Origin of the sequence: Shimia sediminis (assembly GCF_003990645.1) — a bacterium.
Taxonomy (GTDB): domain Bacteria; phylum Pseudomonadota; class Alphaproteobacteria; order Rhodobacterales; family Rhodobacteraceae; genus Shimia; species Shimia sediminis.
In genome coordinates, this window is the sequence record NZ_RYZK01000001.1 from 560288 (window position 1) to 787126 (window position 226839).

225 protein-coding genes, 5 tRNA genes and 1 pseudogene (2 of these 231 only partly in view) are annotated in these 226839 nt (G+C 58.6%); 119 read left to right on the forward strand and 112 right to left on the reverse strand.

Annotation, left to right across the window (positions count from 1 at the left end; genetic code table 11):
• Positions 1–327: the beginning of a PA0069 family radical SAM protein gene (locus EK369_RS02850; protein ID WP_127112159.1), read on the reverse strand. The gene continues 756 nt to the left of window position 1, outside the view; the window shows 327 of its 1083 coding nt (coding positions 1–327); it begins with the start codon at positions 325–327; its stop codon lies beyond the left edge, outside the window.
• Positions 328–536: 209 nt separating this feature from the next.
• On the opposite strand from EK369_RS02850, the gene EK369_RS02855 reads away from it, so the two are divergent.
• The 3 genes from EK369_RS02855 to EK369_RS02865 all read left to right on the forward strand — a co-directional run bounded on the left by EK369_RS02855 (position 537) and on the right by EK369_RS02865 (position 3057).
• Positions 537–1235 carry a corrinoid protein gene (locus EK369_RS02855; protein WP_127112160.1) on the forward strand — a complete coding sequence of 233 codons (699 nt, stop codon included), beginning with the start codon at positions 537–539 and terminating at the stop codon, positions 1233–1235.
• 69 nt (positions 1236–1304) lie between these two features.
• Positions 1305–1943 (forward strand): DUF1638 domain-containing protein, encoded by a 639-nt coding sequence (locus tag EK369_RS02860; RefSeq protein WP_127112161.1) that lies wholly within the window; start codon positions 1305–1307, stop codon positions 1941–1943.
• 136 nt (positions 1944–2079) lie between these two features.
• Positions 2080–3057, forward strand: a complete 978-nt coding sequence (locus EK369_RS02865) for an oxidoreductase (protein WP_127112162.1) — start codon at positions 2080–2082, stop codon at positions 3055–3057.
• Between the two features lie 16 nt (positions 3058–3073).
• On the opposite strand, the gene EK369_RS02870 is transcribed toward EK369_RS02865, so the two are convergent.
• Positions 3074–3697 carry a helix-turn-helix domain-containing protein gene (locus EK369_RS02870; protein WP_127112163.1) on the reverse strand — a complete coding sequence of 208 codons (624 nt, stop codon included), beginning with the start codon at positions 3695–3697 and terminating at the stop codon, positions 3074–3076.
• 66 nt (positions 3698–3763) lie between these two features.
• Between EK369_RS02870 and EK369_RS02875 the strand changes: the two genes are divergently transcribed.
• From EK369_RS02875 to EK369_RS02890, 4 genes are read left to right on the forward strand one after another with little or no spacing between them, the layout of a single operon-like run.
• Positions 3764–5287 carry a class I adenylate-forming enzyme family protein gene (locus EK369_RS02875; RefSeq protein ID WP_127112164.1) on the forward strand — a complete coding sequence of 508 codons (1524 nt, stop codon included), beginning with the start codon at positions 3764–3766 and terminating at the stop codon, positions 5285–5287.
• Positions 5284–5925 carry a DsbA family oxidoreductase gene (locus EK369_RS02880; protein WP_127112165.1) on the forward strand — a complete coding sequence of 214 codons (642 nt, stop codon included), beginning with the start codon at positions 5284–5286 and terminating at the stop codon, positions 5923–5925. The genes EK369_RS02875 and EK369_RS02880 overlap by 4 nt, the downstream gene beginning before the upstream one ends.
• Positions 5922–6284: a potassium channel family protein gene (locus EK369_RS02885; RefSeq protein ID WP_127112166.1), complete on the forward strand. Its 363-nt coding sequence runs from the start codon at positions 5922–5924 to the stop codon at positions 6282–6284. The genes EK369_RS02880 and EK369_RS02885 overlap by 4 nt, the downstream gene beginning before the upstream one ends.
• A 14-nt stretch (positions 6285–6298) precedes the next feature.
• Positions 6299–7489 carry a multidrug effflux MFS transporter gene (locus EK369_RS02890; RefSeq protein ID WP_127112167.1) on the forward strand — a complete coding sequence of 397 codons (1191 nt, stop codon included), beginning with the start codon at positions 6299–6301 and terminating at the stop codon, positions 7487–7489.
• 23 nt (positions 7490–7512) lie between these two features.
• Here the strand turns inward: EK369_RS02890 and EK369_RS02895 are convergent, their stop codons facing one another.
• The 4 genes from EK369_RS02895 to EK369_RS02910 form a co-directional block, all read right to left on the reverse strand.
• Positions 7513–8052, reverse strand: coding sequence for a peptidoglycan-binding domain-containing protein (locus EK369_RS02895; RefSeq protein ID WP_127112168.1), 540 nt, complete (start codon positions 8050–8052; stop codon positions 7513–7515).
• A gap of 673 nt (positions 8053–8725) precedes the next feature.
• On the reverse strand, positions 8726–9481 hold the full coding sequence (locus EK369_RS02900) for a DUF2092 domain-containing protein (protein WP_127112169.1): 756 nt from the start codon (positions 9479–9481) through the stop codon (positions 8726–8728).
• Positions 9482–9564: 83 nt separating this feature from the next.
• Positions 9565–13026, reverse strand: a complete 3462-nt coding sequence (gene mfd, locus EK369_RS02905; RefSeq protein WP_127112170.1) for a transcription-repair coupling factor — start codon at positions 13024–13026, stop codon at positions 9565–9567.
• 5 nt (positions 13027–13031) lie between these two features.
• A complete protein-coding gene (locus tag EK369_RS02910; protein ID WP_127112171.1) occupies positions 13032–13556 on the reverse strand; it encodes a component of SufBCD complex in 525 nt (174 codons plus the stop codon).
• A gap of 114 nt (positions 13557–13670) precedes the next feature.
• Here EK369_RS02910 and hemB point away from each other — a divergent pair, with 114 nt between their 5' ends.
• Together hemB and EK369_RS02920 are read left to right on the forward strand one after the other, a co-directional pair.
• Entirely contained in the window at positions 13671–14672 is a 1002-nt protein-coding gene (gene hemB, locus EK369_RS02915) for a porphobilinogen synthase (protein WP_127112172.1), read from the forward strand.
• Between the two features lie 127 nt (positions 14673–14799).
• The gene (locus tag EK369_RS02920) at positions 14800–15360 is read left to right on the forward strand and encodes a lipid-binding SYLF domain-containing protein (RefSeq protein WP_127112173.1); all 561 of its coding nucleotides are present in this window, start codon (positions 14800–14802) and stop codon (positions 15358–15360) included.
• Positions 15361–15430: 70 nt separating this feature from the next.
• On the opposite strand, the gene EK369_RS02925 is transcribed toward EK369_RS02920, so the two are convergent.
• Entirely contained in the window at positions 15431–16303 is an 873-nt protein-coding gene (locus tag EK369_RS02925) for an NAD(P)-dependent oxidoreductase (protein WP_127112174.1), read from the reverse strand.
• An 81-nt stretch (positions 16304–16384) separates the two neighbouring features.
• On the opposite strand from EK369_RS02925, the gene EK369_RS02930 reads away from it, so the two are divergent.
• Complete coding sequence (locus EK369_RS02930; protein ID WP_127112175.1) at positions 16385–18850, forward strand: penicillin acylase family protein; 2466 nt, start codon at positions 16385–16387, stop codon at positions 18848–18850.
• A 30-nt stretch (positions 18851–18880) separates the two neighbouring features.
• Here EK369_RS02930 and hflX read toward each other — a convergent pair whose 3' ends face one another.
• The gene (hflX, locus tag EK369_RS02935) at positions 18881–20152 is read right to left on the reverse strand and encodes a GTPase HflX (RefSeq protein ID WP_127112176.1); all 1272 of its coding nucleotides are present in this window, start codon (positions 20150–20152) and stop codon (positions 18881–18883) included.
• Positions 20152–20391: an RNA chaperone Hfq gene (gene hfq / locus EK369_RS02940; RefSeq protein ID WP_008204623.1), complete on the reverse strand. Its 240-nt coding sequence runs from the start codon at positions 20389–20391 to the stop codon at positions 20152–20154. Before hfq ends, hflX begins: the two co-directional genes overlap by 1 nt.
• Before the next feature lie 397 nt (positions 20392–20788).
• Here hfq and EK369_RS02945 point away from each other — a divergent pair, with 397 nt between their 5' ends.
• On the forward strand, positions 20789–21712 hold the full coding sequence (locus EK369_RS02945; RefSeq protein WP_127112177.1) for a GT-B fold glycosyltransferase domain-containing protein: 924 nt from the start codon (positions 20789–20791) through the stop codon (positions 21710–21712).
• Positions 21713–21722: 10 nt separating this feature from the next.
• Here the strand turns inward: EK369_RS02945 and EK369_RS02950 are convergent, their stop codons facing one another.
• A complete protein-coding gene (locus EK369_RS02950) occupies positions 21723–23237 on the reverse strand; it encodes a TrkH family potassium uptake protein (RefSeq protein ID WP_127112178.1) in 1515 nt (504 codons plus the stop codon).
• Between the two features lie 4 nt (positions 23238–23241).
• Positions 23242–24618: a Trk system potassium transporter TrkA gene (gene trkA, locus EK369_RS02955; RefSeq protein WP_127112179.1), complete on the reverse strand. Its 1377-nt coding sequence runs from the start codon at positions 24616–24618 to the stop codon at positions 23242–23244.
• A gap of 132 nt (positions 24619–24750) precedes the next feature.
• Here trkA and EK369_RS02960 point away from each other — a divergent pair, with 132 nt between their 5' ends.
• Positions 24751–25218, forward strand: coding sequence for a hypothetical protein (locus EK369_RS02960; RefSeq protein ID WP_127112180.1), 468 nt, complete (start codon positions 24751–24753; stop codon positions 25216–25218).
• 17 nt (positions 25219–25235) lie between these two features.
• Complete coding sequence (locus EK369_RS02965; protein WP_127112181.1) at positions 25236–25673, forward strand: hypothetical protein; 438 nt, start codon at positions 25236–25238, stop codon at positions 25671–25673.
• Between the two features lie 13 nt (positions 25674–25686).
• Here the strand turns inward: EK369_RS02965 and ntrX are convergent, their stop codons facing one another.
• The 5 genes from ntrX to dusB all read right to left on the reverse strand — a co-directional run bounded on the left by ntrX (position 25687) and on the right by dusB (position 32909).
• Positions 25687–27099 carry a nitrogen assimilation response regulator NtrX gene (ntrX, locus tag EK369_RS02970; protein ID WP_127112182.1) on the reverse strand — a complete coding sequence of 471 codons (1413 nt, stop codon included), beginning with the start codon at positions 27097–27099 and terminating at the stop codon, positions 25687–25689.
• Between the two features lie 16 nt (positions 27100–27115).
• Positions 27116–29359, reverse strand: a complete 2244-nt coding sequence (locus EK369_RS02975) for a sensor histidine kinase NtrY-like (protein ID WP_235871325.1) — start codon at positions 29357–29359, stop codon at positions 27116–27118.
• Positions 29360–29461: 102 nt separating this feature from the next.
• Positions 29462–30826, reverse strand: a complete 1365-nt coding sequence (locus EK369_RS02980) for a response regulator (protein WP_127112184.1) — start codon at positions 30824–30826, stop codon at positions 29462–29464.
• Positions 30826–31911, reverse strand: coding sequence for a two-component system sensor histidine kinase NtrB (locus EK369_RS02985; RefSeq protein ID WP_127112185.1), 1086 nt, complete (start codon positions 31909–31911; stop codon positions 30826–30828). Before EK369_RS02985 ends, EK369_RS02980 begins: the two co-directional genes overlap by 1 nt.
• Positions 31908–32909, reverse strand: coding sequence for a tRNA dihydrouridine synthase DusB (gene dusB / locus EK369_RS02990; RefSeq protein ID WP_127112186.1), 1002 nt, complete (start codon positions 32907–32909; stop codon positions 31908–31910). The genes EK369_RS02985 and dusB overlap by 4 nt, the downstream gene beginning before the upstream one ends.
• Before the next feature lie 159 nt (positions 32910–33068).
• Here dusB and EK369_RS02995 point away from each other — a divergent pair, with 159 nt between their 5' ends.
• The 4 genes from EK369_RS02995 to EK369_RS03010 all read left to right on the forward strand — a co-directional run bounded on the left by EK369_RS02995 (position 33069) and on the right by EK369_RS03010 (position 36514).
• Entirely contained in the window at positions 33069–34211 is a 1143-nt protein-coding gene (locus EK369_RS02995) for a bifunctional 2-C-methyl-D-erythritol 4-phosphate cytidylyltransferase/2-C-methyl-D-erythritol 2,4-cyclodiphosphate synthase (RefSeq protein ID WP_127112187.1), read from the forward strand.
• Complete coding sequence (locus tag EK369_RS03000) at positions 34208–34699, forward strand: phosphatidylglycerophosphatase A family protein (protein ID WP_127112188.1); 492 nt, start codon at positions 34208–34210, stop codon at positions 34697–34699. Before EK369_RS02995 ends, EK369_RS03000 begins: the two co-directional genes overlap by 4 nt.
• A complete protein-coding gene (locus EK369_RS03005) occupies positions 34696–35166 on the forward strand; it encodes a CinA family protein (RefSeq protein WP_127112189.1) in 471 nt (156 codons plus the stop codon). Before EK369_RS03000 ends, EK369_RS03005 begins: the two co-directional genes overlap by 4 nt.
• A 160-nt stretch (positions 35167–35326) precedes the next feature.
• Positions 35327–36514, forward strand: a complete 1188-nt coding sequence (locus EK369_RS03010; protein WP_127112190.1) for an ammonium transporter — start codon at positions 35327–35329, stop codon at positions 36512–36514.
• A gap of 67 nt (positions 36515–36581) precedes the next feature.
• Here the strand turns inward: EK369_RS03010 and EK369_RS03015 are convergent, their stop codons facing one another.
• Together EK369_RS03015 and EK369_RS03020 are read right to left on the reverse strand one after the other, a co-directional pair.
• The gene (locus EK369_RS03015) at positions 36582–37880 is read right to left on the reverse strand and encodes an MmgE/PrpD family protein (RefSeq protein WP_164726828.1); all 1299 of its coding nucleotides are present in this window, start codon (positions 37878–37880) and stop codon (positions 36582–36584) included.
• Positions 37881–37920: 40 nt separating this feature from the next.
• Positions 37921–38364, reverse strand: a complete 444-nt coding sequence (locus EK369_RS03020; RefSeq protein ID WP_127112192.1) for a type II toxin-antitoxin system RatA family toxin — start codon at positions 38362–38364, stop codon at positions 37921–37923.
• A gap of 67 nt (positions 38365–38431) precedes the next feature.
• On the opposite strand from EK369_RS03020, the gene hpt reads away from it, so the two are divergent.
• A complete protein-coding gene (hpt, locus tag EK369_RS03025) occupies positions 38432–38971 on the forward strand; it encodes a hypoxanthine phosphoribosyltransferase (protein ID WP_127112511.1) in 540 nt (179 codons plus the stop codon).
• Between the two features lie 156 nt (positions 38972–39127).
• Here hpt and EK369_RS03035 read toward each other — a convergent pair whose 3' ends face one another.
• Entirely contained in the window at positions 39128–40006 is an 879-nt protein-coding gene (locus EK369_RS03035; protein WP_164726830.1) for a LysR family transcriptional regulator, read from the reverse strand.
• A 94-nt stretch (positions 40007–40100) separates the two neighbouring features.
• Here EK369_RS03035 and EK369_RS03040 point away from each other — a divergent pair, with 94 nt between their 5' ends.
• Positions 40101–40565 (forward strand): c-type cytochrome, encoded by a 465-nt coding sequence (locus EK369_RS03040; protein ID WP_127112195.1) that lies wholly within the window; start codon positions 40101–40103, stop codon positions 40563–40565.
• A 71-nt stretch (positions 40566–40636) separates the two neighbouring features.
• Positions 40637–41515, forward strand: coding sequence for a cytochrome c (locus EK369_RS03045; RefSeq protein WP_127112196.1), 879 nt, complete (start codon positions 40637–40639; stop codon positions 41513–41515).
• 43 nt (positions 41516–41558) lie between these two features.
• Here EK369_RS03045 and lipA read toward each other — a convergent pair whose 3' ends face one another.
• Complete coding sequence (gene lipA / locus EK369_RS03050) at positions 41559–42503, reverse strand: lipoyl synthase (RefSeq protein WP_127112197.1); 945 nt, start codon at positions 42501–42503, stop codon at positions 41559–41561.
• 190 nt (positions 42504–42693) lie between these two features.
• Here lipA and EK369_RS03055 point away from each other — a divergent pair, with 190 nt between their 5' ends.
• Positions 42694–43239, forward strand: coding sequence for a peroxiredoxin (locus EK369_RS03055; RefSeq protein ID WP_127112198.1), 546 nt, complete (start codon positions 42694–42696; stop codon positions 43237–43239).
• 160 nt (positions 43240–43399) lie between these two features.
• Here the strand turns inward: EK369_RS03055 and EK369_RS03060 are convergent, their stop codons facing one another.
• The gene (locus EK369_RS03060) at positions 43400–44497 is read right to left on the reverse strand and encodes a DUF6456 domain-containing protein (protein ID WP_127112199.1); all 1098 of its coding nucleotides are present in this window, start codon (positions 44495–44497) and stop codon (positions 43400–43402) included.
• A gap of 230 nt (positions 44498–44727) precedes the next feature.
• Here EK369_RS03060 and EK369_RS03065 point away from each other — a divergent pair, with 230 nt between their 5' ends.
• Entirely contained in the window at positions 44728–45015 is a 288-nt protein-coding gene (locus EK369_RS03065) for a DUF6477 family protein (protein WP_127112200.1), read from the forward strand.
• 19 nt (positions 45016–45034) lie between these two features.
• On the opposite strand, the gene EK369_RS03070 is transcribed toward EK369_RS03065, so the two are convergent.
• Both EK369_RS03070 and EK369_RS03075 read right to left on the reverse strand, forming a co-directional pair.
• Complete coding sequence (locus EK369_RS03070) at positions 45035–46579, reverse strand: trimethylamine methyltransferase family protein (protein ID WP_127112201.1); 1545 nt, start codon at positions 46577–46579, stop codon at positions 45035–45037.
• Between the two features lie 127 nt (positions 46580–46706).
• A complete protein-coding gene (locus tag EK369_RS03075) occupies positions 46707–47411 on the reverse strand; it encodes an MgtC/SapB family protein (protein WP_235871326.1) in 705 nt (234 codons plus the stop codon).
• Between the two features lie 211 nt (positions 47412–47622).
• Here EK369_RS03075 and guaA point away from each other — a divergent pair, with 211 nt between their 5' ends.
• The 9 genes from guaA to EK369_RS03120 all read left to right on the forward strand — a co-directional run bounded on the left by guaA (position 47623) and on the right by EK369_RS03120 (position 56174).
• Positions 47623–49182, forward strand: a complete 1560-nt coding sequence (gene guaA, locus EK369_RS03080) for a glutamine-hydrolyzing GMP synthase (protein WP_127112202.1) — start codon at positions 47623–47625, stop codon at positions 49180–49182.
• A gap of 153 nt (positions 49183–49335) precedes the next feature.
• Positions 49336–49689 carry a hypothetical protein gene (locus tag EK369_RS03085; protein WP_127112203.1) on the forward strand — a complete coding sequence of 118 codons (354 nt, stop codon included), beginning with the start codon at positions 49336–49338 and terminating at the stop codon, positions 49687–49689.
• Entirely contained in the window at positions 49686–50558 is an 873-nt protein-coding gene (locus tag EK369_RS03090; RefSeq protein ID WP_127112204.1) for a DMT family transporter, read from the forward strand. Before EK369_RS03085 ends, EK369_RS03090 begins: the two co-directional genes overlap by 4 nt.
• A 60-nt stretch (positions 50559–50618) precedes the next feature.
• Positions 50619–51476, forward strand: coding sequence for an ATPase (locus EK369_RS03095; RefSeq protein ID WP_127112205.1), 858 nt, complete (start codon positions 50619–50621; stop codon positions 51474–51476).
• A 45-nt stretch (positions 51477–51521) separates the two neighbouring features.
• Positions 51522–52445 carry a homoserine O-succinyltransferase gene (locus EK369_RS03100; protein ID WP_127112206.1) on the forward strand — a complete coding sequence of 308 codons (924 nt, stop codon included), beginning with the start codon at positions 51522–51524 and terminating at the stop codon, positions 52443–52445.
• A gap of 22 nt (positions 52446–52467) precedes the next feature.
• The gene (locus EK369_RS03105; protein WP_235871327.1) at positions 52468–53388 is read left to right on the forward strand and encodes an alpha/beta fold hydrolase; all 921 of its coding nucleotides are present in this window, start codon (positions 52468–52470) and stop codon (positions 53386–53388) included.
• A gap of 41 nt (positions 53389–53429) precedes the next feature.
• The gene (gene ppk2, locus EK369_RS03110) at positions 53430–54299 is read left to right on the forward strand and encodes a polyphosphate kinase 2 (RefSeq protein WP_127112208.1); all 870 of its coding nucleotides are present in this window, start codon (positions 53430–53432) and stop codon (positions 54297–54299) included.
• Complete coding sequence (locus EK369_RS03115; RefSeq protein ID WP_127112209.1) at positions 54292–54909, forward strand: TetR/AcrR family transcriptional regulator; 618 nt, start codon at positions 54292–54294, stop codon at positions 54907–54909. Before ppk2 ends, EK369_RS03115 begins: the two co-directional genes overlap by 8 nt.
• A 2-nt stretch (positions 54910–54911) precedes the next feature.
• A complete protein-coding gene (locus EK369_RS03120) occupies positions 54912–56174 on the forward strand; it encodes an alpha/beta hydrolase (protein WP_164726832.1) in 1263 nt (420 codons plus the stop codon).
• A gap of 57 nt (positions 56175–56231) precedes the next feature.
• On the opposite strand, the gene rpsI is transcribed toward EK369_RS03120, so the two are convergent.
• The 4 genes from rpsI to EK369_RS03140 form a co-directional block, all read right to left on the reverse strand.
• A complete protein-coding gene (rpsI, locus tag EK369_RS03125; RefSeq protein WP_127112211.1) occupies positions 56232–56717 on the reverse strand; it encodes a 30S ribosomal protein S9 in 486 nt (161 codons plus the stop codon).
• 3 nt (positions 56718–56720) lie between these two features.
• Positions 56721–57179, reverse strand: coding sequence for a 50S ribosomal protein L13 (rplM, locus tag EK369_RS03130; protein ID WP_127112212.1), 459 nt, complete (start codon positions 57177–57179; stop codon positions 56721–56723).
• Positions 57180–57343: 164 nt separating this feature from the next.
• Positions 57344–58315: an SLAC1 anion channel family protein gene (locus tag EK369_RS03135; RefSeq protein WP_127112213.1), complete on the reverse strand. Its 972-nt coding sequence runs from the start codon at positions 58313–58315 to the stop codon at positions 57344–57346.
• A gap of 86 nt (positions 58316–58401) precedes the next feature.
• Positions 58402–58824 (reverse strand): PaaI family thioesterase, encoded by a 423-nt coding sequence (locus EK369_RS03140; RefSeq protein ID WP_127112214.1) that lies wholly within the window; start codon positions 58822–58824, stop codon positions 58402–58404.
• Between the two features lie 56 nt (positions 58825–58880).
• On the opposite strand from EK369_RS03140, the gene EK369_RS03145 reads away from it, so the two are divergent.
• The 4 genes from EK369_RS03145 (at position 58881) to gluQRS (ending at position 63037) form a co-directional block, all read left to right on the forward strand.
• Positions 58881–59666, forward strand: a complete 786-nt coding sequence (locus EK369_RS03145) for an enoyl-CoA hydratase (RefSeq protein WP_127112215.1) — start codon at positions 58881–58883, stop codon at positions 59664–59666.
• A 534-nt stretch (positions 59667–60200) separates the two neighbouring features.
• Complete coding sequence (gene trmFO, locus EK369_RS03150) at positions 60201–61544, forward strand: methylenetetrahydrofolate--tRNA-(uracil(54)-C(5))-methyltransferase (FADH(2)-oxidizing) TrmFO (protein ID WP_127112216.1); 1344 nt, start codon at positions 60201–60203, stop codon at positions 61542–61544.
• Positions 61545–61580: 36 nt separating this feature from the next.
• Complete coding sequence (locus EK369_RS03155) at positions 61581–62198, forward strand: class I SAM-dependent DNA methyltransferase (RefSeq protein ID WP_127112217.1); 618 nt, start codon at positions 61581–61583, stop codon at positions 62196–62198.
• Positions 62195–63037: a tRNA glutamyl-Q(34) synthetase GluQRS gene (gene gluQRS, locus EK369_RS03160; protein ID WP_127112218.1), complete on the forward strand. Its 843-nt coding sequence runs from the start codon at positions 62195–62197 to the stop codon at positions 63035–63037. The genes EK369_RS03155 and gluQRS overlap by 4 nt, the downstream gene beginning before the upstream one ends.
• 53 nt (positions 63038–63090) lie before the next feature.
• Here gluQRS and hisI read toward each other — a convergent pair whose 3' ends face one another.
• Positions 63091–63450 carry a phosphoribosyl-AMP cyclohydrolase gene (gene hisI / locus EK369_RS03165; protein ID WP_127112219.1) on the reverse strand — a complete coding sequence of 120 codons (360 nt, stop codon included), beginning with the start codon at positions 63448–63450 and terminating at the stop codon, positions 63091–63093.
• 66 nt (positions 63451–63516) lie between these two features.
• Here hisI and EK369_RS03170 point away from each other — a divergent pair, with 66 nt between their 5' ends.
• The gene (locus tag EK369_RS03170; protein ID WP_127112220.1) at positions 63517–63969 is read left to right on the forward strand and encodes an iron-sulfur cluster assembly scaffold protein; all 453 of its coding nucleotides are present in this window, start codon (positions 63517–63519) and stop codon (positions 63967–63969) included.
• A gap of 209 nt (positions 63970–64178) precedes the next feature.
• Here the strand turns inward: EK369_RS03170 and EK369_RS22260 are convergent, their stop codons facing one another.
• From EK369_RS22260 to sciP, 5 genes are all read right to left on the reverse strand, one after another.
• A complete protein-coding gene (locus EK369_RS22260; RefSeq protein ID WP_268920598.1) occupies positions 64179–64301 on the reverse strand; it encodes a hypothetical protein in 123 nt (40 codons plus the stop codon).
• 110 nt (positions 64302–64411) lie between these two features.
• A complete protein-coding gene (recG, locus tag EK369_RS03175) occupies positions 64412–66502 on the reverse strand; it encodes an ATP-dependent DNA helicase RecG (protein ID WP_127112221.1) in 2091 nt (696 codons plus the stop codon).
• Positions 66499–68778: an NAD-dependent DNA ligase LigA gene (gene ligA / locus EK369_RS03180; RefSeq protein WP_235871328.1), complete on the reverse strand. Its 2280-nt coding sequence runs from the start codon at positions 68776–68778 to the stop codon at positions 66499–66501. Before ligA ends, recG begins: the two co-directional genes overlap by 4 nt.
• 67 nt (positions 68779–68845) lie before the next feature.
• Positions 68846–69565, reverse strand: a complete 720-nt coding sequence (ctrA, locus tag EK369_RS03185) for a response regulator transcription factor CtrA (protein WP_127112222.1) — start codon at positions 69563–69565, stop codon at positions 68846–68848.
• A 93-nt stretch (positions 69566–69658) separates the two neighbouring features.
• Positions 69659–69937 (reverse strand): CtrA inhibitor SciP, encoded by a 279-nt coding sequence (gene sciP, locus EK369_RS03190; RefSeq protein WP_127112223.1) that lies wholly within the window; start codon positions 69935–69937, stop codon positions 69659–69661.
• Between the two features lie 120 nt (positions 69938–70057).
• On the opposite strand from sciP, the gene mnmA reads away from it, so the two are divergent.
• Complete coding sequence (gene mnmA / locus EK369_RS03195; protein WP_127112224.1) at positions 70058–71203, forward strand: tRNA 2-thiouridine(34) synthase MnmA; 1146 nt, start codon at positions 70058–70060, stop codon at positions 71201–71203.
• 23 nt (positions 71204–71226) lie between these two features.
• Here mnmA and EK369_RS03200 read toward each other — a convergent pair whose 3' ends face one another.
• The 16 genes from EK369_RS03200 to pyrH form a co-directional block, all read right to left on the reverse strand.
• On the reverse strand, positions 71227–72612 hold the full coding sequence (locus EK369_RS03200; protein WP_206198015.1) for an adenylate/guanylate cyclase domain-containing protein: 1386 nt from the start codon (positions 72610–72612) through the stop codon (positions 71227–71229).
• Complete coding sequence (gene nrtS, locus EK369_RS22365; protein ID WP_368731911.1) at positions 72513–72779, reverse strand: nitrate/nitrite transporter NrtS; 267 nt, start codon at positions 72777–72779, stop codon at positions 72513–72515. The genes EK369_RS03200 and nrtS overlap by 100 nt, the downstream gene beginning before the upstream one ends.
• 168 nt (positions 72780–72947) lie before the next feature.
• Entirely contained in the window at positions 72948–73526 is a 579-nt protein-coding gene (locus tag EK369_RS03205) for an ATP synthase subunit B family protein (RefSeq protein WP_127112225.1), read from the reverse strand.
• 3 nt (positions 73527–73529) lie between these two features.
• On the reverse strand, positions 73530–74690 hold the full coding sequence (gene lpxB, locus EK369_RS03210; protein WP_127112226.1) for a lipid-A-disaccharide synthase: 1161 nt from the start codon (positions 74688–74690) through the stop codon (positions 73530–73532).
• The gene (locus EK369_RS03215; RefSeq protein WP_127112227.1) at positions 74690–75493 is read right to left on the reverse strand and encodes an LpxI family protein; all 804 of its coding nucleotides are present in this window, start codon (positions 75491–75493) and stop codon (positions 74690–74692) included. The genes lpxB and EK369_RS03215 overlap by 1 nt, the downstream gene beginning before the upstream one ends.
• 2 nt (positions 75494–75495) lie before the next feature.
• The gene (gene lpxA / locus EK369_RS03220; protein WP_127112228.1) at positions 75496–76293 is read right to left on the reverse strand and encodes an acyl-ACP--UDP-N-acetylglucosamine O-acyltransferase; all 798 of its coding nucleotides are present in this window, start codon (positions 76291–76293) and stop codon (positions 75496–75498) included.
• 6 nt (positions 76294–76299) lie between these two features.
• Positions 76300–76764, reverse strand: a complete 465-nt coding sequence (gene fabZ, locus EK369_RS03225; RefSeq protein WP_127112229.1) for a 3-hydroxyacyl-ACP dehydratase FabZ — start codon at positions 76762–76764, stop codon at positions 76300–76302.
• Positions 76765–76844: 80 nt separating this feature from the next.
• Positions 76845–77396: an OmpH/Skp family outer membrane protein gene (locus EK369_RS03230; RefSeq protein ID WP_235871330.1), complete on the reverse strand. Its 552-nt coding sequence runs from the start codon at positions 77394–77396 to the stop codon at positions 76845–76847.
• Positions 77397–77413: 17 nt separating this feature from the next.
• A complete protein-coding gene (gene bamA, locus EK369_RS03235) occupies positions 77414–79771 on the reverse strand; it encodes an outer membrane protein assembly factor BamA (protein ID WP_127112231.1) in 2358 nt (785 codons plus the stop codon).
• A 195-nt stretch (positions 79772–79966) separates the two neighbouring features.
• On the reverse strand, positions 79967–80101 hold the full coding sequence (locus tag EK369_RS22265) for a hypothetical protein (protein ID WP_268920599.1): 135 nt from the start codon (positions 80099–80101) through the stop codon (positions 79967–79969).
• Between the two features lie 120 nt (positions 80102–80221).
• A complete protein-coding gene (rseP, locus tag EK369_RS03240) occupies positions 80222–81565 on the reverse strand; it encodes an RIP metalloprotease RseP (protein WP_127112232.1) in 1344 nt (447 codons plus the stop codon).
• A gap of 15 nt (positions 81566–81580) precedes the next feature.
• On the reverse strand, positions 81581–82750 hold the full coding sequence (gene dxr / locus EK369_RS03245) for a 1-deoxy-D-xylulose-5-phosphate reductoisomerase (protein WP_127112233.1): 1170 nt from the start codon (positions 82748–82750) through the stop codon (positions 81581–81583).
• The gene (locus EK369_RS03250; protein WP_127112234.1) at positions 82751–83527 is read right to left on the reverse strand and encodes a phosphatidate cytidylyltransferase; all 777 of its coding nucleotides are present in this window, start codon (positions 83525–83527) and stop codon (positions 82751–82753) included.
• Positions 83524–84249 carry an undecaprenyl pyrophosphate synthase gene (uppS, locus tag EK369_RS03255; RefSeq protein WP_268920600.1) on the reverse strand — a complete coding sequence of 242 codons (726 nt, stop codon included), beginning with the start codon at positions 84247–84249 and terminating at the stop codon, positions 83524–83526. Before uppS ends, EK369_RS03250 begins: the two co-directional genes overlap by 4 nt.
• 23 nt (positions 84250–84272) lie before the next feature.
• Complete coding sequence (frr, locus tag EK369_RS03260) at positions 84273–84839, reverse strand: ribosome recycling factor (protein ID WP_127112235.1); 567 nt, start codon at positions 84837–84839, stop codon at positions 84273–84275.
• A 168-nt stretch (positions 84840–85007) separates the two neighbouring features.
• A complete protein-coding gene (gene pyrH, locus EK369_RS03265; protein ID WP_127112236.1) occupies positions 85008–85739 on the reverse strand; it encodes a UMP kinase in 732 nt (243 codons plus the stop codon).
• Positions 85740–85849: 110 nt separating this feature from the next.
• Here pyrH and miaA point away from each other — a divergent pair, with 110 nt between their 5' ends.
• The 7 genes from miaA to EK369_RS03300 all read left to right on the forward strand — a co-directional run bounded on the left by miaA (position 85850) and on the right by EK369_RS03300 (position 94327).
• Positions 85850–86731 (forward strand): tRNA (adenosine(37)-N6)-dimethylallyltransferase MiaA, encoded by an 882-nt coding sequence (gene miaA, locus EK369_RS03270; protein ID WP_127112237.1) that lies wholly within the window; start codon positions 85850–85852, stop codon positions 86729–86731.
• A 62-nt stretch (positions 86732–86793) separates the two neighbouring features.
• The gene (locus EK369_RS03275) at positions 86794–87495 is read left to right on the forward strand and encodes a vWA domain-containing protein (RefSeq protein WP_235871331.1); all 702 of its coding nucleotides are present in this window, start codon (positions 86794–86796) and stop codon (positions 87493–87495) included.
• 271 nt (positions 87496–87766) lie between these two features.
• Positions 87767–88660, forward strand: coding sequence for an AraC family transcriptional regulator (locus tag EK369_RS03280; protein ID WP_164726834.1), 894 nt, complete (start codon positions 87767–87769; stop codon positions 88658–88660).
• Between the two features lie 408 nt (positions 88661–89068).
• A complete protein-coding gene (locus EK369_RS03285) occupies positions 89069–90154 on the forward strand; it encodes an ABC transporter permease (RefSeq protein ID WP_127112239.1) in 1086 nt (361 codons plus the stop codon).
• A 15-nt stretch (positions 90155–90169) separates the two neighbouring features.
• Complete coding sequence (locus EK369_RS03290) at positions 90170–91621, forward strand: ABC transporter permease (RefSeq protein ID WP_127112240.1); 1452 nt, start codon at positions 90170–90172, stop codon at positions 91619–91621.
• A gap of 176 nt (positions 91622–91797) precedes the next feature.
• Entirely contained in the window at positions 91798–93885 is a 2088-nt protein-coding gene (locus tag EK369_RS03295) for a dipeptide ABC transporter ATP-binding protein (RefSeq protein WP_127112241.1), read from the forward strand.
• Between the two features lie 106 nt (positions 93886–93991).
• Entirely contained in the window at positions 93992–94327 is a 336-nt protein-coding gene (locus EK369_RS03300; RefSeq protein WP_127112242.1) for an antibiotic biosynthesis monooxygenase family protein, read from the forward strand.
• 4 nt (positions 94328–94331) lie between these two features.
• On the opposite strand, the gene EK369_RS03305 is transcribed toward EK369_RS03300, so the two are convergent.
• The 5 genes from EK369_RS03305 to EK369_RS03325 all read right to left on the reverse strand — a co-directional run bounded on the left by EK369_RS03305 (position 94332) and on the right by EK369_RS03325 (position 98664).
• A complete protein-coding gene (locus EK369_RS03305; protein WP_127112243.1) occupies positions 94332–95063 on the reverse strand; it encodes an amino acid ABC transporter ATP-binding protein in 732 nt (243 codons plus the stop codon).
• Positions 95060–95899: an amino acid ABC transporter permease gene (locus EK369_RS03310; RefSeq protein WP_127112244.1), complete on the reverse strand. Its 840-nt coding sequence runs from the start codon at positions 95897–95899 to the stop codon at positions 95060–95062. Before EK369_RS03310 ends, EK369_RS03305 begins: the two co-directional genes overlap by 4 nt.
• A gap of 18 nt (positions 95900–95917) precedes the next feature.
• Positions 95918–96733, reverse strand: coding sequence for an ABC transporter substrate-binding protein (locus tag EK369_RS03315; protein ID WP_127112245.1), 816 nt, complete (start codon positions 96731–96733; stop codon positions 95918–95920).
• Positions 96734–96846: 113 nt separating this feature from the next.
• A complete protein-coding gene (locus EK369_RS03320) occupies positions 96847–97989 on the reverse strand; it encodes a cytochrome-c peroxidase (protein ID WP_127112246.1) in 1143 nt (380 codons plus the stop codon).
• 90 nt (positions 97990–98079) lie between these two features.
• A complete protein-coding gene (locus EK369_RS03325) occupies positions 98080–98664 on the reverse strand; it encodes a lytic transglycosylase domain-containing protein (RefSeq protein ID WP_127112517.1) in 585 nt (194 codons plus the stop codon).
• 219 nt (positions 98665–98883) lie between these two features.
• Here EK369_RS03325 and ssb point away from each other — a divergent pair, with 219 nt between their 5' ends.
• Both ssb and pepT read left to right on the forward strand, forming a co-directional pair.
• Positions 98884–99408, forward strand: coding sequence for a single-stranded DNA-binding protein (ssb, locus tag EK369_RS03330; RefSeq protein WP_127112247.1), 525 nt, complete (start codon positions 98884–98886; stop codon positions 99406–99408).
• 14 nt (positions 99409–99422) lie between these two features.
• Positions 99423–100667, forward strand: a complete 1245-nt coding sequence (gene pepT / locus EK369_RS03335; protein ID WP_127112248.1) for a peptidase T — start codon at positions 99423–99425, stop codon at positions 100665–100667.
• Positions 100668–100717: 50 nt separating this feature from the next.
• On the opposite strand, the gene aroB is transcribed toward pepT, so the two are convergent.
• Together aroB and EK369_RS03345 are read right to left on the reverse strand one after the other, a co-directional pair.
• Positions 100718–101830 carry a 3-dehydroquinate synthase gene (gene aroB / locus EK369_RS03340; protein WP_127112249.1) on the reverse strand — a complete coding sequence of 371 codons (1113 nt, stop codon included), beginning with the start codon at positions 101828–101830 and terminating at the stop codon, positions 100718–100720.
• Positions 101827–102375: a shikimate kinase gene (locus EK369_RS03345; protein WP_127112250.1), complete on the reverse strand. Its 549-nt coding sequence runs from the start codon at positions 102373–102375 to the stop codon at positions 101827–101829. The genes aroB and EK369_RS03345 overlap by 4 nt, the downstream gene beginning before the upstream one ends.
• A 144-nt stretch (positions 102376–102519) precedes the next feature.
• Here EK369_RS03345 and EK369_RS21720 point away from each other — a divergent pair, with 144 nt between their 5' ends.
• The 6 genes from EK369_RS21720 to eno all read left to right on the forward strand — a co-directional run bounded on the left by EK369_RS21720 (position 102520) and on the right by eno (position 108967).
• Entirely contained in the window at positions 102520–102678 is a 159-nt protein-coding gene (locus EK369_RS21720; protein ID WP_164726836.1) for a hypothetical protein, read from the forward strand.
• Positions 102668–104179, forward strand: coding sequence for a hypothetical protein (locus tag EK369_RS03350; RefSeq protein WP_127112251.1), 1512 nt, complete (start codon positions 102668–102670; stop codon positions 104177–104179). The genes EK369_RS21720 and EK369_RS03350 overlap by 11 nt, the downstream gene beginning before the upstream one ends.
• A 3-nt stretch (positions 104180–104182) precedes the next feature.
• Positions 104183–105115 (forward strand): site-specific tyrosine recombinase XerD, encoded by a 933-nt coding sequence (locus EK369_RS03355; protein ID WP_127112252.1) that lies wholly within the window; start codon positions 104183–104185, stop codon positions 105113–105115.
• A 48-nt stretch (positions 105116–105163) separates the two neighbouring features.
• Positions 105164–106507: an HlyC/CorC family transporter gene (locus EK369_RS03360; RefSeq protein WP_127112253.1), complete on the forward strand. Its 1344-nt coding sequence runs from the start codon at positions 105164–105166 to the stop codon at positions 106505–106507.
• 140 nt (positions 106508–106647) lie between these two features.
• A complete protein-coding gene (locus EK369_RS03365; RefSeq protein WP_127112254.1) occupies positions 106648–107547 on the forward strand; it encodes a DMT family transporter in 900 nt (299 codons plus the stop codon).
• A gap of 145 nt (positions 107548–107692) precedes the next feature.
• Positions 107693–108967: a phosphopyruvate hydratase gene (gene eno / locus EK369_RS03370; protein WP_127112255.1), complete on the forward strand. Its 1275-nt coding sequence runs from the start codon at positions 107693–107695 to the stop codon at positions 108965–108967.
• A 51-nt stretch (positions 108968–109018) separates the two neighbouring features.
• On the opposite strand, the gene EK369_RS03375 is transcribed toward eno, so the two are convergent.
• Positions 109019–110098 carry an NAD(P)/FAD-dependent oxidoreductase gene (locus tag EK369_RS03375; protein WP_164726838.1) on the reverse strand — a complete coding sequence of 360 codons (1080 nt, stop codon included), beginning with the start codon at positions 110096–110098 and terminating at the stop codon, positions 109019–109021.
• 93 nt (positions 110099–110191) lie between these two features.
• Between EK369_RS03375 and EK369_RS03380 the strand changes: the two genes are divergently transcribed.
• Positions 110192–111082: an alpha/beta fold hydrolase gene (locus EK369_RS03380; RefSeq protein WP_127112257.1), complete on the forward strand. Its 891-nt coding sequence runs from the start codon at positions 110192–110194 to the stop codon at positions 111080–111082.
• Complete coding sequence (locus tag EK369_RS03385) at positions 111079–111501, forward strand: cupin domain-containing protein (RefSeq protein ID WP_127112258.1); 423 nt, start codon at positions 111079–111081, stop codon at positions 111499–111501. Before EK369_RS03380 ends, EK369_RS03385 begins: the two co-directional genes overlap by 4 nt.
• Positions 111502–111543: 42 nt before the next feature.
• On the opposite strand, the gene EK369_RS03390 is transcribed toward EK369_RS03385, so the two are convergent.
• Positions 111544–112650, reverse strand: coding sequence for an anhydro-N-acetylmuramic acid kinase (locus tag EK369_RS03390; RefSeq protein WP_127112259.1), 1107 nt, complete (start codon positions 112648–112650; stop codon positions 111544–111546).
• 242 nt (positions 112651–112892) lie between these two features.
• Between EK369_RS03390 and EK369_RS03395 the strand changes: the two genes are divergently transcribed.
• From EK369_RS03395 to EK369_RS03425, 7 genes are all read left to right on the forward strand, one after another.
• The gene (locus tag EK369_RS03395; protein ID WP_127112260.1) at positions 112893–114812 is read left to right on the forward strand and encodes a DUF3604 domain-containing protein; all 1920 of its coding nucleotides are present in this window, start codon (positions 112893–112895) and stop codon (positions 114810–114812) included.
• Positions 114813–114897: 85 nt separating this feature from the next.
• Entirely contained in the window at positions 114898–115743 is an 846-nt protein-coding gene (locus EK369_RS03400) for a peptidyl-prolyl cis-trans isomerase (protein ID WP_164726840.1), read from the forward strand.
• The gene (locus EK369_RS03405; protein WP_164726843.1) at positions 115740–116750 is read left to right on the forward strand and encodes a HupE/UreJ family protein; all 1011 of its coding nucleotides are present in this window, start codon (positions 115740–115742) and stop codon (positions 116748–116750) included. Before EK369_RS03400 ends, EK369_RS03405 begins: the two co-directional genes overlap by 4 nt.
• A 93-nt stretch (positions 116751–116843) precedes the next feature.
• Positions 116844–118091: a tyrosine--tRNA ligase gene (tyrS, locus tag EK369_RS03410; protein WP_127112262.1), complete on the forward strand. Its 1248-nt coding sequence runs from the start codon at positions 116844–116846 to the stop codon at positions 118089–118091.
• A 225-nt stretch (positions 118092–118316) separates the two neighbouring features.
• Positions 118317–119072: an SDR family oxidoreductase gene (locus EK369_RS03415; protein WP_127112263.1), complete on the forward strand. Its 756-nt coding sequence runs from the start codon at positions 118317–118319 to the stop codon at positions 119070–119072.
• Positions 119073–119224: 152 nt separating this feature from the next.
• Positions 119225–119833 carry an NAD(P)H-dependent oxidoreductase gene (locus tag EK369_RS03420; protein ID WP_127112264.1) on the forward strand — a complete coding sequence of 203 codons (609 nt, stop codon included), beginning with the start codon at positions 119225–119227 and terminating at the stop codon, positions 119831–119833.
• 50 nt (positions 119834–119883) lie between these two features.
• Positions 119884–120474, forward strand: a complete 591-nt coding sequence (locus tag EK369_RS03425; protein ID WP_127112265.1) for a hypothetical protein — start codon at positions 119884–119886, stop codon at positions 120472–120474.
• 31 nt (positions 120475–120505) lie between these two features.
• Here the strand turns inward: EK369_RS03425 and EK369_RS03430 are convergent, their stop codons facing one another.
• The 3 genes from EK369_RS03430 to EK369_RS03440 all read right to left on the reverse strand — a co-directional run bounded on the left by EK369_RS03430 (position 120506) and on the right by EK369_RS03440 (position 123689).
• A complete protein-coding gene (locus tag EK369_RS03430; protein WP_127112266.1) occupies positions 120506–122311 on the reverse strand; it encodes an ABC-F family ATP-binding cassette domain-containing protein in 1806 nt (601 codons plus the stop codon).
• 82 nt (positions 122312–122393) lie between these two features.
• Entirely contained in the window at positions 122394–123131 is a 738-nt protein-coding gene (locus EK369_RS03435) for a GNAT family N-acetyltransferase (RefSeq protein ID WP_127112267.1), read from the reverse strand.
• 99 nt (positions 123132–123230) lie between these two features.
• Positions 123231–123689 (reverse strand): outer membrane protein assembly factor BamE, encoded by a 459-nt coding sequence (locus EK369_RS03440; RefSeq protein ID WP_127112268.1) that lies wholly within the window; start codon positions 123687–123689, stop codon positions 123231–123233.
• A gap of 87 nt (positions 123690–123776) precedes the next feature.
• Here EK369_RS03440 and EK369_RS03445 point away from each other — a divergent pair, with 87 nt between their 5' ends.
• From EK369_RS03445 to EK369_RS03480, 8 genes are all read left to right on the forward strand, one after another.
• On the forward strand, positions 123777–124343 hold the full coding sequence (locus EK369_RS03445; RefSeq protein ID WP_127112269.1) for a YceD family protein: 567 nt from the start codon (positions 123777–123779) through the stop codon (positions 124341–124343).
• A 151-nt stretch (positions 124344–124494) separates the two neighbouring features.
• Positions 124495–124701 (forward strand): 50S ribosomal protein L32, encoded by a 207-nt coding sequence (rpmF, locus tag EK369_RS03450; RefSeq protein WP_127112270.1) that lies wholly within the window; start codon positions 124495–124497, stop codon positions 124699–124701.
• A gap of 20 nt (positions 124702–124721) precedes the next feature.
• Positions 124722–125819, forward strand: coding sequence for a phosphate acyltransferase PlsX (plsX, locus tag EK369_RS03455; RefSeq protein ID WP_127112271.1), 1098 nt, complete (start codon positions 124722–124724; stop codon positions 125817–125819).
• Positions 125820–125831: 12 nt separating this feature from the next.
• Entirely contained in the window at positions 125832–126806 is a 975-nt protein-coding gene (locus EK369_RS03460) for a beta-ketoacyl-ACP synthase III (protein WP_127112272.1), read from the forward strand.
• Positions 126807–126948: 142 nt separating this feature from the next.
• Positions 126949–127251: an integration host factor subunit alpha gene (ihfA, locus tag EK369_RS03465; RefSeq protein WP_127112273.1), complete on the forward strand. Its 303-nt coding sequence runs from the start codon at positions 126949–126951 to the stop codon at positions 127249–127251.
• A 15-nt stretch (positions 127252–127266) separates the two neighbouring features.
• Positions 127267–128202 carry a MerR family transcriptional regulator gene (locus EK369_RS22110; RefSeq protein WP_235871332.1) on the forward strand — a complete coding sequence of 312 codons (936 nt, stop codon included), beginning with the start codon at positions 127267–127269 and terminating at the stop codon, positions 128200–128202.
• A gap of 60 nt (positions 128203–128262) precedes the next feature.
• Positions 128263–128339 (forward strand) — tRNA-Pro (locus EK369_RS03475).
• A 58-nt stretch (positions 128340–128397) separates the two neighbouring features.
• The gene (locus tag EK369_RS03480; protein WP_127112274.1) at positions 128398–129474 is read left to right on the forward strand and encodes a 2'-deoxycytidine 5'-triphosphate deaminase; all 1077 of its coding nucleotides are present in this window, start codon (positions 128398–128400) and stop codon (positions 129472–129474) included.
• 3 nt (positions 129475–129477) lie between these two features.
• Here EK369_RS03480 and EK369_RS03485 read toward each other — a convergent pair whose 3' ends face one another.
• A complete protein-coding gene (locus tag EK369_RS03485) occupies positions 129478–130014 on the reverse strand; it encodes an Lrp/AsnC family transcriptional regulator (RefSeq protein ID WP_127112275.1) in 537 nt (178 codons plus the stop codon).
• 74 nt (positions 130015–130088) lie between these two features.
• Between EK369_RS03485 and EK369_RS03490 the strand changes: the two genes are divergently transcribed.
• Positions 130089–131231: an MFS transporter gene (locus EK369_RS03490; RefSeq protein ID WP_127112276.1), complete on the forward strand. Its 1143-nt coding sequence runs from the start codon at positions 130089–130091 to the stop codon at positions 131229–131231.
• Between the two features lie 10 nt (positions 131232–131241).
• Here the strand turns inward: EK369_RS03490 and EK369_RS03495 are convergent, their stop codons facing one another.
• The 7 genes from EK369_RS03495 to EK369_RS03525 all read right to left on the reverse strand — a co-directional run bounded on the left by EK369_RS03495 (position 131242) and on the right by EK369_RS03525 (position 138001).
• Complete coding sequence (locus tag EK369_RS03495; RefSeq protein WP_127112277.1) at positions 131242–131460, reverse strand: hypothetical protein; 219 nt, start codon at positions 131458–131460, stop codon at positions 131242–131244.
• 106 nt (positions 131461–131566) lie between these two features.
• Positions 131567–132226, reverse strand: coding sequence for an SMC-Scp complex subunit ScpB (gene scpB, locus EK369_RS03500; protein WP_127112278.1), 660 nt, complete (start codon positions 132224–132226; stop codon positions 131567–131569).
• Positions 132219–133016, reverse strand: coding sequence for a segregation and condensation protein A (locus EK369_RS03505; RefSeq protein ID WP_127112279.1), 798 nt, complete (start codon positions 133014–133016; stop codon positions 132219–132221). The genes scpB and EK369_RS03505 overlap by 8 nt, the downstream gene beginning before the upstream one ends.
• Before the next feature lie 11 nt (positions 133017–133027).
• A complete protein-coding gene (locus EK369_RS03510) occupies positions 133028–134065 on the reverse strand; it encodes a glycoside hydrolase family 3 N-terminal domain-containing protein (RefSeq protein WP_438672153.1) in 1038 nt (345 codons plus the stop codon).
• Positions 134011–134988 carry an SPOR domain-containing protein gene (locus EK369_RS03515; RefSeq protein WP_235871333.1) on the reverse strand — a complete coding sequence of 326 codons (978 nt, stop codon included), beginning with the start codon at positions 134986–134988 and terminating at the stop codon, positions 134011–134013. The genes EK369_RS03510 and EK369_RS03515 overlap by 55 nt, the downstream gene beginning before the upstream one ends.
• A 78-nt stretch (positions 134989–135066) precedes the next feature.
• A complete protein-coding gene (argS, locus tag EK369_RS03520; protein ID WP_127112280.1) occupies positions 135067–136812 on the reverse strand; it encodes an arginine--tRNA ligase in 1746 nt (581 codons plus the stop codon).
• Between the two features lie 52 nt (positions 136813–136864).
• Entirely contained in the window at positions 136865–138001 is a 1137-nt protein-coding gene (locus EK369_RS03525; RefSeq protein WP_127112281.1) for a deoxyguanosinetriphosphate triphosphohydrolase, read from the reverse strand.
• 102 nt (positions 138002–138103) lie between these two features.
• Between EK369_RS03525 and EK369_RS03530 the strand changes: the two genes are divergently transcribed.
• Positions 138104–138427 carry a HesB/IscA family protein gene (locus tag EK369_RS03530; RefSeq protein WP_127112282.1) on the forward strand — a complete coding sequence of 108 codons (324 nt, stop codon included), beginning with the start codon at positions 138104–138106 and terminating at the stop codon, positions 138425–138427.
• 9 nt (positions 138428–138436) lie between these two features.
• On the opposite strand, the gene EK369_RS03535 is transcribed toward EK369_RS03530, so the two are convergent.
• The 3 genes from EK369_RS03535 to EK369_RS03545 form a co-directional block, all read right to left on the reverse strand.
• The gene (locus EK369_RS03535) at positions 138437–139360 is read right to left on the reverse strand and encodes a DMT family transporter (RefSeq protein WP_127112283.1); all 924 of its coding nucleotides are present in this window, start codon (positions 139358–139360) and stop codon (positions 138437–138439) included.
• A complete protein-coding gene (locus EK369_RS03540; RefSeq protein WP_127112284.1) occupies positions 139360–140433 on the reverse strand; it encodes a DUF6902 family protein in 1074 nt (357 codons plus the stop codon). Before EK369_RS03540 ends, EK369_RS03535 begins: the two co-directional genes overlap by 1 nt.
• Positions 140434–140500: 67 nt before the next feature.
• Positions 140501–141010, reverse strand: a complete 510-nt coding sequence (locus EK369_RS03545) for a DUF6749 family protein (protein ID WP_127112285.1) — start codon at positions 141008–141010, stop codon at positions 140501–140503.
• Positions 141011–141476: 466 nt separating this feature from the next.
• Between EK369_RS03545 and xth the strand changes: the two genes are divergently transcribed.
• The gene (gene xth / locus EK369_RS03550) at positions 141477–142256 is read left to right on the forward strand and encodes an exodeoxyribonuclease III (RefSeq protein ID WP_127112286.1); all 780 of its coding nucleotides are present in this window, start codon (positions 141477–141479) and stop codon (positions 142254–142256) included.
• Between the two features lie 3 nt (positions 142257–142259).
• On the opposite strand, the gene EK369_RS03555 is transcribed toward xth, so the two are convergent.
• From EK369_RS03555 to dksA, 3 genes are all read right to left on the reverse strand, one after another.
• On the reverse strand, positions 142260–142970 hold the full coding sequence (locus EK369_RS03555; protein WP_127112287.1) for a lipid-binding SYLF domain-containing protein: 711 nt from the start codon (positions 142968–142970) through the stop codon (positions 142260–142262).
• Positions 142971–143074: 104 nt separating this feature from the next.
• Entirely contained in the window at positions 143075–144250 is a 1176-nt protein-coding gene (locus EK369_RS03560; protein ID WP_127112288.1) for an FAD-dependent monooxygenase, read from the reverse strand.
• Positions 144251–144322: 72 nt separating this feature from the next.
• Positions 144323–144745 (reverse strand): RNA polymerase-binding protein DksA, encoded by a 423-nt coding sequence (gene dksA, locus EK369_RS03565; protein ID WP_127112521.1) that lies wholly within the window; start codon positions 144743–144745, stop codon positions 144323–144325.
• A 323-nt stretch (positions 144746–145068) separates the two neighbouring features.
• Between dksA and EK369_RS03570 the strand changes: the two genes are divergently transcribed.
• From EK369_RS03570 to EK369_RS03595, 7 genes are all read left to right on the forward strand, one after another.
• Positions 145069–145908 (forward strand): AAA family ATPase, encoded by an 840-nt coding sequence (locus EK369_RS03570; RefSeq protein ID WP_127112289.1) that lies wholly within the window; start codon positions 145069–145071, stop codon positions 145906–145908.
• A 165-nt stretch (positions 145909–146073) separates the two neighbouring features.
• Complete coding sequence (locus EK369_RS03575; protein WP_127112290.1) at positions 146074–146532, forward strand: GNAT family N-acetyltransferase; 459 nt, start codon at positions 146074–146076, stop codon at positions 146530–146532.
• 44 nt (positions 146533–146576) lie between these two features.
• Positions 146577–147893, forward strand: a complete 1317-nt coding sequence (locus EK369_RS03580) for a DUF2927 domain-containing protein (RefSeq protein WP_438672154.1) — start codon at positions 146577–146579, stop codon at positions 147891–147893.
• A 5-nt stretch (positions 147894–147898) separates the two neighbouring features.
• On the forward strand, positions 147899–148066 hold the full coding sequence (locus tag EK369_RS21725) for a hypothetical protein (protein ID WP_164726845.1): 168 nt from the start codon (positions 147899–147901) through the stop codon (positions 148064–148066).
• A gap of 4 nt (positions 148067–148070) precedes the next feature.
• On the forward strand, positions 148071–149255 hold the full coding sequence (locus EK369_RS03585; protein WP_127112292.1) for a vWA domain-containing protein: 1185 nt from the start codon (positions 148071–148073) through the stop codon (positions 149253–149255).
• Positions 149256–149323: 68 nt separating this feature from the next.
• A complete protein-coding gene (locus EK369_RS03590; protein WP_127112293.1) occupies positions 149324–149920 on the forward strand; it encodes a DedA family protein in 597 nt (198 codons plus the stop codon).
• 133 nt (positions 149921–150053) lie between these two features.
• Complete coding sequence (locus tag EK369_RS03595) at positions 150054–150740, forward strand: M48 family metallopeptidase (RefSeq protein ID WP_127112294.1); 687 nt, start codon at positions 150054–150056, stop codon at positions 150738–150740.
• Positions 150741–150760: 20 nt separating this feature from the next.
• Here EK369_RS03595 and EK369_RS03600 read toward each other — a convergent pair whose 3' ends face one another.
• The 5 genes from EK369_RS03600 to glnE form a co-directional block, all read right to left on the reverse strand.
• Positions 150761–151303 (reverse strand): RSP_2648 family PIN domain-containing protein, encoded by a 543-nt coding sequence (locus EK369_RS03600; protein ID WP_268920601.1) that lies wholly within the window; start codon positions 151301–151303, stop codon positions 150761–150763.
• A complete protein-coding gene (locus EK369_RS03605) occupies positions 151300–152496 on the reverse strand; it encodes an RSP_2647 family RNA methyltransferase (protein WP_127112295.1) in 1197 nt (398 codons plus the stop codon). Before EK369_RS03605 ends, EK369_RS03600 begins: the two co-directional genes overlap by 4 nt.
• 47 nt (positions 152497–152543) lie before the next feature.
• Positions 152544–153203: a DUF6778 family protein gene (locus tag EK369_RS03610; RefSeq protein WP_235871334.1), complete on the reverse strand. Its 660-nt coding sequence runs from the start codon at positions 153201–153203 to the stop codon at positions 152544–152546.
• 138 nt (positions 153204–153341) lie between these two features.
• Positions 153342–153611, reverse strand: coding sequence for a hypothetical protein (locus tag EK369_RS03615; protein ID WP_127112296.1), 270 nt, complete (start codon positions 153609–153611; stop codon positions 153342–153344).
• A gap of 4 nt (positions 153612–153615) precedes the next feature.
• A complete protein-coding gene (gene glnE, locus EK369_RS03620; protein WP_127112297.1) occupies positions 153616–156399 on the reverse strand; it encodes a bifunctional [glutamate--ammonia ligase]-adenylyl-L-tyrosine phosphorylase/[glutamate--ammonia-ligase] adenylyltransferase in 2784 nt (927 codons plus the stop codon).
• Positions 156400–156496: 97 nt separating this feature from the next.
• Between glnE and EK369_RS03625 the strand changes: the two genes are divergently transcribed.
• Entirely contained in the window at positions 156497–157072 is a 576-nt protein-coding gene (locus tag EK369_RS03625) for an NAD(P)H-dependent oxidoreductase (RefSeq protein WP_127112298.1), read from the forward strand.
• Here EK369_RS03625 and EK369_RS03630 read toward each other — a convergent pair.
• Positions 157069–157443: a nuclear transport factor 2 family protein gene (locus EK369_RS03630; protein WP_127112299.1), complete on the reverse strand. Its 375-nt coding sequence runs from the start codon at positions 157441–157443 to the stop codon at positions 157069–157071. The two genes, EK369_RS03625 and EK369_RS03630, sit on opposite strands and share 4 nt — an antisense overlap.
• 92 nt (positions 157444–157535) lie before the next feature.
• Here EK369_RS03630 and EK369_RS03635 point away from each other — a divergent pair, with 92 nt between their 5' ends.
• The 5 genes from EK369_RS03635 (at position 157536) to EK369_RS03655 (ending at position 160389) form a co-directional block, all read left to right on the forward strand.
• Complete coding sequence (locus EK369_RS03635) at positions 157536–158003, forward strand: YbaK/EbsC family protein (RefSeq protein ID WP_127112300.1); 468 nt, start codon at positions 157536–157538, stop codon at positions 158001–158003.
• Between the two features lie 150 nt (positions 158004–158153).
• Positions 158154–158588: a DUF2852 domain-containing protein gene (locus tag EK369_RS03640; RefSeq protein ID WP_127112301.1), complete on the forward strand. Its 435-nt coding sequence runs from the start codon at positions 158154–158156 to the stop codon at positions 158586–158588.
• Between the two features lie 72 nt (positions 158589–158660).
• Positions 158661–159116: an RDD family protein gene (locus EK369_RS03645; RefSeq protein ID WP_127112302.1), complete on the forward strand. Its 456-nt coding sequence runs from the start codon at positions 158661–158663 to the stop codon at positions 159114–159116.
• Between the two features lie 59 nt (positions 159117–159175).
• Positions 159176–159997 carry an arginyltransferase gene (locus tag EK369_RS03650; RefSeq protein ID WP_127112303.1) on the forward strand — a complete coding sequence of 274 codons (822 nt, stop codon included), beginning with the start codon at positions 159176–159178 and terminating at the stop codon, positions 159995–159997.
• Positions 159997–160389: a VOC family protein gene (locus tag EK369_RS03655; RefSeq protein ID WP_127112304.1), complete on the forward strand. Its 393-nt coding sequence runs from the start codon at positions 159997–159999 to the stop codon at positions 160387–160389. The genes EK369_RS03650 and EK369_RS03655 overlap by 1 nt, the downstream gene beginning before the upstream one ends.
• A gap of 105 nt (positions 160390–160494) precedes the next feature.
• On the opposite strand, the gene EK369_RS03660 is transcribed toward EK369_RS03655, so the two are convergent.
• The 3 genes from EK369_RS03660 to EK369_RS03670 all read right to left on the reverse strand — a co-directional run bounded on the left by EK369_RS03660 (position 160495) and on the right by EK369_RS03670 (position 164974).
• Entirely contained in the window at positions 160495–162849 is a 2355-nt protein-coding gene (locus EK369_RS03660) for a TRAP transporter large permease (protein WP_127112305.1), read from the reverse strand.
• Between the two features lie 17 nt (positions 162850–162866).
• Positions 162867–163781: a TRAP transporter small permease subunit gene (locus tag EK369_RS03665; protein ID WP_127112306.1), complete on the reverse strand. Its 915-nt coding sequence runs from the start codon at positions 163779–163781 to the stop codon at positions 162867–162869.
• Positions 163782–163894: 113 nt separating this feature from the next.
• Entirely contained in the window at positions 163895–164974 is a 1080-nt protein-coding gene (locus tag EK369_RS03670) for a TRAP transporter substrate-binding protein (RefSeq protein ID WP_127112307.1), read from the reverse strand.
• 245 nt (positions 164975–165219) lie between these two features.
• Here EK369_RS03670 and EK369_RS03675 point away from each other — a divergent pair, with 245 nt between their 5' ends.
• The 10 genes and pseudogenes from EK369_RS03675 to EK369_RS03715 all read left to right on the forward strand — a co-directional run bounded on the left by EK369_RS03675 (position 165220) and on the right by EK369_RS03715 (position 173396).
• Positions 165220–166644 (forward strand): cache domain-containing protein, encoded by a 1425-nt coding sequence (locus tag EK369_RS03675; protein WP_127112308.1) that lies wholly within the window; start codon positions 165220–165222, stop codon positions 166642–166644.
• Positions 166641–167285, forward strand: coding sequence for a response regulator transcription factor (locus EK369_RS03680; protein WP_127112309.1), 645 nt, complete (start codon positions 166641–166643; stop codon positions 167283–167285). The genes EK369_RS03675 and EK369_RS03680 overlap by 4 nt, the downstream gene beginning before the upstream one ends.
• A gap of 196 nt (positions 167286–167481) precedes the next feature.
• On the forward strand, positions 167482–167736 hold the full coding sequence (locus tag EK369_RS03685; RefSeq protein ID WP_127112310.1) for a hypothetical protein: 255 nt from the start codon (positions 167482–167484) through the stop codon (positions 167734–167736).
• A 413-nt stretch (positions 167737–168149) separates the two neighbouring features.
• Positions 168150–169904 (forward strand): acetolactate synthase 3 large subunit, encoded by a 1755-nt coding sequence (locus EK369_RS03690; RefSeq protein ID WP_127112311.1) that lies wholly within the window; start codon positions 168150–168152, stop codon positions 169902–169904.
• An 11-nt stretch (positions 169905–169915) separates the two neighbouring features.
• Positions 169916–170479 (forward strand): acetolactate synthase small subunit, encoded by a 564-nt coding sequence (gene ilvN, locus EK369_RS03695; protein WP_127112312.1) that lies wholly within the window; start codon positions 169916–169918, stop codon positions 170477–170479.
• Between the two features lie 140 nt (positions 170480–170619).
• Complete coding sequence (locus tag EK369_RS03700) at positions 170620–170931, forward strand: hypothetical protein (protein WP_127112313.1); 312 nt, start codon at positions 170620–170622, stop codon at positions 170929–170931.
• 246 nt (positions 170932–171177) lie between these two features.
• A pseudogene (locus tag EK369_RS22335) lies at positions 171178–171330 on the forward strand (helix-turn-helix domain-containing protein); the annotation flags it as partial.
• A 42-nt stretch (positions 171331–171372) separates the two neighbouring features.
• Entirely contained in the window at positions 171373–171936 is a 564-nt protein-coding gene (locus EK369_RS03705; protein WP_306461203.1) for an XRE family transcriptional regulator, read from the forward strand.
• Positions 171937–172054: 118 nt separating this feature from the next.
• A complete protein-coding gene (locus tag EK369_RS03710) occupies positions 172055–173191 on the forward strand; it encodes an aromatic ring-hydroxylating oxygenase subunit alpha (RefSeq protein WP_127112315.1) in 1137 nt (378 codons plus the stop codon).
• Positions 173181–173396: a hypothetical protein gene (locus EK369_RS03715; RefSeq protein ID WP_127112316.1), complete on the forward strand. Its 216-nt coding sequence runs from the start codon at positions 173181–173183 to the stop codon at positions 173394–173396. The genes EK369_RS03710 and EK369_RS03715 overlap by 11 nt, the downstream gene beginning before the upstream one ends.
• 3 nt (positions 173397–173399) lie before the next feature.
• Here EK369_RS03715 and EK369_RS03720 read toward each other — a convergent pair whose 3' ends face one another.
• The 3 genes from EK369_RS03720 to prfB form a co-directional block, all read right to left on the reverse strand.
• Positions 173400–174212 (reverse strand): DUF2189 domain-containing protein, encoded by an 813-nt coding sequence (locus EK369_RS03720; protein ID WP_127112317.1) that lies wholly within the window; start codon positions 174210–174212, stop codon positions 173400–173402.
• 61 nt (positions 174213–174273) lie between these two features.
• Positions 174274–175689 (reverse strand): amidase, encoded by a 1416-nt coding sequence (locus EK369_RS03725; protein WP_127112318.1) that lies wholly within the window; start codon positions 175687–175689, stop codon positions 174274–174276.
• A 130-nt stretch (positions 175690–175819) separates the two neighbouring features.
• Complete coding sequence (prfB, locus tag EK369_RS03730; RefSeq protein WP_127112524.1) at positions 175820–176947, reverse strand: peptide chain release factor 2; 1128 nt, start codon at positions 176945–176947, stop codon at positions 175820–175822.
• Between the two features lie 162 nt (positions 176948–177109).
• Here prfB and EK369_RS03735 point away from each other — a divergent pair, with 162 nt between their 5' ends.
• Positions 177110–178198, forward strand: coding sequence for a sugar-transfer associated ATP-grasp domain-containing protein (locus EK369_RS03735; protein ID WP_127112319.1), 1089 nt, complete (start codon positions 177110–177112; stop codon positions 178196–178198).
• A 29-nt stretch (positions 178199–178227) separates the two neighbouring features.
• On the opposite strand, the gene EK369_RS03740 is transcribed toward EK369_RS03735, so the two are convergent.
• From EK369_RS03740 to EK369_RS03750, 3 genes are all read right to left on the reverse strand, one after another.
• The gene (locus EK369_RS03740) at positions 178228–180783 is read right to left on the reverse strand and encodes a penicillin-binding protein 1A (RefSeq protein ID WP_127112320.1); all 2556 of its coding nucleotides are present in this window, start codon (positions 180781–180783) and stop codon (positions 178228–178230) included.
• 148 nt (positions 180784–180931) lie between these two features.
• Positions 180932–182152 carry an N-acetylmuramoyl-L-alanine amidase gene (locus EK369_RS03745; RefSeq protein WP_127112321.1) on the reverse strand — a complete coding sequence of 407 codons (1221 nt, stop codon included), beginning with the start codon at positions 182150–182152 and terminating at the stop codon, positions 180932–180934.
• Between the two features lie 125 nt (positions 182153–182277).
• On the reverse strand, positions 182278–183429 hold the full coding sequence (locus tag EK369_RS03750) for a pyridoxal phosphate-dependent aminotransferase (protein WP_127112322.1): 1152 nt from the start codon (positions 183427–183429) through the stop codon (positions 182278–182280).
• A gap of 22 nt (positions 183430–183451) precedes the next feature.
• Here EK369_RS03750 and EK369_RS03755 point away from each other — a divergent pair, with 22 nt between their 5' ends.
• Positions 183452–184813: a M48 family metalloprotease gene (locus tag EK369_RS03755; protein ID WP_235871335.1), complete on the forward strand. Its 1362-nt coding sequence runs from the start codon at positions 183452–183454 to the stop codon at positions 184811–184813.
• Between the two features lie 22 nt (positions 184814–184835).
• Positions 184836–185582 (forward strand): DsbA family protein, encoded by a 747-nt coding sequence (locus tag EK369_RS03760; protein WP_127112323.1) that lies wholly within the window; start codon positions 184836–184838, stop codon positions 185580–185582.
• 186 nt (positions 185583–185768) lie between these two features.
• Here the strand turns inward: EK369_RS03760 and ispG are convergent, their stop codons facing one another.
• From ispG to hemA, 3 genes are all read right to left on the reverse strand, one after another.
• On the reverse strand, positions 185769–186902 hold the full coding sequence (gene ispG / locus EK369_RS03765; RefSeq protein ID WP_127112324.1) for a flavodoxin-dependent (E)-4-hydroxy-3-methylbut-2-enyl-diphosphate synthase: 1134 nt from the start codon (positions 186900–186902) through the stop codon (positions 185769–185771).
• Positions 186903–187082: 180 nt separating this feature from the next.
• Positions 187083–188255 carry a helix-turn-helix domain-containing protein gene (locus tag EK369_RS03770; RefSeq protein WP_127112325.1) on the reverse strand — a complete coding sequence of 391 codons (1173 nt, stop codon included), beginning with the start codon at positions 188253–188255 and terminating at the stop codon, positions 187083–187085.
• Positions 188256–188364: 109 nt separating this feature from the next.
• Positions 188365–189588, reverse strand: coding sequence for a 5-aminolevulinate synthase (gene hemA / locus EK369_RS03775; RefSeq protein WP_127112326.1), 1224 nt, complete (start codon positions 189586–189588; stop codon positions 188365–188367).
• Positions 189589–189834: 246 nt separating this feature from the next.
• Here hemA and EK369_RS03780 point away from each other — a divergent pair, with 246 nt between their 5' ends.
• Entirely contained in the window at positions 189835–191208 is a 1374-nt protein-coding gene (locus EK369_RS03780) for a M20/M25/M40 family metallo-hydrolase (protein ID WP_127112327.1), read from the forward strand.
• A gap of 162 nt (positions 191209–191370) precedes the next feature.
• On the opposite strand, the gene EK369_RS03785 is transcribed toward EK369_RS03780, so the two are convergent.
• Positions 191371–192834 carry a sulfatase-like hydrolase/transferase gene (locus EK369_RS03785; protein WP_127112328.1) on the reverse strand — a complete coding sequence of 488 codons (1464 nt, stop codon included), beginning with the start codon at positions 192832–192834 and terminating at the stop codon, positions 191371–191373.
• Between the two features lie 97 nt (positions 192835–192931).
• Here EK369_RS03785 and EK369_RS03790 point away from each other — a divergent pair, with 97 nt between their 5' ends.
• Complete coding sequence (locus EK369_RS03790) at positions 192932–193915, forward strand: GlxA family transcriptional regulator (protein ID WP_127112329.1); 984 nt, start codon at positions 192932–192934, stop codon at positions 193913–193915.
• Positions 193916–193947: 32 nt separating this feature from the next.
• Here EK369_RS03790 and EK369_RS03795 read toward each other — a convergent pair whose 3' ends face one another.
• From EK369_RS03795 to EK369_RS03805, 3 genes are all read right to left on the reverse strand, one after another.
• Positions 193948–194172, reverse strand: coding sequence for an RND transporter (locus EK369_RS03795; protein WP_127112330.1), 225 nt, complete (start codon positions 194170–194172; stop codon positions 193948–193950).
• 23 nt (positions 194173–194195) lie between these two features.
• Positions 194196–194272 (reverse strand) — tRNA-Asp (locus tag EK369_RS03800).
• Between the two features lie 50 nt (positions 194273–194322).
• A tRNA-Asp gene (locus EK369_RS03805) sits at positions 194323–194399 on the reverse strand.
• 535 nt (positions 194400–194934) lie between these two features.
• On the opposite strand from EK369_RS03805, the gene galU reads away from it, so the two are divergent.
• Entirely contained in the window at positions 194935–195828 is an 894-nt protein-coding gene (gene galU, locus EK369_RS03810) for a UTP--glucose-1-phosphate uridylyltransferase GalU (protein WP_127112331.1), read from the forward strand.
• 35 nt (positions 195829–195863) lie between these two features.
• Positions 195864–196847 (forward strand): UDP-glucose 4-epimerase GalE, encoded by a 984-nt coding sequence (gene galE, locus EK369_RS03815; RefSeq protein WP_127112332.1) that lies wholly within the window; start codon positions 195864–195866, stop codon positions 196845–196847.
• Between the two features lie 190 nt (positions 196848–197037).
• On the opposite strand, the gene EK369_RS03820 is transcribed toward galE, so the two are convergent.
• Positions 197038–197113, reverse strand: a tRNA-Val gene (locus tag EK369_RS03820).
• A gap of 99 nt (positions 197114–197212) precedes the next feature.
• On the opposite strand from EK369_RS03820, the gene EK369_RS03825 reads away from it, so the two are divergent.
• Positions 197213–197680 (forward strand): MaoC family dehydratase, encoded by a 468-nt coding sequence (locus tag EK369_RS03825; RefSeq protein WP_127112333.1) that lies wholly within the window; start codon positions 197213–197215, stop codon positions 197678–197680.
• Between the two features lie 40 nt (positions 197681–197720).
• Here the strand turns inward: EK369_RS03825 and EK369_RS03830 are convergent.
• Positions 197721–197795 (reverse strand) — tRNA-Val (locus EK369_RS03830).
• Between the two features lie 19 nt (positions 197796–197814).
• Complete coding sequence (locus EK369_RS03835; protein ID WP_164726847.1) at positions 197815–198219, reverse strand: HU family DNA-binding protein; 405 nt, start codon at positions 198217–198219, stop codon at positions 197815–197817.
• A 138-nt stretch (positions 198220–198357) separates the two neighbouring features.
• Here EK369_RS03835 and EK369_RS03840 point away from each other — a divergent pair, with 138 nt between their 5' ends.
• On the forward strand, positions 198358–198546 hold the full coding sequence (locus tag EK369_RS03840; RefSeq protein ID WP_127112334.1) for a hypothetical protein: 189 nt from the start codon (positions 198358–198360) through the stop codon (positions 198544–198546).
• 204 nt (positions 198547–198750) lie between these two features.
• Here EK369_RS03840 and lon read toward each other — a convergent pair whose 3' ends face one another.
• From lon to tgt, 3 genes are all read right to left on the reverse strand, one after another.
• Positions 198751–201147, reverse strand: coding sequence for an endopeptidase La (gene lon / locus EK369_RS03845; RefSeq protein WP_127112335.1), 2397 nt, complete (start codon positions 201145–201147; stop codon positions 198751–198753).
• A 209-nt stretch (positions 201148–201356) separates the two neighbouring features.
• Entirely contained in the window at positions 201357–201722 is a 366-nt protein-coding gene (locus EK369_RS03850) for a hypothetical protein (protein ID WP_127112336.1), read from the reverse strand.
• 51 nt (positions 201723–201773) lie between these two features.
• On the reverse strand, positions 201774–202904 hold the full coding sequence (gene tgt / locus EK369_RS03855) for a tRNA guanosine(34) transglycosylase Tgt (protein ID WP_127112527.1): 1131 nt from the start codon (positions 202902–202904) through the stop codon (positions 201774–201776).
• Between the two features lie 156 nt (positions 202905–203060).
• Between tgt and EK369_RS03860 the strand changes: the two genes are divergently transcribed.
• The 7 genes from EK369_RS03860 (at position 203061) to tpiA (ending at position 208651) form a co-directional block, all read left to right on the forward strand.
• The gene (locus tag EK369_RS03860) at positions 203061–204248 is read left to right on the forward strand and encodes an MFS transporter (RefSeq protein ID WP_127112337.1); all 1188 of its coding nucleotides are present in this window, start codon (positions 203061–203063) and stop codon (positions 204246–204248) included.
• A gap of 131 nt (positions 204249–204379) precedes the next feature.
• The gene (locus tag EK369_RS03865; RefSeq protein ID WP_127112338.1) at positions 204380–205273 is read left to right on the forward strand and encodes an SPFH domain-containing protein; all 894 of its coding nucleotides are present in this window, start codon (positions 204380–204382) and stop codon (positions 205271–205273) included.
• Positions 205270–205545, forward strand: coding sequence for an NfeD family protein (locus EK369_RS03870; RefSeq protein ID WP_127112339.1), 276 nt, complete (start codon positions 205270–205272; stop codon positions 205543–205545). Before EK369_RS03865 ends, EK369_RS03870 begins: the two co-directional genes overlap by 4 nt.
• A gap of 95 nt (positions 205546–205640) precedes the next feature.
• Complete coding sequence (locus EK369_RS03875; protein ID WP_127112340.1) at positions 205641–206003, forward strand: DUF59 domain-containing protein; 363 nt, start codon at positions 205641–205643, stop codon at positions 206001–206003.
• Positions 206004–206102: 99 nt separating this feature from the next.
• Positions 206103–207311: a glycerophosphodiester phosphodiesterase family protein gene (locus EK369_RS03880; RefSeq protein WP_127112341.1), complete on the forward strand. Its 1209-nt coding sequence runs from the start codon at positions 206103–206105 to the stop codon at positions 207309–207311.
• 105 nt (positions 207312–207416) lie between these two features.
• On the forward strand, positions 207417–207812 hold the full coding sequence (locus EK369_RS03885) for a HesB/IscA family protein (RefSeq protein WP_127112342.1): 396 nt from the start codon (positions 207417–207419) through the stop codon (positions 207810–207812).
• A gap of 92 nt (positions 207813–207904) precedes the next feature.
• Positions 207905–208651, forward strand: coding sequence for a triose-phosphate isomerase (gene tpiA, locus EK369_RS03890; protein WP_127112343.1), 747 nt, complete (start codon positions 207905–207907; stop codon positions 208649–208651).
• A gap of 76 nt (positions 208652–208727) precedes the next feature.
• Here tpiA and EK369_RS03895 read toward each other — a convergent pair whose 3' ends face one another.
• From EK369_RS03895 to EK369_RS03910, 4 genes are all read right to left on the reverse strand, one after another.
• Positions 208728–209084, reverse strand: a complete 357-nt coding sequence (locus tag EK369_RS03895; protein WP_127112344.1) for a DUF6713 family protein — start codon at positions 209082–209084, stop codon at positions 208728–208730.
• Positions 209085–209269: 185 nt separating this feature from the next.
• Positions 209270–210643 (reverse strand): TRAP transporter large permease, encoded by a 1374-nt coding sequence (locus tag EK369_RS03900; protein WP_127112345.1) that lies wholly within the window; start codon positions 210641–210643, stop codon positions 209270–209272.
• Positions 210643–211308 (reverse strand): TRAP transporter small permease, encoded by a 666-nt coding sequence (locus tag EK369_RS03905; protein ID WP_127112346.1) that lies wholly within the window; start codon positions 211306–211308, stop codon positions 210643–210645. Before EK369_RS03905 ends, EK369_RS03900 begins: the two co-directional genes overlap by 1 nt.
• A 144-nt stretch (positions 211309–211452) precedes the next feature.
• Positions 211453–212457, reverse strand: coding sequence for a DctP family TRAP transporter solute-binding subunit (locus EK369_RS03910; protein ID WP_127112347.1), 1005 nt, complete (start codon positions 212455–212457; stop codon positions 211453–211455).
• A 383-nt stretch (positions 212458–212840) separates the two neighbouring features.
• On the opposite strand from EK369_RS03910, the gene EK369_RS03915 reads away from it, so the two are divergent.
• Together EK369_RS03915 and EK369_RS03920 are read left to right on the forward strand one after the other, a co-directional pair.
• Complete coding sequence (locus EK369_RS03915; RefSeq protein ID WP_127112348.1) at positions 212841–214049, forward strand: endonuclease/exonuclease/phosphatase family protein; 1209 nt, start codon at positions 212841–212843, stop codon at positions 214047–214049.
• A gap of 196 nt (positions 214050–214245) precedes the next feature.
• The gene (locus EK369_RS03920) at positions 214246–214572 is read left to right on the forward strand and encodes a hypothetical protein (RefSeq protein ID WP_127112349.1); all 327 of its coding nucleotides are present in this window, start codon (positions 214246–214248) and stop codon (positions 214570–214572) included.
• A gap of 123 nt (positions 214573–214695) precedes the next feature.
• Here EK369_RS03920 and EK369_RS03925 read toward each other — a convergent pair whose 3' ends face one another.
• Positions 214696–215925, reverse strand: coding sequence for a sigma-54-dependent transcriptional regulator (locus EK369_RS03925; protein WP_127112350.1), 1230 nt, complete (start codon positions 215923–215925; stop codon positions 214696–214698).
• Entirely contained in the window at positions 215922–217688 is a 1767-nt protein-coding gene (locus EK369_RS03930; protein WP_127112351.1) for a sensor histidine kinase, read from the reverse strand. Before EK369_RS03930 ends, EK369_RS03925 begins: the two co-directional genes overlap by 4 nt.
• A 60-nt stretch (positions 217689–217748) precedes the next feature.
• Here EK369_RS03930 and EK369_RS03935 point away from each other — a divergent pair, with 60 nt between their 5' ends.
• Both EK369_RS03935 and EK369_RS03940 read left to right on the forward strand, forming a co-directional pair.
• Positions 217749–218930 (forward strand): cytochrome P450, encoded by a 1182-nt coding sequence (locus EK369_RS03935; protein WP_127112352.1) that lies wholly within the window; start codon positions 217749–217751, stop codon positions 218928–218930.
• Positions 218931–219112: 182 nt separating this feature from the next.
• Positions 219113–220156: a zinc-binding dehydrogenase gene (locus EK369_RS03940; RefSeq protein ID WP_127112353.1), complete on the forward strand. Its 1044-nt coding sequence runs from the start codon at positions 219113–219115 to the stop codon at positions 220154–220156.
• Positions 220157–220173: 17 nt separating this feature from the next.
• Here the strand turns inward: EK369_RS03940 and EK369_RS03945 are convergent, their stop codons facing one another.
• From EK369_RS03945 to EK369_RS03955, 3 genes are all read right to left on the reverse strand, one after another.
• Positions 220174–221325 carry a M24 family metallopeptidase gene (locus tag EK369_RS03945; RefSeq protein ID WP_127112354.1) on the reverse strand — a complete coding sequence of 384 codons (1152 nt, stop codon included), beginning with the start codon at positions 221323–221325 and terminating at the stop codon, positions 220174–220176.
• Positions 221325–222470 (reverse strand): amidohydrolase, encoded by a 1146-nt coding sequence (locus EK369_RS03950; RefSeq protein ID WP_127112355.1) that lies wholly within the window; start codon positions 222468–222470, stop codon positions 221325–221327. Before EK369_RS03950 ends, EK369_RS03945 begins: the two co-directional genes overlap by 1 nt.
• A gap of 196 nt (positions 222471–222666) precedes the next feature.
• On the reverse strand, positions 222667–223143 hold the full coding sequence (locus EK369_RS03955; protein WP_127112356.1) for an Lrp/AsnC family transcriptional regulator: 477 nt from the start codon (positions 223141–223143) through the stop codon (positions 222667–222669).
• A gap of 143 nt (positions 223144–223286) precedes the next feature.
• Between EK369_RS03955 and cysG the strand changes: the two genes are divergently transcribed.
• The 4 genes in view from cysG to EK369_RS03975 are tightly spaced (at most 27 nt apart) and all read left to right on the forward strand, a layout consistent with a single transcriptional unit that may run on beyond the window.
• Positions 223287–224675, forward strand: a complete 1389-nt coding sequence (gene cysG / locus EK369_RS03960) for a siroheme synthase CysG (protein ID WP_127112357.1) — start codon at positions 223287–223289, stop codon at positions 224673–224675.
• A complete protein-coding gene (locus EK369_RS03965; RefSeq protein ID WP_127112358.1) occupies positions 224675–224986 on the forward strand; it encodes a DUF2849 domain-containing protein in 312 nt (103 codons plus the stop codon). Before cysG ends, EK369_RS03965 begins: the two co-directional genes overlap by 1 nt.
• Before the next feature lie 27 nt (positions 224987–225013).
• Positions 225014–226681 carry a nitrite/sulfite reductase gene (locus EK369_RS03970; RefSeq protein WP_127112359.1) on the forward strand — a complete coding sequence of 556 codons (1668 nt, stop codon included), beginning with the start codon at positions 225014–225016 and terminating at the stop codon, positions 226679–226681.
• Positions 226671–226839 carry the 5' end (the start) of a phosphoadenylyl-sulfate reductase gene (locus EK369_RS03975; protein WP_127112360.1) on the forward strand. The gene runs 593 nt beyond the window's last position, so the window shows 169 of its 762 coding nt (coding positions 1–169); it begins with the start codon at positions 226671–226673; the stop codon falls past the right edge of the window. Before EK369_RS03970 ends, EK369_RS03975 begins: the two co-directional genes overlap by 11 nt.

A 226839-nucleotide genomic window follows, 5' to 3' on the forward strand; every position in this document is an offset into this window, starting at 1 on the left:
CGCAATGATCTTGGTTTCAAAGTCCAATCCGGCAGAAAATCCCAAATAACAGTGCGTCGGGCGGGCAAAACAATAGACACAGCCGTGTTCGCATCCGCGATACGGGTTCAACGAGCGGTCAAAGGGCAAATCCGGAGAGGTGTTTCGGGTGATGATCGATTTGGCCTGCTCCAGAGTCAGCTCAGTTCGAAAGGGAGGAAGCTCTTCTTCCATGTCCCAACCATCACTTTCAACGTTGCGTTGTAGGTCGAAACGCCCTGTCTGATTGCTCAGCGCGCCGCGGGACCGACGCAGGTCCGCGGGAATTTCGGATTTTGATGTGTTCATCCCCAGAAAGTAGAACAAATAGAGAACAAATACAACAAACCTCAAGATTGTTTTGAACAGATTTCACTGGGAATGTGCATTTTCCGCGTGATAAGTCGGTCGCAGCGCGGGCCATGTCGCAATTTTGACAGTCGGCTCGGCACAAAATGACCAAATGTGGAAAAAACCACGACCCCGGCCAAACGCGTCGGCACTATTGAGGAATGCTCATGTCGGAAGAAGACGATATCATCCTGTCTGAACTGGACGACGAAGAACTGGTCCAACAGATGTTCGATGACCTTTATGACGGTCTCAAGGAAGAGATCGAAGAGGCTGTGAACATTCTTCTGGAACGCGGATGGCAACCCTACGACATCCTGACCAAGGCTTTGGTTGGCGGTATGACCATCGTTGGGGCCGACTTCCGCGACGGTATTCTGTTTGTCCCCGAAGTTCTGCTGGCGGCAAACGCCATGAAAGGCGGCATGTTCATTCTGAAGCCGCTTTTGGCGGAAACTGGCGCGCCTCGCGTTGGTAAAATGGTCATCGGCACCGTCAAAGGCGACATTCACGACATCGGCAAGAACCTTGTTTCGATGATGATGGAAGGTGCCGGGTTCGAAGTTGTTGATCTTGGCATCAACAACGCGGTCGAAGCCTATCTTGAAGCGCTGGAAAACGAGAAGCCGGATATCCTTGGGATGTCGGCGTTGCTGACGACCACAATGCCATACATGAAAGTCGTGATCGACACGCTGGTCGAACAAGGCCTGCGCGACGACTATATTGTTCTGGTTGGTGGCGCCCCGTTGAACGAAGAGTTTGGCAAGGCCATTGGCGCTGACGCTTACTGCCGCGATGCGGCTGTTGCCGTGGAAACCGCCAAGGACCTGGTAGGGCGCAAGCACAACCAAATGAACGGCTGATCCGGGCTGAAAATTACCTTAAAAGGGCCCGCCAAGACACTGGCGGGCCTTTGTTTTTTGGAGAGAGACATGTCTTTGCCGAGCGACTCGCAATTAACGGATACGGGCTTGGATCTCACTGGGGCGACCGGGCGCATTTTGTTGCTGGCCTGTGGTGCACTTGCGCGGGAAATTCTTGCCTTGAAGGAGGCCAATGCTTGGGACCATATGGATCTGACCTGCCTGCCGGCAAATCTCCACCTCTATCCGGATAAAATTCCTGATGCCGTTCGCGAAGCGGTTTCAAAGCACCGGCAAGAGTATGACGACATTTTTGTCGTTTATGCAGACTGCGGAACCGGGGGCATGTTGCAAAAGACCTGTCAGGAACTGGGCGTTGAAATGGTGGAAGGCCCCCATTGCTACAGCTTTTTCGAAGGCAATGAGGCGTTTGCCAAGGTCACTGAGGAAGAATTCGGGACGTTCTACCTGACAGACTTTCTGACGCGGCAGTTTGATGCCTTTGTTTGGAAGCCCATGGGGTTGGACCGTCATCCGGAACTGCGCGACATGTATTTCGGAAATTACACCAAACTTGTCTATCAGTCGCAGACGCATGACCCGGCTTTGCTGGCCAAGGCCCGGGACTGCGCAGAACGTCTCAAACTGCCGTTTGAGCACCGCCATACAGGGTATGGCGATCTCAAGACTGTTTTGGAAAAACTCTGAGCTTCACGTGGCAGGTCGATCCTTCGCAGCTTTGGAAACTGCTTGCAGATCGTGCCAATATTAGATCGTCCCATTCTAATTGTTCAGGCCACTGCCTAGCTCATCTGCATACCGCAAGATGTGCAGGAGAGTTCTGATGGCCATTTCCGATCAAGTCCCCACTGTTTCTGGTTTTCACGCCAAGTCCACTGGACGCGAAGTGATTAAAGACACTGACCTGGCAGGGAAAACTGCAATTGTCACCGGCGGCTACAGCGGCCTTGGGCTTGAGACCGTACGTGCATTGGCCGAGAAGGGAGTAAAAGTCATTGTTCCCGTACGCTCTCCTGAAAAGGCGCGCGAGGCATTGTCTGATGTCGCGGGGCATGTGGTCACGGCCCCGCTGGATCTTGGCGACATGGCGTCGGTACAGGGTTTTGCAGGGTCAATGGTCAGCGAGCTTTCACAGCTCGACCTGTTGATCAACAATGCCGGGATCATGGCCTGCCCCAAAGCACGGGTCGGCCCCGGATGGGAATCGCAGTTTGGCGTCAATCACATGGGCCATTTTGCTTTGACCAAAGCACTGATGCCGCTTTTGTCTGCGACCGAGGGTGCTCGGGTCATTTCACTGTCTTCGACAGGACATAAGATTTCAGACATTCTGTGGAACGACATCCAGTACGACAACACCGACTATGACAAATGGCAGGCGTATGGCCAGGCCAAGACCGCCAATGCACTGTTTGCCAATGCTTTGTCCCGCCGATTGAAAGACACAGGTGGTCTTGCTTTCTCTGTGCATCCCGGCGGAATTTTTACGCCCCTGCAACGCCATCTGCCCAAAGAGGAAATGATCGCACTGGGGTGGCTGGACGCGTCCGGCGAACCCTCGGAATTGGCGAAACAAGGTTTCAAGACGCCAGAACAAGGCTGTTCAACCACGCTTTGGGCGGCCACATCGAGCAAGCTCTCGGGCAAGGCGGGTGTCTATTGCGAAGATTGCGACATTGCAGCGCCCACGGACCCCGAAAGCCCAACGGCGCGTTTCTTTGGTGTGAACGCTCATGCCTGTGATGATGAGAGCGCCGAACGGTTGTGGAACATCAGCGAAGGGCTTTTGGAAAACACCTGATTGCCAACTCAGGGGCTCACATCAAGGACGTTACCCAAAGGATGTTTGCATCTTCCTGCGAAACCGAGATGGCATTGTGCCCCATCGAGCCGTCATAATAGGCGCTGTCGCCACGTCGCATTTCGATAGGTTCATAGAACTCGGTGTAGAGCCGGATCACCCCGGTCAGAACATAGAGGAACTCTTCACCGTCGTGGCGCACCCAGCCGTCGAATTCATCCATCGAGCGGGCCCGTACACGCGCACGATAAGGCAACATGGTTTTCTTGGTCAGGGTTTCTGCCAAAAGCTCGTGCTCGTAGGTGGTGGTTGCTTGGAGCATCCCTTGGCCAGAAGGCACCACGGCCAACCGGCCGTTAACCTGTTCTTTTTGTGGCGGTGTGAACAGTTGCGGAACCGAAATCTCGAGCCCAACAGCGAGCTTTTTCAACGCATCATAGGTCGGAGACATTTGACCGTTTTCAATCTTGGACAGGGTTGATCGTGCCAAACCCGCCTGCTTTGCGGCCTGTTCCAGCGTCCAATCGCGTGCTTTGCGCAGGTCCCGCACCCGTTGGCCCAGGTCAAGCGGCTCAATGTGGTCATGTTGACCGTTTTCACGGGCCACACGGATCAAGGATTGGGGATCTTTGTCGGTCATAGCGCGTCTTGTAGACCGCGCTCTGGTGCCCTTGCAACTCCCCTGCCCCCACAATACCAAGAATACATGATTTCTGTTTTTGATCAGGGCCAACATCCAGCGGCGCCAGCATCTTTCAACATGGCTGCGCATGTACTGGCGCATGCCGACCGCCTGGCTGACAAGATCGCCCTGTCGGTCATGTCGGTCAGCGGGGCGCAGGACTGGACCTTTGGCGCATTGAAAGACGCTGTTTTGGGAACCGGAACAGGTCTTTTGCACCAAGGCTTGCAGCCGGGTGACCGGGTTCTCATGCGGCTGGGCAATACGGTGGAGTTTCCGATTGCCTATCTCGGGGCCATCGCGGTGGGATTGGTGCCAGTTCCGACCTCATCGCAGCTGACAGAGGCGGAAGTGGCGAAAATGCTGGCGGAGTTAGAGCCTGGTGCGATTCTGCGTGATCCAAAAGTCGCCTGCCCTGAAACGCCGAACATCGCACAAATCTCACTGGCGCAGTTGGAAGACATGCGTGACCTGGAGGCGGCGGATTTCAACATGGGTGACCCGGATCGGATGGCGTACATCATCTACACGTCCGGCACATCCGGAGTGCCACGAGCGGTCTGCCACGCACACCGAGCGATCTGGGCACGGCAAATGATGCACGAAGGCTGGTACGGACTGGTGTCTGACGACCGGTTGATGCACGCAGGTGCCTTTAACTGGACCTATACGCTTGGCACCGGCCTGATGGATCCATGGTCGGTCGGTGCCACTGCCCTGATCCCGGACAAAGGCGTCGACATCGGTACGCTTCCCGTCCTTTTGAAGCGACACAAGGCCACCATCTTTGCCGCCGCCCCCGGGGTTTACCGCAAAATGCTCTCGGATCACCCGGACATCCACCTACCGGACTTGCGTCATGGCCTTTCCGCCGGAGAAAAACTCTCCGAGACCATTCGTGAAGAGTGGTTCGAGGCCACAGGGACCGCGCTTCTGGAAGCTTATGGCATGTCAGAATGCTCAACTTTCATTTCCGCAAGCCCAACTTTGCGCGAGCATCCAGGCACGCTGGGCAGACCCCAGGTCGGCAGACGCATCGCGTTGGTCGGTGACGACGGAGACCCTGTACCGCTAGGAGATGAGGGCACCATCGCCGTTTCCCGCCGCGACCCGGGCCTGATGTTGGGGTATTGGCGCGCTCCGGAGGAAACCGAAGCACGGTTTACGGGTGAGTGGTTTCTTACCGGCGACCGCGGCACCATGGATGAGGCGTATTACGTCCGCTACGCGGGTCGGGCCGACGATATGATGAATGCCGGAGGCTACCGCGTTTCACCGCTGGAGGTCGAGGCAACCCTGTCACGCTTTCCGGGCATCGTCTCAGTTGGTGTGACAGACGTTGAGATCAAAAAGGACGCCCGCGTTATTGCTGCGTTTTACACAAGTGCTGGCGAACTGGACGAACAGACGCTCAGGGCTTATGTGGAGGAAACACTGGCGCGATACAAACAGCCCCGCCTGTTTCAACGACTGGAAGCGCTGCCCACAAACCCTAACGGCAAACTCAGCCGCCGCGCTTTGCGCGACCAATTCAAGGCGACAAAATGATCAAGCTCGACATCCTGTCCGATCCAATTTGCCCATGGTGCTACATCGGCAAGGCACGCCTGGAAAAAGCGATGGAGGCTGAGTCGGATCATCCTTTTGCAATTGAATGGCATCCCTTTCAGCTGAACCCGGACATGCCCGAAGAGGGTATGGACCGCCGCGAGTATCTTGAAACCAAGTTTGGAGGCAAAGAGAACGCGATTCGCGTCTACGGCGAGATCGACCGCCATGCGCGTGAAGAGGGTCTCGAGATCGACTTTGGCGCGATACAACGAACACCCAACACGGTGAACGCGCACCGGCTGATCCATTGGGCAGGCATCGAAGGCAAGCAAACCGCAGTCGTTGACGCCTTGTTCAAGGCTTACTTTCGTGACGGCCGCGACATTGGTGACGTCGAAGTCCTGTGTGATGTTGCCGACGGTGCGGGGCTTGATGCCGCGGTCATTGGCAAGCTTCTGAAAACAGACGAAGATGCGGATATGATCCGTGAACGTGATGCACACAGCCGAAAAATGGGCGTAAACTCGGTGCCGACCTTCATCGTGGACAACCGGCACGCAGTTCCAGGCGCCCAGACCGCAGAGCTTTGGATCAAGGTAATTCGAGAATTGAACGAGAAACAGGCGGCCTCATGAGTCCGGGCCTGCGTCTTTTCTTTCTTGTCCTCCTGCTGGTGCCGGTGATTTTCTGTGGCACCGTGTTTTTTCACTTTGTGGAGGGGTGGAGCTGGATCGACAGCTACTTTTTCTCTGTCATCACTCTTTCGACGGTGGGCTATGGATCGCTTGTTCCGGCCACCACATTGGGCAAGATCGGCACAACCGTTTTTATTTTCCTGGGACTGGGTATTTTTGCCTTTGTCATCCAGCAATTTGGAGCCTTCACAGCGGACAGGCACAAAGCGCATTCTGAGTGGTTGATTGCACGGCTGGGACATCACAAAGCCGCGCACGAACCGCACGCGGACAACACAGACGATCAGCCTGCAGAATGAAAAAAGATCATCCCATGTCCCGCGTCGAATTTGTGGCACTTTGTGCCATGATGTTCGCCACCATCGCGTTCTCCATCGACGCGATGCTGCCTGCCTTGCCGGAAATCGGGCGCGAGCTCAGCCCTGATAACCTCAACCGGGCACAAATGATCCTGACAAGCTTCATGTTGGGCATGGGGATTGGCACGTTTTTCACAGGTCCTTTGTCAGATACTTTCGGGCGCAAACCCGTCGTTGTGGGCGGGGCTGTGGTCTACATGGTGTGCGCGGCCATCGGATGGGCGTCGCAGTCTCTGGAACTGGTTCTTGCCGCGCGCCTGATGCAGGGGGTCGGGGCAGCGGGTCCAAGGGTCGTAACCCTTGCGATCATTCGAGATTTATACTCTGGGCGCGACATGGCACGCCTGGTGTCGATCGTGATGCTGATCTTCACCCTCGTCCCAGCGATTGCCCCTCTGTTGGGGTCGTTTATTATCGCCTTTAGCGGATGGCGGGGCGTGTTTGTCGCCTTTATCTTGTTTTCACTGTTGACCGTGGTTTGGCTGAGCCTCCGCTTGCCCGAACCCTTGGCCCGCGAGGATCGTCGCCCGTTCCGCCTGCCGGTGCTGATTGCCGCCGTTGGAGAGATGTGGGCAATTCCAGTGGTGCGTATTTCGATCCTTGTTCAAACGCTGTGCTTTGCGATGCTTATGACAATCCTCACCAGTGTACAGCAGGTCTATGACATCACTTTTGCCCGCGGCGAGAACTTTCCCTATTGGTTCGCGATGGTATCGCTGATCGCGGGCACGGCCAGCATCCTGAATGCCTGGCTTGTGATGCGGTTGGGTATGAGGTTCCTCGTGGCAGTCACTTTGGCTGTTCAGGTTGGCTGCTCACTTGCCATGCTGATTGCCTGGCTGAGCTTGCCGGTCGGTCCCCTGCTCTTTGGTGTTTTCGTAGCTTGGCAGACGACACTCTTCTTCCAGGCTGGCATGACCCTGGGGAATCTCAACGCCATGGCTATGGAGCCGCTTGGTCACATGGCTGGCACTGCGGCCAGTGTGATGGGGGCGATTTCAACCGTTTTCGGGGCCGCTCTTGCCGTTCCTGTCGGGTTGGCCTTTGACGGCACCCCACTACCCCTTGCGTTGGGGATAGGGGTAGAGGCGGCCGTCGGCTTTGGCCTCATGTTTTGGATGAAACGTGCCGAGGCGCGCGGTTAAGCGCACCCCGGCTGAATGGACACTTACTGATCCGCAGTAGCTTCGGTGCCAGACTCTGTGTCGACCTCTTTTGCCTCGGACTCATCCGCTGACGCATCGCCATCTCCGGCGGGAGCGTCTTCCGTCGCAGCGTCGCCCTCGGCTGGAGCAGTGGCTTCCTGCTCAGAGTTCGCCGCCGGATTGGTCGGGACTTCGAACCCCAAGAGTTCAGCCGTCTGCACGTCAACAACGCCAGTCGACTCGAGCCCGTTGTCGTACTGATACCACATGACAGCGGTTTCCGTGCCGCTACCGTAGACGCCATCAGCGGTTCCAACGTCGTAGCCAGCACCAATCAAACCTGTTTGCAGCTCTTTGACCACGGCACCCTGTGTCATCGGATCCGTCAGAGCGAGCCCCACCACAGTTTCTGGTTCCGCCGCATCGGGCGGGTCGCTGACGATCTCATAGACACGCTCGTCCTCATAATATGTCGAGCGGTAGAGAACGCCGTCGCACAGATACATGGTTTCGCCGCCATCCACGATTTTCTCGCAATCTTTGTCAGACGGCAAATCTGTCACAAAGACAAGGGTGGAGGTCACAAGCAGCGCTGTAAAGAACCAGCCCCATGATGAATGGTAATAGTAGTCACCCCAATGGTAGTGCGGCGGCCGATAGTAAGGGGGGCGATGGTACGGCGGCCGCCAATAAGGCGGGCGGGAATGCGGCGGACGGTAACCGGGCGGACGGTACCCGGGGCGATGCGCAGGCTTGGCACCCGGCGGACGGGCCCCGGGTTTGCCCATGTTTGGCGGGCGCACACCATTTCCAGGAGGACGTCGATCACCGGGTTGAACAGCCGGACGAGCCTTGTTGCCCGGCTTGGCTGCAGGCCGTGTCGCGGCAGGGTTGTTTGGCCGTGTTCCGACCTCGGGGCGCGTCGACGGCGCAGGGCGTGTGCCAGTGGCCGGTCTTGTCCCTGTGGAAGGGCGTGTTCCGGTGGAGGGACGCGTGCCGGTCGACGGGCGGGTTCCCTGCGAAGGTCTCGTACCGGCAGAGGGTCTCGCACCTGTCGAAGGGCGCACCTTGGCGCCGCCAGCAGGACGGGCGCCTCCACCTTTGAAGCCCCCTCCTTTGTTTCGGGCAAAGGCTGAAGAGATATCAAAACTCAATGTTGCCACGCCTTGGGGGGACGTCCCGATGGCCAGAGCGACGACCAGCAGTCCTGTGAAAACCTGTTTCATCTCTCTCTCCTCAGTTTCTTTCCGGGACTTTTGGCCAGCTCATACGCTCGCTATCCGCGCCAGGGACGTAGGTGAACGTCCCCTCAGGGACTTCAGGCGCAAAGTTCCAGCCGGTGAAGTAGGCCCGGTACTGTGGCCACCCTTGGGTGTATGGATCTGTGCCAACCAACATCAAAAGCCGCGGGCTTTCCGGATCATCCGCGATCCAGATTTGCCAGTCTTCGTCATAATTGCTGAGTGCGATGTGGTGAGCCACTTCTCCGCCGACACGTGTCAATCCAAGGTAGGCAGATTGTTCGGCTGAACCCAAATAGTCTGCGCTATACTGCATGGAGAGCACTGACCAGATGGGCAGCTCCAGGTCATATTCATCCCTGGCACGATGCACGAGGTCTTCAAAATCTCCGACAAAGGCGATCTGAGCATAGGCGTCGTTGTCGACGTTATGGACGGTAAAATTCACACCATCATAGAAAAACTCACGCGATGCCATTCCGCGTTCAAGATACCCGTAAAACCCATCTTCGCGATCCAGCAAACTGTGCCCGCTGCGTACTTCGGTGATTTTCTCGCGCCCCTCCACCACTGTGTCAAAAGAGACAAACCAATTCACCGACAGCTGATCCTGATCCGAGAGGTATTGCGCGGCCTGTTCAATGATCTCAACCGCTTTGGGCTCCATGGCCGGAGGTGGTTCGGACTCGGCCCACGCCGTTCCGACGGCAAATACGGCGCAGACGCTCACGGCAGACTTGAGGACATGCATAAAACCAATTCCTGATTGTGACTATGCAATCAGACTAGAGTGGGTGCATGGTTTCTGGCAAGCTTGGCTTGATTGACCCTAGGTCAGCCACTGGCCTTTTTGCGCTTTTTCTCTTCCACGACTTTCGTCGCCAGATCACGCGCAATTGCAAAGGCACCTTTGATCTTGTCACTCTCTTTTTTCCAGTCCCGACGCACAACGATTTTATTGTCCCGCACCTTGGCGAGACCGCGCTGGTCTTGAATGAACTCAACCAATCCCTGCGGAGAGGCGAATTTGTCGTTGTGGAACTGAATGGTCGCCCCTTTCGGGCCTCCGTCCAGTTTGGAAATGCCCGCCCGCTTGCACATGTCCTTGATGCGAACCACCAAAAGCAGGGTGTTGACCTCTCTTGGCAATTTCCCAAACCGATCGATCAATTCAGCAGCGAACCCCTCAAGTTCAACCTTGGTGTGCAAGCTTGAAAGACGGCGATACAGCCCCAGCCGCACATCAAGATCGGGCACATAGTTTTCGGGAATGAGAACCGGAACACCCAAGTTGATCTGGGGTGCCCATTGTTCGTCCACTTCCGAGAGCCCTTGCATTTCTCCGGCCCGGATCTTGGCAATCGCCTCTTCCAGCATGGATTGATAAAGTTCATAGCCCACATCGCGCATCTGCCCCGACTGCTCTTCGCCAAGCAGGTTCCCTGCCCCGCGAATGTCGAGATCCTGGCTTGCCAGAGTGAAGCCTGCACCAAGTGTGTCAAGGCTCCCCAAAACTCGCAGTCGTTTCTCTGCCGCAGGCGTCAAACGTGCACGTGGCTTGGTTGTGAGGTAGGCATAGGCGCGCGTTTTCGACCGACCAACCCGTCCGCGAATCTGGTACAGTTGCGACAGACCAAACATGTCGGCGCGATGTACGATCATAGTGTTGGCTGTTGGGATATCGAGACCGGATTCCACGATCGTCGTGGCCAGAAGAACATCGTATTTGCCGTCGTAAAAGGCGTTCATACGATCATCAAGTTCGCCAGCTGCCATTTGTCCGTGCGCAATGACAAAGGACACCTCAGGCACGTGTTCAGACAAGAACTCTTCAATCTCGCGAAGATCGGTGATGCGGGGTACCACGTAGAATGATTGCCCACCTCGGTAGTGTTCCCGCAAGAGCGCTTCGCGAAGGGTGACCGCGTCGAATTCGCTGACATATGTTCGTATTGCCAAACGGTCGACTGGCGGGGTGCCGATAATCGACAAATCTCTCACGCCGGAAAGCGACAATTGCAGGGTACGCGGAATGGGCGTTGCGGTCAGCGTTAACACATGCACGTCGGAGCGCATCTGTTTCAATCGCTCTTTGTGCGCCACACCAAAGTGCTGTTCTTCGTCAATAACCAGCAGGCCCAGATTTTTGAATCGAATGCTCTTGGCCAAAAGTGCATGGGTGCCAATCACGATATCGACTGTACCACGCGCCATGCCCTCGCGCGTTTTGTCGGCCTCTTTTGCATTCACAAAACGTGACAAGCTTCTGACTTCAATCGGAAACCCACGAAAGCGGTCTGCAAAGCTCTTGTAGTGTTGTCGTGCCAAAAGCGTTGTCGGAGCAATCACTGCAACCTGCACGCCGGACATCGCCGCTACGAAAGCCGCGCGCATCGCCACTTCGGTTTTGCCGAACCCCACATCGCCACACACCAGACGATCCATTGGCGTGCCGTGGCCAAGATCACCAAGGACATCTGCGATGGCACGCAGCTGATCCTCGGTTTCCTGATACGGAAAACGCGCTGAAAACTCTTCCCAGGCGTGGTGTTGCGGTTCCATCACCGGCGCTTTGCGCAGCGCGCGTTCTGCAGCGACCCGGATCAATCGATCCGCCATCTCGCGGATGCGCTCTTTGAGTTTTGCTTTTTTTGCCTGCCATGCACCGCCACCCAGGCGATCCAGAAGACCCTCATCGTGACCGTACTTTGACAGAAGCTCAATGTTTTCGACTGGCAGGTAGAGCCTTGATTTTTCCGCATATTCAAGGCTCAGGCACTCATGCGCTGCCCCCGCTGCAGTGATCACTTCGAGGCCCTGATATCGCCCAATACCGTGATCGACATGCACGACCAGATCGCCGGGGCTAAGTGATTGTGTCTCGGTAAGAAAGTTCTCAGCCCTGCGCTTTTTGCGAGGCGCCCTGATCAGCCGGTCCCCCAGAACGTCCTGTTCGGAAATGACTGTCATGTCGGGCGTTACAAACCCGTGCTCCAAAGCCCAGACAACTAGATACAACCCAGATTTGCCTACCCGAGTAGCGTCCGTGATTGAAATGGCCTCGGCCAACCCCTCATCTTCGATCAACCCGGCGAGCCGCTCGCGGGCGCCTTCGGAGTAACTGGCGACAAGAACCGGTCCATCCTGCATCCGGGCGCGAATGTGATCGGCCAGGGCTGCGAACAAGCTGACCTGTTCCTGCTGGCGTTCTGGTGCGAAATTTCGACCTATGCGCCCGCCCGCGTCGATGACACCTGGTCCGTTGGCTTGTTGCAGTGGATGGAACCGCAGAATACGGCGCCCGGCCACGGATTCCTCCCAAGCCGCATCATCGAGATACAGCAACTCGGGCGGCACGGGCTTGTAGACCGTGTCGATACGCGACTTTTGCTGCAGCGCGTGTTTCCGGGTTTCATATTGGTCTTCGACCATCTCCCAACGTGAAACTCGCGCCGCATCCAATTGATCATCATAGGAAATCACGGATTCTGGAAGATAATCAAACAGGGTTTCGAGCCGCTTGTGGAAGAACGGCAGCCAATGTTCGACACCTTGATGCTTTCGCCCAGCACTGATCGCCTCATAGAGTGGATCATCCGTTCCCGCGGCACCAAACTCGACCCGATAGTTTTGGCGAAACCGCGTGATCGCGGCCTCATCCAGGATCACTTCGGACACTGGGGCCAATTCAATCTCATCCAGTGTTTCGGTCGTCCGTTGGGAAATGGGGTCAAATCGTCGTGCCCCATCAAGAACGTCACCAAAAAGATCGAGACGCACCGGGCCGCTGTCGCCCGGTGGGAAGATGTCAATGATACCGCCCCGGATTGCGTAATCGCCTGGCTCCATCACTGTTGGAGCCTGAGTGAACCCCATCCGAACAAGAAATGCACGCAAGGCTTTCTCGTCGATTTGATAGTTTACATGCGCTTTGAAGGCCGCTTCTTTTAGGATCTCTCTCGCTGGCACCCGCTGCGTTGCCGCATTAAGGGTCGTAAGCAGAACAAAGCGCTCTGGCATGCCATGCACAAGGCCCGCCAATGTGGCCATACGCGCCGCAGAGATATCCGCATTTGGGGAAACCCGGTCGTAGGGCAGACAGTCCCACCCGGGAAAGGTAATAACCGGCATGTCCGGCCGAAAGATCGCGAGAGCAGAACGCAGCGCTGCCACGCGTTTGTCGTCGCGTGCAATATGCAAAACCGGTCGAGATGAACGCTCAACTTCGTCCAGAATCAACTGGGCATCAAAGCCTTCGGGCGCACCTCCAACGGTGATTTGGGACGCTTGGGCCATGGGAGTTACCCGAGAGGCGAAGTGTTGAAATTCTGGTACATTCCCCAGATCGACGTCACAAAAATCGACACCACACCAATGACTTGCGTATAAACACGATGGCGCGCAAGACGTTTGTACAGCAGCGCTCCGCTGATATGTTCCTCTTGGATCCGGGCCGCCGTTGAGAGGCTCATCAATCCCACCAGGGACAAGGGAAACATCAATAGGAACACGGCCTGGGCAAATTCATTGTCATACCAAAACCCGAGCACAACGAGTCCCGTCAGGAAAAAACAGGTGAACCCCACCAGCCAAAGTCCCGAGACCCGACCGACGTATAGCAAACGATTGGTGTTGATGCGCACCATATCCTCAAGGTCAATCTCGCTTTGACCGCCGTTGCGTTTGGCCCGCAACACCATATCAAAAGGCACACCAAGCACCCAATGGCTGGCGGATGACCACATGACCGCAAGCGCAATCCAGAACCAAAGGTTCGAGAAGCTGCGCAAATCGATGAGTTCAAAGACGGTTTGATGCCAGTCCACGCTCGGGCCCTTTTTCGTGTTTCACCCCACATAACGCGGCTCTGCGGCAATTCCTAGCCTTGAGATGCGGTTAAATCCGTGGCACCTCAGTGGGGCTTGTTAATGAGGTTGAATATGAGCCATCTGCCCGCCGCCTATCCTGCCGCTCGTCTGCGCCGCACACGTCAATCTGCCGCTGTGCGCGGCTTGGTTCGCGAGAATTCTCTGACAGTGGATGATCTGATCTGGCCGATCTTTGTGCGAGACGGCGAAGGTGTGGAAGAGCCTGTGACTTCGATGCCAGGCGTGGTGCGACGCTCGGTCGACAAGATCGTAGAAGCAGCGCGCGAGGCCAACGACCTTGGCATTCCTGCCATTTGTCTTTTTCCTTACACAGATCCGTCCAAAAAGACCGAAGACTGTGCCGAAGCATGGAACCCCGACAACCTCTCCAACACTGCGACCCGCGCCATCAAGGACGCGGTGCCAGAGATTGCGGTGATGACCGACGTCGCGCTCGATCCCTACAATATCAACGGTCACGATGGGTTTGTGAAGGATGGTAAGATATTGAACGACGAAACCGTCGAGGCGCTGGTCAAGCAAGCTCTCAGCCAAGCCGAGGCCGGCGCAGATATCATTGGGCCAAGCGATATGATGGATGGCCGTATTGGCGCCATCCGGTCCGCATTAGAAGAAAACGGCCACTCCGAAGTGATGATCCTGAGCTATGCTGCCAAGTATGCCAGTGCCTTTTACGGTCCGTTCCGGGACGCGGTTGGCGCATCCGGAGCGCTTAAGGGCGACAAATCCACCTACCAAATGGACCCCGGCAACAGTGATGAAGCGCTCCGCCTTGTCGGACGTGATCTGGATGAAGGCGCTGACATGGTCATGGTCAAACCCGGGATGCCGTATCTAGACATCTGCCGCCGGGTCAAAGATCATTTTGGGGTGCCAACCTATGCCTATCAGGTGTCCGGCGAGTACGCGATGATCATGGGAGCGGCCCAAAATGGCTGGATCGATGGTGACAAGGCCATGGTCGAAAGCCTTCTGGGTTTTAAGCGCGCCGGGTGCGATGGCATCCTGACCTATTTCGCCCCTGCCGTTGCTCGGAAACTAAACGGGCTTTAGCTGCGCGTGAACTCGCCCAAAACCTCAAGCAAATAGTGACAGTTCACGTCACGTTCTCTATAATCGCGTCGAACGACCGGAAAACCGGCGGTATCGCAGCAGAAAACAAGACAAACAGGCGAATACAATGAACATGATGAACAGACGGGGTTTTACCCTCGCAGCACTTGCTGGCGTTGGACTGACCGCTGCCTGCGGCAATGGCGTGGGCTCGACAGGTGGTTCAGAGATTGACGCACGCGTGGATAACACGCTGGACTACCTTTACAGCAACTACCCCAACACCGTGGATCTTGCGAACAAGTCGACCGGGATTCTTGTTATGCCCCTGATCACTGAAGCCGGATTTGGCATTGGTGGCGGGTATGGCCGCGGTGCCCTGCGGGTCGACGACATTACTGTTGACTACTATTCAGCAGCGATGGGCAGCTTTGGGCTGCAAATCGGTGCTTCGCAACATGCGCATGTTCTGTTCTTCATGACCGAGGGGGCTTTGGCAGAGTTCCGCCGCTCGAACGGTTGGGCCGCAGGAGCTGACATCAAGTACGCTGTAGCAGATGAAGGTGAGACACTTGCGGTGGACACGACCACCACACTGGCCCCGGTCATTGCGGTGGTGTTTGGTCAAGCCGGCTTGCACATCGGTGCTACACTGGAAGGCACGAAGTACAGCCGCATCATCCCCTGACGGTTCCCATCGAATTCACAAAAAGGGCGGTTTCCGAAAAGGTGGAACCGCCCTTTTTTGTAATCAAACCTCAATCGAGCTTTCGAAGACGTTGTATCAGGCTCGACGTATCCCAACGACCGCCGCCCATTTTCTGGACGTCCTTGTAGAACTGGTCGACCAGCGCCGTTACGGGCAGGCTTGCGCCGGTTTCATTGGCTGTATCCAAACAGATTCCCAAATCCTTGCGCATCCAGTCTACCGCGAACCCATGGTCAAAGTGGTCGTCGATCATTGTCTCGTAACGATTGGACATCTGCCAGCTGCCTGCCGCGCCCTGGCTGATCACCTCGACAACAGCGCGCCCGTCCAATCCCGCTTTATCTGCAAAGTGGAGTGCTTCGGAGAGACCCTGAACAAGCCCCGCAATCGCAATTTGATTGCACATTTTGGTCATTTGCCCCGCCCCACTTTCACCAATGCGGCGGCAAATTCGAGCATAAGCATTTATGACGGGTTCCGCGGCTTCATAGGCAGAGGTGTCGCCACCACACATCACGGACAAAACTCCGTTTTCCGCACCAGCCTGGCCTCCGGAAATTGGAGCATCGACAAAGGAAATGCCCTGCGCTTTGCCAATATCAAAAAGCTCGCTTGTGACTTTTGCTGAAACCGTTGTGTGATCGACAAAAATCGACCCTGCGATCATCCCGGCAAAAGCACCCTCATCGCCCAGACAAACCTCACGTAGATCATCGTCGTTGCCAACACAGGCCATAACGAAATCACACCCCTGAGCCGCCTCACGGGGACTCAAGGCAAATGAACCGCCATGTTCCTTCGTCCAGGCTTCGGCCTTGGTGGCCGTGCGATTGTAGACGGTTACGTCGTGCCCGGCGTTTTTCAGATGCCCTGCCATGGGATATCCCATCACGCCCAGACCCAGAAAGGCTATTTTTGCCATGTGCTTTTCCCTCGCTTTCAAACATCGTAGTGTTTGTCGTGTTCCACGCGACGCTTGGCAAGAGTTAATCAGGGATTCGGCATGGGGTTCATCATTCAATGGTTGCTGCGCATTGCGGGCGGCATGCTTTTGCTCGTCGTTTTGGGCGTTATGCTGGTCTATTTCCTGGCATCGCGCAGCTTGCCGGAATACCACAAGCGGCTGGTGGTTTCAGGCGTCTCGGAAAAGGTCGAGATCGTCCGTGACAATGCCAATGTACCGCACATTTTTGGCCAGCAAGATACCGATGTGTTTTTTGCGTTGGGCTACGCGCATGCACAGGACAGGCTTTGGCAGATGCTCATGCTGCGTCGAACCGCTCAAGGCCGCTTGTCCGAGGTGTTCGGCACTGCCACGCTGGAAGTCGATTCATTGCTACGGCGGCTCGATTTTTACCCTCTGGCGGTTCAATCTGTTCAACATCAGGACGCGCGAACTGCTGGCGTTCTACGCGCCTACGCCAACGGCGTGAACACACGGATAGACGAGATCAACCGCGAGTCTTTGGGACGCGGGGCGCCGGAGATGTTCCTGTTTCCGAACGCGTTGGCACCGTGGCAACCTGCTGACTCCATTGCCATCCAGAAACTCATGGCTTTGCAGTTGTCTGGCCACCTGGACGAAGAAGTCCTGCGCGCACGCACAAGCCTTTTGCTGCCTGATGCCGACCGGTTGGCAGATATATTGCCCGATGCACCCGGAACCGGTGTTGCAGCCCTACCCGAATACGCCAATCTGGTTCCCGGTAACGCCCGGTTTGCCGCGTCCAGGCCGCTGCCTGCACATGGTTTGTCACCTTTCAATCGACGACCTCATGCGGGTGCGTCAAATGCCTGGGCGGCCGCGCCAAGTCGATCCGCTTCCGGCGGGACACTTATGGCCAACGACCCGCATCTGGGCCTGAGTGCCCCTGCAATCTGGTACTTGGCGCGTTTGGAATTGGGCACAGGTGGCGTAATCGGGGGCACGATCCCCGGAATGCCGGTTGTGTTAACCGGGCGCAGTGACTCGTTGGGATGGGGCTTAACGTCGGCCTACGTAGATGATCAGGATGTTTTTATTGAAGAACTCAATCCCGAGAATTCTGAAGAGTACCGAACCCCCGAAGGCTACACGCCTTTTCGAACCCGCAAGTCCATCATCAATATTGCAGATCAGGAACCTGTGACCCTGACCTTGCGCTGGACCGAGAACGGTCCTGTTCTGCCTGATAGCCACTACAATCTGGGCAGCATCACGCCCGAAGGGCATGTTGCAGCACTCGGGTGGACGGCACTCAGCGCGCAGGACACATCTATGACGGCCGCCGTTAATCTTCTTTATGCTGGCTCCATTACCGAAGCCATTGCTGCCGCAGAAGGTTACATCTCTCCGGCCCAGAACCTGACCTTGGCCGACAAGGACAACGTTGCACTCAAAACCATTGGTGCGATCCCACGACGCGCCACTGCACATCAATCTCAAGGGCGGATGCCAACGCTGGGCTGGATGCCCCAGAACCAGTGGCAAGGCCGCCTGCCCTATGCATCGAACCCCGTCTTTCTAAGCCCCATTGGGGGTATCGTCGGAAACACGAACAACAAAACCGTTGAACGCCCCTTTCCGCTACATGTGTCCTATGTCTGGGGGGACACTCAGCGCGTGCAACGCTGGCAACGCCTGATGCAGAGCCGACAGGTACACACGCGAGATAGCTTCGTGGAGGCACAGCTGGATACTGTAAGTTTCACGGCACGTGCCTTGCTCCCTCTTGTTGGCGCCGATCTTTGGTTTACGGGCGAAGCCGCCCCGGAGGGTACCAAAGAACGGCTGCGCCAACGCGCGCTTGCTTTACTTGCCGAGTGGAACGGCGAAATGAACGAACACCTGCCCGAACCGCTGATCTATGCGGCTTGGATGCGGGCGCTGCAAGAACGGCTGATCAAGGACGATCTTGGTCCATTGGCCGAAGAATACACCCACGTCGAACCCTTGTTCATTGAGCGCGTCTTTCGCGACGTCGATGGCGCATCCCATTGGTGCGACGTTATTCAAAGTGCGCCTGTTGAAACCTGCACTGACATGGCGCGGCTTGCTTTGGACGATGCGCTTATCTGGATTTCCGAAAAATACGGCACGCAGCTGGAATCCCTGCGGTGGGGAGACGCCCACCAAGCGACCCATGATCACCAGGTTTTGGGCGAAGTACCATTGCTCAGATACTTCGTGAACATCCGCCAATCCACATCCGGTGGAGACAACACACTCCAGCGCGGCAAGACCAGCGGGAGTGGACCGGACCCGTTTCAGAACGTGCATGCGGCCGGATATCGGGGCGTGTATGACTTTGCAGACCCCGACAGTTCGGTCTTTGTAATCTCTACGGGGCAATCTGGTCATTTTCTGTCGCGCTTTTACGACGACATGGCTCAGCTATGGCGCCGTGGAGAATATGTGCCGATGTCTTTGGATCCAGATCTGGCACGTGCGGCTTCTGTAGGTGTTACCCGCTTGGTGCCAAAGGAATAGTGCGACGCTCGCGAGACCATAGAACAGGCGCTACAGACCTTGGAACTTGCGCGCCTGTCGGGCTGTCCAGCTTACGCGGATATGAAACCCTGTCTCATCTTGGGTTTCTTCCTCGATCACGCCTTCCTTGAATAGCCATGCGCGCTGTTTTCCCTGCGAAAAATCCAGGTGGAGCTGCTCTTCGGATTTGTCCAAAGCCAGCGCATTGGAAATTGCCAAAAACAAGGCGTCAAGCCCTTCGCCTGTCACAGCGGACACAGCAAAAATCTCGTCGTCACGCTCTGCACGCGCGCGGATCGCTTCAGCTGTGTCGTCCTCAAGCAGATCGACCTTGTTCCAGACCTCCAGCTGTTTTGCACCACTATCTACGCCGAGAGAGTTCAGAATGTCGCGTACATCTTCGGCCTGAATGTCAGTCTCAGGATGGGCGATATCGCGTACGTGCAGGATCAGGTCAGCGGCAAGCACCTCTTCCAAGGTGGCGCGGAACGAAGCCACAAGTTCAGTGGGAAGATCACTGATAAAACCAACTGTGTCCGACAGGATCACTTCGGGGCCATCGGGCAATTCAACCGCGCGCATCGTAGGATCAAGCGTGGCAAAGAGCATGTCTTTGGCCATCACATCAGCGCCCGTTACATGGTTGAAAAGTGTGGATTTTCCTGCATTTGTATAGCCAACCAACGCCACGATTGGAAACGGAACCTTGGCTCTTGCCTTGCGGTGCAGCTCTCGAGTTTTCACCACCTTGGACAGTTGCCTGCGCAGGCGTACAAGCTGGTCATCAATCGCGCGTCGGTCGGCCTCGATCTGGGTTTCGCCAGGGCCGCCAACGAAACCTAGTCCGCCACGCTGACGTTCAAGGTGCGTCCAGGCACGGACCAACCGCGTACGCTGATAGCTGAGTGCAGCCATCTCAACCTGCAGAACCCCCTCTCGGGTTCTGGCACGATCCGAGAAGATTTCGAGAATTAGGCCCGTGCGGTCAAGCAGCTTGACCTTCCACGCTTTTTCCAAATTTCGCTGCTGAACCGGCGTTACAGGCCCGTCAATCAGAACCAGTTCAACTTCGTGCGACTTGAACAGATTGCCAAGTTCTTCAATCTTACCGGAACCAAACAGCATCCCTGGATGCGGTCGTGCCAAACGCACTGTGTTTGAGCCGACGACATCCAGCTCTGATAGTGCTGTGGCAAGCGAAACAGCCTCTTCCAAAGCGAAAGAGGCCTGGCGCCGTTTCTCGGTGCCGGTGATATCCGGATGCAGGACCCAAGCGCGGGTGACCTGCGCGTCATGCTCCATCAAGAGGCGTCTTCACCCTCATAAAGGCTGATCGGCTGCGCCGGCATAATGGTCGAAATTGCGTGTTTATACACCAGTTGGCTTTGACCATCTCGGCGCAGGAGTACGCAGAAATTGTCAAACCAGGTGATCACACCCTGGAGTTTCACACCGTTGATGAGAAAAATCGTTACAGGTACTTTGGTCTTACGAACGTGATTTAAGAATGCGTCCTGGAGGTTTTGTCGGTCCGAAGCCATCGCGATTGCCTTTGTTCTTGTTGGGTGCCACGGGTGCAATAGGGGCAAGTATGTCGCGCCCACTGATGAGTTTCTACCCCTAATATGAAGTAGGTGGTCCCAGTGCGTTCAGGACCGAAACATTTGAGCAACATCCAGCATGGCACGATTGGCCCCATGAGAGCGATGGAACTTGCGATTTCCAAATCTTCGCCCGGGAAACCTCTGCATGGGACCAGCCAGATGACAACAAGCGGAACTGTTGACCCAAGTCTTGCATAGATTCCAAAATGCTTCAGCGTGTTGCCTTGAATTCTCAACGCCACTTGCATTCGCTGATTGGCTTGTTAGCCTTTGAATGAGTGGTGTATTGTGGCCCTAGGTATTTGGTCTCCAAACAGGTTAAGTGATTTCGAAGATGAACGACGTCTCCATTTTTTTCGTTGCTGACGGTATCAAACTCGAAAGAAAATCCTGGGTTCTGGCCGTGTCCTTGCGTCGGGAAATGGGATTTGATTTTCCTATCATTGCTTATGTTCCAGAACAAAAACTTGGCAGCATGTCATCCGTTAGCCGGGTTGTCTTTCGGCGTTGCGGTGTCGAGGTTCGCACCTTTGATCCGAGCAAAGGAGATTGGGAAACCCCGTATGTTGTCGGCAACAAGATCCTGGCAGCGAAGGAACAGCGAGAAACAACACACTCTATTTTCCTTGATACTGACACTGTGTGCATTCAACCTTTGGAATTTCCCCGCGATGACACGCGCCCTTATCTGGCGGCTGTCCCAGAAGGTGTATTGACCTGGGGGAAAGAACGGCGCGGACACTCGTGGGAGGTTGCCTATGGCGAATTCGGATTGGATGTGCCGGAACAGCGCGTAACCTTGACCAGGGGTCGTAACAGAAGTGTACCCCCCTATTTTAACGCGGGATTTGTGGCATTCAGAGAAAAGCCGGACTACCGTGGGAACAGGCTATCAGATGTTTGGTATGACACGGCACTCAGGCTTGATCGGAATCCAGATATTGCTGACAAGCGTCCTTGGCTGGATCAGATTTCTTTGCCTGTGGCGGCTGCAAGAATGAATGCCGACCTTGTGGTACTGGATGAGTCTTTCAATTGCTCACTGCACGGACGTTCCGTCGATCCACAAATAGACAAGCGCCTTTTGCATTACCACCATGTTGCAACGTTCAACAAATGGCCACAATGCCGCTCAGTTTTGGGGACAGCTTCCGAGTGGCTTCCGGACAAAAAGCGCGGGCATCTGAAGAGACATTTGAGCCGCTGGAAGTTTCCCGGCGACTTGGAAGAAGCTGCCAGCTCCGAATCCTCGGACTAACTTCAGTTTCTTAGCGCCTCCAAAGCTCGGTCGACATAAGCGCGATTATCGCGAGAGTCTCCAGGCGTCCTAGCGCCATTGCAGCGCACATCACCAGTTTGACTGCGCTTGTCTGTCCGACCAGGTCGATGGGGGTTTCCACGGCGACGGCAACCAAGGGGCCTGTGTTGGTCAGGCTGGCAATCGCCATAACAAGTGCCTCTTCAAATCCTGCCCCGAGGCCTGCCAAAGAAATGGTTACAAACGCCAGAGAAATGGCGAAGAGCATAAAAAACACCCAAGCAATTTGCGCCCCTTTTTGGCGAATACGCCGCGACGCCTTGGTTTGTCCCACAACCATTGAAGGATGAACGAGGCGCTGCATCTCACCAAGCCCCTGAAGATAAAGGACATAAACTCTCAACAGCTTGACGCCCCCTGCCGTGGTGGCGACCCCACCACCTACAATGGCAAGCCCCATCAGGATCAAGCCTGGCGTGCCAAGCCCCGACCATGCCTGCGCCGTCTGCCATTCCGCGCTGGCGAAACCTGTTGTTGTCAAGAAACTCAAAACCGTAAAGATCGATCCCCAAGCCGCCTGAACCGCGGCCTGGGTGTTCTGTATGTCATCTACTTCAAAAGCGCCGATCCAGTGTCTCAGAAACAAGAATGTAGGTACCAAAAGTACGACTAAAATGCCCAATCTGAACTCATGGTCCTTCAACACAGAGTCGCGTCTTACTGCACCAGTGTCGGAAGAGAACGTCGTGCGGGAAAGAGCAAACAGCATAAACAGGAACAGTACCACTTCGCCTCCTGGTCCGGCCTTGGCGTCCGCAAGACCGTTGACCGGGCTAATCCCACTTGTTGCCATCACGGACATGGCGTGCATCAAACCAACCAGGCTGTTCTCGCCAAGGATGGTAAGCATGATCCACATGATAAGTGTTAGACCAGCGTAAATCGGGACCATGGCGATAACACCGCGCTGCCACCGCTTCATCGGATGCGCGGCGCCGACGTGATCTAGTCTGCCTTCATCCAAACCGGGCTCGGCGCGGGTGGTGACTTCAAACCCGCCCAGGCTTAGCGGAGCAAACACGGCTGCAGCCGCAATCCACATCAAAAGGCCGCCCAACCAAGCGACCAAGCCCCGCCACAGGTGTAAAGACGGAGAAAGTCGCGGAGAATCGAAAAGCGTTGCCCCGGTTGTTGTAAAGGACGACAACATCTCGACATAGGCATTCAGATAGGAAGTTGTCGCCAAACCCCACCAGAATGGCAAAGCGAGAACCAGAGGCAAAACCGTAAAGGCCAAAAACAGCGACACCAGAAAATCGACTGTTCGTGGGCTGCGGCCGGTGTCCGAAATGGCTAATGCAATAAGACCGAAGATAAAAAGGACCAGAATTGCGCTGTAAAGAAACGCGCGCCCTTCGTGTGAATCGTGCAAAACACCGGCGTAGATCGCGGGAACCAACATGGCGATCCCTGCAATTCCGAAGAACAGCAGGAAAATTGGCAATCGGAAAATCCAGGCGAACATCGAATCAGAAAAAGTCGATAGAGACCTGCAACAGGCGCTCGACTTCCGGGACGTCCTTGGCCATGGCAAACATTGCGATCACGTCGCCCTCTTCGATGCGGGTGCCTCCCTTGGGTTTTAGGACCTTGTCGCCCTTGAGGATGGCACCAATCAAAACACCCTCGGGAAAGTCGATATCACGCACTTGTCGGCCGGCGATTGGTGAGGTCGATAAAACCTCGGCTTCAATGATCTCTGCTTCCGCATCTCCAATGGAATAGACATCACGTACGCGCCCATGACGAATATGCCGTAGAATAGAACTGACCGTCGTCGCACGCGGGTTAATGTACGCATCAATACCAAGCGGTCCCATCAATGGTACCAAAGTCGGATCATTGATTAGCGCCACAGTCATGGGACACCCACGAGACTTTGCCCTGACAGCCGCCAAAAGGTTCACCTTATCGTCGTCAGTGACGGCCAAAACAGCATCCGTGCGGTCGATCCCGGCCTCGGTTAACATGGCAGCGTCAAGCCCATCACCATGTAGCACAATCGTGCGTTCCAGTGATTCAGCGGCCTTCTCAGCAACCTGACGACTTTGTTCGACAATTTTGGTTCGGATTCTGTGGGCACTGGTTTCCAACTTTTGCGCCACCATCAGACCAACATTCCCGCCCCCGATCAGCAGTACGCGATCTTGCTTCTTTTGTGTTTTACCAAAAACTTCAAGCGTTCTGCTAATGTCATCAAGCGCCGTAAAGACATAGATTTCATCATTGACGAACAGCTGATCTGCCGGTTCAGGCGCGAACAGCGTTCCTTTTCGCCGCACCCCCACAACGACTGCCTGCAACGTGGAAAACAGGTCAGTGAGCTGACGCAGAGGCGTGTTCACGACTGGGCAATCTTCTTCCAAAGTCAGCCCAAGCATCTGAACACGACCATCGAGGAACGTCTCTGTATCAAAGGCCGCCGGTGCAGACAGCCGCTTTAACGCTGCTTCGGCCACTTCCTGTTCGGGGCTTATCACAACATCAATCGGCATGTGATCGCGACGGTAGAGATCAGAGTAGATAGCCTCGAGATATGATTGGCTGCGAAGACGCGCGATCTTTCTCGGTATCGCAAAAACCGAGTGCGCCACCTGGCACGTGACCATGTTGACCTCATCCGAATAGGTCGCGGCGATAATCATATCAGCGTCGTTGGCTCCGGCTTTGTCCAATACGTCGGGATAACTCGCAAACCCAGCGAGTCCTTGGACATCCAGAGTATCAGTCGCCCTACGAACGAGATCGGGGTTACTGTCCACCACCGTCACATCGTTGCGTTCACCCGAAAGGTGGCGTGCGATCTGCCAACCTACCTGACCAGCCCCACAGATAATGACCTTCATATTGTGCCTCTTTAGGTTTGGCCTCTCCGGGTTTGCCAGAAGGCATGACAGAACCACCTAACAAGGTCAAATACTACCATTGACCATATACCCTGCAATGAGGTTTCATCACATCAGAAGTTGGAGCATGAAATGCAAGGTTTGTTTAAGGTTTCCAAAGGCTTCCTTTTGTCAGCGCTGATGTTGGCGGGATGTACCAGCAGCAGTTACCAGACCTATCTCAAGTCTGGGTACAGTGTTGAACGTGTCAACCGTGATCGGGCAGAATGTGATGTTGAGGCCAACAGGCTGTTTCCCGCCGCCAACTGGCCGCAAACTTATCCAACCGCAACAGTTGGCTATTGGGGCGGCGGCTGGGGCGGGGCTGTTGGTGTGATCCACACGACTGACGTCAATGCAGGAATGCGTGCGCAACATCGCACACAATGCATGCGCACCAAAGGCTACACACCGTATACGTTCCCGCGTTGCACCCAGGATCAAATGGCGGGTCAGAGTTACGCACCTATCACCCGATCCCCACAACCATCCGAGACGATCTGCGCGCTGGATGTCCAAGGTGGTGGATGGACCCTGATTGACTTGTCCAAACCGTTGTGAGGAAGAGGAAGTTCTGCATGAAACGCGCAATTCCAGCTTTGTTTGCAATCACAGCTTTAGGCGGATGCCTTGAGTACACACCAATGTATAAAGTTGGCGCAACAACTCACGAAACCAACGTTACCCGAGCACAGTGCAACACTTTTGCCGCGAATTCTGTTCCGGTAATGCTGGTAACTGATTGGATTCCAATCTACGGCGCAAATGGCAGGATTGTGGGGCACCGGACAGAAGTTTACGACGCGAATGAAGGCCGCCGCTATTCAGAGCAGCAACGCTGCATGGAGCGTGAAGGATACGCCCGCGTCTCAATTCCTTACTGCAAGGACGAGGACATTGCCGGACGCAGCTACAGGCCGCTCACGACCTCACCACCGTTGACCGGGTCCATCTGCGCCATTCGTCAACAAGGTGGCGGGCGTGTTATTGTCGATCTAAACAAGCCGGCTGGCTGACAACCGCCCGATGTCAATCGGCTTCAGCATCAGCGCTGTCCACATGCGCCACACGTGCGCCTGACTTGTTGGACGTGACAACGCCGAGCGACTTGAGCTTTCTGTGCAGGGCCGAACGTTCCATGCCCACGAAATTGGCCGTACGGCTGATGTTGCCACCAAATCGGTTGATCTGAGTCAGCAAGTACTCGCGCTCAAAGGCCTCGCGAGCTTCACGCAAAGGCAATGTTGCCAAAGCGCCGGACAAAACAACCCGGCCTTCCTCGGTTTCCCCCTCGCCTTCAGTAGGAAGTTCCCGGCTTTCGATTGGTCCGGCCCCCTCACCAAGGATCAAGACCCGCTCAATCAGGTTTTTTAATTGGCGCACATTCCCAGGCCACAACATGGTTTGCATCAGCGCCTCGGCTTCGTCTGACATTTCACGCAGGGGCAGCCCCTGGCTGCTGTTGAACCCTTCGATAAAATGCTGCGCCAGGAGCGGAATATCCTCTCGTCTCTCTTCCAATGAAGGCACCGGAATGGGAACGACATTCAAGCGATGATAAAGCTCTTGGCGGAAAGTTTGTGCGTCTATCTCGGCTTCCAGATTGCGTGTGGTCGAAGAAATTACCCGCAAGTCAACTCGGACTTTGTCGGTTCCCCCAACACGCTGGAATTGCTGATCAACCAGAACCCGCAAGATCTTGGACTGGGTTGCCATTGGCATGTCAGCCACTTCGTCAAAGTAGATCACGCCACCATTGGCCTGTTCCAGCAACCCTGACTCGATTCCGCGCTCGCCACTTTCCCGGCCAAACAACATCTCTTCGACCCGGTCCGGATCCATGCCAGCACAGCTGACCGTGACAAATGGCGCCGATGCCCGGTTAGAGTTCGCATGAATGTAGCGTGCGGCAACTTCCTTGCCGACACCAGCCGGTCCGGTCAGCATCACACGTCCATTTGACTTGGTAACTTTGTCCAACTGACTGATCATGGTGCGGAAAGCCGAGCTTTCGCCAATCATTTCGGCAGGACGCGTATCCAGACGCTTCAGTTCAAGGTTCTCACGACGAAGGCGCGATGTCTCCATAGCTCTGCGAATGACCACCAGCAACTGGTCAATATTAAAGGGCTTTTCGATAAAATCGTAGGCGCCCTGCTTGATCGCCGCGACCGCAATTTCAATATTTCCGTGGCCGGAAATGATCACAACAGGAACGTCAGGATAGTCCCGCTTGACAACTTTCAGGATGTCGATCCCATCCATATTGCTGTCTTTCAACCAGATATCGAGGATCATAAGCGATGGTTGATCTGATGTGACCTCTTGCATGGCCTGATCAGAATTGCCCGCCAGTCGCGTCGTGTACCCTTCGTCTTCGAGGATGTCCGAAATCAATTCCCGGATGTCCCTCTCGTCGTCGACAATTAGAATATCGCCCATTTTTTCCCCTCAACTCTCAATCTGTACTCTTACCGTTATTAGCTTTGGTCAACGGCAAGCGGACAACAGCCATGGCGCCCGGATTTGGATTGCCTCCAAAAACTGATGCGTCTTCAAGCGACAGGCTGCCACCATGTTCTTCGATGATTTTCTTAACAATCGGCAGGCCAAGTCCGGTCCCTTTGTCACGGGTTGTGACATAGGGCTCAAAAAGCCTCGCGCGATCCTGTGGCAGGCCGACCCCATTGTCCGAAACCCGGATCACCACACGATCGGCGCGGCGCTCGCAAACGATTCTAATCGTCGGAACAAGACCTTGTGGTGCACCTTTTTCATAAAGGCTTTCAATAGCTTCCCCGGCATTCTTAATAAGGTTTGTCAGTGCCTGCGAGATCATGGTTTCGTCGAGGTCTGCCATCAAGGGACCATCGCAGATCTCTTTTTCAAACGTTACTTGCGGCTGACCTGTTTCCTGCAGCAACACTATGCTCGACAGCGTCGGAATGAAGTCGATGGTACGCCGCTCGGGTTCTGGCATACGCGCGAACTTGGAAAACTCATCAACGATACGGCGCAGATCATTGGTTTGACGTACGATGACCTCCGTCATCTGCTCAAGTTTCTCGCTGTCATCACCCACCCGTGACGAGAACTTGCGCTTGATCCGTTCTGCCGAGAGTTGGATCGGTGTCAGCGGGTTTTTGATTTCGTGGGCAATGCGACGTGCAACATCTCCCCAGGCGGCCATGCGCTGAGCCGTGACCAAGTCGGTTACATCTTCAAAGGTAACCACATAGCCCTCCAGCGTGCCATCTTTGTTCCGCCGGGTCGCCATGCGCACCAACAGATTCTCCAACCTACCGGACCGCGTGACTTTGATCTCGTCCTGTGCGACTTCGTCATAGCCCCCTGACAAGGCTTCAAACAGCGCCCCAAATTCTGGAACTGCGACCGCGATAAACATGTCCTCATGAGAGTTGGTCCAGTCGAGCAGACGTTGGGCTGAGCGGTTCACGAAAGTCACTCGCCCTGTTGGATCCAAACCAACAACACCGGAGGTGACAGAACTTAAGACCGAGTCAAACAGCCGCCGACGGCGCTCGATCTGGCTGGTGTTTTCAAGCAGTGTTTCCCGCTGACCTTTGAGTTGCCGGGTCATCTGGTTGAAATAGCGACCAAGCATGGCAATTTCGTCATCGCCTTCTTCTTCAATTACCTGAACATCTAGGTCCCCTGCCCCTACCCGCTGCGCCGCCCCTGCGAGCCGCCCAACTGGGCGCGCCAGACGCTCTGCAAACCACAGTCCCATCCAAATGGCTGCAAGTATCAGGATTACTGCGAAACCCAGGTAAACCAGGCCAAATTCGAACAGCAACCGCCCCCGTTCGCTCTCGAGTTGATGGTATAGTTGCGCAGTTGCTTTGGTCTCATCAAGCAACGAAAAAATCTGCCCATCAACTGCACGACTGATGTAGAGAAACCGGTCGACAAAAGCATCAAGACGTACAAGCGCGCGTAGTTCATTCAGTTCAAGATCTCGAACAATTTGACTACCTGTTTGTTGCGCAACAGCAATTTGTTCGGCCGTCGGCTGAGTATAGTTGAAGAGGTAAGATCCCTCGCCCCGCGCGCGGATGTCACCGGTTCCATCAATGACATAAGCCTCTTTCAGGCCACGTTGGATTTGCGCCTGCCCAGCGGTGAGCAACACGCGAATATCGCCATCGTTCATAAAAAAGCTCTGCCGGCGGTTCGCGTCCAGAAAGCCTGCGAGAGCCTCGGCGTCCGTTTCGAGATCACGGATGTGTTCCTGCTCATAAGCTTCAGCCGCGGAAACCGAGTTTCCGACCGCAAGGCTCACCCGTTCTGAAAACCAACCTTCCAATCCGGTGTTGACCGTCAGGACCGCAAAAATCGCCACCGTGACCGTTGGCAGAAGAGCCAATACTGCAAATGCCCCGGTCAGACGCATGTGCAGGCGGGAACCAGCTGATTGAGAGCGACGCGATGCCACGATACGCGCCACCCGTTGCGCTACAAGAGCGGCAATAGCCAACACATAGACGAAATCTATCAAAAGGATAAGACGCAGCGCGGACGAAGACGGCCCCTGATTCATAGGGCCAAGAACCAAGAAGGTTGCCATAACCAGAACCGGACCCAAAGCGACCAGTGTCCAGGTTGCGATATTCTGCGCACGCCGCTGCCTTCGCAAGCGTCGCAAACGTGTCCAGTGACTGGTTTTTGCCAGGGTGCTCACCCGACGACCTCAATTGTTTCGCGCCAAAGAAACGGCGCACCGCCATAATTATTGGGCCCACCTCGCCTGACTGAGACATATTGGCCACGTTATGTGGCAGTTTTACATCAACTTGCGCCGCCGTGTCACGTTAATATCCAAGTCGGTGATCTTCTTACGCAACGTATTGCGGTTAATTCCTAAGAGATCCGCACATTTAGCCTGATTGCCACCGGTCGCATCCAATGCAATTTCAATGAGTGGCAATTCTATCTCGCGCAGTATGCGCTGATACAGACCAGCTGGTGGCAGCATGTTGCCGTGCAAATCGAAGTATCGACGCAAATGTCGGGCCACGGACGCAGAAAGCTTTTCCGTGTCTTCACCGCCTAGCAACGGGCCAACCTGAGGTTGAGACCCGAGGATCCCTTCGGCTTCGGGCAAGGTCACTTCTTCAGTACGTGCTGTCAGCACCAGCCGTTTGACAGAGTTCTCCAATTGTCGGACGTTGCCGGGCCAACTGTAAGCTCGAAACAGCTCCATCGATTCTTTGGAGAGCACGCGCATTGGCGCGCCCTCTCGTTCGGCGCGTGACAAGAAATGCTCAACAAGCAATGGGATGTCGTCGACCCGTTCGCGCAAAGAGGGCACATGAACTGTCGCCCCATTGAGCCGGTAGTACAAATCCTGTCGTACATCCCCCTTTTCCATAGCATCTGCCAGGTTGCCCTGACTTGTTGCCATGAAACGAGGGGCATACTCACCGGGGCCATCGATCATTCGAACAATGCGCGCTTGGACCTCGTCGTTGATATCCCCGATTTCATCGAACAATATCGTCCCCCCCTTGGCTTTGGCCAAGACCCGGGCTGGACCTTCGATATCGACCAGGTCTGCAATCGTGGCCACCACAAACGGCAATGTACGGCGATCAGAAAAGTCATGAATTTCACGGGCAATCAGTGACTTGCCCGTACCACTTTCTCCGGAAATCAGAACCGGAAGATCAGTGTTCATGACCCTTGCAACAAGACGGTAAAGCGCTTGCATTACCGGCGTACGACCAACCAGAGGCAACTCGTCTGGTCGAGCGCTGTCGGATTGTTGCTCCGATGGTACGCGCCGCTTCACTTCCAACGCTTTCGAAGTGCGTTTCATCAGGTCAGGCAAATCAAATGGCTTTGGCAAGTAATCATATGCCTCAGCTTCCGCCGCCTGAATGGCAGTCATGATCGTGTTTTGGGCGGAAATCACTATGACAGGTAGTCCGGGGCGATCTTCGGATATCTTGGGTAACATCTCAAGCCCATTGCCGTCCGGCATCATCACATCAGTGATGACCACGTCACCCTTACCCTCTTTGACCCAACGCATCAGTGTTGTGAGTGACGACGTGGCATGGACCTTGCAGCCAGCACGCGTCAGAGCTTGGGTCAGGACCGTGCGAATAGTGCGATCATCATCAGCGACAAGAATGGTGCCGTCCATCAGGAACTCTCCTTAAGGGCTTTTTCTGCCTCGCGAGACAGTCGCGGAAGCGAAATGCGGAAAACGGTGTGGCCAGGCACGGAATCTACCGTGATGAGGCCGTCATGATCTGAGATAATTTTGCTGACCAAGGCGAGGCCAAGACCGGTGCCGTTTTCGCGTCCTGAAACAAACGGGTCAAAGATGTCGCCCTTGATGTCCTGAGGAAGCCCTGGGCCATCATCTATGATTTCAACCTGCAAGGGCAAAGCCTGCCCTGATCCATCAGTTCGGCGCAGCCGAAACGAGTGATCGTAGTATGTATGTAGACGTATTTGGCCTTGACGATCTGCAGCTTCGGACGCGTTTTTCAGTAGATTCAAAACCACCTGAAGCAACTGATCTCCGTCTCCCTGTGCCAATGGCAATGAAGGGTCATAGTCTTCGACAATCGTCATATGCGCACCAAACCCAACGTGCGCCGAGCGTCGCGCCCGATCCAGCACATCATGCAGATTGACCGCATTCTTCTGCGGTGGCGAGAGGTTGCCAAACTGCTCGACCTGTTCAAGAAGCTTAACGATGCGACGACTCTCTTCTACAATCAGGTCGGTTAATTCCAGATCTTCCGGATTCAGATTCATCGACAATAGCTGCGCAGCTCCGGTGATGCCCGCCAGAGGGTTTTTGATTTCATGCGCCAGCATCTCCGCCATACCAATCGCAGATTTTGCTGACGACCTAACGCCTTGTGATCGTGTCATACGTCCCGCCAGCTCGCGGGATGTAATCAGGATCAACATATGTCCGTCAGAATTCGAAACGGGCGCGATCTTGAGATTCCCCTGAACCGGCGGTCCTTCGCCTGTACCAACATCCGCATCATTTACAAACAAGGGAGATCCATGGGCCCTTGAACGTTCAAGCGCGTCTTCCAACGGTGCATCCACCGAAATCTTATCCCAAACAGGAATACCCCTCATGGACCTGGCTGACGCGTTCAGAAATGCCTCAGCCGCAACGTTGATCTCGGTGATCATGTCGTTCGCGTCGACGACAATTGCCGGAACCGGCAATGAGTTCCAGATGTTAGGTGCATCGCTCATGCGGCGTCCTCCCGGCCACTACCGCCGCTCAAAGCATCAGGCAACAGTTCTAATACCTGTTTGGGATCTCGGGAGGTTTGAACAACCCGTCGCAGATCTTTTGGAGTGTCAACGTCATCCATGTACCACCCCAAGTGCTTTCGGGCGACACGCCCTCCAAGCTCGCCACCATAAAACTCCAGAATGGCCTCGTAATGAGACACAACCATTGCGGCCAAAGCCTCGCCTCGAGGTATCTCTGGTGCTTTCGCACCAAACAACACATGGGCAATCTGCGCCAAGAGCCAAGGTCGCCCCTGCGCACCGCGACCAACCATGACGCCATCCGCGCCTGATTGGTCTAGCGCTTGTCGTGCGGTCTCAACATCTAAAATGTCGCCGTTCGCAATGACGGGAATCGACACCGCCTCTTTGATCTCACGTATGGCCGACCAGTCCGCGCTCCCCTTGTAAAACTGACACCGGGTGCGGCCATGTATCGTGACCATCTGGATACCCGCATCCTCGGCACGTTTGGCAAGGTCTGGCGCGTTGCGCATGTGGTCATCCCAACCCAGACGTGTCTTGAGTGTAACTGGAATCTTGACCGCCCCAACAACAGCATCAATCAATCCCAGCGCATGATCCAGGTCTTTCATCAATGCCGACCCTGCCGCGCCTGCACCGGATGACGAGGTCACCTTCTTGGCTGGGCACCCCATGTTGATGTCGATCAAGCGCGCGCCGTTGGCTTCGATCTGACGTGCCGCCTCCGCCATCCAGTAGGCATCACGGCCTGCGATCTGTACAGAAGTATTGGCCTTTCCAAATCCCAGCTCTGCCTTTTCCCGAACCCCGGCTTTGGCCTGAACCATTTCCTGGCTCGCAACCATCTCAGATACAACGAGCCCCGCGCCAAAAGACGAGACCAGATCACGAAACGGCAGATCGGTGATTCCCGCCAAAGGGGCGAGGAACACTGGCGGTTCTAGGGTTAGATCGGCAAGACGCACAGTCACATGCTTATTCCTTGGGCAACAATCTCGAAATACTGCCTCGCAATATAAACCACAATGAATTCACGCCCCTTTTTAGGGCAAAATTCCCCTTCTGCCTAAAATTTAAGCAATCAATAAGGGTAGATTGCCACTCCTCCAAGCAGGTTTTAGACAGAGCCCATGAACACACCACCACGCAAAATTGCAGCAATCCTTGTCGCAGCCGGACGCGGCACCCGCGCTGGCGCTGGAACTCCCAAGCAATGGCGCAAGCTGGCCGGAAAACGAGTTGCGGACTGGACCGTCGAAGCCTTTGCAACACATCCGAACGTCGCCTTTGTTCTCGCGGTAACCCACGCAGAAGACGACGCAGAAGCGGACAGTCTGGGCGTCCCCTATGTGCACGGCGGCACGACCCGCGACGCTTCTGTACGCGCAGGTCTCAATGCACTTAAAGGGTTGGACATCACACACGTCCTGATCCATGACGTGGCGCGTGCCGGTGTTTCACAAACAATCATTTCCAATGTCATCTCGGCATTGAACACAGCCCAAGGGGCCGCACCCGCCCTGCCCGTCACCGACGCACTCTGGCGTGGTATGGATGGGGCTGTGGCAGGCACTCAGGATCGCTCTGATCTCTTTCGCGCGCAAACCCCGCAAGGGTTTCAATTCAAGGAAATACTAGAAGCGCACGCAAACCACGCGGGAGGCGCATTGGATGACGTCGAAGTTGCCCGAGCCGCCGGATTGCGCGTAGCAATTGTTGACGGCGACGAGGCCAACCTGAAAATCACAACTCCTGCCGACTTTGCTCGGATGGAACGCATATTGCGAGGAAACATGGATATACGGCTTGGCAACGGATTTGACGTTCACGCCTTTACTGACGGGGACCACGTCACGCTTTGCGGCGTTGCGATCCCTCATACACGTGCCCTCAAAGGTCACTCGGACGCTGATGTCGGCATGCACGCCGTGACAGACGCCATCTATGGCGCTCTGGCCGAGGGAGATATCGGACGCCATTTCCCCCCAAGCGACGTGCAATGGAAGGGTGCGGATAGCGCCATCTTTCTGGAACACGCGGTCAATCTGGCATCTCACAAGGGCTACGCCATCTCTAATGTTGATTGCACTCTGATCTGTGAGCGTCCCAAGATCGGCCCTCACGCCGCGGCTATGAAGGATCGCATGGCTCATATTATGGGACTACGTCCAGATCAGGTTTCAGTCAAAGCAACAACAAGTGAGCAGCTCGGCTTTACCGGCCGTGAAGAAGGGATTGCGGCCATTGCCACTGCAACTTTGGTGAAGCAATGAGCAAACTGATCGCAACAGTCTTTGGTGTAGGCCACATTCGCCCGGCCCCTGGAACCTGGGGGTCTGCCGCAGGCGTTCTGATGGCGCTGGCGCTGCACTATGCCGGGGGCTTTCCGCTTCTGGCAGTGGCGACGCTATTGGTGTTTCTGCTCGGCTGGTGGGCAACAGCGGAAGCAACCCGTGGCGCGGAAGATCACGATCCCAGCGAAATCGTCATAGACGAGGTCGCGGGGCAATGGATCGCCCTGCTGATTGTGAGCTTCGGTGCTTGGCATGCAGGCCTCGATCCGCTGAAACTCTATCCCGGCTGGATCGCTGGTTTTATCTTGTTTCGGTTTTTCGACATTACCAAGCCCTGGCTCGTCGGATGGGCTGATCGCCGAGGCGATGCGCTGGGTGTGATGTTGGACGATGTTGTTGCAGGGATATTTGCCGCCATTGGAACCGGTATCCTCGCATGGGCCAGCCACGGATTTTTGGGCCTATGACATTGGCCGAAGAAGTTCTGACCGCCTGCGGAGCCAAAGGTTTGCGCGTTGCAACAGCGGAAAGCTGCACGGGCGGTATGGTGATGGCTGCTCTCACCGATATCGCCGGTTCGTCATCCGTGGTCGATCGCGGCTTTGTCACCTATACGAATACGGCCAAAACCGAGTTGCTGGGCGTTCGCGAAGCCACTCTGGCAGCTGTCGGCGCGGTTTCCGAAGAAGTCGCGCGGGAAATGGCGCTGGGCGCTCTGGTCAATAGCGACGCCGACATTTCGGTTTCGGTCACGGGGATCGCGGGCCCGGGCGGATCCGAATACAAACCAGAAGGCCGGGTCTGCTTTGGCCTCGCCACACAATCGGGCTGTGAAACAGAGACCCTTGAGTTTGGCGCTCTGGGCCGCGCCGAAGTGCGCGCCGCAGCACGGAATCATGCATTGAGCCTGATCCTCAAAGCCGCCTTGGCATAACGATCACGAATTGAGCAGCCCTCATAAAAGTTCGCCTAATTTTTAGCCGGTTCGTGAAATGCCCGCGTTTAAAGCACTTTTGCTGACATTTGCATTTTAGTTCCGCCCCGATTTTCCGCTTTGTGACGCTCAAATCATCACAAATGGAAAGGAAGGGACAATGAACGGAGCGGATACCGCCTGGATCATCGTGGCAACGGCCTTGGTCCTGTTCATGACTCTGCCGGGTCTGGCGCTGTTTTACGGTGGCCTTGTACGGGCACGCAACGTGCTCAGCGTCTTCATGCAAACTTATGCCATCGCCTGCTTGATGAGCATCCTTTGGCTTGTCTTTGGCTACACCATCGCCTTTGGAAACGACGGCGGCGGCAGCAGCCTTTGGGGAGGTCTTGGCAAGATGTTCCTGAACGGTGTCACCACTGACAGCCTGTCCGGCACACTACCCGAAGTTTTATTCTTTGCCTTTCAGATGACTTTCGCAATCATCACACCCGCATTGATCGTTGGTGCCTACGTAGAGCGGATCGGCTTTGGATTCGTTCTTCTGTTTTCCGGGCTTTGGATGCTCTTGTGTTACGCACCCGTCGTGCACTGGATCTGGGGCGGCGGCATGCTGGCAGACGGAGGCCTTTTTGGCGAGACCGGCGTCCGCGACTTCGCAGGGGGTATCGTGGTTCACGAAACCGCTGGTATCGCGGCTCTCGTCATTGCCGTCTTTCTTGGTCCGCGCAAGAACCGCACCACGCCACCTCATGCCCCATGGATGGTCATGATTGGCGCAGCCATGCTCTGGGTTGGCTGGTTCGGCTTCAACGGCGGCTCGCAGCTTGCAGCTGACGGCGGAGCGGCAATGGCTATAACCGTAACGCACATCTCGGCAGCAACCGCGTCGCTGACCTGGGCGCTGTGGGAACGCATCAAATACGGCAAAGCATCACTGGTTGGTCTTGTGACGGGCACCATTGCGGGTCTCGCTTCGATCACCCCCGCCTCGGGCTTTGTCGGCCCCATCGAAGCTCTCGCGATTGGCGCTATCGCGGGCATTCTTTGCCAGGAAGCCGTGAACGTCGTGCGCAACACGCTCAAGATTGACGATACTTTGGACGTCTTTGCAGTACACGGCGTCGGCGGTATCTTTGGCACGATCATGATCGCCGCCTTCGGCCAAGGCACCTGGGTCGCTCAGCTTGGCGGGTTGGCCGTTGTTGGTGTCTTCACGCTGATTGTGACTGTGGTTCTTGTCAAAGTCGTCGGGCTTGTAACGCCACTGCGTGTGGACGCCGAGACCGAGGTCAACGGCCTCGATCTCAGTGCACATGGTGAACGCGCATACGATTGGAATTCCTGATACGCGTCAACAGCACAAGGACGGGCGGACCTGACTGGGTCCGCCCCTTTACTTTTGCGTTCTGCGATCAACTGCGCGGGCGCAAAACCTGCATAAACTGAGCGGCACTTGGCAAGTCGGGGTTCATGATCTCATCCCAAAGCGCTCTGGACAGATCTGCCCCGATGAGCGCCTGAGATTTGTCCAGGACACGGGCCTTGCGTGTGTCAAAATCCGCGACTTCCGCAAGATCATGGCGCGCCGTTACAACTCTGCCACCTGTTTCCACCTGCACTACGGCCTCAGTATCGCAAAGCGCCGGATCGCCAACCACCGTGATCCTGTCGCGCAAACTAACCACCGGAGCACTCAGGATCACACCTTCTTCAAAACTTTGATCAGTGGTCAATGGCAGTCCGAGCATGGCCATCGCACCGGTTAGAGTCAGGCTGAACTTTGCCTCTAGCCGCGTGGTTGGTGCAGGAATATTGCACACGTCCAGCCACCGCGGATGCACGGCAATTTCAACAGCCTCAACGCGTTGCCCCTGAAAGCCGCGCAAAGCTTCGATGGCTGCATGTGTGCCGTGACAACAGGCATGTAGCTTGTGGGAAACAGCAGGCCACAAATAGCCACCCTGATCAAAGGCAGAAACGTCACAGATGCCACCATGCATCGCTCCATACCCCAATGGCCCGTCAAGCGCCGCGGGATTGGCCTCAATGCCATAAGACACAGCCGAAACAGCTTCGATGGCGCCAGCCGCCGCCATGCCGGCATGATAGGGTTTTGCCATGGTGCCAAAATGTGCCTTGAGCCCTCCGGCGCGACTACCCGCCAGAGCCACGGCCTGCGCCACGTCGTCTGCGTTCATATCTTGTATGAGCGCAGCCGCACCGACAGTGGCTCCAAAAGTTCCGGCGGTAGCGGTCTGGTGGAATCCAGCCTCATAATGCGGGCGTCCCAGCCAGAGCCCTGTTCGGATTGCCGCTTCGGCCCCAACAACGGCGGCTCGTAGCGCCGCATCAAGGCTTTCCTCTTGATCTTCGGCCATGGCCAACACCGCTGGTAGAACAACCGCGCTAACATGTCCGATATGGGCAAAATGTGTGTCATCATAGTCCAGCGCGTGACCCAAAACGCCATTGACCAATGCGGCACCCCGCATCGGCAATTGCGTATCGCGATTTATAACAGAGGCAACGCCATACCCCCCATTCGCCTGCTCCATCGCCCAGGCCGCCATCGAGACGGGTTCGGCAACGGCGGCACGCGCCACACTCGCCCAGTCCAACAAAGACAAGCGCATGACATTCAGCACATCGTTCGTCAGCGCATCTTCATATGTCTGAAAGGCGAAACGGGCAATTTTCTGGGACGTATGCATGTCTGACCTCTGTCTTTCGGGCGACTGTGCACCTAAGGCCCTAGCCGTACAAGTCCTTGGCGCGGATTTCAAATGCGGCCACGATGCGATGCATGGCTTCATTGAAGACGAGGCCAATCGCTTTTTGAAGAAGAAGGTTTCGAAACTCGAAGTCCACGAAGAAAGATACCTCGCATCCCTCCTCTACATCCCTGAAGTCCCAAGTTGATTTCAAAAACTTGAACGGTCCGTCCAGATACTCGGTATCAATTGCCTGATCGCCATCACGCAGCAGAACCCTGCTGCCAAATCGCTCGCGAAAGACTTTGAACGAAATCACCAAGTCGGCCAGCATCTCGCGCGCCTCGCCCCTGGGCGTCACAGAACGGATTCGTGCCGCCACACACCACGGCAAAAACTGCGGATAAGACGCAACGTCAGCGACCAGATCATACATCTGTTGGGCGCTATACGGCAGGGTACGGGTTTCAGAATGGGTTGGCATGGCCTGATTTCACGTGGACAGTGGCACCGCATTTCGTATGCTGCGCAGGGAAAATCAAGGGGGTGTCATGCCAAAGCGTCCATATGTCATCGATCAGATGATCTCGGCCAAATCAATTGCTGCGCGAATCGAGGAATTGAGCCGTGAGATTTCCCACGAGTATGCCGACACGGACAAACTTGTGGTTGTCGGCCTTTTACGTGGCTCATTCGTGTTCATTGCAGACCTTGTCCGCGAGCTGGACCTGCCGGTCGAAGTTGATTTTCTTGAGGCTTCCTCATATGGAAATGCAATGGAAAGCAGCCGGGAAGTACGCATTTTCAAAGACTTACGGGGTGAAATTGAGGGGCGTGACGTGCTTGTTGTGGAAGACATTGTTGATACTGGCCACACGCTTACGCACGTGTTGCATGTTTTGGAATCCCGCAATCCAGCCAAGTTGAAAACGATTGCTTTGTTGGACAAACCCTCGCGGCGAGAGGCGGATATCACGGCTGATTGGATCGGGTTTTCGATTCCAGATGAGTTTGTTGTCGGATACGGCATTGATTTTGCTCAACGCAATCGCAACCTGCCCTATATAGGCAAGGTTCGGTTTACGGAATGAACCTGCGTCACCTTATGCGCATGACCCGGTGGGTTCAAAATCCACCCTCAACCAAACGCGTGATTCTTGTGTTCAGTGTGATAGCTATCTGTCTTTTGCTTGGATTGGTCGAGTACATAGGGCTTTGGCCTGAGGCGTTTTCAACGAACGGAAACGTCAGAGTGCGCCCGACTCCGTAGACAAACCCGATAGCACTTTGGCTCTGTCGGCCAAACCTTCAATCAGGAAACGTTGAACTGCAACAATCCTTGCGACTCCGCTCATTTCTTGGTGGCAGGCGACCCAGATTGGAACCGATCCGATATCTCCCGGCGTGTCCAGTCGCTGTAATTCTCTCTCGCGATCACCCAAACAACAAGGTAACACCGCCCTCCCCAATCCCTGACGCGCCAAACCGGTCAGAGCGACAAAACTGTCAGCTGTCCCTACAATCTCTTCTGCGCGAACGGTCTCGGCCAACCATCGTGCCGGTGCGGACCTGACCAGGCTTCCAGTCATACCCAACCAGCCCTGCACTTGCGATGAAGCCGCATAGAGGCCAAACCCCAGATGCGCTGCCACCTGTCCTGTCAATTCATCGCTCAACCGAAGCGAAGGACGAACCGCAATATCCGCTTGCGAGCGGGAGAAATCGGAGTGCGTGTTGGTGGAAATCAAAGCGATCTGCAAGCCGCTCACGTCATTGTGAAAGTCGCGCATCACCGACGGCAACACCCATTGACAAAAGGTGTCCGTTGACGAGACGCGTACAGTTCCAACCAAGGGCGCGTGTGTTCCTTGTAAAAGGTTCCCCATTGACCGCACCGCGTTCCCGACTTCCCTTGCGGCCTCAATCATGCGCAAACGCTCAGGTTTCACCTGGTAACCTTTTGAAGTTCTATCAAAAATATCCACACCGTGACGCGCTTCAAAGGCGGCCACGCGGCGTAGGACAGTGGCGTGATTTACCCCCAGATCACGTGCAGCGCCACTGACAGTCCCAGTCTCGGCTACGGCCAGAACGAAACGCATATCATCCCAGTTCTCATTGTGCATGAATCGCATACTATTCTGCAAAAATTCCAAATGGTATTCGTTTTTCTCACAGATAACCTAGCGCCATTATCACTTGAGATTTTCGGAGGACGCTATGAAACGCGCATTCACCCTAACCGCCGCCACTTTGAGTCTCGCGGTTCTAACTGGCACCGCTTTTGCAGATGGCCACATTGATCACGCGATCAAGGCTCGCCAATCGCAAATGAACCTCTATGCATTCAACCTCGGAGCGCTTGGCGCCATGGCAAAGGGCCAAGTTGAGTATGACGCAGAGGCTGCAACAAAAGCCGCGACAAACCTCGTCACGTTGATGTCTCTGGATCAGTCAATGTATTGGCCGCAGGGCTCTGACAGCGGCTCTGCCAAGTCGAACACCAAAGCGGACATGTGGGCAAACTTCCCAGACGTCATGGCAAAGGGCAAAGCCACTTACGAAGCGGCCGTTGCCATGCAGACAGCTGCTGGAACAGATCTCGAGGCCTTGCGCGGTGCAATGGGCGCTCTGGGTGGTGCCTGTACTGCTTGCCACAAAGCGTACCGCGAACCCATGAACTAAGCGAAATGTCTTTCTGATGCGCACCGGTGACCTTAATGTCGCCGGTGCCATTTCCTGTTTGGAGTTTACCCATGCGCCGCCTTAGCCGTTACGTCGTCTTTCTGGCCATTGTTGGGATCAGCGTTTTCTGGCTGGTGACGCGCCCCGAGACTTTGCCAGGCGACGCATTGGACGGTCTGGTTGCAGATGCTGGGCGTGGAGAACAGGTGTTCCACGCCGCAGGGTGCGCTTCTTGTCACAGTGCAGTTGGCGCAGAGGGGGAAGCCGTTCTGGTCCTTTCCGGCGGGCAAAGTTTCCCATCACCTTTCGGCTCTTTCACAGCCCCCAACATTTCATCCGACCCCGTTCACGGAATCGGCGCTTGGTCAGCCATGGACCTCGCAAACGCCATGAAACATGGCGTTTCGCCAGATGGTCAACATTATTACCCAGCCTTCCCTTACACCACCTATGCTCGGGCCAGCTTGCAGGATATCGTCGATTTGCGCGCCTATCTCGCGACATTGCCTGCCTCAGAAATTGCCAGCCAGCCGCATGACGTGGGCTTTCCCTTCAACATCCGCCGCAGCCTTGGTGGATGGAAGATGCTCTTCGCCGACTCCACTTGGGTGACCGAAGCTCCTTCGCCCGAATTGGAACGCGGGCGCTACCTCGTCGAAGCGCTTGGGCATTGCGGAGAATGCCATACTGCGCGCAATGTCTTGGGCGGGACAGATCGCTCTCAATGGCTCGCTGGAGCTCCAGATCCATCCGGAAAAGGCAACATCCCAAATATCCGCCCCCCTGCATTCGACTGGGTGCAAGCAGACATTATCTACTATTTTGAATCTGGCTTCACGCCAGACTTCGACAGTGTGGGTGGACATATGGCCCATGTTGTCGAAAACCTGTCCAAACTCAAACCCGAAGACCGTGCAGCCATCGCCAGCTATCTCCTCGCGCTTGAATAACGTAAGGTCCAAAACCAAGAGATAGAGCGGCGACTTTCAGAGCTTAGCCGACTTGCGCGTCACGATTGGCTTTGAGGCGGGCAAAGTCGTCGCCCGCGTGGTATGAAGAGCGCGTCAAAGGCGTTGCCGAGACCATCAGGAAGCCTTTTCCATAGGCTGCCGTTTCATAGGCCTTGAATTCCTCAGGTGTAACAAAACGATCCACGCCATGGTGTTTGGGTGTTGGCTGTAGGTATTGGCCAATGGTCAGGAAATCCACATCTGCCGCACGCATGTCATCCATGACCTGCTGCACTGACTGCTTATCCTCGCCCAGACCAACCATAATGCCGGACTTTGTGAAAATCGACGGATCCAGTTCTTTCACACGCTGCAACAGGCGCAAGCTGTGGAAATACCGCGCGCCCGGACGCACCTTGGGGTACAGCCCCGGCACAGTTTCCAGGTTGTGGTTGAACACGTCCGGTTTGGCCTCGACCACTACTTCCAACACCTCAGGCGCACATTTCAGGAAATCTGGCGTCAGAATTTCAATCGTGGTTGAGGGGCTGCGATGGCGAATGGCGCGGATGGTCTGGGCAAAATGCTCTGCGCCACCATCTTCAAGATCGTCCCGATCGACCGAGGTCACAACCACATGGTTCAACCCAAGCTTATGCACTGCATGGGCCACCCGGCCCGGCTCGAACGTATCAAGCTCATTCGGCTTGCCGGTCGCAATGTTGCAGAATGTACAACCACGGGTACAAATCTCGCCCATGATCATCATGGTCGCGTGCCCCTGGCTCCAGCATTCGCCAGCGTTTGGACAGGCCGCCTCTTCGCAGACTGTGGCCAGGTTGTTGTCCCGCATAATCTTGCGCGTGGCGTTATAGCCTTCGCCCGTCGGCGCCTTGACGCGAATCCACTTGGGCTTGCGCGGCTGCGCGTTGTCGGGGCGATGCGCCTTTTCTGGGTGGCGCTGCTCGGGGATTTTCAGATCACGCACAGGTCTTTCCCTCGGGTCAATTCAGATCTCACGTCTCATAGCATAGTTCGCCATGCTTGGAACCACCAGAGCCGCAATGCCGCTATGCATTCCCATAGGTTTTTGCAAGGGGCCAGATGCCACATTGAACCTTCTTTAGAATCATTTTAAATGCTGCCTGAACACAAAATTCGCTATCAGGAGTTCCCTCATGCAAGCAGGCGTAAAAGTCCCCGCAGTCACCTTCAAAACCCGCGTTCGCGACGAAGCCGTGGGCGGTCCGAACCCCTTCCGCTGGCAGGATATGACCTCGGATGATTACTTTGCTGGCAAGCGCGTGATTCTGTTCTCGCTGCCAGGCGCCTTCACCCCGACCTGCTCGACCTACCAGCTGCCCGGCTTTGAAAACAACGCCGCCGAGTTTGCCGAGCTGGGTATCGACGAAATCTACTGCATGTCCGTGAACGACAGCTTTGTGATGAACAAATGGGCCGAAGCCCAAGGTATTTCCAATGTCAAAGTGATCCCTGACGGTTCGGGCGAATTCACCCGCAAAATCGGCATGCTGGTCGCCAAGGACAATCTCGGCTTTGGCATGCGCTCCTGGCGCTACGCCGCCATCATCAATGATGGCGTGATCGAAGCATGGTTCGAAGAGCCCGGCCTCAGCGACAACCATGGTGAAGACCCCTATGGCGTGTCTTCCCCTGAAACGCTGATGGAACACTTGAAAGCAGCTAAAGCCGACGTGGCATAAAGCTGCCCTGATCGTACTGCGAATGACCCGTGCAAAACGCGCGGGTCATTTTCGTTTGAACGTCACCACCAAAGAAACGAGCGGCGCACCTGTTATCCAGACGCGCCGCCCTTTCGCTCGCTGTTGGCTCAAAACTTCAAGCGAAAACCCCTGGAGGGTGTTATCCGATCATACGGCCTGCACCCCCAGCTTGTGAACGATAATATTCACTCAACCGAATTAGCGCGATTCTGAGCACAATTTTGCCGGAACGCGCGGACCAGCCCAGGCGTTTTTCCGCGCTTTCCAGCCCTTCCAGGAAACAACAACACCGCAAAGCGACGTCAGCCAGCCCTTCGCCAAGCTCACGCACGGCCTGCGCAACACGTTCACGGGCCATGGCTGAGGGACCAGAGACGCCAAGATCTGTCACATACCCAAGACGATCTTCACCAGAGAGGAATTTTTTCCAGTTGCGCGAGTCGCGCGGGCCCATCTGTGCCAGCTCAAAATCCTCGCGCAGCCGTTCACCCGCGGCCACCAGAAACTCATTCAAAAAGGGACTGCCATCTCGATCACGGCGACGCGCCAAGGCCGTCAAGGGAGAGTCAGCCATGGAAAACCGCATCGCCCGGCCCGTTGACGTGACAACCGGCCCACTTTCACAGGCATCGAAACCTGCCTGAGCCTCGGCAAAACCTTGGGCCTGGTTTTCAGTCTCAGCCAACAATTTGTTCAGTTCGCTGCGTCCGGCGGCGGTAATGCGGTAACGGGAAATTCGACCGGGATTGTCGCACGAAATCCAATCCTTCAATACCATCGCCTGCGCTACGGCGCGATCGACCACGCCGGTTCGCGCAGTTGCGCCTTCTGCCTCGCGCACAACAACCGCCCGTTCCATATCCTGCGCAACGGCAAGCACCGCGCCAGTTTCACATAGACGCCGAAGAATACGCAGAGCTTCACGCTTCAAAGTTTCAGCATCCGGCAATTGATCCATCTCCGTTTTTTCCACCACCATCGAGGCGCTCTCCTTGTTTTGCTTCTGGTGAGTGGGTCGAAGAAACAGCGGTGAAAGGCGGCTTAGAGCCTCGTCCATCAGCGGGTCATCACGCAGGCCTTCAAACTTGCGCACCTGACGTAGAACGGTCGAAGGATGGCAGTGTTGTTGGCGTGCGATCTTGCGGATCGACAGCCCCTGCTCAGTGTGCAAAAGGTAGCGCTTGGCCGCCTCTGGCACCCAGTCCCGTACAGCTATATGTTGATCGATTGCAGCCATTTTGCTCCGTACAGGTCAGTTTGGTTCACCTGTTTGTGCACAGGTTTTCCCTCAAATTATCCACAAATTAGGTTCGATTTGTTACTCAGCTGTTAATATCTTCCCATATTCAGATCATTGTTTCCAAATCATAAACAGTCGAAAAACCTCCCGTTCGCCGAAATCGAAATCAACGCAACACCCGCTTAGGTTGTGCGAAAGCTGAGTTCGTTCAACAAGAGGACACTGCTATGAAAGATCTGCTGAGCTTGCTGAAAGACCTGCGTCGCCCACGCCTGCTAATTCAGGCCGCCCGGTTGGGTGTCGACGACTATCGCCGCGACATCCACCTGCGCACGCACCTTGGATACGGCAACCTGCCCAAACATGGGTCCGCATTAATCCAATTGGTCGAGAAGGAGAGTGTGATGAATAGCGAGCGTAAAGACGGCGATACCAGTTACTCTGTTGCGCGGCACGTTGATCTTCTGATTGCTATCATGGGCGAGGCCCGTCTGATGCGGGCCTCGCAGCCGTAGTTCTAAGTCGCGGGATTGCCTACATGAAGGAATCTGGCATGGCTTCCTTTTTCTTTGCGACATAGGCGTTCAGTGCCTCTTCGATACCCGAGTCGAGCTCCGGTTTCTGATAGTCGCCCAAAAGCTTTGCCACCCGATCAGAAGCCAGCGTGCGGGTGTCGCGCGCGCCCTCTTCTTCCCAAGTTTCATAAGGTTTGTAGTCCAGCACTTCCGACTTCCAGAATGCTGTTTTAAAGTTGGCTTGTGTATGCGCACAACCCAAATAGTGACCGCCGGGACCAACTTCACGGATTGCGTCCATTGCCTGGGCATCTTCTGAGACCGATACACCCTTTGCAAGCGCGTGCAGCGTTCCCAGCTGATCAGCATCCATGACAAACTTCTCAAAGTCCGCCACCAGACCACCTTCAAGCCAGCCACAGGCGTGCAACATGAAATTCACGCCGGACATCAATCCCATGTTGAGCGAGTTTGCAGTCTCGTAAGCCGCTTGGGCGTCAGGCAATTTGGAACCACAGAACGATCCGGCTGAACGGTAGGGCAAGCCCAACCGTCTTGCCAGTTGACCAGCGCCGTATGTAATCAACGAGGCCTCTGGTGTCCCAAAGGTCGGCGCGCCCGAGTTCATGTCAATTGACGACACGAAAGCACCAAAGATCGCGGGAGCGCCGGGGCGTACCAGTTGGTTGTAGGCCACACCGGCCAGAACTTCGGCCAATACCTGCGTCAATGTCCCTGCAACCGAAACGGGCGCCATGGCACCACCTACGATAAAGGGTGAAATGATGCAGGCTTGATTGTTTTGAGCGTAGATCTCAAGCGATCCCATCATGACATCGTCAAAGGTCATTGGTGAGTTGATGTTGGTCAGCGAAGTCATGACAGTGTTCTGTTGAACAAAGTCCTCACCAAACAGGATGCCACACATGTCCACCGAATCCTGCGCACGGCTGGGTTCAGTCACGGACCCCATGAACGGCTTGTCGGACAAGGTCATATGCGCCATCAGCATATCAAGGTGGCGCTTGTTCACGGGAACATCTGTGGGCTCACACACCGTTCCACCCGAGTGATGCAGCCATTTCGACATATAGGCCAGCTTCACAAACTTGTTGAAGTCATCCATCGTGGCATACCGACGTCCCCCCGCAACATCGCGGACGAAAGGCGGACCATAAACCGGCGCCAGAACCAGGTTCTTGCCGCCAACCACAACCGATCTTTCCGGATTGCGAGCGTGCTGGGTGAATTCGGAAGGAGCTGTCGCGCATAGCTTGCGCGCCAGGCCGCGTGGAATACGCACGCGTTCGCCGTCAATGTCAGCGCCCGCATTCCGCCAACGCTCTAGAGCTGCGGGATTGTCAACAAAGTTAACACCCACCTCTTCCAGAATGGTTTCAGCGTTGTACTCAATGATCTCGAGCGCCTCTTCATTCAGAATTTCGAAATTCGGGATGTTTCGCTCAATGAACTTGGCCGTCTCAAACGAAACAGCTCCGCGTTCTGCGCGACGCGCGGCACCACCGCCTCCGCGCCCTCTACGACGTTCTCTGGCTTCTGACATGTCTTATCCTCACCCCAAGGTGTTACGTTTCTGATCTATTTCTTAGACCGCGCAAGCACCGGCCCGCCGTAGAATTGCGGCTATTGAGGTTGAAAAGCGACATTGTCGGTTTTTGCCGGGCAAGCGTTCATGTCTCAGACACAGCGTCCCAGTTGAGCGCACCGATACGTTCGTCGATCATTAATGGCGCTACGATCTGGTCTATTGTCTCTTCCAAGAGATCATTGACAGCCAGCATGATTTCCAACGTCGTATCGTCGCCAGATTTGGTTATATCGAACCCCAACAGTCGAACACCGCGCTGAGACAGAGATTGAACGGCGAACGTGCGCACTTTGCCAGCGCTTTTTTCAGCACACTTCAGGCTCACCTTGTATTCCTGCTCTAAGGGCACACCCGCTTTGGTCTTACTTTTAAGTGTCTTCACCAGTGGGCGAAGTCCAAGGTTGACAAAAATAACAACCCCTGTGGCCAGTAGTGACAAAGCAACAGCCCCTGCCCCGGCCATCAGACCAACCGCCGCCGAACACCAGAGCGTCGCCGCGGTGTTGAGCCCATGCACAGTAAAGCCATTTCGAAATATGATCCCCGCGCCTAGAAATCCAATGCCGGACACCACCTGAGCCCCTACTCTCGTTGGACTCAGTTCATCTGGAAACAGGGATGAAAACACCACAAAACACGCCGCCCCCAGAGCAACGAGAGCGTTGGTTCGAAGCCCTGCCATGCGTTGCCGTACCTGCCGCTCGGATCCAATCAGAGCACCACATGCCACCGCAATCGCAAGGTTCATCGCAACTTCACCCAGCTGGATGACTGAAATGCCCATCATTCAAACCATTCCCGTCCTATTCCAAGCAATTCATGCCTGTTCTGCATATGCATTGCATATACATTTGCTACACTTCAATAGGTTTTATCGCTTGCCTGTCGATTCATCGTGCGACACTGAATTCGCACTATGAGTTTCTGTTTAGGCACGATGTGACGCCTACTCGCCCTTACCTCTTGCGGAAATCCTGATGGTCATTTAATGCGCAGGCATGAGTGACACATCCCACGCCCGCCTTCTCATCATCGACTTCGGCAGCCAGGTGACGCAGCTCATTGCGCGCCGCCTGCGTGAACTGAACGTCTACTGCGAAATCCACCCCTACCAGAACGTGACCATGGACACGGTCCGCGAGATGGCGCCCAAGGCGATTATCTTCTCCGGCGGCCCCGACAGCGTCACGCGCGAGGGCAGCCCACGCGCCCCACAAGAGATTTTCGACTACGGCGTGCCGATCCTCGGCATTTGCTACGGTCAGCAAGTCATGATGCACCAGCTCGGCGGCAAGGTCGAAAGCGGCCATGGCACTGCCGAATTTGGCCGCGCCTTTGTCACACCAAAAAACAGCCTCGACATCCTCGATGGCTGGTTTGCAGAAGGTGACGAGCAGGTCTGGATGTCCCACGGCGACCACGTATCGCAAATCGCACCGGGGTTTGAGGTCTACGGCACCTCCCCCAACGCGCCCTTCGCCATCACTGCCGACACTGACCGCCACTTCTATGCAGTGCAGTTCCACCCCGAGGTGCACCACACCCCGAACGGCGCGAAACTCTACGAAAACTTCGTGAAACTCGCCGGTTTTGCAGGCGACTGGACCATGGGCGCCTACCGTGACGAGATGATCGCCAAGATCCGCGAACAGGTCGGCGACAAGAAAGTCATCTGCGGCCTCTCCGGCGGCGTCGACTCCTCGGTTGCCGCGATCCTGATCCACGAGGCCATTGGTGACCAGCTGACCTGCGTCTTTGTTGACCACGGTCTGTTGCGCAAAAACGAAGCCGAAGAAGTCATCGGCATGTTCCGCGACAACTACAACATTCAACTGATTGCCGCGGATGAGGCCGATCTGTTTTTGGGCGAACTCAATGGTCAGTCCGACCCCGAGACCAAGCGCAAGATCATCGGTAAGCTCTTCATCGACGTGTTCCAGAAACACGCCGACACCATCGAAGGTGCCGAATTCCTTGCCCAGGGTACGCTTTACCCGGACGTGATCGAGTCGGTCAGCTTTTCCGGTGGTCCATCGGTCACCATCAAGAGCCACCACAACGTCGGTGGCCTGCCCGAGAAAATGGGCCTCAAACTGGTCGAACCGCTGCGCGAACTCTTCAAAGACGAGGTCCGCGCCCTTGGCCGCGAACTCGGGCTGCCGCAAAGCTTCATTGGCCGCCACCCCTTCCCGGGACCGGGCCTTGCCATACGGTGCCCCGGTGAAATCACCACTCAGAAACTCGACATCCTGCGCGAAGCCGACGCGGTCTATATCGACCAAATCCGCAAGCACGGGCTTTATGACGAGATCTGGCAGGCCTTTGTGGCGATCCTGCCCGTTCGCACCGTCGGCGTCATGGGCGATGGCCGGACCTATGACTATGCCTGCGCCCTGCGTGCCGTAACCTCGGTCGACGGGATGACCGCTGACTACTACCCTTTTACCCACGAGTTTCTTGGTGAAACCGCGACGCGGATCATCAACGAGGTCAAAGGTATCAACCGCGTCACCTATGACGTGACCTCCAAACCCCCAGGCACGATTGAGTGGGAGTGACCACAGTCGAACTCATCTATGAAAGCCACGGCCTTGCATGGCGGTTTCTTTGTTAAAAGACGGGAAATTCTTCTAGAAGAATTTCCTACACGCAGAATTTTCTAGAAAATTCTGCCCCCTTCCGCGACAAGTGTCTGGAAGCGAGGGAAAAACATGTTGAAACGGATATGCACTGCGGCGCTATTGGCCGGGACATCGGCCCAGGCTGACCCCCCTTTTGTTTGTCAAGGCCATGACCCCGATTGGTACCTCACTCTCGCTGGCCCGGTTGCCCAATTCGACTATCTTCGCAAGAACACCTTCGACATCCCGCAGACGAATACAGCCGAAGGCCGTGACTGGCCGCGCGCTTACACGCTGATTGCCGAGTTCGACACGGCCATTGTCCTCTTTGATGAAGCGGTCTGCGATCTCGAAGGCCGCCCATGGCCGATCACAGCCCACATCCTGACCCAACGCGGTCAAACGCCTATCCTGTTGACAGGGTGCTGCACGGTGGCGGAATGAGTGAAACCCTCAGGGCGGCGCTCTGGATGAGTGGCGCAATTCTCTCTTTTTCGTCCATGGCCATCGCAGGGCGCGCCGTTTCCTTTGAACTCGATACATTCGAAATCATGATGTTTCGCAGCTTTGTTGGTGTCATCATCGTCTTGTTCGTCTCGGCCATTGCAGGAACACAAAACCAGATCACCAGACGCTCGCTCGGCGTGCACCTCTTTCGCAACATGGCTCATTTCACCGGTCAGAACCTTTGGTTCTACGCCATCACAGTGATCCCGCTGGCTCAGGTTTTTGCCTTGGAATTCACATCACCGCTCTGGGTTCTCATCCTCTCACCTTTCATTCTCGGCGAACGCCTCACCCGCACGCGCACAATCGCAGCGATCATCGGCTTTGTTGGCATTCTTGTGGTGGCGCGCCCAGGAGCGACCCCAATCAACCTTGGTCTCGTCACTGCGGGTCTTTCCGCCATCGGTTTTGCGTTCTCGATCATCCTGACGAAACGCCTAACCCGCACAGAAACCATCACCTGCATCCTTTTCTATCTGACAACGATGCAGGCGGTGTTTGGCATCCTCTTCGCAGGCTGGGACATGGACATTGCGCTGCCTTCGGTGCAAAGCATGCCCTGGTTGGTGCTGATTGGCTGCGCCGGTCTTCTCGCCCACTTTTGCCTCACCACGGCCCTCAGCATCGCACCCGCGACAGTTGTTGTGCCAATTGACTTTATCCGCCTGCCCGCCATAGCCGTTATAGGAATGCTGTTTTACAATGAACCCTTGGATATCTTCGTTATCATCGGAGCAGTCCTGATCTTTGGCGGCAACTACTACAACATCCTTGCAGAAACACGGCGACCCAGAGAGAACGCATAACCGTTTGACCCAAGGCCCTGTGCCCGTTACCAAAACGCCCAACACTGTTAAGGTTCGGGCATGATCTATTCTTCCGCACAAAGCTGGCGCAATGCTGCCCGCAAAAAAGTTCTACTCTTTGGGATGTCAGGTCTGGGCAAGACCCATGTCTCGAATGTTCTGCGTGATAACGGCGACTGGTTTCACTACTCGATCGATTATCGAATTGGCACGCGTTACATGGGCGAATACATCGCGGATAACGCCAAGCGCGAAGCGATGAAAAACCCGTTCCTGCGCGAGCTGTTGCTGTCGGATTCGATTTTTATCGGCTCCAACATCACCTTCAACAACCTCGCGCCGCTGTCGACCTACCTTGGCAAGCCTGGCGACCCCAATCAAGGCGGCGTACCCTTTGCCGAATACCTGCGCCGGCAGGAACAACACCGCGAGGCCGAGATCGCCTCGCTTCTTGACACCGCGCATTTCATTGACCGCGCCCATGACCTATATGGATATGACCATTTTGTCTGCGATACCGGCGGATCCATCTGCGAGGTAGTTGACCCCGACAACCCGGACGATCCGGTTCTGAAGTCACTCTCGGAAAACACTCTCATGGTTTGGATCCAAGGGTCTGACGCCCACGCTGCGGAGCTGGCGCGCCGTTTCGACAAAGCGCCCAAGCCCATGTATTATCAGCCGGAATTCCTGATCGCGCGTTGGCAAGAGTACCTTGACCAAAACGATCTTACGGAAGAACAGGTTGATCCCGACACCTTTGTCCGCTGGACCTATGCTGCGGCGCTTGCTCATCGTCAGCCGCTTTATGCGGGCATGGCAAAATGGGGGGTCACCGTGACGGCCGAAGAGGTCGCCAAGGTCAAAACAACACAGGATTTCGACGACCTCATCGCGATGTCTCTTGAGCGCACCTAACCCAAACAATAGATCAATTATCACTTCATATCTGGAACACATCCCATGCCTATCAAACTGCCTTCGGACCTGCCTGCCTTTGACGTGCTCTCGCGCGAAGGCGTCATGGTCATGTCCGAAAGCCAGGCAATGCGGCAGGATATTCGTCCTCTTCGGATTGGTCTTCTCAACCTTATGCCCAAGAAGATCCAAACCGAGAACCAATTTGCCCGCTTGATTGGCGCCACCGCGCTGCAGATCGAGCTCTCTCTGATCCGCATGAGCGAACACAAGACACGCAACACCGCAGCAGAGCATATGGCCGAGTTCTATCGCCCCTTTTCCGAGGTCAAAGCCTCTGGCGAGAAATTCGACGGCATCATTATCACCGGTGCCCCTATCGAGCATATGCCGTTCGATGACGTGACATATTGGCAAGAACTTTGCGAAGTTTTCGAATGGACGCAAACCCATGTGCATTCCACATTTGGCGTGTGTTGGGGTGGGATGGCGATGATCAACTATTTCCACGGGGTCAAAAAACACATTCTGGACGCCAAGGCCTTTGGCTGCTTTCGCCATCGTAATATGGATGCGACATCCCACTACCTGCGCGGGTTCTCGGACGATTGCGTGATCCCTGTCAGCCGGTGGACCGAAATGAGGCAAGATGAAATTGAAGCAGCTGCAGGCCTAAAAACGTTGCTCTACAGTGATGAGGTGGGTCCCTGTCTGGTCGAAGATCCCGACCACGGTGCGCTCTACATCTTCAACCACTTCGAATACGACAGCGATACCCTGAAGCAGGAATATGACCGCGACGTGGCTGAGGGCACACCGATCAACGTGCCGATCAACTACTACCCGGGCGACGACCCCAGCAAACCGCCGCTCAATCGCTGGCGCAGCCATGCACATCTGCTCTATGGCAACTGGATCACCGACATCTACGAGACCACACCGTATGATATGAACGAGATTGGGCGCTAGCCTCCTCATATCCTTTGGGTTCGTGCTGGTGGCATGTGCTGGGTATGTCCTGTGGAAAGCGCGCCGCCACGAAGCCGCCGCCGAGGCAAGTCACCCGCCAGAAGGCCAAATCCTGGACGTCAATGGACACCACGTACACGTCGTTGTGCGAGGCTCCGGCCCGGATCTGGTTCTGATCCACGGCGCCAGTGGGTCCACGCGCGACATGACGTTTGAACTGGCCTGGCATCTCGAAGATCGCTACCGCCTTCTGATCTTTGATCGCCCGGGTCTGGGTTACACCGACCGCATCAATCGAACCGGGGCAACCCTTGTCGAACAGGCCGACCTCCTTAGCATCGCTGCTGCCCAATTGGGGGCTGTGAAGCCCATTGTCGCCGGGCAAAGCTATGGCGGTGCCGTGGCCCTTGCCTGGGCCGTGCACTTCCCCGACCGATTGTCGGCTTTGGTTCCCATCTCTGCTGTGTCCAGCATCTGGAAAACCCCGCTCGACCTTTACTACCGCACGGTCTCGCACCCCTGGCTTGGTCCTGTGGTGGTCCCCCTTCTCGCTGCCTTTGTCAGCGACGCCTATGTCGACAAGGTGATGAAATTTGTCTTTGAACCACAGTCAGAACCCGCTGGTTATGGCTCGTATTTTGGCCCCGGGCTCACTTTGCGGCGCAAAACCCTACGGGCAAATGGCCTGCAACGCGCCAACCTGCTACGGGAAATCCACGCCCTCTATCCACGCTATAGCGAAATCATGGTGCCCACCGAAATTGTTCACGGTGACTCAGACCTTACCGTCCCGGCTTGGAATCACTCCGAACGCCTCGTGACGCGCATTCCCGACGCCGCACTGACGCTTCTACCCGGCATTGGGCACATGCCCCAACACGTCGCCGCCCCTGACTGCGCCGCTGCAATTGATCGCGCAGCACGACGCGCCGGATTGCACTAGGCGCGCGGGGCGTCCATATTAAGAAAAAACGGAGAGGTTTCATGGAGCTGCCCTTTGACGGCGCAATTGGTGCGTATTACGAAAAAGATGCCCCGGACAGCATCCGACAGGCGATACGCTTTGCCGAAAAAGGCGATATTCTCGACGCCAGCTATCCCCATTCAGAACGCTTGAACCGCAAAGCTTATGACGCCGACATGGCGGCATTGCAGGTTGAGCTGGTAAAGCTGCAACGCTGGGCCAAGGACTCCGGTGCCCGTATCGCCATTGTGTTCGAAGGCCGAGATGCTGCCGGAAAAGGCGGTACAATCAAGCGCTTCCGGGAAAATCTTAATCCACGTGGCGCCCGCGTCGTTGCTCTGTCAAAACCCACCGAAACGGAACAGACACAGTGGTACTTTCAACGTTACATTGACCATCTGCCTTCGGGTGGCGAGATCGTTTGCTTTGACCGATCCTGGTACAATCGCGGTGTTGTTGAAAAAGTCTTTGGCTTCTGCACCGACGAACAACGCGAGCATTTTTTCTCGCAAGTCCCGGATTTTGAAAGGATGCTCGTAGACGAAGGCATCCTGCTCTTCAAGTTCTGGCTCAACGTGGGACGCGCCGAACAGCTCCGCCGCTTTCTGAAACGCGAATCCGATCTCTTGAAGCAATGGAAACTCAGTTGGATCGACGTCGAAGGCCTGAAACGTTGGGACGCCTATACAGATGCCATCGGCGACACGCTGACACGTAGCCACTCTGACCATGCCCCCTGGACAGTCATCCGCTCGGACGACAAGCGGCGCGCGCGGCTTGAGGCGATCCGCCATGTGCTGACAACGCTGAACTACGACCGAAAGTCTCCAAAATCCCTCGGAAAACCGGATACCAAGGTGTGCGGCAACCCGGATATCTGGAATGCCTAAACGCGGCTATCACCACGGCAATCTGCGACAGGCGCTGGTCGAAGCGGCCCTTATGCTGATTGAATCCAAGGGGCCAACTGGCTTTACCCTCTCCGAGGCCGCTAAAAAGGCGGGCGTCACCCCTGCTGCCGTCTACCGCCACTTTGAAGGCCGCGAAGACCTGATCGCCGAGGCTGCGCGTCAGGGCTATGAGATCTTTGCCGACCTCATGCAATATGCCTATGACAAAGGCCAACCCTCGGCACTGGCCTCTTTTGAGGCAACAGGTCGCGCCTATCTCGCCTTTGCGCGCAAATACCCCGGCCACTACATCGCAATGTTCGAAAGCGGCATTTCCGTCAATCGCACGCCCGAACTTGCCGACGTCGCCGCCCGCGCCCGTGGCGTCATGGAACGCGCGGCCAGCGACCTCAGCCAACACATTCCACCCGAGAAACGCCCCCCCGCCAGCATGTTCTCAGCCCATATTTGGGCGATGAGTCACGGCGTCGTCGAACTCTACGCCCGTAACAGCCCCGGCACCCAATCCCCCTTCCCTCCAGAGGACCTGTTGGAAAGCGGCATCGGCGTCTACCTGCGCGGCCTCGGCCTTATCAAACCGGACGAATGAACATGCGAGTTTTCTTTTTCATAGTGCTGGGCTTTTCCCTCACCGCTTGCGGCGAAAAGCAATACAACGAAATCGATCTCATGCCCTCTCCCGTGGCCTTCACCAGCGGCGCGCTTGATCCGTTCCACGGTCGCAGCGGACAAGAGCTTGTTGGCCAGAATACCCTGTTCTACGCCACCGACCGCGCCCCCGCGACAGAAGAAGACGCCAGTGACTTCTATGCCAACCGACGCGGCAACCTGCTGCGCGTAGGCGCGGCAACCGTTACCATGAGCCCGCGCGCCGAGGACTGGGCGGAAATCAAGAATATTACGCTGTCAGAGGATCGCGGCCCCAAACGCACCCTATCCGTGACCGCCGTTGAAGAGTTCGGCCCCCTGCCCGTCGCCTCGCCCAATCCTTTGGTCGCGCAACCCTCGACCCAAAGCCTGGCCGAGGCGCGCACCACCTTTCGCAACCGCATCAACCGTCAGCTGTCCAGCTCAGGTGGCAGAGATGCAGTCATCTATGTGCATGGCTACAACGTGGATTTCGAGTACCCCACACTGGTTTCGCGGGAACTCCAGCATTTCCTTGGCTACAAGGGGGCCTTCATCAGCTACAACTGGCCTGCAACACCCAGCCGCATGGCCTACTTCAAGGACCTTGAAACCGCAGATGCCACCCGCAAAAATCTGCGAGTCCTGATCGAGTTCCTCGCGCAAGAGACCGACGTGCGGCGAATCCACCTGATCGGCTACAGCGCCGGCTCACGACTGGCGTTCGAAACCACGTACCAACTGGCATTGAAGCACAAATCCAACCCATCGCGCGCCAAACTTGGTCAGGTTATCCTGATCGGAAGCGATCTTGACCGAACTTATTTTGCGGAAGCCCTGGGCGATGGCCTGCTGAACGTGATGGATCAGCTTTCAATCTACATGTCAGGCAACGACTCAGCACTGGCCATGTCCCGCCTCGTCTTTGGCCGTCACCGGCTCGGTCAGGTCTGGGACAGCACCGAAGAAACTCAGGACATCGAACAACGCCTCGCGTCGCTCTCCAAGCTTAGCCTGATTGATGTAACCGACGCAGAAGGTTCCGGATTGGGCAACGGCCACTGGTACTTCCGCTCATCCCCATGGACCAGCAGTGACATCTTTCTTTCGCTGCTCAAAGGTCAGCCACCCGAGAAACGCGGCCTCGTTCGTGACCCGGGATCCGCTGTCTGGCACTTCCCCGAAGATTATCCAGATCGCATTCTTAGACTCAGCCAAGGCAGCTGACAAAAGAAAAGGGCCACCCAACTGGGCGGCCCTTTCCAATTCGATATGTCTGGAAGCTTAACGCTTCGAGAACTGGAACGAACGACGTGCTTTGCGCTTACCGTATTTCTTACGTTCCACTACGCGGCTGTCGCGGGTCAGGAAGCCAGCGGCTTTCAGTGGGGCGCGCAAGGAGGGTTCATAAAGCTGCAGAGCCTTCGAAATCCCGTGCTTCACGGCACCAGCCTGACCGGTCAGGCCGCCACCTTTAACGGTGGCGTAGACGTCGAATTCACCTTCGACACCAGCAACCTGCATCGGCTGACGCAGGATCAGCTGCAGAACGGGACGTGCAAAATACTTGTCCTGATCTTTGCCGTTTACGATCACTTTGCCGGAACCTGGTTTGATCCAAACACGGGCAACCGCGTCTTTACGTTTGCCGGTGGCATAGGCACGACCCAGCTCGTCACGGACGGGCTCACGCGGTGCGGCGATTTCGACAACAGCTTCTTCACCTGCAACGGCGTTCAGCTCTTCAAGCGAGTTGATTTGATCAGCCATTGATTAGCTCCGAGTATTCTTAGAGTTCATGGATTTCACATCCAGCACTTCAGGCGACTGGGCCTCGTGCGGATGCTCGGCACCAGCATAAACACGCAGGTTGGTCATAACCTTGCGCGACAGGCGGTTGCCGGGCAGCATACGCTGAACAGCCTTGGTCACCACGCGCTCGGGGTGATCACCTTCCAGGATTTCCTGTTTGGTGCGGGACTTGATGCCGCCCGGATGGCCAGTGTGCCAGTAGAAGTTTTCTTCGCGCTTCTTGCCAGTCAGCTGGATTTTGTCCGCGTTGATTACGATGACATTGTCACCCATATCCATGTGCGGGGTGAAGGTGGCCTTGTGCTTGCCGCGCAGGCGCATGGCGACGATCGATGCGAGACGGCCCAGCACCACGCCTTCGGCGTCGATGATGATCCATTTCTTTTCGATGTCTGCCGGAGTAGCAGAAAAGGTTTTCATAGTGGGTCTACCTAAGATTTGGTTGACGGATGCACCGATGTCAGTGCACCGGAATTCGATTGCGCGGTTATATAGCCGTGACCTTCACAGTCAAGCAAGGAAAATCTGTTTTAATACTTTGATTACAATGGTTTACAAAATAGGTATTATAATACCTCACAAAATCACTGCTCAGGCACGCAAATCTGACCGTGCTTGGCCGCTACCGCAGTCCGATAGAACAATCCCAACATGATAACCACCATGAGGGCGAGTAAAACTGCACCGATAACGCTATGCGCCTGCGATCCCGTCGCCTTTGCAAAATTGAAAGATGCAGACGCAAGCGCTGCAACCGGAAAGCTCAGCGCCCACCAGGACAACGCAAAGGGTAGTTTTGCCATTTTGGGTGCTTGTACAGCTGTCAAAACGGCAAAGATGTACCCCGCATTCAGCAGCACCCGTGCGACCCCGTCCACCTGCCCAGTCAGGGATACATATCCCAGATACCCGACCGACGGCGGCGCAATCAGTATGACCAATGTGGGATACAACTTGTCCGGCAGAGGGTTGTGAAAAATCAGACGGTTGAACACCAGCGTCAGCAGAACCAGCCAGAACAGGATACCGGCGGAAAAGAACAACCAGCTCAATTCAACATAGCCCAGCTCTGCCCCCGCAATCGGTGCTACGACATTGCCCACGGCCGGAATGAACCACGCAGGTGTCAAATGACCCACCTCAAACGCCCGATGGCTGATCCACCCCGAGATCACCGCAATGGTCAGCACGGCCTGCATCACTGCGCCCAGCAACCAGACCCAATTTGCGGCCACCCCAAAGCCGGCCATCAGCAAAGCCGAGGCCATCAACAGCAATGAAATCGAGATTGCAGGGAAAAACGCCAGCCGCACAGGGTGATTCCACTCCGCTCTTACCGCGTCAGGGTAGCGCAGGCATTTGACCACATATGTTGCCCCCAGTGCCAGAAACAAGGCGATTGCAAACCACATGACCCAGACGCCAAGCACCACCAACCCTGGCATAAGACCTCGCGCAGAGATCAACGCGAGGCTCGCCCCCAAGCTGCCCATCACCATGGCAAAAAGCGGAACAGGAAAGTGTTTCAGACGTGGCTCGCGGTCAGTTTCAATCATGGGGGTCCTCGTGACTTTACGCCGTCCGACGTAACAAAACGCGATTCACATACCAAATACGGAATGTGAAAGCCAACCCCTCAGCCTCATTTCTTCGGAGGAATCGCATAGGTCATGGTAGATCGTGCCACCGGATCGGGCTCGCCTTCTGAATACAGCAGTATGTCAGTTACCGACAGCGTCTTGCCCAGTTTCAGCAAGGTCGCCCGCGCGATCATGTCCCGCCCGGCCTTGGGTTTGCGCATGAAATCGAACGACGCATTGGTGGTCACGGTCATCGCCTCGCGCCCGATCTGCCCCATTGTCGCAGCATAGGCCGACACATCAGCCAACCCGAACATGGCTGGTCCGGAAACTGTTCCTCCTGGGCGAAGTTGCCTTTCGGTGACGTTCAAACGCATGACACAGCCTTTTCCGGTCAATTCTTCGACCACGTAGACACCTTTGATTTGCGGAAAAACCTCTTCGAGGTACGCATTCATTTCTTCTGGCGTAAACTGCACACTCATGCTTTTCTCCCGTTCGGCGTCCGACTAAGGTTGCCGCAAAGCCAACGGAGGGCAAGATGGCAATTCTTGAACGCCGCGACGTTAATTCGGTCGCTTATCTCACCATGAATGCACCCGAGCGGATCAACGCCCTCTCCGACGAGATGCTGGCCGCATTGCAAGAAGCCCTGGATGGGCTCAAAGAAGACGCGTCCACCCGCGCTGTTGTTCTGTCCGGCGCAGGCAAGGCGTTCTGCGCAGGCCACGACCTCAAGCAAATGACCGCGGGACGTCAGGCCGAAGATGGCGGCAAAGCCTATTTCAAGGATCTTTTTGATCGGTGCGCCAGAATGATGATGACGGTCCAGTCCCTGCCCCAACCTGTTATTGCCCAGGTCCATGGCATCGCCACCGCCGCAGGCTGCCAGCTGGTTGCAACCTGTGACATGGCCGTCGCCGCCGAGGGTACACGCTTTGGCGTGAATGGCGTCAATATTGGCCTGTTCTGCTCAACGCCCATGGTCGCACTCAGCCGTAATATCGCCCGCAAGAAAGCGTTTGAAATGCTGACGACCGGCACGTTCATCCAGGCCGATGAGGCAGAGGCGCTTGGCCTCGTCAACCATGTCGTGCCCCAGGATCAGCTCGCCGCCAAAACCACCGAATTGGCCGAAACCGTGGCCGGAAAACTGGGCGCGGCCGTCAAGATCGGCAAACAGGCGTTCTACCAACAGGCTACCATGACCACGGCAGACGCCTATGCCTATGCTGGTGACGTCATGGTCGAGAACATGCTCTATCGCGACACCGAAGAAGGGATCAGCGCCTTTTTGGAGAAACGGCCACCCGACTGGAAACATTAAACGTTTCCGGTCGAGCAACGGTGTTTTTCCGCTCTATGCGGTTATGTTTTTGGGAAATTTGAGTCAAAGTAAGCACGTACTGAGCCCGCACCGGGGCACCTCCCGGTCTGCTCTGCTAGATCAGATGGCCTCAAACACTGATGCTATCTGTCCAGAACGCTAAGTAACCCTTTCGCCCAACGGGTTGAAAAGTGGGGGGTTGCGGATCGGCGCGGCGGCCCTGAAAGACGATTATTGCTTACCTCTCTTTCAAGAGTTCGCCGCGCCATTTCTCCTTTCTGTCGTGATCACAAAACCGATGGAACGCGGAAAAACACTGTTTCCGACAACGGTTGGTTTTCCCCCTGTGCGCAGGCACAAAAACCTGCCAGAACGAGCCCGTTGCCCTAGGGTAACCTTTAGCTCTCACCGGGTCGCCACTGCCGGAAGGTCCCTCCAAGGCCCTCTCTCTGGCCTCGACACACCCAGCATGGCGACCCGTGACCGAGTGACCTTCCTCTTTCCAAACCGTCCCATCTGCCCTATGTCGCGCACATGACCAAAACATTGCATATCGTCGGCGGCGGCATGGCCGGTTCCGAAGCAGCCTGGCAGGCCGCGCACATGGGTGTAGACGTGGTGATTCACGAAATGCGCCCACAGGTGGAAACATTTGCCCATCGCACTGGCCATCTGGCCGAGATGGTGTGCTCAAACTCGTTCCGCTCAGACGACGATGAACAGAACGCCGTTGGCCTGCTGCACTGGGAAATGCGCGCTGCAAATGGTCTCATCATGGCCACGGCCGACAAACACCGCCTGCCCGCTGGCGGCGCCCTCGCCGTTGACCGTGATCCCTTTGCCGAAAGCGTGACCGCCGCTCTGACGGCCCTGCCCAATGTGCGAATCGAACCCGGCGAAATCACCGAACTGCCGACCGATGGTACCTGGATCTTTGCCACCGGCCCGCTGACCTCCGCTGGCCTGGGCGCCGCCATCCAAGCCGAGACTGGCGCGGACCGTCTGGCGTTCTTCGACGCCATTGCGCCCATTGTCTACGCCGAGTCGATCAACATGGACGTCGCCTGGCTGCAATCACGCTATGACAAGGGCGAGACCGAAGAAGAGCAAAAAGCCTATCTCAACTGCCCGATGACCAAGGACCAGTACGAGGCCTTCATCGACGCGCTTCTGGCTGCCGACAAAACCGAGTTCCACGAAGGCGAAACCGCCACCTATTTCGACGGCTGCCTGCCGATCGAGGTCATGGCAGACCGTGGCCGCGAAACCCTGCGTTTCGGCCCGATGAAACCGGTTGGCCTGACCAACAGCCATGATCCCGAAAACAAGCCTTATGCTGTGGTGCAACTGCGTCGCGATAATGCCTTAGGAACGCTCTATAACATCGTGGGATTTCAGACAAAAATGAAATACGGAGCACAGTCCGAAGTGTTCCGCATGATCCCCGGTCTCGAGGATGCCTCCTTTGCCCGGCTGGGTGGCATCCACCGCAACACCTTTATCAATTCTCCCACCCTGCTGGACGACCAGATGCGCCTGAAATCCCGCCCCAACATCCGCTTTGCCGGGCAAGTCACAGGCGTCGAGGGCTACGTCGAAAGCGCCGCCATGGGTCTGCTTGCCGGTCGTCTCGCCGCTGCGGAAATCCTTGGATTGGACCTTTTCACCGCTCCGCAGAACACCGCCATGGGTGCCCTTGTGCACCACATCACTGGCGGTGCCGAGGCTAAGACTTTCCAGCCCATGAACGTGAACTTCGGCCTGTTCCAACCGGTCGAGGGTCTCAAAGGTGGACGCCGTGGCCGCAAGGACCGCTACAAAGCCTACACCGACCGTGCCAAAATCGAATGGCAAGGCTGGCTCGACGCACAAAGCTGACTGGACGCCGCCTGCCCTATCCGCTTTAGTCAGCGCATGAGTAAGAAAACCTTCCTCGAAGACATCTACGATCGCGACAACGTCCCCGACGTCGCCGCACTTTACGACGAATGGGCCGCCACCTATGACGCAGAGATAGCCGACAACGGCTATGCCACCCCCAAACGCTGTGCTGAAGCCTTGGCAAAAGTGGCCACCGACCACTCTCAGCCAGTGCTCGATTTTGGCTGTGGCACTGGCCTTTCTGGCATGGCCCTTCGGCTGGCTGGCTTCGAAACCCTTGATGGCCGTGACTTGTCGTCCGAGATGCTGACACAGGCGCAGGCCAAAGGCATCTATCGCGACTTGCAGCAGGTCACCCCCGACACCGGCATCGAGGGTATCGTCGGGCGCTATTCACTTATCGCCGCGATCGGTGTGATTGGCGTTGGCGCCGGTCCTGCCTCACTGGTGCACAGCTTGCTGAACGCCTTGCCCACTGGCGGCTTGCTGGTGTTTTCCTACAACGATCACGTCATTCAAGACACAGAGTACGCCGAAGCCCGCGACACCGCTCTGTCCAGCGGCCTCGCCATTGAGCGACTGCGCGAGTTTGGCCCCCACTTGCCCGGGCAGAACTTGAACTCTGACGTCTACGTATTTGAAAAACAATAATGTTTCGAACACGATTCGCGCCATCTCCTACCGGCCCTCTCCACCTTGGCCACGCCTATTCCGCGATTCTTGCCCATGACATGGCGCGCGATGCCGGGGGGGAATTCCTCTTGCGCATCGACGATCTCGACCAGTCCCGCGCACGGCCTCATTGGGAAGAGCAGATCTACGCCGACCTGAGCTGGCTCGGTCTCACCTGGGACGGTCCCGTGCGCCGCCAGTCCGACCATTTCGCCGACTACGAAACCGCTCTCCAGACTCTCAGAAACAGCGGTCTCACGTTTGAATGCCAATGCACCCGCCGTGATATCGAAGCGGCCGCCAATGCCCCCCAGGAAGGTGCTCCGATTTTTGGCCCCGACGGCCGCATCTACCCTGGCACCTGTCGCAACCTTGCGCTGCCCCCAACAGCCGCAACCTGCACCCGCCTCGACATTGCGCGCGCAGCTGAGGCCGCGGGCCCGTTCGCTTTCACCGAAACCGGCGCACGACACGCTGGCGCTCACAATGTCTCGGCTCAAGAGCTCGCCACCACCGTGGGCGACGTCGTGCTCTCCCGCCGCCAAATGGCGGCCTCATACCATCTCTCTGTGGTGATCGACGACAGTGCCACTCAAATCACCCACGTCATCCGCGGCGCCGACCTGTTCGAGGCCACCCGCATCCACGTCCTGCTACAGGCGCTCCTTGGCTTACCAACTCCCACCTACCACCACCACGACCTGATCCGCGACGACGCGGGCAAACGCCTCGCCAAACGCGACGACGCTCGCGCCATCGCAAAATACCGCAGCGACGGCGCGGCCCCACAGGACATCCGCCGCCTCGTCGGGCACTGACGGCTCGAGTTTCATCTTTGAAAATTGCGCCGCAGGCTCAGTCGCCAGACCGATCAGCCCATCGGTTTCATCAACTCGACTTCTTCACCATTCTCCACGGACGTATAAAAACACGTGCGCCGGTTGGTGTGGCACGCGGCCCCTGTCTGATTGATGCGAACCAATAGACAATCCCGATCACAATCAAAGCGGAACTCTACCAGCTCCTGCACGTGGCCCGAGGTTTCTCCCTTGATCCAGAACGACTGACGAGACCGGCTCCAATAGGTCACCCGACGGGTCTCAAGCGTCTTTTCCACGGCCTCAATATTCATCCAGGCCATCATCAGAACTTCACCGCTGGTCGCATCCTGCGCAATCGCCGGAATCAATCCTGCTTCGTTGTACTTCAGCGCGCTTGGATCAAATCTCATCTCTCAAACCCTTTGCATCTGCGGACGGCTCCTCTATCTACAAAACAGACGACAAAGGAAACAGCCATGTCCGGCGAAAACGACCTGATCAAGCTTTACTCTGGGCGCATTCTCGCGCTGGCAGCGGAAATTCCACACACCAGTCGGCTGACAAACCCACAGGCCACGGTCAAGAAACGCTCTCCGCTCTGCGGTTCGACCGTGACCGTCGACGTTGTGTTGGAAAATGGCCATATCACAGAGTTCGCTCAGGACGTCAAAGCCTGCGCGCTCGGCCAGGCCTCGGCCTCGGTTGTCGGTGCGAACGTGATCGGCCGCACCCGCGCCGAGGTCGAAGCCGCCCGCAACGCGCTCAAAACCATGCTAAAAGAGGACGGCCCGACACCCCCGGAGCCTTTTGATGACCTCGAAGTGCTGCGCCCCGCCCGCGACTACAAGAACCGCCATGCGTCCATCCTGCTTGCGCTCGAGGCGACGCTTGAGGCCATCGAACAAGCCGACCAAGCCAACTGCGCCTAACACACCGAATTGCATAAAAAAACCGCCGCACTTCCTGGTGGAAGGCGGCGGAAGTCTGGTGCGTTCTTGTGTGGGACCCGGGTGTGCTCAATCAGGGTATGAGGCAGAACCCTTTGATCGACTTGAGACAGGCAGTGTCAGTCGCAGCGCATCGAATTGGGGACAGGATGCAGTTGAGCGGACCGGCACAAGAACGCTGGCAGAAAACTCTAGGCAATACCCGGCACGTGCAGCGCCACCAACATCATGACGACCAGAACCAGCACGCCAAACGCGTCCTGAACCAAAGTGGCGCGGGAATTACGGATCACGGTCTTAATCTGGGTCAACATGGGGCGTCTCCTGCTCGGATATTGCTTTTGTTGCCTCTTTGTTCTCATATCCTTAACGGCCTGTAAAGAACTTTTTGAGAACATTCGCGAACAAAAAGGAACGCGACCTACTAACCCACTGAAATCAAACGGATCGCCTGATCCTGTTCCATCAACCACAAAAGAACACGCGCGGCCTGCCCACGCGGGCTGGTCAGGTCCGGGTCATCATTCAACAGCTTGCGCGCATCACTCTGTGCAACCGCCATCAGCGCCGCTTGGCTTTCCATGTCGGCAATGCGGAACCTTGGCACCCCTGACTGTGCTGTCCCGATCAGATCACCAGCGCCGCGCATCTCAAGGTCCACTTCGGCAATGCGAAATCCGTCCTCACTCTCGCGCAGAGTGGTAAGTCGTTTCTGTCCGCCTTCACTCAGCGGCGCCTGATACATCAACAGACAGGTCGAAGCTGCCGTCCCACGACCGACTCGCCCACGCAACTGATGCAACTGCGCCAACCCAAAGATTTCGGCCCGTTCGATCACCATGATGGTCGCATTGGGCACGTCAACACCAACCTCAATCACCGTGGTTGCGACCAGAATGCTGGTTTCTCCCGCCACAAAGGCCGCCATCGCTGCGTCTTTCTCAGACGGGGGCATCTGGCCATGGACAAGGCCAACAATGCCTTCCCCCAAAACAGCGCGCAGCTGTTTGAACCGTTCTTCCGCCGCAGCGAGGTCCAGGCTCTCGCTCTCATCCACCAGAGGGCAGACCCAATAGGCCTGCTTCCCTTCGGCCACTGCCTTGCGCAAATGCGCCACCACCTCGTCCATACGCCCGGTCGAAACCAGCGCCGTGGTGATTGGCTGTCGTCCTGGCGGTTTTTCATCCAGCACCGAGACATCCATATCCCCATACTGCGCTAGGGCCAGGCTGCGGGGGATCGGCGTTGCCGTCATCACCAGCACATCCGCGCCCTCGCCCTTTTTCCCCAACTCTAGGCGCTGTCGCACACCAAACCGGTGTTGTTCGTCAATAATCGCAAGACGCAGGTCCGCAAAATGCACATCCTGCTGAAAAACCGCATGGGTGCCAACAAGGATATGAATATCTCCTCGTGCCAGTGCCGCCAGCTTGGCATTGCGCTCTTTTCCCTTGTCGCGTCCGGTCAGGATCTCCAAAACCACCCCCGCACTCTCGGCCAGGGGTCGCAACCCCTGCAAATGCTGCCGCGCAAGGATTTCCGTCGGGGCCATCATTACACCCTGCCCGCCAGCCTCTACCGATACCAAAAGCGCCATGAACGCGACCAGCGTCTTGCCCGCACCCACATCCCCCTGCAACAGGCGGTTCATGCGCAAGGACGCCCCCATATCGCGGGTGATATCCTCGATCGCACGCCCTTGGGCATCGGTGGGGCGGTATGGCAGTTCCGACAGCACCTTGCTTTGCAACTTTCCCGTCGCCTCGCTGATAATCCCCTTGGCGCGCTGCAGTTTTGCCCGTGCCAAAGCCAAGGTCATCTGATGCGCAAAGAACTCATCATAGGCCAACCGTTCCCGCACCGGTGTCGTCGCCGCCAGGTCTTTCAAGCCTTCCGGCGCGTGCGCTGCCCGTAACGCGGCATCCCAATCCGGCCACTTGGCTTGAGATTTCTGGGTCGGATCGATCCACTCATCCAGCCCCGGCATCCGCTCCAACGCCGATTTCGCCGCCTTTGTCATTGTTTTAAGCGTCACGCCCGAGGTCAGAGCATAGACCGGCTCAAACGCCGGAATCTCATCGGCTTCATGCACCTCAAGCACATGATCCGGGTGCACCATCTGCGGCACCCCGTCAAAGAGTTCAACCTTGCCCGACACAATGCGGCGCTCGCCCGGTGGCAACAGCCGTTGCAGGTAATCCCCGCGCGCGTGAAAAAACACCAGCTGAAACGCCGTGCGGCTGTCTTCGACCGTCACCCGATAGGCGCCGCCGCGGTTGCGCGAGGGTACATGGGCGCCAATCAGCACCTCCACCGTCACCACATCCGGCAGCTCCACATCCAGAACCGAGGCCCGCTTTTGCCGATCCACCCCGGAGTACGGAAGCGAAAACAACAGGTCACGTGGCTTTTCGATATCAATCTGCGCCAGATGCTGCGCCGTCTTCGGCCCAACTCCGTCAAGCTTTGTCAACTCCGCGAACAGCGGAAACAGGGATTCCGGGCGTGAGCTCATAGCCCCTCGATCAGGTCCAGCCAAGCCTGCTCATCAATGGTTTCTACGCCCAGATCGGCCGCCTTCTTGGCCTTGGACCCTGCGCCGGGCCCAGCGACCAACAGGTCCGTTTTGCCTGAAACCGAACCCGACACCTTGGCACCCAAGGCCTCTGCTCGCGCCTTGGCCTCGGCGCGCGTCATCTGAACGAGGGTTCCTGTAAACACCACGGTCTTACCTGCTACCGGGCTTTCCTGCGCTGGTGCTTCGGGCGGGGTCACCTCCAACTCCGCCACCAACCGATCAATCGCGGCCCGTTCCACCGGGTTCGCCATGGCATCCGAAAGCGATTGCGCCACTGTCGCGCCAATGCCATCGACGCCAATCAAATCATCCCAAGCGGCCTGAGCCTCACGCGGCACATCATGCCCGGCAATCGTACGATCCCGGCTCTCCTTGACCCGTGCACGCCGTCCCTCATCCGCTGCAGCCCGGCGTTCAACATCCTCGGCCTCATCCGCAGCTCGGTTCGCCAGCGCCGCAGGCCGCGCAAGATCAAGCGCATCCATCATCGCCACCCATTCTCCGTAATGCAGCGCGATATCCTTGGCTGCGACTTCACCCACATGCCGAATACCCAGCGAAAACAACAGCCGCACAAACGGAATGCGCCGCTTGTCTTGTATCGCCGCAAACAGGTTCGCCGCGCTCTGGTCACCCCAGCCATGCCGGTTTTTCAACCGCGCGAGGTTCGCCGCGTCCCGTTTCTCAAGTGTGAAGATGTCCGAAGGCTCCCGGATCGGAAGCGCTTCATCCTCGTAAAACATCTCGATTTGCTTTGCACCCAGACCTTCAATGTCAAAGGTTTTGCGTCCAACAAAGTGTTTCAGTTTTTCAACTGCCTGCGCCGGACAGATCAATCCCCCCGTACAGCGTCGCACCGCGTCCCCCTCTTCGCGCACCGCGGGTGAACCACACTCGGGGCAAACCGTCGGAAAGACATAAGGCACGCCACCCTCAGGTCGCTTCGACAGGTCCACATCCGCCACCTTTGGGATCACATCACCCGCGCGATAGACCTGCACCCAATCTCCGACACGGATATCCTTGCCGCTACGAATTTCGGCGCCCTTGCTATCACGACCTTCGATGTAGTCTTCATTGTGCAGCGTCGCATTCGACACCACAACGCCGCCCACAGTCACTGGCGCCAGCCGAGCGACCGGCGAAAGTGCCCCTGTGCGACCGACCTGGATGTCGATTCCTTCCAGACGGGTCCAGGCCAATTCCGCCGGAAACTTGTGCGCCACGGCCCAACGGGGCGTTGACGCCCGAAACCCCAGCCGTGCCTGCAGGTCCAGCCGATCTATTTTGTAAACCACGCCATCAATGTCATAGCCCAAGGTCGCGCGGCGCTCTTCTATCATACGATAGTGCGAGATCAGAGCCTCTGGCCCATCGCAGAGCGCCGTCAGATCATTGGTCACAAAACCCAAATCCGCCAGCCTTGCGATCGCCCCCATCTGCGTTTCCGCCAAGGGGTCACTCACCTCTCCCCAGGCATAGGCGAAGAACCGCAAAGGCCGGGACCGAGTTATCGTGGCGTCCAGTTGGCGCAGCGATCCCGCGGCGGCATTGCGCGGATTGGCAAATCGCGTCTGCAGTCGTTTGCCGTTTTTCTCTCTTTCGATGTTCTCTGCGTCGATCCGTGCATTCAGCGCGTCGAAATCCGCGTGGCTCATGTAGACTTCGCCCCGGATCTCCATCACCGCAGGCGCACCGGCAATTTCCTGAGGAATATCTGCAATCGTGCGCGCATTTTCGGTGACATTCTCGCCGACCGCCCCGTCGCCCCGCGTCGCCGCCTGCACCAGCGTGCCATTCTCATAGCGCAACGACAGGCTCAATCCGTCAATCTTTGGCTCCGCCGTATACGCCAGTGGCTCAGCTCCCAGCCCCAGATACTTGCGAATCCGATCATCGAAATCAGCAACATCTCTGTCATCAAAGGCGTTTCCCAAAGACAGCATCGCCACAGCGTGGGTGACTTTGCCAAACCCCTCTGACGGCGCGGCCCCCACCTGCTCGCTCGGGCTGTCTGCCCGTTTCAATGCTGGAAATGCCGCCTCAATCGCCGCGTTACGTCGCTTCAGCGCGTCGAACTCCGCATCCGATATCTCGGGCGCATCCGCCCCGTGATAGGCCGTGTTGGCCCTTGCCAGAACATCAGCAAGGCGCGCCAATTCTGCACGCGCCTCATCTTTGGTCAAATTGGTTATGTCGGCTCCGGCACTCACCGCTGCGCTCCCCTGTCACGTTTCTTTCAGTGATAGGCGGGGGGCGCGGTCAGGTCCAGACCTCGTATCAGGCGCGCAGCGCCAAACGCTCTTCGTCCATTTGCTCGGATGGCTGCGGATCACGCAACACATAGCCACGGCCCCAAACAGTTTCGATATGGTTGTCGCCACCTGTCGCTTCGCTGAGCTTTTTGCGCAATTTGCAAATAAAGACGTCGATAATCTTCAGCTCAGGCTCATCCATGCCACCATAGAGATGGTTCAGGAACATTTCCTTGGTCAGAGTCGTGCCTTTGCGCAAGGAGAGAAGTTCCAGCATCTGGTATTCCTTCCCGGTGAGATGGACTGGCGTCCCTTCCACATCAACAGTCTTGGCATCCAGGTTCACCGCAATCCTGCCGGTGTGAATGATGGATTGAGAATGCCCTTTCGAGCGCCTAATAATTGCGTGTATGCGCGCCACCAACTCTTCGCGGTGGAAGGGTTTGGTCAGGTAATCATCTGCACCAAAACCGAAACCCTTGATCTTGCTTTCCGTATCATCTGCACCCGACAGGATCAGGATCGGTGTTTCAATCCGCGCCAAGCGCAGCTGCCGCAAAACCTCGTGGCCGGTCATGTCAGGCAGGCCAAGATCCAGAAGAATCAGATCATAGTCGTAGAGTTTGGCCAGATCGATTCCCTCTTCCCCGAGGTCCGTGGCGTAAACATTCAGATTTGCATGGGTCAGCATCATTTCAATGCTTTTCGAAGTGGCGGGATCGTCCTCGACCAACAAAACACGCATGACAGGGTCCTCATAACAAGATTGTTCGCCGTTAACCTTGACGAATAAAGGTTAACCGCCGGTTACTGTTATCAGGAAAATGCCATACGCAACCTATGGTTGTCTATACTTTTGAAGATTCGTCGCTTTTAGTGCATCTTCTCCAAATCGTGCAACGGCGGACACCCACTCCTGAAACTCGTCTTCGCTGAGTCCATAACGCTCCATCGCTTCTCGTTGTGAAATCAATCCATACAGCACGCCACGCACCACTGCGGCCTTTCGCGACGCCACCCAACGTCGCGTGTTCACCGACGGCAGATCAGCCAGCGTCATCACATCACCATTGGCCATCGTCACGGTTCTCGGCCCTTCAACCTTCTTTAAATACATACCCAAACCCTCACTTTGCACACATGCTGGAGCATCAGGCTTAACGAGCGGTGAAACACCCCCTTGAGAGTAGTTAGGATTTTCCTATATTCTCGACGACTTCTGGTTGGAGCGACTCACATGGCGCTGGATAGCGACACAAAACTGAATTCCCTGGGCTTTGCAAAACCGCCCTCGGAAACCCGCGTGGTGGTGGCCATGTCGGGTGGCGTCGACTCATCCGTTGTGGCGGCCAAGCTCGCCGACGAAGGCTATGACGTCGTCGGCGTGACCCTGCAGCTTTATGACCATGGCGCCGCTCTGGCCAAGAAAGGCGCCTGCTGTGCCGGGATCGACATCCATGATGCGCGCCGCGTGGCCGAAGAAAAGGGCTTCCCGCACTACGTGTTGGATTATGAAAACGTCTTCCAGGACGCCGTCATCGACGAATTTGCCGACAGCTACCTCGCTGGCGCCACGCCCGTGCCCTGCATCCGATGCAACGAAAGGGTCAAGTTCAAGGACCTTCTCGAGACGGCCAAGGACCTCGAGGCGGACTGCATGGCCACCGGCCACTACATCCAGCGCATGATGGGCAAAAATGGAGCTGAACTGCACTCGGCTGCGGACGCTCGCCGCGATCAATCCTATTTCCTGTTTTCAACCACGCCCGAGCAATTGGACTATCTGCGCTTTCCACTCGGCCACCTGCCCAACAAGGATGCGACCCGCGCGCTGGCGGCAGAATACGGTCTCGCCGTGGCTGACAAGCCCGACAGCCAGGACATCTGCTTTGTGCCCAACGGAGACTACGCGTCGGTTATCGAGAAACTGCGCCCCGGCGCGGCAGAGCCCGGCGACATTGTTGATCCTGAGGGCAAGGTTCTCGCACAGCACAATGGCGTGATCCACTACACCATCGGTCAGCGCCGCGGTCTTGGCATTGGTGGCCTTTCGGAGCCCCTTTATGTGGTGAAACTCGACGTCGACACCAAACAGGTCGTTGTCGGCCCGAAAGAGATGCTCGCGACCCGAATTATCCCGGTGCGCGAGATCAACTGGCTGGGCGACACCCCCTTCGAAAGCCAGCCGGAATGGCATGTGGCGGTCAAGGTGCGTTCAACCCGCCCGCCGCGCAATGCCATCATCCGACCCACCGGTCCGGACACGGCCGAGGTTGAGCTGCTGACCCCGGAAGAAGGTATCTCACCCGGTCAGGCCTGCGTGTTCTACGACACCGACAGCAGCCGGATCTTCGGCGGTGGCTGGATCTGGCGCGGGTATTGATCTGTCACATCCGAGTCGGCAGGTCATTGTTTGCCGTCCCGCTCCGCCAATTGTGCTTCGAACTTGATCTGGATTTGCCGTAACTCTTCGATTGCACCCTGAATATCTGCGCTATCGATGATATTCACTTCGACATGCTCGCCGATGTGAGACAGTTGCCGCCGCGTGTCTTGGGACGCGGGTTCGGCGTATCCTTGCAACTCAAAATACTTGACCTCACGCGCGAACCCGCGTGGTGTAAATTCACCTTTGGGTTCTGCTCTGACCTGTGTCTCAACCAAGTTGTGCGTGTTTTCGTCCAACAGGATAGTGTCGGCCTCTGCCAGCCCTTGCAGCCGCGCGGCCAAGTTCACAGGGCTTCCGAGAACCGTGTAATCAAGCCGTTGATCCGAGCCAAAGTTGCCCACGGTGCAAAACCCAGTCGCGATCCCCATGCGCACCTTCAAGCCGTTGGTCACACCATTCTTTTTCCAGTAGCCTTGCAACGCCTTGACACGTTCCTGCATACGAAACGCCATTTCCACGCACTTCAAAGCGTCCTGCACTTCTCCTTCGGTGTCTGGGTCTCCAAAAAAGACCAGTACGGCATCGCCAATAAATTTGTCGATCGTGCCGCCGCATTCCAACGCCACGTTGGTCATTTCTGACAGGTAAGAATTGATGACGGTTGCGAGGCGCTCAGGCTCCATGACGTCACTCAGATCAGTGAATTGCACAATGTCCGAGAAAAAGATTGTCAGGTTTTTTCGCGCGTGTGAGTGGGTTTTGTCTTCGGTCTGCGAAAAAATGCTGTGGTAAATCTGCGGCGAAAGATACTTCGCTAACCGATTTGCGAGCACTTCAAGCTGATTGCTTTTTTCTTCAATAAGTTCTCGGTCGCGAATTTTTTGTTCAAGAAGATCCTCGCGCTCCCGGCGCAGAGACCACTCGGATGTGCGATCGACGAACTGTCCCTGCACCCCGTTTAGATAGGAAAAATCGGCGTTTTGCGTGTATGCCGACAAAAGCGAATAGACCCGTTGCTCGCCCTCTACCGATACCTCAACCTTGGGAAGCAAAACAGAGCCATTGGTCTCGAGCTCGCTCGCATAGGTGTCGATCTGCGCCCCGGGCACACCAAGCTGTTCCAAAACGTCCAGCATCGAGGCGTTTGTTACATTGCCAAGGATTGGAAAAAAGGTGCGGAAATTGTCGTTTATCCGCTGAATCTCAAGATCTCGATTGGCAAAATACGCTGCGGTAATCGCGTTTCTGAAATTGAAGAAACTGAGGTCAAGAATGGTCTTTTGATTGAAAAATTGTTCTGCGTTCATGACGCCCCGCTTCCCATGCCGTTTGCTGTCTGCACCTTGTTCTGCTTTTTGAGCAGAGCGCGCTTGCCGGTTACCGCCCCCCAGGTCGTTACACAAAAAGGCACACAATAGGTCAGGGCAACTTTAACAAGCGGAGGAAAATCCCCCGACAGGATCAGGTCGCCGTGATTGATCATCGTCAGCAAGGAGCCAACAACCAAAGCGGTCAAAACCGCTTTGCGCGGCGTGCCATCACCAAGGATCAAATGAGACAGCCGTGGCATTTCGCCAGAGTCTGAGGTGTTCACGAGCAAGCATCCCCTCTTGTCGACCTGTGCGTCTTGTGACCCGTCGGCATGAACTGTTCGTTTAACATGTTCTGTTAACACCCTAGGGGACTGGCCTGCGAACCGACAAGGACATTCAACAGGTCCGGCGCGGGATTTCACACCTCAAACGGCATCTGTTCCGGTATTGGACAGCACGTAGAGCCCCACGGCAATCATCGCGTACGGGCCAAGCCGTTCCAGCCGCGGCAACCATGTGCCGCTGCGGCGCGCACCTGACGACAACGCCACCCCTGCGGCCCCGAGCCCCGCCAGGGCAACGCCTGCGCCGATCACCACTGACGTCCGATAAAGCGGCACCGTGTCGGCCAAAAGCGGGGCAAAGGCGGCAAAGCTGTCCATGGACAGGCCCAGGAACAACGCCAAACAGCCAAGAAACGTCCCTTTCACAGGGCGCGAGGGGCTGCCGTCCTGATCACTTTGCCATTGGGCATAGATCCCCCAAAGCCCCAGTCCCAGAGGGACGATACCCAAGTACCCAGTCCAGCCCGCAATTGCAGCCTCAGCGCCTTCGGCAAACACCAAAGCCGCCACAAGTACCAACGACTGCGCCGTCAAAAAACTACCAAGGGCCGCGCCGCGCCCGGTGGTCAATAACAATGCGATCAGCACCGCGAGGTTGTCGACATTTGTCGCCAAAAGCGTCAGCGCGCCCGAGGCTGCAAGACCAAGTTGCACCCACATGAGCTATGCGCCTTCCAAACCGTCCAACACCGCACGCGCGGCGCGCAGGCCCGGGTTGGCCTGTCCTTTGCCCAACAGCTCCATCGTCAGAGCCATTGCGCTACGTTGCGGGCCGGGATCGTCGAGAACCCCCAAAAGTGCCGATGCAATCGCTTCGGCGCGGAACGCAGGCCCCAGGAATTCCGGCACCGCCCGCGTGTCTGTCACCAGATTAACCAGCGTAACCGTGTCGATCAGTGCCATGCGGCTCATGATCTGCCAGCTGATCCAGTTCATGTCATACCCGATCACCATCGGCGTGCCAGCCGCTGCCAGCTCCAGCGAAACCGTCCCCGAGGCCGCCAGCGCCACGTCCCCCGCCCGAAACGCCGCGCGCTTGGTGGCAAGCATCTCAGCCTCGCTCAGACCGTTTGGATCAAGGATGATTGGTCTGTGCGCCCAGTCGGCCGTCAAGTCGCGCACCAGTCCTGCGACCGGCGCCGCGGCAGGCAGCACCACCTGCAAATCCGGCTTTTCAGCCTTCATGCGCGCGACAACGCCGCCAAAGGTCGGCGTCAAACGTGAGACTTCTGACCGGCGCGATCCGGGTAAGGCCACCAAAAGCGGCGCATCGCCGATGCCATGAGCCTCGCGAAACCCAGCAACCTCGGCATCGCTGGCAACCGGTTCATTGACCACCGGATGCCCGACAAAGTCGCATCGCACCCCCGCGGCCTCCATGTAGGGCGGCTCAAACGGCAACAGTGCCAGGACCTGATCCACAACCTTCGCAACCTTTTGCGCGCGCTTGGGCCGCCAGGCCCAAACCGAAGGCGCCACGTAATGCACTGTCCGGATATCGCTAAGTTTCTTGACTTCACGCGCCACGCGCAGACAGAAATCCGGACTATCAATGGTGATCAGAACATCGGGCCGCTCAGCCAGCACAGCCTCTGCGGTCTGGTGCATGCGCTTTACCAGATGCCTGTACTTGGGCAGCACTTCGGCGATGCCCATGACGCTCAGCTCTTCCATCGGGAACAGGCTGGTCATGCCCTGAGCCTGCATCAATGCTCCGCCAACACCAAAAAACTCTGCCTCTGGCCTCAGCGTCTTCAACCCCTCCATCAGGGCCGCGCCCAATCTGTCGCCGGACATCTCGCCTGCGATCAGGAAGACCTTCATCAGAGCACCCGCCCCGCCAGGAACAGCCCAGTCTCTTCCAGTGCACTGCGTGTCGCGTCTTGCTCCACGATCAGCACCTTGCCAGCCGCGCCAAAGATCCCCTCCAGACCAGCCGCAGCAGCATTCCTCACGGTGTCAGGCCCCACCACAGGCATATCAACCCGCAGATCCTGACCGCGCTTTGGTGCTTTGACCAACACGCCGCCTTTGCCACGGCGCAGATGCTCGGGCGTCTCACCGACGAAACGCAACAACGCATCCGTCCCTTGCAGGGTTTCAATTCCAAGGCACAGGCCTCCGGCCACCACGGTGCCTTGCCCCACATCCAAAGGCGACAGGGCCAACAGAATGTCCATCGCCCGGCTCGCATCACTCAGGTGCGCGTCCTTAGGCTCGGGACCCGCAAAGACACCATCAGGCACGGTCATGCCCGGCAGCAGCTCATGCGCACCGACAACCTCAAATCCCTGCTCTTCAAAGACGGCTATGATCAACCGCAGGATGGCATCATCGCCGCCCTGCATTGCGGACATCAACCGCGGCGCCAATTGCATCATGAAAGGGTCCAGCTGGCTTGGGTCCAATGCAGGCCGCGACATCGCCCCTGCCAGCACAACCCGCGTCACGCCACGTGCGGTCAGGTCATCAAACAGGCTTGCCAACTTTTCAAAACGATGTTCCGCCAGAGGCGCCTGCATCGCGTGTTCAACGCCCTTGAACACCACCCGCACAGCCTGGGGATGTTGCTTTGCCAACATGACAGGTAATCCACCTGCCCCGGACAGAATTGCCAGATCCTGCATATCTACCCCGGCGTCAGGAAAGAGCGATCAGTGTTGCCAAGAACAAACTCGACAATCTCCTGAACGTACGCGCTGTCAAACTCTTCGCCCATCCGCTGAGCACGTTCCTGAAACGCACCCTCGCCCTGGGCCATCATCTGGAACGCAGCCCGCAGCGCCGTGATATCTGACCGGCTTACACCCCGCCGTTTTAGTCCAACAAGGTTCAACCCGTCCAACTTGCCACGCGGCCCCTGGACCAGACCATGCGGGATCACGTCATTTGTCACCATCGACAGTGCCCCGATTATGGCGCCTTTTCCGATCCGCACGAACTGATGGATGCCGGACAGCCCGCCAATAATGACATCATCCTCGATGATACAATGACCCGCGACAGCAACCGAGTTCACGATCACCACACGGTCCCCGATCTGGGCATCATGGGCAATGTGGCAGCCAGCCATGAATAGGCAATCGTCGCCGACCTTGGTCACCCCGCCGCCGCCGTCGGTACCAGTGTTCATTGTGACATGTTCGCGAATGCGGTTGCGCTTACCAATGACCAAACGGGTCTCTTCGCCCTTGAACTTCAGGTCCTGAGGGATTTCCCCGATCACCGAGAAAGGAAACACCACTGTGTCCTCGCCGATCTCGGTGTCACCGGCCACAACCACATGCGACTTGAGCGTGACATTCGGAGCCAGAACAACTTTTGGACCAACGACGCAGAAAGGCCCCACATAAACGCCAGCACCGATCTCAGCTCCGTCATCAATGACCGCGCTGGGATGCACATTTGCTTGGGATGAAATCGCCATAAGAGCCTACTCCTTAGGCAGATCCATCATCGCCGTGAATTCGCACTCGCAAGCCATCTCACCTTCAACCGTGGCGACGCCCGCGAATTTCCACACTTTGCCGCCAGGGCGACCGCGGACAGTTTGCAGACGCATCTCCAACACATCGCCCGGCACCACCATGCGGCGGAATTTGCATTTGTCGATCGACATGAAATAGACCAACAATTCTTTGTCCGCCATGTCCATCGCCACACCAACCATCACCGCAGCCGTCTGCGCCATGGCCTCGGCAATGGTCACACCGGGCATAATCGGCTTACCCGGAAAGTGGCCCTGAAAGTGCGGCTCATTCATCGTGACATTCTTGATGCCCGTTGCGCTTTGATAGCCGTCAATATCAACAACCTTGTCCACCAACAGGAAAGGATAGCGGTGTGGAATAATCCGCTGGATCAAACCAATATCAGCGCTTTTCAGGGTGTCGGACATAACAGTCTCCCGGTCGTTCATTCATGTGTCATTGTTGAGATAGCCCTAGCAACCTGCGTGCACCGGCGCAAGCGCATGGCCTATTGGTCACCGCTCTCCCGGACACCATCGCCAATCGTCCGGTTCAGGCGCTTTATGGCCAAATCGGTGATATCCACGGCATCTGTCGAGTAAAAGACGGCGCGGCGCTCTAGGATCACGCTTGCCCCGGCTTCTTTCATCAACTCGAACAGGATCGGGTCGGCGGCCTGAATAAAGACCCCCTGTTGGCGCTCGCGCATCTCTCCAATCGCGCGTGCTTTGGCATCCTGCGCTTCTCTGATCTCCTGCACACGATCCGTAAAGGCATCCGCGACCGCGCGAAAATCCTCCGGCGTCATTCCTTTTCGCAAATCGGTCAGGCGCTTTTCTTCTGCGGCGAGTTCAGCCTCGATCTTACGATTTTCCGCCAAAAGGATGGATTGTTGCGCTTCCAAATCCCGAGCCACGCGTTGACCAAAAGCCGACTCGGCAAACAACCGATCCGACTCGATGGTCAGGATTTCGCTCTCCGTGGCGGTCTGACTTTGGGCCGCTGCCATCATGGCCAGCAGAGTCAGCACCACCGCGACGCAGCGCAAAAGGACAGCCACGCGCGCCGCCATGCCGATCAGAACTCAGCAGCGATCGTGAAATCGAAGTTGCGCTCTTCGTCGTAGGTTTCTTTCTTCAGAGCTTTCGTGAAATCGAACCGCAACGGACCAATAGCAGTGTCCCAGAACAACGAGAAACCGATCACATGGTGAAGGTTGAAGTCATCATGCACAATCGTACCTATGCCAGAGGTGTTATCCAGTCCCCAAACCGAGCCAACATCGTAAAACACGCCGCCTGTGATGCCGTATTCGTTCGGCAACCCCAATGGAAACTCCGCTTCAAATCGCGCGACCGCATAGTAAGTCCCACCAAGCGCATCGTTTTGACTGGTCGCACCACTCAAGTCGATTTCACGCGGAGAGATTCCAAGCGGTTCGAACCCACGCATCTGCCTTGCATTGAGGAAAAAGCGGTCCGTCACGCGACTGTCCTTGTTGGGCGAGTGCAGACCGCCGCCTTCAAATGATGCCCTCAGGGTGACCTCTTCTTGAAGAACCGTTGTTTCGGCGATCGCCAAAGCTCTTGTGGAGATATACTCGTAATCTCCGCCCAAACCGCCAAAGTCTTGAGAGAACTCCAATCTGACACCGCTTGTGGGATCCAACCCCTTGTTCCGCGTGTCAAAGGCATAGGTGTATCCAAGGGCACTTTGCCAAATGTCTCCGCGCGCTTCTTCCTGATCAATCAGAGATCCCGGATAGCTGACACCAGTTTCCAGCTTGTTGTTCTTCCCAGTGTAGCGCAGCGTCAAACGACCATTTTCGCTGACGGGAAAGCGCAACGAGGGACGAAATTCGCCAACCGAGGTGGTCCAGCGGGCCTGGTCGGGATCGCGCTCCTGATACCTGAGCACAAACCCTGCTCTAATATCCCGTCCCAAGAAGGCAGGCTCGAAGAATGAGAAAAAGTACTCTTGCTCTTCAGAGGCCGTGCTGAAGGACAAGGACAGATCCTGCCCCCGACCAAGGAAGTTTTTCTCCGCAAAACTCACAACAAGGCCAATCCCCACAGACGATCCATAGGTCGCACCGAATTTCAACGATCCGGTGGGCTTCTCAACCACATCTACGTCGACAACCACCTGATCCGGGGTCGACCCTTCGCGGGCGTTCACTTCTGCTGTCTCAAAGAATCCAAGCGCGCGGATACGTTCGGCACTCTCACGAATTTCGCGTGGGTTGAACGGGTCCCCTTCCACGATACGGAACTTTTGTCGGATCACCCTGTCCAGGGTTGAAGTGTTGCCTTCGACATCAATCCGCTCAACAAAAATTCTCGGACCGCGCACCAGTGCAAATTCCACATCCAATGTCAGGTCACGCTCATTCCGTGTGATACGCGGGTCCACCCGGACGAAATCCTGCCCATGCTGCAATGCCAAACGTTCCAGACGCGCGATTGAGTTTTCGACCAATGAGGGCGAGTAAACCACTCCCGATTTGATCTTCAAAGACTCAAGGTAAACTGCGGCATCAAGGCCCTCAATCTCACTGAGAACACTGACTTCACCAAACGTGAACTGTTGACCTTCCTGCACATTGAAAGTGATGAAATAGCCATCGCGTTCGCGTGCAAGTTCTGCATTTACACCTGTGACCCGGAAATCCACGTATCCTCGTGAAAGATAGAAGTCTCGCAGTACCTGTTTGTCGAACTCAATCCGGTCAGACACAAACGTGTCACTTCGAACAAAACGGCGCAGGATTCCTGCCTGTTTCGAATCCACAACTCGGCGAAGGCGTCGGTCGGAGTAGTGCTGGTTGCCGACAAAGCTGACCCGTTCGACCTCGATGACATCGCCCTCGAATATCTCAAAAACCAGGTCCGCGCGGTTGTCACTCAACCGGATCACTCGCGGTGTTACACGGGCAGCCAAACGACCAGCCTGCGAATAGGCTTCGGCCAAGCGCGCAGCGTCGCGTTCAGCGACAGTTGGGTTCAGGACCTGGCGGGATTTGGACTCGATCAATGAGCTCAAGGCATCGTCTTTCAACCGTGCGTTGCCTTCAATGCTGATACGGTTGATCGTGGGGTACTCGGCAACCGTGATTTTCAACCGATTTCCGCTTGGGGCGAGTTCAACGCTTTCAAACAGGCCGCTGTCCAGGATGTTCTGATAAGCGTTATTTAGCTGACCCGCTGTGACCGTTTGGCCTTTGGCGATTCCCGCGTAGGTCAAAATGGCCGTGGATTCGATCCGCTTGTTGCCTTCAACAGAGATGGTATCGAACTTGTATTGCTGCGCCTCCGCAAAGGTTGGCAAAGCAAGCAAAGCAGCTGAAATCAAAAAGAAAATTGTCAAAAGAAAGTGGCGCAGCTTGTTGTTATTCTGTACTGCCGCGCGTGCTACCGCCCGATTTTGTTTGGTCATAGCCCAAATCCTGCAAGACATCCCAGTTGCGAAGTGACTAACCGGTATGAGCGAAGTTGTCAAAATGGCAAACTGCCCACTGTGACCTGAGACTTATCCACAAACTTATCCCCAATAACTACGCACGGCCCGCCTGCAAGGCAGGTCGGGCCGTAAAACGAAAAAACCGTGAGTGATTAGGTACTAATTTCGGTTTTAAAAGAGACCAAGCGAACCGACATAGGCGGCGGCCATCAGACCTGCCAGAATGGCCGATGGGAACAACAACCGATCCCAGTTGATGTCGATCAACAAACTGATCGCGCGGTATCCTTGTTCGATTGTATGCATGGATCTGCTCCACTCTCTCTCTTCTCTTTCGCCTACGCTACGAGGAGAATGGGGCAGGAATGGGGCAGTTTCATGAAAGCTCCGCGACAGGGTTAACCCCTGCCCGAACCCTCTGCTGCGTCAGCAGCGCACGATATCATTCAAAAGGCCAAACAGCATCAGGCCGATCACGATCATCAGGCCAAGGGTCATCAACACCCGCACAACCCCATCGCTCGGAGGCCGCCCTGCGACGGCCTCATAGGCGTAGAACACCAAGTGTCCGCCATCCAACATCGGGATCGGGAACAGGTTCAGCATGCCAATCGCCGCAGACAGCACGGCGATGAACCAGATAAAGCTCTGTGCACCCTGACTCGCCATTGCACCCGAAGTTTGCGCAATACCTACCGGACCCGACAGGTTGCAGGACGAAATCGCACCCGTGATCATGTGGTAGAGACCAGAGATCGATCCCTGAATAATCCGCCCAGTCTGTGTCACGCCCCCCATAATCGCCGTGCCAAAGCCCAAACGCTCGGTTGCCGGCTCAAAGGCCAAACCACCGCCAATGCCAATGCGCCAATGCGTTTTGAACCCGCCCTCAGGCTGCGGCTCATCCACCCGACGTGGGGCGAGCGCGAATTCCAGCTCCTGCCCGGCCCGCCACACGGTCAGCAGCAGGACCTGCCCATTGCCAGTCTCAACGGCCTCTTTCAGTTCCGAGAACCCGGTGATCGGATGCCCATCAATGGCCGTGATGACATCGCCCACTTCCATACCGATTTCATAGGCGGCAGAGCGTGGTGACAAATGCAGCACAATTGGCGGATAGGGATAGGGGCCGGTGACGTCGATTTCATCGCCCATCCGCGACACACCATAGGTCAGCGGTTGCTCCACAGGAATGGCCTCGATGAACTTTTCGAACGCCTCGCCATCCTCGACACCCGGGTTCACCTGACCTGCAATCGACAGGATCTCATCTTCGCTCTGCAGCTGATAAACCCCCGGCAGGTCATACATTTCACCCACGACAAGATCATCGCCCACGGCACCACGGCTCATGAACACGGCAGCAAAAACCAAAATCGACAGGATAAAGTTGAAGATCGGCCCCGCAGCGACCGTCGCCGTCCGCGCCCAAAGCGGTGCGCCGTGCATGGTGTGGCGGCGTTCTTCGTCGCTCATTTCGGCCATCGCCTCGCCATCCTTGCCCGAGGCGGCGTTGGCGTCACCCTTGAACTTCACGTAGCCCCCCAAGGGAATTGCCGCGACCTGCCACTTGGTTCCGCGTTTGTCGACGCGACTCCACAAAACAGGGCCAAACCCCAACGAGAAGACATCCGCCCCGATCCCAGACCAGCGTCCGACGATGTAGTGACCATACTCATGGATCGCGACAATGATCGAAAGCGCCACAACAAAGGCGATCAATACCCAAAAGGTGTTCCCGAATCCGGAAAGCAGGCTGAAAATATCCACGTGTGCTCTTCTCTCTTATTGCCGCTCGGCGATGACGTCTCTCGCCGTCTTGCGGGCGATGTGGTCGGTTTGGTGCACCGTATCAAGGGTCATTTCGGCATTAATATGGCATGCCCCTCCCCAAAGTCGCGTCAGTACTTCCTCAACCACCTCGGCCATTTCCAGAAAACCGATGTGATGTTCGATAAATCCGTCCAGCGCCACTTCCTTGGCCGCGTTGAAGGCCGCACCACTCAGCCCTCCGGCCTCCATCACTTCATGAGCCAGCCGCAAGGCCGGGTACCGCGCGGGATCCGGTGCGCGGAAATGCATCTGTCCGATCTTGGCAAGATCCAGCCGCTCGACCGGCAAAGCGCGCCTTTCAGGCCAGTGCAGCGCATAACCGATGGCGTGCCGCATATCCGGTGCGCCGACATGCGCCATCAGCGCACCATCCCGGAAACCGACCAGCGCATGCACGAGAGACTCGGGGTGCACCAGCACTTCGATCATTTCATGCGAGCAACCGAAGAATTCTTTTGTCTCAATGACTTCCAGCGCCTTGTTGAACATGGAGGCACTGTCAATCGTGATCCGCTGCCCCATGTTCCAGTTGGGATGGGACGAGGCCTGTTCCGGTGTCGCCCGTGCCATATCCTCAAGGCTCCAGTCACGAAACGCCCCACCGCTGGCCGTGATAATGATACGTTCGACGCTGCCAAAATCCTCGCCCACGAGCCCCTGAAACACTGCGGAATGCTCGCTGTCCACCGGCAGAATGCGCGCGCCATGGGTCTTTGCAGTGCCCATGATCAGGGCCCCTGCGGTGACCAGTGACTCTTTGTTGGCCAGCGCCAGCGTCGCCCCCTGCTCCAGCGCGCGCAGGCCCGGTTTCAAACCCGCCGCCCCGACAATCGCGCTCATCACCCAGTCTGCAGGACGGCAGGCGGCTTCCTCTATGGCGCCTGCCCCGGCCGTAGCCTCAACGCCACTGCCCGCCAAAGCATCCCGCAAATCATCTAACAACTCTTCGTGAGCCGTAACCGCAACCTGTGCTCTCAGACGTTTTGCATCCTCAGCCAGCTGCGCGATGTTGCGCCCACCGCTGAGTGCAACAACCTCATAAGCCGCAGGATCACGATCAATCAGATCAATCGTGTTTTGCCCAATCGACCCGGTTGCACCAAAAACAGAGACTTTGCGCATTTACTGACCCGTCGGAAGCCCAACAACGGCCCCCATCAGCATGACAAACAAAGCGGCCCCCATCAGCGCATCAAAGCGGTCCAGCAACCCGCCGTGGCCGGGAATGAGGTTCGAGCTGTCCTTGACCCCCGTACGCCGTTTGATCGCGCTCTCGGCTGCATCGCCCATCTGCGAAAAAAACGAGGTTACAACGCTCACAATGATCAGCGGCACGCCACCAAAAAAGGCCCCCACAGCCCCGGCAGCAACCCAGCCGCCAATTGTCCCAGACCAGGTTTTTTTGGGGCTGACCCTGGGCCAGAATTTCGGCCCACCAACGATGCGGCCCACAAAATAGCCCGCCACATCGGTGGCAATCACCACCAGAACCAGCCAGACGATCAAACGAATGCCGTTAAAGTCTCTGAGCAGCATCAAGCCCGTGCAAGCCAACATCAATGCAACCGCGTAAGCACCGTATACCAAACGATCTTTCTCAATTTGTGTCGCCCCGACAATCGCAGGCGCCACAAGCACGGGCAGCATGAACTGGCGATCAATCAGCGGCGCCACGAACAACACCACAGCCGACAAAAGTCCCAGCTGCAATGGCAACCGTTGGGCGTTTGGTGCCATCATGCGTGTGAGTTCCCAGATCATGCCACCGCCCACTGCAGCCACCAACCCGTGGAACCAATTGCCACCCAGCCAAACCTCGACCGCCCCGATCACCACCATGACGATGGCAGACAGAACCCGTGGGCCCAGATCGCCCCACTTACCCGATGTACCGCTCATGATTGGACGCCACCAAATCGGCGCTCGCGCCCGCCATAGGACGACACCAGCTTGTGAAACTCTTCCGCCGAGAAATCCGGCCATAGCGTGTCAACAAACTCATATTCCGCATAGGCAGATTGCCAGAGCAGGAAATTCGAAATCCGCGCCTCACCGCTGGTGCGGATCACAAGATCCGGGTCCGGCAGCACGCGGGTATCAAGATACTTCGGCAGGGTTTCTTCATCCACATCTTCGGGATCAAGCTTGCCAGCCGCCACATCGCGCGCCAGCCGCTGCGTGGCCCGCGCCACCTCGTCGCGCGCGCCATAGTTCAGGGCAATGGTCAGGTTGGTGCCGGTGCAATGGCTGGTCAGCTCTTCGGCTTCGTCCATCAAACCGCGCAGTTTCTCATCCAGCCGCACACGGTCGCCAATAAAGCGCACCCGCACGTTGCGCTTCACGAAATCTTTCATTTCCTTAGAGATATAGCGGCGGAACAGGCTCATCAGCCCGGCCACTTCGATCTGTGTACGCTTCCAGTTTTCAGTGGAAAAAGCGAATATCGTCAGATACTTGACGCCGTTCTCCGGGCAGGCCTCGACGATCTCACGCACCCGGCGTGCGCCAGCATGGTGCCCGAACAGACGCGGCCGGTTGCGGGCCTGCGCCCAACGCCCGTTGCCATCCATGATGATCGCGACGTGTCGGGGACCGCCTGTGTTTTTCGTCTCAGACCCCACAATGGCCCCCTGTCAGCTGAACCTCAGACCTGCATGATTTCGCCTTGCTTGTTCTCAAGCGCGGCGTCGACGTTTTTGATGTATGTGTCTGTCAGATCCTGCACCTCGGACTCCCAGATTTTCTGGTCGTCTTCGGACATGTGGCCGTCATTCTTGCCCTTCTTGATCTGGTCCATTCCGTCGCGACGAATGTTGCGGATCGATACACGCGCGTGCTCGGCATATTGCGCGGCGACACGGGCCAGTTCAGTGCGGCGTTCCTCGTTCAACTCAGGGATCGGCAACATCACGATTGTACCGTTGGTCTGCGGGTTGATGCCAAGACCTGAGTTCATAATCGCCTTTTCAACGGCCGAGACCAGCGACTTGTCCCAGACATTAATAGTCACCATACGTGGCTCGGGTACGTTCACTGTACCGACCTGATTGATCGGTGTCTTCTGGCCATAGGCGTCCACCATCACCGGCTCCAGCATGCTGGCCGAGGCGCGCCCCGTGCGCAACGAGGCAAACTCGGTCTTCAGCGCGCCCATGGCGCCTTCCATACGGCGGGTCAGGTCGTCGGTATCAAGTTCAAAATCTTCGGACATGGGATCAGCTCTTGTCTTTTTTGTTGATCGGTGCCGCGCGCACCGGAAATATCCTATCCCCGTTTCGCACAGTTTGCGTGAAGGATCAAACCGCAGATCGGTTTTTTCTTGGTAGAGCAGTAACCTGTCACGCCAATCAAGCGAGCAACACCTCTCCCTTGAGTTATTCTACCCGACCTTGGTGTAGGTGCCCTGCCCCGCAAGAATGCCGCGGAACCCGCCTGGCTCATCCAGCGAAAACACGATGATCGGCAGATTGTTGTCCCGCGCCAGGGCAATCGCGCTGGCATCCATCACGCCCAGACGTTTCGCCAGAACATCGTCGTAGCTGACATTGTCATAGCGCACCGCGTCGTCGAACTTGACCGGGTCCTTGTCGTAGACGCCGTCTACCTTGGTGCCCTTGAAAATCGCCTCGCAGGCCATCTCGTTGGCGCGCAGCGTTGCTGCCGTATCCGTGGTGAAATAGGGGTTGCCGGTGCCTGCCGCGAAAATGCACACCCGCTTTTTCTCAAGGTGGCGCACCGCGCGGCGGCGAATATAGGGCTCGCACACCTGATCCATCGGAATGGCCGAGATCACGCGGGTAAAGACGCCCAAAGACTCCAGCGCCGACTGCATCGCCAGCGCATTCATCACCGTCGCCAGCATGCCCATGTAATCCGCTGTGGTGCGCTCCATGCCCTGCGCCGACCCCGAAAGCCCGCGGAAAATATTGCCTCCGCCGATGACCATGCAGATCTCGACGCCCAGGTCGTGCACTGATTTCACCTCTTCGGCGATACGCTGCACAGTGGGCGGGTTCAGGCCAAAGCCCTGATCTCCCATCAGTGCCTCCCCCGAAATCTTGAGCATCACGCGTTTATAGGTGGTGTCGGCGGCGGGGGATTGATCAGTCATGTTGCACTCCGGCTTCGCATGGATTTAGGATCGCGCGCAAAATGTCCGAAAACCGGGTCAGGTTCAATGCGCGATCTTAAATCTTTGTACAATTCGGACGGAAATCACCCATGACCTCTCTGCCCGAAATCGCCCCGGACCAGCCCGTGTTGATCGCAGGCCCCACCGCCAGCGGCAAAAGCGCCCTCGCGCTGCAGATCGCCGAAGAACAGGGCGGCATCATCATCAATGCCGACGCCATTCAGGTCTATGACAACTGGCGCGTGCTCACCGCCCGCCCCTCAGCCGAGGACGAATCGCGCGCGCGCCATGCGCTGTACGGCCACGTGCCCCATGACGCCGACTACTCCGTCGGACACTGGTTACGTGAGCTCGCCCCCCTGCTTCAGGGCGCAGAGCGCCCGATCATCACCGGCGGCACCGGCCTCTATTTCTCGGCCCTGACCGAAGGCCTTGCCGACATTCCACCAACCCCACCCAAAGTGCGAGAAGAAGCCAACGACCGGGTAACACAGGAAGGTTTCGCCGCCCTCCTCGCCGAGCTCGACCCCGAAACTGCCTCGCGTATCGACCGTCAAAATCCCATGCGTGTCCAACGCGCCTGGGAAGTTCTGCGCACCACCGGCAAACCCCTGGCCGACTGGCAGGACGCAACGCCGCCGCCCTTGCTCCGCCTCGACCAAACGGTCCCGATTCTTTTTGACGTCGACAAAGATTGGCTCAACGCCCGCATCGCCCACCGCTTTGCCCAGATGATCGACCTGGGCGCGCTGGACGAGGCGCGCGCCAACCTCGCCACCTGGGACGCCACGCTTTTGTCCAACAAGGCCATCGGCGCCCCCGAACTGATCGCGCACCTAAAGGGTGAGATGACGCTGGACGAAGCTTGCGAAGCCGCCACAATCGCCACTCGCCAATTCGCCAAACGCCAACGCACATGGTTTCGCAAGCGCATGAAGGACTGGATTAAGTACAGGCCAGACTCAGGCTGACGCTTACAGACGGAGCCGCGTTTCATTGGACAACCGTGACGTCCAGCGCCACATTAACCCCCATGAAACGCTTCATCCCCGTGTCCTTGCTCGCCTCAGCCGCGCTGGCTCTTGGCATCAATACCCCAAACGCGCAGATCAGCGAATGTTCCACCGACGCCATGCTGGTCTTTGATGGTTCTGCCTCGATGGATGAAATCACGTTCGAGACCGGCCCAAACACCCGGATCATCGAGGCGCGACAGGCCATTGGCCGCGCCATGCCCGACATCGCCCCCTACCGCCGCGTCGGCCTGATGATCTATGGCCCCGGCCCCAATGGCTCTTGTCGGAATCTCGATCTGCGCTTTGGCCCGATTGCCAATTCCGCAGGCCCCGTGACCGAAGCCATTGAAACTCTGCGCCCCGACGGGCTGACACCTCTGACCCAAGCCGTACACCAGGCTGCGGAGACACTGGATTACCGCAACCGTGCGGGAGTCGTGGTGCTTATCACCGACGGTAATGAGACATGCGGTGGTCGGCCTTGTGAGTTGGCGCAAACCCTGAACACCACCGCCCGCGACCTGACAGTCCACGTCATCGGCTTCCGCGCCGTTGTCGATTTCTTCGCCTGGAACAATCCTGAACAGGACGCGCTGAACACCACCACCGTCGCACGTTGCCTTGCTGATGAAACCGGGGGACTGTTTGTGACAACCGAGACGGTCGAGGAACTGGTGGCGGCACTACAGCAGACATTGGGATGTCCGCTAACCGGATGACGTCTGTGTTCAACCCCATGCGTCAGCCAGGAACGTCATTGCATTTCAAGGCGTTGCTCACGAAACCCATGTGAACGCCAAGTCCGCCGAGAGCGGCTGGCATGCCTGGCGAACCACCGAATGAACCAGGAGTGCTCTCAGCGGTCTTACGCCTGAACAATCTGTTTCTGGCAAGCCCCCGCTTGCTGCCGCCACGCGCCTTGCCGAATCCGAACCACGCTGCCATATCTGTGCGCCAATGGCCGAGAAGACTTTACATATTCCGTCATTCATGACGCGCCCCGGCATGGGGCAAACGGGCGTGGCGGCGCCGGTCAAGGCGTCAGAACTCAGTCAATCCGCGGTGACTTCGCCAATCTCGGCAGTCGACGACTCGCAAATCCGCATCATGACACTGGCGCAGATCACTCATGGCGGTGCGTGGCAATTAGAGCAGCTGCATCTGCGCGACCATCATCTCTTGTTGTGGATCACCAGAGGACAAGGAAGACTGTTGCTGCACGGTCTACGCCGCGGGTTTGGTGCCCATAACGCCATCTTTGTACCTGCGGGCAAGCTTCTGGCGATCGAAGCCGGGCGCCACATCCAGGGTCAGGCCCTGATTATCCCCAATGATGGCCGTGTTCTTCTGCCGGATCGCACTCAGCAACTGCGTCTGCAGGATGGTCTGGCGCAGGCCGAACTCACCGGCCTGCTGGATGACCTGCGTCGCGAGATTCACGAAAACCGCACCTATCTGACCGAAGCCCTGACTGCCATCGCCTCTCTGATCTCAATCTGGTTGCGCCGTCAGATGCAAATTCTTGCCGACCCGACCCGAGCCACATCTGCCGAGCGAATCGTGCGTCGTTTTGCGGACCTTCTGGCCGAAAACTATGCCACGGGCCGCCCCATGCAGGATTATGCCGAGGATCTCGACATCACCCCGACCCATCTGACCCGTGTCTGCCGCCACAGTTCGGGGCTGACTGCTGCCGATATGCTCAGCCAGGTCGTGCAGCATCAAGCGCATATGATGCTTATCAAAACATCCATGCCAATCAACGAGATAGCCGATACCTTGGGCTTTGGAAGTGCGGCCTATTTCACCCGCTTCAGTCAACAGCACTTTGGCGCCGCACCCAGCCAGATTCGCCGCGCCGCAATGCCCCACGATTTCGGCTGATCCGGCCCCAAGGTCGAAAATCGTCATGAAAAATGTCGTTTTTTGACCCTTAAATGACGAACAACAACATTGACGCAACCGCCTTTCTGGTGCCGAATATCCCGTACCAAGCTGGCAACACGCGTTAACGCATCAGACCAGCATAAAAAAGAAGCTCCGGAGTGAGCCGCAAAACGCGGACCTTGGCCGGGGACAGGGGGAAACATGCTAGCATTCGCCAGCCTGACGATGATCACAATGATCGCCGGTCTGACCACCATCAAGGTCACACCAGTACCAGCTCAGGCAGTGCGCCGCACGCGACGCCCCCACAACTAACATAACTTCGGGCCGCCCCTCAAAATCCGGGCGGCTTTCGTGTCTGTGGAACCTCCTCAGACGAACCGAAACAGACCAACAGGGAATCTCATGGGACTGTTTATCCTCAGACGGGTCGGGATGATGATCGTGACGGCGCTATGCCTGACCTTCATCGTCTTTTTTATGACCAATCTCTATCCAAACCTCGAAAAACTCGCCAAGACCCAAGGCAACTTCCGCATGTCCGAAGAAGCGGTGAACAGCTATCTGACAGATCGTGGCTACCTTCAGCCAACGCCGGTCAAGTATCTGCAATGGCTTGGGGTGCTGCCTGGCTACAAGCAGATCAAGGAAGACGGCACTGTTCTTGGCAAATGCGTACGCCCCGGCATGACGGCGGACACTGTTCCGAACTTCTGCGGCGTGTTGCAGGGTGACTGGGGCTGGTCAACCGTCTCCAAGGCACCGGTGGGCGAGACACTTGGAAAACGGCTGGCCAACACGGCCAAGCTTATGTTCTGGGTCATGGTAGTCATGGTGCCCTCGGCCCTCGTCATCGGCGTGCTGGCCGGTATGAACGAAGGCAGCCGAACGGATAGAACCCTGTCAACGGTCTCGATCACGTCAACCGCGACACCTGAATACGTGTCTGGTGTGATCTTTATTGCCCTCCTCGCCTCCACACGGTTTGGTCTCGGACCAATCCTGCACGAATGGGGCTGGATCGAAGGCAAGGCCCTGTTCAAAGGCACCGCGAAAACCGCCATGGACAAGGTGACCTTTGAAAACTTCACACTGCCGGTTCTGACCGTTGCACTCTACGGCATGGGCTACATCGCACGTATGACCCGCGCCTCGATGGCCGAGGTCATGACGGCACAGTACATCCGTACCGCGCGTCTCAAAGGGGTGGCCTTCCGCACCATTGTGATGAAGCACGCGCTCCGCAACGCCCTGATCGCGCCCTTCACCGTCATCATGCTGCAGTTTCCCTGGCTGCTGAACGGCGTGGTGATCGTGGAAACGCTGTTCTCCTTCTCCGGCTTCGGCTGGCAGCTCGTGAACGCGGCTGGCAACAACGATATCGAGATGCTTCTCGCGGTCTCGGTGGTCTCGGTTGTCGTGGTTCTGGTGACCCAGCTGATCTCGGATATCGGCTATGTCTACCTGAACCCGCGTATCCGTATTTCATAAGGAGGAGCCAGTATCATGGAACCATTGACCTGGACCGGCAACCTCGCCTTGCTGAACCCCATTTTCACCTACGTGGCCTACGCCTTCATCCTGGCCGTGGCGCTACAGATCGTTGCCTCTTTCGTGTTCAAACCCGCCGCTGTCGGCGCGGTGATGACAGGAACAACGGCGGCAGGCCCGAAAGAGTGGATCGACAAGCTTGCCAAATACCTGCTGCTCGCATTGATCGTTGTCTGCCTGATCTACCTGCTCGCAGGCATGGTCATGCCTTTTGGCAAGGCTGGTATCATTGGTGCAGTCTCGGCCCGGTTTGCCCCGGTGTGGATCGCGCTGTTTGTGACATTCACGCTGTCGACTGTCTACAAAAGACGCCTCGGCCTCTATGGCAAGCTGTATGACTCCATGATCGGTATGATCGGCTTCGGCTTTGTCATGTTCTGGGTCTATACCGCGATTTTTGTCGGTGTCTTCGACATGATTGCGACCGGCGACCCGCTGTCTCAGGTCTCGGGCATGAAGAACAAACTGCCTGGCACCCCGATCCGTGGTGTCGACCCGGAAACATGTGGCACCAGCTGCTGGTATCTTCTGGGTGGCGACAATCTCGCCCGGGACGTGTTTAGCCGCATGGTCGAAGGCTCAGTCATCGTAATCGTAATTGCACCATTCGCGACGCTCTTTGCCTTTATGGGCGGCATCACACTGGGCCTGCCGGCGGGCTATTTCGGTGGCAAGCTCGACACCTTCCTGTCGTTCCTGGCCAACCTGATCCTCGCCTTCCCGGTGATCCTGCTGTTCTATCTTCTGGTAACACCCGAGATCGTGCAGACTGGTATTCCCCATTACATGGCGATGGTTCTGTTTGTGTTCCCGATCGTCTTCCTGACGGTGCTGATCAATTCGCGCTTCTACACGCGGCCCAAGTTGCGCAACCCGCTTCTGGCCGGCATCCTGGTCCTGACGGTCTGGATCTACCTCTCGGCGATTTCCGCGCCAGGCACAGTGATCCACGTGCTGCCGGAATCAATGGACATGTTCAACATCTCCAGCGGCATCCTCGTCGTGTTTGTCTCGGTGGTCTTCGTGAACTCGCCCACCGTGTTCCGTATCGTGCGTGGCCTGGCGTTGGACATCCAGACACGGGACTACGTGGCCGCAGCCCAGACCCGTGGCGAAGGTCCGTGGTACATCATGCTCTGGGAAATCCTGCCCAACGCACGCGGTCCGCTGATCGTGGATTTCTGTCTGCGTGTTGGCTACACCACCATTCTCCTCGGCACCCTTGGCTTTTTCGGCCTTGGCCTGCCGCCGGAAAGCCCGGACTGGGGTACAACGATCAACGACGGCCGCAAGCTGTTGTCGATCTACCCCCACCCTGCGCTGGTGCCCGCTTTCGCGCTGTTGAGCCTGGTTCTTGGCCTCAACCTCCTGGCCGATGGCCTGCGCGAAGAAAGTCTGCGTGACTGATCTGGAACCTCACGGGGCGGCACCTCGGCCGCCCCGACCGACACTGAAACGAACAAGGAAAGGCGAAAGGTTAACGAAAACGGCAACCCGCTGATATTACACAAATACCGACGTAATACCGACGTGATACCGACGTGATACCGACCGCCCTTTCCGGCCCAAATGGGAGAAAGTTAATGTCGAAACTGGAAGACTATGATGGCCCGATCCTTGAGATCGACAAGCTGTCGATTTCCTTCTTTACCCGCCTGCGCGAAATCCCCGCGGTCATGGATTTCTCGGTCCGGGTGCAACCCGGAGAGGCGGTTGGCCTCGTCGGAGAATCCGGCTGCGGCAAATCCACCGTGGCGCTGGGCGTCATGCAGGACCTTGGCAAGAACGGCCGCATCGTCGGCGGCAATATCAAGTTCAAGGGCCGCGATCTATCTGAGATGTCCGACGAAGAGTTGCGTGACATCCGTGGCAACGAAATTGCCATGATTTATCAAGAGCCTATGGCCTCGCTGAACCCGGCCATGAAGATCGGCAAACAGCTGGCCGAAGTGCCGATGATCCACGAGGGCGTCAGCCAGGAAGAGGCAATGAAACGCGCGCTCGAAGTGGTGACAGACGTGCGTCTGCCTGACCCCGAGCGGATGCTGAACTCTTTTCCGCACCAGCTTTCTGGCGGTCAGCAACAGCGTATCGTCATTGCTATGGCCTTGATGTCAAAGCCTTCTTTGCTGATCCTGGACGAACCGACAACCGCGCTGGACGTGACGGTCGAGGCCGCCGTGGTTGAACTGGTCAAGGACCTGGGCAAGAAATACGGCACCTCGATGCTGTTCATCTCCCACAACCTCGGGCTTGTTCTGGAAACCTGCGACCGCCTCTGCGTGATGTACTCCGGCGAAGCGGTCGAGCGCGGCTCGATCGAAGACGTCTTCGACAACATGCAGCACCCTTATACGCAGGCACTGTTCCGCTCGATCCCATTGCCCGGCGCCGACAAGAACGCGCGCCCGCTGGTGGCGATCCCCGGCAACTTCCCCCTGCCCCACGAACGCCCCCCGGGATGTAACTTTGGCCCGCGCTGCGACTACTTCGAAGAAGGCCGCTGTGATGCCCAGGATATCCCGATGGTCAATGTCGAAGGCTTCGAACGTCACTCGACCCGCTGCCTGAAATCCACCGAGATCGACTGGAACGCACCGCTCATGCTCGCCGAAACCAAGAAGAAGGGCGAGATCGGCAAAGTGGTTCTCAAGATGGACAACCTCAAGAAATACTACGAGGTCGCCGCCAACGCCCTGTTTGGCGGAGGCGACAAGAAGGTCGTCAAAGCCAATGAAACCCTGTCTTTCGAAGCGCGGGAATCGGAAACCCTCGCCATCGTGGGCGAGTCAGGATGCGGCAAGTCCACCTTCGCCAAGGTATTGATGGGGTTGGAAACCGCCACCGACGGGCAAATCCTGCTTGATGGCGAGAACATCGAGCAAACCCCGATCGAGTCACGCAAAACACAGACCGTGGCCGACGTTCAGATGGTGTTCCAGAACCCGTTTGACACATTGAATCCCTCAATGACCGTGGGCCGCCAGATCATGCGCGCTCTTGAGATATTCAAGATCGGAAAGACCGAAGCCGACCGGCGAAACCGCATGCTGGAACTGCTTGATCTGGTAAAACTGCCGCGCGAATTTGCAGATCGCATGCCACGTCAATTGTCGGGTGGTCAGAAACAGCGCGTCGGCATCGCCCGCGCCTTTGCTGGCGGCGCCCGCATCGTGGTGGCGGACGAACCTGTCTCGGCGCTGGACGTGTCGGTTCAGGCGGCTGTCACGGACCTTTTGATGGAGATTCAGCGCGAAGAGAAAACCACGCTTCTCTTCATCAGCCACGACCTGTCGATCGTCCGCTATCTGTCGGATCGGGTGATGGTGATGTACCTCGGCCATGTGGTCGAATTGGGCACCACCGATCAGGTCTTCTCGCCCCCCTACCACCCCTATACCGAGGCGCTGTTGTCGGCGGTGCCCATTGCGGACACCTCGGTCGAGAAACAGCATATCGTTCTCGAAGGCGACATCCCCTCGGCCATGTCGCCTCCACCGGGCTGCCCCTTCCAGACACGTTGCCGCTGGAAGTCTGAAGTCCCCGGTGGGCTTTGCGATAAAGAGGTGCCACCGGTTCAAACACTGGCCGATGGCCATCAGGTCAAATGCCATCTGGCCGAGGACATCCTCGCCAGGATGGAGCCGGTCATCAAGATCGCTGCAGAGTAACAAAGATCGGGGGCCTTTTGGCCCCCGTTTCTTTCGCCTGTCGCAGCATCCGAGGAACCACGGAATCCCCCTATCCTTTCTTGCACAGGCCCACTAATCTTCGCACATGTCTCGTTTCGCTCCCCTCCCCGATCCCCCCTATTACGCCGTCATCTTCACTGCTCAACGCACAGAAGGAGACCATGGTTACGGTGCCATGGCCGATCAGATGGTGACACTGGCCGAAAGCCAGCCCGGGTATCTCGGAGTTGAAACTACGCGGGACGAGGCCGGTCTGGGCATCACAGTCAGCTATTGGCAGGACGAGGCCAGCCTGATCGCGTGGAAGGCGGTAGCGCAGCATCTCTTGGCACAGAAACTTGGTAAGACTCGCTGGTATGAGCATTACACGTTGCGCGTCGCCAGGGTCGAACGCGCCTATGACGGCCCCGAGGGGCGCTAGAAATTCACAAAACCTGTGACAGGAACTGACGCGTGCGCGCTTCCTTGGGCGCGTCGAACAGTTGTTCGGGGGTTCCGGCTTCAAGGATTTGGCCGCGATCCAGAAAACACACCTTGTCCGCCAGCTCACGGGCAAAGCCCATCTCATGCGTGGCAAGGATCATGGTGATGCCTTCAGCGCGGACAGCGCGCAGCACGTCCAACACCTCGGCCACCAATTCCGGGTCCAGAGCCGAAGTAATCTCGTCAAACAACAGAACCTCGGGCTGCATGGCCAGCGCACGGATGATCGCAACCCTTTGCTGCTGCCCGCCTGACAATTGGTCTGGGTAGTGGCCCATGCGGTCGGCCAAGCCAAAACGTTCGAACAGCGCTGTGACGGGCTCTGCCAAATCCGCCTTGCTCAGCCCCTTAAGGCGACGCGGCGCCAGCATCACGTTGTCCATCGCGGTCATATGAGGGAACAGATTGTAGGACTGAAACACCAGCCCGATCCGCTTGCGCACCGGTTGCGGATCCAGCCCCGGCTCAGAGATATCCACACCATCCAGCCGGATTTCCCCGTCATCAATCGGCTCAAGCAGGTTGATCGTGCGCAACAACGTGGACTTACCCGACCCCGATGCACCGATCAGACAGACCATTTCACCCCGCGCAACTTCCAGATCAATACCGCGCAACACCTGGTTTTCGCCAAAGGCTTTTTGCACGTTAGTCAGCCGCAACAGCGCGTTCATTGTTGCTGCCTCCGACGTTTGTGCATCAGGTAGTCCGCGTAGCGCGTTGCCGGGATGGTGATAATCAGGAAAATAATCGCCGCGCCGACATATGGCGTAAAATTGGCATAAAGCGATTTATAGACGCCAGCCTGCCGGAAAATCTCGACCGGCCCCACGAAAGACAAGAGTGCCACATCCTTTTGAAGGGCAACAACAAGGTTCATGTTGGCCGGCACAACGTTGCGCAATGCCTGCGGCAGGATCACGTACCGCATGGTGTCCGTGGTCGACAACCCCAAGGACAAGGCAGCAGAACGTTGGCTCTGGTGGATCGATTCTATGCCTGACCGGATCACTTCTGCCACATAGGCCGCGTAGACCAGGATCAATGCCAGAGAGCCCCAGATATAGGGCGAGTTCCACGGGCGCGGCAGGCCCAGTCCGGGGATGCCAAAGCCAATCAGGTAGATCACCAGAATAACCGGCAACCCGCGAAACACATCCGTGTAGATCATCGCAAACAGCCGCAACGGGTAAAGCGCAGGCCTTTGGATGTCCCTGCAAATCGCCACCAACAAGCCCACGATGGCGATTAACGGCAAGGACCACGCGAAAATGGCGATATCCAACAGAAATGCGTTCAGAAGCCCCGGAAAGGTCTTGGCAAAAACCCCGCCGTTGAAAAAGCTGCGCTTGACGGCATCCCATCCGGGCGCGAGCGGCACCAGAATGGCAATGGCGGCAACAACGGCCAGTGTCGACAGCACCGCAATGCGCATGGATCGTTTGCGCAGTTCTGCTTCATAGACTGCACGGCGACCGGGCAACGCGGCCTTGGGGGAATTGTCCGTCATTCAGATGGTCGCCCAAGCTTACCTGATAACCGGAACGCCTGTCGCGGCCTCCAGCCATTCGGCTTCCAGCTCAGCAAGTTTCCCAGTGTCAGTGAGGGTCTGGATTGCCGCATCCACACAGGCCTTGATCGGGTTGCCCTCTTCCATCAAGACTCCAAACTGATCCGGGTTCTGTGAGCGATCTGCCGGATACTGCCCCAGTAGCGCCCCGTCATTCACAACGACAGCAGACAGGTACAACGCGGTCGGCAGGTCAAACAGCGCCGCATCGATTTGACCGGCCTGGATTGCCGCCGTGACATCCGCATTGTCGCTGTATAGCAGCGTGGACTTCGACGGACCCACGACCTCATCAATCATGGTAGCACCCGTGGTGCCCGCCATGGCGCCCCAGATCAGCCCCTTCAACGCCTCCGGTTCCAGCGCACCAGCCTTCTCGGCAATGGCACCGGTGGTCAGGATCGCCATCGGCGAAGCGTAGTAGGGCAGTGAGAAATCAACCATCTCTTCGCGCTCGGGCGTGATCGAATACTGTTGCAGGTTAAAGTCAAAACTCTTGGCGCCCGGCTGGATCGCTTCATCGAACGAAGTCCGCACCCAGGTGACTGCGTCGTCCGAAAATCCCATTTCCCCCGCAATTGCGTAGGCCACGGCCGCTTCGAACCCCTGTTTGCTTTCGGGGGCATCGTCCATAACCCAAGGGTAGTAAGCCGGATTGCCGGTGGCGATTGTCAAAACACCATCTGTCACGGTTTTTCCTGCAGTGCAGTCATTGCCGGCCACGGCAGAGGTGGCAACAAATGCGGCGCAGGCGACGCTCAGAAATCGTTTCATAACAGGTGCTCCCAGTGCATTAAGCTTTTGGGTAATGAGTCCAGCTTTGAGGCACAAAGTCCAGTTGTTTCTGGCCTGATTGCCCCCAACACGACTGGCGTACGCAATGGGTATCAATCCTCTAGCAGGTGCTCATAGCGCGCATCCGTTAAGGTCTTCATAAATGCCACCAGCGCGTCGATGCGGTCGTCCTCCAATGCCGGTCCTTCGGTCAACTCTGCAACGGCAAGGGTCTTTGCAACCTCGGGCAAACGCCACGTTTTTCCGGTTTCCGGATTAATTTGCCGCGCTTTCGCCTTGCTGTTGTATTTGTTGTAAAACAACACGACCGTGCGCAGGTCCTCAAAAACGCCGTTGTGCATGTAGGGCCCGGTTACCGCAGCATTGCGCAAGGTCGGAACCTTAAAGCGCCCTTTCTCAGCCTCGTGATCCACCATCGCGTTGGCCAAAAGGCCGGGGTCAATCCATCCTGTCTTAGTGCCATTCGCCGCCTGCACGTCCCGGTTCGCCGGGACCCCAATGTTATGATACTCATAACTCGTGAAGGTTTCGCGCGGATCCATCGGCGACGCTTTTAGTTGGTGGCAGGTCGCGCAATTGGTAAACTGTTGCGAAAAGAACAGGACGCGCCCAAGCTCTTCTTGTTTGGTCAACTCAACTTCGCCCCGCAGATAGCGATCATACTTGGAATCGAAAGGGGCAAAGACGTCAGTCCGTTCAAAGGCGGCAATCGCCCGGGTCATGCCGTTATAGGCCGCCTCGGTGTCTTGCATTATACCCCCACCAAACAATGCCTCGAAAGCCTCAGTGTATGCGTCGTTCTCCATCAGCCGTTCCACGACACTGGCCTTGTCGGGCATACCCATTTCAATCGGATTCAGGGGTGGGCCTCCGGCCTGTTCTTCCAAAGTCGCAGCGCGCCCATCCCAGAACATGCCGCCGATGTAGCGCCCTTTTTCATTTCGATGAAACTCGGGCGTAAAAGCTGCATAAGCAGCAGTTGGCGCCGTCCGATCCCCCAAAGATGTGCCGTCATCACCCAAAGAAACAGCTTTGCCGGCATCAGTTTCCCGCGGATCGACAAATCCATACTCCGGATCGTGACATGTTGCACAGGATTGCGTTCGGTTGGCAGAGAGGTTTGTGTCAAAAAACAATGCCTCTCCCAGGGTTTCGATGGTCGGATAGGCTGACCCTGCTATGGCTGACTTTGCCGCCATCATTGCCACAAAGGCAGGGATCCACATGGGTTTCATGACATCTCTCCACAGCTTTGCGGCAACCCATGCCACGAAGCGGGAAAGGTCTATTTGATTTACCTCAAATACCTGAGTTTTTCTATTGGATTAACTGCCCAATATCACGCGCACATAATTCTGGGTCTCCTTGTAAGGAGGAACACCGCCGTATTTGCGCACAGCCTGCGGGCCTGCGTTATAGGCCGCGAGTGCCAGCCGCCACGATCCAAAACTGCGGTATTGCCGTGCCAGATAGCGCGCGCCGCCATCCAGATTCTGATAGGGATCGAGCGGATCAACGTTCAACTTACGCGCGGTTTCCGGCATCAGCTGCGCCAATCCTAACGCCCCCTTGTGCGATTTAGCCGTCGCATTCCAGTTAGACTCTTGCTGTACCAGCTTGAGGAACATGTCGACCGGAATGCCGTTGCGTAGCGCAGCTTCGCGCGCCATCGCGAGGTAAGGGCCTGTGTAAGGACCCTCAAAGCTGCCATCACCCCATTTGGAAGGTGTATAGACCTTGACAGGCGCAAGGCGTACCGAATTCTTGTATTGTGATTTGGCGCGCGTATCGAGCACCCTGGTCTGAGACCGGAAAGTCGCAGAGTTCGACTTGGATTTGAACACCTGAGCCTGGGCTGACCCCACGCCCAACGCCACGATCACCAACGCTGAAAGTGTCACCTGTTTCATTGTCTCGCCCTGCCCCACGGCAATTCTTGCGGGACTATATACCTGAACCTGCACCGATTTCCAGTTCTTGCGTGACACAGCGCCGGGAAGGCGCATGTTTTTGCCTATGTCAGTGTGGAAAATTCTTTGCAAAAGCTTGGCCATTAACCTTGTTCTAACCTTGTTCAGATGGTCTATGCTGTGCCGGACAAACACAGAGATTCTGAAGGGAGCGGGCATATGGCCGGATCAGTGAACAAAGTCATCATTGTGGGCAATTTGGGCCGCGACCCCGAGGTGCGCACATTCCAGAACGGTGGCAAGGTCTGCAACCTGCGGATTGCCACGTCGGAAACCTGGAAAGACCGCAACACCGGCGAACGCCGCGAGCGGACCGAGTGGCACTCGGTTGCGATCTTCTCCGAAGGTCTGGTGCGCGTGGCCGAGCAGTATTTGCGCAAGGGGTCAAAAGTGTACCTTGAGGGCAAGCTGCAAACCCGCAAATGGCAAGACCAGTCCGGCAATGACCGGTATTCGACCGAGGTCGTTCTCCAAGGCTTTGACGCCACGCTGGTGATGCTGGATGCACGCAGCGGCGGTGATGGTGGCGGCTATGGCGGCGGTGGTCAGGGCGGCGGCTATGGCGGTGGTTACGACCAAGGCGGCAGCTACGGCGGCGGCTATGATCAGGGCGGCTCGCAAGGCGGTGCCCAGCAAGGTGGCGGCGCACCCTCGCGCGACCTTGATGATGAAATTCCGTTCTGATCCCGGACTGAAACATGAGCAATTTACCAGATTTTGACCGCGCCCTTGAGGCGCGGCTTGTTGCCTATTGCGCTATCGACAGCCAAAGCGACGAGAATTCGTCCACTCAGCCTAGCACCGCGGTCCAACTGGACATGCAACGCCATCTGGTCGCAGAACTGGAGCGTATCGGCGCCAGCGACATTCAGCTGACAGGCTATGGCGCGGTTTTGGCAACAGTTCCGGCAACAGACGAACACGCCCCGACCATTGGGTTTTGTGCCCACGTAGATACTGCGCCTCAGTACAATGCTACAGGTGTTAAACCTCGGGTTGTTCGCGCTTGGGACGGGGGCGACATCACCTATCCCGACGACAAGGACCTGGTACTCAGCCCGTCCGCGTTGCCGTATCTGGCGGGAAAGGTAGGCAATGACATCATCACCGCCTCGGGACTGACGCTTTTGGGCGCAGACGACAAATCCGGTGTTGCCGTCATCATGACAATGGCTGAGCATCTCCTGCGCACCCCCGAGCTGAAGCATGGCAAAGTGCGTATGGCTTTCACGCCCGATGAAGAGATTGGCCGCGGCGTCGACGAACGCTTACCCGCTGATTTCGCGGTCGATTTTGCCTATACCCTCGACAGCTCCCGCATGGGCAGCATCGAGTATGAGAGCTTTTCCGCAGATGGTGCAGTGGTGAAAGTCACCGGCGTCTCGGCCCATCCGGGATATGCCAAAGACAAACTAGTGAATGCACTGCATGTTGCCTCAAGGATCGTCGCGGATCTGGATGTGGACGGAGAAACGCCCGAAACAACGGCAAACCGCGAAGGTTTTATACATTGCTATGCACTAAACGGGGGCTCCTCCGAGGCCGAAATCCGGTTCATCCTGCGCGACTTTGAACGCGACGGGTTGGAAGCGCGGCGTCAGCGGCTGAAGCAGGCCTGCGCCAAGGCCGAGACCGATTTTCCCGGAGCCAGCGTTACCTGCGACATCTCTAAACAGTATCGCAACATGCGGTATTGGCTGGAGGATGACATGACTCCCGTCGAACTCGCGCTAGAAGCCTATCAAGCAGTAGGGCTCGAGCCGGAAGTAGGTATCATTCGCGGCGGCACGGATGGATCACGGTTGACAGAACTTGGTGTTCCCTGCCCCAACCTTTTTACCGGAATGCAGGAAATTCACGGGCCACTTGAGTGGATCAGCGTACAGGACATGGCGCTTGCCACACGTATCTGCCTGCAACTGGTGCAAAAGGCTGCGGCTTAGAGGCCAAGCGGTTTAACAAACGTGTGCGGGGCGTTTCCAAACGCCCTGCCCTATCTCCGGGACAATTCCTCGGCCAACAAATTGCGCACAGTCTCGCGCGGCACGTCCGAAGTCACAAAGGCGCCACCAATGCCGCGTGCAAGAATGAACCTGAGCTGGCCGTCCACAACCTTCTTATCCTGCGCCATGAGCCCCAGCAGGGCATCTGCATCCGGCAGATCACCGGGAATATCCTTCAGATCGACTTTCATGCCCATCTCGGACAGGTGCTGACGCACACGGCTCGGGTCTTCTTGCGAGCAAAGTCCCAGTCGGTAGCTAAGTTCAAAGGCCAAAGCACAGCCAATCGCCACGCCTTCGCCGTGCAGCAAACGGTCGCCGTAGCCCGTTGCCGCTTCTAGCGCATGGCAGAACGTGTGGCCGAGGTTCAAAAGCGCGCGATCCCCCTGTTCGGTCTCATCGCGTGCAACAATTTCGGCCTTCATCTCGCAGGAACGCTTCACGGCCGCGATCCGCGCGGCTTCGTCACCAGATGCAAGAGCGGGCCCCTTAGTTTCAAGCCAGACAAAGAAATCGGCGTCTCCAAGCAGCCCGTATTTCACCACTTCACCGTAACCGGCCAGGAAATCGCGCGGTGTCAGCGTGCCCAGGACATCAATGTCCGCCAGCACCAAGGCCGGTTGGTGAAAGGCCCCGATCAGGTTTTTTCCCTGCGGCGCATTGATCCCGGTCTTGCCCCCCACGGAACTGTCGACCTGCGCCAGAAGTGATGTGGGAATCTGAACAAACCCCACCCCTCTGCGCAGCACAGCCGCAGCAAAACCGGTCAGATCACCAATCACGCCACCGCCCAGAGCCACAACCAGATCTCGACGTTCGACTTTTTCGGCCAGCAACCACTCGACTGTGCGTTCAAAGTGGGGCCAGCTCTTTGTGCCTTCCCCGGCGGGCAGCACCAAGGCTTCCATCTTGACACCACTGGAGGCCAGACCCGCGCGCAGGCTTTCCAGATGCAGCCTGGCGACGTTTTCATCTGTCACCACGCACACCTGTGGGCGTTTCAGGAGCGGCGCGATCAGCTCGCCAGCTTGGCTCAGCAATCCAGGCCCGATGTGAATATCGTAGGCGCGTTCGCCCAAACCTACGTGAACGGTTTCCATCATGTCACATCCTCCAACACGTCAGGCCGCGTCAACAGCACCTTGATGACACGTTCCGCCATGTCATCGATAGAATACCTCGCATCCGCCTTTACCGAGAGATCCGCCAAAGAATAGACCGGCACACGGGCCTCGTATATCTCGGTCAGAGTTCCCTTGGGGTCACGGGTGCGCAACAGGGGTCGCGTGTCCTTGTGTCTGACACGGGTCCACAGCAAATCCAGGTCAGCATTCAACCAAACGGCAACGCCCTTGTCCGAGATCATGCTGCGATTGTCATCGGCCAGATAAGCCCCACCACCTGTGGACAAGATACCGCGTTCGTTCTCCAGCAACCGCTCAATCACTTGCGATTCCTTGCGGCGAAAAAACGGCTCTCCGTCACGTTCGAAAATCTCGGCAATGCTCATATTGGCGGCTTTGACGATTTCGGCATCCGAATCCAGAAACGGAACCCCGAGACGCGCCGCCAAGGCCCGACCCACAGCTGTCTTGCCCGCACCCATCATTCCAACGAGAACAACCGTCTTTTTCAGCCTCAATGCCATGTTCTCCATCGATATCCGGCCTCAAATCGGCCAAGCCTTGCCCAAATATCACCTTTGGCCACTGAATGACGTGATCTTGTCGAAAAGGCCAGTTATAAGTTTGAAAAAACCAACCACAATATTGGGCAGTTACTGGGGAAACGCATGGGCAAACTTATTCTTTTTCTGGTAATCCTTGTTGTGCTGGCAGGGCTCGGCCTCGTGGCATATGCCTATGTTGGCCCGATCCTTGGAGCGGACTTCTCTGCCCCGCAGCAAGAAATTCGTGTGCCCGTTACGCTGACCCCGACCGATGGCAACTAAACGCTTCCTGCCTGTTGCGTGTTTTGTCGCGCTCGGCACCTTGCCTGCGTCGGCAGAAGGTCCGCTGTCAGCCATTGAATGGCTAAATCAGACCCCCACGGTGACGCTGGACATGGGGCGGGAAGAACCACCCGTTGCAGACAGTGGCGATCAGCCTGACATCACCGTTGACACCCTGGAGTCACCGGGGCGTGATGCGGTCGGCCTCTTGCCTGCCCACGTAACCGGTTTGCCGGACTCGCTCTGGCAGCATAGCCGCGCCGACGATCTCGCCCGGCTTATCGCCGAGCAGCCCTCAGCCCTGCTGCCCGCCATGCAGGCCCTGCTCTATACGCTTCTTTTGGCCGAGGCCAATCCGCCCTGGGATGCCGGCGCCAGCGACCAGTTGCTTTTGGCGCGTGTCGACAAACTGGTCGCAATGGGCGCGCTGGAACAGGCTGCGGCCCTGCTCGAACGGGCGGGCCCCAGCACACCGGCTCTATTCGGTCGCTGGTTCGATATCACGCTTCTCATGGGACAAGAGGCCGCCGCATGCGACGCCTTGGTGGCAGCGCCCCGCCTCGCCCCAGACTACAGTGCACGCATATTCTGTACAGCGCGCGCAGGGGATTGGAACGGCGCAGTTCTGATGCTGGAATCGTCCAATGCGTTGAACCTCATCAGCGATGAAGAAGATGCGCTTCTGGTGCGGTTTCTCGATCCGGAACTTTTCGAGGGTCAGCCAATTCTCGTTGCCCAGAAGGATCCGACCCCACTTACCCATCGTCTCTATGAAGCCATCGGCGAACCTCAACAGTCACGCGGTTTGCCCTTGGCCTATGCGCACTCCGACCTGAGGGGCACGGTCGGCTGGAAACCTCGGCTAGAGGCCGCTGAGCGTCTCGCACGCACAGGTGCATTGCCCGAGAACCGTTTGCTCGGCATCTACTCCGAAGGCAAAGCCTCGGCGTCAGGCATGATCTGGGATCGTGTTGCGGCCATTCAAGCGTTTGATGAAGCACTTGAGGCTTCTGATGCCATGGCGGTATCCGACAGCCTTCCGGCTGCTTGGTCTGCCATGCAATCGGTGCATCTCGAGGTGCCCTTTGCGCGGCTTTATGGATCGCGGCTTTTGGCGCTGCCCCTCAAAGGGGTCCCGGCGCGTCTGGCACGCGACATTGCACTCTTGTCCCCCAGCTACGAACGCGCGGCACTGGCTGGGCCGCGCGACTTTCTCTCGGGTCTCGCCCAAGGCAACCCGCCACGCACCCCAACCACGCCGCAACACCGTGCGATTGCTGACGGTTTCCACGAGGCGCGCGTACCTCAGGATATCTCGGCCATGCTGGCCCGTGGTCAATTGGGAGAAGTCATCCTGAACGCCATGTCGCTTATGGCGGATGGCGCATATGGGGACCTCGCCGCACTTACCGATGCAATCGCCATCTTTCGGGCTGTCGGGCTCGAGGACACCGCGCGGCGCGCGGCCTTGCAAGCGGCACTTATCGACACGCGAGGCTAGGCAATGGATGACCTGCGCTGGATATCCACCTTTATCGACGCGCAAGCCGCAGAGCTTGGTGCGTCGCCCAATACGCAAGAGGCCTATGCCCGCGACCTAAGGGATTTTGTCGAGTGGTGCAGCGGTGACGGCCTCAGATTAAAAGATGCGAGCCGCGAAGATGTCGAGGCGTATCTGATACATTGCGAAGCGCAGGGTTTGGCTCAATCCACCCGCGCACGGCGGCTTTCGTCAGTCAAACAACTCTTCCGTTTTGCTTTTGAAGAAGGATGGCGTGACACCAATCCGGCTCTTCTGATCAAGGGCCCCGGCCGCTCCAAGAAACTGCCCAAAACTCTGGACGTCACCGAGGTCGATCGCCTGCTTGAAGCTGCGCGCACGTCGGGTCGCAATCAGGCCGACCGCCTGCGCAATACCTGCCTGATGGAACTGCTCTATGCGACTGGCATGCGCGTGACTGAGTTGGTTTCGCTACCCGTATCGGCCACGCGTGGCGACCCGCGCATGTTGCTGATTTTGGGCAAGGGCAACAAGGAGCGTATGGTTCCGCTGTCCCCTCCAGCCCGCGAGGCACTCGGTGCGTGGTTGATCGTGCGGGATGAAACAGAGGAAAAACGCTCCGAACAGGGTGAAAAACCGTCCCGCTATCTTTTCCCGTCGCGTGGCAAGTCCGGCTACCTCACCCGACACCGCTTTTACATGCTGATCAAAGAGCTTGCCGTTGCGGGTGGCGTCTCTCCGGCTAAGGTCACCCCGCATACTCTGCGCCATGCCTTTGCCACACACCTTCTGGCCAATGGTGCCGACCTGCGGGCCATTCAGACACTACTTGGGCATGCCGATGTTGGCACGACCGAGATATATACTCATGTGCTCGACGAACGCCTAAGCGAGCTGGTTCATACGCACCACCCATTGGCGAAATCGTCAAAATAAGCTGGCAAAAGCTTGAACCAGCGCTCTGGCGGCCCCATAACCCCCATTATGGACACCACTTCTTCTGACGCTGCATCTTTGACCGGTCAATTGGCCGCGCATCCGCTTGACAGCACATTCTGGATCACCGCTGGCGCAATCCTTGGGCTTTTGGTCTTATCCGGGTTTTTCTCAGGCTCCGAAACAGCGCTGACTGCCGCTTCACGTGGCAAGCTGCGCAGTCAGGCGGACAAGGGCAATCGAGGTGCGCAACGTGCGCTCAGCATCACGGAAGACAATGAACGTCTGATCGGCTCGGTGCTCTTGGGCAACAACCTCGTCAACATCTTGGCTGCGTCCCTTGCCACCGCGATCTTTACCCGCGCCTTTGGCGAGAGCGGCGTGGCATTGGCAACGCTGGTCATGACCCTCTTGGTCCTGATCTTTGCCGAGGTGCTGCCCAAAACCTATGCCATCACCCGCCCAGAAGACGCGGCATCAGCCGTTGCGCGCCCTATTGGTGTTGTCGTAACGATCTTTGCCCCGATCGTCGCCGCAGTGCGATGGCTCGTGCGCCTTGTTCTGCGCGTCTTTGGCGTCCAGACCGACCCCGATAGTCATATCCTCGCTGTGCGCGAAGAGATTGCCGGCGCGCTCCAACTTGGCCATTCCGAAGGCGTTGTGGAAAAAGAAGACCGCGATCGCATCCTGGGTGCGCTCGACCTCTCGGATCGCACTGTAGAAGAGATCATGCTGCACCGCTCTGGCATCGAAGTGATCGATGCCGACGCCGAGCCTGCGGAGATCCTGAACCAGTGCCTTGAGAGCAATCACACCCGCCTGCCGGTCTTTAAAGATGATCCGGAGAACATCATCGGCGTGATCCACGCCAAGGATCTGTTCCGCTCCATGTATCGCCGTGTGGCCGAGGCCGACACGACCTTGGAAAGCCTTAGCGACTTCAACCTGCAGGAAGTCATCAAAGAACCTTATTTCGTGCCCGAAACAACGTCTCTTGACGACCAGATGCGCGAATTCCTGCGCCGTCACTCACACTTTGCGCTGGTTGTGGATGAATACGGCTCGCTGCAGGGCCTGATCACGCTCGAGGATATTCTGGAAGAAATCGTCGGCGAGATTACTGATGAATTTGACACCGACGAAGAACCCGAAATTGCCAAATCCGAAGACGGTCAGTTCCTGATCGAAGGTTCAATGACCATCCGCGATCTCAATCGCGCGACCGACTGGCATTTGCCCGATGACGAGGCCAACACCGTTGCGGGGCTGGTCATTCACGAGGCACAGATCATTCCGACCGTTGGGCAGGTGTTTTCATTCCATGGCTTCCGTTTTGAAGTTGTCGGAAAAGAGGCCAACCGCATTACCAGCCTCAAGATTCGTCCACTCTGACTGGCATGGCACGCTCTGAGCAATCAAAGCGGTTGATATGTCAGGTCACAAAATACCATGACCGCCGTCGCAATCAGACTTGCGCCGGGGTGCGATATGCCATCTCTGGATTGTTAACAGGCTAAAGGGTCAACGCCTTCATGAACAACGTCCGTGGCATTTTTCTCATCACACTGGCAATGGCAGGCTTTGCCGTCGAGGACATGTTCGTAAAACTTTTGTCGACGCCTCTGTCCACCGGGCAAATCCTCATTGGTCTTGGTGCAGGGTCTGCCCTGATCTTTGCCGCGATCTCGCTGATCAACGGCGAAAACCTCTTCGCCCGCGCAGCCTATACCCGCATCACACTGCTACGCGCCGCGGCCGAAGCCGCAGCCGCAGCGGTTTTCGTTTTGGCGCTGACGCGAGCTGACCTCTCCACGGTCGCCGCCATCTTTCAGGCCCTTCCTCTTGCCATCACTATGGGTGGTGCGCTGTTTCTAGGTGACGAAGTCGGTTGGCGGCGCTGGAGTGCGATCACCGTCGGCTTTCTCGGTGTCCTGTTGATCATCCGCCCCGGGTTGACCGGGTTCGAACCTGCATCGCTTCTGGTGCTCGCAGCCGTCGTACTTGTTGCCGCCCGAGACCTCCTGACCCGTCAAATCGACAGTTCGGTGTCCTCCTCGGTGATCACCAGCCAGGGGTTTGGGTCACTGGTGGTTGCCGGGCTCGTCATCCTGGCTTTTGGCAACACGCCGCTTGTCGCCATGCAGGGGCTCGAGGTCGCCTGGCTTCTTGGCGCAATCCTTTTCGGTGGGGCGGCCTATTGGTGCCTTGTCACCGCAATGCGCATTGGCGAGACCCCGGTGGTGGCCCCCTACAGATACACGCGACTCTTGTTTTCGATGATCCTCGGCATCCTGGTGTTCCACGAGCGTCCGGACATGCCGACCATTGCAGGTGCCTCGCTGATTATCCTCTCCGGCCTCTACACGTTCCTGCGAGAACGTAAGCTTGCCAAACCCATTGCCCCTGCGCATCCGGATTTTCCGGCGGATTGAACCGACGCCCTGCGGAAAACTGTCACTGTTAGCCCTAACCGGGCACAATAGGCAATGTTAGCGCTATCGTGACTGGTTTACTTTCACGCTTTGCCTGCTATAGCTCAGCGCGAAAACAGGAACCTATTTTCGAGGACCCCCTCTTATGAGCACCATCATTGACATCCACGCCCGCGAAATTCTTGACAGCCGAGGAAACCCCACGGTCGAGGTTGACGTGATCCTCGAAGACGGAACTCTGGGCCGTGCCGCTGTGCCTTCAGGTGCCTCGACCGGCGCCCATGAAGCTGTGGAAAAGCGTGACGGTGACAAGAACCGGTATCTGGGCAAGGGCGTTCTGGAAGCCTGCGCCGCCGTCAACGGTGAGATCGCCGAAGCGCTGGTGGGTTTCGATGTGACCGAACAGGTCGCCATTGACGCCGCCATGATCGAACTCGACGGCACCCCGAACAAAAGCCGCCTTGGCGCCAATGCCATCCTTGGCGTCTCGCTTGCCGTTGCCAAGGCCGCCGCGGATTTCACCGCACAGCCCCTGTTCCGCTATGTCGGTGGCACCTCGGCCCGCGTCCTGCCGGTTCCGATGATGAACATCATCAACGGCGGCGAACACGCCGACAACCCGATCGACATTCAGGAATTCATGATCATGCCGGTGTCGGCCGCGAACATCCGCGAAGCCATCCGCATGGGCGCCGAGGTTTTCCACACCCTGAAAAAAGAGCTCTCCGCCGCAGGCCTGTCGACAGGTATCGGCGACGAAGGCGGCTTTGCCCCAAACATCGGCTCGACCCGCGCAGCCCTCGATTTCATCAAGACATCCGTGGAGAAAGCCGGTTACAAACTGGGTGAAGACATCTATCTCGCCCTCGATTGCGCCTCGTCGGAATACTACAAAGACGGCAAATACGAGCTGAAAGGCGAAGGTAAGTCGTTGACCTCCGCCGAGAACGCCCAGTACCTCGCCGATCTCTGTGCCGACTACCCGATCATCTCGATCGAAGACGGCATGGACGAAGACGACTGGGAAGGCTGGAAAACCCTGACCGACATGATTGGCGACAAGGTGCAGCTGGTTGGCGACGACCTCTTCGTGACCAACCCCGTGCGTCTGGCTGACGGCATCGCCCAGGGCGTGGCCAACTCGATGCTGGTCAAAGTGAACCAGATCGGCTCGCTCACCGAAACGCTGAAGGCCGTCGATATGGCCCACCGCGCACGTTACACCAACGTGATGTCACATCGCTCGGGCGAAACCGAGGACGCCACCATCGCAGACCTCGCCGTTGCCACCAACTGCGGGCAGATCAAAACCGGCTCGCTGGCACGCTCGGACCGGCTCGCCAAGTACAACCAGCTGATCCGCATTGAAGAGCTGCTCGGTGAAACCGCCGAATACGCAGGCCGCTCGATCCTGAAATAAGCCGTAAAGCGAAGATCATGGACAAAGCCCCGCTAAATCAGCGGGGCTTTTTCATTGAAACCGTGCGGGATGATACGGTCCCAACAAATCGGAACGCGGCCCTTCCAGCATCTCCCGCACCGCCAGCTCTGCAACCACTGCCGCCAGCGTCACCCCGCTGTGCAGGACAGACAGGTACAGCCCTTCTGGCCCCGCGGCTCCCACCACCGGCAAGCCATCACCGGGTACGGGCCGCCAGGCCAGAGCCACCTCTTCCATGTTCAATGACAGTCTCGGGAAATACCTGCGAATGCGGCCCAACGCGGCCTCGGCGATCTCCAGAGGCGGTTCCGTTATGGCATTTGCCGAATCCCCCTGATGCCCTGCCGAAGTCGGCATCATGATCCGCCCATCTGCCAATTGCCGAATTTCACCGCCTTCCGTCACCAGAACCGTGTCAAGGACGGGTGCCACTGGCCGCGTCACTGTCAACAACCCAGGCCTCGACAACATTGGCAGAGCCACCCCCATGGCCTCGGCCAAGGCCGCAGCCCCGCACCCTGCCGCCAACACAACCCGGTCCGCTGCAATTTCACCCTGGGCTGTCCTCACGCCTGTGATCCGTCCGCGCGACTCGCAGATCGCATCGGCAGCAACCCCCGTTACAAAACGCGCGCCCATGGACGCCGCGTCCTGTGCCAGTTCCCGAGTAACAGCGCTGACATCCGCCACGCCCTCCTCGGGAAAGTGCAACGCGTGCTCGGGCAAGCAACCAAGTCCCGGCAACCGTCTTTGCAACTGTGCGCGTGTCACGGTTTCAACGCCATATCCCAGTTGGCCCAATGCGTCGCCAGTTCTTGCCATGGCGGCCCCCTGCTCTTCCCAGCAAAAGGCCCCACCCCAATGGATTGGCAATGCCCCACGGTCGGCCTCTAGCTGATGCCATGCCGCAATCCCTGCGTGTCGCAGCCGAAAGTGCGCCTTGTCAGCGTGAAAGCTGGCGTTGATCCAACCAAAGGACGCGCCGCTTGCACCCGCACCGACACGCGCGCTATCCAGCACGACAACATTTTCACCAGCTACAGCCAAGGCCCGCGCCAGGCTGCAGCCGATGATGCCTGCACCAATCACAATGGTTTTTTGACCTGTCATAGCCCTGATCCCTTCACCCACGCGCAACATGTTCTGCACCTCTCACGCGACGTCAATATTTCGCACGCATGAGCCACAAACTATGTTCACCCCATGTCACCCGATATTCACGAAACTCAGATCGGCCCGAACAAGGCCACGTCGCTGCAATACGCGGGCACGGGCCCCAAGGTTCATTTCTACCATGCCAATGGCTTTGGCGCCTCTTGCTATCAGCCTTACCTCGCAACCATTGCGCAGCATTATTCTGTCTCAGCCTTGAACATGCGCCCGCTTTGGCCTGAGATATCCGCCCCAAATCCACGGCGCGGGTGGGAGCAATATGGCGACGACCTGATTGCATGGCTCGAAGCCACCCAAGACGCCCCAATTCTCGCCATAGCCCATTCCATGGGGGCTGCCACAACCGCAATGGCCGCCAACAAACGCCCTGATCTGTTTCGCGGCCTCGTACTTGTTGAACCTGCGGGCGTCACCCATCGGCTTTACCGATTGATGCGACTCTTGCCTTATACTTTGCGCCGCCGCCTTGATCCCGCGCACAGCGTCTTTCACCGGCGCAATCATTGGCACGATCTGGAAGAACTCTATCGCGAACTGCGCGCCATCCGTGCCTACAAACGGTTTTCGGATGCTTCGCTGCGTGATCTTGTCACCGCCATGACCACGGCGGACTCGTCGGGGTTTCGCCTGGCCTTTCCACCGCTTTGGGAGGCACACAACTATGTGATGCCCCCCAGAATTCTACCGGTTCTAAAACGCCTCTCCGTGCCGACCCACGTCATCGCGGCCAAACCGTCGGTCTTTGTCGACCCTGCCATCTTGAACTCTCTGCGCAATGAACGGCCTGATATCCGTTTTACCGATCTGCCTGCCCACGGCCACCTCCTCCCACTCGAGGCGCCCAACTCTGCGGCAACCGCAACATTGCACGCGCTGAGACGCTTGCAGAACAGCGTCGCATCAAGCAAAACGGCGGCATGACCGCTGCCGAGATCATTTCCCGCCTGAACCTTGCCCCGCACCCCGAAGGTGGGCACTACCGCCAGACCTGGATCGCCAATGCGCCCGATGGCACCCGCCCTGCGGGCACGGCGATCTACTTTCTGTTGGCCAAAGGTGAAAACAGCCATTGGCACAAGGTCGATGCCACCGAAATCTGGCACTACTATGCCGGGGCTCCGCTGATCCTGTCGCTGTCAGAGACCCAAAACGGTCCGAAACAGGACCTCATGCTCGGCCCTGATCTGGCAAAGGGTCAGGCACCGCAACACATCGTACCCGAGCACCACTGGCAAGCCGCCGCAACGACCGGAGACTGGACACTGGTCGGCTGCACCGTCTCACCGGCCTTTCAATTCGAGGGCTTCACACTCGCCGCCCCGGGTTTCCAGATTCCCTGACGCTCACGTTTTCTGGGAGAGTGGCGACGCGATCATTGCCCTTCAATCTGGCTTGGACACGATGCCACCGCCGACCAACGCGCCAACCCCGGTCGTAGACGGAGCCGATGTTGCCATCCCACGCGCCACGCGCACGGCGAGAAAGGCAAAGGCCTGCGCCTCGAGCATGTCGCCATCCAGGCCGACATCTTCTACAGGCACCACAGGACACTCCAGCGAAACCCGCAACATCTCCATCAGAACCGGATTGTGTCGTCCACCGCCGGTGACCATAACTTTTTCCGGCGGCGCGGGGAAATGCTGCATGCCCGAGGCGACCCCAGCCGCGCACATGGCGGTCAGCGTCGCTGCTGCATCCGCATCCGACAATTCGCGCACAAGTCCGATCATTTCGGCAAAGTCGTTCCGGTCCAAGGACTTGGGAGGCATTTTTGTGAAATACGGCTCTGCCAGAAACAACTCCAGCGCGCCTGTTTCGACCTCGCCACCCAGGGCCACGGCCCCATCACGATCACAGTCCAGCCCCAATCGTTCGCGCATCAAGTCATTGATGGGTGCGTTTGCAGGGCCGGTGTCAAAGGCCAAAAGCGCGCCCTCTTCTTCGGGCGTCGATTTGCCGGGGTCCACCCATGTCACATTGCCCACGCCACCAAGGTTCAGGAAACACACAGGCCCCTTCGCATTGATGTATTTGGCGCAGGCAAAGTGAAAGAATGGCGCCAGCGGTGCGCCTTCGCCTCCCAACTGCACGTCCGCCGAGCGGAAATCCCAGACCACCGGAAGGTCCAGTGCCGACGCCAGTACCTGTCCATCGCCAACCTGACAGGTGCCTTTTCCGCGCGGATCATGCGCCAGCGTCTGTCCGTGAAAGCCGACCAGATCCACATCTGTAAAGTCCCGCAACACCTCAATGTGTGCTGCTTCGACCACCGAAGCCGCCGCCTCGGCCCTTTCACCGGCCCAGGCCCCGAGTGCCGCCGACAACACAGCGCGTTCGTCTGCGTCATAGGCACGATAGCCCGTCTCACCAAACTGGAAAATCGACTCGCCGTCGGTCTCAATCACCGCGGCGTCTACCCCATCCAATGAAGTACCCGACATCGCCCCCAACGCGCGCCACACCGAATTGCCTGCTCTGGCCTTTAACATGGCCGTAATCCTTGTTGTTTTTCTTTGCGCGAGTTTTGGCCAAGCCGTGCGGGATGTCCACCACTTGTCGCGCCGCAGGCCAAGGCATCCAACCTTGAATCCCCCCAGAATTGCTTCCCAGTTTTGCAAAAAACAACATTCGCGTTATTGTGGAGTGGCAAGTGCGATTTTCGCTTGTGCGCCCGGATCCAGCCCGCGCCCATGTGTTTTTTTCAGTAACTAATACTCAAGGGGAGATATTCATGAAGAAACTGATGACAAGCGCACTCGCGCTCACGCTGGGCAGTTCTGTTGCCTTTGCCGATGCGGTGCCCACCAAGGAAGCCGCCGAAAGCGCATTTGGAAACGCGCCCTACTCTCCCTATGCAAATCGAGATGTGCCGCTGTTCCCGCTTTGGGGCGAGACGCACCTCCACACCGGCCTGTCATTGGACGCTGGCGCGTTTGGCAACATCCTCGGACCCGATGACGCATGGCGCTTTGCCAAGGGCGAACAGGTCATTTCCTCGACCGGCCAGCCTGTCAAGCTCAGCCGCCCTCTGGATTGGATGGTCCTGACCGATCATACCGACCTCATGGGCTTTGCCCCGGACCTGCAAGCCGGCAACCCGACGATCCTGGCAGATCCCAAGGGACGCGAATGGTACGAAGGGTATAAAAAGGGTGGCGCCGAAGCGGGCAAAACCGCCTTTGACCTCATCACCAACTTTTCGCAAATGACCCTCCCTGAGGCCATTTTGGAGGCTTACAGCCCCGGCGCCGATCCTTACGCCTTTACCTGGGAAAAGATCGTGATGGCCGCCGAAGAGCATAACGATCCCGGCGAGTTCTCTGCCTTTATCGGGTTTGAATGGACCTCGGTGCCCAAGGGCTTCAACCTGCACCGCAACGTGATGCTGCGCGACGGCGCCATGCGCGCACTCCAGGTGGTGCCGCCGGTCACTCAGCCGCCTTATGGCGATACAAATCCGCATATGCTCTATGACTGGCTCGAAGCCTATCAAGAAAAAACCGGTGGCCGCGCCGTGGCGTTTTCCCACAATGGCAACCTTTCGAACGGCTGGATGTTCCCGACAACCGACACCTATCACGGTGGCAAGGTCGATCAGGACTATGTCGAAAAGCGCGCCAAATGGGAGCCGCACTACGAGGTCACCCAGATCAAGGGCGATGGCGAAGCGCACCCATTCCTCAGCCCGGATGACCAGTTTGCCGACTACGAGAACTGGGACAAAGGCAACCTCGACCTGACCGAACTCAAGACCGACGACATGCTGAAAGGCGAGTATGCCCGCGAAGCTCTGAAACAGGGTCTCGCGCTCGAGGCCAAGTTTGGCACCAACCCCTACAAGTTCGGCATGGGCGGGGCGACCGACAGCCATACCGCGCTCACAACGGCGGATGAAGACAACTTCTTCTCAAAATCCGTGAGTGTTGAACCTTCGCCCACCCGTATTGACCACCCCTTCATCGCCAGCGACCTCGGTCGCATCGAAGGGCACGAGCTGGTGGCCTCGGGATACACCGCAGTCTGGGCCACGGAAAACACCCGTTCGGCCATTTTTGATGCATTCAAGCGTCGTGAAACCTATGCCACCACCGGCCCGCGCATTGGCCTGCGCTTTTTCGGGGGATGGAACTTTACCGACGATGACCTGCGCAGCCGCACCCCGGCAGTGACCGGCTATGAAAAAGGTGTCCCCATGGGCGGCGACCTGCCTCCGAACACCGGGGACGGCGCGCCGTCTTTCATGCTGTTCTCGCTACGCGACCCGATCGGGGCAAACCTCGACCGTATGCAGGTCGTCAAAGGCTGGATGGATGCCGATGGCCAGCTTCATGAAAAGGTCTATGACGTGGCATGGTCCGGTGATCGCGAGGCGGATGCAAACGGCATGGTGCCCGAGGTCGGCAACACGGTTGATCTGGACGCGGCAAGCTGGTCCAACACCATCGGTGCCTCGGAACTTATGACCGTCTGGACCGACCCGGATTTTGATGCAAATGAGCGGGCCTTTTACTATGTCCGCGTGCTGGAAATTCCGACCCCGCGCTGGGTTGTGTATGACAAGGTACGCTATGGAATCGAGTTGCCGGAAGAAGCGCAACTGATCCATCAGGAACGCGCCTATTCTTCGCCAATTTGGTACACACCCGGTTGATTCCACACTGAAAATCCTATGACAGGGACCGCTTATTTTTTGGCGGTCCCTGCTTTGTCTGAACCCTTACTTCCGAGACATGAGAATGCCATTCCTACGAGAGCCCCTGCTTCACTTTCTGCTTCTGGGGGCGGCCCTTTTTGCGTGGTTCGCATTTGTCAGCACGCCCGAACCGGAACCCGAAGAGACCAACCGTATTCTGATAGATGAACAGGACGTAGAGCGTCTGGCGCTGCGGTTCGAGGCCGCCCGCCAGCGTCCCCCCAGCGGGACGGAACTCGCCCTGTTGGTGGAAACATTGATCCGCCAGGAAGTGCTGGTGCGCGAGGCTGAATACCTTGGGCTGGACATCGGGGATGAGATCATTCGCAACCGGCTGGTGCAAAAGATGACCTTCCTTCTGGAATCCGGCGCCCGGTCGCTGGTACCAGAGGATGAGGTGTTGCGGGCCTTCATGCAGGACAACCCGCTCCGCTTTCAACAGCCCGGCTGGTTGGCGTTTGAACAGGTGTTCCTCGGACAGGATATGGCCTCTGACGCCGCGATCTCTGAGGTCAAGGCGGCGCTGGAGAGCGGTGCAGACCCGCAGCAAGCGGGCCAGCCCAGCCAACTGCCCGGCTATGTCCCCCCGTCGCGCGCCGCGCAGGTTGATGGGCTGCTCGGGCGCGGCGTCTTTGCGACCCTCGACACGCTGCCGTCCAACGTCTGGAGCGGCCCTGTGCAGTCTGCATTTGGCTATCATCTCGTGCGCATCACCGACCGTGCTCCGGCGCGCCTGCCCGACTTTGACGACGTCCGCGATGCAGTTCTGCGCGAATGGTCCCGAGACACGGCGCAAGACCTGTCCGAGATCCGCTTTGACGAGCTCAAGGCAAGTTACGAGATCATCGTGCCGGAACGGTTCGGGCCCCCTGCCGAGGCTTCACAATGATCGCCCGGGTTTTTGCCACAGCGGTTGCCTTGTGGGTGCTGACCATGACCATGGCTTCGGCGCATGCGCTGGAACCGGGGTATCTCAGCCTCAAGCAAATGGCGCCCTCGACCTGGCAGGTGTTCTTTCGCAAGCCCGATGTGCAGGGTAAACCCATGCAGATCGAGGCCGTCCTGCCGTCGGTGTGTGATGCGCCCGTGTCCCTGGAGCCACGGCATGACGGGTCTGCCTGGGTGACCTCATGGGTGTCGGAATGCTCGGAAGAGGTTGCTGGGAAAACTATAGAAATTCAAGGACTTGCAACACAGCGCACAGACGTTCTGGCGCGCATTGAATACAGGGATGGGCGCACGAACACCCTTCGCCTGACACCGGAGAACACCTATGTCACCGTGACCGCCACGCCAACCGCCCTGGGCGTCTTGTCCAGCTATCTGGCGCTGGGGTTCGAGCATATTCTGGAGGGGTGGGACCACCTTTTGTTTGTCTTTGCGCTTCTCCTGCTGATCCGCGACACGTGGCGGCTGATCGGGGCCATTACGGCCTTTACCGTCGCGCATTCGATCACCCTGGGGCTGGCCGCACTTGGCTATGTGTCGTTGCCCGGCCCGCCGGTGGAAGCGATCATCGCGCTTTCCATCGTGTTTCTTGCAATCGAAGTGTTAAAGCACGACCCCCGCAATCCGCGTCTGTCAGAGCGCGCGCCCTGGGTTGTGTCCTTTGCCTTTGGCCTCTTGCATGGGCTTGGTTTTGCCGGGGCGTTGACCGAGATTGGCCTGCCTGCCAACGACATTCCGCTGGCGCTGCTGGGGTTTAACCTTGGCGTCGAATTGGGTCAGGTTTCTTTCGTTTTGGTGGTTGTCACCTGCCTGTTTGTGCTGAGGCGGCTGATTGCGGTTTTTCCGATGTCTGTCAGTGGCTTAACTGCGATCACCCCAACCCTGACGGCCTATGCGGTCGGGGGTGTTGCAACCTTTTGGCTGGTTGAACGGATTTCAGGGTTTTAGGGCCCTTGGTCTTTACAAGCCGGGAGCAGTTTGCCAAGTACGGGGCTTAACCATCGCAAGGCCCCAAAGGGCCATAAACACAAGGCCAATAGCATGACCTACCACCCCAAGTCCGACTTTATGTCGGTGATGATCGAACGCGGATTCCTGGCGGACTGCACCGATTACCAGGGCCTCGACGAGGCGCTGACCAAGGGTGTGGTACCGGGCTATATCGGCTTTGATGCAACGGCGAAATCGTTGCATGTGGGCAGCCTGATCCAGATCATGATGCTGCGCTGGTTGCAAAAGACCGGGCACAAGCCGATCACGCTGATGGGCGGGGGCACGACCAAGGTTGGGGACCCGTCGTTCCGGGCGGATGAGCGCCCCCTGCTGACACCCGATATGATTGATGAAAACATCAATGGAATCAAACAGGTATTCGCCAAATACGTCTCGTACGATGACGGCCCAACAGGCGCGTTGATGCTGAACAATGCCGAGTGGCTGGACGATCTGAACTATCTCGATTTCCTGCGCGACATTGGGCGGCACTTCTCGGTCAACCGGATGCTGTCGTTCGAATCCGTCAAGTCACGGCTGGACCGCGAGCAGTCGCTGTCGTTCCTCGAATTCAACTACATGATCCTGCAAGCTTATGATTTCCTTGAACTAAATCGCCGCTATGGCTGTCTGGTTCAGTTCGGTGGCTCGGATCAGTGGGGCAATATCGTCAACGGAATCGACCTGACGCGCCGGGTGATCGACAACCAGATCTTTGGCCTGACCTCGCCGCTCTTGACGACTTCGGACGGCAAGAAGATGGGCAAGTCGGCGGATGGGGCGGTGTGGCTGAATGCCGACATGCGCAGCCCATATGAGTTCTGGCAGTTCTGGCGCAACACGACGGACGCAGATGTTGGAAGATTCCTCAAGCTTTACAGTGAGTTGCCGGTGGACGAATGTAACAGACTCGGCGCGCTGGAAGGGCAAGAGATCAATGACGCCAAGATCATCCTGGCCAATGAAGTGACCACGCTGTGCCATGGCGCAGAGGCTGCTGCAACTGCCGCTGCCACCGCCCGTGAGGTCTTTGAAAAGGGCGGCGTGGGCGATGATTTGCCAACAATTTCAGTGACATCTGATGATCTGCCCGTGTCGATCGTCCAACTTATCGTCAAGTCCGGTCTTGCCAAGTCAGGCAAGGAAGCCAAGCGTCTGATCTCGGAGAACGGCGCCAAGCTGGACGACGCGCCCCTGACCGATGCCGGGCTGATGATTGACGCCGGGGCGCTGTCTTCGCCGATCAAGCTGAGCGCTGGCAAGAAGCGTCACGCGCTGGTGCAGCTCGGCGACTGACCCCGCCACACCAAACCGTTAACAGACAGTGAAACCCGTGCAAAAGCGCGGGTTTCTCCATGTTGTACAACATTTTTTGGGGCCTTTCTCCATGTTGTACAAGTTGTACAACTTTTACCCGCTGTTAACTTCCGAAGGATTTCGACGCCTCGTGCCACTGGACAGAGGCCCCTCTCCTCGGTTATCTGAACGCATGTTCATTTCATGTCGTCTGAGGAGAGCCCCATGACTATCGCCGACACCTGTGCCGTCATCACCGGAGGGGCTTCGGGCCTCGGAGAAGCCACCGCCCGCCAGTTTGCCGCCAGCGGCGCCAAGGTCGCGCTGTTCGACCTGAACGAAGAGGCCGGGGAAAAGGTCGCTGCCGAATTGGGCGGCACCTTTCACAAGGTCGACGTGACGGACGAGGACTCGGTCGCTGCCGGGATCGCCGCAGCCAAGGCCGCCATGGGCAAGATCACGGCGGCAGTGAACTGCGCCGGTATCGCGCCTGCTGCCACCACCATCGGCAAAAAGGGCCCCCACCCTCTGCACATCTTTCAGCAGACCATCGACATCAATCTGGTGGGCTCGTTCAACGTCGCCCGTCTGGCCGCCGAGGTGATCGCCGAGAACCCGGCAGCGGACGATGGCGCACGCGGTGTCATCATCAACACCGCCTCGATTGCGGCGATGGACGGCCAGCGCGGCCAGGCGGCCTATGCGGCCTCAAAAGGGGGCATCGTCGGATTGTCCCTGCCCATGGCCCGCGATCTGGCACGGTCCGGCATACGCGTCATGGCAATTGCGCCGGGCATCTTCCTGACGCCGATGCTGATGGGGCTGCCGCAAGAGGTGCAGGACCAACTGGCCCAGGACGTCACCTGCCCCAAGCGGCTGGGTCGTCCCGAGGAATACGCCAAGCTGGCGCAGTTCATCGTCGAGTCGGGGTATCTGAACGGCGAAGTGATCCGCATCGACGGCGCGTTGCGGATGCAGTGAAGGCCCTGCGCCTGAAAGCAAACAAGGCCCGCGGTGTGCACTGCGGGCTTTTCTTTGTTTACCCCTGAGCTCCACGGCCAAATTTGCGCTTGACCTCAACCTTACTTGAACCTTTAGAAAGTGCCCCCAACCAACACTCGTAAGGGTTTTCCATGCACGTTCTGACAGTTCTCGACCATCCGGACCCCAACTCATTTAGCGCGGCAGTTGCGCATGCCTTCATGGCAGGGGCAACCAGGGCTGGCCATACGGTCGAGCTGGCTGATCTCAATGCCGAGGGATTTGATCCCCGCTGGTCGCTGGCCGATATCGAGGCCGATGGGTCACCAGAGCAAATCCCGCCAGATGTTGCCCTTGAGCAGGCGAGGATCGCGCGGGCCGACGCGATCTGCATGGTGTTTCCTCTGTTCTGGTGGGGCATGCCGGCGGTGACAAAAGGCTGGGTGGACCGGGTCTGGAGCTGGGGTTGGGCCTATGACCAGTTGGATGACCCGAATCTGTCGTGTCAGAGGCCCCGCTCTGGCGTGCTGCTGGTGCCCGCCGGGGCGCGGTCGGACGAAATGGCGGAGAAAGGGTATGCCAGCGCTTTGGAAACGGCCTGGATTGACGGAACATTTGGCTATTTCGGGTTTTCGCCCCGTCGGTTGGAACTGCTCTATGGCTCAACGGGATCACCAGAGCGGCGGCAGGGGCTTTTGCAAAGGAGCCATGAGATCGGTCTTGGTCTTGTGGACCCGGGCATTGGAACTGGAAAGCGCTGAGAGGCGGCAGGAGGCTTGCCAAACCGGTCATTCCCTCACAAACTTGCAATATGCCCCTGCAGAACCGCGTTCAGCCTACCGGAGAGATCCTCGCCCACCCGGCGCGGGGGGCGTTTCTGGGCAATCGCGGGGTGCTGCATGACGATCAGCGGCAGTTGGGCAAGGCGCGCTGGAAGCACAAGGCCTGGGTGTGCTGCGTGACCCGGTTCAAGGGACGTCGGCGTGTGCCGATGACGCCGAACCGCTATACCGAATTGTTCTTTCATGACGAGGCGGTGGCGCTGGCGGCGGGGCATCGGCCGTGCTGTGAATGCCGGCGGAGCGATTTCTTTGCCTTTCTCGATGCGGCGGGGCATGAGGGCAAGGTCGGGGCGTTTGATGCAGAGCTCCATGCGGCCAGAGCGGTGCCAAGGGTGTTCCGGCAAAGACGTCACGAGGCCATGGCGCAGGACCTGCCGGATGGGGCGTTCGTGATGACGGAGCAAGGGGCGGCGTTGATTTCGGGAGACGCTGTTTTTCCCTTTTCTCCAACAGGTTACAGCGCGGCATTCAAGCGACCCTTCGGCGCGGTAACCGTTCTGACACCGGCCCCAACCCTGACTGCCCTGCGCAACGGATACCTACCGCGGATCGTGAGGTAGGTCGGACAAATTTGTCCGACCTACGGATGCGTCATCCCCCGGCCTTTTCCTCGAGTTCCAGCCATTCCTCTTCGGCATCTGACAGCGCGGTCTGACGTTCCACCAGCGCCTCTGTGGCTTTCTGGAACTTGACCGGCTCTTTTGTGAACAGATCAGGGTCCATGAGGAATGCTTCCAGTTTGGCGATCTCGGCCTCGAGTCGTTCCATGATGGCGGGCAGTTTCTCAAGACGGTGCTTTTCGGTAAAGCTGAGGCCTTCTTTCTGGGTTTTTTCCTGCTTGAGCTTTTCGACCTTAGGCTTTGATTTTTCGACCTTTTGTGGTGCGTCGCCACCCCGCTGCGCGCGATAGTCGCTCCAGCCGCCGGCATAGACCGTGGCCCGTCCATCGCCCTCCATGGCAACGGTGGTGGTGGCCACACGATCCAGAAAATCACGGTCGTGACTGACCAAAAGGACGGTGCCGTCATAGTCATCAAGAAGCTCTTGCAACAGATCGAGCGTTTCCACATCCAGATCGTTGGTCGGCTCGTCCAGCACCAAGAGGTTGCTTTCCCGCGCCATCAGCTTGGCCAGCAACAGCCGTGCCTTTTCCCCGCCCGAGAGCGAGCGCACCGGGGCGCGGGCCTGGGCATCGTCGAACAGAAACTCCTTGAGATAACCGACAACATGCTTGGGGGTGCCGCGCACCATGACCTGATCGGCCTTGCCCGAAACGCGCATATCCGGATCGCTGGTCAGGCTGTCCCAAAGGGTCATGTCCGGATCCAGCTGCGCGCGGGTCTGGTCAAAGATCGCCGGATAGAGATTGGTGCCCAGCGTCACGGTGCCCTCATCCGGCGCCAGCTGGTCCATCAGCATCTTGATCACCGTGGTCTTGCCCACGCCGTTGGGGCCGACAAAGGCCACGCGGTCGCCGCGCTGGATGGTGATCGAAAACTTGTGCACAATGGGCTGGCCATCAAAAGACTTGGACACATCCTTGGCATCAATGACTTTCTTGCCGGATTTCGGCCCCGACGCAAAAGCCATCGCCGCCGCACCCTGCCGCCGGATCATCGCCGAGCGTTCCGACCGCAGATCGCGCAGGGCTCTCACGCGACCCATGTTGCGCTTGCGCCGGGCGCTGATGCCTTCCACGGCCCAGCGGGCCTCGGATTTGATCTTGCGGTCCATCTTGTGGCGCTGGAGGTCTTCTTCTTCCCAGATCTTGTCGCGCCACTCTTCAAAAGCGTCGAATCCCTTTTCCTGCCGCCGCACAGACCCCCGGTCGATCCAGAGCGTCGCGCGGGTCAGGGCGCGCAGAAAGGCGCGGTCGTGAGAGATCAGCACATAGGCCGCGCGGGTGCTGGCAAGCTCGCCTTCCAACCAGCCAATGGCCTCGATATCCAGATGGTTGGTCGGCTCGTCCAAAAGCATCAGCTCGGGCGCTTCGGCCATCAGCCGCGCCAGCGCCGCCCGGCGGCGTTCCCCACCCGAGGCGGTCTCAACGGGGCGCGCGGGATCAAACTTTAGCCCCTCGCCTGCGCGCTCGACCTTGTACAACTCGCCCGGCTCCAGCGCGGCACTGGCGAAATCCCCCAGCGTGGCAAAGCCCGACATGTCCGGGTCCTGCTCCATATAGCCCACGGACACGCCCGCAGGCACCACGATGTCGCCCCTGTCGGCCTCGACCAGTCCGGCCATGACCTTCATCAGGGTCGACTTGCCCGAGCCATTGCGCCCCACAAGAGCAACACGGTCACCGGGCTGAACCACGAGGTCCAGACCATCGAATACCGGGTCTCCGCCGAACGTCAGCGAGATCCCGCTCATCTGTAACAAAGGAATACGAGCCATGTGGTGGGGCTACCTGCCCCGACCAGCTGCGTCAACCACTCTTCTTTTGGCCAAAAATATCCCCGCCGGAGGCATAAAATCTTTATACCGCAATTGCCCGGAGCAGGCGTTTGCGGGCCGGGGGGATTGCGCGGATTTCAAGGCCGGTAAAAACATGCAGCGTGTTCATCTGGCTGTCGACCACCGCATGGTCGCTGACCCAGCCGCCCATCAACAGATAGGTTCTGAGCAGGGGCGGCATGCGCATCTGGGCGCGTTTGGGGTCGGGTTTGCGGCGCAGGCGCGCGGCAAAACGAAAGACGTTTGGCGCCTTGACCTGGGGCAGCCAGCGTTTCGGGGCCAGATGCTTGTCACGCAGCATGGCAAAGGCGTCAAAGTATTCGGCGGCATCCGTGCCCGAAAACGACGAACAACCAAACAGCATTTCCACATTGTTTTCATCGACGTATGTGGTCATCGCCCCCCAGGCGACGCGCAGGATATCAGCGTCCTGCACATCGGGGTGAATGCAAAAGCGCCCCATCTCGACCATGCGCCCGTCAAACCCTTTGAGCGCGCTCAGCTCGTAGAACTGCGCCGCGTAGCTGCGGCCAATCTCGGCGCCGTCGGCCAGCGGTAGAATGCGGAAACAACAGACCAACCGGCCCGTATTCCGGTCTTCGACAAGAAAATGGGTGCAAAGTGCGTCAAAGGCATCTGCATCCAGCCCACCCTGATCATCGCCGAGAAACGCCTGCCGACGCAGGGCCTGCGCGGCCTGCAGGTCTGCCGGGGTCTCGGCGATGCGCGCCTGATAGCGCCCTTTGGCCAATGGGGTCATGGCTGTCTCGTCCCTTTGCCTCATCCCTATATAGAGCGGGCTGCGTGACAATTGAATGACCGTCGGATGGCGGCCCCGATCAGGCCGCCCGGATCCGGGTCAGCCCCCGGTGTTATCAAAGCCGCCGTAGTTGCCGATATTGCCGATGATCTGCTTGAGGAAGCCAGGATTGTCGATGTCATTATCGGTCACGCGACGGGTCAGTGGCACAAGGTTGCCATCCTCGAGCGTGAATTCTTCGATATTGCGGACAAGCCCGCGGGAATCAAAGGTGATCGCGACAAGGCGGCGATCGACCACCTGAGGCGCCCGGGCGCCATAGTGGCGCACCTGCGTCCGCACGTAGTAATAGCCGCCCTCGTCCAGCACGCCGGCGGCAGAGGGGGTGCCCACGGCCTCGGCCACGCTGTCGCGGGTGTCGACGCCAACCTTGATCTTTTCCAGGTCCTCAGGCAGCGGCACATAGCCGTGATTGCGATATTGCGCGGTGCAGGCCACAAGGCCCACAAGACATGAAGCGATGATCACGCGCCGCACATGTTTCAATCCACCGGTCATAACTGCCCTCTTGCCTTGGCTTCTGACGCCTTTTATCCCGATTACAGAATGATAGCCGCCGGTTCAAGTAAGGGATACGCAGTGCTCATGAATGATACGTCTGACACCAAGACCCGATTCCGCGTCTCGGACCTGCGGCAAAACCGCAAAACCAGCTTTGATTTGCGCCCTGACGCGGCGTCTTGCGCGGCCATCGCCAAGGACCTGCGGCTTGTTGATTTGCGAAAACTGCGTTTGCACGGAGAGATTCGCGCCCTGGGCACATCGGACTGGGAGGTAGTGGCCACCCTGGGGGCCACGGTTGTGCAGCCCTGCGTGGTGACGCTGGAGCCGGTGACCACACGCATAGATGTGCCCGTCGAGCGCCGCTACCTTGCTGAGTTCATGCCCGCGGAAGACACGGACGAAGAAGACGAAATCGAGATGCCCGAGGATGAAAATGCCGAGGCCCTGGGCGCCGAGATCGATATTGAACAGGTGATGGTCGAGGCGTTGGCGCTGAACCTGCCGCTCTATCCCCGCAAAGAGGGCGCGGAAATCGCCGAGGCGGTATTCACGGAGCCGGGAAAAACCGCTATGAAAGATGAAGATACGCGCCCTTTTGCCGGTTTGGCGGGGCTGCGCAACAAGCTCTCGGGAGAGAGCGAAAAATAAGACTTGCGCATTGCGGGATTCGCAGTATTTTCGCGCGCTCATTGGAATTTAGAGTTGGACTTGGGCGCGCAGACCGCGTAAGGCCTCGGGACGCTCAGGAAAACGGGTTTGATGCAACGGCATCCCGCCCCAGAAATCGAAGGTTGCGACAATGGCTGTCCAGCAGAACAAAGTATCGAAATCGCGCCGCAACAACCGTCGTGCACATGACGCATTGGTTGCCGCAAACCCCAACGAATGCCCCAACTGTGGTGAGCTGAAACGCCCCCACCACGTCTGCGCCTCTTGTGGCCATTATGACGACCGCGAAGTCGTTGCGATGGTTGACGAAGTCGACCTGGACGAAGACGCAGCATAAGCGACGGGGACCCGGCCCGCATGACCGCTGAGACCACATCACGGAAAGCGGGTGCCGGGCGCACCATTATCTCTGTTGACGCCATGGGTGGCGATCGCGGGCCGGCAGCTGTTGTTGCCGGCATTTCGCATTCGGCCAAGAAGAATCCGGATATCGGGTTCATTCTGCATGGACCCGCGCAGCGGCTGGAAAAGCTTGTCGCCAAGAAAAAGCACCTGCAAGGCCGTGTCGAGATTCGCGATGCCTCGGGTGTTGTGTCGATGGAGGACAAGCCGCGCGATGTGATGCGTTCCGGCAAGGACACTTCGATGTGGGCCGCCATTGAGTGCGTGCGCGATGGTGACGCGGATGCGGTGGTGTCCTGTGGTAATACCGGCGCGCTGATGATGCTGTCGGTGGTACGGCTGCGTAAGATTCCCGGTGTTGCCCGCCCGGCCATTGCCGTGCTCTGGCCGTCGCGCAACCCGCAGGGCTTCAATATCATGCTGGACGCTGGCGCAGACATCCGCGCCGACGAAAACGATCTTTTGCAGTATGCGCTGATGGGGGCCTCTTATGCCCGCAACGGCATGGAGTTGCAGCACCCGCGCATCGGTTTGCTGAATGTCGGCACCGAAGAGCACAAGGGCCGCGACGAGTTGAAGCTGGCGCATGAGTTGATTGCCGAAAACGCCGAGGCCGCACATTTCGAGTTTGTCGGTTTTGTCGAAGGGCGCGATCTGCCCGGAAACAACGTCGACGTGATCGTGACCGATGGGTTTACGGGCAACGTCGCGCTGAAAACCGGCGAAGGCACCGCCAGCCTGGTTGGAGAGCTGCTGCGCGAGGCGTTCAAGTATACCCCCCTGTCACGGCTGGCCGCGCTTTTGGCCTATCCGTCGTTGCGCCGTCTGAACAAGCGGATTGACCCGCGCCGGGTCAATGGCGGCGTGTTCCTGGGGCTGAATGGCACGGTGGTGAAATCCCACGGCGCCTCGGACGCGACAGGCGTGTCGGCGGCGATCAAACTGGCCTTTAAACTGGGGCAGACCGGCTTTGCCGAAAAACTGGCAGCGCGGGTTGCATCCGCCGTAAGCCTGCCCCAAGATGCCGCCACGTCAGCGGACGAAAGCCAATAACGGAACCCAAACATGACAGTACGCGCCGTGGTCAAAGGCGTTGGGCACTATCTGCCCGAACGAGTTGTCCCCAATTCCGAGTTCGAAAACTTCCTGGACACTTCGGATGAATGGATTCGCTCGCGCTCGGGGATCGAGCGGCGGCATTTCGCGGCAGAAGGTCAGACCACCTCGGATCTCGGGTATGAGGCCTGCAAGATGGCGCTGGCAGACGCGGGCATGGAAGCGGATGAGATTGACGGCATCGTCGTGGCCACCTCGACGCCCGATCTGACCTTTCCGTCGGTCGCCACCATGTTGCAAAGCAAACTGGGCATGACCCGCGGCTTTGGCTTTGACGTGCAGGCGGTCTGCGCGGGCTTTGTCTATGCGCTGACCAATGCCAATGCGCTGATTCTGTCGGGCCAGTGCAAAACGGTGCTGGTGGTGGGCGCAGAGACGTTCAGCCGCATCATGGACTGGGAAGATCGCGCCACCTGCGTGTTGTTCGGCGATGGCGCAGGCGCGCTGGTCATGCAGGCCGAGGTTGGCAACGGCGACAGCGACGACCGCGGTATTCTGTCTGCGGACCTGAATTCCGACGGGCGCTACAAGGACATGCTGTATGTCGACGGTGGTGTTTCGACCAGCGGCGAATCCGGCAAATTACGTATGCAGGGCAATGCCTTGTTCCGTCAGGCAGTGGAAAAGCTGACCTCGACCGCCCACACGGCTTTGTCGAAGATCGGGCTGACCGACGACTCGGTCGACTGGATCGTGCCGCATCAGGCCAATATCCGCATCATCAAGGGCACCGCCAAGAAGATGGGTGTGCCGATGGAGCGCGTGATTGTCACGGTTCAGGACCACGGCAACACTTCGGCGGCCTCAATCCCGCTGGCCCTGTCGGTGGGTGTCGCCGAGGGCCGGATCAAACGCGGCGATTTGCTGGTGACCGAGGCGATCGGGGGCGGATTGGCCTGGGGTTCGGTTGTCCTGCGTTGGTAATTCACGGCGAATTCCGGCCAGAACAGTGAAGAGTCGGGGCTAAACCGCTGTTTCCATACGGTTCTTGTTGACTCGGAAAATTCCTTGCACCTAATGTTGTGCCTAACACGACAAAAACGGCTGCATTTCTGGGGGACACACCATGAGCGAAAAGACATTGACCCGTATGGACCTGAGCGAGGCGGTGTTCCGCGAGGTCGGGCTTTCGCGCAATGACTCCTCTCAGTTGGTAGAGACCGTTCTGAACCATATGTCCGATGCCCTGGTGCAGGGGGAGCAGGTCAAGATATCGTCTTTCGGAACGTTCAGTGTCCGCGACAAGGCCGCCCGTGTGGGCCGCAATCCCAAGACCGGACAGGAAGTGCCGATCAGCCCGCGCCGCGTGCTGACCTTTCGCCCATCGCACCTGATGAAAGAGCGCGTCGCCGCCGGCAACAAGCGCTAAGGCGGGGATCGGGCGATGGGCAAATCCAGAGACGCCTTTCGCACCATCAGCGAGGTCGCTGACTGGCTGGACACCCAGGCCCATGTGCTGCGGTTCTGGGAAAGCAAGTTTACACAAGTAAAACCTGTGAAGCGTGCCGGGGGGCGGCGCTATTACCGCCCTGCGGATATGCGCCTGTTGGGCGGTATCAAGAAGCTGCTGCATGACGATGGCATGACCATCAAGGGCGCGCAGAAACTGTTGCGCGAAAAGGGCGTGAAACATGTCTCTGCCCTGTCGCAACCGCTGGACGATGAGCAGGACGAGGCACCGCTGGGCGCCGCTGTGATCGAGGTGCAACCGCCCGAGGCGATGCCTGTGCCAGCCGAGGTGCTTGAGTTTGCCCCTGCGGCGGACGCTGTGGCCGCCACAAGTGAAGACCTGTCAGACATGGAGGGCGACCTGTTCCCGGTGAAATCCGCCGAGGATGCAGCGCCCGAGGCTGAGGAGGTCGCGGAAGACGCGGCGACCGCGTCGGGTGATCCCCTGCCCGGTCAGGACGAATTGCCCGCCTTTCTGCAGCGTGTGACCTTTGACACGGTTTCTGACGACGAGGATGACCCGTGGGAAGAAGACGTTTCCGCGGCTCCGCTTGAGAATGAGGCTGCGCCGGAGGAACCGGAGCCCGAGCCTGTTGCGTCAACCGAGGCGGAAGACCCGGTTGCCGAAGCGACGGAAATCGTGGAAGACAGGGCTGCGCCATCCGAGGCCCCTGCCCCGGAAAGCGTCGAAGAGACACCGCGCGCAGCAGCGCCCAAGACGGACAAGACCTCGATGGAACCAGGACAATCGCTGTTGCCGGAACTGGCGGCCACCCGCGAAATTACAGCCGAGAACCGGGCCGAGGCCCGCGCGTTGCTGGATCGGCTCGCTGCGCTGCACGCCCGCGTGGCGCAAAGCGAAAATGCCTGAGTGGATTTGACGTTTTTTGACTTGCCCCCGCCTGCAAATTCGCTATGAACGCTCTCACGTCGGGCTATGGCGCAGCCTGGTAGCGCGTCCGTCTGGGGGACGGAAGGTCGCAGGTTCGAGTCCTGCTAGCCCGACCATTAAAAACCGCCCGCGGCCCGCAAGGCCCGGGCGTTTTTTGTATCCAAGGGGACCCTTATGACCGGCGTATTGCCCAGCCAAGCCATTGAAAACATGCTGACCTCGGGCGAGATCATCGCCGAGCCGCCAGCCATCGAAGGCCAGGTTCAGCCTGCCAGCCTGGATTTGCGGCTGGGGCATGTGGCCTATCGCGTGCGGGCCTCGTTTCTGGCGGGACAAGGGCGCAGCGTCGCTGATCGCCTGCAGGAATTCGAAATGCACCAGATCGACCTGACAGACGGGGCGGTGCTGGAAAAGGGCTGCGTCTATGTCGTGCCGCTGATGGAATCACTGGCGCTGCCGCAGGACGTGCAGGCCGTGGCCAATGCCAAGAGCTCGACCGGGCGGCTTGACCTGTTGACCCGCGCCATCACCGATGGTGGCACCGAATTTGATCGCATCCAGCCGGGGTATCACGGGCCGCTATATGCGGAAATCTGCCCCCGTTCGTTCTCGGTTCTGGTGCGTCCGGGCATGCGGCTGAACCAGATCAGGTTCCGGCAGGGCCAAAGCATCCTGTCGGACCATGACCTGATGGTTCTGCACGAGCGCGCGCCGCTGGTGGATGGCGAGGCGGTGATTGACGATGGGTTGGGGTTCTCGGTGGATTTGAAACCGGCCAAGGGCACCCTGGTGGGCTATCGCGCCAAGCCGCACACGGGCGTCATCGATCTGGACAACATCGGGCATTACGACCCGGCGGAATACTGGGAAGAGCTGCATTCTTCCGACGGCAAGATCATCCTTGATCCCGGTGCCTTTTACATCCTCGTCAGTCGCGAAGCAGTGCATATCCCGCCTGCCTATGCCGCCGAGATGGCGCCGTTTCTTGCCATGGTGGGCGAGTTCCGCGTGCATTACGCGGGCTTTTTTGATCCCGGCTTTGGCCATGACGCGGCAGGGGGATCCGGCTCGCGCGGGGTGTTGGAAGTGCGCTGTCACGAGGCCCCGTTTGTGCTGGAGCACGGGCAGGTCGTGGGGCGGTTGGTCTATGAACGCATGGCGGATGTGCCCGACCAGCTTTATGGCGCCGGTATCGCGTCGAACTATCAGGGTCAGGGCCTGAAACTATCCAAACATTTCAAGTCTGTATGATCCCTACTTCACGTTGTCACCCTGGCTTAGCTCCGGGGTGATTCCGGCCTGTACACCGCGTTCCAGATGAGTTGACAGCACCACGTAGGTCCGCGTGCCGCGTACCCCCGGCATGTCGTAAATGCGCCAGAGAAAGCCCTCCATCGCTTCGGGGCAATCCATGCGCACCTTGAGGATCAGCCCGGTGTCACCGGTGACCGCGTGCACCTCTTCCACCTCGGGCAGCTGCGCGAGGTCCAGGACGCCTTCGGTTTTGCCCCAGCCCGCTGCCTCGACATGGACAAAGGCGAGAAAGTCCTTGCCCAGCGAGGGGCCATGCAGATCGGCGCTGGTGCGCTTGATGACACCGGTGGCGCGCAGGCGTTTGACACGTTCGTGTACCGCAGGCGCAGACAGCCCCACCTCGCGGCTCAGATCGGCGTAAGAGCGGGTGGCGTCCTCGGTCAGGGCGCTTAATATTTTTCGATCCAATGCATCCAGCGGCTTGGACCTTGGGGTGTTTTGCCGAAGATTGTCTGTTTCTGACTCGCGATCCGTCATTCCGTCTTTCCTGAACCAAGTTTGGCATCTAGACAAAATACCGAACTCAATTCATCACTTCAAGGCTTTGACAGATGATCCTTTTGCTCATGCTCTGTATCGGGCTGATCGGCGCGAATTCCCTGGTGTTGTCGCCAATCGCGGCCAATGTGGCCATGGGCCTGGGCGTGGACAACGCGGCCCAAGTGATGACGGCGGCCGGGATCTATGGCATCGGCGTGGCCCTGTCAGCGCTGTTTCTGGCTCCGCGCGCGGATCGGGTGGGCGCGCACAAGGCGCTGATGACGGCGCTGATCCTGATCACACTGGGGCTGGGTCTGAGCGGAGTTGCCCCGGCCATGTGGGCCCTGAACCTTGGGCAGGGGCTGACCGGGGTTGGCGTGGGCATGGCCCTGCCCGCGATCTATTCGCTCGCGGCCATCATTGCGCCCAAGGGCCAGGAATCACGCGTCATGGGGTTGGTTCTGACCGGCTGGACGCTGTCGATGGTGGGCGGTGTGACGCTGGCGGCGCATATTGCTGACCTCTGGGGGTGGCGCATGGTGTTTTTCCTGCTGACCGGCGGCATGGTTGTGATTTTCCTGGTGGTGCGCAGCGCGCGTTTCCCGGTGCAGCCCACGTCCGAGCGGGTCACCTCGCCCTTTAGCGCCCTGCAGGTTCCGGGCATCTTGCCTGCGTTGTTTTCGGTGGTGATGCTGGGCACCGGGTTTTACGGCATCTACACCTATCTGGGCGCGCATCTGACCGGCAATCTGGGGCGCGAGGTCAGCGAGGCCGGGTGGTTGACGCTGAGCTACGGGTTGGGGTTTGGCGCGGCGACGCTGGTCGACCCCTGGTTGGACAAGGTTGGACCGCGCCGGGGTCTGCTGGCGGTTTTTGGCGCCTTGGGGGTGTACTATGGTTTTGCGTCGCTCTGGACGGCCAGTTACGCCGTTCTGGTGGCGGTGATGTTTGGCTGGGGTGTGTTGCAGCACCTGGGGCTGAACCTGACGGTCAGTCGCCTGAGCCAGCTGGACCCGTCGCAACGCGGTGCGGTGATGGGCATGAACTCGACCGTGATGTATGTCAGCGTCTTTGGCGCCACGTTCCTGTTCCGCCCGGTGTTTGAAGGCGGCGGTCTGGCGGCTTGTTTCTGGGGAGCGAGCGCTCTGGCGGCCCTGGGCGCGGCAGAGGCGCTGGTCGCGCGGATGCGCGCCCGTCAATCAGGTCTGGCCTGAGAACAAGGCTTTAGAAGCGCCCGATCTTGCGCGCCATGCGGGTGACCTGACGGGCCTGTTTTGCGTCGAACTTGGGCGCAGGCGATGCGCCGTCACGATGCTGCTGTGGCTGCGAACGCCCTGCCGTATCCCGGCGGTTCAGCGCATCGGTGCCAGCTTTCATGCCAAAATTCATCGCTTTGCGCACAAACATGCGCACGATCATATTCATCAGTTGGTTCGCATTCATGGGATAGGTCCCGGTTTTAGTGACTGCCTTGGGGCATAAGATAGGGGCGGATTATGCTGATAATAAGGCGAAAGGCGAGAAACAGCCCGCGACGGGGGCCATTGGGTCAGTCTTCGAACAGTTCGGACTGACCTTCGCTGGCCTCTTCTTCGCTCTCATCGCCATCGCCCAAGCGGGGCATGGTTCCGGGGGGCGGACGGTTTTCCAACAGGCCTGCGGCGCGCAGCTCCTTGAGGCCCGGCAGATCCCGGGCGCTTTCCAGTCCGAAATGATCGAGGAATTCCGAGGTCACCACAAATGTGACGGGCCGCCCCGGTGTCATCTTGCGGCGGCCAAAGCGGATCCACTCCATTTCGAGCAGCTGATCGACGGTGCCGCGGCTGACGCTGACCCCGCGAATTTCTTCGATCTCGGCGCGGGTGACGGGTTGGTGATAGGAAATGATGGCCAGCGTTTCGATCGCGGCACGCGAGAGTTTGCGGGTCTCGACCATTTCTTTTTGCATCAGGAACCCAAGGTCAGAGGCCGTGCGCATGGCCCAGGCATCGCCCACCTTGGTCACGCGCACGCCACGCCCCTCGTACCGCTTGCGCAGGTGTACCAAGGCCTCGGCGGCATCACAGCCATGGGGCATACGGTCGTTCAACTCTTTCACGGTCACCGGTTCGGCGCTGGCAAAGAGGATGGCCTCGCACATGCGTTCCTGCTCGGCTATGGGCGGGGCCTCGAACAGGCTTTCTTCTTTTTCTTCAATCTCTTCAGCCATGATCTTCATCTTTTTTGCGCAGCTGGATTGGTGCGAATGTCTGGGTTTGGCGGATCTCGACCTTGCCCTCTTTGGCCAGTTCAAGCGAGGCGGCAAAGGTCGCCGCCGTGGCCGAGCGGCGTTTCTTGGGGTCACTTTCCCAACCGGCTGGCAGATAGCTGAGGATGTCGGTCCACTCGCCCGCAAAGCCGATCAGGCCGCGCATGCGTTCCAGCGCCTCTTCCATGGTGAACACGCTGTCGCGGTCCAGGGTAAAGGGGCGAAAGTCATCGCGGGTGCGGATGCGCGCATAGCCCTGCATCAGGTCGAGGAGCGTTGCCGTATAAGTCACACGACGAACACGGGTGACGTCTTCGGGGATGCCACGGGCGAAGAAGTCGCGGCCCAAGCGGTCGCGCGCCATCAGCTTGGCCGCCGCGTCGCGCATCGCCTGTAGCCGTTCCAACTGAAACGCGAGGTGGGCGGCCAGTTCCTCGCCCGAGGGGCCGTCTTCGGTGGGATCGGGGGGCAACAGCAGGCGGGATTTCAAAAAGGCGAGCCAGGCGGCCATAACGAGATAATCGGCGGCCAGTTCCAAACGCAGCTGTTTGGCCTTTTCCACAAAGGCCAGGTACTGATGCGCCAGCTCAAGGATCGAAATTTTGCGCAGATCGACCTTTTGGGTGCGTGAGAGTGTCAGCAAGAGGTCAAGCGGGCCTTCGAAACCGTCGACATCGACGATCAGCGCCTCGGCTGCCAGCCGCGCGGCGACGGCATCCGTCTGGATTTCGCTTGAGAATTCTTCGGCCATGCCCCTGCCCGTCAGATCAGGGTTTCAAGTTCGGCAGTGAGGGCAGGAATGTCAAGCGCGCCGGGCCTGGGGCGGGTGTCGAGCACCCTTTGGGCGCGCTCATCCGCCCGTGCGGGCATCTTCGCGACGGCCTGAGCCACGTCGATGCGTTCGGACAGGGGGCCGTTGCAGTGCAGGATGACGTCGCAGCCTGCCGCGATTGCGGCAATCGAGCGGTCCACGACAGTGCCCGAAAGCGCCTGCATGCCAATGTCATCGGTCATGATGAGGCCATCAAATCCGATATCTTCGCGGATGTAGCGCATTGTCGGTGGGGAAATGGTGGCGGGCAGCGTATCTATCGCCTCGATCGCCAGATGGGCGGTCATGCCCATGGAGAGGTCGTTTAGCGCCCGAAACGGCGCAAAATCGGATTGCAGCGCGCTTAGCGGAGCGGAGACATGCGGCAGGTTGTGATGGCTGTCCACGGTGGCGCGGCCATGGCCGGGGATGTGTTTCACCACCGGCAGAACGCCCGCATCCAGATGGCCGTCGGCCACTGCACGACCGAGTGCGGCCACCACGGTGGGGTCCTCGCCGTAGCAGCGATTGCGCAGGAAGGGGTGTGTTTCGGCGCTGGCGACATCAACCAGAGGCGCGCAATTGCTGTCGATCCCGAGCGAGATCAATTCGTGCGCCGTAATGGCGCTGCGCAGGTACATGGCGCGTGCGGCGTTGGGGCCTGCGGCTTGAACAAAATCCAGAGCGGGAGTCCATTCGGTGGCCAGCGGAGCGCGCAGGCGCTGCACGCGGCCGCCCTCTTGGTCGATCAGGATCGGGGCGTCGTGGCCCACGCAGGCGCGCAGCTCATCCGTGAGGGCGCGGACCTGGTCCGCCGTGTCGATGTTGCGCGCGAAAAGGATAAAACCAAAGGGGTTGGCGTCGCGATAAAACGCTTTTTCCTCAGAGGATAAGCGCAGGCCATCACATCCGAAAATGGCTGCTGTAAAGCCGCTCAACGCACGGTCACCGGGATGCAATCCGCGCGTTCGGCTTTCAGCGCCGAGCACATGCGACGGGCATCGCTGAGATCGGCAAAGCCCATGGCGCGCAGGCGATAAAAGACACGGCCCCCGCTGGTGGCTTGCTGGATCACCCGTGTTTTATCGCCAAGATAGTCGCCGAAGCGCGCGCTGAGCTTGTTCCATTCCTCGGCTGCGATCTCTTCGCTGCCAAAGGCACCGAGCTGCACCAGATGGGTGCCAACCGGGATCGAGGCCGCATCAACGCTGGTGGGCGGAGTATTGGGCAGGCTGTCGTCTCCGCTGGCGCTGGCCGCTGCCACTTGTTCAACCTTGCCCAGAGATGCGGGGCGCAGTACCGGACGCAGCGAATGGCTGACGCCATTGGTGAACACGACTTTTGGAGCGGGGGCTGGCTCGGGGGTGGCCACGGAGGTTTGCACCGGGGTTGCCGGGGTTTCGGGGGCCGTGCCCATGGGTTCGGCCTCGGCTGCGATCTTGTCGGCGAGCGCGGCAATCGCGTCGATCTTGTCCGTTGAAAGCGGCGGTGGCGCGACGATATCGCCGGTGTCCTGGACCTGCGCTGTCTCGACAGTCGTGGTTTCAACTGCGGGCACGCTGGCGGTGATGATTTTTTCATCCTCGGGCGTAAGGTCGATGGGCTCGGGCGCCAGAACCAGACGGTCTGCGGGTGGGGCGGCAGAGCCTTCGGCGGCCACGGCGTTCACCGCGAGACCCTGGTGGGCGGCCTGACGGCCCCCGGGGTCATCGGGCTGGATACGCATCGGCCCCTCGACCGCACGCACCACCGGCACGCCGGTCACATCACGTACCAGAAGCTTGTAGCCCCAGACACCTGCACCCACGATCAGCGCCAGCGACGCCGCCGCGCCCAGCATGTTTAGAAGGGGACCAATCGTCCGGGGTTCTGGGGATTGCATCCCCTGCCCCGACATCGGGATCTCTGCCATGTTCGCCTCACTGCCACGGCGAAGCTTGTCGCCGGGGTTGTCTTGCCTTTTGCCTTCAACCCCGCGCGACGTGCAGTTTTATCGCATCTCTTGCGCAGGAGTTACGCCAAGAATACCAAGACCGGCAGAAATAACAACGGCTACGGCACGAGCCAGGGCGATTTTCGCCTGTGATGTGGCGGCGTTACCGTCCTGAATGAAGCGCAGAGAGGTGTCTTCGTTGCCTTTGTTCCAAAGCCCGTGCAATTCGCTGGCCAGCTCATAGAGGTAAAAGGCGACGCGGTGCGGTTCGTTGGTGCGGCCTGCGATCTCGACCAGGCGCGGCCATTCGGCGATCTTTTTGGCAACGGTGATCTCGGCCTCGTGGTTCAGTTGCGCCAGATCGGCAGCGGCAAGGGTCGCGTCATCGGCCGTGATCCCTGCCTCTTCCGCCTTGCGCAGCACTGAACAGACGCGAGCGTGGGCGTATTGCACGTAGAACACCGGATTGTCCTTGGACTGTTCCAGCACCTTGTCAAAGTCGAAGTCCAAGGGCGCGTCGTTCTTGCGGGTCAGCATGTGGAAGCGGGTGACGTCTGCGCCCACCTGATCCACAACATCCCGCAGGGTGATGAAGGTGCCCGCGCGTTTGGACATCTTGAACGGCTCGCCGTTCTTGTAGAGTTTGACCAGCTGGGTGAGCTTGATGTCAAGCGGCACGCGCCCATCGCTGAGGGCCGACACGGCCGCTTTCATGCGTTTAACATAGCCACCGTGGTCGGCGCCGAACACATCAATAAGTGCGTCGAAGCCTCTGGAAACCTTATCATAATGATAGGCGATGTCTGGCGCGAAATAGGTCCAGGCGCCGTCGGATTTCTTGACCGGGCGATCCACGTCATCACCATGTTCGGTCGATTTGAACAGGGTCTGTTTGCGCGGCTCCCAGTCCTCGGGCTTTTTACCCTTGGGCGGTTCCAGCACGCCTTCATAGATCAGGCCCTTGTCTTGCAGTGACTGCAGCGCGGCCTCGATCTGGCCGGTGCCATAGAGCGACTTTTCCGAGTAAAACAGGTCCATCTCGACACCCAGCGCCCTGAGGTCGGCGCGGATCAGGTCCATCATCGCTTCGGTCGCGTAGTCACGGATTTCGACCAACCAGACGTCTTCGGGCTGCCCCACATAGGCGTCGCCCACCTTGTCCTTAAGCGCCTCGCCAACCGGGACCAGATAGTCGCCGGGGTATGTGCCATCCTCGAACGCGACCTCTTGGCCGTGCGCTTCGAGATAGCGCAGATAGACCGAACGGGCGAGCACATCGACCTGCGCGCCGCCGTCGTTGATGTAGTATTCGCGGGTGACGTTGTAGCCGACAAAATCCAAGAGCGAGGCCAGCGCATCGCCAAAGACCGCGCCGCGTGTGTGGCCGACGTGCAGGGGGCCGGTCGGGTTGGCGGAAACATATTCCACATTGACCTTTTGCCCCTGCCCCATGGTGGAGCGGCCAAAATCAGTGCCGGTTTCAATCGCGGATTTCACGATGCCCTGCCAGAGCACGGGCGCAAGACGCAGGTTCAGGAATCCGGGGCCAGCCACTTCGGCGCTGGTGACGCGATCATCCTGGGCCAGTTTGGCGGCAAGGGTTTCGGCAATGTCACGCGGTTTCATCTTGGCGGGCTTGGCCAGCACCATGGCCGCATTGGTTGCCATGTCGCCATGGGCGGCGTCGCGCGGCGGCTCAACAGCCACGTTCCTGAAGTCCAGCCCGTCGGGCAGCGAGCCTTCGGACTGCATGGTTTCCAAAGCGCTGATCACCAGCGCGCGCATGTCGGTGAAGAGGTTCATGAGACCCGTCCTGAAATGGTTTGAGGCGGGTTTACCACCGTGGGCGTAGAGGTCAACCGAAGAGCCGCGCGTGTTCCTGCAGGGCAAAGCGATCCGTCATGCCCGAGAGATAGTCCGAAACGATGCGCGCCACATGGGTTTTGTCCGGGGCGGCGGCGATGTCGGGCTGCCAGCGCTTTGGCAAAAGCGTGGTGTCGTTCAGGAAGAGCGGAAAGAGATCCTCGACCACCTGTGTTACCTCGGCGCGTTTCACCATGACCGAAGGTGCGCGGTACATGCGGGTGAACAGAAAGTGGCGGATTTGTTTCAGATCGGCCCAGAGTGCGGGTGAGAATTGCACAACGGGCGCGCCGTTGGCACGGATGTCGGCCACAGAGGCGGCGCCGCTGGCCGCAAGCAGGGCGCGCGATGTGTCGATCACATCGGACACCATCACGCCGAACACCCGGCGCAGGGCCTCGTGCCGACGGCGGGTTGGATCAAGCTTGGGATAGGTCGCATCCACCTCGGCATAGGCCGGGCCAATGATGGGGAGTGCGGCGATTTCCGTCTCGGAGAACAGCTCGGCGCGCAGCCCGTCATGCAGGTCGTGGTTGTTATAGGCAATGTCGTCGGCAAGGGCGGCAACCTGTGCCTCGGCGCTGGCATAGGTGTGCAGTTCCAGGTCGTGCACCGCGTTGTAATCGGACAGCGCATAGGGCAGCTCTCCGGTCACCGGGCCGTTATGTTTTGCAATGCCTTCAAGGGTTTCCCAGGTGAGGTTCAACCCGTCGAACCCGGCATAATGCCGTTCAAGCGACGTCACGATGCGGATCGCCTGGGCGTTGTGGTCGAACCCGCCATAGGGCTGCATCAAGGCGTCCAGCGCGTCTTCGCCGGTGTGGCCAAAGGGGGTGTGGCCAAGGTCATGGGCCAGGGCCACGGCCTCGGTCAGTTCGGGGTTGAGACCGAGGGCGCCGGAAATGGTACGCGCCACCTGCGCGACCTCGATCGAATGGGTCAGCCGGGTGCGGTAATAATCGCCCTCGTGTTCAACAAACACCTGGGTCTTGTGTTTTAGCCGTCGAAAGGCCGAGGCATGGATGATCCGGTCGCGATCCCGCTGAAAGCAGGAGCGAAAATTGCTTTCCTCTTCCCTGACCTGCCGTCCCCTGGCGGTCGCGGGATCCGAGGCATATGGCGCTCGCATGGTTGTTGGTCCTTGTCGCCTGTCCCTTTGATTTCTATATTGCAGCTTGGCTGTCATGGAAACCGGCCAAATTCGCGCGAACCTCTTGTCAGGAGTGACAAAATGAACCTTCCGCCAAAAGTCACGGACCGAGCCTTTGAACGTCTGGCCGAGATTGGTGCTGCCGATCAGGGACAGGCCCTGCGTGTGGCTGTGGAAGGGGGCGGCTGTTCCGGATTTCAGTACGAGATCAAACTGGACACACCAGCCGACGATGACATGGTGCTGGAAGGCAACGGCGAACGGGTTGTGGTGGACGAGATTTCGCTGCCGTTTCTTGCCAATGCGGTGATCGATTTCAGCGAAGAGCTGATCGGCGCCCGGTTTGTCATCAACAACCCGAACGCCACGAGCTCTTGCGGGTGCGGAACAAGTTTTTCGATGTAAGTCAAAAGACTAACGCGCGATCTTAAAGCGACGCAGCCAGGGCCATCCCGGAATTGCGATGGCTTTGTCGGGCTGCAATTGGTCCCAGACCATGAACACGCCGGATCCGATCACAATGGCCACACCAAGATAGATGTTGGCCGCCGGGACTTCGCCGAAGAACACCGCGCCAAGCGCCACCATCCAGACAAACTGCAGGTTCATGAGAGGTGTCACTGCATATGCGGCGAGCAAACGCAGCGACACCACCAAGAGCCAGCGCGCCGCAAACAGGCAGAACGCATAGGCGCAGACCCAGGCCAGGTCCGTGAGTGGCATGGTCTGGTAGACAAACGGCAGCGCCGCCCCCATACAGATGGCAAGGGCGAGGTTGGTGTAGAACACCTGTGCCAAGGCGTTTTTTTCATAACGGCCGATGTAGCGCGCCAACACCATGGACAGGGTGCCACACAGGCAGGCAACCAGAGCAATGACATGCCCGAAGGACACCGAGGACAGCCCCCCCGGAAACAGGCACAAGACACCGACAAAGCCCGCGCCCAAGGCCGCCCAGGCCATGGGGCGCACATGTTCCTGCAGGATCGGGGTTGAAAACAGGCCTGCGAAAATCGGCATCAACCCAATGAAAACAAAGACCTCTGCAAAGGGCAGATAGCGGAAGGCGTAGAAAAACGCGGCGGAACCGACAACAGTCAGTGCCGCGCGAAGGGCCATCACACGCGGGCAGGAGGTTTTGAGGGATTGACGTGGTCCCCCTGCCCGCGCTGAGACCCAGGCGAGTGCAACCACGATCATGCCACTAAGGGCAAAAAGTTGTGGCGCGGCATAGCCTTTGGCTATGAATTTCGTGATCGCATCCGCCGAGGAAATCAAAGCCGTGTAAAGCACCACCAACCCGGTACCAAACAGCGCTGTTTTGTTGAGCCCATTCATTACATCACCGCCAGTGACTGGCCGGTGCGGGCAAAGCCCTGAAAAAAATCGTCGAACTTGTCGCAAGAGGTTTCAGCCCAGCCCACAACGGTCTGTGCATCCTCTGACAGGTGGTCCAGCACCACGGGGCGCATGGCTTGCCAATCGCCCGAGCGGTCCGGCAGCTTGTACATGCATTCCGACAGTTCACGCAGCGGCCCGGCCACCCCATCGGGGCGGAAAAACGCCATGCGTTCGGATGTCATCGGCTTGGTAAAGCTGTTGTGGCCGCAGACGTTCATCATCCAGTTGCACACCAGAAACTCGTGGTAATCGTCCTGCGGTGTGGTTTGCCGTCCGGTTTCCACATCAAACATGTGGGTGTGGCGCACCAACCAGCTTTCCCAGAATTCCGGCACCTCGAAGCCGCCGTAGCGCAGGGCAATGCAGACCTCGGCCAGGAGGTCGGCGTTTTGTTCCAGAAAGGCGAGCAACCCGGTAAACTCAAGCGAGGTGCGGGTGTCATTGTCCAGCTGCGGATCCTTGCGGCCATATTCCGACAGGTAGAACACCGCGTGGGTCAGCTCGTAAGCGGCCTTTTTGTTGGGCATGGAAAAGGTTGCCGAGCGCGCGATGAACCCGCGCATCCGGTCTTCGAGCCCGGTGTCATCGGCCAGCGGATCAACCCCGCGGCGCAACATCAGGCGGCGGGCCTCCATGCGTTGCAGATCGGAAAGCTCTGCGTGGGCAAAACCCTGATCCGAGACCCATTTGGCAAGTGCCTCGCCCTTGGTGCCGGATACGCCGAGATCTTCGAGATCCAGGCAGATCGACAGAAGAAAGCGATAGTATTGCGGGAAAAAGCGCAGGCGGTCTTCGACCTTGGCATAGAAACCACGGTAGGCCTGTAGCGCTTCCTCGCCAGATTGAACGCCGGAACATTCAAGGATATTAAGGAGTTCCGCGTTTTCCTTCAACCAGAACACATCATCTCCAAAGCGACGATGATTGGCGAAGGACTGCATAAGCGCCGCGTGGCGCTCTTGCCTGGTTTGCCGCCGGGACGGGACGTTGAGTGCAATGATATTGGTCATGGTCTGTTTCCCTCTGGTCTGGAGAGGGCGCCTTTGCCCCAGCGCCCCGTTCCCGGTGTCGCGTGGATTAAAGGCCCGAAGTGAACAGCGCGGTGCCTTCACCGGCGTCTGTTTCGGCCTTTGTCTCCGGGGCCAGACCCGAGGTGAACATCTGCACCAGACCACTGGTGAACATTTCAGTGCCTTCACCGGTTTCCGCGGCATTGCCGGTCGCGGCGAGACCCGAGGTGTACATTTCCACGAGGCCCGAGGTGAACAGATCCGTGCCGTCACCGGTTTCAGCTGCACCACCCGTGGCCGCCAGACCCGAGGTGTACATCTGAACCAGACCGCTGGTGAACATTTCGGTGGCATCGCCGGCTTCGGCCGAGGTGCCGCTGGCGGTCAGACCCGAGGTAAACATCTCAAGACCTTCACCTGCGGCTGTTTCAGCAGTCGCCTTGGGCGCCAGACCTGAGGTATACATGTGGACAAGACCCGAGGTGAACATCTCGGCCCCGTCTCCGGCCATGGCATCGGTTGCCATCTCTGGCGACAGACCTGACGTGAACATTTCAGTGTTCAGACCGTCATGCATGCTGGTACCGGACCGTTGCACCGAACGGTTCGCTAAGGTTTCGTTAACCATTTCGACAGTTTTTTGAGCGAGCATTGTTGAAGACCCTCCAGGTAAAGTTTGGTTATTGAAGTTTTGAGCACCTTCACGCTTGCACGTTAAACGGGTTTTGCAAAATGTTTTTTCACGTATTTGGGGTTATCAGCGCAGACCGCAACAATCGCAGCTAATGGTAATTGTCTGGTTTTAAACGAATTTTTTTCGAATATTTTTCCGACAAAATTCTGCCACATGCCCGCCGTATTTTCGCCACATTCTTCAAACTCAACTTATAGGTGTGCTCGAATCTGCGACTCGCAAGCGCGAATCCCTGCCCCAAACCACGTCAGTTTTTTGCGGCGCAATCAGCGATTCTCTGTTCCGCTGCCTTGCCAGCCGAACCCCGGGAGGGCTACATCAGGGCAAACAAGAGGTCGGGGAGTACGGCATGAAAGTCGCCACGTTCAACATCAATGGCATCAAGGCGCGGATCAACGCCCTGCCCGACTGGCTGGATGAAGCCCAGCCCGACGTGGCGCTGTTGCAGGAAATCAAGTCGGTGGACGAGGCCTTTCCCCGCGAAATCTTTGAAGAGCGCGGGTATCAGGTGGAAACACACGGTCAGAAATCGTTCAACGGCGTGGCCATCCTGTCGAAACTGCCGCTTGAGGATGTGACTCGCGGTCTGCCCGGGGATGACACCGACGAACAGGCCCGCTGGATCGAAGCCACGGTGATGGGCGACATCCCTATTCGCGTCTGCGGGCTGTACCTGCCCAACGGCAATCCCTGTCCGGGGCCAAAGTATGAGTACAAGCTGGCGTGGATGCAGCGGCTTCAGGCACGGGCCGAAGCGCTGTTGGCAACGGAAGAGCCGTTTCTGATGGCCGGTGACTATAACATCATTCCGCAAGACGAAGATGCCCGCCGCCCCGAGGTCTGGCAGGAGGATGCGCTGGCGCGCCCGGAAAGCCGTGCGGCCTTTCGCCGGTTGATGAACCTCGGCTTTACCGAGGCGTTTCGCGCCCGCACACAAGGGCCGGAACACTATTCATTCTGGGATTATCAGGCCGGAGCGTGGAACCGCGACGACGGTATCCGCATCGATCATTTCCTGCTCAGCCCCGGTTGCGCGGACCTGTTGCGGGACTGTCAGATCGACAAGGAGATCCGGGGCCGTGAAAAGCCTTCGGATCACGTGCCGGTCTGGGTCGAGCTGGCGGCCTGAGAGCTAGTTCAGGTCCTTGTCTTTCCAGTACTTGGTGCCGGTGGCAGTGGTCGCCACGCGCCAGCCCTTCTTGGACAGATAGAACACCCGGCGACCCTCAACGAACTGTACATCGCCGCGGTCATTGTCGTCGCCAACCATGGTGCTGGCCTCTGCCGTGGCATCGTAGCCGTTTTCGACAAACTGGTGATACAGCGCGGTGTCTTCGAACATGATCACCAGCTTGCGTTCAAATCCGCCGATGCCAAAAGAGATGCCCACCCCGCCGGTGCCCATCTTCATATAGGTGCGCGCATCGGTTTCGCGCACGACCGCCACCCCGCGGCCATATCCTGCGGCCGCCCCGATAAGGGTCAGCTGACGGGCATCAAAGGCCGCGTAGCCATAGCTTTTCTCGAACAGGGCCGCGGCTTCGGGGTTTTCCGCCAGCAAGAGCTGGAGGGTTTCATTGGCCACGCCGTCCATACGCGCGCGCGTCGCTTCGGGGGTGTCTTCGTTTGAGAGCATCGTGGCAGTGCCCTCGACCGTATTGTCAATCGCGGTGCCGACATCGCTGGCGGTGTTGCCAACGGCGGTGCCCACGTCGCTGGCCGTGTTGCCAACCGCTTGACCCGCTTCAGAGGCGCCTTTCTTGATCGATTTCCAAAGCCCTTCGGAGGATGCGGACATCGGGATGGCGCAGATCAGGGCAACACTCAGTAGCAAACGGGACATGGGCGAACCTTTTCATGGACTGATTTGCACAAAAGGTAACACGGATCACGGAAGGGAAAAGAGTTAAACCGTAAAAGCACGGGCCCAAACGCGGCGGGCGGCGATCAATCCTGTTGGGTCACATCGTGGCGATAGATCCAGTCGAACTGCTGCAACAGCCGCTTCGGAGCCAGCCGGGACACCGCGCGCAGGCCCAGATGCGCGCCAAAACGGACCGGCGGGAAGCTGAGGTGGTATTTCCAGGCATTGCCGCTGGCAGTATCGATCACCTTGGTCGCGCGGTCGATGCGACGGGATTGATAGGCGGCCAGACCCGAGGCGGTGTCATCGGCCTTGGCCAGCGCATCGGCCAGAACCCAGGCGTCTTCCATGGCCATCACCGCCCCCTGGGCCATGAAAGGCAGGGTGGGATGGGCGGCGTCACCCAGAATGGCGGTGTTTTCGGCGGTCCAGTTGGGGGCAACCGGGTGGCGGAACAGGCCCCACAAGCCAACCTTGTCGACGCGGGCCAGCATCTGCGCGGCCTCACCGCCAAAATCGGCAAATGCCGCGCGGAGGTTGTCGGGGTCATCCTCGTGCATCCAGCCTTCGTCGGCCCAGCCCATGCGTTCCTGCACCATGACGAGGTTGATCAACTGCCCGCCCCGCAAGGGATAGCTGACCATGTGGCGTTTCGGCGCCATATGCACGCGAGCCACGGGAGGATGATTAAGATCGTTGGGAATTGTCGCGCGCCAGGCCACCTGCCGGGTAAAGAACGGCGCAATGGTGCCGTTCAGAACCTTGCGGACACAGGAATGCAGCCCGTCCGCCCCCACCACGATATCAGTCTTGGTGCGCGCGCCATTGGCCAGCTGGATTTCCGGTATCGGCCCCGGATGCACGGTTTCGACATTCTGCAACAGGCGCAGCTTGATCCCCGCCTCGCGCGCGGCCTCGGCCAGGAGGTCCACCAGATCTGCGCGGTGCACAAAGAAATAGGGCTGATCGTCGGGCAACAGCCCCAGATCCAGCCGCGCCACCGGTTTCGAGGCGCGGTAATCGCGCAGTTCAACGGCCTGTCCCTGCACAGCCACGGCGCGAAAGGCATCGCCAAGCCCAAGCGCCTTGATGACGGCAAACCCATTGGGGCTGACCTGGATACCGGCGCCGACCTCGGTGATGGCGGGGGCCTGTTCCAGTACGGTCACCTTCGCGCCGCGCGCGCGCAAGGCCAGAGCGGCAGTCAGACCGCCGATGCCGCCGCCAACGACCGAGATGTTTTTGCCCAAGAGACTCATGACTGCCTTTTGAAACGAAAAACGCCGGGGATAAAGCCCCGGCGCAATGTATCTTTTGTGAAATCCAGCGGATCAGTCGTCGCGATGCACTTTTTCGCGGCGCTCGTGCCGTTCCTGAGCCTCGAGGCTCATGGTGGCGATCGGACGCGCGTCCAGACGCTTGAGCGAGATCGGCTCACCGGTCACGTCGCAATAGCCGTATTCGCCTTCGTCAATGCGGCGCAGGGCCGAATCGATCTTGGCAACCAGCTTGCGCTGACGGTCACGTGTGCGCAGCTCCAATGCGCGATCGGTTTCTTCGCTCGCACGGTCCGAAACATCCGGAATATTGCGTGTGCTTTCCTGCAATGCTTCGATGGTGTCACGGCTGTCGCCGAGGATTTCGTTGCGCCAGTCCACCAGTTTGCGGCGGAAATATTCGAGCTGGCGGTCGTTCATGAATGGTTCGTCTTCTGCGGGACGGTAGTCGTCGGGCAGGAAGTTCTCAGCTTTCATGTCTGCTCCCTCAATGTGGCTAACGTCCGTAGCGGCATTTCCTTCAGACATCAGGCCCCCCTCTTGCTATGGGCACGGCATTACTCCTGTTTGCGAGGATTGTCACTACCCTTACCGGGGCATTGGGGTGAAAATGTGGTCTCAACCTAGCGTTTCAAAGAAGTCTGCCCACCCGCCTGCCCGCAAAAGCGGCAAAACCCTTTGAAGTTATGGGGAAGTTATGGGCGGCGTTCGCCCGTGTTTCGACGTGACGTTGGGCTTCAAGTCACTTGGAAAACCCTTTAGGGTGGCGCGAAGATTCACCGCACGCGCAGGAAAAACACATGAAATTCGAAGGCACCAAGAGCTATGTCGCCACAGAGGATCTGAACGTGGCCGTGAACGCCGCCGTGGCGTTGGAGCGTCCGCTTCTGGTCAAGGGTGAACCGGGCACCGGCAAGACCGAGCTGGCCCGCCAGGTGGCCGATGCGTTGGGTCTGCGCATGATCGAATGGAACATCAAATCCACCACCAAGGCGCAGCAGGGTCTTTATGAATACGACGCTGTCAGCCGCTTGCGGGATTCGCAGCTGGGCGAAGAGCGCGTGCATGACGTGAAGAACTACATCAAGAAGGGCAAGCTTTGGGAAGCTTTTGAGGCGGACGAGAAAATTGTTCTGTTGATCGACGAAATCGACAAGGCCGATATCGAGTTTCCAAACGACCTTTTGCAGGAGCTCGACAAGATGGAGTTCCACGTCTACGAGACCGGCGAGACGATCAAGGCCAAACAGCGCCCGATCATGATCATCACCTCGAACAATGAAAAAGAACTGCCCGATGCCTTCCTGCGCCGGTGTTTCTTTCACTACATCCGATTCCCCGATCACGACACCATGAAAGCCATCGTCGAAGTGCATCATCCGGGCATCAAGGAAAAGCTGCTGACCACTGCGCTGACGCAATTCTTCGAGATTCGCGAACAGCCGGGGCTGAAGAAAAAGCCCTCGACGTCAGAGGTGCTGGACTGGCTGAAACTCTTGCTGGCCGAAGACATGGACGCCGAGGATCTCGCCCGCGACGGGGCCAATGCGCTACCCAAGTTGCATGGCGCGCTGTTGAAGAACGAACAGGACGTGCATCTGTTTGAACGACTGGCCTTTATGGCGCGCTCGGGACGGTAGAGCCGACTGTTGATGCAAATCGCGGAATTGTTGCAACAATTTTACCGGGAACAATTTGCGTCTGGCGTCCCGTGGGCCATACTATCGCCCTAAACCACTGTTAGTTTATCCGGGCCCGCCTCCCGAGCAGACCACAGCAGGGCCAAACAAGAATCGGAGCCAGACATGAGCCAGACTGACTCGCCCGTCACCATCCGGCCGTTACAAGCCGGAGACGAGGCCGAATGGCGTGCACTTTGGACCGATTACCTGGCGTTTTATGAAACCTCTGTGCCGGAAGACGTCTATCAGACCACATGGTCACGGCTGCGCGGCAGCGACCCGCAGGATTTCTCCTGTATCGTGGCCGAACAGGACGGCAGGTTGGTGGGCCTGACCCATTACCTATTTCACCGTCATGCCTGGAAAGTGGAAAACATCTGCTATTTGCAGGACCTTTACGCCACGCCCGAAACCCGCGGCACCGGCATTGGCCGTGCCCTGATCGAGGCTGTCTATGAAGCCGCGGATGAGGCCGGGGCCAATGGCGTCTATTGGCTGACACAGGATTTCAATCACACCGCCCGGAAGCTTTATGACCGGATCGGCAAACTCACGCCCTTTATTCGGTACCAACGCCCTTGATGCGCAAAATTCTTCTTCCCCTTTGTCTGGCGCTTGGCGCCTGCATGTCCGCCCCGCCAAGCGAAGCGCCAAGCCGCGCTGACGTGACCGCCGGTGACCTGCCGCCGATGAAGATATTTGCCGCCCCCAACCCGGTGGCCCCGACCCGGTCAAACCGCGACATTGCGCGCGATTTCCTTGATCTGGCGTTCGAAATGGAAAGCGGGCGCGAGTTGTCGATCCTGACCCGGTTCGAAGGGCCCATTACGGTGCGCGTCATCGGCAAGACTCCGGCCAGCCTGAAACCGGACCTGACCCGCCTGCTCTATCGGTTGCGCACCGAGGCCGGCATCGACATCACGATGACCAACGCCAGCAGCGCCAACATCACCATCGAAGCAGTCAGCAAGGCCGATATTCGCCGCAACCTGGCCCATGCGGCCTGTTTTGTGGCACCGAACGTTTCGAGCCTGTCTGAGTACCGCGCCGCGCGGCGTACCTCAAAAACCAACTGGGGTCTTTTGGAAAGCCGCGAACAGCTGGCGATTTTCCTGCCCAATGACACCAGCCCGCAGGAAGTGCGCGACTGTCTGCACGAGGAACTGGCGCAGGCGCTTGGCCCGTTGAACGACCTTTATCGCCTGTCCGACAGCGTTTTTAATGACGACAACGTACATGCGGTGCTGACAGGTTTCGACATGACCGTGCTGCGCGCCTATTACGACCCGGCGCTGCACAACGGCATGAGCCGGGATCAGGTTGCCGCGCGTCTGCCCGCGATTCTGGCGCGGATCAATCCGGGTGGCGAGCGCCGCGCCCCGCGTTATGCCAAGGAAACCACCCGTGCGTGGATCGATTCGATCCAGCGCGCGCTTGGCCCCGGAAGCGGGGCTGCGGAGCGACGCAATGCCGCCAACCGCGCGCTGAACCTGGCACAGTCCGAGGGCTGGAACGACCACCGTCTGGGGTTTTCCTATTTTGCCCTTGGACGGCTGATGCAGGGCTATTCGATCGAACGCGCCCACAGCTATTTCACCTATGCCGACCGGGTCTATCGCCAGACGCCTGATACCGCGCCGCACCGCGCCTTTGTCGCCACCCATCTGGCGGCGCACGCCATTTCTGCCGGAGACGGCAGCAAGGCCCTGTCACTGATAACGCCGCATATTGACGTCGCCGCCGCCCATGAGAACGCCGTGCTGCTGTCGACCCTGATGCTGCTCAGAGCCGAGGCGCTGGACCTGTTGGGGCGCAACGAAGAAGCCGCCCAGGTGCGTCTGGACAGTCTTGGCTGGGCACGCTACGGCTTTGGCCCGGATTGGGCAGTCCGCGCCAAGCTGCGCGAGATTGCAGCGCTCAGTCCTGTCAAAAGGAGATACTGAGGCCCATGATCGTTCTTGTTCTGGCTCTTTTGGGGGCCGTTGTCGGCGGTACGCTGGCGAAAAAACGCAAAGGTGGACGGTTGGACATCCTGCAATATGCGGTGATTTATGCAATGATCTTTGCGGTTGTCGGCCTGTTCATCACCATCATTGTCCATCGCATGGCGGTCTAAGCTTATGTTCCTTCCCCTGTTTGAGAACCTCAGAGACGGCGGTGTCCCGGTATCCTTGCGGGAATACCTGAGCTTTCTCGAAGGGGTCAAAGCAGGGCTGACCACCTATGACGTGGATTCGTTTTATTACCTGGCGCGCTCGGTCATGGTGAAAGACGAACGCAACCTCGACAAGTTTGACCGCGCCTTTGCCGCCACCTTTTCGGGCCTTGAAAAGATCTCGATGCAGGACGTGCTGAACGCCGTCGACATCCCCGAGGAATGGCTGCGCAAGATGGCCGAAAAGCACCTAAGCCCCGAGGAGATGGCCGAGATCGAGTCTCTGGGAGGCTTTGAAAAGCTGATGGAGACGTTGCAGGAACGGCTCAAGGAACAGGAAGGCCGTCATCAGGGCGGTTCGAAATGGATCGGCACCGCGGGCACCTCGCCCTTTGGTGCCTATGGCTACAACCCCGAAGGCGTGCGCATCGGCCAGAAAGAAAGCCGCCATCAGCGCGCGGTCAAGGTCTGGGACAAGCGCGAGTTCAAGAACCTCGACGATTCCATCGAGCTGGGCACCCGCAACATCAAGGTGGCGCTGAAACGCCTGCGCCGCTGGGCACGGGATGGGGCACATGAAGAGCTTGATCTTGATGGCACCATCCGCGCCACTGCCGAGCACGGGTATCTCGACGTGCAGACCCGCCCGGAACGCCGCAACGCGGTCAAGGTGCTGTTATTCCTCGACATTGGCGGCTCGATGGACCCGCATATCCGCGTGGTGGAAGAGCTGTTCTCGGCCGCGAGTTCCGAGTTCAAGCACATGGAGCATTTCTATTTCCACAACTGCCTGTACGAAGGTGTGTGGAAGGACAATCGCCGCCGCTGGGACGCGCAAACTTCGACCCACGAAGTGCTGCGTACCTATGGCCCGGACTATAAGTGCATCTTTGTCGGCGACGCCTCGATGAGCCCTTATGAGATCGCCTATCCGGGGGGGGCCAACGAACACTGGAACGCGGAAGCCGGTCAGGTCTGGCTGGAACGCACGCGGGATCAGTGGTCTTCGAACCTGTGGATCAACCCGATCCCCGAGAAATACTGGGGCCACACCCATTCGATCAAGATGATCCGCGAGATCTTTGAAGACCGCATGGTGCCGATGACCCTGCAGGGGATCGAGCGTGGCATGAAAGAATTGACGCGCTAAGCGCGCAATGAGGGGCACACCACGGTCCTGTCATTGCAATCACGGCAAATGACGCGTACGCCCAGATCATGAGCGACCTGCTAACCGACGCCCTCCTGACCTACGGCCCGCTTCTGCTCGGGATCAGCACCTTTGCCTGCTGCCTGATCGTGCCGATCCCGGCCTCTTGGGTGATGCTTGCCGCTGGTGCGCTGGCCTCGTCCGGCGAGATGTCGCTGCCTTTCGTGATGCTGGTTGCCTTTGCCGGGGCCATCCTGGGCGATCAAACCGGATACTTTACAGGCGTCGCCATCCATGACCGGGTCGAGGCCCTGGCGATGCGCCACCGCCGCAGTGCGCAGCTTTATCAACGGGCCCATGATCTGGCAGAGTCGCGCGGGGGGCTGGGGGTATTCTTTAGCCGCTGGCTGCTGTCGCCGCTTGGACCCTATGTGAACCTGATCTCGGGGGCCGCCGAGATGACATGGGCGCGGTTTACCCTCTGGGCGAGTCTGGGCAAAGTGGTCTGGGTCTCGCTCTATTGCGGGCTGGGCTTTCTGTTTGCCCATAACCTGCCAAAGGTCGCGCGGCTTTTGGGCGGCGTGACCTGGGCGCTGACCGGGATTGCGGTCGTCGTCATCACCATCGCGATCTATGTGCAACGGCGCCGCAAAGCCCGAGGGTGATGGGGCGCGGGGCAGCAACGTCTCAAAGTGCCGAAGGACCACCGACGTCATACCGACGCAATACCGACGTGATACCGATGTGGGTTTTACCCGCCATCTTGCCCTTTTCGGCCCCCTGCCCCATATCATGAACATGCTGCGTTTTGCCCCCATTCTGATCGCGATCCTCTACGGGATTGTTCTTTACCGCTTCTCTGCCTGGCGCACCTCGCGCGAGTTGGATGCCAAGTCGACCGAACTTGTTGACCCGACGCTTGTGCCGCTGATCAAGGACATGGCGCGCGCGCTGGACCTGCCCCGGATCAAGGTGCACATCTACGAGATCGAGCCGGTAAACGGGCTTGCCGCGCCGGATGGTCGGATATTCATAACCCGTGGATTTTACAACAAATTCCGAGCTGGCGAGGTGACGTCCGCTGAGATGGCCAGCGTGATTGCACACGAGCTGGGCCACGTGGCACTAGGCCACTCACGCCGCCGCATGATCGACTTTTCCGGCCAGAATGCCCTGCGCACCGCGCTTGCGATGGTGTTGGGGCGGTTCATTCCCGGCATTGGCCCGTGGATCGCCAACAGCGCCATTTCCCTGCTCGCCGCCCGGCTGTCTCGGTCGGACGAGTTCGAGGCTGATGAATACGCCTCGGCCCTCTTGACCAAGGCCGGGATCGGAACCGGGCCGCAGAAATCCCTGTTTTCCAAACTGGAACACCTGACCGGCGCCCGCGGTGCCTCCACGCCTGCCTGGCTGCTCAGTCACCCGAAGACGCCTGACCGCATCAAGGCGATTGAGAAAAACGAATCCAAATGGGGTGTGACGTAGGTCGGACAATCTTGTCCGACCTACCCCAGCGCTTTGGCCAGCCGTGGCAGACGCGCCTTTTTTAACAGGCGCCGCATGTCCCACGCCTCGCCGGACAAGCGTTCGGCCTCGGCGCGTACGTTTTGCGCAACCTGCTGAACGGGCAGAGGATTTTGGTCCCAGATACCGCGCAAGAGTGCGTCCGGGTCGATACGCTCCAGCCCCTCTTCCGCCAGAATGCCGCGCGGAAAATCCTTGGCGTTCATTGTCACAATCGCATCCGCCGATCCGGCGATTGCGGCGGCCAATACATGTACATCCGCCGGATCCGGCAGATAGAGCCGGTCTTCCAGGGAAGGTTTCCACGTGACCTCGGCCTTGGGCCAGGCCGCGCGCACCAGGGCAATTTCGCCGCGCGCCTGAGCTTCGCCTGTCGGGCCGATCTTGCGGGCGGCCCGCGCCCATTCCTCGAGGATACGGTCCGACCACATAGGCTGGAAAGCGCCGGTTTTTGCGACACCCAAGAGCATCTCGCGCATGACCGTTGGGTAGATCACGCAGGTATCCAGCAAGAGCCGTTTCACAGGCGGAAGAACAGCGCTTTGAGGTATCCGCTCTCGGCCAGCTGCGGCATCAGCGGATGATCCGGCCCGGCAAAACCTGTGTGGATCAGCTGTGCCTGACGTCCGGCCCGGCCAATGCCGCGCACCGAGGCGCCGCGAAACCTGGCGAGGTCCGCGGCATGGGAACAGGAACACAGGCCCAGATACCCACCCTCGCGCACCAGCGGTGCGGCAAGGCGCGCCACGCGCTCATAGGCGCGCAGGCCTTTTTCCAGGGCCGGTTTGGAGGGGGCAAAGGCGGGCGGGTCACAGATGACCACGTCAAAGCTTTCCCCCTCTTCCGCAAGCGCGGTGAGCACATCAAAGGCATCCCCTTTGCGCGTCACAAAGCGATCTATGAAACCGGCGCGCTCTGCCCCCTGCTCGGCCAGCGCCAGGGCAGCGGCAGACCCATCAACAGATAGCGCCGACGCTGCACCACCGGCCAGCGACGCGAGCGCAAAGCCCCCGACATGCGAGAACACGTCCAACACCTTTGCATCTTTGCAAAGGCTGGCGGAAAAACCGTGGTTGGCACGTTGATCATAGAAAAGCCCGGTTTTCTGACCACCCGTCAGATCGGCCATGTAGGTGGCCCCGTTCATCACCACGGGCACAGGTGCGTCGGGCGCTGTGCCCACGAGCACCGAGCTGTCTTCGTCCAAACCTTCGAGGCCACGCGCGCGGCCTGACCCGTTTTTCAAAACGGTGGTCACACCGGTAACTTCGACCAGCGCAGAAACCAGGTCCCCGAGCAGACCCTCGGCCCAGGCGGCGTTGGGTTGCACCACGGCAATCTCGCCAAAACGGTCGATCACCACGCCGGGCAACCCATCGCTTTCTGCATGGATCAGACGATAGAACGGCGCGTCATACAGGCGTTCCCGCATGGCCAATGCGTGGGCAATCTTTGCGACAAACCAGCGATGGTCGATGGTGGCATCCAGATCACGCTCTAACATGCGGCCGAAAATGCGCGAGTTGGGATTGACGGCAACCAGCCCCATGGGGCGTCGGTCGCTGTCTTCCAGCACGGCAATACTGCCGGGAGCGATGTTTTTGGTGCGGCGGTCGACAACCAGTTCGTTGTCATAAATCCAAGGGAACCCATGGCGAATAGCCTGGGCACGTGCTTTGGGTTTCAGGCGGATCACAGGAAAAGAGGACGGCGTCATGCCGTCCTCTTAACTGTCTCTCGTGGCGCTGAAAAGAGCGTTTCAGATCAAAGCGCTTTTACCGGCGTCATTGGTTGCACCGTGGCGGTCACGCCTTTCTTGGGTGCCACCCAACCGGTGGTCAGGGTCATCTCGTCGCGGATCACCCGTGCCAGGTGGTTGGTGATGCGGTATTTCTGCGTCAGGCCGCGGGCCTCGGCCTGAAGGGCCTTGGAGCCGCCGTAACCAACCAGATCGGCCTTGATCTCGCGGGGGCCGCGCACGATGGCTCCGGTCTGCGGATCACGGATCGTCATCACGAACTCGATCGAGTGGATGCCGCCCACCGAGTAGCGGGTTTTCTCGGTCAGAGCGTGGAAGCGTTTGAGTTCAATCTCTATGACAACTCCCATGGCGCCGTGCAGATCGGAGGCGCCAAGCGCAATTGCCTCTTCAAAGATTGCGCCCACCTGCTCGTAGCGGTTGCCAAAGGCATCCCCGCGCCAGACGATGTCACCGCCCGGGTAATAGCTGTTCTTTTCCGAAACTTTCAGGGTGGTGGGGACATTCACGTCAAACCCCGCCAGCGCAAAAGAAGGTGCCGGCATCGGCATCTCGGCTGAAATCTGCTCCAGCGGCGCGTTACGGGTTGCGGTGTCCACCGAGGCACATGCCGAAAGGCCGAGCCCCAGAACCATCATCATTGCTGTCAGTCGAACACGATTCATGTCCTGTCTCCTTTGGACCCCCAGGTCCATTTGCACGCGAGTAATCTGCGTGTGAATTGAGGCAAGATTTGGACAAATTGTGTTCGATTCGATGGAGTTTTCACCCCGATCAGGGTCAAAACCCCTTGTTTCCCTAGGTCAACTGCGTTCGCGCGACCGCCAGCCACCGCGGCGTTTCGGGCGACTCATCTGCACCAGACCCTGTTCGAGAATCTCGGTCATGGGGTGGTCTGGGTTGGCGTCGCGATAGGTCGAGAGCATCGCGTTCAATCCATCGCGGGTGTCCAGCCCCGGTGGCACGGTCAAGGCCCAGTCGAGAAAGATCGTGCGGCATTGCGAGTCGGTGATGCCTTCGATCCGGTAGCTTTCGCGGATCAGCCCCTTGGGGTCCCAGTTTGGTTCCGTCATGTGCCTAACTCTTGGTCGGTGCCCTCCCGAGCGCTGCATCGATGTGGGCGGCAGCCCGGGTTGCGGCCTCGGCCAACGCCTGTTCAAGCGCCGCCATCGAGTCCGCCCCAGTCTCGCGCAGCAGGAATGCCGCGCCGCCTTCACCGATCACCTCGGGGGACAGGTCCTGTTCACTCAGCAGCTTTGACGCCACCTGCACCTGCCAGAAAAGCGTATAATCCTGTTTCAGCGCTGTACTTTCAGCGGCATCAAGCCACCCAATCGCGACACCGGCGCGCAAGGCCTGCGGTACGGTGCGGCGTGGGCTGTGACCAATCAGGGCGGCGGCCTGGGACATCAGTTCGATATCCTGCATGCGCCCGGCGCCGATCTTTGCATCCCAAATACTCGACGGGGTCTTGGCAGCGGCGATCTTGGCCCGCATCTCGGCGACATCGGCGCGAATCCGGGCTTCGTTTCTGGGCGTGGCCAGTACTTTGCGGCGAAACTCTTCCACCTCATTCATCAACTCGGTTGTGCCAGCGACAGGGCGCGCGCGTGTCAGCGCCAGGTGCTCCCAGGTCCAGGCTTCGTTTTCCTGATAGTTTCGGAATGACGCCACTGAGGTCGCCACGGGGCCTTGGGTGCCTGACGGGCGCAGGCGCATGTCGATCTCGTAGAGCCGTCCTTGTGACATCTGGGCGGAAACCGCCGTCACCATCGCCTGTGTGAGGCGCGCATAGTAGGCGCGGCTGGCGAGAGGGCGGCGGCCTTCTGAGTATTCCACACCGTCGTTGTCGTAGATCACGATCAGATCCAGGTCGGACGAGGCGTTGAGGCGGCGCGCGCCGAGTGAGCCCATGCCCAAAACAACGGCCCCCCTGCCCGGCATGGGTCCATGTTTTTCGGCAAACTTATCGGCCACAACCGGCCAGAGCGCCGCGAGGGTGGCACCGGCGAGATCGGCATAATGCACGCCAGCCTCTTCTGCCGAAATCAATCCGCGCAGGTGGTGCACCCCAACCCGGAAATGCCACTCCTTGGCCCAGCGGCGGGCGGCGTCCAGCTTGAGCTCGTAGTCATCGCCCTCTGCCGCCAGGACATCCGTCAATTCCTGGCGCAGCCCCTGCTCACTGGGCCAGGGCGTAAAGAAGGACCCGCCGATCACCGCGTCGAACACGCCAGAGTTTCGGCTGAGGTGGCGGGCCAAGGCGGGGGCGGTGCCAACAATATCCACCAGCAAATCAATAAGTTGCTGGTTGGCCTCAAACAGCGAGAACAGTTGCACACCCGCGGGCAGCCCACGCAGAAACCCATCCAGCGCCAACAGCGCCTGATCGGGATGCGCCGTCTGGGCGAGACGCCCAAGAACCTCGGGCTTGAGACGATTGAAGATTTCAACCGCGCGTTCGGATCGCAGCGCCGGGTAGGTTTGCCAGCGATCAATGACATCCGCGTCGAACTCATGCTCGTGGTCAACCCGCGCGGCGTCCGGGGCAAAGAAGCCCTCGGTCAGTTCATGCACTTCGGTCAGACGGTCGGTGATATCGCGGCGCATCTCGTCCAGATCGCGCCCGGACAGGCAGGCCAGGCGCTGCATGTTCTCTTCGGACTTGGGCAGATCATGGGTTTGCGCGTCATTGACCATCTGGATGCGGTGTTCGACCTCGCGGTGGGCGCGGTAGTGATGCGACAGGATCTGCGCCACGTCCTCGGGCACCCAGCCTCTTTCAGCCAAACGCCCCAAGGCAGGTACGGTTCGGTTGTCTCGCAGATAGGGGTCGCGACCACCGGCGATCAGCTGCCGGGTCTGGGTAAAGAACTCGATCTCGCGAATGCCACCCCGACCCAGCTTCATGTTGTGACCGGGCAAGGTGATCGGACCGCCCAGCCCTTTGTGCGCACGGATGCGCAGGCGCATGTCGTGGGCATCCTGAATAGCCGCAAAATCGAGATGCTTGCGCCAAACAAAAGGCGTCAGGGTTTTCAGGAACCGTGCACCCGCGTCCAGATCGCCCGCCGAGGGTCGCGCCTTGATATAGGCTGCGCGCTCCCATGTGCGGCCAAGGCTTTCGTAATAGCGTTCCGCGGCCTCCATCGCCATGCAGACCGGGGTAACAGCCGGGTCCGGGCGCAGGCGCAGGTCGGTGCGAAAGACATAGCCATCCCCTGTCAGGTCGCTCAGCATCGCCGACATCTTGCGAGTGGCCCGCACGAAGGAGGCACGGGCATCGTGGAAATCATCAGGCTCAAACCGGGTTTCATCAAACAGGCAAATCAGGTCGATGTCCGAGGAATAGTTCAGCTCGTGCGCGCCCATTTTGCCCATGGCCAGCGTGACCATCCCGCCTGCGGTCGCGACGTCCTCCTCGGTCATGCCCGGTAATTTCTTGCGGCGGATTTCATTGGCGATACAGGCCTTTATCGCCAGATCACTGGCGAGGTCGGCATAGTCGGTCAGCGCGCCGGTGACCTGCTCCAACTCCCAGACCCCGGCGAGGTCTGCCAGAGCCGTGATCAGAGCCATGCGGCGTTTGCCGCGACGCAGCTCGGCCGGAAGCAGGTCCGGCGCGACCTGTTTCAGCTCTGAAAACAATGTGGTCAGCGCCGTTTCGGGATTGTCAAACGCCCCGGGCAGCCAATCTTTTTCTTTTTCAATCAGCGCCTTGAGATAGGGGCTGCATCCGGCGGTGCCGTGAAGCAACTTGCCCAGGTCGCCGGACATCTCTGGCAGCAGGGCAAGCGTGTCATCCCCTCTTTCAGGATCGAATGCAAACGGCAGGCGGGTGATGCGAGACTGAAAATCCATGGCGGCAAATGGACATGTTGCGGCGCAGAGGTCAATGGGGCGTAGGGCCTCGGGGTGGGTCTTGTGATGGTGCTGGCCGCGCTTTAGGGTCGCGCCCATGCGGTGTCTTGTTGTCCTTGCCCATCCCCTGCCCCAGAGCCTGAACGCCGAGAACGCGCGGGTTGCTGTCGCTGCCTTGGAAGAGGCCGGGCACGAGGTGCGGCTGCTTGATCTATATGCCGAAGGGTTCGATCCGGTGTTACGTCCGCAGGAACGCGCAGTGTACTACACGAGCGATTTTGAAGACCACGCGGGGTTGCAGGACGCCGACGCATTGGTGCTGGTTTTTCCAACCTGGTGGTTTGCTCTGCCCGCCATCCTGAAGGGCTGGATTGATCGCAGCTTTCTGCCGGGAGTAGCCTATGACCATGCCAACGACCTCTCGGCGCTGACGCCGCGATTGACCGGTTTGACACAGGTCTTGGCGATCACAACGCTTGGCGCGCCGGGGTGGATCGACAGGCTGATCCTGCGCCGCCCGGTCTATCGCGCGCTGAAATGGGGGTTGGTCAAGGCCTGCGCCCCCAAGGCGCAGTTCAATATGGTGTCGCTTTATGGCGCGGAAACCGTTGATGAAAGGCGCGCCTCCCAGTTCCAGGATAAAATCCGCAAACGTCTTGCCAGCTGGGGTTAATCCGTGGGGGTGTCCTGTGAAAATACGTTCAGCCAGACGCCTTTGCGGCTCTCCCAGATCGAAGAGATGTACATCGCGTCCCAGTTTTCGGCATCGGGCTTGCGGTAATCCGCACGGTAGGACAGGACTACGCGTCTTTTCCCCAAGCGTTTGAGCCGCGCTTCGGACAGGCGATACTCGGCCATGGACGGGCCGTCGGTCAGTTCGGCCATATGTCCGGCCTTGTCGGAATAGCCGCTTGTGTAGACGCCCAGGAAATCTTCGGTCAGCATGGCGCCATCTACTTTAGGGTCGCCTGACACCAAAGCCTCCCAGACCTTGATCTCAAGTGCCAGGATGTCGTCGAGAGAGGGTTTGTCGTGTTTTTTCATGGCGCTACCCTGCGTGCGGGACAGCGGCGCGTCAACGGTGCTTTACAAAGTTTCCTGCAATCGCTTTCTTTGAGGTTCGTCGGGAGGGATTTATGAGCAAAAGTCTGAGACGCGTGCGCGCGGCGCTGGAAGCGGCAGGAGTGCCAAATGATGTGCGCGAGACTGACGGAGCGCGCACCGCGCAAATGGCTGCGGATGCCGTGGGGTGCGCGTTGGATCAGATTGCCAAGTCTATCATCTTTCGCGGCGAGGCGAGCGGAGAAGCGATCCTGTTCCTGACCGCTGGTGGCAATCAGGTTGATGCAGGCAAAGCCAGTGCGCTGGCCGGAGAACCTCTGGGCAAAGCGGACGCGGCTCTTGTTCGGATGCAGACGGGCTTTGCCATAGGGGGCGTCAGCCCCGTGGGACATACATCCCCCATTCGCACGTTTGTTGATCCGAAGCTTATGGACTACGACATAGTTTGGGCCGCTGCAGGCACTCCCAATCATGTATTTCACATCGATCCGGCTATTTTGCCTGATCTTACCACTGCAAAAGTGGCTGATTTCACCGTGTGATATCGTTCAAATTTCGAATTTTATTGATCTAAAACAATTTCTTACATTAAAAATGTAAAAATCATTCACATGCCCTCTTGCAAAACAGGGCCGGGGTGCCAATTTTGATGATGTGAAGACGATTTACATTGCAACCACGGAGAAACACACATGACACCGACTGCCACCGCGACCGCCCCTACTGGCCCGACCGGCTGGTTCTCGCGCAGCGAAGCCTGGCTTGACAGCAAAGGCAAAGGCGCCTGGATCGCCGCCATGGTCCTTGGCTTTGTCTTTTTCTGGCCGATCGGCCTCGCCCTTGTGCTTTACATCACCTACACAAACCGCTGGAGTTCAAACATGTTCAACAAGTCCTGCAGCCGCAGCCGTCGCCGTCACATGCATACGATGAGCCCGACCGGCAACCGCGCATTTGACGCCTATCGCGAAGAAACCCTGCGCCGCCTGGAAGAAGAGCAGAAGAGCTTTGAGACCTTCCTCGAGCGCCTGCGTGAAGCCAAGGACAAGGCAGAGTTTGACGAGTTCATGGACGAGCGCGCCGGAGCCGCAGCAGCAGAACGCGACGCCCCCCGCGCCGACGCCTAAAGGCACCCTCGCGGATGTGGCCCCAGTAGTGGGGCCGCGTCTGTGCCAACATAAAGGACAAGCCCCCCCAAAATGACTGAGACGGCCCACATGGACTATCTATTGCCTGACCCCGACACGCAGCCCGAGTTTTATGCGGACGTGCCCACCAAACGCCTGATTGCCTGGGTCATAGATACCGTTGTCATCGTGGCTATGTCTGCGGTGGTGGCGCTTTTTACGGTGGTTGGCTTGTTCTTCTTTGCCTTCCTCCTGCTGATTATCGGGTTCATCTATCGCACGATCACGCTGACAAGCGGCTCGGCAACCTGGGGTATGCGCCTGACCTCGCTGGAGATGCGCGACCGCACGGGGCGTCGGTTTGACTTTGGCAGCGCGTTTTTGCACACGCTGGGCTACCACGTGTCGCTCTCGGTGTTTCCACTACAGCTGATCTCAATCGGGCTGATGCTGATGTCATCGCGCCGCCAGGGTCTGACCGACCATGTGATGGGGTCCGTGGCGATCAATCGCGCGGCCCGCTACTAAGCCCTTGGCCTGAGAAAAAACCGTGCTATCGTCCTGATTGAACAGACAAACGGGACGATATGCGCCACACTCTTCCTATAGCGCCTCAGTTTTATGTGACAGCCCCCCAGCCCTGCCCCTATCTTGAGGGCAGGATGGAGCGCAAACTGTTTACGGCATTGCAGGGGGAACATGCAGGTGCATTGAACAACACGCTGTCGCATCAGGGATTTCGTCGATCGCAGAACGTGCTGTATCGCCCCTCTTGTTCCGATTGTGCCGCCTGTCTTTCGGCCAGGATCAACGTTTCAAAGTTCTCGCCATCACGCAGCCAGAAACGCATTATCCGGCGCAACGCCCATCTGCAGCGCCGCGCGACCTCACCCTGGGCCACCGAGGATCAGTTTGACCTGTTCCGCACCTATCTCGATAGCCGCCACGCGGATGGGGGCATGGCCGATATGGATGTGTTCGAATTTGCCGCGATGATCGAGGAAACCCCGATCCGCAGCCGCGTTGTTGAATACTCGGATTATGAAAGCCATGATTTGATTGGTGTCGCCCTGACGGACATCCTCGAAGACGGGGTCAGCATGGTCTATTCCTTTTACAGACCTGATCTGCCGCGCCAGAGCCTTGGCACCTATTTGATCCTCGACCACGTCGAGATCGCCCGCGAGGCGGGACTGGACTATGTCTACCTGGGCTATTGGGTGCCGGGCAGTTCCAAGATGGGCTACAAGTGCAACTTTTCGGGGCTTGAGGTGTTTGCTGGTGGTGAGTGGCAGGATCTGGGCGATCCGGAGCGGTTTGAATCCGAGTTGCACCCGCTGTCGACCGATCCGATTGCCGAACAGGTGGCCAATCTCACGCTGCCCGATACTCGCGCGCCCAAACTCTGATGCCGCAGCATCTGCATGCAATTTCGCTGGTCGTGCCCGACTATGATCCGGCGCTGGATTTCTATGTCGCCACGCTTGGCTTTGATCTGCGCGAGGACACGGATCTGGGTGACGGCAAGAGATGGGTTGTCATTGCGCCGGACGCTCAGGCGCAGACCGCTATCCTGCTGGCGCGCGCGGCAGACGACGCGCAACGCGCGGTGATCGGCAACCAGTTCGGCGGGCGTATTGGCCTGTTCCTGCACACCGATGACTTTGCCCGGGACCATGCGACCATGGTGGCAAAGGGCGTTGTGTTCGAGGAAGAGCCGCGGTTTGAGCCCTATGGCACGGTCGCCGTCTGGCGCGATCCCTTTGGCCACCGCTGGGATCTGTTGCAACTCAAGCGCTGACCGGCGTTTCACCGGGTCCAAGACATTCGCGCTGCACGACCAGCCTGTTACACAGAAAAACGGGGACCCGAAGGCCCCCGTTTGTGTTTCAAGCTCTCGCATGGATCAGTTGGGGATCAAAGCTGGCAGGATGGTCACGATGGACGGGAAGAACCACAGGATCCCCAATCCGACAACCTGGATCAGCACAAAGGGTATGATGCCCCTGTAGATATGCCCGGTTGTGACCTCTTTTGGCGCAACCCCCCTGAGATAGAAGAGTGCAAAGCCAAAGGGCGGCGTCAGGAAGGACGTCTGCAGGTTCACCGCGATCATGATGGTCACCCATTTCGGATCGAATGTGCCACCGTAGATCACCGGCCCGACAATCGGGATCACGATGTAGATGATCTCGAGGAAGTCGAGCACAAAGCCCAGGATGAACAGCACCAGCATCACGATCAGGAACACCTTGAACTCGTTGTCGAACGACTTCAGGAAGCCCTGGATATAGTGTTCACCCCCAAAGGAGATCACCACGAGGTTCAAGAGCTGAGAGCCGATCAGGATGGTAAAGACCATCGAGGTCACCTTGGCCGTTTCCCGCACGATTGGTGTCAGAACCTTGCCCCGGAACAGGACCCAGCAGCCATAGAACATGCCGAACATCGCAAAGAGATAGGCACATTTGGCCACGACGAAGGCAATCCAGTTCTCGGTGCTGACTTCGCCGATGTTGACACGCAGGTCAAAGTTCACGCCGACAAGGATCATGATGATGATGGCAAAAGTCGCCCAGATGATGATCCGTCCGGATTTCTCCTGATCCTGCAGCTTGCGATAGGCCGCCAGCATGATCGCCCCACCTGCCCCAAGCGCCGCTGCCGGTGTCGGGTTGGTGATGCCGCCGAGGATCGACCCCAGCACGGCAACAATCAGCACGAGCGGTGGGAACACCACGCGCAACAGCTCGTTCTGGCCAAGCAGACCAGCCGCATAGCGACAGCCATAGAACGCCAGCCCCAAGGGGATCGCACTGTAAATCAGGGTCCAGCCCGGTGTGGTCAACGGCGAGATCAGCACCGCATCCACCAACAGCCCCAACACGATGCCAGCCCCACCGATCAGCAGCGGTCTGGTGTCCTGCAACGGCGCCACGCCACGCGCTGTGGTCATGACAAAGGCCAGAAGCAGGAAGCCGATGGCCAAGCCCGACCCGATAATCGGCGCGCTGGCAACCTTTTCAAGGAATGCGGCTTCGCGTTCTTCCGGCGTCAAAGCGCGGGCTTCTGCTACGCCACCAGCTTCGTCAATGGTCGTCTGTTCGGCAATGGCGGTATCCCACGCCTCTTGGCCGTGCAGCTCGATCATCGATGCCTGGCACTCTGGACTGACCTTTGTGCGCAGGCTTGCGGTTTTACCTGCATCAGAGAAGCTGTCGACCGTCACGTTCTGGCTGCCGACGACGCCAACACTGTTCAGCGCGATCATGCCGACCACGATGAGTGCGGGAACACCAAGGAACCAGGTCAGACCGTGGTTGCGGCCAATCGGCTCGCTGTTGGAGGCCCCGAGTTCCACGGCGGGTGCCTTGGAGGGGTTCAAAAGCGCATAGCCAAAGGCATAGAGACCATAGAGACAGGCCAGCATGATGCCCGGGATCAGCGCCGCCTGGAACAGTGTTCCGACCGACACGACCGCCGGTTCACCGAGATAGGTCAAGGCGTCGGAACAGCCGGCAACCTGTGCACGGGTTTCCTGCGCAGCCGAATAGAGGTCACCGGCCAGCGTTCCCAAGAGAACGATCACGATTGACGGTGGAATGATCTGCCCCAGCGTACCAGAGGCCGCAATCACACCTGTCGCCAGTTGTGGCGAGTACCCATGGCGCAGCATGGTCGGCAGGGACAACAGCCCCATGGTCACAACCGTGGCGCCCACGATACCGGTCGACGCCGCCAGGAAGGCGCCCACAACCACAACCGAAACCGCCAGACCGCCGGGCAGCGGGCCAAAGACGCGCGCCATCGTGGTCAGAAGTTCATTGGCGATCTTGGAGCGTTCCAGCGTGATGCCCATCAGGACGAACATCAGAACCGCCAGAAGCGTTTCGATCGACTGACCCGCCAGAACACGTTCGTTCATACGGTTCACGATGAACGAAATGTTGCGGTCCATCGCGGTTTCCCAGCCCCCCGGGAAGACCGGTTCGGCGATCCTGGGCAAATCTGGGTAGCGGAATATCGAGATCGTGTCTGACTTTATCCCTTGGGCAATCAGATCCGCATACAGGGTCGACGATGTGTCGATGGCCTGGTGGATCAAGAGCCCGGCGCTGTCGAGCGCCGCGATGATCCCGAACGAGATCACCCCTGCCCCGCCGATGGCAAACGCCACTGGAAAGCCCGAGAGAATGCCCCCGAAGAGGCAGAGAAAGACGATAATCAGGCCGACTTCGACCCCATCAAGTCCGAATAGCATTGTTTCTGCCCCTTAACTCAGTGTGTGCCTTCATAGGCTTCTTCGCCCTCGCCGAGGCTGTCACGGTCGAGATACTTGCCTTCGCTTGCCTGTCCTTCTTTGCGCTCGAGGTACGAACGGTAGAAGAAAGCAATCGAATGCAGGAAGACCATGCCGGCAAAGGCAACGAGAAGAACCTTGAAGAGGAAGTAGGCGTTGAACCCGTTCGGCGAGAAGCCGATGGTTTCGACATTCCATTTCAGAATGCGCGCCTTTTTCATGAGAAGTTCGATTTTGTCGGACGCGGACACCTTGGGTGTGATCAAGTGGCGCCACATGAAGTACCAGCCATACATCCAGGTCAGAACCGCGGCGGGCATCATGAAGACCATGGCGCCAAACATGTCGACGGTCCGCTTGGCCCGGAAGCTGATCGCGGAATAGACGAGGTCAACACGCACGTGTCCGCCCTGGACAAAGGTGTATGTGGCACAAAGCGACACGATCATCGCATTGTAGAGTTTCAGCTCTTCCGCCCACCAGCTGACGTCATGGGTCAGAAAGTCGACGTTATAAATCAGCGAAATCTCCGCAACGGTGAAAATCCGCTGCATGAAGACGATGACGATCTGCTGCAGCACCATCAAGAGCCCGGCCCATGCAAAGAAGCGCCCAACCGTGTTGGCAAACCCTTCGAGCACCCGCACACAGCCCCACATGAAGCTGTTGCGCCACAGGCCGATGGCCGTGATGATCAGGAACGTGGTGAAGACCACAAAAAAGAACTCAGTCGAGCCGCCGTAGTAGACAAAGCGCATCAGCGCCTGTTTGTCCTCGGTCGTCTCCAGACCGCCGATCCAGCTGAGCCACTGGCCCGGATGCGTGATCGCGTATCCTGCGTTGATGAAGGCCTGGCCTATATTGCTAAAGATCCAGACAAGTGCGTCTAGCATTGCCCCCACATCCCTCTGTTCGTTTCAGGAAATATCTGCGCCACCGCCGCGCGCTTTCGCAAAGGGCCCCCCGATTGGTGCGGGAGGCCCCTGTTTTTTGAACCGGTCGCGGGTTAACCCATGATACGGTCGCGTTGGGTGCGATAGACACCTTCCGACTTAACCAGCCAGCCCGACGATGCGCGCATGGAGGTTTCTACCGAGCCACGGATCTTGGCGAACAGCTCGTCGTCCATGTAGCTGTCCATGGTCTCTTTCGAGGCCGCACCCATGGCATCCCAAACGCTGTCCGGGAATTCGAGAGTTTTGACGCCACCAGCCTGAAGACGCTGCAGGGCTGCACCGTTGTTGTTCAGGAACTGAGCCAGGTTCCACTGGTGCGATGCAGCAGCGGCGGTCTCAATGATCTTCTGATGCGCAGGCGACAGCGAGTCATAGACTTCGCGGTTGGTTGCCAGCGACAGGCCTGCACCCGGCTCGTGGAAGCCCGCAGTGTAGTAGAACTTGGTGATTTCCTGGAAACCGGCTTTTTCGTCCGCCCAGGGGCCGATCCACTCGGTACCGTCGATGGCACCGGATGCCAGCGCCTGATACACTTCCGAACCCGGAAGGTTCTGGACAGATGCGCCCATTTTACCAAGCGCCTGACCACCAAGGCCGGGCATACGGAACTTCAGGCCTTGGAAATCTTCCGGACCGGTGATCTCTTTCGAGAACCAGCCACCAGCCTGTGCACCGGTGTTACCCGCCAGGAACGATTTCAGGCCGAAGATTTCGCCCAGTTCGTCATGCAGCTCGTGGCCTTCACCATGGTAGTACCAGTTCACCAGTTCCTGAGCGGTCATGCCGAAAGGCACAGCGGTGAAATAGGCATAGCCCGGGTGCTGGCTGACAAAGTAGTAGTCGGCCGCGTGGTACATGTCAGCCTGACCGGCGGTCACGGCGTCAAACACTTCGAACGCACCAACCAATTCGCCGGCTGCCTTGATGTCAACGGTCAGCTGGCCGTCCGACATCGCGGTGATTGTGTCTGCAGCATACTGAGCCGCATCAAACACACCCGCCAGACCACGACCCCATGAGGTCACCATGGTCAGGGTGCGCTTGCCTTGCGCATAAGCCGGAGCCGCCAGAGTGGTGGCTGCGGCTGCGCCGCCCAGAGCAGAGGTCTTTAGAAAAGAACGACGATCCATATAGGTAATCCTCCCAGAATTAGTTCGGTCCGAATGCCTTTTGGCAGCCGGACGGATCGTTGCAAGTGTCGTGAGGTTAGCTTTGGCCATGCAATCTGGGAATACCAAGTACTACGTATTCTCATGCCTCGGTGGCAGTTTTTCTGACCAATTTCTCCGTATTACTGCGTAATTTGACCGGAAAGACGGTGAAATCCATCAATCGACGCTATGATTCGCAGCGAATCCACTTTAACGAATCAACAATGCGCCGACTATTTTCGCTGTTCAGCCTGTCTTATGGGCAAAAGCTGTTTTTGCTTGCCACCGTGCCGCTCATCCTGGCGGTGGCGGCGATTGCGGTTCTGGTGGCCAACCAATCCCGCCAGCTGGCCGAGCGCGAAATCAAGGCACTGGAAATCCAGCTGATCGAAGCCAAAAAAGCCGAGCTGAAGAATTACATCTCGATTGCCCGGACCGCTTTCGTGAACATCTACGGCCGCGCGGCACCGGATGACGAAGAGGCCAAGCTGGTGGTCACCCAGATCCTATCGTCGATGATCTACGGGCAGGATGGGTATTTCTTTGTCTTCGACTATGAGGGCAACAACCTTGTCAGCCCGCGCCAGACCTATTTGATCGGCAAGAACTGGACGGGGCTGACAGACCTCAACGACACTCCCATCACTGACGACTTGATCCGCATTGCCCGTGAGGGCGGCGGCTATCATACCTATGACTGGCCGAAACCGTCTTCGCTCGAGACCGCGCGCATCGTCACTTATGTGGTTGGGCTTCAGGATTGGCGATGGGCGATTGGTACAGGCGTCTTTATCGATGATGTGCTGGAAACCGTGGCCTCGTCGCGGGCCGAAGTTGAGGCGCGGGTACAGCGGACTTCGGTCTATATTCTTGCGATCACCGTCGCGGCGCTGGTGCTGGTCTTTATGTCGGGGATGGTCATCACCATTCGCGAACGTCGCCTAGCTGACGCCAAGCTGAAGGAACTGACCCAGCGGGTGTTCGACGCGCAGGAAGAAGAACGCGGGCGCGTTGCGCGCGAGTTGCACGACGGCATCAGCCAGCTTCTTGTTGGGGTTCGCTACGCGCTGGACAGTGCCCGGCGGCGACTGCTGGCGGGCGATCAACGCGGCAGTGACATGCTGGACAAGGGCATCGAGCACCTGTCCGGCGCCATTCAGGAAGTCCGACGCATCAGCCGCGACCTGCGCCCTGGGGTTCTGGATGACCTGGGTCTTGGCCCTGCCCTCAAAGCGCTGACCGATGACTTTGCCACCCGCACCGGCATCGAGGTGGACTTTCACACCGTGGTGTTCCGCAATCGCCTGGATCAGGACGCCAAGATCGCGCTTTACCGGATCGCCCAAGAGGCTCTGACAAACATCGAACGTCACGCGGGCGCCACCAAGGTCACCATTGATGTGCGCGGCCACAAGAAGGGTGCGACCTTGCGCATTGCAGATGATGGCAAGGGGCTGGGTCCGGACAAACCCACGCAGCCCGGTTCGGGTCTGGGGCTGCGCAACATGCAGGAACGTGTGGAACAGCTTGAGGGCACTTTGCGCATCTTCTCGTCCCGCTCGGGAACGGTTATCGTGGCAGACGTGCCGCTCAGCCACATGCTGCAACCCGAGGAACTTTCATCCGACAACAGAAAGGCCAGCGCATGAATGACCCTGTTACAGTCGTGATTGTAGACGACCACCCCATGGTGGCCGAAGGTATCCAATCCATTCTGGAGAGCTATGACGACATTTCAGTTGTGGCGACGTTGACAAACGGGCGCGAGGCGGTCGAGCAGATGACCGGCCTGCGCCCCGACGTGGTGCTCATGGATCTGAATATGCCCGAGATTGGCGGGTTGACCGCCACCGAGATGCTGTTGGAGGCCAATCCGGAAACACGTATCCTGATCCTGTCGATGCATGACAGCCCTGAATACATCTCGACCGCCCTCAGTCATGGGGCGCGGGGCTATGTGCTGAAAGATGTTCCCACGGAAGAGATCAAGATCGCCATCGACACGGTGATGCGCGGGGAACGCTATCTTTGCACCGGCGCCAAGGGGTCGTTGGAGCCGTCTGAAGACGGTATGCGCGAAAGCCTGACCACGCGAGAGCAGACGGTTCTGTTGCAACTGGCGCAGGGAAAATCCAACAAAGAGGTGGCCAATACGCTGAATATCTCGGTGCGCACTGTGGAAACCCATCGCAAGAACATCAAACGCAAACTGGGGATCAGCTCGACCGCGGGTCTCACGCGCTACGCCCTGGAACACGGCGTGATTCAAGGAACAGGTGTTGGGCTGTAAGTCACAACGCAGGGGGGCTCCCGCCCGCGCAGCGCCGCATCAAAGATGCAACGCACCCGGTTGGGCATGGCTCAGCAAGCTGAGCCTGATTGAGGGGCTTTGCCCCTCTTGACCCCAAAAGGGTCAATTCACCCCAGGATATTTGGGGCCATTGAGAAAAGGGGCGTCATTATCTGTCGCTGATGGCTTCGCTAAAATGGGCCTGAGCGCAATCTTTATCCATCGCGCGAAACACGCGCGGGCCATGGGGGTGATCAAGGGGCGCTCAGACCCTGCCCTTGGGCAGGCGATTCAACGCAGGCTCGAGGCTGGCAAAGAGGACCTCCAAGTCTTCAAAACCGATATCGAACGAGCCTGGCGCTGGGGAGCCTTCAGATCGACACCAGACCAGACTTCGACCAACCTGACCGCCACCGTATCCCGGCGCAGAAAGGCGTCGTTGTCGGCTTGAAAGCCCAAATCGAATCCCAAAACATCACGACAAGGACGAATTTTCCGCGAATATATCTGAGCACCGGACAAAAAGTATGTTGTGAGTCAGGCGCATTCCCCACCGCATTTTGTCGCATGTTGCCCAATACGCGAGCGCCAGCGCAACTTTTGCAAAGAAATGTGGGTAATAACGACATTTTCTGAGATTATTTCATGCTGCACTGCAGATTTCCCTGTTGACGCCCCCGCGTCCCCTGAATAATGTCCGCGCACGCATTTGAAAGGAGCCCATCGTGGCACAGCTGATCGTCGTGGTAGGAAAATGGCACATGGGCCGGTAACGGACTCCATAATGGAACCCATGTGCCCCCGTCAGATGATCGGGGGCTTTTTTATGCGTACTAAATTGTGACGTTGTAAACGGAGAGACAGATGACACGTCAGATGACCGGAGCGAGAATGGTAGTTCAGGCCCTCAAGGATCAGGGTGTGGATACGGTATTCGGATACCCCGGCGGGGCTGTCCTACCGATTTATGACGAGATTTTTCAGCAGAACGATATTCGCCACATTCTGGTGCGCCACGAGCAAGGTGCTGTGCACGCGGCCGAAGGGTACGCCCGTTCGACAGGCAAGGTGGGCGTTGCGCTCGTGACCTCGGGTCCCGGCGCGACCAATGCGGTGACCGGCCTGACGGATGCCTTGCTGGACTCGATCCCTATTGTTGTGCTGTCTGGCCAGGTGCCGACATTCATGATCGGCTCGGACGCCTTTCAGGAGGCGGACACCGTGGGCATCACCCGCCCCTGCACCAAACACAACTGGCTGGCAAAAGAAACCGAGAGCCTGTCGGCGACCATTCATGAGGCGTTCCACGTGGCACGCTCGGGTCGTCCGGGGCCGGTTCTGGTGGACATCCCCAAGGATGTGCAATTTGCCAGCGCCGACTACACCCCGCCCCAGGCTGCCAAGACCTCGCACTATCAGCCGCAGTTGAAGGGCGATATCGAGGCCATCACGGAACTGGTCGAGGCGCTGGAAAAAGCCGAGCGCCCGGTGTTTTACACCGGTGGTGGCGTGATCAACTCTGGTCCCGCGGCATCGCAGTTGTTGCGCGAACTGGTCGATACCACCGGTATTCCGATCACCTCGACCCTGATGGGATTGGGGGCCTATCCTGCTTCGGGCAAGAACTGGCTGGGCATGCTCGGCATGCACGGGCTTTACGAGGCCAACATGGCGATGCATGGCTGTGATCTGATGATCAACGTGGGCGCGCGGTTTGACGACCGTATCACCGGGCTGATCGAGGCGTTTTCGCCCAAGTCGAAAAAGGTTCACATCGATATTGATCCATCGTCGATCAACAAGGTCATCAAGACCGATATCCCGATTGTAGGCGATGTTGGCCACGTGTTGGAGGACATCCTCAAGGTCTGGAAGGCCCGCGGACGCAAGACCAACAAGGAAGGTCTGGCCAAGTGGAATGCCCAAATCGACAAATGGCGCGAGACCGACTGCCTGAGTTTCAAGCAAGAAGGCAAGATCATCAAACCGCAGTACGCATTGCAGCGGCTTGAGGCGCTGACCAAGGATCATGACCGTTACATTTGTACCGAAGTGGGTCAGCACCAGATGTGGGCGGCGCAGTACCTCGGGTTTGAAGACCCCAACCGCTGGATGACCTCCGGGGGTCTGGGCACGATGGGCTATGGTTTCCCGGCGTCGATCGGGGTGCAGATGGCGCATCGCGATGCCTTGGTCATCAACGTTGCGGGCGAAGCTTCGTGGTTGATGAACATGCAAGAGATGGGTACCGCGGTTCAGTTCCGCCTGCCGGTAAAACAGTTCATCCTGAACAACGAACGTCTGGGCATGGTGCGCCAGTGGCAGGAGCTTTTGCACGGCGAACGTTATTCGCATTCCTGGTCCGAGGCCCTGCCCGATTTCGTCAAACTCGCCGAGGCCTTTGGCGCCAAGGGCATCTATTGCGACAATCCTGACGATCTGGATGACGCGATCATGGAGATGATCAACCATGACGGCCCGGTGATCTTTGATTGCCTCGTGGAAAAGCATGAAAACTGTTTCCCGATGATCCCGTCGGGCAAACCGCACAATGAAATGCTTCTGGGCGAAGCTTCGACGCAAGGCGCGATCGAAGCTGGCGGCGCGGTTCTGGTGTAAGGATAAGAAAGATGGCTGCTCTAAAAATCAAAAAAGGCTCGAACAAGCACTCTGCCTACAACCTGCGCCCCAACTTTTCGGATGTGCAGGAAGCCCATACGCTGGCGGTTGTTGTCGACAACGAACCCGGTGTTCTGGCGCGTGTCATCGGCCTGTTTTCGGGTCGTGGTTACAACATTGAAAGCCTGACCGTGGCCGAGATTGACCACACCGGGCACCAATCGCGGATCACAGTCGTGACCAAGGGCACCCCGCAGGTGATTGAACAGATCAAGGCACAGCTGGGTCGGATTGTGCCTGTGCACGAAGTGCATGACCTGACGGTTGATGGTCCGGCGGTTGAACGGGAACTGGGCCTGTTCAAAGTGACCGGAGCCGGTGACAAGCGGGTCGAGGCCCTGCGGCTGGCCGACATCTTTCGCGCCAATGTGGTCGACAGCACGCTGGAAAGCTTTGTGTTTGAAATCACCGGCGCGCCTGAGAAGATTGACGCCTTTGCTGAATTGATGCGCCCCTTGGGCCTGGTTGAAGTTGCTCGCACTGGGGTCGCGGCGCTGTCACGCGGCTCGGCATAGAGCCAGAAAATCGAGACACGAAAAAGGGGGCTCAGCGCCCCCTTTTTTTTGGTTCAGACAGCGACCAATTCTCTGTCCGCTCTCTCGGGTCGTTTCCGGGCAAACGGGATTACATCTGCCGAGCACATCGGCCCGGCCTGATGCTGCGTGACCCGAATGGGCTGAGCAGGTTGGGCAACGTCCTGGAGTTGCTCGGCCAGACCTACATAAGCGCCCTGTTCAATCCGCTTTGGGTTGTGAGCGTATCGCAGGTGTTTTTCCTGCTGCAGGTCGAATTGAACCAAATCCCCCGCATCAAGATCCACCGTGTCAAAACACGCGTCATCTCCGCCATTAAAAAAGGCCAAATCCCCGTGATCCTCGCACCAGATCACAGCCTTGTTATCAGTATTATCACTCCACAGAACCACGCCAAGCATCTGACTTATAACTCCTTTTTGCCCTCGTCTTGAGTGTTCCAAAAGAAATCAAAACTGCACATGGAAATTTGGGCGTCGACCGGCATCAAATTGTGTCGACAATTGAATGTCTTGGTGCCAAACTGCATCACAGTGGCGCTGAACAGCGTCATGAGGGAGATTTACCAGTGACACATGCGCGCTTTGCGCGAAACGACAACCCACTTCCAACCGGAGAGTGCATTGAAAAACCCGGCGGAAACCGCAGAAAATCAACCTTCACCAGCGGAACTCAGAAAGATGTTCGGCGCGAATCTACGCATTCTTGCGGATCGATACCCTTCTGTATCCCAATTGTGTCGCGAACTCGGGATCAACCGCACACAATTTAATCGGTATTTGTCGGGTGAAAGTTTTCCGAGGCCTGACGTTCTGCATCGGATTTGTCTGTTTTTTGATGTCGACGCACGGATTTTGCTTGAGCCTATTAACCATTTGACGACTGAACGCGGCGTTCTTAATCATCCTCTGATTGCTGACTATGTCGGCACGGGCATGACCGACATTCCGCAGGATGTCTTTCCCGATGGGTTCTACCGGTTTTCACGCCTCAGCTTTACCGAAGCGGATCTGATTATCATTGGCCTCGTCTATGTTTACCGGCGCGACAAGCATACCTTTATCCGCGGCTATGAGGCCAAAGAGGCGATGCGCCAACAGGGTCTGCCAACCGACCCGCAAACCCGCGAGTTTCGCGGAGTGGCGCTGCCGCAGGAAGACGGTATTGCCGCATTGGTTTCGCACAAGAACACCATGGCGACCTCGTTCAACTATCTCAGCCGGGTTGCGTCATTCCAAAACCATTATTGGATCGGCTACGCCACACGCACAGTTCGTGAAACGGTGACGGGTTGCCGGGCTGCACGCCTGGTTTATGAGCATCTAGGCTCTGATACGGGCGTTGTGCTTGATGCCGCGCGGTCGGTCGGGTTCTGTACGCCGGACGAGTTGATCCCCTATCACCGCAAGCTCTTGCAGCTGGACCGCCCCTTCGCCTGACGTCACTTCGCCCCGGGGCGATGCGTTCCGGTGTCGGGAATCGCCATGTCGAGTCGCAGTTCTGCAATTGACTGAGCTGATTTCGACTATGCTCCGAGTCGGCAAACAGGAGCGAACAATGACAGTCAGCAACCTTTCGGGTGTACGCCGCCCTATCGAGAACGCCCAGGGGCTCGGCAATGAGTGGTACACAAGCGAGACCAGTTTCGAGATCGAAAAGGCCGCTGTTCTGAAGGCGACCTGGGCCGGCCTGGCTGTGGCCGCCGATGTCCCCGAGCCGGGTGACGCCATTCCGATCAGCTTTCTCGGCATGCCTCTGCTGCTGATCCGTGACAAAGAGGGGGTGGTACGGGTATTCTACAACACCTGCCGCCACCGCGGCATGATCTTGGTCGAGGAACCCCGCAAGATCGAGGGCGCCATTCGCTGCCCCTATCACTCGTGGTGTTATGCCACCGACGGGCGTCTGGTAACCACGCCACATGTGGGTGGACCGGGTCAGAACACACACGAGGCCATGCCCCGCAACGAACTTGGGCTGATCGAAGTGCGCAGCCACATCTGGCGCGACGTGGTCTTTGTAAACATCTCAGGTGACGCCCCTGCCTTTGAAGAGGTGCACGCGCATCTCTTGAGCCGCTGGGCCGAAGTCGACAAGCCCCTCTACCACGGGGGAAAGGACAGCAAGTTCACCCTCGCCGTCTCAACAAACTGGAAACTGGCGGTCGAGAACTTCTGCGAGGCGTACCACTTGCCCTGGGTTCACCCGGGGCTGAACAGCTATTCGCGGCTTGAAGATCATTACAACATCAATGAAATCGGCCTGTATTCCGGTCAGGGAACTCTGGTCTATCAACAGATCAAGGGTGATGACGGCACCGTCTTTCCGGATTTCGCCGATCTGCCGGCAAAGTGGGACGATGGCGCAGAATACATTGCGGTCTACCCCAATGTTCTCTTGGGGGCGCAGCGCGACCATGCCTTTGCGATTATTCTGGAACCGCAGTCGCTGGACAAAACGGTCGAGCACATTCACCTCTACTATTCAACACCGGAAACCGACGACGCCTTGCGCGCCAAAAACGCCGAACAATGGCGGGTGGTGTTTGAAGAGGACATCTTTGTTGTTGAGGGCATGCAGCGCGGCCGGCATGCAGCGGGCTTTGACGGCGGGCGGTTTTCACCCGCCATGGACGGGCCAACACATTGCTTTCACGACTGGGTAGCCAGGCGCCTGCAAAGCCATGCTGAGTGACCTGGATCGGCGCCTGTTGGCCGCGCATGCTGCGGCCGACACACCCGCCCTGGTTTCATTGTATGCGCAAGCCGCCGAGGCGAGTGATGATCAAACAGCCTGCGGTTTCTACCTGACGCAGGCTTATGTCTATGCTTTAGAAATCGGCGCGCCCCAACGCCATGTTCTGCATGAGCGGCTGAAAGCACTGGGTCGCGAGGAATAGCGATCACGCCGGAGCAGCATCGCCTGTGTCGGTTGCCTCTACCTCTCCTGCCGCTTTCATCAGGGAATAGAGGTGCCATGTCGCGTGTCCCAACAGCGGAAGAACGACGAACAGACCCAGGAACCCGGGCAGCAGTGAAAGGAATGTCAGCCCCGACACCATTGCCGCCCAAAAAAGCATGGGCACAAAGTTGTTCGACACGGTTTGAAAGCTGGTGATCATTGCCGTCACGAAATCCACTTCGCGGTCCAGCAAGAGTGGCAGCGAAATCACCGTGATCATGTAAAGCAACAGCGCAAACAGCGCACCAACAACGGTTCCCACCAAGAGCATCATCAGGCCATTTCCGGTCAGATACACTTCGAATGACGTTGACACGTTCGTCATGGTTGAAAGCCCGAGAAAGAGGGCAAAAATCATGTGGGCGAGGAAGAACCAAAACAGAAAGACAATGATGATCACCGCGCAGATCGACGGCAACTGGCGTTTGCTTTGTCGCCCGACCACGCCAAAAATGGCGTAGATGTCCATCGCCCGCCCCTGCTCAAGCCGTCGCGAGACTTCATAGAGTCCAACCGCTGCAAAGGGTCCGATCAATGGGAACCCGATGGCGGCAAAGACCAGCCAATAGGTCTGACCGGTTTCAACCGTCAGCCATGCCAGCAGCCAACCGCCGATCACATAAAACAGCGAAAACACAACCCCATAGCCCGGCCGCGCGAGAAAATCTTTCCAGCCACGCGCCAAGGCTTGCCGCAACATTGCGAAGGTCACATCCCCCAGCGGGGGTACGCCCAGTTCAGGCTTATCCGGCATCCATCCCTCCCAAAACGCATGTCGTCGCTTTTGGTGATAAGACCCGCTGCGTGCGAACAAATCAACCGTTCTGAATATGTGGCTTTGTCTTTTCTGGCCAATTCGTCGCGCGATGCCAGGTTTCCGCCCAATTGAGCAGGTCCAGATCACGCCCATTGGCCGTGAACAGCTGCACGCCCATGGGCAACCCGGTGTTGCCGAACCCCACCGGGAGGCTGATGGCGGGCACACCTGCTAAACTGACCGGCACCACAACTTCCATCCAGCGATGATAGGTGTCCATCTCTTTGCCATTGATCTCACGCGGCCAATCCCATTCAGCCGGAAAGGGCCAGACCTGCGCCACCGGAAGCGCCAGGGCGTCATAGTCCTGCAACAGGCCTGCGAGCGTCTCATACCAACGCGAGCGCAGGGTCGTGGCCCGATTGATCGCCGAAATGTCCAAGGCCATTCCACGCTCGATCTCCCAACGCGCGGCTGGTTTCAGGGCGTCTCGCGTTTGTGCATCTTCATATAGCGGGCCGAGTTCTGACGAAATGGCCCAGTGACGCAAAGTGGTCCAGCTTTCCCACAAATCCTCTGCCGAAAATGGAGGGTCCAATGTGTCTATTTTGCCTCCGGAACCCTGCAAGGCCTCTTGGCACAGCTCCAGAATTCCAGGTTCCATGTCATAGGCACCGCCCCAATCGCCCAGCCAGCCAACGCGCAACCCCTGCCAAGACTCTGGCGGGTCCATTGTCCAGTCCTGCGCAGGTACATTGTGGGGCACCAAAGGGTTGGGGGCAGCAATCACCGACATCATCAAGGCCAGATCCCTTGGGCTGCGTGCCATAGGGCCCGAGGTCGACAGTTGCTGCAAGCATGTCTCGCCTCCGGGCTCACGCGGCACCACACCCCAGCCGGGACGAAAGCCATAGACGTTACAATACGCCGCCGGGTTGCGCAGGCTGCCCATCATGTCAGAGCCATCCGCCAGCGCCACCATCCGCGTCGCCAGTGCCGCCGCCGCCCCTCCCGAAGACCCGCCAGCGGTGCGCGAGGGGTCATAAGGGTTTCGCGTCACCCCAAACACCGGGTTGTAACTGTGCGATCCCAGCCCAAACTCTGGCACATTGGTCTTGCCGACAAAGATCACCCCCGCGGCCCGCAATCGCGCCACCATGGTTTCATCTTCTTCAGGGACGTCATCGGCAAAAAGCGGCGAGCCGTTCGAACACACCACACCCGCAAGCACGGCCAGATCCTTCACCGCAAAGGGCAAGCCATGCAGCGCGCCTCTTTGCTGCAACGGCACCGCATCCGCCGCCCGGGCCTCGGCCATCAGGCCTTCGCGAGCGCGCAAAGACACAACGGCATTGATCTCAGTGTTCACCGCCTCGATCTGCGCCAAAGTCGATGCCATCAACCCTTCACAGGTGATCTCGCCCGACTGCAGCGCCGCCAGTTGCCCTGTGGCATCCCTCTCAAGAATATCCATGAACCCCCTCCTCTTTCGAAGATCAGGCTACAAAACCAGAGGGCACACACAAGCCCTCTCTTTCTTGTGTCAAAAGTATTGTGGGGGAAGTAACCCCAAACAGGGTCGAGGGGGCAGCGCCCCAGAACGCCTAGTCTTCGGCCTGTGCGTCGGCGCGGCTCTTGCCTGCCACGTCCATTGCCAGCGTCGCCGCCATGAACCCGTCCAGATCACCGTCCAACACACCCTTGGTGTCCGAGGTCTCGTGATTGGTCCGTAGGTCTTTCACCATCTGGTAGGGTTGCAGCACGTACGATCGGATCTGGTTGCCCCATCCGGCGTCACCCGCATTCTCATGCACCTCGTTGACCAGGGCTGAACGCTTATCCAACTCGATCTGATACAACCGCGATTTCAGCGCCTTCATGGCAATGTCGCGGTTCTGGTGCTGAGATTTTTCGGAACTTGTGGTCACAATCCCCGTCGGCATGTGGGTGATCCGAACGGCCGAGTCCGTGGTGTTCACGTGCTGACCGCCCGCACCCGACGACCGGTAGGTGTCGATGCGAATGTCGGCGGGGTTCACCTCGATCTCGATATTGTCGTCAACAACCGGATAAACCTTGACCGAGGTGAAAGACGTATGCCGCTTGGCCGCGCTGTCAAAGGGCGAAATCCGCACCAAACGGTGCACACCGCTTTCAGACTTTAGCCAGCCATAGGCATTGTGCCCGGAAATCTTGTAAGCCGCCGACTTGATGCCCGCCTCTTCGCCTGCGGTCTCGGACTGCAACTCGACCTTGTACCCCTTTTTCTCGGCCCAGCGGACATACATCCGCGCCAGCATCGAGGCCCAGTCACAGCTTTCGGTGCCACCCGCGCCCGAGTTGATCTCGAGAAAGGTATCGTTGCCGTCCGCTTCCCCGTCCAGCAGCGCCTCAAGCTCTTTTTCAGCTGCCTTCTCTGCCAGGCTGGTCAACGCCTCTTCGGCGTCCTTGATAACCTCGTCATCCTCTTCCATCTCGCCCAGTTCGATCAGCTCGATATTGTCGTTCATATCGGTCTGGATAGAGGTCACCGTCTCGATGGCATCCACCAGCATCTGCCGGTCGCGCATCAGCTTTTGCGCCGCTTCGGGATCGTTCCACAGGTCAGGATCTTCCACCCGTGCATTGAATTCCTCCAGACGAAACGTTGCTGTCTCCCAATCCAGGCGTTGGCGCAACAGCTCCAGGGAATTCTCGATTCTGGCAACGGTGTTCTGAGCTTCAGCGCGCATCGGACGGGTCCATTCGAATTGGGTCAGACTTGGGTGATAAACCACGCCCAAGGTGGGGGCAAGACAGCAGTGGTGCAATCGCGGGCATTTGCGCGCCCAGCAACTTGACTTCCATTGCCGGACATTCGTTACTTGCCCGATAACAAGCCACCGAGCCTTTTGATGTCCCTGATTGATCACCCTCTCGCCCAATCTGCCATGCTGCCTTTTGAGCGGGCACATCGGGTCTATGACGTGCTCAAGTACCACCGTCGGCAGGGAAATGAGGCGCGCGCAAAATATGCCAACCTTGTGTCGCGCGATCCGTCGCGATCCCTGTCACCAGCAAAACTGGCCGAGATCGATGCCTACGCGCGCGACACCTTTGGCAGCACCTATTATGCCCCCTGGCTGGTCACCTATGCGGCGTTTAGCCGGGGATTTCATCCGGGGTGTATTCCGGACAATTACATCGGCATCTACATGCTGAAACACGTGGTGGGAGACTGGAGGCAAAGGCTTGGGCGCATTCACCAGAGGCGTGTGCTCGACACGGAACTTCTCCCTGAAATCCTGCGGTGCGAAAACGGACGCCTGTTGCGCCCCGACGACACAGAGGTCGGCCTGGATCAGGCGTCAGATATTCTGTTTCAGGACAGTGATCGCGCCTTTCTGAAACTTGCCAACACCAACCAGGGTCGCGGTATCCGCGTGCTGCGCCGGTCCGAGTTTCACCCCGACATGTTGCCCATAGGCAAGGACTATGTGATTCAGCGCGCTTTGCAGCAGGATCCTGACCTCGACCGTTTTTGCGCTGGCGCGGCGTCAAACGTGCGCCTGACCACTGTGATCAAATCGGGCCGCGCCGAAACCCGCGAGATGCGCATCCGGTTTGTGCGTGAAAACGAAGAGTTCATCAACGCGACAAGCGACATCAGCCTCTCGATCAACAAGGACACAGGCGCGTTCTTTGCCCAAGGCGGGATGCGCGACTGGACGTTGATCGATCGGCATCCGGATTCCGGAGAGGTTTTTGCCGGCAATACGCTCACCCATTTTGCCGCCATGCAATCCGCCTGCGAAGCACTGCATGAAAAGGTGCCGGGCGTCGGCTGGCTGGGGTGGGATCTCTGCCCCATGGCCAACGGTAAATTTGCCATCATGGAAGTGAATGCAGGTCACTCCGATCTCAAGTTTGCCGAAGCCATGCATGGCCCCAACTTCGCCGATATGGGCTGGGAAAACCTGCATCGGGAGCATTCGATTTTCTGATGGCGCTGCACGGTGCGGACGGCGTTGAGTTAGTACAACCCACCTGAGCTGATGGTGCCAAAGCTCGCTTTTGGACCAACGATGGTGGTTTCTCCTGACGAGGTTGTGACCTGCGTGCCGGTGTTGTGCTGCACCTCATCAAACAATGGCAGGTTCGACCCCATGGCGAAACCGCCGTCAAAGGTGATGCCAAAGACCGGCTCTTCCCCATCCCGGAAGTATTCAGCCACGACGTTCGAACCCGAAGCATCATTCTCAAGACGAGCTCCCGAAAAGCGATCGATCTTGATGAAGTGTCCGCCCGGAGGCACACGGAACTTGCCGCCACCGTATTTCTTGATGGCTTCGCTCATGAACTCCTGAAACACCGGCCCACAGGTGGTGCCGCCATAGGCCCCCCGCCCCAGCGGGCGCGGACGGTCATGACCAATGTAACAGCCCGCCACGACGGTGCTCGAGAATCCCACGAACCACACATCCTTGGCCTCGTTGGTTGTGCCGGTCTTTCCGGCAATCGGCACCGGCAGCTTGATCTGGCTTGACGCCGTCCCGCGCGTCACCACGCCCTGCATCATCGAGGTCAGCTGATAGGCCGTCACCGCGTCCATCACCCGCTCGCGGTTTGTCACGATGCGTGGGCCACGGTTGGTGGCAATGTCCGAACGGTCACAATCGGTACACTCGCGCTGGTCATGGCGATAGATCGTCTTGCCATAGCGGTCCTGCACCCGGTCCACCAGCGTCGGCTCCACCCGCTCTCCGCCATTGGCAAACATCGCGTAGGCCGCAACCATCTGGAACAATGTGGTTTCTTCCGACCCCAGTGAGTTGGCAAGAAACTGCCCCATATTATCGTAGACGCCAAAACGTTCGGCATAGTCGGCCACAACTTCCATGCCGACCTCTTGTGCCAGACGAATGGTCATCAGGTTTCGGCTCATCTCGATACCCGTCCGCAGCGGCGTAGGGCCGTAGAACTTGTTGGTCGAGTTGCGCGGACGCCAGACACCCTGAGGCGTGTCGATCTCGATCGGCGCGTCGATCACGATGGTCGCCGGGCTATATCCGCTGTCCAGCGCCGAAGCATAGACAAAAGGTTTGAACGACGATCCCGGCTGCCGCTTGGCCTGGGTGGCGCGGTTGAACACTGAGTCCTGATAGGAAAAGCCCCCCTGCATGGCGATCACGCGGCCGTTGTTGACGTCCATCGCCATAAAGCCGCCCTGTACCTCGGGCACCTGACGCAGCGACCAGCGCACGAACGCACCGCCGTCATCCTCGGTGATCGCGCGCACCAGAACCACATCGCCCACATCTACCAGATCACCGGCAACCTTGGCCTTGTTGCCACGGCTTCCGTCTTCGCGCAGCTTACGCGCCCAGGTGACGTCCTTGGCCGGGATCCAATGCCCGTCCTCGTCATCGTCAACGCCTTCGATCCCGATCTGCGCATCGTTCTTGCCAACCCGCAGCACAACCGCCGGGTACCACTGCCCTTCCAGATCGACATCCCGAGGCACTTCCAAGGCTCCCAGCGCCTCGCGCCAGGCAGCTTCATCCGCAAGCTGCTCTGAGGTCAAGGTCAGTCCGGTGCCGCGCCACAGCCCCTGCGCACGGTCGTATTTCTCCAGCGCATGACGCAGCGCGCGGGCCGCGATTTCCTGCATCTCCGGATCGATTGTCGCCCGAACGGTCATCCCGCCGGTAAAGAACTCTTCTTCCCCGAAATCGACACTCAGCTGGCGACGAATTTCATCGGTAAAGTAGTCGCGTGGCGGCAAGGACCCTTTGAAACTGCCAAAGTCTCCGTTTTGCACCGACTTCAAAGGCAGCGCCTTTTCTGACTCGTAGGTTGCTTGGGTGATATAGCCGTTTTCAGCCATCTCCCGCAGCACAAAGTTGCGGCGGTCCAACAGCCTTTCCTTGCGCCGCACCGGGTGGAAATCCGACGGCGCCTTGGGCATCGAAGCCAATGTTGCTGCCTCGTGCGGGGCCAAATCGCTCAGCGACTTGTTGAAATAGGTCTGCGCCGCAGCCGCCACCCCGTAAGAGTTCTGCCCCAGGAAGATCTCGTTCATGTAGAGCTCAAGGATCTGATCCTTGCTCAGGGTTTCCTCGACCCGCGTTGCGAGAATGATCTCTTTGATCTTGCGTTCAATCCTGCGGTCACCGGACAACAGGAAGTTCTTCATCACCTGCTGCGTGATGGTCGAGGCCCCGCGCACGTTCTGCCCGCGCGATTGAACCGCCTCAACAGCGGCCGCCGCGATACCGCGCGCATCATAGCCCGAGTGGTGGTAAAAGTTCTTGTCTTCCGCCGAGATAAACGCCTGTTTCACCAGGTCCGGAATCTGGTCCGAGGGTACAAACAAACGCCGCTCACGGGCGAACTCGTCGATGATGCGACCTTCGTTAGAGTAAATTCGGCTGATTGTCGGTGGCTTATACTGCGCAAGGCTCTCGTGGCTGGGCAATTCCCGGCCATACATCCAGAACACGGCCCCGATCGACAGGGCAACCACGGCAAGACCCATCGTCACAAAGGTGAAGATCGTCCCGAAAAAGGATAGAATGGCTCTCAGCACGTTTTGCCCCCGGTCTGTCAAAGACCCGTCAAGAATCCCAAGCAACCCCTTTCGGGGCCACGCATGTGTTCTCTATATCTGCCCTCGCCCAGAGGGTCAAAACACATCGCCGCCAGTTGTGCGCGCCTTCTTGCTTGTTTCAGGGGCGCTACTGGCGCACCAGATCGCGCAGAATCCGATCTTCATCACGCCATTTCAACAGGCCATCGCGAATGCCGGCCACCATCACGGCGCGCCAGTTGGGATCCTGCAGGCGGGTGAGGTCCTTGTGTGACGACAGGAACCCGACCTCGATCAGGATCGACGGAATGTCCGCAGCTTTCAGCACGGAAAAACCGGCCTGCCGCAAGGGTTTCTTGTTCAGGGTCCCACTGGCCTCGCGGATCGTGTGCACCACCGATTCCGCCAAAAGATTTGTGCGCGGTTGGGTTTCAAGCCGCGCAAGGTCCAGCAACACGTCTGCCACACCATCGTCAGCGCCGGTCAGATCGACACCCGCAAGGATATCCGCGCGGTCATGCCGTTCGGCCATTTGGGCAGAGGCTGCGTCCGAAGCTTCCTCAGACAGGGTGTAGACCGTCGCCCCTGTCGCGTGGCCCTGCTGCAGTGCATCCGCATGAAGCGAAATGAACACGTCCGCGCCCGCCTCATGGGCAATCGACACGCGCCGCTCCAGCGAAACAAACACATCCTCATCCCGCGTCAGGATCACCTCAAAGCTGCCGGTCCGTCGCAAGGCATCCCGCAACTCGCGCGCCAGGATCAGCATCAGCTCTTTTTCCTGCGCGCCGTCCCGTTCCGCTCCGGGATCAATACCGCCGTGGCCAGGGTCCAGCACCACGATGATCGGCGCCCAATCGGGGCGTTCCTCGCGTTTTGGCGCAACCTGGGCCGGGTCCGGCAGATCCCAGCGCGAATCCCGCGGGGCGCCTGCCTTGGCGGCGTAGTCTTCGGCGCTCGCGCGCACCAGCTTCAGGGTCAGTTTTGCCTGCCCGGTCTCGTCGTCCAATGCCATGCTGGCCTCGCTCAGCAAAAGACTGTCTTCTAGGTCCAGCACCATGCGGCTCCAGCCGGGGCGGAACTGCCCCACTCTGACCGCGCCAACACCCTCGGCCTGACCCAGTTCGAGCACATCAAATCCGGACCAATCCACTTCGCGGAAGTCCAGCACCATCCGGCGCGGCTCATCCAGCTGAAACACCCGCCACGGCACCCCTTGCGACAAGCCAAGCTCTAACGAGACACTGCCCCGCCAGCCTTCGCTCAGGCGGCTGCCGTCCGCCGCTACGCGCGCCAGACCGCTCAACTCTTGCGCAGCCGAAACCGAGGCCACCCACATCGCGGCCAGAAATACAAAAATCCTGCTCATAGCCCTGTCCATCCGGGTCTTTTGATCAGTCTACCCGACCCCGAGACCCCGAACCACCCCTTGCTTCTTTTGGCTCGAAACATCCTGAGAGATTTGACCCCTTAGGGGTCAAGGCGGCAACGCCCCTAAATCGCGCCGCGTGCCGCCATGAACCGCCTTAGCCGTTCCAGCCCTTCGGCAATATCCTCGGTGGCCCGCGCATAAGAGAACCGCAAAGTGGTTGCGCCGCGCACAGGGTCAAAGTCCAACCCCGGCGTCACCGCCACCCCGGCCTCATCCAGAATCTCCCGCGCAAAGGCGCGGCTGTCCTGCGTATATTTGCTGACATCCACATAGACGTAAAACGCGCCGTCCGGAGGTGCAAACCGATCAAACCCGGCCTTTGGCAAACCTTCGATCATCAACGCCCGGTTCTTGCGATAGACCGCCATATTGGCTTCAAGCTCATCGCCGCAGTCCATCGCTGCCAAAGCGGCCACCTGGCTGGCGTGCGGCGGGCAAATGAACATGTTCTGCGCCAGCCGTTCGATCAGACGGACGTGATCCTCGGGCACCACCATCCAGCCGACCCGCCAGCCGGTCATCGAGAAATACTTGGAGAACGAGTTGATGACATAGGCGTCATCGGTGATCTCCAGCGCCGTCACCGCCTTGGCCTCGTATTCGATACCATGGTAGATTTCATCGCTGATAAACGCCGCGCCCTTGGCCGCTGTCGCCTCATAAAGCGCCTGCATCGCGGGGCGGTCGAGCATGGTGCCGGTCGGGTTGGCAGGTGAGGCCACCATCAGCCCCTGCACATCCATTTTTGCAAAATCAGACGGCACCGGCTGCAACCGGTTGGCCTCGGAGGTCTGCAAATCAACGGGTTCCAGCGACAGCGCCTTGAGAATTTGCCGGTACGATGGATAGCCCGGTGCCCCGATGGCCACCCGATCGCCTGCCTCGAACAGCGCCGTAAACGCCAGCAAAAAAGCGCCCGACGACCCCGGCGTGACGATGACGCGGGCCGGATCAAGATCAACATTGTACCACTCACCATATAGTCGCGCGATACGGGCGCGCAGAGCCGGGAGGCCCAGAGCCACGGTATATCCCAGGGCATCCGTCTGCATCGCTTTGGCAAGTGCATCCTGCGCACCACGCGGTGCAGGCGTGCCGGGCTGGCCCACTTCCATGTGGATGATATGTCGCCCCTCGGCCTCGGCCTGGCGGGCGGCTTCCATGACGTCCATCACAATAAAGGGATCGACCTCGGCGCGTCTTGAGTTCCGCATGTTTTTCGTTCCTATTGGCCCCATGATCTTTCAGCGCGAAATGACGGCGGCGTCAATCCATCCTTTTCGGCCTTTGGCCGCGATTGTACTGGTGACGCTGTTGCTGTGCACCGCCCTGCCCGCGCGCGCGGCCTCGCTGATCCGTGACCCCGATATCGAATACGCGCTGGCGCGGTTGGCTGAACCGGTTCTGACCGCTGCCGGGCTGGGTCAGAACGTGCGTATTCTGGTGGTGAACGATCCCAGTCTCAATGCCTTTGTCATTGATGGTCAACACATCTATATCCACCTCGGCATGCTGATGAAGCTGGGCAGCCCCGAGATGCTGCAGGCTGTCATCGCCCATGAGGCGGCGCATATCACCAATGGCCATATCACCCGGCGGCATCTCAATCTGGACTATGCCCGCACCGCTGCGGGGTTAGGCACGGCGCTGGCGTTGGCGGTGGCGGCGGCCACCGGGCGCGGCGACGCCGCGGCGGGTCTGGCGCTGGGGTCGCAGTCGGCGGCGATGCGTAATTTCCTTGCCCATACACGCGCCGAAGAGGCGGCGGCGGACCAATCCGGCGTACGGTACATGGCGCGCAGCGGCATTGACCCGCAGGGCGCGGTTGCGGTGCACGAGATTTTTCGCGGGCAGGAGCTGTTGAACACATCGCGGCAGGATCCTTATGTGAGATCCCACCCGCTGACCCGGGACCGGATGCGAGCGATGCAGAATTTTGTCAACAATTACAAAGGCAAAACCACGGAAAGACCCGAGGACGCCTATTGGTTCGCCCGCGCACGCGGCAAGGCCTCGGCCTTTACCCGCTCTGCGAAATGGACATTGGGACAGGCCAGCAACAGCCCGACCGAAGACATTCGCGCCATGCGCGAGGCGGCGGCCTATCTGAAGCTTTCGGATGCGGGATCGGCCGTGGCGCGCATCAATCGGGCCATTGAATTGCGCCCGAATGACCCCTTTTATTATGAGTTGAAAGGGCAAATTCTGTTGGAATCCCGGAGGTTTAACGAGGCGGTTACCGCCTATGAACGCGCGGTCGAACTGGCCCCGCGCAATGCGCTGTGCATGGCAGGTCTGGGTCGGGCGCTGCTGGCGGCGGGACGTCACAAAGAGGCGCTGGACGTATTGGAAAAGGCGCGGGCACGGGATTTCCGCAATGGTCGGCTGCTGCGTGACCTGGGGCAGGCCTATGCAACGAACGGACAGAACGGCATGGCGTCGTTGTCGACGGCAGAACGCTATGCCCTGGCGGGGCGGTTGCGGGACGCAGAAATTCATGCCCGCCGCGCCTCGGGCCTTTTGCCACGTGGATCAAGCGCGTGGCGTCGGGCAGAAGATATCATGACCGCCGCGGAACGCGCGGCAAAACGAAATTAGTATATAGAAAACGGAGACTTACATGATCCGATCCCTCACCCTTGCCAGTGCATTTGCACTTGCTGCGCTGCCAACCCTGGCGCTGGATCTCGACAAGATGACCGATGCGGAACGCGAGATTTTCCGCGCTGAAGTCCGGGCCTATCTGCTGGATAATCCGGAAGTGATCATGGAGGCGGTCGACCTCTTGGAGCAACGTCAGGCGCAGGCCGAAGCAGCCCATGATCTGTCCCTCGTCAAAGCCCATGCGGGCGAGATTTTTGACGATGGTTACAGCTGGGTGGGCGGCAACCTCGAAGGCGATATCACCCTGGTGGAATTTGTCGATTACCGCTGTGGCTATTGCCGACGCGCCCACGAAGAGGTCAAGAAACTGGTCTCAACAGATGGCAATATCCGTTTGATTTACAAGGAGTTTCCCATTCTGGGTGAAGCTTCGGTCCTGTCGTCACGCTTTGCCGTGGCGGTCAAGCAGGTGGCGGGCGACGAGGCCTATGCACAGGCCCATGACGCGCTGATTTCGATGACAGGCGAGCCCAGCCCAACCGCATTGGCGCGACTTGCCGAGGCGCTGGGGCTGGATGCGCAAAAGGTGATTGCGCATATGGATGACGACTCGGTGACCGAGGAAATTCGCAGGACGCGGGCGCTGGCGCAGAAGCTGAACATCTCGGGCACACCGACATTTGTGATGCAGGATCAGCTGCTGCGGGGGTATCTGCCTTATGAGGGGATGGCGTCGCTGGTGGCGGACAAACGCGCAAAATAACCAAGTTGTACATCTTTTTCAGAGGCGACTCTCCAAGTTGTACAACTTTTTTTCGGCGTTTCTCCAAGTTGTACAAGTTGGGTATTAACCGGATTTAAACGGTTCCGGAGGGGCGCTGCCCCTCTGGACGCCTGATCGGCGTCCATTCACCCCGGAGTATTTTTGGCAATACGAAGCGCCATCGGATCAGAGGTCTTCGGGTTGGCTTTCGATCTTGCCGGCCTCGATCTCGGCGGCGCGTTTTTCGACCTGTTCGACGATGTGTTCGACCATCTGGTCGTTGTTGAGTTTGTGGCTTTGTTTGCCCGCCAGGTAGACCATGCCCGCGCCTGCGCCGCCGCCGGTGAAGCCGACGTCGGTCATCAGCGCTTCGCCGGGGCCGTTCACCACGCAGCCGATGATCGAAAGTGACATCGGTGTGTGGATATGGGCGAGGCGATTTTCCAGTGCTTCGACGGTTTTGATGACGTCAAAGCCCTGCCGCGCGCAGGAGGGGCAGGAAATGATGTTCACACCACGGTGGCGCAGGCCGAGGGATTTCAGAATCTCGAAGCCGACCTTGACCTCTTCCACCGGATCGGCGGAGAGGCTGACGCGCAGGGTGTCGCCGATGCCCATCCACAGGAGCTGCCCGAGGCCGATGGCAGATTTGATGGTGCCGCTGACAAAGCCGCCCGCCTCGGTCACGCCAAGGTGGATCGGGGCGTCGGTGGCCTCGGCCAGCTGCTGATAGGCAGCGGCGGTCATGAAGACATCCGAGGCTTTGACGCTGATCTTGTATTCGTGGAAGTCATTGTCTTCGAGAATGCGGATGTGTTCCAGCCCGCTTTCGACCATGGCATCCGGACACGGTTCGCCGTATTTCTCCAAGAGGTGCTTTTCCAGCGACCCGGCGTTGACGCCGATGCGGATGGAACAGCCGTGGTCCTTGGCGGCCTGAATGACCTCTTTGACGCGTTTTTCGTCGCCGATGTTGCCGGGGTTGATGCGCAGGCAGGCAGCACCCGCCTCGGCGGCCTCGATGGCGCGTTTGTAGTGAAAGTGGATGTCGGCGACGATGGGCACCGGGCTTTCGCGGGTGATTTCCCGCAACGCGGCGGTGGCGGCCGCGTCGGGTGTGGACACGCGCACGATGTCGGCCCCGGCCTCGGCGGCGGCGAGCACCTGCCCCAGCGTGGCCTTTACATCCGATGAATCCGTGTTGGTCATGGTCTGAACAGCAATGGGCGCGTCGCCCCCCACCGGCACATTGCCGACATGGATCTGGCGCGACACACGGCGTTCGATGTTGCGCCATGGGCAGATGTGGTTGATCGACATGGAAAAGCCCCTCAGCAACTAAAGCTTTTTGCGTTTTTACCGAGTCAGGAAAAAAGGCAAAAAGCCCACCCACCGTCGGTCTTGTGGGCGTTTTGCCTTCAATCTGTACCCAAGATTAAAGACAAAACGCTTTAGGTTTGGGGCTTATGTAGGCCGGTTCCCCGGAGGGGGCAATGGCGATTACTGCTGTGCGAGGGCTGCGGCGTCAGCCTCGGCCACGATACGCGCAAGTTCCGGGTCGCCGCCGAGATCAGCAAGGTCATAGGATTCCTGCAAATGGTCGAGATCAAGCGCCAGATCACCGATGCGGTCGGCCCCCTGGCCTGCCGGGCCATAAAGCGCGCCGTTCAGTTTGAAATAGACCGAGCCGCTCATCCCGGCGGTCAGGATTGGCGGTTCCTCGGTGGGTGGCAGGGTGAATTCTTCGCCTGCATTGAGGATCTTTTCGAGCAGGATCGAGCCGTCGGCGGCGCGCACACGCACCCATGCCGGGCGCACGGCCATCAGCGTCAGTTCGGGCGCATCGCCCGTCAGGACCTGCGGGATGGCGCGGTCGAGTGCTTCTTCGGCTTCGGCGGTGGTGAAGGGCACATCCTGAGTGAAGAGGCCGGTGGAGGACGGATCGAGGGTCGAGATCGGCGCGTCGCGCGCCACCATCACAGGCACATCCAGCGCCTGTGGGCGATAGAGCCGGTCCAGCGCTTCGGGTGGTGTGGAAAAGCTGTTGGTGGCGATCTCTTCCGCTGAGGCGGTTGCCCCGGCCAGCGGGTCAAGATCGGCGGCCACCACCGGGGTCTGATCGACCGGGGCCAGCTGCACGCGTTGGATTTCGTTCAGAACCGACCAGCCGCCATAGCCGATGGCCGCGATCAGCGCGACCAGCACCAGTGACGAGCCAATGGCGCGCGGTTCAATGCGCGACAGGATCGATTCCTGTTCAGGGGTAAAGGCCATGACCGGGTTTTCAAACGGGTCGGCATCAGCAGCGCGCAGCGGCCTGTCGCCCTTGCGGATGGTCGAGGCCTCGGCGGACATGCCGTGGGCGGTGGTAAACCCGCTTTCGGCGCAGAACTGGTCATACGCGGCCTCGGGGTCGATCCCGAGGTAGCGGGCATAAGAACGCACGTATCCGGCGATGAACCCAGGGGTTTCAAAGGCCGAAGGATCGCTGTTTTCGATGGCGGAGATATAAGAGGCCCGGATGCGCAGCTCGCGCTGAACGTCGAGCAGTGATTTTCCGAGAGTCGCCCGTTCGCCCCGCATCATGTCGCCAAGACGCAGGTCGTAGTCGTCAAAGCCCTTTGGGCCCTCTTCGACCTTTTCGGTATTGCGCTGTCCCTTGCGCCTGATCATGCCTATCGCCCCACTGCAGTGCCGATCCGTTACCGTCCCCGATTCGGATCGGGCCCTTTGTTGAGGCTAAAGTAACACAGTGCAACAATAATTGCACCTTTGACGGGTATCAGCCCGCCAGTTCGGCACGATTCAGCGCACAGTGCGACCAGAGCTCGTCCATGGCGCGCACAAGCTTGTCCATTTCGTCCGGTCCGTGCACCGGCGACGGGGTAAAGCGCAGACGCTCGGTTCCACGTGGCACGGTGGGGAAGTTGATGGGCTGCACGTAGATGCCAAACTGATCCAGCAACATATCCGACAGTTTCTTGGTGTGGACCGGATCACCCACGATCACCGGCACGATGTGGCTGCCGTGATCGATGATCGGCATGCCAAGCCCCTTGAGGCGCAGTTTGAGGATCTTTGCCTGGGTCTGCTGCTGATCGCGGCGGTCCTGATCGCCCTTGAGGTGCCGGACCGATGCGGCGGCACCGGCGGCCACGGCAGGCGGCAGTGAGGTGGTAAAGATAAAGCCCGGCGCATAAGAGCGGATGGCATCACACATCTTGTCGCTGGCGGCGATATAGCCGCCCATGACGCCATATGCCTTGGCCAGGGTGCCGTTGATGATGTCGATACGATGCGCCAGACGGTCGCGTTCGGTGACACCGCCACCGCGCGGGCCATACATGCCAACCGCGTGCACTTCGTCAATATAGGTCAGGGCGCCGAATTCGTCGGCCAGATCGCAGATCGCCTCGATCGGGCCAAAGTCGCCGTCCATCGAGTAGATCGATTCAAAGGCGATCAGTTTGGGCGCGGCAGGATCGTCGGCCTGCAGCAGTTCACGCAGATGTTCCACGTCGTTGTGACGGAAGATGCGCTTGGCACCGCCATTGCGGCGCACGCCTTCGATCATCGAGGCGTGGTTCAGCGAGTCCGAATAGATGATCAGGCCGGGGAACAGTTTTGGCAGGGTCGAGAGCGTTGCGTCATTGGCGATATAGGCCGAGGTGAACAACAGCGCCGATTCCTTGCCATGCAGGTCGGCGATCTCGGCCTCGAGCCGCTTGTGATAAACGGTGGTGCCCGAGATGTTGCGCGTCCCGCCCGAGCCAGCGCCGGTGGCATCAAGGGCTTCGTGCATCGCGTCGAGGACAACCGGGTGCTGGCCCATGCCCAGATAGTCGTTGCCACACCAGACGGTCACCGGTTGGGTGGTGCCATCGGGCTTGTTCCAGACCGCATGCGGAAAGTTGCCTTTCTCACGCTCGATATTGATGAATGTGCGATAACGGCCTTCATCATGCAGTCGCTGGATAGCGGCTTCGATCTGAGCAGTATAGTCCACGGGTTGTCCCTCCGCATTTCAATCGCTGGCCTGGAGGATGCGCGTTTCCGGCCAGCAATCATTCAAGTGTATGAATGGATATATCGCGCGCACCATTTGCACAACAGGTTACATTTTGCCGCGATGCCCAACCTTGACACAAGTCAAGACATTCACCGCCTCTTTGTGCCGTCGCTGGACAGTGCCGTCAGGCCTGATAGGCTCGCCACAAATGACAGTTGAGTTATAGGAACAGGACCCCAAAACATGTCGCTTGAAAACGTACTGGACCGTATCGATTCCGACCTATCCGAGGCCACGGACCGTCTGATGGAGCTTTTGCGAATCCCGTCGATCTCGACCGATCCGGCCTTTAAGGCCGAGTGTGACCGGGCCGCAGACTGGCTGGTGGCTGATCTGCAAACCCTTGGTGTTACAGCGGAAAAGCGCCCCACTCCGGGGCACCCGATGGTGGTGGGCCATGTGGATGGGCCGGGACCGCACCTGTTGTTCTACGGCCATTATGACGTGCAGCCGGTGGACCCGCTGGAACTGTGGGATCGCGACCCCTTTGACCCGGCGATCGAGGAAACGCCAGCCGGTAAGGTGATCCGCGGGCGCGGTTCGTCCGACGACAAGGGCCAGCTGATGACCTTTCTCGAGGCCTGCCGCGCGTGGAAGGCGGTACACGGCGCCCTGCCCTGCAAGATCACGTTCTTTTTAGAAGGTGAGGAAGAATCAGGCTCGCCTTCGCTGGTGCCGTTCATGCAGGAAAACGCCGAGGAACTGACCACGGATATTGCGCTGATCTGCGACACCGGATTGTTCGAGAGCGCCGTGCCCGCGATCACCACGCAGCTGCGCGGGCTATTGGGTGAGGATTTCACCATCACCGGCCCCAGCCGCGATCTGCATTCGGGCATGTATGGCGGCATTGCCATGAACCCGATCCGGGTGTTGTCCGGCATTCTGGCGGGGCTTCAGGACGAGACGGGGGCCGTGACCCTGCCCGGCTTTTATGACGACGTGCCCGAGCTGGCTGATGAGATCCGTGCGCAATGGCAGGGGCTGAACTTTGACCACGAGACCTATCTGGGGGATGTGGGGCTGAAGGCGCCGGCAGGTGAACAGGACCGCACGCCGCTGGAACAGATCTGGTCGCGCCCGACCTGTGACGTGAACGGCATCTGGGGCGGCTATACCGGTGACGGCTTCAAGACCGTGCTGCCCAGCGAAGCCTCGGCCAAGCTGTCGTTCAGGCTGGTGGGCCAGCAGGACCCCGACAAGATCCGCGCAAGTTTCCGGCACTATCTGGAGAGCAACCTGCCCGACGGGTTCACGGTCACGTATCGCACGGAAAAAGGCTCACCTGCCTCGCAGATGTCGATTGCCGACCCGGCCTTTGAAAAGGCGCGCAAGGCGCTGTCCGACGAATGGCCCCGCCCGGCAGCTTACGTGGGCTGTGGCGGATCAATCCCGATTGCCGGGTATTTCAAGGACATTCTGGGCGTCGATTCCATGCTGATCGGGTTTGGCAAGGATGACGACCAGATCCACTCGCCAAATGAGAAATACGACCTGCAGAGCTTTCACAAGGGCACGCGGAGCTGGGCACGGATTCTGGCGGAGTTGACCAAGTGACCGCCTGAAGAGGTCCTGCAAGACACGGATGGCCACGCTGTCAAAGGCGTGGCCGTTTCGTTAATGGCGACGAAGGGTGCCTTCTGTCAAATCCCTGCAATGCGCCGATGGCCGAATTGGTTGCCTTGGACCTGACCAATCCCAGACAAGCCAGCCAAAGTGTCAGGTTCGCACGTATTGAGTGGCCGCATTCTGATCGACGGCATAGTCCCAGGCCGTGTTGTTGCGCTTCATTGCGTCATTGACCACCTGCTTGAGCGGTAGCCGCTCCCAGACCTCGCGGCTGATCTTTTCGAGATCGAAGTCACCGCCGGTTATGACCTGCTCGAGCGTTGCCTCGATCTCGCGGCAGTCCGGGTCTCCGGCGCGGTTGTGCCACTCGTCGGGGTCCTCAGCCAGATTGTAGAGCTGCGGTGCCGAGCCGTGCAGATAGTGATACTTCCACTCACCCAGGCGCACCATAAAGGCCGGGCGCATGATGCCTTCGCCATGGTATTCGGAGATCACCGGGATCACGGCGAGGTCCGCACCATGGACCGCGGCAAGCAACGACCGCCCCTGCAGCGGCTGCACCGGCTGTTGGCCTGCTATTTCGATCAGCGTCGCGGGCACATCCAGCAGGGATACCGGCGTTGATATCTCTTGCGGCGCGACGCCGGGGATGTCGATGAACAGCGGAATACGGGCGGACCACTCATACAGGCTTCGTTTCTGGATCATGCCCTTTTCGCCCAGCATCTCGCCGTGGTCGGACGTGACGATGACAATGGTGTCGTCGCGCAGGCCGTTTTCGTCCAGAACGCCCAGCAGCTCGCCGATCTTGTCGTCGACATAATGCGCCAGGGCGGCAAATCCGCGCCGCATGGCAATCAGGTTCTTCGGATCACGAATCTCATCCCCGCGCTCGTGCAGCCCGTGCCAGCGCCGGATCGCCCGATCATAGTCCGAGTATCTGTCGTCCATATCCTCGGGGTAGTCCGGCAGCGGGATATCGGCATCCTTGTACATCTCCCAGTATTTCTTGGGCACTTTGTAGGGCGGGTGCGGATTGGTGAACGAAACCGTGAGCATCCAAGGTTTGTCAGGCGCATGGCGCAGATATTCGAGCGACTTAAAGTGTGTCTCTTCGTCATATTGCAGCTCTTTGGACCAACCGGGGCCGATGTTCTCGGCCAGATACTGCGGCGTGAAGTCAAAGGCCCGGAATGCCGGGTCGTCTTCGGGTGGCAGCGGATAGGACCAGATAAAGCCCGAGGGGTACACATCCGTGTTCAGGCGGCGCTGGAACCCGTGAAGCTGGTCGGCCCCGATGAAGTGCATCTTGCCGGACAGGACTGTCTCGTATCCCGCGTTGGTCAGGTAGTGCGCAAAGGTCGGGATAAAGCTGTGATAGGGGTCGCCATTGTCATAACAGCCCGTGGTCGAAGTATAGAGCCCGGTCATGAAACAGGACCGGGCCGGAACGCAGATCGGGCTGGGAGTGTAGGCGTCCGTGAAAGTGGCAGATCGCTGTGCCAGGGCTGTCATGTGTGCGGTTCTGGCGCCCGAGCCACCGCAGGCCTCGAGCATGAAGGGGGTCATCTGGTCGGTCATGATCAGCAGGATGTTTGGTTGTTTGGGGCTCATGGCGCGTGTTCCTTATGCTCTGGGATGTCCGCAGGGTAGCAGCACCGCTGCACAGGACTTATTGAAACTGGCCAGATGATGGTCATAACTGGCCATAATGGTACGTAGCGTGGACATTCCACTGATTATTACGGATCAGTTTTCGTTGTTTGGCTATGCTGTGGCGGCCGAGTTGTTCCGCTTTGCCAATGCAGAGCTTGGCCAGCCAATGTATCTGACAAGGCCCGTATCGATCAGCCCGGGGCTGGTGACATGTTCCAACGGGACGGAAATCAACGTCACCACGGGGTTGCGGGACATGCCCAGGCCCGGGGTTGTCGTGTTGTGTTCCAACGCAAAGACGGATCATGCCAGTTTTCCGCCCAGGCTGATTGCCTGGCTGCGGTCCCAGCATCGGCGCGGGGCGTCGATCTGTGCGCTGGGGTCTGCGGTATGGGCTGTGGCCCACTCTGGTCTGCTGGATGGCCGCAGCTGCGCCGCCCATTGGAGCGAACTGGCCGTTCTGAAACGCAGGTTTCCCGACGTGTCGTTCACGCGCAAACCCTTTACCGCGTCTGACGACATCTGGGTGTGCTCCGGCGGCGACAGCGTGGCCGACATGCTGCTGCATTTTCTGAGCGGGCGTCACGGGTCGGAATTCTCTGCAAGCCTGCGCCGGCAATTGATCCTGAAACCGACTCTGATTGGCACGGACCAATCCGATTTGATGTTTCATGACAGGGCCTCGGACATGGAGCTGACTGCCGAGAGGTTTCTGGCACTGGTCGAGGCCAACATCGAAAAGCCTCTGGCCCTGTCCGAAATATGCAAACGGCTGGAGATTCCGCACCGAACGCTTAACAGGTATTGCCATGCCCTGCTCCGACAATCGCCAAAGGACGTCTACCTTACAGCGCGGCTGCGCCAGGCCCAGGCCCTGTTGACGGGAACCCGCCTGTCGGTCGGCGACATCGCTGCAGCTTGCGGGTTTCGCACCGCGGGGCATTTCTCGCAGGTTTTCGCGGCAAGGCTGGGCTGCACGCCTTCTGCGTTTCGAAGCAGGCCTGACGCGCCACGCCAGACCATTGGGTCAGTGGGGTAATCCGACCTGTTGCCCAGAGGGCAAGGCCGGTTTCAGCCCGCTTTTGCCGACAGGTTCCGAGCAGCCTTGAGCACCAAAACCACCCAAGGCGCCCCATGCAGCACAAGGTCAAACCAGTCGACAGGTTTCACCAGGTCAGCGGCGACCAGCATCCTGAGCTTCTCCCAGATGTGCGGTTCAGGCGTAAAGGGCGCAAGGCCAAGGGTCAGGGCCACGAGGATCACCAGGGTCCACGACAGTTTGTCCAACACGTTCATCGGCAATCCTCTGGGGAAGAAAGTGGCGCGGTTGACGGGGCTCGAACCCGCGACCCCCGGCGTGACAGGCCGGTACTCTAACCAACTGAGCTACAACCGCGCATTGCCTTTCGGCGCGTCCCTATTGCCGGGGACCAAGGCTGGTAGTGGTGGCGCGGTTGACGGGGCTCGAACCCGCGACCCCCGGCGTGACAGGCCGGTACTCTAACCAACTGAGCTACAACCGCTCACTACCCGCGTCAGGGCCATGCCCGTCAGCGTGAGCCGTGGTTTATGCCGCCCCGCATGGCGCGTCAAGCGGATTAAGTGGGGCAGTTTGATATTTTTTTGTCGCTCTTGTCGGACGTTATTTTGCCTGCGCGACTTGGTCGATCACCAAAGCGTGCTGCAATACCGATACGCCGTCTCAAGGAGGGAAATACAAAGATGTCTCACCCCAAGGTCGTGGCCTGTGCCATATCGCATTTTGTGTCAGCAAAAGCGCAGCTGGACATCTGAGGAGACACTCTCAGAAGCTTGCCAAGCTACAGCACCAAGGGTCTATACGTGCTTTGTGGTCGGCCGGTGCGTTCCCTGTTGAGAATTGAACATTTGGGCTTTTGAGATACGGTCCAAAGCTGTATTTCAAGTGCTACAAGGTGAAATGCCTTAGATTCGCCACGGGGAACGCCATTGAAAAGCCCCAGTTGGCAGATTAGTATTTTCGCGGGCGGGCGCCTGGTTGCGTGATGTCCTAACAAAAAATTTGATGCGAGTAGTGATATGCGTAAGAAGGTAACCAAGGCGATTTTTCCCGTCGCGGGGCTTGGAACACGGTTTCTCCCGGCAACCAAGGCCATTCCCAAAGAGATTATGACGCTGGTGGATCGCCCTTTGATCCAATACGCAATTGATGAGGCCCGCGAGGCCGGGATCAAGGAATTCATTTTTGTGACCTCGCGCGGCAAGAGCGCGCTGGAGGATTATTTTGACCATGCGCCGCAGCTGGAACAGGAGCTGCGCAAGAAAGACAAGAAGGACCTGATGCAGGTCCTGAAATCCACCTATATGGACAGCGGCGCGATTGCCTATATCCGCCAGCACCGGGCCCTGGGTCTGGGGCATGCGGTGCATTGTGCCCGCCGCCTGATCGCAAACGAACCCTTTGCGGTGATCCTGCCTGACGACGTGATTGACGGCGAACAGGGGTGCCTGAAACAGATGGTCGACGCCTATGAAGAGACCGGCGGCTGCATGGTCGCCGCCATGGAGGTGCCGCCTGAGAAAGCATCGTCCTATGGTGTTCTCGATGTTGCTGACGACATGGGGTCACTGGTGTCGGTCAAGGGCATGGTTGAAAAACCCAAAGCAGAAGAGGCGCCGTCCAACCTCGCAGTGATCGGACGCTATATCCTGACACCGAGCGTGCTGCGCAACCTGAGCAAACAGGACGCCGGCGCTGGCGGGGAAATCCAGCTGACCGACGCGATTGCCAAGGAGATTGGTGGAGAACAGGGCGTCTACGGGTTCCGCTTTCGCGGTCAACGCTATGATTGCGGCTCGAAGTCCGGGTTCCTGCAGGCCACCGTGGCCTTTGGTCTGGCCCGTGACGAGTTGCGCGATGATCTGATGGCCTATCTCGACGAGCTTGCCGCAACGCGCAAAGCGGCCGAGTAAGCCCCCCCCTGCCCTATCCAAGGAGCTTGGCCCCTTTGTCACATGTTCTTGTTACTGGCGGTGCTGGTTACATCGGGTCGCACGCCTGCAAGGCCCTAAAGCTGGCGGGTTTTACGCCGGTCACCTTTGACAACCTATGTACCGGCTGGGAAGACGCGGTCAAATTCGGCCCCTTCGAACACGGAGATCTCATGGACCGCGCCCGGCTGGACGCGGTCTTTGCCCAATATGCCCCCGTGGCCGTGATGCATTTCGCGGCGCTCAGCCAGGTGGGCGAGAGCATGGCGGAGCCGGGGAAATACTGGCTCAACAACGCTGGCGGATCCCTGAACCTGATCGAGGCGGCCACAGCGGCGGGCTGTGAGAACTTTGTGTTTTCCTCGACCTGTGCCACCTACGGCGAGCATGACAATGTGCTCTTGGATGAGAGCATCGAACAGCATCCGATCAACGCCTATGGCGCCTCGAAACGCGCGATTGAGGACATGCTGAAGGATTTTGAGGCGGCCAAGGGTCTGCGCCATGTGATCTTTCGCTATTTCAACGTGGCGGGCGGTGATCCCGAGGGCGAAATCGGTGAATTCCACCGGCCCGAGACGCATTTGATCCCGCTGATGCTGGATGCAATTGACGGGCGGCGCGATGCGCTGACCATCTACGGCACCGATTATGACACCCCGGATGGCACCTGCATCCGCGACTATGTACATGTCTGCGATCTGGTTGAGGCGCATATTCTGGGGTTGCGGTGGCTGTTGGACGGCAAACCGTCCGAGGTGTTTAACCTCGGCACCGGCAAGGGGTTTTCCGTGCGCGAGGTCATCGACCAATCCCGTGCCGTCACCAACCGTGACGTGCCCTACGAAGAAGGCCCCCGCCGCGCCGGAGACTGCACCAAGCTGGTGTCCGGTTCGACCAAGGCTGAAAAGGTGCTGGGCTGGGCCCCGACACGCTCAACCATGAAAGACATGGTCGCCGACGCCTGGCGCTGGCACCAGACGGGGCATTACGAGAAATAGCTGAAAGGTTTCTGGATCTGCGCGTCCAGCATCCTGTGCCCCGGCCTATTGGCTGGGGACTTTTGCTTTGCGGGCCGGGGCCATGGTGCTCGGGTGTCGATAGCCACCACGAGAGTCGATTGGGCGCGTGCAACCCAAGCAGTCGACAGACAAGCGGCGCTTTTGAAAGCAGGATTTTCAGGGGGTTTGATGGTGGGTCGTGAGAGGCTCGAACTCCCGACATCTTCGGTGTAAACGAAGCGCTCTACCAACTGAGCTAACGACCCGGTGGGCGGGTATTTAGCCGGTGTTTGAGACATGTGCAAGAGCCAAGATGCGGGTTTTTTGAAATTGACGAAAGATAGCTGAGCATGACCAATGGGGGCATGACTTTTGACCCTGCCAAGCACCAGATGCACCCGCCCCGCCCCTTTGCCGAGTTCTGTATTGGCGAGGTGTTTCGCGCCCCGTCCCGCACCATGACCGATGGCGTTTTTGCGGCGTTTCAGGCTGCCAGTGGTGACAATCACCCGATTCACTATGACCGCGCCTACCTGCGGCGCATGGGGCACGCCGACCTGATGGCCCATGGCTATCAGACGCTGATACAGGCTGCGATCGGGGCCAGCCCGCTGGCCCATGAAATGGGAGAGGCGCTGATCGGGTTCATCGAGCAATCCTCGCGCTTTCTGAAGCCGGTCTATTGCGGAGACACGCTCTACCCGGAATTTGAGGTCACCGAGCTAAAGCCGGGCGCGACCACCGGTGTGCTGACAGTGGCCATCCGCATCCACAATCAGGAGGGCGCGCTGGTGGTCGAGGGGCATCAGTCATACTTGATGCGGCTAACATGAAAAAAACGCGCCCCGATCAGGGACGCGTTTTGCGGAATTCTGGTGGGTGATAAGAGATTTGAACTCCTGACATCTTCGATGTGAACGAAGCGCTCTACCACTGAGCTAATCACCCGGTAGCGCGCTATCTAGCTTCACTCCGCAGCGTCTGCAACCCCATCGCCGTCATCTTTTTTGGCCTCTGGCTGGCGGATACGTGCGGTGATCACGGTGCCGTTGGCAAGCTCTTTGGACTTCTGGATCTTGACCTTGCCAAGCGGGCGCAGATTCAGGTCACGCCCTTCGGCCAGAGCCTCACCCAGCACGGCGAGCGCCGCCTCGATGGCGGGCTTTGCGAATTTCTTTTTGACGCCGGACCGTTCTACCACTGCATCGACGAGGTCTGTTTTCTTGAGATCCGGAGCAGAGACCACGGGGGATTTTTCCTGAACCACCACCGCTGCAGCCTTGGGGGCTGCAGGGGCCGCTGGCTTGCGGGTGGTCTTTGTCTTGGGTGCACTGGTCGTCTTGCGTCCGCTCGTCGTTGTTGTCCTGGCCATTGCCATACCTCGCCATTGTTGCCTGTTTGGAAACAGATTAGCAGCAATAGCCCCGTCGCACCACAGTCTCTGTTGACAGAAGGCGATAAATGCGAAAGCTTTTTTAAGTACATAATTTTCTGTTGGGGGATACAAAACATGAAGCGAACTGCCATCGCATCCATGCTGGTCATTTCATTGATGGGCACGTCGGCTGTAGCCGGGTCCACAAAGGCACCGATCATCTCGTCGCAATCCGTGGCCGAAGATGCCAGCCAACCGACGGCAAACGACATGGTTATCCTGGTGGCGGCCATCGCCATTGCCATGGCAATTGTGTCGAGGTAACCAGGCCGACGCTGGGTTTGTAGCCACGGCGTCTCACTCGAACGCGCATCCGTGGTTGACGCGGGGGATCGGCTGGATGTGACTCTGGCGGGGCGTTAGGGGCTGCGCACGATGGCATCCGCTGCCATCAGGGCCTGCGAGACCACAGACAAAAAAGGCGCGGAAACCTCCGCGCCTTTTGTATTGTAAACCGGGTGTGCCGGGTCAGTGCGCCGTGGCCCCTGCCCCGCCATCCTTGGCGAGCGCCGCTGCGGCCTCGGCCGCCTCATCCCATTCCACCGCTTCCGGCTCACCGACCAGCGCCAGTTTCAGCACCTCGGAGACATGGGTGACCGGGATGATGTCCAACCCGTCTTTGACGTTGTCGGGAATCTCGGCGAGATCCTTTTCGTTCTCTTCCGGTATCAATACGGTCTTGATACCGCCACGCAGAGCCGCCAGCAGTTTCTCTTTCAAACCTCCAATCGGCATCGCATTGCCACGCAGAGAGACTTCGCCAGTCATGGCAATGTCCTTGCGCACCGGAATACCGGTCAACACGGAAACAATCGAGGTCACCATGGCCAGACCCGCCGAGGGGCCATCCTTGGGCGTCGCGCCATCCGGTACGTGCACGTGAATGTCCCACTTTTCGAACTGCGGTGGCTTCACACCGATCTTAGGTGAGATCGACCGCACATAGGACGAGGCCGCGTCGATGGATTCCTTCATCACATCGCCCAGCTTGCCAGTGGTCTTCATTCGTCCCTTGCCCGGCAGACGCAGAGCTTCGATTGACAGAAGATCGCCGCCCACGCTGGTCCAGGCGAGGCCGGTGACAACGCCCACCTGATCGGCCTGTTCGGCCAGACCATAGCGGAATTTCTTGACGCCGAGGAAGTCATCGACATTCTCGCCGGTCACGACCACCTGTTCGGCGTCCTTCTTGACGATCTTGGTCACGGCTTTCCGCGCCAGCTTGGCAATCTCGCGTTCCAGGTTCCGCACGCCCGCCTCGCGGGTGTAGCGCTGGATGACCTCGGTCAGCGCCTCATCGGTGATCTCGAACTCGCCCTTTTTCAGACCGTGGTTCTTGACCTGCTTGTCGATCAGGTGCTGTTTCGCGATCTCGCGCTTTTCATCCTCGGTATAGCCCGCAAGCGTGATGATCTCCATCCGGTCCAGCAAGGGTCCGGGCATGTTGTACGAGTTCGCCGTGGTCAGGAACATCACGTTCGAGAGGTCATACTCCACCTCGAGATAGTGATCGACAAAGGTGCCGTTCTGTTCCGGATCCAACACCTCGAGCATGGCGGAGGCCGGGTCACCCCGGAAATCCTGCCCCATCTTGTCGATTTCATCGAGCAGGATCAGCGGGTTGGTGGTCTTCGCCTTTTTCAGCGCCTGGATGATCTTACCGGGCATCGAGCCGATATAGGTCCGACGGTGACCGCGAATCTCGGATTCATCACGCACCCCACCCAACGAGATGCGAATGAACTCGCGCCCCGTGGCCTTGGCAACCGATTTCCCAAGCGAGGTCTTACCCACGCCCGGAGGGCCAACCAGGCACAGGATCGGACCCTTGAGTTTCGACGAGCGCTGTTGCACGGCGAGATACTCAACGATGCGTTCCTTGACCTTTTCCAGACCATAGTGGTCGTTGTCCAACACCTCTTGCGCCTTGTTGAGGTCCTTCTTGACGCGGCCGCGCTTGCCCCACGGGATGCTGAGCATCCAGTCGAGATAGTTGCGCACCACGGTCGCCTCGGCGCTCATCGGGGACATGTTTTTGAGCTTTTTCAGCTCGGCGTCAGCCTTTTCCTTGGCTTCCTTGGACAGCTTGGTCTCAGAGATCTTCGCTTCCAGCTCGGCCACTTCGTTCGAGCCGTCCTCGCCATCACCCAGCTCTTTCTGAATGGCCTTCATCTGCTCATTCAGATAATACTCGCGCTGGGTCTTCTCCATCTGGGATTTGACGCGGGTCTTGATCTTTTTCTCGACCTGCAGGACCGACATTTCGCCCTGCATCAGGCCATAGACCTTTTCCAGACGCTCGCTGACCGAGAGCGTTTCCAGAAGCTCCTGCTTCTGCTCCACTTCGATGCCGAGGTGCCCCGAGACGAGATCAGCCAGCTTGGCCGGTTCCACGGTTTCCGCAACAGCGTTCAGCGCCTCTTCGGGGATGTTCTTCTTGACCTTGGCGTAGCGCTCGAACTCATCGCCCACGGTGCGCAAAAGCGCCTCGATGGTGGCGGGATCGCCGGGAAGTTCGCTGAGATACTCGGCGCGGGCCTCGAAGAAATCTTCGTTCTCGAGGAAATCGGTTATCTGCACACGCGCCACACCCTCGACCAGCACCTTGACGGTGCCATCGGGCAGTTTCAGCAGTTGCAGCACATTGGCCAGCACGCCGGCGCGATAGATGTCTTCGGCTTCCGGGTCGTCCTGGGCGGGGTCAATCTGGCTCGACAGCAGAATTTGCTTGTCGTCCTGCATCACCTCTTCCAGCGCGCGCACGGATTTCTCGCGGCCCACGAAGAGCGGCACGATCATGTGCGGGAACACGACGATGTCGCGCAATGGCAGCACTGGGTAGGATGCGTTCAGGGGGTCTAACATGCTCAGTCCTTGTTCTTGGCAAAACAGCGCGGGTCCCTAATCTAGGCAACCCATGGGCCATTTCCGTTTCCTGGGTGATTAAACTGGGGTTATGCCCCCCATTTTTCAACCATTCCAGATGGTGCGGGACAGAATGCCTGTGTGTGCAAGGAGGTGCAAGCGGGCTTTGTGGTTAATCCACAGGAAAGTGTAGCGACAATTGAGATCGTTCACTTCATGCGTGAAAACTGAATCGCTAAAAGTACCAACATACCCCCCGCAACCAACATGTAATTGCCCAGGTTTCCGAATGCACCCTGACTAAAGTGCACAAAACCGCCGCCAGCCACCGCAAACAAACTCACTGCTCCAAAGACAGGGCGACGCCGGGATAGGTTCCACGCAAACAGTCCCAAAAGGACCCAGAGCCACCAACTGGAAATTGAGCCTAGCCCTTTCAACCACTCGGAGAAACTTGGGTTAAGATCGTCCAAGAAAAGTGAGCCAACCGAGTAAAAAACAAAAATGAGTGTCCAATTGAGCATTGGAGTTAGGTTAATTAGAGTTCCGACGAACGCCACTATCAGGCCTGCCATTCTGGTTGGCCGCGCAAGAGCTTTGAAACTATTTTCCACTAACAAATTTTCCTACAGCGGCTCAATATCCCCTTGCGCCCGCCCCGCATGGAAATCTTTCTGCCAAATTTCAAACGTCCCTGCGGCGATGGCGTCCCGCATACCTCCCATGATCTCCTGGAAATAGTGCAGGTTATGCCAGGTCAGCAACATGCCCGAGATCATCTCGTTCGAGCGGAACACATGGTGCAGATAGGCGCGGCTGTAGTCTGAACAGGCCGGACAGGAGCACTGTTCGTCCAGGGGGCGCGGATCGTCCGCGTGGCGCGCGTTCTTGATATTCACAACACCGTGACGGGTAAAGACCTGACCGGTGCGCCCCGAACGGGACGGCAGAACGCAGTCCATCATGTCGATGCCGCGCGCGACGGCGCCGACGATGTCGTCGGGCTTGCCCACACCCATGAGGTAACGGGGCTTGTCGGTGGGCAACATGTCGGGCGCGTAGTCGAGGCAGTCGAACATCGCCTCCTGCCCTTCGCCCACGGCCAGACCGCCCACGGCGTAGCCGTCAAAGCCGATCTTTTTCAGCGCCTCTGCGCTTTCTTCGCGGAAATCCTGTTCCAGACCGCCCTGCTGGATACCAAAGAGCGCGTGGCCGGGACGATCCCCAAAGGCCTCGCGGCTGCGCTCGGCCCACCGCATCGACAGGCGCATGGACCCGGCAATGCGGTCGCGATCCGCAGGCAATGCGGGACATTCGTCAAAGCACATCACAATGTCCGAGCCCAACAGCCGCTGGATCTCCATCGAGCGTTCCGGGGTCAGCTCATGCTTGGACCCGTCGATGTGGCTTTTGAAGGTCACGCCTTTTTCGGTCAGTTTGCGCAGGCCCGCCAGCGACATCACCTGAAACCCGCCTGAATCCGTGAGAATGGGGCGCTCCCAATTCATGAACTTGTGCAGGCCACCCAGCCGGTCAATGCGTTCCGCGGTGGGGCGCAACATCAGGTGATAGGTGTTGCCGAGCAGGATATCGGCCCCGGTCGCCCGCACCGACTCTGGCATCATTGCCTTCACGGTGGCCGCAGTCCCCACGGGCATGAAAGCAGGCGTGCGAATGTCGCCGCGCGGCGTGGAAATCACGCCGGTCCGTGCCTTGCCATCCGTGGCCTTGAGTTCAAAGGAAACCTTGCCCGACATGCCCAACCTATCCTGCATATATTGCTGATCGCCGCCTTTTGCGCCAAATGCGGTCGGTTGCCAAGCCCGGGCGCGCATCAAAATCATCACTCCGCCCCGGTGCCCGGACCGGATTGCCCGTGGTCTTGCCCCGAATTCTCGGCTAACGCTTGGGCCATGCGCCTGTCTTATCCCCTGTCACTTGTTGCCATCTTTCTGCTCTGGCTGGCGGGGCTGACCGCCGCGGCGCAGTTTTCAAAGATCGCCGTACCCTTTGACCTCGTGCAGGCCATCTACCCGCAGGCGGGCACGTCGATCGGGTGGCTTTTGACCCTGATCAGCGCGCTTGGTGCAGCGTTGGGCATGGTGGCCGGCACCCTCGCCGGGCAAATCGGCAGTCTGCGCATCCTTGTCGCCGCGCTGGTGCTGGGGGCTGGCTGTTCGCTGTGGCAGGCCACGCTGCCTGCGTTGCCGGTCATGATGCTGTCACGGGTGATCGAGGGGCTGTCGCACCTTGGCATCGTCGTGGCCGCCCCGACCCTGATCGCCCAGATCAGCCCCGAGCGCATTCGCGGCGCAGCGCTGTCGCTGTGGAGCACGTTTTTCGGCGTCAGCTTTGCCCTGACCGTCTGGCTGGGCTTGCCGCTGGTGCAGGTCTCTGGCCTTGGGGCGTTGTTCCTGCTGCACGCCGGGGTCATGGCCGCGCTGGCCGTCGGCCTGCTGCTGCTTTTAAAGGACGTCTCGGCACAGGACGGGGGGCGTCCCTCGGTTTCTCTGCGGTCTATCCTGCGGCAACACGGTCAATCCTATCGGTCACCCCACATATCCGCCGCGTCGCTCGGGTGGGTGTTCTACACGCTGACCTTCGTGTCATTGCTGACCCTGTTGCCACCGCTGTTTCCGGATGAGACGCGCGCCGCCATTGTGGGCGCGATGCCACTGGCCAGCATCGCCGTGTCGCTCATCTGCGTACCGCTTCTGTTGACCCGGATCGCGGCTGTGCGTGTCGTCTCTATAGGGTTTGGTCTGTCGGTGCTGGTTCTGGGTCTTTTGCCGCTGGGCGTTCCGGTAGGCGTGGTCGCGATCACGCTGTTTGCCGTGCTGGGGCTGGTCCAGGGGGCGACGTTTGCCGCTGTTCCGCAGCTGAACGGCTCGCTCGAAACCCGCGCACTGGCCAATGGCGCGCTGGCTCAGATGGGCAATATCGGCAATCTCCTTGGCACGCCGATCCTTTTGGCCCTGTTGGTCCAGGGTGGGCCGACGCTTGCCTTTGCGTGTATCGCGGTGCTCTATGTGCTGGGTGCCGGAGTTCACGAATATCTGAACCTGTTGCGGACCCGGCGCGGCGAAATCCAAGGCCCCTGATCCGGCAACACTCAGGGGTCAGATGTCAGAATTCACAAGACAGCCAAGCCATTTCGCGACATACCTGTCTTGAAAATGGCCGATTCAACCCCCATTTGTATACTATAGTATACCACAGTGGAGAGTAACATATGTCCGAAGACCTTATCCTAGACCTTTTGTCCGCCAACCTGGTGCTGCTCCTGGGGGCGTTCTTTCTGATCATCGTTGTCCTCAAGGGTGTGAAGATCGTGCCGCAATCTGAAAAATTCGTTATCGAGCGCTTTGGCCGCCTGCATGCGGTGCTGGGGCCCGGTATCAACTTTATCGTGCCATTTCTGGATGTTGCGCGCCACAAGATATCCGTTCTTGAGCGTCAGTTGCCAACGATGAGCCAGGATGCCATCACCTCGGACAACGTGTTGTTGCAGGTGGACACCTCGGTGTTCTACCGCATCACCCAACCCGAAAAGACCGTGTATCGTATCCGCGACGTGGATGCCGCCATCGCCACAACCGTGGCCGGGATCGTGCGCGCCGAGATCGGCAAGATGGAACTGGACGAGGTGCAATCGAACCGCGCGCAGCTGACATCGGCGATCAAGGCCTCGGTCGAAGACGCAGTGGACGACTGGGGGATCGAGGTGACGCGATCCGAGATCCTTGACGTCAACCTTGACGCCGCCACCCGCGAAGCCATGCTGCAGCAGCTCAACGCCGAACGCGCACGTCGCGCACAGGTGACCGAGGCCGAAGGCTCGAAACGATCGGTCGAGCTGAACGCCGACGCCGAGCTTTATGCCGCCGAGCAGATCGCCAAGGCCCGCCGCATCGAGGCCGAGGCCGAGGCCTATGCCACCGAGGTCGTGGCCAAGGCTATCAAGGAGAACGGCATCGAAGCGGCGCAGTATCAGGTTGCCCTGAAACAGGTCGAAGCGCTGAACAATCTGGGCGGCGGCGAAGGCCAGCAAACCATTCTGGTGCCCGCACAGGCGCTCGAAGCCTTTGGCGATGCCTTCAAGATGCTGAAAGGCGGTGCAAAATGACCGACCTGATGACCACGTGGTGGGTCTGGCTGGCGGGGGCGCTTGTCCTCGCCATTCTCGAAGTGCTGGCGCCGGGGTTCGTGTTTCTCGGATTTGCCGTGGCTGCGGCCATTGTCGGCCTGATGCTGCTTGGGCCTGCGGCGCTGTTGTCGGTGCCGGTGCTGTTGCTGCTGTTCGCCGCCCTGTCGCTGGTGACGTGGCTGTTGCTGAGGCGGTTTTTCGCCCTGCCCAAGGGACAGGTCAAAACCTTTCACCACGATATCAACGACTGAAATCGACGCAGCGCGACAAAGGTTGCACAGGGCCTCTGGACCTTGCAGTGACTAAACCCTATATGTTCGCTCAGGATTAAGACAGGACACGGACCATGACTCAGGCCCCAGACCCCGTAGAAGGCGCACCGCTGATCGCCCCGTCGAGCACGGACCACCCGTTGCACGAAGGCGCAGTTGAGGCGTGCCGCAGCGTGTTTGACCCGGAGATTCCGGTGAACATCTATGATCTGGGCCTGATCTACACGATCACCCTGTCGGAAGAGAACGACGCCAATATCATCATGACCCTGACCGCCCCCGGCTGCCCGGTGGCCGGCGAAATGCCCGGCTGGGTCCAAGAGGCCGTCAGCGGCGTTCCCGGCATGCGCAATGTCGATGTGGAACTGGTCTGGTCCCCGCCCTGGGGCATGGAAATGATGTCGGACGAAGCCCGTCTTGAACTGGGCTTTATGTAAAAGCATCACGCAACCATCACCGTTCTGTCACGCGGCTGCCAAGGCCGCGTTACATCCACGCGCGACACCCCCGACATCTGAACCAACGGGAGTGTTCGCATGTTGCGCACCGCATTTCTGGCCGCATTGGCCATCTCACCGCTGCCTGCACTGGCAGCTGACGTCGACCTGGGTCCGCGTCCCTATTACCTGATCGACCAGATGCAAGACAGCGCGCTGAAGCAGCGCCTGCAAGCCTGCGAAGGCATGGCGATGAAGCCGCATCCCTTTTCCATCGGTCACCGTGGTGCGCCGCTGATGTTCCCCGAACATACGGTCGAATCGAACCGCGCCGCCGTGCGCATGGGCGCGGGCATTCTGGAATGCGACGTGACCTTTACCAAGGACAAGCAGCTGGTCTGCCGTCACGCCCAGAACGACCTGCACACCACCACCAACATTCTGGGCACCGATCTGGCGCAAAAATGCACCACCGGGTTTTCGCCCGCCAGCGGCGAGGCCAAGGCCAGCGCCGAGTGCCGGGCTTCGGACATCACCCTGGCCGAATTCCGCACACTGAATGGCAAGATGGACGCCGCCGACAATTCGGCCACCACGGTCGAGGGCTACATGAACGGCACCGCGGGCTGGCGCACGGACCTTTATGCCACCAAGGGCACGCTGATGACACATGCCGAGTCGATTGCGCTGTTCAAGGACCTCGGTGCCAAGTTCACGCCTGAACTGAAATCACCCTCGGTCGAGATGCCCTTTGACGGCTTTACCCAGGCCGATTATGCCCAAAAGCTGATCGACGAATACAAGGCCGCCAGCATCCCGGCTTCGGATGTCTGGGCGCAGTCATTCAACCTGAACGACGTGCTTTACTGGATTGAAAACGAACCAGACTTCGGCAAACAGGCTGTCTTTCTCGATGACTCGTACAACATCGACGGCTTTGACTCGAACAACCCTGAAACCTTCCCGCATGACTTCGCCGAGCTACACGCCAAAGGCGTCAACTACATCGCCCCGCCGATGTGGATGCTGGTGACGCTTGAGGATGGCAAAATCGTCCCCTCGGCCTACTCAAAAGAGGCCCAAAAGGCCGGTCTGAAGCTCATCACATGGACGCTGGAACGCTCAGGCCCCTTGGCGAACGGCGGCGGCTGGTACTTTCAGACCATTGGCGATGTGACCAACACCGATGCGATGTACTTTGAGCTCTTGCATGTTCTGGCGCAGGATGTCGGCATCGAGGGTATCTTTTCGGACTGGCCCGCGACCGTGACCTATTACGCCAACTGCATGATGCCCGACGCATCATAACCGCACCAAAACGTGAAAGGTCCCGGCGGAAATTTCGGCGGGGCCACCTTGATGCGGAGACAATCCTGACCTATTTTGTCACATGAAACCCGCGAGGAAAGTCACATGTTCGGTATTCCCGGCAAACAGGCCGTGTCCATCACCCCCAGGGCGGCAAAGCAGATTGCCAAGCTGATGGCGAAAGAGGGCCACTCCGGCCTGCGCATCGGCGTCAAGAAAGGCGGCTGTGCGGGTATGGAATACACCATGGACTATGTCACCGAGACCGACCCCCATGACGAGATGGTCGAACAGGACGGTGCCGTGGTGATGATTGCGCCGATGGCGCAGATGTTCCTGTTTGGCACTGAGATTGACTATGAAGTGTCGCTCTTGGAATCCGGGTTCAAGTTCAACAACCCCAACGTGACCGAGGCCTGCGGCTGCGGCGAGTCGATCAAGTTCGACGATGTCGAAACGCTGGCGGCCAAGCGCGAAGACGGCATTCCGAACCTGAGTTAATCCGGCACCCCCTGCTTGTGCATGATTGTCACCTTGACGCCCGCCGCGTCTGGGCACAAAACAGTGCGACGAAATTGGGTAAGGGACGGCACATGCGACGCAAGCTGGCAGCAGGCAATTGGAAGATGAACGGCACGTCGGGCGCTCTGGACGAACTGCGCACCATTGCCGCGACCGAGACCACCCAGACCGACCTGCTGATCTGCCCTCCTGCAACGCTGATCTCGCGCGCCGCTAACGCCGCCTCGGGCACCGCGCTCGCCATCGGTGGCCAGGATTGCCACGCCAACACCTCCGGCGCACATACCGGCGACACCGCCGCACCCATGCTGGCAGACGCAGGCGCCACTCATGTCATCACCGGCCATTCCGAGCGCCGCACAGACCATGGCGAATCCGACGCCGACATCGCTGCCAAAACCTCTGCCGCATGGGCGGCTGGCCTCACCGCGGTTGTTTGCCTAGGCGAAAGCCTGGAACAACGCGAAGCGGGCGAGACCATCGACGTCATCGGCGCACAGCTTGCAGGCTCTCTGCCCGACGGCGCGACCGGCGAGAACACCGTCATCGCCTATGAACCCATCTGGGCTATCGGCACCGGCCTGATCCCTTCGATGGAGCAGATCGAAGAGGTCCACAACTTCCTACGCGGCGCCCTGATTGGCCGCTTTGGGGACGATATCGGCGATGCGATCCGTCTACTCTATGGCGGTTCGGTCAAACCCGACAACGCCACCGAGATCTTCGCCGTCCCCAACGTCGACGGCGCTCTGGTGGGCGGTGCGAGCCTGAAAGCCGCGGATTTCGGCGCGATCATCTCGGCACTGGATGCGGCCTGACCTTCATCTTGCCCAAAATACTCCGGGGTGAATGGGCGCCCAAGGGGCGTCCAGAGGGGCAGCGCCCCCAATCTCCCTATCCAAGCGCCGCGATCAGATAGAGCAAGCCAAGCAATCCGGTTAGCAGGATAAGCGCCCAGGACGCGGCAGTGTTGAACTCATTGTCCGGGTGACGCCGGAACAGAACATGCAGGCCAACGTGAACAATGGCAAAGACGGCAATCCCGAGCCGCACACCGTTGGCCGAATTTCCATCCCCACCCCACAAGAGAAGCGCCATCAATGGAATATGCGCCCAGATGAACACCTGCGCGCCTGTGCGATCCGGCAGGAAACTTGTAAGAGGCAATATCCGCCATTCGTGCCGCCGCACCGCGTCCAGCTCATGGGCCAGAAAGCTGCCCACCAGGATGTAGTAGAGAAGTTCAAGCATGTCAGACCTTTCGGGTCGCGTGCCCCTTCAACAAAGACACCTGCCCCCGAAGCTTTATCATTGCCAGACGAACTCTGCGAGGGTGCATGGACCGCGCGCCTTGGGAGGTTGTCCCCCAGAACCAACCCAAACGAAAACGGCCCCAACTTTCGCAGGGGCCGTTTCACGTCATTCTCGAAGAACCGCTAGTTCGTTATGATCTCCGGCCCCATGAAGGTGTTGGGCAGGAAGGTCGAAATCCATGGGATGTAGGTGACCATGATCAGGAAGACGAACAGCACGGCCAGGAACGGCAGGGCGGCACGGACGACGCTCATCATCGGCATGCCTGCCACGCCCGAGGTCACAAAGAGGTTGAGACCCACAGGCGGCGTGATCATTCCGATCTCCATATTGACCACCATGATGATCCCCAGATGGATCGGGTCGATGCCCAGTTCCATGGCAATCGGGAACACCAGCGGCGCGACGATCACCAAGAGGCCCGAGGGCTCCATGAACTGACCGCCGATCAAGAGGATCACGTTCACCACGATCAGGAACATCACCGGCCCAAAGCCCGCCGACAGCATGGCACCTGCGATATGCTGCGGCACCTGCTGCTCGGTCAGAACATGTTTCAGGATCAGCGCGTTGGCGATCACGAACAACAGCGTCACGGTCAGCTTCCCGGCCTCAAACAGCGTGTGTTTGGTGTCGGGGTGGAACATGGCCGTGATCAGCGCATAGGGCTTTTTGAACAGGCTGCTCTTGCCGTTGCCACGGTCCGCGAGTGGCCCCATGTCCTTGTAGATGAAGGAGGCAATCAGGAAGGCATAGACAGCGGCCACCGCAGCGGCTTCGGTCGGGGTGAAGATGCCCCCATAGATCCCGCCCAGAATGATGACGATCAGGAACAGGCCCCAACCGGCCTCGGCCCCGGACTGGGCAATCTCTCCCCAGCCGCGCCATTCGCCCTTGGGCAGGTTCTTGACCTTGGCCATGACGTAGATCGTGACCATCAGCATGAACCCGGCCATGAGGCCCGGAATGACACCGGCCAGGAACATCCGGCCGACCGAGACCTCCACCGCGGCGGCATAGACCACCATGACGATTGACGGCGGGATCAGGATGCCCAGCGTCCCGGCGTTACAGATCACGCCTGCGGCGAACTCCTTGGTATAGCCGACCTGGCGCATCCCGGCGATCACGATAGAGCCGATGGCGACCACGGTCGCAGGTGACGAGCCCGACAGAGCGGCGAACATCATGCAGGCAAAGACGCCCGCAATCGCCAGACCACCCGGCAGGTGACCCACACAGGCGATGGAAAAGCGGATGATCCGCTGTGCCACACCGCCCGTGGTCATGAAGGACGACGCGAGGATGAAGAACGGGATCGCCAGCAGGGTAAAGTGCCCTTCAAAGGCTTCGAACAACGTGCCCGCAACCGAGGCCAGCGTGGCATCCGAGAAGAACAACAGGAACAGGATCGACGACAGACCCAGTGACACGGCAATGGGCACACCGATCAGCAACAGGCCGATCACCATCGCGAATAATAGGACGACTTCCATCAGTCATGCTCCCCTTGCAGTGCTTTCACTTCTTCGATCTCATCCTCGACCTCGTGGCTGGCGACCAGACGGTCGGTGTCGCCGCGATAGATCTGCATGGCAGCCTGACCGAACCGGAATAAAAGCAGGATCATCGACACGGGCAACACGAGATAGGGCACCACCTTGGGCAGTTTCTCGTACTCATCGCCGTAGTTGATGAGGTCTTCGAGGAAGCGGAACAGGCCGATCATCGGCACGTCCTGCACTTCGTAGAAGGATTGCGAGCGGAACTTGTCGGCAAAGCCGGTCGGGAACCAGCGCCCCGTTGTGGGCGGCAGGTCGGCAAAGACCGCCCAGTAGTCATAGGCGCCCTTGACCATAAAGACCGAGAACAACAGACAGCAGGCCACCGCGATCAGCCCCATCGTGCGGGCCACGCCGGCGGGGACCATGTTGATGATGGCATCCACCCCGAGATGGCTGTGTTTCTTCACCGCATAGGACGCGCCCAGCAGAACCAGCCAGCCGAACAGGAACACCGTCAGTTCCAGCGCCCAGAGTATGTTTGAGTTAAAACCGAACCGGGCGATGACATTGGCGAAAGTGATCACTGTCATCAGCCCAAGGAGGATCGCGATCAGCGTCTCCTCGATCCGGTCCACGAAACTATGCTTGTGATGCATGTCCCCACGTCCCCGATTTTTTGGGTTGAGCACTGCCCGCATCGGTCTTGGTGCCGATGTCTGACGCGGTGCGTTTAAAAAGGGGCGGACACTGTGGCCCGCCCATAGTCGGATGCGCCCACACGTGGTGGGCACATCTCGCGATTACATGGACGCGTTGATCGCTTGTGCGGCGTCGATGTTTTCCTGGCCTACGTCATCCGAGAACTTGTCCCAGACCGGGCGCATGGTATCGACCCAGTCTTGACGTTGCTCAGCGGTCAGCTGGCGGATGGTGCCACCTGCGGCCACGATCGAGTCCTTGGCGGCGTTGTTCACGGCGGTCGACTCGGCGTTGCGGGTCGCGGTGACTTCGCCAAGGATGGTCAGGAACTGGTCACGCACGGCCGGATCAAGGCTGTCGAGCCAGTCCACGCTCGTCACAACCAGATAGTCGATGATGCCGTGGTTGGTTTCGGTCACGCCGTCCTGAACTTCAAAGAACTTCTTGCCGTAGATGTTCGACCAGGTGTTTTCCTGACCGTCCACAACACCCTGCTGCAGCGCGCCGTAGACTTCCGAAAAGGCCATTTTCTGGGGCGAACCACCGATGGCTTCCATTTGCGCAACCAGAACGTCCGACGACTGAACGCGGAACTTCAGGCCGTTGGCGTCAGACGGCGAAACCAGCGGCACGTTGGCCGACATCTGCTTCATGCCATTGTGCCAATAGGCCAGACCCTGCAGGCCGCGGCGCTGCATCGAGTCAAGAAGACCCTGACCGGCGTCCGACGCCTGGAAGGCATCCACCGCGTTCACGTCCTTGAACATGAAGGGCAGGTCAAAGATGCGGAATTGCTTGGTGAACTTCTCAAATTTCGACAGCGAAGGTGCGGCCAGCTGAACGTCGCCCTGCAACATGGCCTCAAGAACCTTGTTGTCATTGTAGAGGGTCGAGTTCGGGAAGACCTCCATGCACATGGTGCCGTTCATCTCGTCATTGACGCGCTGCTCGAGCAGCGAGGCAGCGATGCCCTTGGGGTGCTTGTCGGTGTTGGTCACGTGGCTGAACTTGACGACGATCTCGCCTTCGTCACAGCCTGCGAATGCGGCGGTGCCTGCGGTGACGGTCAGGGCCAGTGCGGTGGCAGCTGTTGTCAGATATTTCATTGGGTCTCCTCCCCAGTTTTCTTCCGGTGTTTCATACAGTCTTGCGGTTACACCCCTCGCTCCTCGGGGCATTGACAAAACTGTGAAGCCAAGCAGAAATCCGCTCAAGACTTTGTTTGGCATTCACAAATGGCACGGACATTTCATATTGTTTTCAGAGCATTATAAGAAATCCTCATCAACCCAAACATTCAGTCATAGCAATACTGTGCGATTTCCCGCACAGGCCGAAACCTGCCCTGTGTGGAAACCCGCACAGCCAGAATTCGCGAGACTGCGCACAATCCAGCCAAACGGCCCTTCCAGAACACCCTCTATAGTTGCGTAAAAATGTGATATGATGCCCGTTACTTGCACAATATCTTTGTCCCGGAGCCTTTTTTATGCCCTATTACCCACCGATCAGACGCATGCCAGACACCATGCGCAACCGTACTCTGAACGGCCTCTCGCGCCTGCGCCGCCAATTGGATCAGGAATTACCCTCCCGCACGGTCACAGACACACTGATGCTCGGGACCTGGAATCTGCGCAACTTTGACGACAACCGTTTTGTACATGGCTTCCGCACGCAGGAAGACAATTACTATATCGCCGAGATCATTTCGCGCTTTGACGTGGTGGCCCTGCAGGAGATCTGCGAGGATCTTACCCCGCTTGACCGTGTCATGCGCGTTCTTGGGCGCAACTACAGCTACATTGTCTCTGACGTCACCGAAGGTCCAGGCGGTAACAGGGAGCGCATGGCCTTTATCTATGACACCGACAAGGTCTCATTCCGTGGTGTTGCGGGTGAGTTGGTTCTGCCCGACCGCATGCAGATCATCGACGGCGACGGCGACGACGCAAAACGCCGCCAGTTCTCGCGCACGCCTTTTATGTGTGCCTTTCAAAGTGGCTGGTTCAAGTTCGTCTTTACCACCGTGCATATCTACTTTGGCAGTGATTCCGGCCCAAAGTACAAACGCCGGGTCAAAGAAATCCGCAAAGTCGCCCAGTTTTTGTCCAAGCGCGCCGACCGAGACATCAACCGCAAGGATCTGGGCAGCCACCTGCTGGTTGGAGACTTCAACATCAAGTTTCCAGGCAGTGATGGAGATGAAGCCCTCAAGGAAGAAGGCTTTACCGTCTTCCGCAACCGCAAAGGATCCAACAAGAGCCAGACCCGCTTTTACGATCAGATTTCATTCAAATCAAAACAGGACCGCGTGCAGCTTGCCAACGCCGACAGCCATGGCGTTTTCCAGTTCTTCGACAGCATCTACCGCGAGGATGACTTTGCCGACTACCGCAGCGAGGTCATCAAATCCGTCAGAGCCAAGATTACCCGCCTCAAGTCGGAAAAAGCCGCCGCCGAACGCCGCAAAGCCCGCGCCCGCACCGACAAGACACGCAACAAGGCCGAAGAGGACATTCAGACAGCCGTTGCCAACATCGCAAAATGGACACAGGCGCTTGGCGATGATGCAGAGCTCAAGACTTACTACCTCGACGATTGGCGCACCTTCCGCGCAAGCGATCATCTGCCGCTTTGGGTCGAGCTCAAAATCGACTTCTCGACCGAGTATTTGGAGGGGTTGGCCGAGGCGTAAGCGCAACAGAAAACCCTCAGGCCATGAGCCGGTTCTTGTTCCGCGTGTCATAGAACGTCTTGCGCGGCAGTTTCAGCGCATTGGCGGCAATCATGGCCCAGCCATCTGCCGGACCAACCATATCCCGGTGCTGGTGGCTTGATTTCCGTGCGGTTCATCGCAAAGACTGAGCCAGCTAAATCCAAGGACCCACGCCATGCCCCACGCGGAACTGAAGTACTCTGATAATCTCAAGATCGACGCGGTGGCTCTCTTGAGAGAAATCGAGCAGGTTATCCTGCGCCACGACGCCAGCGCGGGCGAGTGCAAGGGACGTGGATATCCCACGGAGATTTATCACCACACGCACCTGTTGCTGGATATATCGATGCTGACAAAGCCCCACCGCGACGCGGGGTTTACCAAGGCCTTGCTCGCCGATCTGGAAGCAACGCTGCACGCGCATCTTTCGCAGCGTTGCTTTATCTCTTTTGGCATCCACTATTCAGACAAGAACTACGTCACCACCAGCCACCAGCCCTAAGGTTAGGGCGCGATCCGTCGGCGTTTCGGCGTCTTTTGGGATAAGGGACAGGCGCCGCTGATCTGGATGAGAGATGCGACCTCGCCTCTTCCGGCACCCTGTCTTCACAGCCCTGAGGTGTGTCTAGCGAAAATCTTCTGGCCGCAGCCCGTGCTTGCTCAGCTTGTCATAGAACGTCTTGCGCGGCAGTTTCAGCGCCTCGGCAGCGGCTGAGGCGCGCCCCTGGGCGCGGCGCAAGGCTTCGGCAAGCAACGAGCGCTCGACCTGGGCCATCTGGTCCACCAACCCCAGCCCCGTGCTGCCGCCTTCTTCTCCCTCGTGCAGCCCCAGCGCAAAGCGCATGGCCGCGCTCATCAGCGCACGCGCATTGCCCGGCCAGTCCCGCGCCATGAGGTCCGCCACAAGGTCCGGCGTGACCTCGGGCGCTGTCAGGCCTGCCTGTTCGGCGGCTTGGGCGACATAGTGGCGGAACAGGATGGGAATATCCTCGGGACGTTCGGACAACGAAGGGATGCGCACCTGCATGGCGTCCAGGCGATAGAACAGATCCGCGTGCAGCGCGCCCTGTTCCACGGACCTTGCCAGATCGGCGGTACTGCCAAAGATCAGCCGGGGATGGTCGCCCTGCTCCATATGGGTCATCAGGGCAAACTGGGTCTCCATCGGCATGGCCGAAATCTCGTCCAGAAACAGGCTGCCCCCAATCGCGTCCTGACACGCCCGCTCAAGGCGCGCGACATCCATTGCAGCGGCAGAATACTTGCCAAACGGCCCCTTACTGAGAGATGAGCAGAGATGCACCACCTCGGCCACCTTGGATATCCCGGTGCCCGGCGCGCCGGTCACCAGCACTTCGGCCATGGTGCGGGCGACATTGCGCACCCTTGTGCGCAGGCCTTCGGCAAGCTCCGAGGCCCCGAACAACATCCGCGCCGCCGGATCGCCGGTTTCCAACTGCGCCTTGAGGCGGCGGTTTTCCAGCACCAGCGCACGGGTCTGCAAGCCGCGTTCAATGACCCGGACGAGGTCCTTGGGCGCGCAGGGCTTTTCAAGAAAGTCAAAGGCCCCCTGCCCCATGGCCGACACCGCCATCGGGATGTCACCCTCGCCGGTCAACAGGATCACAGGCAGTTCCGCATCGACGTCGCGCGTGTAGCTGAGCAGGTGAAAGCCATCGCGCCCGGGCATGCGGATGTCCGAGACGATCACCCCGTCAAAGCCACGGGTGATGTGGTCCTTGGCCTCGACAAAGCTGCCCGCGGTGATGGCATCAAGATCCGCCAGCTCCAGCGTCTGGCCCAGCGCCTCGCGCACTGCGATGTCGTCATCGACCAAAAGCACCCTGCGTGTCATGCCGCCTGTTCCCCGTCCTGCACCCTGTCTGACCAATAATCGAGTTCCACGGTAAAGACCGCACCACCGTCCGGCCCGTTGGCACCGCGAATCTCGCCGCCAAAGGACTGCACCAGACCGTAAGAGATGGACAGCCCCAGCCCCATGCCCTCGGCGCTGCCAACTTCCTTGGTGGTGAAAAACGGATCAAAGATCTTTTCCGGCTCTTCGATCCCCGGCCCGGTGTCGGCAACCTGAATGCTTACCCGGTCGCTGGCCTCGACCGAGATACGGATCACCCGGGTTCCGCTTTCGACCATGGCGTCGGCAGCATTGGAGATCAGATTGACCAGCACCTGCCCCAGACGCACCTCGCCCCCACGTACCCAGACCGGCTGAGGCGGTGCCTGCCATTCCAGCGTGATCGCGTCGTGGGTGCGCCGTGCCTCGGTCAGCTCCAGCGCGGTTTCCACCACCGCAACGATATCCACCCGCCCCATTGGTTCGCTTTCGTTGCGGGCAAATGCCCGCAGGTTGCGGATGATCCGCGCCATGCGTCTGGCCAATGCCGAAATCCGCGACAGGTTCTCGCCGGCGATCTCGGTCTTGCCGCGCGCCATGAATTGCTCGCCGTTGTCGGCAAACTGCTGAATTGCCATCAGCGGTTGGTTCAATTCGTGACTGATGCCCGCGGACATCTGGCCCAGCGCGCTGAGCTTGCCTGCCTGCACCAGATCGGCCTGCGCCTGTTTCAACGCGGCTTCGGCCTCTTGCCGCTCGGCAATCTCGCGCCGCAGCTGCACGTTGGTCTGCGACAGGGCCTGGGTGCGCATGGCAACACGTTCTTCCAGCACGGCGTTGGCCTCGGCCAGCACCCGCCTGCGTTGGATCGCCTGATAAAAGAACACACCAAAAGCAAAGATCAGCGCCGCCACGACAGCCGCCTGAAGCACGGCGATCCGATTGGCCGGGGCCACGTCCAGCACCACTTCGCCGATCATGGCAATCACCGGCATGGGCTGCACCATATGCATGCCCCGATCCGGAATATAAGGCCCCCAGTCGAGCCGCCACAGCACATGGCCCGCCCGGTCATAGTCATTAAAGGGCGGCGCCGCACCGGTCGGAGGCACCAGACCACTGTCACCCGGCTTGCGTTCCCAGAACAACAACTCGTCCCGGTTGGTGATGAACACCAGCCCGGCTTCGTCCACAAAGAACACCGCAGGCCCGTCGCCCTGCCAGTTGCTTTCCACATAGTCGATGTCGACACTCACGGTCAGAACGCCGCTGACCTGGCCATCCTCGGCAAAGCTGGGCGACGCAAAGAGGAAATGCCTGAGACCTGTTTCCGCGTCCCGGTAGTGATGCACGCCCAGCGCCCCGTTCAGAGCGCGTTCGAAATGCGGCGTGCCCGTGGTGGCCATGTCCTGCCCATCAAAGGCCGAGGCGAGCACCCGGCCATCCGGGGCTGCATAATAGAGGTTCAGTGCCGCTGTCTTGTCCGCCGCACCAACCAGCAGCGCACGGGCCGCGGCCTGATCCCCGCCGTCATTCAATATCGTGAGCGCCGGGTGCGGGGCCAAGAGGACCGCCAGCTCCTGATAGCGTTGCAACTGCGCGGTCAGCCGGTCGGCGGCCAGCGCCAGGTCAGCCTCGCCGCGCTGTGCCAGTTGATCCAGCGCCTGCCCATAGCCAAAGCGCCACACGCTTGCGGGCACCACGGCCAGTAGCACGGCAAACACCGTCAGAATCGCAATACGTTGACGCACCCATGTCTTCATGACGACAAGATTAACGCCTGCCCCCTTGCAAAGGCCAGCCACTTGCCAAAAATGGGCCGTATGAAACGTCTGCGCCAGTCCCCGACCGACCCCGCCTTTGTACAGGACCCTTATGCCTTTTACGAAGAGGCCCGCCAGCATGGGTCCCTTATCTATTGGGAGGATTACGGCATGGTCTGTGCGCTCAGCCACGCCACGGTGTCGATGATCTTCAAGGATCGCCGCTTTGGTCGCGAGGTGCCGCCCGAGATGGCCAAACCGCATCCCGCGCATCTTGACCCCTTTTACCGGATCGAAGCCCACTCCATGCTGGAACTGGAGCCGCCCCGCCACACGCGCCTTCGTGGCCTTGTGCTACGCGCCTTTACCACCCGGCGCATTGCGGCTTTGTCCGAAGGGATTGAGGCACTCTGCCACGAGCTGATCGACGCCTTCCCCGAGGGTGACTTTGACCTGATCGAGGCCATGGCGGCGCCGCTGCCTGTTCGAGTGATCTGCCGCCTGCTGGGTGTGCCCGAAGAGATGGGGCCGCAGTTTCTGGACTGGTCCAACGCCATGGTCGCCATGTACCAGGCGCGCCGCACCCATGAGATCGAACTGGCCGCCGCCAAGGCCGCACAGGAATTCTCGGACTACATCCGCGCCTATGTCGATGAGCGCCGCAATGCACCCGGTAAAGACCTGATCAGCGAGCTGATTGCCGCCGAAGAGGACGGCGAGAAACTTTCGACAGACGAACTCGTCACCACCTGTATCCTGATGCTCAACGCAGGCCACGAGGCCACGGTACATTCCTTTGGCAACGGGGTGAAAACCCTGTTGCAGCAGGACACCCCGCCCAGCGCCTATGCGCCCGAGGCGATTGCGCAGACGGTCGAGGAAATCCTGCGTTTTGACCCACCGCTGCATATGTTCACCCGCTACGCCTATGAACGGATCGAGGTCGGCCCCCATGTCTTTGAACGTGGCGATCAGGTGGCGCTCTTGCTGGCGGCGGCCAACCGCGATCCCGGTGCATGGGAAGACCCTGAACGCTTTAACCCAAACCGCCCGATCAAGACCAACTCCAGCTTTGGCGGCGGGTTGCATTTCTGCGTTGGCGCCCCGCTGGCGCGGCTGGAACTGTCCCTCGCCCTGCCGATCCTGTTTGCGCGCTGCCCAAATCTGCGTCTCACCGAAACGCCCGAATACGCGAACCTCTACCACTTCCACGGGCTGGAACGGCTGATGGTCACGCGCTAGGCCAGCCACGGGAGCCAAGCGGTTTCGAAACCGCTTGCCACCTCTGGCCGCACCGGAGCATCGCCTCCACAGCGCTGAGCTTTCCCTTCTTTCCCAACCCGCGTGGGGTATAGTGGCCCGACGATGGCCCCCAAGCGTCCGCTGCGGGCCCAAGCCCGGACCTTTAACCAAGGAGACCCCAGATGGCACCTGAGATGCTTGGACTGCGCCTGCGACAGGGTGGAAATGCCGACAAGGCGGGCTTTGTCGGCGACCAGATTGAACGCCCCGGCGACTATCTGGAGCTTGGCCCTGTTCCGCGTCCGGTTCCCGGCCCTGGGCAGGTGTTGATCAAGGTACGGCGCGCGGCGGTCAACCCGTCCGACATGGCGTTCATCCAGGGGTTCTATGGTCAGAAACGCGTGCAAGGCAGGCCTGCGGGTTTCGAAGGCGTGGGTCGGGTGGTTGAGGCTGGCCCCGGATTAATGGGGCGCTACCTGCGGGGGCGCGATGTGGGGTTCTACGTCACGCCGGACGGCTCTGGCGCCTGGGCGGAATACGCGCTTACACAGGCGGCGTCAGCGCTCCCTTTGAAAAAGGGGGTTGCGGATCGTGATGCTGCGGGGTTGATCGTCAATCCTGTGACGGCCGCGGCCATGATGGAGCTTGTCAAACCCGGCGACGCCTTTGTCTTTTCCGCAGCGGCAAGCCAGCTGGGCAAGCTGATTGCCAGCCTCGCACGGGATCAGGGCAAGAAGATGATCGCCCTGGTGCGACGACCCGAGCCCGTTGCGGCGCTGAAATCACTCGGGGCCACCCATGTGTTGGACGAAAGCCATCCGGACTTCGCCGACCAGCTTGCGACAACTTTCGCCAAAGAAACCCCGGTGATCTTTCTGGACGCGGTGGCAGGCAGCGCAAGCGCCCGGGTGCATCAGACCATGGGCAACAATGCGCGATGGGTCATCTACGGCAAGCTGGACGTGTCGCCCGCTGAAATCCTCGACCCGAGTGACATGATCTTTCGCAACAAAACGGTAGAAGGATACTGGACCACAGATTGGGCCAGAAAGACATCTTTCCTGCGCAAGCTCCGGGTTTTTGGCGAGGTTCAGAACAGGTTCCGCGACGGACGCTGGACAACTGACCTGTCCGCAGAACTGCCTCTGCAACAGGTGATCGAGCGCCTGCCCCAAGCCCTGGCGCAGCCCGACGGGAAAGTCCAGATCATCATGCCAGAGGGCTAGCCGTCAGACCCGACCTGTCACCCTCGAATAATCACATCCTCCAGCGCCTTGGGGTGCTCGGTCACAGCCTCCCACCCGCCCTCGGTGATGATAAAGCTGTCGCCCACCTGCGCGCGGAAATCCTCGACCGTGACAGATCCGTCCACCGCCAGCACCATGCCCGGTTGCAGAATGGTTGTGTCGCCGGTCACCAGCTGCGGGGTTTCCAGAAAACTGAACCCCGTGGCGCGGCCACAGCGGAACGGGTAATCAAACCCACCGCTCTGAATGACCTCGGCATAGGCCGCATGCACGCTTTCCGCCGTCACACCGGGGCGCAAGGCATCCAGCGCGGCGCGCTGGCTGGCCACGGCCACCTCGTAGACCTCGGCATGGCGCTGACTGGGCGGCTCACTTATCCAGAAGGTCCGGTCAAATCCCAGTTTGAAACGGTGAAAATTGGTCATGCCGCAAAAGCACAAGAACACCGGCTCGCCATGACGCATGATCCGGGTTGAGGCCCGGTGGTGCGTCTTGGTGATCTCAGTGCCCGAGGCCATGATCTGCAGAAAATGCGTGTTGGGCGACATGTCGGCTTCGTCATAATGTGCGGCCAGCAGGTCCGCGGCCTTGCGCGTGCCCCCCTGCGAGGTGGCCAGCGCGACCTCGTATTCCGGCACACCGTCAGCAATGGCAGCCCGCCCCGCCGACATCATCGCCATCGCCACCTGCCCGGCATGGCGCGCCAGTTGCAGCTCTTGCGGTGACTTGATCATGCGCATCTTGGACAGGATCGGCGTCACGCTTGCCACCTGCTGCGACGGCACCAGCGTATCCACATAGGCCCGCACCAAGGGCGGCATGTGGTCCGGCTCGACCCCGACGCTTTGCGCGCCCTTAAGTGCCGCAGGCAATTCCGCGCGCCATTCCGCACCCATCCCGTCATTCCACGCCGCGATGCGATCCACCCGTGCAGAGGCAATGGCCGTGTTGAGATCGAGGTTGGGTGTGATCAAGAGGCTCTCACCCTCGCGGGTCACCACGAGGATCGTGGGGCGGCCAAACTCCATATGCAGATAGTCGTAGTAGCCTGTCAGGTAATAGACATTGTCGTCATCGGTGATCAGCGCGACATCCATCCCCGCCGCCGCCATACGGTCCCGCAGCGTGGCCATCCGGTGTTCGAACATCATCTGTCTCCTTCTTGTGCTGGCAATCTCTGGCGGACCAACTCGGCCCATAACCCCGCCCCAATCGGCAAGAGCGCATCGTTGAAGTCGTAGTCATCCGCATGCAGCGGTTGCCCATGCGCCCCGGTGTCCCCATTGCCCAGCAACAGGAAGCACCCCGGCACCGCGGCGCTGAAATGCGCGAAGTCCTCGGAAAAGCTCATCGGCTGTCGATCCGGGATCGTCTCAAGCCCTGTGGCCCCAGCTGCCGCGACCACGGCGCGGGTCGGCTCGGGCGCATTGATGGTCTCGATGAACTCGGTGTTGTAACTCACCTCCACCGTCACCCCGTGCGCCTCAGCAATGCCGCCTGCGATCTGTCGCATGAAACCTTCGATGGCATTGCGATCTTCGGGGCTGCGGGCGCGCACGTCCCCTTTGAGCGTTGCGGTCCCCGGCAAGACGTTCCTCTGCCCGTCGGTCAGAAACTCGGTCACCGACACCACCGCACCAGCCCCCGGCGCCAGTTTGCGCGAGACAATGGTCTGCAGCGCCTGCACCATTTCGGCGCCGATGGTGATCGCATCCCGCCCGGCCTGCGGCATCGAGGCATGCCCCCCCTGCCCATGAATGGTGATCTCGAACAGGCTTTCAGACGAACAGATCAGCCCGGGCCGGGTCGACACCTGCCCCACTGGCGCACCGGGCAGATTGTGGATGGCATAGACCTCTTCCACCGGGAAACGCTCCAGCACGCCTTCGTCGATCATCGCCTTGGCGCCCAGCCCGTGTTCCTCGTTGGGCTGAAAGATGAACACGACCGTTCCGTCAAATCCGGGGTCCGCCGCCAGCGTCGCTGCGGCACCCAGCAGCATGGTCATATGCCCATCATGGCCACAGGCGTGCATGACGCCGGGGGTCTCTGACGGGTAATCATGCGTGCTGGCCTCGGTGATGGGCAGGGCATCCATGTCCGCGCGCAGACCAATGGCGCGATTACCCGTGCCAGCGCGCAACAGGCCGATCACGCCGGCCCCCTCGTGCACCTCCAACCCCATGTCTCGCAACAGGTCGGCAACCCGTGCCTTGGTGCGCACCTCTTGAAATCCCAGCTCGGGATCGCGGTGAAACGCCTGCCGCAACGCGGTCAGCTGATCTGTGTCCATCGGCACTGGCCCCTCGTCAAGTTACGAGGCCACCTTACCCGCTCTGCGCGGTATCCCTAGTCCAAATGCGACACGCTTGCGGGGCCATTAACGAATGGGCCACGGCCAGAGGCGCGGTGGCAAACACCGACAGGATACCGATGCAATACCGACGTAATACAGACGTGCGTTCTGTCCGGTCTTCAGTCGTTAAGATTTATCCCAACGTCCCCACCAAGGGCAGGTCGGTGGTCGACTTGATCTCTTCCATCGACAAGAGCGCCGTGACGTTGTGCACCCGCACCTCTGATATCAGCGCCTGATAGAATTTGTCGTAGGCGCGGGCATTTGCGACACGCACTTTCAGGATGTAGTCGATGTCGCCCGCCAGCCGGTGCGCCTCTTGCACTTCGGGACGATCCTGCAGGGCTTTCAAGAACTTGGCCTGCCAATCGGCTTCATGTTCGCTGGTGCGGATCAGCACAAAGAAACACGCCTCGAACCCCAGCGCCTCGGCATCCAGCAAAACCGTCTGCCGTTTGATGATGCCACCGTCGCGCATCTTGCGAATGCGATTCCACACTGGTGTCTTGGAAGACCCGACTTTCTTGGCAATTTCGTCCAGAGATTGCGCCGCGTCGCGCTGCAACTCCTCAAGAATTTTCCGGTCCATGTCGTCGATCCGCAACGTCATCCCAATTTCCTTTCCCATTTGGAACAAGCGGGTATTTTCAAACAAAAACCGGAACGCTTGTTTCTATTTTCTCCAGCTACTAGCGGAATTATGGGAAAATTTCCTATATAGCAATAAGAATTCAACGCGTGAGCACCAACCAGATGAAACATTTTCCCATCTATATGGCCGTCGCCGACCGCCGCATCGCCCTGTCGGGCGGTGGAGATGCGGCTTTGGCCAAGCTCCGCCTGCTGTTGAAAACCGAGGCCCGGATCGAGGTTTATGCCCGTGATGCCGCTCCGGAGATTCACGCCTGGGCCGCCGAGGGCCGCCTGACCCACTTTGCCCGCGCACTGACCGCTGGGGACGTCCGGAATACTGTTCTGGTCTATGCCGCAGACGAAGACCCCGCTCAGGACGCCCGCGTCGCGACGCTGGCCAATAACGCTGGTGTTCCCGTCAACGTCGTCGACAACCTCACCGACAGCGCCTTTATCACCCCTGCCATCGTCGACCGTGATCCGGTGACCATCGCCATCGGCACCGAAGGCGCGGCCCCGGTTCTGGCCCGCGCGCTCAAGGCGGATCTGGAAGAACGCCTGTCCCCCCGCCTCGGCCTGCTGGCCCGCGCGGGTCGGCGTTTCCGTGCCGCTGCCGAGGCCCTGCCCTTTGGTCGCGCCCGTCGTGATTTCTGGTCGGACTACTATTTGGGCAAAGGTCCGCAGCTGGCCGAAGAGCGTGACGCCGAGGCTGCTCTCACGGATCTCCTCCGCCACCACATAAAAGCAGAAGACAAACCCGGCCACGTCGCCTTTGTCGGCGCAGGCCCCGGCGACCCGGAACTGCTGACCCTCAAGGCCCGCAAAGCGCTGGACACTGCCGACGTCGTGATCCACGACCGCCTCGTCAGCCCCGAAATTCTGGAGCTGGCGCGCCGCGAAGCCACGCTGTTGGATGTAGGAAAACAAGGCTTTGGCCCTTCGACGGCGCAAGACCACATCAATGATCTTATCGTCGAACACGCCGCCCAAGGCGCGCAGGTTGTGCGCCTGAAGGGCGGCGATGCCACGGTCTTTGGTCGTCTCGACGAAGAGATCGACGCCGTGACAGAGGCAGGCATCAGCTGGCACATTGTGCCCGGCATCACCGCCGCCTCGGCCTCGGTCGCCGCCATCGGCCAGAGCCTGACCAAACGGGGCCGAAACGCCTCTGTGCGGTTCCTGACGGGTCACGACATGCAAGGTTTTGCCGACCACGACTGGCGCGAGCTGGCCACGCCGGGTCAGGTTGCCGCCATCTATATGGGCAAGAAGGCGGCTCGCTTTATCCAGGGACGCCTGATCATGCATGGCGCCCATCCCGAAACCCCCGTGACGCTGGTGGAAAACGCCAGTCGTCCCAATCAGCGGGTTGTCTCCAGCACTCTCAAGACATTGCCCGCTGATCTGGCGGATGCGGCTCTCGATGGTCCGGCGCTTGCGCTTCTTGGCCTCACTCCCCGCGTCGCATCCGCCTCATTTCTCGACACACTCACACAGGAGCTCGCCTGATGGCCCGTGCCTTTACCCCCAAAGTCGTCACCGCCAACGCCCTGATCGAAGGCGACGTGATCTATCTGACCGACGCCGGAACATGGACCCGTGAGCTTAGCCAGGCTGCGCTCTTGACTGACGAAGCCGACGCGCAATTGCGCCTGCTCGAAGCCGAGCAAAAGCCCGGCGAAGCGGTTGGCGCATACCTGGCTGACGCCATCGCAGGTCCCTTCGGCCCCGAACCAACCCACTTCCGCGAAGAGTTCCGCCGCACCGGACCTTCCAACTATTTTCACGGCAAGCAAGCCGAAGGCGTCTCGGGCCACTAAGCGCCCCAGCGAGAGAGGATTCCAGCCATGTATGCCTATAACGACTTCGACAATGCCTTTCTGGCCGAGCGTAACAAACAGTTCCGCGCCCAAGTGGAACGCCGCGTCTCGGGCGCCCTGACCGAGGATGAGTTCAAGCCGCTGCGCCTGATGAACGGCGTTTATCTGCAGCTGCACGCCTACATGCTGCGCGTGGCCATTCCCTATGGCACGCTGAACAGCCGCCAGATGTCGCAACTGGCCCTGCTGGCCGAAAAGTGGGACAAGGGCTATGGTCACTTCACCACCCGTCAGAACATCCAGTTCAACTGGCCCAAGCTGTCGGACATCCCTGACATGCTCGACGCGCTGGCCGAAGTGGACATGCACGCCATCCAGACCTCGGGCAACACCATCCGCAACGTGACCGCCGACCATTTTGCCGGTGCCGCAGCGGACGAGATCGAAGACCCGCGCCCCATTGCTGAGCTGATCCGCCAGTGGTCCACCGACCACCCGGAATTCCAGTTCATGGGCCGTAAGTTCAAGATCGCCGTCTCTGCCGGTGAAAAAGACCGCGCCGTGCTGAAAGCACATGACCTCGCCGTGCGTGTCGTGAAGAACGACGCTGGCGACGTGGGTTACCAGATCCTCGTCGGTGGTGGCCTTGGCCGTACCCCGATGATCGGCAAAGTCCTGAATGACTTCCTGCCGCGCGCTGACCTTTTGCCCTATATCGAGGCTGTTGTCTCGGTCTGGAACCAGATCGGTCGCCGTGACAACAAGTACAAAGCGCGCATCAAGATCACCGTGCATGAACACGGCCTCGACGACATCCGGGCACGGGTGGAGGAGAGGTTCGCCGCGATCCGCCCAACGTTCGAAGGCATCGACCAGACGCTGTTCGCCGACATCCAGTCGCACTTTGCGGCTCCGGATTTCCGCGACGCCCCGCTGGCGGCGTATGACATCGCCTATGACAACGACCCGCTGTTCCGCAGCTGGGCTGACACCAACCTAAGCGAACACCGCGCGCCGGGCTATTCGATTGTCACTGTATCCCTGAAGAAACACGGCGCAACTCCGGGAGATGCCTCTGCAGACCAGATGCGCCTCTTGGCGGATCTTGCCAAGCAATATGGCCATGACGAGTTGCGCATCAGCCACGAGCAGAACGTGATCCTGCCGCATGTCCACAAATCGGACCTGCCCGCGATCTATGCCGCCCTGCAACAGGCCGACCTGCACACTGCCAATATCGGAATGATCTCGGACATCATCGCCTGCCCCGGCATGGACTACTGCGCGCTGGCGACAGCCCGCTCGATCCCGGTGGCCGAACAGATTGCCACGCGTTTTGACGAGTTGAAGCTCGAGCATGACATTGGCCATTTGCAGATCAAGATCTCGGGCTGCATCAACGCTTGTGGTCACCACCATGTTGGTCACATCGGCATCCTCGGTCTCGATCGTGCGGGTGTTGAAAACTACCAGATCACCCTTGGCGGCGACGCCACATGGGACGCGGCCATTGGCGAGCGTGCCGGGCCCGGCTTTGCCTATGACGAGATCGTTCCCGCCGTGGAGCGCATCGTCCAGGCCTATCTGGATCTGCGTCAAAGTCAGGACGAGACCTTTATCGAGGCCTACCGCCGTCTCGGCCTCGCCCCGTTCAAGGCATACCTCTACCCCGAGGCACAGGCCCATGCCGCTTGACGAAATCCAGACCGAACTTGGGGCGGATCGCGCCGCCCTGAGTGCCAAGGTCGAGGAGCTGAACGCCACCTACCGCCATCACAGTGCGACGGATGTGTTCCGCGGTGCGCTGCAAGATGGCGGCGATATTGCGCTGGTCTCGTCCTTTGGCGCAGAAA

Coding starts and splice junctions, on each gene's coding strand:
- EK369_RS03460 (WP_127112272.1), top strand. CDS start 125,832: ATGACAGTACGCGCCGTGGTCAAAGGCGTTGGGCACTATCTGCCCGAA.
- EK369_RS03635 (WP_127112300.1), top strand. CDS start 157,536: ATGAGCAAAAGTCTGAGACGCGTGCGCGCGGCGCTGGAAGCGGCAGGA.
- EK369_RS03715 (WP_127112316.1), top strand. CDS start 173,181: ATGCTGAGTGACCTGGATCGGCGCCTGTTGGCCGCGCATGCTGCGGCC.
- lpxA (WP_127112228.1), bottom strand. CDS start 76,293: ATGGCGATTTCATCCCAAGCAAATGTGCATCCCAGCGCGGTCATTGAT.
- EK369_RS03940 (WP_127112353.1), top strand. CDS start 219,113: ATGGCACCTGAGATGCTTGGACTGCGCCTGCGACAGGGTGGAAATGCC.
- EK369_RS03880 (WP_127112341.1), top strand. CDS start 206,103: ATGTTGCGCACCGCATTTCTGGCCGCATTGGCCATCTCACCGCTGCCT.
- EK369_RS03785 (WP_127112328.1), bottom strand. CDS start 192,834: ATGAGCCCCAAACAACCAAACATCCTGCTGATCATGACCGACCAGATG.
- EK369_RS03205 (WP_127112225.1), bottom strand. CDS start 73,526: ATGTGGGTGCAACTTGGTCTTGCAGCCTCGGGCGCGCTGACGCTTTTG.
- bamA (WP_127112231.1), bottom strand. CDS start 79,771: ATGACCAAACAAAATCGGGCGGTAGCACGCGCGGCAGTACAGAATAAC.
- EK369_RS03320 (WP_127112246.1), bottom strand. CDS start 97,989: ATGAAACCCATGTGGATCCCTGCCTTTGTGGCAATGATGGCGGCAAAG.
- EK369_RS03305 (WP_127112243.1), bottom strand. CDS start 95,063: ATGAACGCGCTGTTGCGGCTGACTAACGTGCAAAAAGCCTTTGGCGAA.
- EK369_RS03645 (WP_127112302.1), top strand. CDS start 158,661: ATGACTGAGACGGCCCACATGGACTATCTATTGCCTGACCCCGACACG.
- frr (WP_127112235.1), bottom strand. CDS start 84,839: ATGTCCGAAGATTTTGAACTTGATACCGACGACCTGACCCGCCGTATG.
- EK369_RS03385 (WP_127112258.1), top strand. CDS start 111,079: ATGACCGCTGCCGAGATCATTTCCCGCCTGAACCTTGCCCCGCACCCC.
- EK369_RS03140 (WP_127112214.1), bottom strand. CDS start 58,824: ATGAGTGTGCAGTTTACGCCAGAAGAAATGAATGCGTACCTCGAAGAG.
- EK369_RS03040 (WP_127112195.1), top strand. CDS start 40,101: ATGAAACGCGCATTCACCCTAACCGCCGCCACTTTGAGTCTCGCGGTT.
- EK369_RS03615 (WP_127112296.1), bottom strand. CDS start 153,611: ATGACGGAACCAAACTGGGACCCCAAGGGGCTGATCCGCGAAAGCTAC.
- EK369_RS03865 (WP_127112338.1), top strand. CDS start 204,380: ATGTCCGAAGACCTTATCCTAGACCTTTTGTCCGCCAACCTGGTGCTG.
- EK369_RS03095 (WP_127112205.1), top strand. CDS start 50,619: ATGATCTATTCTTCCGCACAAAGCTGGCGCAATGCTGCCCGCAAAAAA.
- EK369_RS03280 (WP_164726834.1), top strand. CDS start 87,767: ATGACGCGCCCCGGCATGGGGCAAACGGGCGTGGCGGCGCCGGTCAAG.
- EK369_RS03300 (WP_127112242.1), top strand. CDS start 93,992: ATGTCTCGTTTCGCTCCCCTCCCCGATCCCCCCTATTACGCCGTCATC.
- EK369_RS03060 (WP_127112199.1), bottom strand. CDS start 44,497: ATGGCTGCAATCGATCAACATATAGCTGTACGGGACTGGGTGCCAGAG.
- EK369_RS03580 (WP_438672154.1), top strand. CDS start 146,577: ATGTCCGCCCCGCCAAGCGAAGCGCCAAGCCGCGCTGACGTGACCGCC.
- EK369_RS02985 (WP_127112185.1), bottom strand. CDS start 31,911: ATGAGCGATGCACCTAACATCTGGAACTCATTGCCGGTTCCGGCAATT.
- trmFO (WP_127112216.1), top strand. CDS start 60,201: ATGACCAAAACATTGCATATCGTCGGCGGCGGCATGGCCGGTTCCGAA.
- EK369_RS02865 (WP_127112162.1), top strand. CDS start 2,080: ATGGCCATTTCCGATCAAGTCCCCACTGTTTCTGGTTTTCACGCCAAG.
- EK369_RS03120 (WP_164726832.1), top strand. CDS start 54,912: ATGCGAGTTTTCTTTTTCATAGTGCTGGGCTTTTCCCTCACCGCTTGC.
- EK369_RS02900 (WP_127112169.1), bottom strand. CDS start 9,481: ATGCATGTCCTCAAGTCTGCCGTGAGCGTCTGCGCCGTATTTGCCGTC.
- EK369_RS03090 (WP_127112204.1), top strand. CDS start 49,686: ATGAGTGAAACCCTCAGGGCGGCGCTCTGGATGAGTGGCGCAATTCTC.
- EK369_RS03310 (WP_127112244.1), bottom strand. CDS start 95,899: ATGACGGACAATTCCCCCAAGGCCGCGTTGCCCGGTCGCCGTGCAGTC.
- EK369_RS03365 (WP_127112254.1), top strand. CDS start 106,648: ATGAACAACGTCCGTGGCATTTTTCTCATCACACTGGCAATGGCAGGC.
- EK369_RS03875 (WP_127112340.1), top strand. CDS start 205,641: ATGACTCAGGCCCCAGACCCCGTAGAAGGCGCACCGCTGATCGCCCCG.
- EK369_RS03610 (WP_235871334.1), bottom strand. CDS start 153,203: ATGAATCGTGTTCGACTGACAGCAATGATGATGGTTCTGGGGCTCGGC.
- EK369_RS03490 (WP_127112276.1), top strand. CDS start 130,089: ATGATCCTTTTGCTCATGCTCTGTATCGGGCTGATCGGCGCGAATTCC.
- EK369_RS03685 (WP_127112310.1), top strand. CDS start 167,482: ATGGGCCTGAGCGCAATCTTTATCCATCGCGCGAAACACGCGCGGGCC.
- EK369_RS03010 (WP_127112190.1), top strand. CDS start 35,327: ATGAACGGAGCGGATACCGCCTGGATCATCGTGGCAACGGCCTTGGTC.
- EK369_RS02880 (WP_127112165.1), top strand. CDS start 5,284: ATGATCAAGCTCGACATCCTGTCCGATCCAATTTGCCCATGGTGCTAC.
- EK369_RS03435 (WP_127112267.1), bottom strand. CDS start 123,131: ATGACCCCATTGGCCAAAGGGCGCTATCAGGCGCGCATCGCCGAGACC.
- EK369_RS03905 (WP_127112346.1), bottom strand. CDS start 211,308: ATGCATCACAAGCATAGTTTCGTGGACCGGATCGAGGAGACGCTGATC.
- EK369_RS02885 (WP_127112166.1), top strand. CDS start 5,922: ATGAGTCCGGGCCTGCGTCTTTTCTTTCTTGTCCTCCTGCTGGTGCCG.
- EK369_RS03400 (WP_164726840.1), top strand. CDS start 114,898: ATGCCATTCCTACGAGAGCCCCTGCTTCACTTTCTGCTTCTGGGGGCG.
- EK369_RS02855 (WP_127112160.1), top strand. CDS start 537: ATGTCGGAAGAAGACGATATCATCCTGTCTGAACTGGACGACGAAGAA.
- EK369_RS03650 (WP_127112303.1), top strand. CDS start 159,176: ATGCGCCACACTCTTCCTATAGCGCCTCAGTTTTATGTGACAGCCCCC.
- EK369_RS03930 (WP_127112351.1), bottom strand. CDS start 217,688: ATGAAGACATGGGTGCGTCAACGTATTGCGATTCTGACGGTGTTTGCC.
- EK369_RS03495 (WP_127112277.1), bottom strand. CDS start 131,460: ATGAATGCGAACCAACTGATGAATATGATCGTGCGCATGTTTGTGCGC.
- fabZ (WP_127112229.1), bottom strand. CDS start 76,764: ATGTCCGACACCCTGAAAAGCGCTGATATTGGTTTGATCCAGCGGATT.
- EK369_RS03595 (WP_127112294.1), top strand. CDS start 150,054: ATGCTGCGTTTTGCCCCCATTCTGATCGCGATCCTCTACGGGATTGTT.
- EK369_RS03415 (WP_127112263.1), top strand. CDS start 118,317: ATGACTATCGCCGACACCTGTGCCGTCATCACCGGAGGGGCTTCGGGC.
- EK369_RS03745 (WP_127112321.1), bottom strand. CDS start 182,152: ATGAGCAGGATTTTTGTATTTCTGGCCGCGATGTGGGTGGCCTCGGTT.
- EK369_RS03395 (WP_127112260.1), top strand. CDS start 112,893: ATGAAGAAACTGATGACAAGCGCACTCGCGCTCACGCTGGGCAGTTCT.
- EK369_RS03965 (WP_127112358.1), top strand. CDS start 224,675: ATGGCCCGTGCCTTTACCCCCAAAGTCGTCACCGCCAACGCCCTGATC.
- EK369_RS03100 (WP_127112206.1), top strand. CDS start 51,522: ATGCCTATCAAACTGCCTTCGGACCTGCCTGCCTTTGACGTGCTCTCG.
- EK369_RS03750 (WP_127112322.1), bottom strand. CDS start 183,429: ATGCGGAACTCAAGACGCGCCGAGGTCGATCCCTTTATTGTGATGGAC.
- EK369_RS22265 (WP_268920599.1), bottom strand. CDS start 80,101: ATGCATACAATCGAACAAGGATACCGCGCGATCAGTTTGTTGATCGAC.
- EK369_RS03325 (WP_127112517.1), bottom strand. CDS start 98,664: ATGAAACAGGTGACACTTTCAGCGTTGGTGATCGTGGCGTTGGGCGTG.
- EK369_RS03480 (WP_127112274.1), top strand. CDS start 128,398: ATGACCGGCGTATTGCCCAGCCAAGCCATTGAAAACATGCTGACCTCG.
- EK369_RS02950 (WP_127112178.1), bottom strand. CDS start 23,237: ATGTTCGCCTGGATTTTCCGATTGCCAATTTTCCTGCTGTTCTTCGGA.
- EK369_RS03275 (WP_235871331.1), top strand. CDS start 86,794: ATGAAACGCTTCATCCCCGTGTCCTTGCTCGCCTCAGCCGCGCTGGCT.
- EK369_RS03860 (WP_127112337.1), top strand. CDS start 203,061: ATGCGCCTGTCTTATCCCCTGTCACTTGTTGCCATCTTTCTGCTCTGG.
- pepT (WP_127112248.1), top strand. CDS start 99,423: ATGAGCAATTTACCAGATTTTGACCGCGCCCTTGAGGCGCGGCTTGTT.
- EK369_RS03155 (WP_127112217.1), top strand. CDS start 61,581: ATGAGTAAGAAAACCTTCCTCGAAGACATCTACGATCGCGACAACGTC.
- EK369_RS03895 (WP_127112344.1), bottom strand. CDS start 209,084: ATGCTTGAACTTCTCTACTACATCCTGGTGGGCAGCTTTCTGGCCCAT.
- EK369_RS03575 (WP_127112290.1), top strand. CDS start 146,074: ATGAGCCAGACTGACTCGCCCGTCACCATCCGGCCGTTACAAGCCGGA.
- EK369_RS03760 (WP_127112323.1), top strand. CDS start 184,836: ATGATCCGATCCCTCACCCTTGCCAGTGCATTTGCACTTGCTGCGCTG.
- EK369_RS03440 (WP_127112268.1), bottom strand. CDS start 123,689: ATGACCGGTGGATTGAAACATGTGCGGCGCGTGATCATCGCTTCATGT.
- EK369_RS02860 (WP_127112161.1), top strand. CDS start 1,305: ATGTCTTTGCCGAGCGACTCGCAATTAACGGATACGGGCTTGGATCTC.
- rplM (WP_127112212.1), bottom strand. CDS start 57,179: ATGAAAACCTTTTCTGCTACTCCGGCAGACATCGAAAAGAAATGGATC.
- EK369_RS02945 (WP_127112177.1), top strand. CDS start 20,789: ATGAACGACGTCTCCATTTTTTTCGTTGCTGACGGTATCAAACTCGAA.
- hpt (WP_127112511.1), top strand. CDS start 38,432: ATGCCAAAGCGTCCATATGTCATCGATCAGATGATCTCGGCCAAATCA.
- tgt (WP_127112527.1), bottom strand. CDS start 202,904: ATGTCGGGCAAGGTTTCCTTTGAACTCAAGGCCACGGATGGCAAGGCA.
- plsX (WP_127112271.1), top strand. CDS start 124,722: ATGACCGCTGAGACCACATCACGGAAAGCGGGTGCCGGGCGCACCATT.
- EK369_RS03900 (WP_127112345.1), bottom strand. CDS start 210,643: ATGGAAGTCGTCCTATTATTCGCGATGGTGATCGGCCTGTTGCTGATC.
- EK369_RS02995 (WP_127112187.1), top strand. CDS start 33,069: ATGAACACACCACCACGCAAAATTGCAGCAATCCTTGTCGCAGCCGGA.
- EK369_RS03935 (WP_127112352.1), top strand. CDS start 217,749: ATGAAACGTCTGCGCCAGTCCCCGACCGACCCCGCCTTTGTACAGGAC.
- rpmF (WP_127112270.1), top strand. CDS start 124,495: ATGGCTGTCCAGCAGAACAAAGTATCGAAATCGCGCCGCAACAACCGT.
- EK369_RS03285 (WP_127112239.1), top strand. CDS start 89,069: ATGGGACTGTTTATCCTCAGACGGGTCGGGATGATGATCGTGACGGCG.
- recG (WP_127112221.1), bottom strand. CDS start 66,502: ATGAGCTCACGCCCGGAATCCCTGTTTCCGCTGTTCGCGGAGTTGACA.
- EK369_RS03315 (WP_127112245.1), bottom strand. CDS start 96,733: ATGAAACGATTTCTGAGCGTCGCCTGCGCCGCATTTGTTGCCACCTCT.
- aroB (WP_127112249.1), bottom strand. CDS start 101,830: ATGATGGAAACCGTTCACGTAGGTTTGGGCGAACGCGCCTACGATATT.
- EK369_RS03045 (WP_127112196.1), top strand. CDS start 40,637: ATGCGCCGCCTTAGCCGTTACGTCGTCTTTCTGGCCATTGTTGGGATC.
- sciP (WP_127112223.1), bottom strand. CDS start 69,937: ATGTATTTAAAGAAGGTTGAAGGGCCGAGAACCGTGACGATGGCCAAT.
- EK369_RS02980 (WP_127112184.1), bottom strand. CDS start 30,826: ATGGACGGCACCATTCTTGTCGCTGATGATGATCGCACTATTCGCACG.
- EK369_RS03145 (WP_127112215.1), top strand. CDS start 58,881: ATGGCAATTCTTGAACGCCGCGACGTTAATTCGGTCGCTTATCTCACC.
- EK369_RS03350 (WP_127112251.1), top strand. CDS start 102,668: ATGGCAACTAAACGCTTCCTGCCTGTTGCGTGTTTTGTCGCGCTCGGC.
- EK369_RS03425 (WP_127112265.1), top strand. CDS start 119,884: ATGCCCCTGCAGAACCGCGTTCAGCCTACCGGAGAGATCCTCGCCCAC.
- EK369_RS03840 (WP_127112334.1), top strand. CDS start 198,358: ATGAAGCGAACTGCCATCGCATCCATGCTGGTCATTTCATTGATGGGC.
- EK369_RS03380 (WP_127112257.1), top strand. CDS start 110,192: ATGTCACCCGATATTCACGAAACTCAGATCGGCCCGAACAAGGCCACG.
- EK369_RS03065 (WP_127112200.1), top strand. CDS start 44,728: ATGAAAGATCTGCTGAGCTTGCTGAAAGACCTGCGTCGCCCACGCCTG.
- mnmA (WP_127112224.1), top strand. CDS start 70,058: ATGGCGCTGGATAGCGACACAAAACTGAATTCCCTGGGCTTTGCAAAA.
- EK369_RS03870 (WP_127112339.1), top strand. CDS start 205,270: ATGACCGACCTGATGACCACGTGGTGGGTCTGGCTGGCGGGGGCGCTT.
- EK369_RS03070 (WP_127112201.1), bottom strand. CDS start 46,579: ATGTCAGAAGCCAGAGAACGTCGTAGAGGGCGCGGAGGCGGTGGTGCC.
- EK369_RS03795 (WP_127112330.1), bottom strand. CDS start 194,172: ATGAACGTGTTGGACAAACTGTCGTGGACCCTGGTGATCCTCGTGGCC.
- xth (WP_127112286.1), top strand. CDS start 141,477: ATGAAAGTCGCCACGTTCAACATCAATGGCATCAAGGCGCGGATCAAC.
- EK369_RS03970 (WP_127112359.1), top strand. CDS start 225,014: ATGTATGCCTATAACGACTTCGACAATGCCTTTCTGGCCGAGCGTAAC.
- EK369_RS03485 (WP_127112275.1), bottom strand. CDS start 130,014: ATGACGGATCGCGAGTCAGAAACAGACAATCTTCGGCAAAACACCCCA.
- prfB (WP_127112524.1), bottom strand. CDS start 176,947: ATGCGCGCTGAAGCTCAGAACACCGTTGCCAGAATCGAGAATTCCCTG.
- EK369_RS02875 (WP_127112164.1), top strand. CDS start 3,764: ATGATTTCTGTTTTTGATCAGGGCCAACATCCAGCGGCGCCAGCATCT.
- EK369_RS03790 (WP_127112329.1), top strand. CDS start 192,932: ATGGTACGTAGCGTGGACATTCCACTGATTATTACGGATCAGTTTTCG.
- hfq (WP_008204623.1), bottom strand. CDS start 20,391: ATGGCTTCGGACCGACAAAACCTCCAGGACGCATTCTTAAATCACGTT.
- eno (WP_127112255.1), top strand. CDS start 107,693: ATGAGCACCATCATTGACATCCACGCCCGCGAAATTCTTGACAGCCGA.
- ispG (WP_127112324.1), bottom strand. CDS start 186,902: ATGTCGATCAACCACATCTGCCCATGGCGCAACATCGAACGCCGTGTG.
- EK369_RS03725 (WP_127112318.1), bottom strand. CDS start 175,689: ATGGATATTCTTGAGAGGGATGCCACAGGGCAACTGGCGGCGCTGCAG.
- EK369_RS02890 (WP_127112167.1), top strand. CDS start 6,299: ATGTCCCGCGTCGAATTTGTGGCACTTTGTGCCATGATGTTCGCCACC.
- ctrA (WP_127112222.1), bottom strand. CDS start 69,565: ATGCGTGTTTTGTTGGTCGAGGACGATCCCGCCACTTCGAAAAGCATT.
- EK369_RS03605 (WP_127112295.1), bottom strand. CDS start 152,496: ATGACGCCGTCCTCTTTTCCTGTGATCCGCCTGAAACCCAAAGCACGT.
- argS (WP_127112280.1), bottom strand. CDS start 136,812: ATGAACCTCTTCACCGACATGCGCGCGCTGGTGATCAGCGCTTTGGAA.
- EK369_RS03525 (WP_127112281.1), bottom strand. CDS start 138,001: ATGCGAGCGCCATATGCCTCGGATCCCGCGACCGCCAGGGGACGGCAG.
- EK369_RS03170 (WP_127112220.1), top strand. CDS start 63,517: ATGTCCGGCGAAAACGACCTGATCAAGCTTTACTCTGGGCGCATTCTC.
- lpxB (WP_127112226.1), bottom strand. CDS start 74,690: ATGAAGGTCTTCCTGATCGCAGGCGAGATGTCCGGCGACAGATTGGGC.
- pyrH (WP_127112236.1), bottom strand. CDS start 85,739: ATGACTGATCAATCCCCCGCCGCCGACACCACCTATAAACGCGTGATG.
- EK369_RS03690 (WP_127112311.1), top strand. CDS start 168,150: ATGACACGTCAGATGACCGGAGCGAGAATGGTAGTTCAGGCCCTCAAG.
- mfd (WP_127112170.1), bottom strand. CDS start 13,026: ATGGCCCAAGCGTCCCAAATCACCGTTGGAGGTGCGCCCGAAGGCTTT.
- EK369_RS03665 (WP_127112306.1), bottom strand. CDS start 163,781: ATGCTAGACGCACTTGTCTGGATCTTTAGCAATATAGGCCAGGCCTTC.
- EK369_RS03720 (WP_127112317.1), bottom strand. CDS start 174,212: ATGCCGGATAAGCCTGAACTGGGCGTACCCCCGCTGGGGGATGTGACC.
- EK369_RS03075 (WP_235871326.1), bottom strand. CDS start 47,411: ATGATGGGCATTTCAGTCATCCAGCTGGGTGAAGTTGCGATGAACCTT.
- glnE (WP_127112297.1), bottom strand. CDS start 156,399: ATGGATTTTCAGTCTCGCATCACCCGCCTGCCGTTTGCATTCGATCCT.
- hisI (WP_127112219.1), bottom strand. CDS start 63,450: ATGAGATTTGATCCAAGCGCGCTGAAGTACAACGAAGCAGGATTGATT.
- EK369_RS03850 (WP_127112336.1), bottom strand. CDS start 201,722: ATGGCAGGCCTGATAGTGGCGTTCGTCGGAACTCTAATTAACCTAACT.
- ntrX (WP_127112182.1), bottom strand. CDS start 27,099: ATGGGCGATATTCTAATTGTCGACGACGAGAGGGACATCCGGGAATTG.
- EK369_RS02925 (WP_127112174.1), bottom strand. CDS start 16,303: ATGGCAAAAATAGCCTTTCTGGGTCTGGGCGTGATGGGATATCCCATG.
- EK369_RS03390 (WP_127112259.1), bottom strand. CDS start 112,650: ATGTTAAAGGCCAGAGCAGGCAATTCGGTGTGGCGCGCGTTGGGGGCG.
- EK369_RS03735 (WP_127112319.1), top strand. CDS start 177,110: ATGTCCCTGATTGATCACCCTCTCGCCCAATCTGCCATGCTGCCTTTT.
- EK369_RS03950 (WP_127112355.1), bottom strand. CDS start 222,470: ATGGACACAGATCAGCTGACCGCGTTGCGGCAGGCGTTTCACCGCGAT.
- EK369_RS02930 (WP_127112175.1), top strand. CDS start 16,385: ATGGGGTTCATCATTCAATGGTTGCTGCGCATTGCGGGCGGCATGCTT.
- galU (WP_127112331.1), top strand. CDS start 194,935: ATGCGTAAGAAGGTAACCAAGGCGATTTTTCCCGTCGCGGGGCTTGGA.
- scpB (WP_127112278.1), bottom strand. CDS start 132,226: ATGGCTGAAGAGATTGAAGAAAAAGAAGAAAGCCTGTTCGAGGCCCCG.
- nrtS (WP_368731911.1), bottom strand. CDS start 72,779: ATGCCACGGCTGTCTCATTTGATCCTTGGTGATGGCACGCCGCGCAAA.
- EK369_RS03560 (WP_127112288.1), bottom strand. CDS start 144,250: ATGAGTCTCTTGGGCAAAAACATCTCGGTCGTTGGCGGCGGCATCGGC.
- EK369_RS03675 (WP_127112308.1), top strand. CDS start 165,220: ATGCGCCGACTATTTTCGCTGTTCAGCCTGTCTTATGGGCAAAAGCTG.
- EK369_RS03035 (WP_164726830.1), bottom strand. CDS start 40,006: ATGCACAATGAGAACTGGGATGATATGCGTTTCGTTCTGGCCGTAGCC.
- EK369_RS03020 (WP_127112192.1), bottom strand. CDS start 38,364: ATGCCAACCCATTCTGAAACCCGTACCCTGCCGTATAGCGCCCAACAG.
- EK369_RS03505 (WP_127112279.1), bottom strand. CDS start 133,016: ATGGCCGAAGAATTCTCAAGCGAAATCCAGACGGATGCCGTCGCCGCG.
- EK369_RS03000 (WP_127112188.1), top strand. CDS start 34,208: ATGAGCAAACTGATCGCAACAGTCTTTGGTGTAGGCCACATTCGCCCG.
- EK369_RS03660 (WP_127112305.1), bottom strand. CDS start 162,849: ATGCTATTCGGACTTGATGGGGTCGAAGTCGGCCTGATTATCGTCTTT.
- miaA (WP_127112237.1), top strand. CDS start 85,850: ATGACCTCTCTGCCCGAAATCGCCCCGGACCAGCCCGTGTTGATCGCA.
- EK369_RS03910 (WP_127112347.1), bottom strand. CDS start 212,457: ATGAAATATCTGACAACAGCTGCCACCGCACTGGCCCTGACCGTCACC.
- EK369_RS03515 (WP_235871333.1), bottom strand. CDS start 134,988: ATGGCAGAGATCCCGATGTCGGGGCAGGGGATGCAATCCCCAGAACCC.
- EK369_RS03755 (WP_235871335.1), top strand. CDS start 183,452: ATGATCTTTCAGCGCGAAATGACGGCGGCGTCAATCCATCCTTTTCGG.
- EK369_RS03640 (WP_127112301.1), top strand. CDS start 158,154: ATGACACCGACTGCCACCGCGACCGCCCCTACTGGCCCGACCGGCTGG.
- EK369_RS22110 (WP_235871332.1), top strand. CDS start 127,267: ATGGGCAAATCCAGAGACGCCTTTCGCACCATCAGCGAGGTCGCTGAC.
- ihfA (WP_127112273.1), top strand. CDS start 126,949: ATGAGCGAAAAGACATTGACCCGTATGGACCTGAGCGAGGCGGTGTTC.
- EK369_RS03215 (WP_127112227.1), bottom strand. CDS start 75,493: ATGCAGGATCTGGCAATTCTGTCCGGGGCAGGTGGATTACCTGTCATG.
- hflX (WP_127112176.1), bottom strand. CDS start 20,152: ATGGAGCATGACGCGCAGGTCACCCGCGCTTGGGTCCTGCATCCGGAT.
- EK369_RS03250 (WP_127112234.1), bottom strand. CDS start 83,527: ATGAGCGGTACATCGGGTAAGTGGGGCGATCTGGGCCCACGGGTTCTG.
- EK369_RS03535 (WP_127112283.1), bottom strand. CDS start 139,360: ATGAATGGGCTCAACAAAACAGCGCTGTTTGGTACCGGGTTGGTGGTG.
- EK369_RS02965 (WP_127112181.1), top strand. CDS start 25,236: ATGAAACGCGCAATTCCAGCTTTGTTTGCAATCACAGCTTTAGGCGGA.
- ssb (WP_127112247.1), top strand. CDS start 98,884: ATGGCCGGATCAGTGAACAAAGTCATCATTGTGGGCAATTTGGGCCGC.
- EK369_RS03085 (WP_127112203.1), top strand. CDS start 49,336: ATGTTGAAACGGATATGCACTGCGGCGCTATTGGCCGGGACATCGGCC.
- EK369_RS03835 (WP_164726847.1), bottom strand. CDS start 198,219: ATGGCCAGGACAACAACGACGAGCGGACGCAAGACGACCAGTGCACCC.
- trkA (WP_127112179.1), bottom strand. CDS start 24,618: ATGAAGGTCATTATCTGTGGGGCTGGTCAGGTAGGTTGGCAGATCGCA.
- EK369_RS03295 (WP_127112241.1), top strand. CDS start 91,798: ATGTCGAAACTGGAAGACTATGATGGCCCGATCCTTGAGATCGACAAG.
- EK369_RS03780 (WP_127112327.1), top strand. CDS start 189,835: ATGTCGCTTGAAAACGTACTGGACCGTATCGATTCCGACCTATCCGAG.
- EK369_RS03915 (WP_127112348.1), top strand. CDS start 212,841: ATGCCCTATTACCCACCGATCAGACGCATGCCAGACACCATGCGCAAC.
- EK369_RS03570 (WP_127112289.1), top strand. CDS start 145,069: ATGAAATTCGAAGGCACCAAGAGCTATGTCGCCACAGAGGATCTGAAC.
- dksA (WP_127112521.1), bottom strand. CDS start 144,745: ATGAAAGCTGAGAACTTCCTGCCCGACGACTACCGTCCCGCAGAAGAC.
- ppk2 (WP_127112208.1), top strand. CDS start 53,430: ATGGAGCTGCCCTTTGACGGCGCAATTGGTGCGTATTACGAAAAAGAT.
- EK369_RS03710 (WP_127112315.1), top strand. CDS start 172,055: ATGACAGTCAGCAACCTTTCGGGTGTACGCCGCCCTATCGAGAACGCC.
- EK369_RS03625 (WP_127112298.1), top strand. CDS start 156,497: ATGCGGTGTCTTGTTGTCCTTGCCCATCCCCTGCCCCAGAGCCTGAAC.
- EK369_RS03420 (WP_127112264.1), top strand. CDS start 119,225: ATGCACGTTCTGACAGTTCTCGACCATCCGGACCCCAACTCATTTAGC.
- EK369_RS03405 (WP_164726843.1), top strand. CDS start 115,740: ATGATCGCCCGGGTTTTTGCCACAGCGGTTGCCTTGTGGGTGCTGACC.
- EK369_RS02960 (WP_127112180.1), top strand. CDS start 24,751: ATGCAAGGTTTGTTTAAGGTTTCCAAAGGCTTCCTTTTGTCAGCGCTG.
- EK369_RS03445 (WP_127112269.1), top strand. CDS start 123,777: ATGAATGATACGTCTGACACCAAGACCCGATTCCGCGTCTCGGACCTG.
- EK369_RS03680 (WP_127112309.1), top strand. CDS start 166,641: ATGAATGACCCTGTTACAGTCGTGATTGTAGACGACCACCCCATGGTG.
- EK369_RS03005 (WP_127112189.1), top strand. CDS start 34,696: ATGACATTGGCCGAAGAAGTTCTGACCGCCTGCGGAGCCAAAGGTTTG.
- EK369_RS03345 (WP_127112250.1), bottom strand. CDS start 102,375: ATGGCATTGAGGCTGAAAAAGACGGTTGTTCTCGTTGGAATGATGGGT.
- EK369_RS03360 (WP_127112253.1), top strand. CDS start 105,164: ATGGACACCACTTCTTCTGACGCTGCATCTTTGACCGGTCAATTGGCC.
- EK369_RS03355 (WP_127112252.1), top strand. CDS start 104,183: ATGGATGACCTGCGCTGGATATCCACCTTTATCGACGCGCAAGCCGCA.
- EK369_RS03920 (WP_127112349.1), top strand. CDS start 214,246: ATGCCCCACGCGGAACTGAAGTACTCTGATAATCTCAAGATCGACGCG.
- tpiA (WP_127112343.1), top strand. CDS start 207,905: ATGCGACGCAAGCTGGCAGCAGGCAATTGGAAGATGAACGGCACGTCG.
- cysG (WP_127112357.1), top strand. CDS start 223,287: ATGAAACATTTTCCCATCTATATGGCCGTCGCCGACCGCCGCATCGCC.
- EK369_RS03585 (WP_127112292.1), top strand. CDS start 148,071: ATGTTCCTTCCCCTGTTTGAGAACCTCAGAGACGGCGGTGTCCCGGTA.
- EK369_RS03430 (WP_127112266.1), bottom strand. CDS start 122,311: ATGGCTCGTATTCCTTTGTTACAGATGAGCGGGATCTCGCTGACGTTC.
- lon (WP_127112335.1), bottom strand. CDS start 201,147: ATGTTAGACCCCCTGAACGCATCCTACCCAGTGCTGCCATTGCGCGAC.
- EK369_RS03115 (WP_127112209.1), top strand. CDS start 54,292: ATGCCTAAACGCGGCTATCACCACGGCAATCTGCGACAGGCGCTGGTC.
- EK369_RS03700 (WP_127112313.1), top strand. CDS start 170,620: ATGCTGCGTGACCCGAATGGGCTGAGCAGGTTGGGCAACGTCCTGGAG.
- EK369_RS03630 (WP_127112299.1), bottom strand. CDS start 157,443: ATGAAAAAACACGACAAACCCTCTCTCGACGACATCCTGGCACTTGAG.
- EK369_RS21720 (WP_164726836.1), top strand. CDS start 102,520: ATGGGCAAACTTATTCTTTTTCTGGTAATCCTTGTTGTGCTGGCAGGG.
- ilvN (WP_127112312.1), top strand. CDS start 169,916: ATGGCTGCTCTAAAAATCAAAAAAGGCTCGAACAAGCACTCTGCCTAC.
- EK369_RS02920 (WP_127112173.1), top strand. CDS start 14,800: ATGAACATGATGAACAGACGGGGTTTTACCCTCGCAGCACTTGCTGGC.
- EK369_RS02870 (WP_127112163.1), bottom strand. CDS start 3,697: ATGACCGACAAAGATCCCCAATCCTTGATCCGTGTGGCCCGTGAAAAC.
- EK369_RS03655 (WP_127112304.1), top strand. CDS start 159,997: ATGCCGCAGCATCTGCATGCAATTTCGCTGGTCGTGCCCGACTATGAT.
- EK369_RS03135 (WP_127112213.1), bottom strand. CDS start 58,315: ATGATTGAAACTGACCGCGAGCCACGTCTGAAACACTTTCCTGTTCCG.
- EK369_RS03015 (WP_164726828.1), bottom strand. CDS start 37,880: ATGCATACGTCCCAGAAAATTGCCCGTTTCGCCTTTCAGACATATGAA.
- EK369_RS03055 (WP_127112198.1), top strand. CDS start 42,694: ATGCAAGCAGGCGTAAAAGTCCCCGCAGTCACCTTCAAAACCCGCGTT.
- EK369_RS03955 (WP_127112356.1), bottom strand. CDS start 223,143: ATGACGTTGCGGATCGACGACATGGACCGGAAAATTCTTGAGGAGTTG.
- EK369_RS03375 (WP_164726838.1), bottom strand. CDS start 110,098: ATGACAGGTCAAAAAACCATTGTGATTGGTGCAGGCATCATCGGCTGC.
- rpsI (WP_127112211.1), bottom strand. CDS start 56,717: ATGGCTGATCAAATCAACTCGCTTGAAGAGCTGAACGCCGTTGCAGGT.
- tyrS (WP_127112262.1), top strand. CDS start 116,844: ATGACCTACCACCCCAAGTCCGACTTTATGTCGGTGATGATCGAACGC.
- EK369_RS03545 (WP_127112285.1), bottom strand. CDS start 141,010: ATGCATGACGGTCTGAACACTGAAATGTTCACGTCAGGTCTGTCGCCA.
- EK369_RS03825 (WP_127112333.1), top strand. CDS start 197,213: ATGACTTTTGACCCTGCCAAGCACCAGATGCACCCGCCCCGCCCCTTT.
- EK369_RS03590 (WP_127112293.1), top strand. CDS start 149,324: ATGAGCGACCTGCTAACCGACGCCCTCCTGACCTACGGCCCGCTTCTG.
- EK369_RS21725 (WP_164726845.1), top strand. CDS start 147,899: ATGATCGTTCTTGTTCTGGCTCTTTTGGGGGCCGTTGTCGGCGGTACG.
- EK369_RS03290 (WP_127112240.1), top strand. CDS start 90,170: ATGGAACCATTGACCTGGACCGGCAACCTCGCCTTGCTGAACCCCATT.
- EK369_RS03530 (WP_127112282.1), top strand. CDS start 138,104: ATGAACCTTCCGCCAAAAGTCACGGACCGAGCCTTTGAACGTCTGGCC.
- EK369_RS03945 (WP_127112354.1), bottom strand. CDS start 221,325: ATGTTCGAACACCGGATGGCCACGCTGCGGGACCGTATGGCGGCGGCG.
- guaA (WP_127112202.1), top strand. CDS start 47,623: ATGAGTGACACATCCCACGCCCGCCTTCTCATCATCGACTTCGGCAGC.
- EK369_RS03925 (WP_127112350.1), bottom strand. CDS start 215,925: ATGACACGCAGGGTGCTTTTGGTCGATGACGACATCGCAGTGCGCGAG.
- EK369_RS22260 (WP_268920598.1), bottom strand. CDS start 64,301: ATGTTGACCCAGATTAAGACCGTGATCCGTAATTCCCGCGCCACTTTG.
- EK369_RS03540 (WP_127112284.1), bottom strand. CDS start 140,433: ATGACCAATATCATTGCACTCAACGTCCCGTCCCGGCGGCAAACCAGG.
- hemB (WP_127112172.1), top strand. CDS start 13,671: ATGAGCCATCTGCCCGCCGCCTATCCTGCCGCTCGTCTGCGCCGCACA.
- EK369_RS03770 (WP_127112325.1), bottom strand. CDS start 188,255: ATGATCAGGCGCAAGGGACAGCGCAATACCGAAAAGGTCGAAGAGGGC.
- EK369_RS03885 (WP_127112342.1), top strand. CDS start 207,417: ATGTTCGGTATTCCCGGCAAACAGGCCGTGTCCATCACCCCCAGGGCG.
- EK369_RS03555 (WP_127112287.1), bottom strand. CDS start 142,970: ATGTCCCGTTTGCTACTGAGTGTTGCCCTGATCTGCGCCATCCCGATG.
- dxr (WP_127112233.1), bottom strand. CDS start 82,750: ATGCGCAAAGTCTCTGTTTTTGGTGCAACCGGGTCGATTGGGCAAAAC.
- EK369_RS03670 (WP_127112307.1), bottom strand. CDS start 164,974: ATGGATCGTCGTTCTTTTCTAAAGACCTCTGCTCTGGGCGGCGCAGCC.